Source organism: Bradyrhizobium sp. 18BD (assembly GCF_054185225.1).
In genome coordinates this window covers 223,074-444,642 of sequence record NZ_JAVAYL010000002.1, presented here as the reverse complement: position 1 = coordinate 444,642, position 221,569 = coordinate 223,074, and the positions used below count along the sequence as shown (strand labels likewise).

Genomic DNA, 221,569 nt, shown 5'->3' with positions numbered 1-221,569 from the left:
TGGAGCGCAAGCCTGTGCCGCCCGCCCATAAGACGACAGACCAGACGACCGACCGAGAGAAGGTGACCATATGACTGCAAAACCGCTCATTGCACTGGCGATGGGAGATCCCGCCGGCATCAGCCCGGAGCTGACGGCAAAGCTGGTGGCGCAGGACGACATCCGCGCCCGCGGCCGCATTGTCGTGATCGGCGACCGCCGCATCTTCGACGAGGGCGCACGCGTTGCGGGCGTCAAGCCGGAGCTGACGATGGCGGAGCAGGGCGCTGATCTTCGCGCAACCGAGGGCGATGCGCTGTTCGTCGATCTCGGTCATCTCGATCCCCGCGAGGTCGAGCCGAAGACTGCAACCCTTGCCGGCGGAAAATTCGCGCTGGCCAACTACAAGCACGCCCTCGAGCTCGGCCGCGACCGTCGCGTCGACGCCGTCTGCTTCACCCCCTTCAACAAGCAGGCGATGCGGCTCGCCCGCGCTGAGTACGACGACGAGATCGCGTTTTCCGCCGAAGTGGTCGGCCTCAGGACCCCCGCAAGCGAATTCAACGTGCTCGGCGAGCTCTGGAACGCGCGGGTCACCTCGCACATTCCGCTCAAGGACGTCGCCGCCAAGCTGTCTAGCGATCGCATCCAGCGCGCGCTGAAACTGACCGATGCCTGCATGCGCAACGCCGGCTTTGCCCGGCCGCGCATCGCGGTCGCCGGGCTCAATCCGCATGCCGGCGACGGCGGCAATTTCGGTCGCGAGGAGATCGACGTGATCGCGCCCGTGGTCGCGGCCGGCCAGCGTGACGGCATCGCCGCCGAGGGACCGTTTCCCGCCGATACCGTGTTCCTGCGCGCCAAGGCCGGTGCCTTCGATGCGGTGCTGACGATGTATCACGACCAGGGCCAGATCGCGATGAAGCTGATGGGCTTCGATCGCGGCGTGACGCTGCTCGGCGGATTCCCGTTCCCGATCTGCACGCCCGCGCACGGCACCGCCTACGACATCGCAGGCCAGGGCATCGCCTCGATCGGCGCCAGCCGTGCTGCGCTACTGCTTGCGGCCGAGATGGCCGCGCGCCGCGCCGGGTGATTGCTGCTCCGCCAGCTTCCGGGAAAAATGAGAAACTTCCGGCCTCGCGGCGAGTTGCCAGTGCCATGAATGTCTCCATTTTTGGAGCTGGCACATGGGCGACATGGGCGTGTTGCGAGGGCTGGCAAAGAGCGCCGGCTTCATCCGCCGGGCGTGGCCAATCTGCATCGCTCTGGCGCTTGCTTTGGCTGCAGCGCCTGCGGTCGCGGCCGAAATGAACCCGGACGCCATCAACGCGGCCGAACCGTCGAAGAAGACCCTGTCGAACGAGAAGCCGACCCCGGCGGGCGTGCGGCTGCAGGTGTTGCTTGACCGGGCGCATTTCTCGCCCGGCGAGATCGACGGCAGGTTCGGCGAGAATGCGAAGAAGGCGCTGCGAGCCTATGCCGAAGCGCGCCAGCTGCCGAGCACGGACGCCCTGACGGAGGACCTCTGGAAGGCGCTGCGTGCGGACGACCGGCCGGTAATGGCAACCTACACCATCACCGAGCAGGATTTGGCGGGTCCTTTCCTGAAGAAGCTTCCGGCGAAAATGGAGGACATGAAGGACATTCCGAAACTGGGCTACACCAGTCCGCGCGAGGCGCTGGCCGAGAAGTTTCACATGAGTGAGCAACTGTTGTCGGCGCTTAACCCCGGGCGCCATCTCGACCGCGCCGGCGAGGCCATCGTCGTGGTGGACGTCTCCACTTCAGGCGAGCCTGCCAAGGCTGACCGGGTGGAGGTCGACAAGGTCAGGCAGACCGTCAAGCTGTTCGACAAGTCGAATGCGTTGATCGGGTTCTATCCGGCGACCGTCGGCAGCGAAGACAAGCCGTCGCCCTCAGGCACGCTCAAGGTCACGGAGATCAGCCGGAATCCGCACTACCGCTACAATCCCAACTATCATTTCAAGGGCGTGCGTTCCCGCAAGCCCTTCACCATCAAGCCCGGCCCGAACAATCCGGTCGGCACGATGTGGATCAACCTGTCCGCCGAGGGCTACGGCATTCACGGCACGCCTTCGCCGGGAAAGATCTCCAAGGCGGAATCGCACGGCTGCGTGCGTCTCACCAATTGGGACGCCGAGCGTGTTGCGGCCAGCGTCTCGAAAGGAACGCCGGTCGCGTTCGTGGATGCTGCGGCCAATGCGAATGCTTCGGCGCGGTAGCGCCAGTGAATTCGGCGCTACTTCGTGATCGGCGTGGTCAGCTCCTTGTCGGCCGTATCCACCACGAACACGGCCAGCAGCTTCGCAGGCTCGGTCTCGCTGGCGTTGGCGCTGACGGCGTGGCGGTCGCCGGGCTTCTCGGAGAAGTTCTCGCCCTTGTGATAGACCTTTGCGGGGCCGTCATTGACCTGGCTGCGGATCGCGCCTTCCAGGACCGTGGCATAGATGAAGGCCGAGGGCGCATGGATGTGGGCCGGCGAGGAGCCGCCGGGACCGTACTCGACCAGCACGCCCTTCATGCTTTTACCCGGGACGTTCGGCAGCGCCTGGTCGAATACGACCGACACTTTGGCCTGGGCTGCCGCTGGCTCGGCTGCCTGAACCGTCAGGACGGATGCGGCATAAACCGCCGCTGCGATCAGCAATCTGCGCATGGGATTTCCTTCTCAGAGGTTCGCGAGCCATGTTGCGAGCGGGATCCGTCCGAGCCTGGCCTCGCCGAGCGGGTTCAGCGACGTATCGTCGATGGGCGCGCCGTAGTAGGGGGCCTTCGGGTCTCCCACCACCGGACGGGCATCGCCGGACGCCTTCAGGCGCCGCGCGATGAATTCGTTGAAGGGGGCTTTCTCCGGTCCTGCGATATCGATGGTGCCGTTGAGCGGCTGGCCGGTTGCGACTTCGGCCAGGCGATCAGCGACGTCTTCAGCCGCGATGGGTTGAAACAGGGCGGACGGGACGACGACCTTTCCATCGACCACGGCTGTATCAGCGATGGCGCCGAGGAATTCGAAGAATTGCGTGGCGCGCACGATCGAGTAGGGGACCGCTGCGGATTTGATGATGGTCTCCTGGGCGAGCTTGGCCCGGAAGTACGAATTGTCGGGCGACCGCTCGGTCCCCACGATCGACAGCGCGACGTGATGCTGCACACCCGCGGCTTTCTCGGCTGTCATGAGATTTGTGCTCGAGCGCTGGAAGAAATCGAGCACGGCGGCGGGTTCCCAGGACGGCGCGTTGGCGACGTCAACGACGACATCCGCGCCCGCAAGCGCCTCAACGAGGCCTTCGCCGGTCACGGCGTTCACGCCTGATTTTGGCGAGGCTGCAACCGCCTTGTGGCCGCGTTGCCCGAGCTTCGCCACGAGCTTGGATCCGATCAATCCGGTGCCGCCGATCACAACGATCTTCATGGCCTGTCTCCTCGGCATGTTGCCGGCGTGAGATGTTGAGAGAGCCTGTGCCCACGTCCGGCTGATGTGAGCCGTGTTTTACAGGAGCAATGGGGCGGGCTCTTGCCTGAAACCGGCCTGCGTTGCCGGAAACCGCCAAGACATGTCGTCGCGAGACCGCGATCGGTCAGGGATCATTCCCTTGTTGCGCTCGTGCGCAGACCGCAGGTTGTTTTCGAGATTAAATTTACGATGAGAGGCAGCAAGTCGCTGGGCGAGAGCCGGCCGGAACGGCGAGACGAGCGGACTATGCAACCATTGCAGATTGCCAGTGTTTTGCCCGACGAGTCAAACCGGTTGGCAAGCCGAAAAAGCGCAGCGTTATCAAACCCAGTTCTACTGTGCATGGGGTTGTTTTGCAGGTTTTAAGTTGGGCGTGGGCTGGACTGGACTATTTTCCCGTGTCTTGAACGCGCATCCCCTCGGAATGGGCGGCGCCCAGCGCGGCCTTGCGGTCATGGATCAGGTTCTCCAGACGATGCGCCGCGACGTTCAGTGTGGCCGCATCCAGCGTGTTCTCATCCTTGTCGGCGACGGCGCGTTGTGTGCGCAGCACGTTGTCGATTTGGTTTTCGATCTCGGAAAGCTCGGCCTCGTTGTTGGCTGTGCGTATCTTCCGTCCCAGCGCGTAGAGCGCGTCGAGCGCCGGCTCCGTTGGCCTGGGCCCGCCGGCCTTCAGGAACTGCCACAGCGCTGCCGCGACCGATGCCAGGACACCCAGGGCCATCGGCGCCAGGAAGATCACGTTGCTCCATTTGTCCAGGAAGCTCACCTGGGTGCCGTTGTAGTACTCGGCGGCACCGGCATGAACGGGAAGATAGGCGCCTGGGTCGGTGTCGGGTGCCTTGAATTGTGCAACGATCGGCCATTCCGGCAGGATGTCCCTGCGCGCGGCGATGAGGGCCTTTGTCAGGTCGGCGATGTCGTCGTTGTCGAGGGTCTTCTTGCCGACGATGTAGTAGTTCACGCGCAAGGTGGTGACGTCGTCCTCGGGCACCGGAGGCGATCCGCGCAGCGTGCCCTTGGGGATGTCGAAACTCTCATAGGCGCGCTCCTTCTCGGCGATCGCACCCGCATTCTCGATCGGGATCAGCACGGGCGCGGTCTTGGCGTTTTGCGGAAACATCCCTCGTACCAGCGACAGGTATTTGTCGCTGAGCGGCATGACGAACAGCACCGCGCGCACCTGCTTGCTCTCGAACGCGCGGCGGACCTCGTCCAGCGCAAGGCTCTTGAACGTAACGTTGGCGCGGTCGAGGCCGTACGAACTGGTCAGGACGCTGACGATTTTCTGATTGGTGTCGCTGGCAACGACGCCCACAGTCGCGCGCTTCAGCCCCGCGATATCGGTGATGCTGGATCCCGGCGGCGCCACCAGCATGGCCACGGCCTCGGCCAGCACGACGATGGCCTGGGCCTGCGAGAGGTCGCCGACGTCGCCGCGCACGACAGCGAGATCGGTCTTGTCCGACGAGAGGGCGGCGGCGGATTCGAGCGGGCCGCTGGTCTCGACGACCTTGAGACGCACCGGCGCGTTGTTCACGACGAGCCGGCTCGCAAGGGCCGAGACGATCTTCGGGGCATCGCCGTCCAGCGATCCCACCGCAATCGACAGCGTCACCGGCTGGGCGTACCAGCGATAGGCGAACAGCCCCGCGCCGGTCGCGAGCGCGACGAGTACCGCGACCGCGACGATACGCAGCCATGCCGGTAGCCTGCTGCCGGCATCGATACTGAATTTCGATAGATCGTCCATGGTACCGCGCGTCCCGGAAAGCTTTTCCGTGACGGTCAGCATCATGGCCCGGATGACAGCCCGGTGTTGATTTGCATCAACACAAAGGACTTAAGCGGCCTCGGGGGCGCCCTTACGCCCCGCAGACGATCACGCCGTACCAGCCGAGCCCGCGATAGGTCTCGTAACCGGGCGTCGCATGGAAGGCGACCATGGTACCGGAACGATCCTGATAGAAACCGGAACGCTGGCCGTTGAGTGAGAGCGAGATGCGCTCGCTCAGGATGCCCTGGCCGTCGGAGGCAGCGATCACGCGGAAATTCGAATCGACCAGCAGCACGCGGGCCTTGTCGCTGTCGCCGACGCGGACGCCTTGCACGATCGCGCGGGCCTGCGGTTCCCAGTCGAAATGGATGGCGAGCACGCCGATCGGCGCACCGTTGGCCTGGCCGCCCGCGCGGACGCTGGCGCAATAGGTGGCGACCTGCGCATTGCCGAGCAGTTGCTGGTTCTCGACGTCGCCGGCGACATAGTCGTCGCCGGAGCGCAGGGTCTTGGCCTCGCGAAACCATTTGGTGTGGGCGACGTTCTGGCCGGCGACGCGAAAGCGGTCGGCGCGGCCATTGGCGATGACGTTGCCGTCGAGGTCGCAGAGCCAGAGGTCGAGATAGACGGTGTAGGCACCGAGGATCACGCCGAGGCGCTGCGAGGCATAGCTGACGGCGGCCGGCGCAGGCGAGGCGGCGCAATCCACCACGGCGGAATCGGTCGCCCACCAGCGCACGTCGCAGGTGCGCTCATAGAGGTTGCGGTCGATCAGTTCGACCGCATTGAGCGACAGGTCGACCATGCGCTCGCCGCGCGAGCGCTGGCTCATGCGGTCGATCGAGGCGACGAGATCGCCGGTGCGCTTGGTCAATTGGCTTTCGAGCTCGCGCGCGATGGTCTCGACCTGCTGGCCGACGCCGCGCACCTCCTGTGCCACCACCGCAAAGCCAGCGCCTTGCGCGCCGGCGCGCGAGCTTTCGATCAGCGCGTTCAGCGCCAGCATCTTCATCTGGTTGGTGATCTGCTGGATCGCCTTGGTCTTGTCGACCGCGATCTGGTTGACCTCGGCGGTGAGGCGATTGATCAGCGCCGAGATGTCGGAATCATCTTCAGTGGGTTCGGACGCAATCGGCTTGGCTTTGAGACCCAGCGCAGCAGACATCGGGGACTTCCCTTGGCAATGAGGCCTGATCTGCAATGAACCCGGAACAACAACTCACAGATCGAATACGATTCTTTTTCGAGGATTCCGACTAACGCCTGCTTAATTTGCTGTTTTGCGGAATGCCTAAATGATAGTCAGTCCAGTCTGCCGGCCGGCCATCCACCGCTTTGTGCGGCCCAGCCGTTGCAAATTCCCGCACTTTCCCGGCCAATCCCCTGAAGCCTGAACCGGCGTCTGCGACATCGCCCTGATCCCAAGTTCCCTGTAGCCAGATTCGACTCATGACGCCGCCCGCCACCGCCTTACCCATCGAGACGCCCCAGGCGTTCCTGGGGGTCGCGCGCTCGCTCACCGACAAGCTCTGGCGGGACCGGCTGGACGCGCGCGGGGCGGCCAAGGCGCTTGCTATCGTGCAGCAGCACCAATTGCCGGAGCTGCTGGCCCGGGTGCTGGCGGGCCGCGGCGTCGACACCGACGCGGTCGCCGACTTCCTCGATCCGACCATCCGGAAGCTCATGCCGGACCCGTTCACGGTGACGGAGATGGAGGCCGCCGCGAAGCGGATCGCCGATGCGGCGGCGAGGGGCGAGAAGGTCGCGATCTTCGGCGATTACGACGTCGACGGCGCGACCTCGGCGGCGCTGCTGGCCTGGCACCTGCGCCATTGCGGGCTCGATCCGCTGATCCACATTCCCGACCGCATCTTTGAGGGCTATGGCCCAAACGTCGACGCGGTTCGCGGCCTGGCGGCCAAGGGCGCCACGCTGCTCGTCACCGTCGATTGCGGCACCACCAGCATCGAGCCGCTGGCTGAAGCCAAGCGCCTCGGCATGTCCGTGGTCGTGATCGATCATCACCAGGCCGGCACGGAGCTGCCGGAGGTCGATGCGCTGGTCAATCCGAACCGGCTCGATGATCTCTCCGGCCTTGGCCATCTCGCTGCCGTCGGCCTCGTGCTGGTGACGCTCGTCGCGGTTAATCGCGAGCTGCGCCAGCGCGGATTCTGGAATTCCGAGATGCCCGAGCCCGATCTGCTCGGCATGCTGCATCACGTTGCGCTCGGCACCGTCGCCGACGTGGCGCCCCTGATCGGCCTCAACCGCGCTTTCGTCGCCAAGGGGCTGATCGCGATGCGGCGGCGCGACCATGTCGGCCACACCGCGCTGATGGATGTGGCGCGGCTCAATGGGCCGCCGGAGGCCTGGCATCTCGGCTTCATGCTCGGCCCGCGCGTCAACGCCGGCGGCCGCATCGGCCGCGCCGACCTCGGCGTGCGCCTGCTGCTCGAGGGCGACAGCGTCGAGGCGTCCCGGATTGCGGCCGAGCTCGACCGCCTCAATACCGAGCGCCGCGTCATCGAGCAGGCCGCCGAAGCGCAGGCCGAAGCCGAGGCGCTGGCCTCGATCGGGCTGGAGGACAAGCTCGGCGTGATCGTGACGGCCTCGGAGGGCTGGCACCCCGGCGTGGTCGGCCTCGTCGCCTCCCGCCTGAAGGAGAAGTTTTCGCGGCCCGCCTTTGCCATTGCGCTCGAGCCCGGCGGCATCGGCACCGGCTCGGGCCGCTCGATCGCCGGCGTCGATCTCGGCAAGGCGGTGCGGCAGGCGGTCACGGACGGTATCCTGCTGAAAGGCGGTGGCCACGCGATGGCCGCGGGCGTGACGCTGCGCAAAGAGAAGCTCGCCGAATTCCGCGCCTATCTCGAGAACGCGCTGGCGCAGGACGTCGCCGAGGCCCGCCACGTCAACGAGCTCTACATCGACGGAGCGGTCTCAGCCCGCGCGGTGACGACGGAGCTGGCGACCACGCTCAACCGCGCCGGCCCGTTCGGCAGCGGCAATCCGGAGCCGGTCCTGGCGCTGCCGGGGCATCAGCTCGTCTATGCCGACGAGGTCGGCCAGGCGCATCTGCGCCTGCGCTTCAAGTCGGGCGACGGCTCGATCGTCAACGGCCTCGCGTTCCGTTCGGTCGGCCAGAAACTCGGCAATGCGCTCCTTGCCAACCGCGGCCAGCAACTGCATGTCGCGGGCTCCTTGTCGGTCGACCGCTACCAGGGCGCCGAGCGGGTACAATTCCGCGTCATCGACGTCGCGCTACCGGACCAGGGGCCATCCATGATCAGATAACGCAAGATCCAACGAGATCATGCGTCAAAAATAAATCGCTCGAACAACAAAAACGGGAGTGAACATGGCAGGGCAGGTTGAGGGCAAGGTCGCGCTGGTCACAGGCGGTGCCTCCGGTATTGGCGAGGCCATCGTCGAGCTGTTCGCGCGCGAGGGCGCCACGGTCGTCATCACCGACATCGACGAGCTGCGCGGGCCCGAGCTCGCCAAGCGCGTGACAAAGACTGGCGGCAAGGCGATCTTCCTGGAGCAGGACGTCTCCAGCGAGGAACGCTGGATCGAGATCGTTGCCGATGTCGCAAAGCGCTACGGCCGGCTCGACATCACGGTCTCCAATGCCGGCATCGGCATTGCCGTGCCCTCGATCGTCGACATGACGCTTGCTGACTGGCGCAAGCAGAACGCGATCAATCTGGACGGCGTGTTTTTGTCCGTCAAGCATTGCCTGCCCCTGATGCGCAAGACCGGCGGCGGCTCGATCGTGCTGATGTCATCGCTGGCGGGCCTGCGCGGCGCGCCTGGCCTGTCGGCCTATTCGCTGACCAAGGGCGGCGTCCGGCTGTTCGCAAAATCGATCGCGATGGAGTGTGCTGCGGCAGGCGACGGCATCCGCGTCAATTCGGTGCATCCCGGCATCATCGACACGCCGATCTGGGGCAAGATTCCGACCGGTGCCGCCGGCGCCGGCCAGAATGCGCCGATCGATCCGGAGGAACGCGCCAGGGTCGCAACGCCGCTCGCCCGCGCCGGCCAGGCCGCCGAGATCGCCTCTGGCGTGCTGTATCTGGCCTCCGATGCCTCGCGCTACGTCACCGGCAGCGAGCTTGTCATCGACGGTGGCATGAACGCAGGCGGGGTGCCGCGGCGGGCGTGAGACGCGCAGGGCAGGGTGGCGGTCGCAGGGGCTGACGCGCAGGCTTAGCCCCTGTACAAGGCGGACATTCCGACCGACAAAGGTGTCCTTCGCCATGGCGCACAGCCTTCATTCGTCTTCTTCCGCGCCTGAGTCCGTCCGCTCGAACCGGCCGGACCTTGCCACCGACGCGATCCGCACCGCGCGCGAGGACCTTGCCGCCTGCTTCCGCATGGCCGCGCGCAACGGCTTTGAGGAGGGCATCTGCAACCATTTTTCGGCCGTCGTGCCCGGCCATGACGATCTCTTCCTGGTCAACCCCTACGGCTATGCCTTCCGCGAGCTGACCGCTTCGAAGCTCCTGATCTGCGATTTCCATGGCAACGTGCTCGACGGCGAGGGCGTGCCCGAGGCAACCGCCTTCTACATCCACGCCGAGATGCACAAGCGCCTGCCGCGCGCCAAGGTCGCCTTCCACACCCACATGCCCTATGCCACCGCGCTGTCGATGACCGAGGGCGAGCCGCTGATCTGGGCCGGCCAAACCGCGCTGAAGTTTTATGGCCGCACAGCGGTCGATCGTGATTACAACGGCCTTGCGCTGGACAACCGCGAGGGCGCGCGTATCGCCTCCGCCGTCGGAGAAGCCGACATCGTCTTCATGAAGCATCACGGCGTGATGGTGCTGGCGCCGACCATCGCAGAGGCCTGGGACGATCTCTACTATCTCGAGCGCGCCGCCGAGGTGCAGGTGCTCGCGATGTCGACCGGCCGCAAGGTGCTGCCCGTCGATCCCGCGATTGCCGCCGAAACGTACCGGCAGACGCGCGACGGCGATTCCGAATCCGCGCGGCTGCATCTCGCCGCGATCCGGCGTCAGCTCGATGCGGAAGAGCCGCAATATCGGCACTGATCTCCGAGCGGCGTCGCGCGGCTCATCTCGAGACAGCCGGAAGATCCCGAACCGTCCTGATGCCACACATGGCAGCGTCGACGCTGTTGCGATCGCCGGCAGGAAGGCTGTTCATGACGCTCGCTATGTTCGTCAGTCGGCTCTTCAGCTCCTTCCTGTTTGAGGGGCCGTAGGAGGAATTTTTCAAAAGCCAGTCGAGCATCGCAGCCGTTGCATCGGTGCCGGCCTCTTCTGCGGCCTTTACCACGCCAGGGACCAGATCCGCTCCGAAGTGATTTGCGATATCCAGCACGTAGAGCCTTGCCACCGGATCGTTGTCGAATGGCGGCCCTCGCTTCGCGAGCAGTCCGAGGCATATCGGTTCATTGGCCGCCTGTCAGGTGTTCGGCTTGGTCACCTGTGATTTGCAGGCGGTCACTTCCGCAGCGGCAGCAGTTGCGGCATCGCCAGAGGGAGGAAGGCACTTGGAGTCGGTCACGGCCAGTGAGGAATCGATGATCGCCCGCATGTTCGCAACGGAGCAGATATTCGCGTATTGCTGCGCTCGGCCGCGGACAACGACGAGCCGTTCGAGCTCGTTGAAGCAGCCGCCCGTAGAGACGCACGCGCTTTCCTGCAAACGTCCTTTCGCCCAATCGGACTTCATGTTCTTGACGTAGTCGGCCATCTGTTGCTTGACGTGGCGCTTCAGCTGGCCGGAGTAGGGAGAAAAGGCGTAGATCTCCGAGGCGAATTTATTGACGTTCTGTGCGTAGGCGATCGTTGCTCCCGTGACGGCAACGGCATTGGCTCCGACCCCATAGCTCGCCATCAGCGGCGTTGCTGCGGTGATCGAGGCGGCCAGGATCTTGTCGACGAACGATGAGTCCTGATTGTAGCGGGTGAGAAGGTCGAAGAATTCGTCGCATCTCTGATTGGTGTAATTGACGCTGGCGAGCAGATATTCCGACGAAAACATGCGCCGAGTCCCGTTGGCGTCTGTCACCGTGATCGAACCGGCCTCGCTTGCATATTGAGAGACTTGCGCCGGAGTTGGCGTTGCAACGAGAGTTTCCGCCGACTGGCAGCTGGCTAAAGATAAGGCGAGCAAAAGCCATGCGTGCCTTGAAAACATGGCCGCGTCCCCCAAAAAGTTCCCCAATAAGTGAGGCCATCTTAGGTAGACGGAAAAATCCGCGGCAACTTTCGTTTCGGGCTGTCCACAGCGAATGACAGCCTGTGGACAAGTTCCGCGGCGTCGGACTAGGGGGCTTGCCGCAGCTTCGCCAGGACCTTCAGCCCGCCATAGCCGTCCGCGGGCGCAATCCCCGCGCGCTGCTGAAAGTCCTTGATCGCCTTCATCGTGTCGTTGCCGACGCGACCGTCGGTGCCGCCGGTATCGAACCCGGCCTTGGTCAGCCGTGTCTGCATCTCCTGCACTTCGGCCAGCGTCAGGGCGCGCTCGGAGCCGGGGAAGGGTTGGATGAAGGGCGGCGCACCAAGACAGCGATCGCCGAGATGGCAGATCGCCAGCGCATAATTCATCGAGGGATTGTAGCTCTTCACCGAATAGAAGTTCGGTCCGAGCAGGAAGGTCGGCCCGCCCGCGACCGGGGTCCACATCTGCGCGGATGCGTTCGGCTGCGGAAACGGCTGGCCGTCGGCGCGAGTGACGCCAGCCGCCTGCCATGCCGCATAGGTCCGGCTGCCGCTCGCCTCGCCGGACGCGCGCACCTCGTAGCCCCAGTGCTCGCCGCGATGCCATTTGCCGCGATTGACGAGATATTTCGCGGTCGAGCCCAGTGCGTCGTCGGGCTTGCCGAACGGCGAGACCTTGCCGTCGCCGTCATAGTCGATGCCGACATTGAGCCAGACCTCCGGCATCCATTGCGAATGCCCCATCGCGCCGGCCCATGAGCCCTTCATCTCCTCGGGCGTGCTCCAGCCCTTGTCGACGATGCGCAGCGCGTTGATCAACTCGGTCTCCCAATAGGCCTTGCGCCGCGGCTCGTTCCAGGCGAGTGCGGCGAGCGAGGGAAACACCGGCGTCATGTGGTTCTGCTGCACCAGGGGATCGCCATAGGCGGACTCGACGCCCCACAGCGCCAGCAGCGTGCCGCGCTCGACGCCGAAATCGCGCTCGATGCGCGCGAGCAGCGCCTCGTTGTTCTTCAGCGCGATCTTGCCGTTGATGATGCGCCAGTCGGAAACGCGGCGGTTGATGTATTGCCAGACCTGCTCGTGGAATTCCGGCTGGTTGCGCATCTGCTTGAACACGCTCATGTCGGGCTCGACCCGCCCCATCGCGCGCTGCCACGTTGCGGCCGAGATCCCCTTGGCCATCGCACGTGCGCGAAAGCTCTCGCGCCACTCATCGAAGCCCGAAGGCGCTGCAAGCACGTGCGCAGGCGACGCGAGCAAGGCGGCTGCGCCGAGCGCGGATTTCAGCAGGGTGCGGCGGGTGTGAGGGTACGAGGAATCAGCGCGTTTCATGGTGCCAGTCTAGCGTGAAACACGGCCCGTGTGAGCCGGTTCCGGGAACGTGGGGAACAGGCCGTTCCTCGGAACAAAGCGTCGCAGTCCTGCATTCCCTCCGCACGAGGAGGACATGATGAGGAACTATCTGTTTGCCGCCACCATGGTGACCGCCATCGTGGCCCCTGCGTTCGCTGATGAAGCGACCGCACCACTGTGATCAAGAAAGAAGATGAATTCGGCAATCGCAGCAAGTCCGTGATTCATCACGACAACGACTAACGTAACGGGGTCCCCGGCCTGAGTGTCGGGGCCATTTCCGTTCATCGGGAATTCGGGGTGGAATGAAGATACGCGCGCATTCGGAAAGCCACGTTGTCGAGCTCGACGACGGATCGCAATGGCAGATCTTCCCCGGCGATCTCGCGACCACGCTGAGCTGGAAGCCCGAAACCGATCTGCATCTGGAGCCAAGCGGCGACCGGCTGAGTTCGCATGTGCTGGTCAACGGTACGGACCAAAGCCGCGTCCGCGTGATCGCCGCGGGCGCGACCTGGCCGGATGGCGAGGTTAAGGAAGTGTTAAAGGGTGGGTAGGTCGTGCTCAGGTCAAGTCGGATATCCCCGTTTTTAAGCGCGGCGCTTTACGCTCGTTTCGCTTTCGTCTGGGCAGAATGCTTGCATGCGCGAGCTGTTCAACATCATCCAAGCCAATCCCTGGCCGTTCGGCGCCGGTTTGCTTGTGGTAGTCCTGATGATCCTTGCCGCGAACTTTGGCCGCGGCGTTCAGGGTGACGGCGCCACGGGTGGCGACTTCGCTGACCTCGGCGGGTGCGATGGCGGCGGGGACAGCGGTGGCGGCGACTAGGCTCTCTTAGTCCTCTTGCAGCTCTGTCGCGACGTTGGCGAGCCAGCGGCGAATACTGGCCTCCGCCTTGGCATCGAGCCCGCCGGCGAGACGCTTCTCCAGTTCAATCACGCGTTCCCTGCAGGCCTTCAGCAGCGTCGCTCCGCGCGGCGTCAGCGTCCATTGCTGGATCCGGCCATGGATGGGATGCGGCGTCATCTCAATTGCGCCGTCGCGTTCGAGGTTGCGGATGATGACGCCGACCGTCTGCGGGGTCAGGAAGGTGAGGCGGGCGACGTCGGCCCCTGACAGTCCCGGATAGGCATTCAGCATCGTCAGCACGGCGAATTGCGGCGAGGTCACGCCGAGATCGGCGAGCGTCCGTTCCATCGTCAGGCGGACCGCGGCATGGGCCTGCCGCAGGAGATAGCCGAGATAGCCTTGCTCGCCGCGCTTGCCCTCGCCGGGCGCCGGCAGGCGCACGGCCCCGTCGCCGGCCGGTGCGGGCGCCTTCGCGGTTTTCGATCTTGTGATGGCGGCGGTCTTGCGCGACATGTAAGTGCTCTTATAATATGTAAGCATTCTTATAATAACACGAGGTGAACAGCGATGTCACATGCCCGCAGCGAATACGAGGATTTCAAGCGGATCGCGCCCGATGCGTACGATCTGGTGCTGGCGCTGGGCCAGCTGGCCGCCAAGGCCGGCCTCGACAAGCAGCTGCTCGAGCTGGTCAAGCTGCGCGCCTCGCAGATCAACGGCTGCGCCTTTTGCGTGCAGCATCACATCCTGCTCTCGGAGCGGATCGGCGTGCCCGTGGACAAGCTCAATCTGGTCGCGGTCTGGCGCGAGGCGCCGGTGTTTTCGGCGCGTGAGCGCGCCGCGCTGGCCTGGGCGGAAGCGCTGACCTTCCTGCCCGATGGCATCGGCGACGACGTCTATGCCGAGGCGAGCGGCGAATTCTCCGAGACCGAGCTGATGTACCTGACCTCGGCCGTGGCCTCGATCAACGTCTGGAACCGGTTTGGCGCGGCCTATCGCTGGACGCCGCCGAAGCGGCCGGTCGCGGCGAACGCCGCAGCGTCCTGATCGCAACGAGGGGAGCTTGTCATGACTGCAATGAGTTTGGGCACCACGCAGCTTTCGCTGCCGTCACGTTCGACATCGCTCGCGATCGTTGCGGGGCTCGCCTGCGCACTCGCGATCGGCAAGGCGCTGCCGGTGACGATGGACAGCGTCTCCGGCGCGCTCGCACCGCTTTGTGCCACGGCTGCGGAGAGCTCGCCGCTCGACAAGGTCGAGCCGATCGGCTCCTATGCCTTGCCCAACGTGCCGGGCAAGCGCGTCACCATCGTGCGCGTCTTCTATGGTCCCGGCGGATTTTCGCGCCCGCATCGCCACGCGGGTTCGGTGACCGCCTATATCACCAAGGGTGAAATCCGCTCCCAGCTCGGCGGCGGCCCGGTCGAGACGTTCGGCGTCGGCCAGTCGTTCTTCGAGCCGCCGGGATCGACGCATCTGGTCTCGGCTAATGCCAGCGCCACGGAGCCGGCGGAATTGATCGCGGTGTTCGTGGCCGATGAGGGCGCGCAGCTCACGACGTTCTTGGAGTAGCCGTGGGGATTTGTAGCCCGGGTGAGCGAAGCGACACCCGGGGACAGTCGTTGCACAAATCCCGGATGTCGCTTCGCTCATCCGGGCTACGCATAGGCGTGCTCTCTCTTCAGCCCCCGTATGACGCCGGATCGGGATTGTCCGACGGATGCTCGAACGACTTCTTCATCGACACCGGCATCGGAACGTGGAAATTCAGGCCGCGCGGGGGCACCGGCTCCATGAACCATTTGTTGTAGATCTTCTCGATCTCCGGGCTCTTGTAGAGTTTTGCGGTGGCACGATCGACCACCGTCTTGAACGCCACGTCGTCCTTGCGCAGCATGATGCCGTAGGGCTCGGGATCGGAGAAAGCGCCGTTGCTGATGGCGTAGAGCGACGGATCCTTCGCGGACGCGATCATCGCCGCGAGCTGGATGTCGTCCATGACGAAAGCCTCAGCCCGGTCGGTCTCGACCATCAGGAACGCCTCGGGGACGTCCTTCGCGTTCATCACGGTGATGCCGAGCGAGCGGGCCGCATTGGCCTTGTTGAGCTGGGTGATGTTGGTGGTCCCGGAGACCGAGACGACGGCCTTGCCCTTGAGGTCATCGACCTGGTCGAGCTTCGAAGCCTTCTTGGAGACGAACCGGCTCGCCGTGAGGAAATGCGTGTTGGTGAACCACACCTGTTTCTGGCGCTCGGCGTTGTTGGTGGTCGAGCCGCATTCGAGGTCGATCGTGCCGTTCGCCATCAGCGGAATGCGACTGGACGACGTCACGAGGTTCTCGTTGATCGCGAGCTTGTCCAGCTTCAGCTCGGCCTTGATCTCCTCGACGATCTTCATGCAGATGTCGATGGCGTAGCCGACAGTCTTCTGCTTCTCGTCGATATAGCTGAAGGGCACTGCACTGTCGCGCACCCCAAGCGTGATCGCGCCGGTCTCCTTGATCTTCTTCAGCGTGCCGGTCAGCTCCTGCGCATGAACCGGAATGGCGAACGCGATGGCCAGAACAGCCGCCGTGGTGAGACTACGCATGTACTTCCCTTCCTCCAGTTTGCCTGCCGGACGGCAAAGCAATTCTGGGGCCAGAGAAGGCCGTCTCATTCGATCGATCTGGAGCTGGTCGGTCAGGCCCGACGCGCTGAAAGGGGCGTCATCGGATTGTCATCGAGGCAAGTGGCGCAGCGACGCGCAAGGAGCCTCAATTCTCCTCGCCGCTCGATCCCTCGCGCTGGTCCGGCTTGATCACGTCCTCCGGCAACGCATGGGCCACCGGCTGGGTGCTGACGGCGATCTCCGGACCAACCTCGCGGCCGCGGGCGCGGATCAGGCGCTCATAGGCGGAGACCAGCGTGACGTAGGGGCTGACCCAGATCCAGCCGTCGCGGGTGAAAACCTGCACGTCGAAATGCAGGTGCATCGAGGTGCCGGCGGGATGGTCGAGATAGTTCGAGACCAGGCCGATCTTCTCGCCCTCGATTACGATGCGGCCGTTGAGCAGGCCGTCGGCATTCATCACCTGCGGATTCATGTGCATGTAACGGAAGCGGATGTGCTCGGTGCGGCTATTGATCTCGAGCGTCGCGGCCTGGTCCTTGGGGGAGCGGATCACGATGGCGTCGCGCACGGCGACGACGGCTCGCTGTTTGGGGTCGCAGGGCTCGCGGCCTTCGCCCGGCGGCGGACAGTCGGCGGCGCGGATGTCCTCGCCCTGGTGGCCGTAACCGCCGCCGCATTGCCAGACTTCAAAACTGCGGGACTCGCAGAAATTGTCGCGCCAGGGATAGACGGTCGGACCGTCGTTCTTGTCGCGCTTGCCGTAGGATTGCGAGCGCACGAAAGCGGGCGGTTTCTCCAGCGGAAAGCGGATCTGCGCATAGGCCATCACGTCGGGATGGCCGCCCTGCTTGCGATAGCCGGTGTTCGGGATGATGTCGCCGCTCGGCCGGTAGCTGAATTCCGCCGAGCGCGCCACGGGGCGGTCGATGATGCCGGAGGCGATGTCCGTCAGCGGCCGCATGCGCTGGCCGCCGGCGACGTGCAGCGCTTTCAGGAAACGCTCGGCAACCGGATAGGCCTCCTTGCACGCGAGCCGCCGCGGTTTTGCGACGCTGTCGAGGCACTGGATCGACACCACATAGGCGACGCCGAAGCGGGTGAAGGCGTAGCGGACGTAGCCTTCGCGGATGAACCTGCGCAGGTCCGGATAGAGCGCCGCAAGCGGCTTGATCGGTTCGCCTTTGCCGCCCGTGGGATCGGCGACGTCGTAGACCAGCGCTGAGCCCGTGATCTGCACCTCGACCGGCTTGGTGTAGACGCGGGTCGGCATGCCGTCACCGGCACCGGGCTCCAGCGAGAACGTGGCGCTGTAGCCGGCGGGACCGGCATCGAACATGTCGGCAGGATTGAAATCGGCCTGATAGCGCGACAGCGACAGGCTCGAGGGGGGGCCGCTGCGCTGCGCCTCGAGATAGGCGCCGGCGTCGAACGGCAGCAGCACGGGCACGGAGCTGCGGGCGATGCCGGTGAAGAATTGCGAGGAGACCGCGTTGAGCTGCACCAGCGCAGGCATCGCGCGCGGATCGAAGCGCGGCACCGATCGGCGGGACACGAAGATGAAGTCGCCCGCAATCTGGCGGCGGCTGTTGATCTCGGTGCGGAGCTGGTCGAGCGCTGCGCGCCAATCGACGCGCAGGGCCGTGAGTGAAGGGCCGCGGATTTCATCCGCGGCGAGCGGAGCGGCATGGAGGAGCGACAGCGACGCCAGAAGTAGCGAGACGAAGCGGAAACTCTTCCCAACCACTGTCTCGCCCCCCGGCGGCACCTGCTTGATCCCTCTTAGTCCTTGGCGCGCTCGGAGTAGGAGCCGTCTTCGGTCATCACCACGATGCGGGTGCCGACCGAGATGTGCGGCGGCACGGTGGTGCGGATACCGTTGGACAGCACGGCGGGCTTGTAGGACGACGAAGCCGTCTGGCCCTTGGTCACCGGCTCGGTCTCGACGACTTCAAGTGTCACTCGCTGCGGCAGAGCGAGCGAGACCACGTTGACGTCGTGGGTCGACAGCTTGACGGTCATGTCTGGCTGAAGATAGGCGGCGGCATCGCCGACGACGTCCTTGGGGACCTGGACTTGGTCGTAGGTCTCGGGGTTCATGAAGTGGAAGCCGTCGCCATCTTCATACAGGAAGGTGTAGTTGCGCTCTTCGATCGTGGCCTTTTCGACCTGGTCGGTAGTCTTGTAGCGCTCGGAGATCTTTACCCCGTCCGAGATTCGGCGCATTTCGATCTGGCTGACCGGCGTGCCCTTGCCGGGATGGATGTTCTCGGCGCTCACGACGACATAGAGCTTGCCGTCTTGCTCGATCACGTTGCCCTTGCGAATAGAACTGGCGATGACTCTCAAAGCTGTATTTCCTGCTTGCTTGGCCCGGCACCGGCCAGGACGTGGTCAAATCGATGGGGGACTTGGGGCCTCAAATCAGACCTCGGCGCCCGTTTCGGGGCGCAACATACTGATTTTGCCGTTGGATGCCAGCATTTTGCTGGCCCAAGGGGTGGTCGGTTAATGGCTGGGGACAAGCCGATTTCGCCGTTCTGGAGCCCCTCGCGGCACCTCGACCGGCGGCCGTTCCTCCAGGCCAGGGGGGCCATCACCGGGGCTCTACGGGGCTTTTTCGGCGAACAGGGGTTTATCGAGGTCGAAACCTCGGTCCTCCAGGTCTCGCCGGGCAACGAGACCCATCTGCACGCCCCCCGGACCGAGATCATGCGACCCGACGGCAGCCGGGCCAGCCGATATTTGCGGACCTCGCCGGAATTCGCCTGCAAGAAGCTGCTGGCGGCCGGCGAAGAGCGGATTTTCGAGTTCGCACGGGTGTTCCGCGACCGTGAGCGCGGCGACCTGCATCTGCCCGAATTCACCATGCTGGAATGGTACCGGGCCAGCGCCCCCTATGACGCCATCATGGCCGACACCGTGGTCGCCATCGCTCGAGCGGCGCAGGCGACCGGGATCGGGACGTTCGCGTTCCGGGGCCGGACCGCCGATCCCTTCGCCGAGCCGGAATTGCTGACAGTCGCGGGCGCCTTCGAGCGGTTCGCCGGCATCGACCTGCTGTCGACAATCTCGGGCAACGAGGGTAACCGTGCCGCGCTCGCCGAGGCGGCCGCCGGTAAGGTCCGCATCGCCCAGGACGACACCTGGTCGGACATCTTCAGCAAGGTCCTGGTCGAGCATGTCGAGCCGCATCTGGGGCAGGGGCGTTTGACCATCCTGTTCGAATACCCATCTCCAGAGGCGGCGCTGGCGCGCGTAAAGGCTGAGGATCCCAGGGTCGCGGAACGTTTCGAGGTCTATGCCTGCGGCGTCGAGCTTGCCAACGGCTTTGGCGAGCTGACCGACGCCGCGGAGCAGCGCCAGCGCTTCACGGAGTCGATGGCGGAGAAGCAGCGCCGCTACGGCGAGGCCTATCCGCTGGACGAGGACTTTCTGGCCGCGGTCGCCGCCATGCCGGAGGCGAGCGGGGTCGCGCTCGGCTTCGACCGGCTGGTGATGCTGGCAAGCGGCGCAACACGGATTGATCAGGTGGTGTGGACACCGCCTGCGGGTGAAAAATGACGAAGACCAATCTTGCACGCACCCTGCGTGAGCCGGCCGAGCTCGTGGCCGCGGACCTCGTGCCTGCGACGGCGCTGCCTGCGCTCGAGCGCGTCGCTGCGCGTTATGCGGTTGCGATCACGCCGACGCTGGTCGAGCTGATCGATAAATCAGACCCCGACGATCCCATCGCGCGGCAATTCGTTCCGACCGCCGCCGAGCTGGAGATGCAGCCGGGCGAGAACGCCGATCCGATCGGCGATCATCCGCATTCGCCGGTCCCGGGCATCGTGCATCGCTATCCCGATCGCGTGCTGTTCAAGCTCGTTCACGTCTGCGCGGTCTATTGCCGCTTCTGCTTTCGCCGCGAGATGGTCGGCCCCGGCAAGGAGAACGCGCTGTCGGACATCGCCTATCGTGCGGCGATCGATTACATCCGCTCGCACAGCGAGATCTGGGAGGTGATCCTGACCGGCGGTGATCCCCTGATGCTGTCGCCGCGGCGGATGAGCGAGATCATGGCCGATTTGGCCGCGATCGATCACGTCAAGATCATCCGTCTTCACACCCGTGTGCCGGTCGCCGATCCCGCCCGCATCAGCGACGACATGGTGGCGGCGCTGAAGGTCGCGGGCGCAACCACCTGGGTCGCCGTACATGCCAACCATGCGCGCGAACTGACGGGCCCGGCGCGGGCCGCCTGCGCGCGGCTCGTCGATGCCGGAATTCCGCTGGTCAGCCAGTCCGTGCTTTTGCGCGGCGTCAATGACACCGTCGCGGCTTTGTCGGATTTGATGCGAGCTTTCGTCGAATGCCGGATCAAGCCTTACTATCTGCATCACGGCGATCTCGCGCCGGGCACCGTGCATTTGCGAACGACGCTCGCGCAGGGCCAGGATTTAATGCGGCAGTTGCGAGGGCGGGTGTCGGGGCTGTGTCAGCCGGACTACGTCATCGATATTCCCGGCGGCGCGGGCAAATCGCCGGTGGGACCGAATTATGTGGAGGCGGTTCAAAATACCGCAGCCGAGGCGGGTGAAGCGGAAGCGGAAACGCGCTATCGTATCGTGGACTATTGCGGCGATGTTCATCTCTATCCGCCCGAGACGTGAGCGGTGAGCGGGAGAACGCCGGTTTGAGAACGGAGGCACGGATATGAAGAAGATCATGGTGGCAGCATCGCTCGTGGTCTTGCTTGGCGGCGCTGCGGTTGCACAGACCAGCGGCTCCAAGGGATCGACATCCAGCGGTGCAAGCTCCGGATCGGTGTTGCCGGCGCCGGTCGGGCATCGCCAGCCGCGCGCTGGCGACGTGCCGAACGAGAAGAATCTAAGCGACCCGAACAATCCCGTGAACAAGGAAGACGCGGCGCTCGACAAGAAGATCAAGAGCATCTGCCGCGGCTGCTGATCACGACAGCGGGCAGGGCGCGAACAGCATCGCCCCGCCCGCCTTGGCCCGGCCTCAGGCCGACCGCTCGTGCAGCCCCGCGCGCTGGGTGTTGCGGCGGATCTCGACCGCGTCAGCAAGCTGCTCGAGCACGGTCGCCGTGGTCGTCCAGTCGATGCAGCCGTCGGTGATGCTCTGGCCGTAGACCAGCGGCTTGCCCGGCACCACGTCCTGGCGGCCGGCGACGAGATTGCTCTCGATCATCACGCCCATGATGCGGTTCTCGCCGCCGGAGACCTGGCCGGCGATGTCGGCCATGACCAGCGGCTGGTTCTCCGGCTTCTTGCTCGAATTGGCGTGGCTCGCATCCACCATCACCAGCGGCGCGACGCCGGATTTCGCCAGCTCGTTGCAGGCGGCCGCAACGCTCTCCGCATCGTAGTTCGGCTTGCTGCCGCCGCGCAGGATGATGTGGCAGTCCTCGTTGCCCGCGGTCGAGGCGATCGCCGAGCGTCCGAGTTTTGTAACGGCCATGAAATGGTGCGGATGCGAGGCCGACTTCACGGCGTCCGCCGCGATCCGCACATTGCCGTCGGTGCCGTTCTTGAAGCCGACCGGGCAGGACAGCCCGGAAGCCAGCTCGCGATGGATCTGGCTCTCGGTCGTGCGTGCGCCGATCGCGGCCCAGGACACGAGGTCGGCGATGTATTGCGGCGTCGTCATGTCGAGGAATTCGGCGCCGGCGGGCAAGCCGAGATTGTTCACCGCCGACAGCACGTTGCGCGCCAGCCGCAGGCCCTTGTTGATGTCGAAGCTGCCGTCGAGATCGGGATCGTTGATCAGACCCTTCCAGCCGACAGTGGTGCGCGGCTTCTCGAAATAGACCCGCATCACGATCTCGAGCTGGTCGGCGAGGTCCTCGCGCAAGGCGGCGAGACGCTCGGCATACTCGAGTGCGGCTTTGGGATCATGCACCGAGCAGGGGCCGACCACGACCAGCAGGCGGTCGTCCTGGCCGTTGAGAATGGCGTGGATGGCGTTGCGCGCCGCCATCACCACACGGGTCGCCGTGAGCGTGCGCGGGACTTCCCGCATCACCTCATCCGGCGTGCTCAGCTCTTTCAGTTCGCGGATACGAAGATCGTCTGTCGTGCTCAGCACGGCGGGCTCCTGTCATTTTGAGAACCTGCCGGCCAATAAAAAAGCCGCCAGGTCTGGCGGCTGTTCGGACGTTTGCTTCAATATTTCAGATTGAGCGCGATCCTCCTGCCGCCAGCGAGCTGTCGTAGCTAAAGTACCAAAAATAGCTGGTGGCGACGGTGATCATGGAAGGCCATATAGCGTGCCATGGGCGCCTTGTCACCCCCCAATCGGCTCGGCGGGCGACGAGATCCCTCAGGTGTTGCTGTTGCGCGCCGCCAGGGCCATGCCGATCAGGGTGGCACCGCCGAACAGCAAATTGATCCCGACGAGCACGCCGATCGCCCATTCCGCCGAGCTCGGCAGCCCCGTGATCACCATGAACGCGATCGCGATGTCGACGAGGCCCGAGATCAGCAGCCACGACCAGCGGCCGCTCAGCTCGCGGCGGTGCTCGAGTGCGTACATGATGGTGGCGACGCCTTCGGCGAGGAAGTAGGCGCCGAGCACGATCGTCAGCGTCAGCACCGCCTGCATCGGCCGCGCCAGCAGGAGCATGCCGGCGAGCACGGCGAGCGCCGCCGAAATCAGCGACCACCAGAAGCCCGGCGTGGCGCGTGCCCAATAGGTCACGATCAGCCCGCCGATGCCGCTGATCAGGAACATCCAGCCCAGGACGATCGCGATGGCGAGACTTGCGAGTGGCGGCAGGATCAGCGCGGCGATGCCGAGCACGGCGAGCAGGATGCCTTCGAACAGGAAAGCCTTCCAATGCGCCTTCACCGTCTCGCTCATCGCGGATTGCAGCCGTGTGAAATCGTCGGGCGAAGGCATGGAGACCTCTACGTCGCAGCAGATGCATCCAATCTAGTATGCGCGAGCAGCGCTGGCCACCCGCGGCTCAACTGCCACCGTGCGCAGACGAAAAACCTTCGCCACTGGTGCGAACACGGTTGCGCCCGAGAATGTAGATCGCGATCGTGACGATCAGAAGCGCAAGGCCGAGCAGGATCGAGACGAAGCCGATCGGGATCAGCGCCAGCGTCAGATTGCGTTCGGGATTGATCAGCCAGTGATGGATCGAGGTCAGCACGAAGGCGAGCCCGAGAAAACCGACGCCGCCGCCGGCGAGCAGCAGCGCCCACATCCGCCGCAACTGGCTGAGCCGCTCGCGCGCAATTTCGGTCCGGGGCGCATGGTGGCGCGCGACGCGCCGGACCAGGCGGATGGCGAAGGCGATCGAGCTGAAACCGATCAGCAGGCTGGCAGCGCCCAGCCACATCCGCAGCGTCGGATCGAGGTCCGGCATCCTCTGCAAAGTCAGCAGCGGGAAGTCGAAGGCCGAATGCAGCGCGAGCGGGCCTGCGAAGATCAGCAGGCGGCTGGAGAGGCGGGCCCAGTCGCGGTTGTGGCGGTTTGCGCCGAGTGCGGTGCCGGCGCGGGCGATTGTGAGATAGGCGCCCGCGATGATGCCGAGCGCGCCGTGGAACGGCACCGTCAGCACGCTGCGCAGGGCGGCGAGCGACCGCCACATCTCGGCATGCTGAACGAGATAGGCGAGGTTCTCGTAGGCGGCGAAACCGAGGCCGACGGCGGCGCCATAGACCACGGTGTCCATCGGATTGGCGAAGGTCCGCCGCTTGGTCGAGGAGACCAGCACGATGGCGATCACCTTGACCGCTTCCTCCGGCAACGCGACGCCGAAGATCGAATGCATGGCCAGCGCCGCCCAGGGGTTGTCGGGGGCCGCAACCATCTTGGCGAAGGGGGCGCGGGCAATGCCGAGCAGCGAAATGCTGGCCGCGCCCAGCAGGAACGCTGTCCAGACCTGGGCTGGCGGCCCCGGACGCTCCTCGGCGGCAATGACGAGCCACAGCATCAGCAGCGCCGGAGCGATGGCCGCAGTTCCGATGACGGTGGGTAACGCTTCAATCAGGTACATCGGCGCCGAAAATAGGTTCCCTTGCCCGGCTTATCTACTTTTACCGATGCGACCATGTGTCATGTGTTGGCTGTCCGCTCGATTAACAAGCGGAGCAGCCAGCGTTCATCGGGACCGCTACGTGTAGAATACGAGCGCAATCAATTGCATGACACAGTCAGCTCGTCGTCGATGGCAACGGTTGGGTGTCACGGGTCGGATCGCGATTGGTCAGTCAGATCAAGGCAATGTGCAGGTTTCTTTGATTCACGATGCACGCGCGCGTGCAGCGAGTCCAGAGGTCGGATTGCCTCCGCGCAGACTGGGCGGCCACGCGGATCGGCCTAGTCACGCTTCGTTGTGCGGCCGCGCCGCGGTGAAGCGATGCGGCGGGCCCGCGCCTGCTCCAGCTCCCAGAAGGCGCGCACGAGGCACGTGCCGAGACAGGAGACGAGGAGCAGCAGCAGGAAGGCCTGATCGACGGGAGGGATCTGTGTCATGGCGTTGATTAAGCAACGCACATGCCATCTATTCCCGAGGCGGCCTGCGTGCCGCGCAGCCACGCCTCACGCGAAACGCTGCTTGCGCAGGTTCGAATCGTGGATTTCCGCGCCCCGGGCTCAGTGGGTGGTGAACGGCGGTGGCGGGGCGTCGGGGGCGATGTCGAAGGCGCCGAGGTGGAATTCCTCGGCAATGGCCTCGTCCAGCTCGGCATGGTGTCCGAGCAGCGTGAACGCGGCTTGCGGGTATTGCTTCCAGATATCGAGATCGCCGGCCGTGATCGTCAGCCAGCCGAAGGTATACATGTAGCGCCCGGGCTCGGTCACCCGGCCGACCCTGTCCCAGGTGATCTTGTCAACGGTGATCCTATCAACCGTATACTTGTCGACTGCCATTCGGTCCCCCGATCGCAAGTCTGCAAATGACGTCCGGCCTTGGGGCACGGACGTTCAAAAGCTGATCCCGCAATGGGGCCGCGATAGGGCAGCGATGCGGAGGCAGGGCGGCCGGAGGATGGCCGCCGCTTGCCGCCTTAGCGCGCCGTCGTAGCCGCCTGCGCGTCGGCCTCGGACGCCAGCTCCAGCTGACGGTGCGAGGCGTGGAACACGTCATGGACGAGGCCGATCTTCTCCATGCCCAGAATGATCAGGCCGTTGAGATCGATCTCCCACCAGGCGTGCGAGATATAGGCGTCCCGCGGGAAGCGGTGATGGTTGTTGTGCAGACCCTCGCCGAAGGTGAGGATCGTGGTCACGAACTCGTTGGTCGAGGCGTCGTCGACCTCGAAGCGGCGATAGCCATAGGCGTGGCAGACCGAGCCGGTGAGCTGGCTGGTGAGGATCAGCAGATAGGCGCGCAGCAGGCCGGAGAACAGCACGCAGCCGATCATGCTGTGCACGCCGCCGAAGGTGTAGCCGACCACGCCGGGGATGAAGACGGCCGACATCCCGTACCAGACCCAGCGCGTGCGCACGAAGAACATCGCGATGGGATCGGCGAGGATATCCTTGGCGTAGTATTCGTTGTCGGTGGTCGCCTGGTCGAACACCCAGCTGCCCTGGGCGTGCAGAAAGCCCTTCAATGCGCTGACATAGCGATTGCCGAAGCCGTCGAACTGCGGGCTGTGGGGATCGCCGACATCGTCGGCGTAGAGGTGATGGCGGCGGTGATTGGCGACCCATTTGGCGATCGAGCCTTGCACCGCCATCTGCGCGATGGCGCAGAAGAAGACCCGCATGATCGGGCCGGTGCGGAAGCTGCGATGGACAAACAGGCGGTGCATGCCGGCGCCGATGCCGAATGTCGTCAGCGCGAACATCCAGGCGAAGGTGAACAGCTCGACCTTGCCGACGCCCTGGGTGATGGCCCAGATGATGCCCGCGACGGCGCCCACATAGAGAATGCCGAGCAGCAGATAGCTCTCGCGCAGCTTCGCCTGAACCAGCGGGCCTTCGGTGATGACGCCGGGCGGAAGCTGCGGCTTGGCCGCGGTGACGGTGCTCTGGGCGACCTCTGCGGGCGTGAGCCCGGCATCAGCGATGGACATTCCAGGACTTCCAATACTCGGGGCCCGCAATGATTGCGGACGTACTGGTTCACACCCTATCGCGCGAGGACGTCCACCTCCAGCATTTAGTTAAAATTGAGTTAAGATCGGTCTGGCCGGGTTCAGGCCGACTGCAGCAGGGGCGAGCGTACAATCAGACGGATGAGGTCGTCTCGCTGCTGCTTTTCGGCGAACTTGACCGCAAAGCCGTTGTCGAATTTGCGGATGACGCGTCCGACACAGGCGCCCGACCGCAAGCGCGGTTCCAACCGGCGGATCGTATTCGCAGGATATGGCGACGCCGGCCGTGGAGACGTCGATGATGAAGCAGGGATGGGTGCTGCCGTCGGCCAGCGTCAGAAAGGTGTGCGAGACCTGCGGAACAAAGCGCGCGTCGTTGCGCAGCTCCTGGATGCTGGCGTCCTTCTGCTTCTTTTCGAGCCAGGTCAGCTTTTCCGACATCCAGGCCCGCCGCGCCCGCGTCATGTCGAGTTCCATCAGGAAGCCCGCCTTCAGCGTCGCGCTGATGGTGCACTGAAACTCGCCGAAATCCTGGAAGTAAGAGGTCACGCGTTCGCCGACCTTGCCGACGACAGGCACGTCCACGATCATGCGGAAGGGCGAGACGCGCTTGGTGCGGCAGGCGAAGGTGCGCAACTGGCCCTCGCAATCGTACCAGCGCGGCAGCGAGTAGCCGCCGCTCACTGTGACTTCCACTGCACGCTGCCTGAGGAACTCTGCGACGGACATTGAGCGCCAATCGTGTTTCGGAGTGTTTCCGTAGATTCACGGTAGCGTTCAAATTCTAAGCAAATGATACCCGCACTCATGAGCAGGGGTAAATTTCCGGTAAACACGCAGGCCGGCGGTGCCCCTCGATGAGCGGCATAAGGTCCCGATTATCGGGCGCGCAACTTCACATCCGCGTCATGGCGTGCCGTGATACCGCTAGGTGCTCCGGCATTTGTCGATGATGCCGTTGGCCCAGCTTATGTCGTCGAGCGACCAGTTGCCGAGCAGCGTGACGATCGCTTCGCGGCGGTAGAGATGACGCTCGCGCCTGGAGCTCTGCCGGTAGTCGATGCCGTCCTGGCGCGCCAATGCGCGCGACACGATCGCGATCTGTCGCAGCTTCTGCGGCTCAAGAAGGCTCATCTGTCACCGCGTGGCGATGCCGTTGGTTCTGGCGAAGGTGTTGGGACTCGGCAGCTTCGAAACTAGCCGCGCCGGCTTACGGAGACCTGACGGCGCGCTTCAACGGCTGAGCTGGACCACTGCCACGAGCAGGCCGATGGCCATGACGAGCTTGATCGTTGTCCAGGCGAGGCCATTCGGCGAGCTCTCCCAGCCGAACCACGGCAGCACGCGCCGCATTGCGCGCGCTGCGAGCGTTTCGACGACCGCGACCGCGATAGCGGTGCCGGCAATGACGGGCCACGAGAGGGCGGGGGGCATCCACGGCGCGAGCCAGGTGGGGGCGGAGTCTCTCAGCGCGACGAGCAGCGCGAACCATCCGAACCAGGACGCAAAGCCTTTGACGATGTCGGGGCCGATCGTGTCGGGCTCGAAGCGGATGCCGAGCTTTGCAAGCACGCTTTCGATGCGCTCACCATCGGTAAGGAAAAGAAAGGCACCGATATAAAGCGGAACGCGCGACATGAAGAGAAGCGCGAAGACGCCGAACAGCACGATGTGGCCGATGAGATCACCGAGCAGGTCTTGGCCGCTCTTGCCGGATTGCTGCGGCGCTGTAGCGGTCTGCGGCTGCGGCAGCGATCTGGCGCGGGCCATGTGCTCCAGCATTGTTGCGCGCCGGTCCGGTGCGTACGAGGTCGTCCGGTGCATCCAGGGCGGCAGCGCCGGCGAGGCGGCGGGCTGGCCTTCCGCGGGTAATTTGCGCTGCTCCATTTGCCTTGCCCGGGTCTTCGATCTCGATCATGCGGTCGCGACTGTCACGACGCGACGTCGGGCATTGGTCGGAGGCGAAGGGCCGTCAGGTTCATGTGGGAACGCGAGAAATCGGCCGTCCCCGGCCGTAACCAGCGCTCCGGAGCCGGGGGATCAGATGAACTTGACGCCGGCCGAGTTGCCGCGGCGCCAGACCACCTGGCAGCTCCGTCCGGTGCGGGCATCGCGCGCAAACGCCATCCGGATCACGCCCGGGAGTTGGCTGGCGTCCTCGTCCATGGTGATCTTGGCGCCGGTGTCCGAGATGTCCTGGACCAGGCAATGCCGCGCCGCGAATCCGCCGGCCAGCGTGATCCAGGCGTGCTGCGACAGCAGCTTGCGGGCTGCGCGCTTCTTGGGCGGTGGCATCGGCTCAAAATCTCCCGCTCCAGCGCTACCTCCGGGAACCCTAAGAAACCGTTGAAATCGCCTCCGAATAATCCCGGGGGCGGCGCTATCCACCGGTTCCAAAAGACCGCTCCGAATGGCTTGCCCAGGAGCGCAAAGGCCACTATACGTTCGCCCGCTGCAGCCGCCGGGCACGACTCGTGCGGCCCATGGCCGTGCCGCCTGACAGCGGTGGGGCTTTGCGTTTGCTCCCTTCGTCTATCGGTTAGGACGCCACCCTTTCACGGTGGAGAGAGCGGTTCGATTCCGCTAGGGAGCGCCAAACAAATCAATCACTTAGCGCTCTGATCTGCGGCCGTGTCCAACGCATGGCCAATAAACGCGTGTGGACTGCGCTCTCCGCGGTCGCGCTCATCCCGCTGTCCGTGCTGAGGCGAGGGCGCCGCAAATCCGGCGAGCAACGAGCCGCGTTCTCCGACATGGAGCGGATGATGGACACCTCCTCGAAAAGGGAGGGTGGCCCGCCGGCGTGAACGGGTAGCGTCCCTTTTTCAACACCCACGACGCGCAAGGCCTTCACTCTTACTGTCCTTGTTCTCTCTCGCACTCCAACCGAGCAACCCGCCGACGGCCGTCCCACAATTCAACAGCCGGGTGCGCTTCCAAGAATTTCTCGGCCCGAGCTTTGGCGTCTTGGTCCGTCGGGGAATCGATTTCGTAAACTGCACGAGCAACGCCGGATAAATCCACCGCGTAGGCAAAATACCGCATCGCAGTTCTCAATTTGCGAGATCTGCCACAACGATTCATTCGGCGCAGGATCGTTCCTACGGCTTAATGGTGACGGTTGGAGCGCCTGCGCTCGATCGGGGCTCGCCACTCAAAGATGCTGACAATGATTGCGACGATGGTCCCACCACCTAGCGTCATAATGAGCAGCATGCCCAGCATCGAACCGCCCCGAATCTGTCGCAGATTCCTCAGTATCAAACTGGACAATTCGTTCAAGCAAACGGGTGCCGACGTTCGGCCCAACTTCGAACGGAGCAATCAGCAGCTTGCGATCACCGGCTACCACGGGTGAGGACGGCCCCGGCCATGGGGGCTTTTGGGGTGTGGAGGCCGGGGCCGCTGGAGGTGCCTGGACCTTGGGAGGCCAAGCGTCCGCAGACTAGGAGAAATCGGCAATCGGCTCTGTTCGCTTCCGCACGTTGGCTATACGGTTCCTATCGGGGAACGGAGTAGCTGCAATGAAAGACATGCAGGCTCAGTTGGAAAAGCGGACGGATGCTACCGAGTGCGCCCTGATCCGCGATCTGGCGACCGATCCAAAGAAGCGAGAACTATTCACCCGGCTGGCAGATCACCTGAGCGTGCTCGCCGTCGAGGTCGAGCGTGCGGTTGCGGAGATGAAGCACAGCGGATGACCAAGGGCTGGGGGCGGCCTTTCGAGGAGCCGATCAAGGTCGATGGCGCCAAGCTAGTGGCGTTGCTCGATGCCGGCGAATACATCGCCGCGCTGCCGAAGAAGGTGCACGAGCGGCCGGAATGGCGGGCGGCCATGGAAGCCTTACTGCTGGTGGTCGAGCGCGGCGGCCCGACGATGTTTGCCAGGATCGGGGTCATGCGCGCGCTGAACCGGCACTACGTCCCGGAGTTCAACCCCAAGGGAAAAGAGCCGCATTGGGGCCGGCGTAAGCTGAAGAGGGATCAATGACCGTCTTCGTCTACGTGAACACCGCCAAGCAGGTCGGCGACGTCGACCATATCAAGGTCTTTGCCACGGTCGAAGCCGCGGAGATCTGGTTCGAGGAGAACGACCCCGAGGGCGTGGCCTTCGAATACGACGTGATAGGCCCGCCAACATAATCCGCGGATCGGGCGCATCCGGACCTTTGAGACGTGGCAAGCGTTGATGCTCCAACCACCAGGGCAGGATCGTGAACCTGGAGCGTCGGACGTGAGTATAGTCCCTTTGGAGCTTGAAAGACGGTTTGAGCAGCGGTGGGCGGCCAGATTTGAACGGCCCATTTCACCGGCCAGCAAGAGCATTAGGCCCACAGCAACGGTTGGCAGATCCTCACGGGCTCAAAGCGAAAAAAAGCGATCTGCCAGGGTGAGGCGCCGGCGCATAGGAAGCCCGCCGGCTCAATAGCCGGCGGGCTGTTCTTCCTGCATCGTTCACGCGCTGGTAACGCCGCGGCACTCTAAGTCTCTGATGTTGCTTGCGCCTGTGCGCGACCGTGTCAGTCGTTGACACACGCGCGAGCGTCCAAGTCATTGAATCCGAAGCATGTTCTCCGAAGTGGTGGTCCCAACCGAGAACCAGGTAGAATAGCAACGGATCGCGATCGGAGCGTGAACGTCAAGCCGGGAAGCGGATGTCGGGCAACCGCTCACCGGTCTCGCCCAGAATATCGCGAAGATCGTCCGCGAGCGTAAAGTAGTTCTCTATGTTGACCTCAGTTCTATAAAGCGCCTGCACCTTTGCGGCGAGGCCTCGCAGAGAGATCGGCTGGGTCTCTCGGACGGCTTTCATAGCGATCTTGAATTTTTCATCTAATCGATTTGCGAACTCTATCGCTGCAGTTAATCCCGACAGATCCTCGACGACCTTCCTTCGATCTTTCCATGCCTGCTGACCGCTGGCGTCGAGTGGTTCCGGATTTGCTCGTTCCCATCGCGAGACAATGCGCTCGGGCCCGTCGAACGAGCTGCTGTTCGCATCCATAGCTTCATAGGCAGCAATCGCTCGACGTGAGAGTTCAATCACCGGATCAACGTTCGGCCATCCAGCGGGTAGCGCGGGCCGCTCGCCGGTGTCAGAATGGTCCAGACCAAGATCATCTTTCGGCTTGCGCCAATCGATACCCACCAGGTCAAGGACCGCGGCGGCTCGAGATGAAGGTTGCGGACCCTCATCCCAAGCAAGCTCTCCACGGCCAGAGAAATGCCAGTCGGCTCCTGCGTTATCGGCCCAGACAAACTTTTCCGCCGTAGCCCCCATATGCGGCCAAAGCTCGCGACACAGAAGACGTCGCTCATAGAATAGCCAACTCGCGTATGCGCGGGCAGCACGGAGTTCGGGATCATCCTCGTTGGACGCGATCGAAGACGACGGTACGGGCGTGGCGGCGGCTATCGAAACGGCGACGAGCTTGTTCATTAGAGATCTCCTGCTCAGGCCCTCAGCATGGGCATTAGAAGTCGGGATGGTGGCCAGCGGTTCGGTCGGCGCGCGCGTGGTCTGCAATGCGCCCGGTGGGCTAGCTGAGGTCGGAGGAGATGGAGAGAATTGAACGGCGCCGGGGGCGCTGATGGTTTTGGTCGTCATGGGAAGGCTCACTGGTTCTTCGGCCTCTCACAGCCGCGCCCGGTGACAGACCGGGCAGCCGGGGGGTGAGAGCCTGCCAGTGAGACAGGTGCACCGCTTTTAAGGGCCGAAGCCCTCTGGACAGAACGGCACGCCCCGGCCATAAAGGTCCGGTCGGTACCGCGCCGCCAAGCGCGTCCGTTGAGCCTTGAGGGCTCATTCAACCGCCGCCCATCGCTTGCAGGCGACAGGGCAATTCCTTGCAGGGAAAGCGGTCGATATCACTGGTCCGGGCTCTCACACCCAGCCGCCATCATCAGCTGATTTGCGTTAAAAATCCATCCCCTTTCGGGGGCGCGGCTTCCGCCGAAGCTCGCCCGAGGTAGAAACCAGGGAAAGGGGACCTCAGAAAATGAACGACAGGAGCTGGCCTGGCATCGCCTCGGCAGTCGCAATTCTATGGATCCTTGCAACTGTCCTCTGGCTAGGGGTCGCGGGGCCCATCTGGCAGGCTACGAGATCCGCTAGCCCTGATGCCTGGATTGGTTTCGCTGGCAACGCTCTGGGTGCCGGCGTAACATTTCTTGCTGCATTAGCGGCGGCCTTCGCTGCTTACCGAACCATTGTCCCGATGCAGCGCCAACTTTCCGAGTTGATCCGGCAAAATAACTTCGCGCATTATGAACGCTTGCAACAGCGCGCCGCCGAGCTCATGGACATAAAAATCCTGATCGAAAACATAAATGCCAACCTTGAGGTTATGGATCGATCGCTCGCGCGGCCTGGCGCAACCGAGGGACTAAGAACGGCCTTTGATCGGCTGGAGCAGAGCGCCGGCGCATTGAACGTAAGCAGACGATTGCTATGGGGCGACAAAAACGCCCAGAGTCTGACAGCGTACTTCATCGACAAAACAATGTTCGCGGTAAACGCGGCGAGAAGCGCAACGCCTGGAGCGCCCGGAATCTTCGACGAGCAGGAATGGCGGAAACTAAAAGAAGCAGCATTCCAGGGTGGTATCGCGCTGCACGCAAGGATCACGTTCGAGCACGAGATGATATCTAATGAGATAGCAGCGCTTGAGCCTGCCATTCTGAACAGGCCCGCCTTCCCTCAATTTTGGCAGGGGGAATATCCCGGTCCAGCAAAGCTTGCCGAGATTTACGCCCCACGTTCGAAAGAACATAGTGATGGTTCGCCCCCGTCGCATTGAATTTATGCTCGCTGCCGTGCTGCTGGCCGGCTGGGCAATCTATCGCTGGCTACATTGAGGAAGTTACAATGACAGAAAACGCCCCTTACGAAGGCGCTATCGAAGAAGCGGCCAAGACGGTCGGAAAAGGTCTGGACCTGATCAAACAGAGCTCGCAGCACATTGCGGATATCTACGGCATCCTTATTGGTGACCAATTGCACGCTGCGCGGCATCGCCGGCTGGACGCAATCACTCGCCGAACGAAGCAAATACTAAAGGATCGCGACGCCCAGACGACGGAGATTCCGGAACAGATTGCCATCCCTCTCTTGGAAAGCGCTCAGTCGGAATCCCGCAAAGAAATGCAAGAGCTCTGGGCGCGTCTCTTGGCGAATGCCATGGATGCCGACCGAGCCGCTGATGTTAGACCCGAATTCATTCTAGTCCTAAAGGCACTGCAACCACTCGACGCGCTCGTCTTGCAGACCCTTCGCAATAAGGTCAAAGACCCTACCAATACGAACATTCAAGCCCCTCAACTGGTCGGTGGAGACTTGGATGTCCGCGAATCCCTCGTAAGCCTCTCGCTGGACAGTCTTGCGACCTTGCGCTGTTTGAAAGAGGTGGGAAACTCGAATGGTCAAACGATCTACCGATTCACTAGCTTCGGCATCGAATTTCTTCACGCCTGCCGTCCCTAGTGTCGCGTCGGCCCGGTGGATCGTCCCGTCACTGCAGCGCCGCATCGCTGTCCGAGACCATCTCTTTCCCGCCCTTGGCGACCACGATCACTGCCCCGCGCGATCGAAGCGGTCCCGCTGCTCGGGCGTGGCTTGGCGCACGAAGTTCTGAAGCGTCCGCCCCTTCACCGAGTTCGGGCTTTCGCTGCGCGGATCAGCGAGATTTGCCCCCGCTGGGTGATGCCGAGGCTGGTCAGAACCTCCTACACTGATTTGTTAACTAGATCACCCCCGCCTGGGTCACCTTCGTATATTGTTGAGTGATGCTCGGTTCTTGAGCTGAGGGGGTAAGCAAATGAGGAATCCCCACAGTCTGCATACTGCGATCATGCTCCTTGGGCCGCTCGCTGTTGCTAGCATCGTGATCACACTGCATTTTTCAAAGCTCGCCATCGGTGTGGTCATGATGTGTTGCTCAGCCTACTTCCTGCGAAAAGGCGGCGTTGGCTCAGTGAAGCTTGGTCCCGGAGGGCTGTCTATGAGAGGCAGCTTCGCGTGCCTGCTCTTGATCGGTGGCTTTGTACTGGTTCTCACCGGGGGAAATGATATGCGCACTGAGTTTTCTCAGGCCGTCGCACAAGAGGTTAAGAAGCTGCCTCCCAGTGTCGAAACCAACACGTCGCGGCAAGCCGACCTAAAATAGGTACGCGTAACCCAGGCTCTGATTGCGCTAAAAGTCCATCCCCTTTGGGGGCGCCTCTGCGCGAACATCGTCTGAGTGGAAGGCGCTGCTCGGCAGCGGCGGCAGCGAAGGAAACTTGGCGCGAAATGCTTCCTTGGATAACACTCGGCCGTCCATTCCTATCTCGGCTGAATTGGCGCGCGACCATTTGCTGCCGTCGAAGATCCAAGCTTCGCCTGGCGCCCAAACGAACGCTTCACCGTCGATCGAACCGAATTTGAGGGAAGAAGTCACCGGAACCTCCGATGCAAATATAGGGCCATCTACAGCACCTGTGAATAGGTGGGACAAGCGCGAAAATGGCCGCCGGCATCCGGCGTCTGCATCTGCGCAACCTGTGATAAACGTGATCGATGAGGAAGAATCGACAGGAGCGCCGACAAGAGGCCGCGCAAGCTGGTAACTCCCAGCTAGATCCGTTCAAAATCTATATGAATGCCGAGCGGTTTCGAGCTGCAGATGCCATCCTGCGGAGCGATGCGAACATGAAAGACTACGGGCCGACCATTGCAGCACCGTCGATGGTGCTGTCCGCGTTCGCATCGGAGCTCTATTTGAAGTGTCTTTTCGTGATCGAAACCGGGCGGTCTCCTCCTGACACACACGACTTGCGTAAGCTGTTCACGTTGCTTTCGGACTTAGTGCGAAACGATATTGAGAATAGTTGGGACGCCTATAATTCGACGCCCAGTCGGGTAAGTGTTTTCGAAGCGATCGAGCGTCAGACCGGCCGAGCCGTTCCGCGTGATCTTCGATGGCACCTCAAAGCCGGAGGCGACGGATTTACCTCGTTGCGCTATCAACACGAAGAGCGGCATCAGAATGTGGCCTTCTTCCTCGGTGACTTTCACTTGATGGTGCGCGACGCGGTGCTCTTCAAACGCCCGTCTTGGGCGAATCTAATTCATGGGCCGGCGCGACCGATCATTTGATCGATCACCCGGGTGCTTCACTCACGCGCTCAGATTGAGAAGCCGGCGCGCGGATCTGAGATCACGATTAGGCCGGCTTCCCTCTTTTTTGCCTCTGGCTCATTTTTGAGAAAATTCTCCCGCCACTGTTCGCACGCATCGCATATTTCAGTTACGAATGGCCCAACTTCAAGCTGCAGCGTTTCGCCGTTTCGGTTGCGGTGAACATGCACACCTTCGCCGCCGAACGTGAAGTCAAACTTCTTCAATGTTTCGCGGGCTCGCTGCTCCTCGACATCGTCGGTACCGTTGTGAAGAACCGCGCAGCGAAGCGCGTAGCAATCCGCCCCCTTCATAAAGGGAGGGATTTCTATCCGCCTCCCGGTCACAAGCTTCTCTCGGCCAACCGAATACGCGGGCATCCACTTATCGAACCAAGCGGCGAACCTCTTACCGCTCGTCTTGCCATCGGCATTCTCGAGGCTCGCGGCGATGTCGGGGAGTGTCAGGGCCAACGCCAATGCGGCATACCAGTTCTGGTCGTCGACTGCCTTCCGGGCTGCCTGGATGAAGGAAATCAAGCTATTTGCCTCCAGCTCTATTATGGACGAATCCCGACGAGGCAGATGTTATAGCACATAAATCCTTGCGCTCGCCCTCCGGTTGCGGAATCTTAAGGCCTTTGGAGAGGGAGATTAGCATGGCCGATCAAGGACGAGACGCGCTCGAAATGATCATCGGCTCGATGATGGCTCAATCCGCAATTATTGAGTTTTTGGTGAAGCAAGGGGTCATCGAGCGCGACCCTTTGCTCGAGCACTTGGCTTCGCGGCGTGTTTCTTGGGAGTCGACGGCGACACCGAACGCGCTTTTCGCAATCGATCTGCTCTCTTCAATTTTAGCAGGCCGTCAACCGCCGCGGCCCCCCGGACCATTAAACTGAAATCATCCGGGAAATTTGTTCTGAGTATCTTATTGACGCGGTTCACGATGACGCGATCCTCATTTTATTGCGTAGCGACGCCGACGCTGTTGCCGGTGCCTGAGTTCGACACCTTCGTGGTCACACCCGTATAGGTGTTCTGCGACACATTGGTGGCCGATGAACTGGCACCGAGGGTCACGCCGAGAGAGTGACCAAGGAAAATGTTGCCTTGCACAGTGCCGTTGGCACCATTCATGCTCAGCGCCGTGGTGCTGGTGCCGGTCGAGACATTCCACATGTTCCCAGTGACGATCGCGTTTGAACTGGTGCCGAGGATCGCACCGAAATTGCCATTGCCGTAGGTGGTGATCGTGTTTCCCTGGATTACGAGCTGATTGATCGACGTCAGGATATCGATCTGCTGACCGCCGACATTGAACTGATTTTGGAAGATGTTCAGCAAGGGGCCGGTGTGACTACCTGTCGGAACGTAGAGCCCAACGCCACCGACCTGACCGTTGAACTGATTGAGCGTGAACGTGACGCCTTCCCACCAGTCGCCGAGCTGAACGTAGACGTTGTGATAGAAGAACATCGAGCGGGAAACATTGAGCACCGCACAGATGATCCCCGACGGGCATCCGTAGACCAGGCCCGTGCCGGCACCGGCGCCACCACCGACGAGGGTGAACACGCCAAGGGTCACGATGCTATCGATGTTGACGTTGTTCCAATTGAATATGCTGAGATTGACCAGCCAGTAGTGGGTGTTTGCGCTGTTTCCGGTGTAGTCATCACCGCGGAATTGAAGATTGTACAGAAAGTTCGCCTGGCCAAAGGCCAAGGCGTTTCCGGTCGATGTCAGGTTCAGCCCTGTGCTGGTGCCAGCGGCGCCTGTCGCGAAGCTGAGGTCGTGAATGGCGACCGTATTGTTGTTGTGAGAGTTGGTGATGATGAGGCCGTTGCCGGCCGGCCAGTAAAGAACGGAAACATCGATCCCGAGCCCGCGGATCTGGATCGACTGGCGGGCATTGGCCATCGTGTAGCTGATGGGCGAATTGAACCTGAAGACCCCCGCGCCGAACTCCAGGCAGCCTCTTCCGCCAGCGAGGCTGGTAAACCAATTATTGAACGCGGTCGTATTGTCGGTAACGGAGTCGCCCACAAAGCCGACCGTCTTGGCCATCGTGCATTGCGCGATCGAAGCATCAACGTACCCCTTGGTCGCAACATCCGATGAAGCGCTTGGCGACGGCATGCCGGTGATCGTTCCGCCGGTGATGCCGGCGATAGGGTATCGCGCCGGCGCGAGCGATCCTGCGGTGATGTTAGATGCGTTCGTCGTATCGGTTGAGCAGGATGCAGCCGCGTTCGATAGCGAAGCACATGGCACGGCCGCATCGGCGAGCATCGTTCCGGTCGTGTTGTTGAAGGTCGCAATATGACCGACGGTGCTTGAGCCGGGACCAAGCACGTTACCGAGGCCCGTGTTCGAACTCGTCACGGTCGGGTTGCCACTTCCATCGAAGATCAGGAATTTGCCGGCACGGGCGGATTGAGCAGGCAAAAGCCCGAGATTTTCCCCGGGTAGAGCCAGCATTGCCCGGCCCGTTAAATCGTTGGTGCGGTCCCAGGTCTCGCGGTTCTGCGCGACCAGGTCGGTGATGACCTGGTTGAGATCGCGCGCGGCAACGCCGCGGTTCTCGGCGAATTGCGAGGTTCGGCGCGGCCGGCGAGCGCCCACAATTTGCACGGTGCCGGTCTGCACGTTGTTGAAAGCAATGACCGCGTTCGTGATCGGCCGTGCGAGCATCGCCAGCGATCCGGACGGGCTCGTCAGCGTCCACCCACGGGTAGGATCATTGTAGTTGACGCGCACGCCGTTCAGGTAGACTTCGACCCAGTTCTGGTAGTCGGTCGAATCCCCGTAGAGGGCGAAGTTCACGGCGCAACTGCAATTGGTGCCGGAAATGGTGTAGGAGGTTCGCCTTTCCGCATCGGGCAGCGCGGGCACCAGCGGTGGGACTTGGGCGAGCGCCGCGGCATTCCATGATGTGAGAAAGAGCGCTGCGGCAGCTAAAGAGCGCCAGGTTTCTCCCCGCGACCTGGCACGCGGATGAGGGGCTCTCGCCGGGCCCTGGAGTCGAGAAATCAAATCTGTGATGAGGATCTGTGCGCGCGTTTTCTTCATGCGCACGAGGATGATTCAACGACAGGAAGCCGCAACGCACCGAACGCCCGATGGCGACTTCAGCGCGCTTGCTGCTCGCCGCTTCGATAGGGCTTCTTCGGCGTGTGCCGGCCGTTCCACAACCTGGTGCGTTTGTTGCGTGGAGCGACGGGTCGGCGCGGCCCGATCTTGTTTCGCCAATGGCTATCCGACCGCACCTGGTTCGCGACGCGCGGCTCGTACATCGGCTCCACTCTGGCAAGAGCCTCGCGATCGTCCACCAGCAACAGGCGCAAACCTGTCGCCTGCAACACCAGGCCGAGTGAGATCAGGCCGAAGCGTTTCACATCTTTCGCTTGGCCTCGAGCGAGAAGCTTCCCGGAAAATCCGGCTGGCAGTCCGGCGACCTCGTCGAGACATTTGCGGGTGATGTTCAGTTGGTCGACGCGGGCGCGCACCGCGTCCCGCAGACCGTCGTAGTCGTGCACTTGCCTGAAGAACAGGTCTGTCACTTGCCGGTCTCCTCGGCGTCCCTCTTGCGGCGCCGCTCCGATAGCGCGATGACGTTCGGCGCCTCGCGACCGCTGACAGGCACGATCTGCAGCATCCCGCCGCCAGCGTGCCCCGCAGCAGCGTACGCCCGACGCGCAGCCTCGTAGGCGACATCGCTCGCACTGCTCATCGAGCGCCACCGCCGCCGAAGCGTTGGGTCATCTGAGCGGCTCGCTTTTGCGCGAATGACATGTTCTCGTAGCCCGGGATCTTTCCCGGCTCGCTGTCATGCTCGCGATGCGACTGCGTGACGCTGGAGCCACCTTGCGAGGAAAAGGCGCGGATGATGCCTTCGAACGCCTCAACATTCGCCGCCACCGGGAATTGCTTCAGCGTGGCGACCATGACCTTGGCCTTGTCGCCAACCTTGGCGTTCAGCCAGGTCTCGATCGCGTCGATGCGCTGCGGCCCGGCGGCGCCGAGCTTGGCCAATTGGGCCTCCCGGCCGGCGTTGATCTCGCGGAGCTCGGCCACCTTCACGGCCGCGAAGGCGCCGAGAGCCTCGCTGAAGGTCTCCTGATCGAGGCCGCGCCGGTGCGCGATCTCTCGGAACTGCCGCAGCGCCGGATCGTCGGCATTGATCTGGAATTCCATGCCCTCCGGCGCTTTGAAATCGGCCGGTAGCCTCGCCTCGTATTTGTCGGCCGAAGCTGGAAGCGCCGCGCGGGCGAGCTGACGCTCGACACGTTCGGCCATCGCCTGGTTGACGTCGGCCTCGGGATATTCGACTCCACCGATCGTGAGCTTGCGATCGCCGCCACCCGTCGCCATCTGCTCGCGGTGATCCCGTGCGGGCGAGTGGCCACGGGTGTTAGGGTTCTCCGGGACCTGCTGCTGGGTCTGCACCGTCGACGTGGTTGTCGTGGTGCCGCCAGTTGTCGTGGACGTTCCGTCGTTCTCAGCCATTTGCCACCTCGTATGTGAATTCACCTTGCGCGCCGGATCCCGCCACGCTGCCCGAATAGGCGCCGGTGTTGCTCACTGCAGAAACAACCTGCAGCAACGCCGCCTGGATTCGAGCCCTCTCAGCGACGTCCTCCGGCCGGTTGCCCGGCTTGCAGCGCGTCGGAGTCTCGATCGTGACTGTGAAGAAGGCCATGACTGCGCCTCAGGGGTTGCTCGCCTTCGGCGAATACGTCCAACTGCCAATCACCACCCCGAAGTCACCGATGATGTTGCCGCTGGTGACCGTGCCGCGGCCAGCATCGATTGCCTGGCCAGCCAGCAGAAGCGCACGCTCGATGTGCGTCGTCTCTGAGCCGCGCTTCTCCATCGTTGGCGTCGTATCGTTCACCGTGACGGTGCAAAGAGCCATTGCGCTATCTCCTCATGCTTGAAAGACGGTGGTGGGAGTTCTCCCCGCAGTCCCACCAACCGCGGATGAACGGCGCGCCGGGCGCCTGGAGCTCGGAAAGTTTTTCGGACCTTGGAAAAAATGCGCGGTCGTCGAAGGCTGTTGAAGAAAAGTGCGCGTGGCTGACACCTGCGACTGGTTCGGCTTGCAAATTTACCCCCCGGCCTCGTCCTATGGCCGATCGCGAAAACGGAGAGGGGGAGGGGGGGCACCTCGCGCGCGTGCGGCCGCGCCTGGTCTGCTTCAACAGAGCGAAAGACTGAGTTGGCACCCGCGCGCAAAAGGTCTCTCCAATCGTGCATCGTGCGTTGCGCTCGACGCCGCTTATTGGACGCGAGTTGGACACTGATTTGCCTGCGATTGCAAATGAGCCGTCATTTCCTGTCTTTGCGTGTCCACGCGCGTCCATACTCTCCACCTTGTGTCAGTGGCGATCGTCATCACTCGACTGATTTGGTGTGACATCGATCATCTGCGGATCGTCCTTCTCCGCGGGCTGTGGCGGAGCGTGGATCACGATTTGCAAACCAGGCCGATCGGGCTCGGCGAGGTCGATCACGTAGCCGGCAGATCCGCGATTGCTGACTGACAGCACCGATCCGCCGCCGAATGTCTCGTTCGTCATTGCCTCGAGCGTGCGAGCCGCCGCCACCGCGGCGTTCCGGTTCTCGTCCTGGTCGCGCAGCTCCGCGAGCCGGTGAAAGGTCTTTGGGCTCGATTGCGCGAGTAAGACACCTCTCTCCGTCCTCAAATACTTGAGCACCTGGGGTCGCTTGAGAGCCAACCGCATTGCTCGAACAGTCAAATTTGCTTTCCGGGCGGCTTCCTCCCAAGGGGTGCCGTTCCACGTCATGTCGTCGAGAGCGGCCTTCAACCTGCCGCTAACCCCACCGGCCTTGGTCTTTCCGATGGCTGCACGTTGCTGGGTGGTGAGCTCTTTCGACGGTGCTTCGTCGGTCATGGCCTATTCCCTGGTGGTTTGCTGATTGACGGGGCCATGTGCGGAGTCCACCCGAGATATAGAGGTAGTGATGGAAAACGCACTGGGACGGTAGTGATGGTTTCCGGCACTGGGAAACGAGCTCGACAGTGACGTTTTCCGACACCGTGACAGTGATGGTTTTCGACACTGGGATTCTGTTTTCATGTGACTGCCGATCGCATGGGGATCACGTTGGGGAATTGTGAGCGGCGAGGCTTCGCACTGGCGATGCGGGCTGCTCTAGCGCGTAGCTCGGCCTCCTCGCTGGTGGCGATCTGGCGCCATTCGTGGCTCGGCCGAGGCGTGCTTTTGCAATTCACCCAGGTAAGCCTGAAGAGATTGGGCCACCGGTGATCGCCAGCGCTGGGGCGGCCGCGCATGGTCACCTCGATGAAACCGAGAGCTTCGAGCTCCCGGATCGCCGGCGCGATTGCGTGACGGTGGATGCCGTACTCCATGAACTGATCGTAAGTGACCGGCAGCGCACCATTATCGTTGCCGCCGTGGTGCGCGAGCTCGATGCAGATGCGGTCGAGCACGCGATGGCCGGAGAGGCTGAGTGCGCGGTAAGCCGGCGACTCCATCATCTCGATGGTACGGGCGTTAAACTGCCCGTCGATCTGATTTCGCTTGCGCCGGCTCATGCGCTCACCCCTCAATCACGCCAAGGCGCTTTGCCTCCGCCTCGGCCTCACGGGCGAGACGGCGAAGGCGGGCAGCTTTCGCGGCGCGGGCTTTGTGGCCGAGGCGGGCGATCTCGCGGCGCTGATACCGCGGCAGTCGTTCCATCGCGGTGACGAGTTTCCCCAGGGCAGGGCGGGGAAGGCCGAACAGGTCGACACTCATCACTGAGCCTGGTCCCATTCCCGCACCACCTGCTGAATGCGCTCAATCAGAAGGGGCACGTTCTGGCGCGTGATGCAGATCCAATGATCGTCTTCCGGCCAATTCTTCTCGAGCAGCACCAGCTCGCCGAACTTGTTCATGTGGACGTAAATCTCACCCTGGCGGCGGAAGAGCGGCTCGCCGTTATAATCCTCCGGCTCGGTTTGCGGCGCCAAGCTGATCTTGCCGGCCGCGACGGCGTTGTCGACCGCTTCCTCCGCGGTCTCGGGCGTCATGGTGCGGTCGAAGTCCTGCGCTGCTGCGATGAGCATGGCGCGGCGATTGGTCGGCGTATCTTCAGGGATTGGGGAATTCGGTGGGGAAAATTTGGCTCGGACACTCCCCACTGTCTTGTGATCACAGCCAACTAGCTCGGCGATCGCTCGGTTGGAACGCTGGGGATCGACGCGCAGCTCAATCTCAATCCGCTCGCGCTTGGTCGCAGTGTCGAGCTTCGGCTCGAGATCTAAAATATCAGTCATTGTAGTCCCTCTCTTGTGGGTTGGGACCGCACGTGACCGTTGCTTTTTAGGGAGACCGGGATTAACGGAGAAGGCGTTCGAGACCCGTGCCGATAATTCCGATCGACCCGTGTGGCAACCGCCTCGCGGGTCGTATCGTTTAGGCCGCCCGCTCGCGGGCAGTAGCCCTGGCCTGCGGGAGCGAAGCCAACCAGGCGGTTTCGTCCTCGGTCGTGATCAGCGTGGCGCTGCCGACTTTGCGCGCGTTCAAGCGGCCTTCTCTGATTTCGATATAAACCTGCGAGCGGCTAACGCTGTTGCGAGCTGCGAATTCGTCGATGCGAAAAGAACGTTTGGCTTCGGTCGATGGGGTGGCCATCTGCATCTCCCTGTGTGTGAATGCACGGGAGAGGATGGCAAACCCCGAAATATCGGCAACGCACCGAACGAAAAACGAGACAAAAAGCCTGCAATTTACGAGTGATCCGTCAAAGACGGCTCAAGATGTCCTAGGGAGTGGTCGTGAAGAAGGTCTATTTTTGTAGGCAATTTGTACTGTACTAGCCGAGCTAGATGGGCGAGCCAACCGGGCTGGCATGTTGCTGTAAGGTCTATTCTTGTAGGCTTTAGAGAGCACGGACATTGCTGTCGTCGGTCACAGCGAAGCGCGGCGCGCCGGCGCGAATGGCGTCCGCCACGTAGCTGGGTGCCAGGTGCCCATAGTGCTTTTCCACCATCCTGGTGTCGCTGTGTCCGAGGTTTTTTGCCACCACCATGAGTGGCACCCCATTCATAACTGCGTGGCTCGCCCAGGTGTGACGCAAACCATGGAAGCCCATCGGCGGATCGATTTTCGCTCGCTTGCACGCTTCGCGCATCGGATCCTTCTGATGGTCCTTTTTCCATGGTTCCCCGTTCTCCTTGAGGAACAGGAAAGCGGTGCCGGCACGGCCGGCGGTGAGCGAGCGGAAGAAGGCGACGCCGTCCTCGGTCAAATGAATATGCCGGGACTTGCTGGATTTGGATTTCCGGATCGAAACGGTGCCCGAGTTGTGGCTGAAGTCGACCACCTTCAGCCTTGTCAGCTCGCCATAGCGCGCGCCGGTCTCCACGGCACCGCGGGCCAACCGGCGGAAGTCTTGGTCTGATGCATTCAGCAGCCGCGTCACCTCCGCGAGCTCGAGATATCGGGCCCGGGCGGCATCGACGCCCTTGAACGGCTCCACGGCGCGCCAGGCCGCGTCGCTGGGAACCTTCTCTTCGCGCCATGCCTTGTTCAGCGCGGCCTTGAGGACGGTCAGGATACGGTTTGCCGTGGATCGCCGGCGCCGCTGGTGCTCCTCGGGATCGGTGATCTCCTTGAACCGCTGCTCGGTTCCTTTCTTCACCCGAATGCGCGCGCCGGCCTTGGCGAGGTCATGGTGCCACGTCTCAATCTGGTCCTTCGTCAGGTCCTTGGCCTCGGTGTTGCCAAGCACGGGCAGGATGAAGGCATCTGCGGCGTAGCGGCTGAAACTCGCGGACTTTCGCTTGGCCTCCAGGAACTCGATATAGGCCTCTACGGCGGCCTTGACGGTGAGGGGGCCGGTCTTACCCGCCGCCTTGTTGGCGCGCTCCACCATCATCTCCCGCGCCTTAGCCTGCGCCTGGGAGAAGCTCAGGATCTTGACCCCGTCGGCATCGGATAAATCGTCGGCCGGGCCGATCGTCTCGACCTCGTACTTTTGGTCGCCGACGTAGCTCCGCACCACCCAGTTGCCCGCGCCGGTCTTGATGCGCCTGTAGCCGAGGTGAACACCTTCCTCCATCACCCGATAATAGGGCTTCCCGCGCGCTTCCAGGCGCCGGCGGGCCTCTCTCTTCTCCAGGTTCGCATCGCGCACTGTCCGGGCCATCGCTTCCCCCTGAAACGGTTGAAAATGCGTGTGTCCAACAAGTGTCCAATATCCATGGCTAGACGTCAATGGACTGGCATGGCTCCATGTGCTAGTTTTCGTTGGATTAATTCACGTATTTTGATCGGGGGTAGACGGCCATGGACCTATTCTTATCTCTTTCACGGTGGAGAGAGCGGTTCGATTCCGCTAGGGAGCGCCACCCGGTCCGGGTTAGAAGGGCCGCATGCGTGCCCCGCTTCTCATCCTCATCCCGCTCTTGATCGCGCTCTTGGCGACCTCCGCGACCGCGGCCGAGAGCCTGCGGCTTCCGGCTGCGGAGCCGGCCCAGGCGACCAAGACGCTGCCGCTGAAGGGGACGGGCAGCGCGGCGAAGGCCGGCTCCTGCGCCTCCTATGGGCGTGGCTTCTACATGGTGGAGGCGACCGGCACCTGCGTGAAGATCGGCGGCGCGGTCAGCGTCGAGACCACGGTCAGGCGGTAGGCCCAATGCCGCCGGATCTGATGCGGCCCGACCTCATCGTTCCCTTCGTAATGTATTGCGCGCTGCTGTGGTGGGTCGGGCGTGGCGTCAGCTGGACCGCCAAGCTCGCCATCGCGGCGGTGACGCTGGTGCTGATCATCTGCGTGCTGCTGGTCGAGCGCGGCTGGCACGCGCCCTGACACAAAAAGCGCGAAAACAACCCCATGCACAGTAGCCGTCAAGTGCGGCGGCGATGATTTTCGCCTGCGCCGAAGCGGCGATTCATCGAGGGCTCAGCGCAGCTTAAGCCGCGCCGGCGGCTCACGACATCGGTGGTGCGACAAACCGTGCAAATCCGTCCCGTTTGCCGAGCTCGGCGAGCCAGCGCGTCAGGTGCGGCTGCGCCGGCCGGGTGATGCCCTCGACGCCGAGCCAGCGCCGGGCATAGGAGCCGATCGCGATGTCGGCAAGCGTGAACTGGTCGCCGTCGATGAAGCGGCGCGTGGCGAGCAGGCGATCGGCGATCGCCCAGACCTCGGCGGCGGCATCGGCATCGCGCTGCACCTGGATCAGGTCGCGCTCGGCGGGCGCGGTGCGCACGATGCCCCAGAACACCGGGCGGTCGACCGGCTGCACCGCCGACAGCGTCCAGTCGAGCCAGCGGTCGACGCTGGTGCGCAGCTTCGGCGTATCAGGATAGATCGGCGTGCCGCGCCCGTGCGCGAGGCAGAGATAGCGCATGATGGAGTTCGACTCCCATAGCACGAAGTCGCCCTCGAGCAGCGTCGGGATCCGCGCATTGGGATTCATCGCGAGATAGTCGGCCTCGCGGGTCTTGCCGTATTGCATGCCGGCGTCGATGCGCTCGTAGTCAAGGCCGAGCTCGGTCAGGCACCACAGCACCTTCTGCACGTTGACCGAATTGGCGCGGCCCCAGATCGTCAGCTTGGTGTCCGGCATGAAACTCCTCCCGCGGCATGTTTTCGTTGTCGTAGCCCGGATGGAGCGCAGCGCAATCCGGGGCCGCTGTGGTGAGACCGTCCCGGATTACGCTTCACTCCATCCGGGCTACCAGCCCATCTCGTAGCGGAATTCCGCGTTGCCAGCGATGCGCGATTACGCCGAGCCCCTCATGCAAAAAGCTCCGCCCGAGGCGGAGCTTTCGTTGTCGCAACCGAGCCTGTCGTCAGTGGCCGAAGAACAGCCACAGCAGAATGATCACCGGGATCGGCACGCCCAGCAGCCACAGCAAAATTCCGCGTCCCATCGCGTTCTCCTCCAATCGCTTTGTCTGGAGGTGAACGCCGGGCGCAGGGGCTTGTTCCTGCCGCGCAGGCTTACCAATGGCCGGTGTTCGGCATCGAGGCCCAGGGCTCCTGCGGCGGCTTCGGATCGCCCTTCTGCAACAGCTCGATCGAGTGCAGGTCCGGCGAGCGGACGAAGGCCATGTTGCCGTCGCGCGGCGGACGGTTGATGGTGACGCCGGCCTTCTGCAACTGCGCGCACGTGGCGTAGATGTCGTCGACCTCATAGGCGAGATGGCCGAAGAAGCGGTCCTCGCCGTACTTCTCCTCATCCCAATTCCAGGTGAGCTCGACCAGCGGCGCGCCGCGGCTCGAGGGCTGCTTCTTCAGCGCCTCGAGATCGTCCGCCGAGCACAGGAACACGAGCGTGAAGCGCCCCTTGTCGTTCTCGATCCGCCGCACCTCCTTCAGCCCCAGCGCATCCTGGTAGAACTTCAGCGCAACATCGAGATTGCGCACGCGCAGCATGGTGTGGAGGTAACGCATGGTTGTTGCTCCCTTGAACGGAGGTGTTTTGGTTTGGGCCGGGACGGCAGGGTAGGAGATAGCAGGAAAGTGGGGGAAGGGGCAGGGGGCGGAGGGAACGTGTGCGTGAGGATGACGCGACTGGCGAGCTGGTGCGATATTCGCGCAAGTCGAACGGGGTGACGATAGCGAGTGAGTTAGCTGACGATAGCGAGTGAGTTAGCGCTCTGCCACCGCAATTCTCTTAAAAATAGAGTTGGAAAGCTTGAACTACCCTCCCATTTCCGCAGTTCGCCCCACCTCGCTCCGGTAGTATCAGACATGCCGCGGATCTAAGGTTGAAGCCATTGAGCGATCTTTCCGATCAGGTGCTCCGAGCCGCCCATGTCGCTCTCAACAGTCCTGCGGGCCAATTTGTAGAGGCCACGCGTGCCGCCATTCGTCAGTTTGTCAGTGCCGATTTTACGATCGCCCCGGGTAAAGGACTTACAAGGCGTGAGGTGCCACGAGGCGAGACGCGAACTAACATCACGCTAGGGCCATCGTCTCAGAAGCATTTGATGGAAAGCTTGCCGTTGAATCTGTAGATGTGAGGGCGATCGCTGCTGCAGGTGGAAGCGTACACTGCGTGACGCAGCAGCAGCCCTCACCGCATTGTTAGGTATGTTGGGCGGTTTTCGGAACGGCGGAAGCCCGCGCATGCGATGTAAGATGTAAAGTGTATCTGGTCATGTGAGCTGATGGTTGACTTCGCTGGGGCGAGAAAACATTCTGGTTCAACTAAAGGTGTTCTTTGGAGGAGATTTATGCGTATTCGTTTAGCTCTTTGTGTCGCTGCTTTTCTGGCAACTAATGCCGCAGATGCGTCGGCGTTCTCAATGAGCTTTCGCTGGTGTGGGCTAGGCTCTCCAGTATTCTCACTGAATGGCGTGCCTAAGGGGACCACAACACTGCAATTTCATATGGTCGATCTCGATGTGCCATCTTACAATCACGGCGGTGGGACAGTTGCCTATAAAGGGCAATCGACAATCGCTTGCGGTGCTTTGACCAACTATTCGCCTCCAAGCCCGCCGAGCGGTAGCCATTCATATCAGATCACAGTCACAGCTCTCGGTTCCGGCAACTCCAATCTCGGAGCTGCTACTTTCATGAGGAAATTTCCAGAGAAATAGCCGGCTGCGAAGGGAGGCACCACTGTGCAACACTCCAGCGGCCTTGCTCTGCAACATTTCAAAACAGGCTGCTCAACTTATTTTTCAAGTGAAGCTCTCGATTGAAGGCTGCCGCTGGGGAAGGCGGGGAGATGACGATTCTCTTTTTCTTTGTGGGGCTCCTATCCCTAATTGCTGCAATTGTCAGTTTGATTTTTGCTGCCCTTCAGTCGCTTCCGGTGACGTGCGAATTACGAATTACGGTGACACCCATGGACTGCACCCCTGAAGTGAGACACGGTAATTGCAGTGACAGGCATTTCGAGGATGACCTGTGGCAGCACTGGGAAAGAACCGTCAGTTTCCGACGGCCTACAAATTGAAGGCAATCAAGCGGGTTGAGCGGGGCGAAGGCGTCCTGCCTGTGGCCCGCGAGCTTGGCATATCCCGCAAAATTCTCCATGACTGGATCAAGGCGTGGAAGGCCCATGGGCCGGAAACGGATTTGCCGGCGGGGAAGCGTTTTTCTGCCCAAACCGTGCCGTGGTGCCGAGCTCATCGCGGCGCTGCGGGACTTGATCGGGGGCGCCTTAGACCAGATCGAATTTTTTTCATCCCCCTCTTGAAACCAAAACCGGTTTTGCTAATTTTTTTGGCGTCACTTCCGAGTGACGACCGAGGTGCCCTCCGGGGCCTCGGGATTGAGACGGGCACCGGTCGTGTCCGGTGCCACATACCCATCTTGCTCTTTGGAGGATTTGGCTATGCGCACTTATGACTTCTCGCCCCTGTTCCGGTCGACGATTGGCTTCGATCGCCTGTTCGACCTTGCCGAGACGGCCCAACGGGCTGCCGAGGAAAGCTATCCCCCCTACAATATCGAACGTCTGGCCGAAGACCGTTATCAGATCACGCTGGCGGTCGCGGGCTTCTCGCCCGACGAAGTTTCGATCACGGCCGAGCAGAACGTCGTCACGGTCGAGGGCGGCAAGACTGAGAAGACCGAGCAGGAATTTCTCTATCGGGGCATCTCGACCCGCCATTTCAAGCGTCAGTTCAACCTGGCGGATTATGTCCAAGTCAAGGGCGCGGCCCTCGACAACGGCTTGCTCAAGATCGAGTTGGTCCGGGAAATCCCCGAAGCCATGAAGCCGCGGCGCATCGCCATCGCCGGCGCATCGGCTTCCAGCAACGTCCATCAGATCGAGTCCAAGGCGGCCTGATTCATCACTCTCTGGAAATGCCGCGCGTCGTCCGACGCGCGGCGACTGGCTTCGTCTAAAGAATGGAGGACATCATGCGGCCGACGACCGCTCCCGACGACAACGTCATCGACTTCAATGCGCTCCTGCATCCCGGGACGGTGTTTAGCCACCCGAGGGATGTGCTGACGGACCCCACGCTCTCGACCTCCGAGAAACGCGCTATCCTGGCATCCTGGGCGTCCGACGCATCGGCCATTGCCTCCTGCCCGTCGTTGAGGGCGCCGGCGGGGCTGAAAGCGCCGGTCACTATCGACGAGATCCTCGAAGCGTTGTGCGAACTCGACGGTGGTCCACGCCATCCCCCCGGCGGCAGACCAAGCCGTCTCTTCTCGACGTCGAGGGTTCTGGCCGCCTGAGAAGGAGAGCTCGATGAAGGAGATGGGATTGCCCCGAGACGTGCTGAACCGCATCGAACGTCGGTGGATGGCCAAGTTCGCGCAAACTCTCCAACCTCGATCTTCCGCGGCGCGTTACGACGATCCGCTCCGGTCGCCGCAGGTCCGTCGACTTCTGGATGGATCCCTGAAGCCTCCGAGGCGCGATAGAGCCATCGAGCCCAAATGCGGCTGAAGGTCGGGGGCTTGCCGATGACGATCTACCTCCGGATAGCTCTGCGCATTCCGGAGGTAGTAGCAGCCCGAAGCCAGAATTTCTAAAGCTCGTGCCAAGGACGTCGCAGCGTTGCACGGGCATCGAGCAAGCATGTGTGTTGCACGATGACGCAGGCTACTGCATCTCTCCGATGAAGTTAGTTCGTCGGAAGTCCGTGGCGTGCAAAACAGGACCTGACCTTGCCGGCTGGACCGGCGGGGACACGGTATTCGTGCCAATCCTCCTGCGTGTATCCGACGGCGCGCAGGCATGCGGTCATCGCACCGTCCCTCCGCTTCGATTCGGCAACGGTAGTACCGTCGCGTTGTGCCTGGCAGACAGGATCGTGATTGCAATTGATGCGGGCCTGAGCGGTATTGGCAACGCTCATGGCGAACGAAGCCAGCAACAACATTCCGAAGAATTTCATTTCCGAATCCCCCCGTTGAAAGTGAGCCGGACAATAAAGGGGCGGATTAAAATCACAAGTCGTGGTTGATGAAGCGCTCAACGTTACGGATCGTGCGCTCATTGAGAATATTGCGAAGCGGTTGCGCCGCGCCTTTGCACCGGACCGTCTCGCGGTTGCGCTGCATGTGGTTCGGCTCGGTGCGAGCTAGGCTCGTGCATCGCCTCTAGATGCCTTGCCGGCGGCTGCGCTGGCTGGCCCAATGAACCCCCGCGGAGGTGGGAACGACCAAGCGCCATGGCCGCATTCTTTGCAGAACTGCTGTTCGACATCGCCGGAAGCCTCGTTGGCGACTGGCTGAGACAGGCCGTGGTGGCCGTCTGTACCTGGCTCGAGCCGAGAATTCACGGCCGCGCTGCACGCTTCATCGTCGGGGGCCTTCTCGGGATCGCCGCCTATCTCCTCATTCCCTTGGTCATCGGGCTGCTGGGTCTTTGATGCCTTCCGTGAAGACGAACCTCATCATCGCACTGGCGATCGGCGCACTGATCTCGGCGGTGCTCCTCGCGCTGGAGCCGCTCACTGATTACGCGTTTCTTTCGCTGGAGTGGCCTGGTGTCAGCGCAGCGTATCTGTTCTGGGGCGCGGTCGGAGGCTCCGCCTTCGCAGGCATCGCGATTTCCTGGCTCGTGAATGCGCTCTGCTATGGGCTCGGTGCTTTCGCCATTCTCAGCGTTCTCAAGCTGCTGATTGCGCCGAAGACCTGAGGAGCGCGTCGACGGAGGGCGGCATGAAGTCCTGGCTTGAAAGGCTCGGAAGGATTGCGAGGGTTGCGGGGCTGTGCGGCACCGTCGCGTGGCTCGCGCTTCTGACGATTTCACCCGGGCAGCCCGACGCCGCCCATCCCGAACGTTACGCGCACCGGCATGACGTCAGCTATGTCAGCGGCGAGACAGGGTTGGCCTTGCGGATCCTGCTCGGCGTGAACTTTACGCTGGCCCTGGTGGCGCTCGGATGCCACTTCGCGACCAGGGATTAGCGCCTCGATCCATCCTTGCCGCGCCGTGCCTCCTCGGCCTCGTCCACGAGCTTCAACGCGGCGCCGTCATAGCTCAGCTTCAGCCCACGGCCGACGCTCCAGATCCATCCCTCGCGGGCGTCTTTGGTCGGCTGGGTGTTGTACTGGTCGGAAATCGATTTGACGGCGGCGTCCGGGGTGCCTGGATTGGTCAGCTCGGCCTTGACGCGCCAGATGCGATGCGTGGGGTCGACATCGTCGCTGTCGATCGTGAGCCTGGCGCTGTCGGCTGCGCATTCGAGCGTGTAGGAATCGCGGAGCTGGCGGCAGCGGTAGCGGCGTTGCGTGATGACCTTGTTGGTCTCCTCGGATGTCATGCCGGGCGAAAAACCGAGGATGTCGGACTTTTTCGCGAGTGCGAGCGAAGCAGGCTTCAAGAAGCTGGGCTGGATTGCGACCAGGGCGGCCACGACAACTATGATCAAGCCGGCGATAACAATGGCAATCTTCATCAGCCCCTCGCGAGAAACATCCGACCATACAACAGCCGGAGCATCCCGCCAGTCAGGCTAGATGTGATCGTCATGGGAGCTGCGCGGCGACAGCGCGTCCAATCGACGCTGGCGCCGCTTTTGGCTACGCCGCAATCCGCTGCTCGACCGGGGTCGTCAGATATTTGAGCGCCCGTGCATGCTCGAGATCGGGGACCGCGATCGCCGTGTGGCTGTAGATCGCGTGGGTGCGCGAATTCGCGATCCTGTCCAGGATCTCCTTGCCCTTGATGACATGGAGGCCCATGCCTTCCTCGGTCGGGAAGATCGCCAGCACCACGTCGTAAGCCGCGATGACGGCCGTGAGCGCCGCGGCCTTGTCTTCGGCGACGTCGACGAAAATACGCACATCAGCCGCGAGTTCACGCAGCTCGTCAAAATCCAGCACTTTTGGGGGTACTCCAACGCAACGATTACTGATCCGAAGCTTGGAGGCGTTGGGTTACTGAAGTATCAACAACGCGGTCTCAGTCACAAGTTTCACGATGAGGTGACTCGAGAGCGGGACTGGGACGCGCGAAACGATCGGAACTGGGGATAACGAGCACATGGCTGAGGACAGGACCATTCGGGCGGGGCAGTGCCATTGCGGCGCGGTGCGCTTCGAGGCGACGCTGAGCGACGGCTTCAACTCGATCCGCCGCTGCCCTGCTCCTACTGCCGGATGCGCGGCGCCGTCGTCGTCATGGCGGAGATGGGCGGGATCAGGTTCCTTCAAGGCGAGGACGCGCTGACGAGCTACCGCTTCCACACCGGAACGGCGCAGTACTTCTTCTGCTCCCGCTGCGGCATCTACACCCATCATCAGCGACGCTCCGACACGAGCCTCTATGCCGTCAACGTGGCGTGCCTCGACGGCGTCAGCCCGTTTGATTTCCCCGAGGTGCCGGACATGGACGGCGTCAATCACACCAACGACACCGGGCAGCCGACGCGCCGCGCCGGCACGCTGCGCTTCATTGCGGCGGAGTGAGGGGCAGGGGACGACGATCTCCGGACGCTGGCGACAGCGCGGGTGAACCAGCGGGACAGCCGATGCGACGAACACGTCGTTGCACACAAGGTTCTTGTCACATGAGCTGGAAAAAGAAATACGCGATTGGCTTCCTGATCGCGCTGTTCGCTTTCGGGGCGATGAATTCCTACGATCGCCCGAACAGGGACGTTCCCTTTGGCGCCGTCATCCTGATGGCGGCGGCGTGGCCGGTGACGGTCTCGCTGATCCTCGGCTGCGCTGCCGGCGAGATGGTGCGCGAGGGCGTCTAAAGCACCTCGCGCCAGCGCATCGGCAGCATGCCGTCCTCTCTGAAGCTGCCGAGGAAGCCGAAGCGCTTTGCTTGCGGATTCCGGCCAGCCGCGATGGTCGCGCCCAGGATCTGCACGATGTCGGTCTCGTCATAGGCCGGCCAAGACGGCAGCCCGGGCCCGTTGGGATTGCCTGATGTAGCGAAATTCACCCAATAGCTCATCATGATCTGCGACAGCGCGCGGTCGGCCTCATCAGGCGGCGTGGTGCTGCCGACGATCTGCTGCGGCGTGAGCGTGCCGAAGACGAAGGGGATCTCGGTGACGTGCGAGGCGATCGGCGTGTAGGGCGAGGTGTGGTTGAAGTGATAGCCGTAGGTCGGTGCGCCGCTGCCGGCGCGATGCAGCCGCAGCCACTGCCAGCATTGCTCGCCGATCACCATGTCGCCGGTCAGCGCGGCGGCGGACGCCTTGGCCGCTGCGTCGGAGCCTGCGGGGTAGAGGTTTAGGAAATCGGCGAGGCGTTCTTTGCCGAACATCGACTCGGCGGCGGTGCGAAAGGCTTGCGCCGAATGCGCGGGCAGGGATTGCGACATGAAGGGGAATTCCTCCGCGCCGTTCCAGCCGGCCAGCAGGGGAATGTGCATCTGTTCGCCGCTCAGGACGCGCCGCGCGGGCACGTCGGGCACCAAATGATGATCGATGCTCGGCGAGAACGCTTCAGTGACGTGGTCGCGTTCAAAGCTCCAGGGCCCGGCGGCGTTCAACTGCTCGGCCGGCATGGTGCGCAAGGCTGCGATCGATGCGTTGCCTTGCCGGCGTGCAAAGGCGACGCCGCGGGCGCGGGCTTCGTCAAAACTCTGCAGCGGCCCGTGGCGGCCGTCCCAGAACGCGCCGCTCTGGCCGATCGCCTTGTGAAACAGTCCATGGGCGAGCGGCGAGGCCATCAGGATGCCGACGGCCATGGCGCCGGCGGATTCACCGAACAGGGTGACGTTGTCAGGATCGCCGCCGAAGGCCGCGATGTTGGCCCGCACCCAGCGCAGCGCCGCGAGCTGATCCTGCAGACCATAATTGCCTGATGGCGCTTCCGCATCGAGATCGGGATGAGCGAGAAAACCGAAAACGCCGAGGCGATAGTTGAAGCTGACGACAACGACACCTCTGGCCGCTAACAAGCGGCCGTCAGTGGCGGGATTGGCCGAGGAGCCGAACTGGAATCCGCCACCGTGAATCCACACCATCACGGGCCGCTTCTCGTCCGCCGCGTTCGCGGCGGTCCAGACATTTAGATAAAGGCAGTCCTCGGCGCGCGGTCCCGGCCGCGGATCGTTTGCGAGCGACGAGAGACTGCCGGCGCCGAAGACCAGCGCATCGCGCACGCCAGACCAGGACGCCGGCGGCTGCGGCGAACGCCAGCGCAGCGGCCCGACCGGCGACGCGGCGTAGGGGATGCCTTTAAATGCCAGCACGCCGTTGGTGTCGCGCGGCTGGCCGCGCGCTTGGCCGTCCCGGGTGCGGACGAGGCGGCCAAGCTCGGCGGCTGGGGTCATGAGGGCGTGCACGGGTGCATCTCCTTGAAGTGATGGCCCGAGATCTAGTGGTTTTCGCGTCGGATGAATTTGCGTATAATCGCAATTGATCGCTAAAAACCATCAATGATGAGACAGCCGCTTCGTTATCCTCTTCTTTATCCCTGGCTCGATCTGGATGTGGACGACCGGTCCGCGCCGGTCATTGCCGTGCGTGTCGATGCCGACGGGACCAAAGGCGAGGTGCCCGATCACAGCCATCGCAAGGGACAGCTCGTGGTGTCCTTCGGCGGCGGCGTCACCTGTCGCGTTCCCAACGGCTTGTGGATGGTGCCGCCGCATTGCGCGGTCTGGATCCCCAGCGGCATGGCGCACAGCAATCGCGCCACAGCCAATGCGCGGCTGTTCTTTATCTATATTGAGGCGGAGCTGGTCGCGCTGCCGACGCACTGCTGCACCATCTCGATCTCGCCCTTGCTGCGCGAATTGATCGTCGCATTGTCCGACGGCCTGCAGCACGACGAGGCGCGGCGCGAGCGCCTGATCGGCGTGCTGCTTGGCGAGCTGCCGCACATGCCGGTTCAGCAATTGCACCTGCCGCTGCCGGATGAACCGCGCCTGAAGAAGATCGCAGCCGCGCTTGCGGACAATCCCGCCGATCGCCGCACGCTGGGCGAATGGGCGAAGTCCGTCGCGCTCAGCGAGAGCACGCTTGCGCGTCTGGTGATGAAGGAAACGGGCCTGACGTTCGGACGCTGGCGCCAGCAGTTGCATCTGATCGTTGCGATCCGGGAGCTCGCTTCGGGTGCGAGCGTGCAGCAGGTGTCGGCTGATCTCGGTTATGAATCGGTCACGGCCTTCATCACCATGTTCAGAAAGGCGCTTGGAAAGTCGCCGGCTGCGTATATCAACAGCATCGCGGCGACGACGTGATGGCGCGCGGAATCATCTTCGTCATGTGCCGGCCGATATAGCGCGCGGGCCTTCGGTCAATACGGGCAGGCACAAAAAGTGCCGGAACTCCCGCCAAACTGCGGCTTGCGTTTTCGGCCTCGATGGGGTCTAAGCCCCGTGGCTTCCTGACCGCTGTCATGACCACAAAGCGCGCTGCGCGCCTTTGTCGTGTGCCCGGCACGGTTACATCGCAATTCGCGCCCACCCAATCCAGAGGATTCCAGACATGGCGAAGATGACCAAGACTCAATTGATCGACGCAATTGCCGAGGGCACGCAGCTCTCCAAGAACGACGTGAAGTCGGTCATCGAGTACATGGCGACGGTCGGTTACAAGGAGCTCAACGAGTCCGGCGAGTTCGTTATTCCCGGTTTCGTGAAGATGTCGGTCGTGAACAAGCCGGCGACCGAAGCCCGCATGGGCGTCAATCCCTTCACCAAGGAGCCGATGCAGTTCGCGGCCAAGCCCGCCAGCAAGTCGGTCAAGGCATCGCCGCTCAAGGTGGCCAAGGACTCAGTCTGAGGACGTGGTCTGATCCGGCGCATCGCGCGCCGTAAAAAGGGGAAAACCCCGCCTGGGGGAAGCGGGGCTTTCTGATGGGGGTGAAGCCTGGGGGAAGCTTCATCAATGAGACGCGCCAGCGGCGAAAAGGTTCATCGCCGGCGCGCAAAAGAGAAAAACCCCGCGCGGGAGCTGCGGGGGTCTTCAAAGCCGTCGGCCGCGTCGCACAGCCGCCGGCACCACTGAATTCGCACCGATAATGCGTAAGCTGCGGAATTCGTTCCGCAGCTTTTTCATTTGCGCAGGAGCAAAGCGTCGATCAGTCCGTCACGTCCACGATGGCGGGCGTCTCGATCGCACGCTTGCGCCAGACGATGAACTCCGATTTGGCATTGAGCCATTCATATTCGTCGGCGCGCGCCTTCAGATGATCGAGCGCCGCGGCCTGCGCGGACGCCTCGTCCTGCGCCTCGACGATGATCTCGACCGTTTCCTCGATCTGCCGAACGACCTCGACGGCATAGAATTGTTTTGCCATGCGCTACCCTCGGCGAGAGTAACGGCCGGGGCGGACCGTGCGTTCCATCCGCACGTCATCCATGCGAACCAATGCACAAGAAAAACCCCGCGCTTTCGCACGGGGTTCTCCAAACTGACGGCGATGGGATTTCAGCGCCTAGCCGTCAGCCGTATCCCGAACTTAAGGTTGAAAATCCAAAAAGCAACAGCGCCGCGGTGACGGAGTATGTTCGTCAGACGGCGCTGCCATTATGACCGGGCGCTGAAATCCCCAGCTTCCATAGGTCTAAGCGCCGCCCAAAAGGTTCAACGCGCCTTGCACAGGAAATCTCGGGCAGGGGCCGGGAAGAGGCTGGACTTTTTGTTCTCATTTTGTTCTTATGAACTCACCCTTGGAGGTGACTCATGACCGTCGAGAAACAACGTGAAGTGATCAGGCTGTGGAACGAGCTCAGGAAGCTCGAGGGCCCGGCAGCGGAAGAATTGCGCATCCAGATTCTCGAGTGCTTTTCCGAGAAGGGCAAGGCCAGGAAAGCGGCTTGAGGCGTTTCGTTCGCACGCGGCAACGGCAGGCGCGATCTTGTTTTGCGTTCGCGTTGGCCGGGCCTCCGACGAGACGTCCGTCGCAGGCAACGGCGTTGTCGATCAGACGCGAGGTTGGTCGTCGTTCGGGGCGCGTGTGTTCGCCGCAGCTGATTTAGGAACGAACATTCTCCGCCCGCGTTCGCGCAGCATGACATGTCCGCAATGCGCCAGGCCGATGACGGCCAGCTCAGCCAACAGTTTCAAATGCGAACCATGCCGCGAGATCGTCATCGTGTTTGCGGTCGCCTCGACATTCGTGCCGCCGATAATAGCCGTCACTGATGAGATGACAGCGCGCGCTTTCACCGATCGTTAGGAATCGCATTCTGTTGATTTTCTCGACTCCGATTCGTTCTTTGGGAACGAAATGGAGTCGGATGCAGAACAAGCCGTGGCTTCTGTGTCGATGCGAGACAGGTCCGTCACCGCGATCCCGGCGTGACGCTTCGCACATTCCCGTTCGAGAGGTAAGGCTGCGCCGAGGCAGGCCGTCGGGGCCCCAGGTGCCGCCGCGCAACTCCGAGGAGACCGCGTGATGCCGCTCGTTTGCATGCAAACGAATTGTTAAGATCTGCTCCGCGCTGATTTCGTCGATTCCGATTCGTTCTTCGGGAACGAAATGGAGTCGAAACTGGAACAAAGGCGGTCGGCGAACCGCAAATCCGCTTGCCTCACGTCTCGACGCTCCCCGTCCACGGCGCTATCGTCGGGCCGAGGCGGGCGCTCCCATGAAGAACGGCCTTTACTCCATCCACATCCACATGCTCGACGGCGTGAAGGGGCGCGACAGCGGCGTGCTGATCCTGCGCGACGGCGTGCTGCTCGGCGGCGGGCCTTATTTCTGGTCGCGCGGCACCTACGTCGTCCGCAGCGGCACGTCGAATAAAGGCGCTTCGAACAAAGGTACCTGGAAGGGCGAGTTGGCCACCAACCAGCATACGCCGTTCGCGGACAGCTTCGTTCGGCCGCTGTTCGGCGGGCAGGAGGTGACGAGCGGTTTTTCCGGGACGTTCACCGACGACGGGGCTGAGGTGTTCGGGACGGTGCTGGTGGGCCATCGCAGCCTCAGCTTTCGCGCGACGCTGAAGCGGCTCGCCGACATCTGACACTTCGAGATCTGATGCCTGCCGCGAACTCCTAACGAAAGCTTGCGTACAAGCCGATAACCCTATTCGGTTAGGTTAAAAGCCCAATCGCGTTGCGCTGGCCGCCGCTTGGCGTAGGTATTCTTGCAAGGACAAGAACGACTTTGCCAAGAAGCAGCTTTTGACATGACACCTTTTTCAGAACCGTCCTTTTATCAGGGTGACCGCCACACCCAACGGCGCGTCGCCATCGTCGGCTCGCTGTTCTGTCTCGCCTTCGTGGTGATCAGCTTCTCGCTGCGGCCGCAGTTCGAGGACACCGGCGTCGCGGTCAAGGCCGACCGGCTGGTGCGCACCGCGGGCCAGGCGCCGCACGCCAACTAGCGGCCGCACACCAACTAGCGCTCATCACCGTAGAAGCGGTCGTCGCCAGAGGAGCGCGGGCACGCTCTGCCGCGGCTCGCGAGCGCGACGAAGCCGGCATAGCCGGACAGATTGAGCAGAACTTCAAGCCACGCGGGCATGTCAGGTCTCCCTTACACGAGGGATGTTTTCAACGTGTTTGCGCGGCGCCTGTTCCGGACGGTCCGGAGTTCCCGCTTGCGCCGTCGCGCGTCGTCAGAGCGGAGAGGAGGGGTCCAGCCGCCGGCCGAGGGTTGCAACCGTCTCGCTCGACGGCGCGGCCTTGAGGAACTCGCCGATGGCCCGCGCCAACTCGCCATCGCTCATCGGTGTCGGGGGCGGGCGGAGCGCGCCGACACCGAAATTGCGGACGATCTCGTCGTAGTGCCCGTCGTCCGATCTTGGAACGAGCCGGCGGACGCGGGCCAGCAACGCAGATATCGGCAATGTCTCCTCCTCGTTCTCCGCTCCTTTGGCAGCGATTGTTGTTTGCTGCCGTTTTGGTCCCGCGAAACTGAAAACCCCGCCAGCATCGCGGAGGATACTGACGGGGCTTGCGTGCTGTCGTCTCTACCGGATAGCGGAGACACCGCACTCACAATTTCAACCAGGGCGGCGCGCTTTCGTTCCGCCTCCAGCGCGAGATTTTTTCACCGCTTCGGGTTCCATGCCGCGCGCAACCATCGCAGGCGCGACGCGTTGTCTCCTCAGACGCGAAGGAGGAGTGCATGATGAAGAAGACACTGGCAGTTCTGGCCACCGTCGCAGCCGTGGGTATGACCGCCGTTGCGGCGCCTGCGCCTGCCGAGGCGCGCGGTCGCGGCATCGGTCCGGGCCTCGCATTCGGCCTCGCCGCCGGCGCGATCACTGCGGGCGCAGTCGCTGCGTCCCATCCGTATGGCTATTATGGTCCGGGCTACGGCTATTATGACGGCCCCGCCTATTACGACTACGGCCCTGGCCCCTATGCCTATTATGGCGGTGGGCCGTACTACCGGCACCACTATTACCGTCACTGGTAACAGCTGAACACATGAAAAGCCCGGAGCGATGCTCCGGGCTTTTTTCATGCGCGCCGCGGCGAAGGCGTCCTACGGCCAGAGCGAGGGCCGTTCCACCTTGCGGGCGTTGTCGAGCGTGGAGACGAAATACTCCTCGCGCTCGCGCTTGAATTTTTCCTGCGTGGCACGGAAGGCGGCGACACGGGCGGCAATCTCCTCGCGTTCGCGGATCTTGCGTTCTTCGTCTTCGGTCATGTCAAATCCCCTCTACACCAGAGTATGTGTGCATCAATGAACTCAAGCACTGCCGCCGCAATCACATTGAGTCGCGCAAACACATGCATTGGCGCTTCTGATTGGGGCGTCAATGGGGAGGAGGCATTGCAGGATTGTGATAAGCGACGGTCGGAAAAACTTGCCGACCTCGCTTCGTGAGTCGCGGTGGATAAGAGCGTCAGCAATCTTGTCGCTTGCGCGCGACGCAGCTAGCCGCAAAGCAAATCACAACACATCAGGCTGCTGCGAACGCGAAGGTCGATCGGGACTCCCTGAGCATCGAAGAGCTGGCAGAGCTGCGCGAGCGCGCCAACGCGATGCTGCTGGCGAAGGTTGCCGCGCGGCAGGCGGAGCTCGAGGTTGAGCTCGAGAGACTCTCTCAAGACGGCAAGCCGGCAAAGAGGGCCGCGCTGGCGCCTGATACGCCGAAGCCGCACAAGGACGACGTCGTGACGGCGGCCTAGACCCTTGCCGATCCTGCCGGAGGGCAGGGCGGCGCCTCACCCAATGACGCCAACATCGACCGCAGACATGCTATAGAGCCATGCTCGGACGGGGGGATGATTTGCCCATGATTGCATCGGATCTTCGCAGCGGCGTAGAACTTCTCGGCGACATGATCGCCGAAGCGAGGACCATCGTTCCGTTCACCGGCGCCGGCATCTCGACTGAATGCGGCATCCCCGACTTCCGCTCGCCGGGCGGAATTTGGACCCGCTACCGCCCGATCGAGTTCGGCGAATTCGTTGCCAGCCAGGAGGCGCGCGACGAATCCTGGCGCCGCCGCTTTGCAATGGAGGAGGTTTTGCGGCAAAGCCTGGCCGCGGCCATCGGGCACTGGCCTCGCTGTACCGCGCCGGCAAGATCCCGGCGATCATCACCCAGAACATCGACAATCTGCACCAGGCCTCGGGCTTCGCCGCGGAGCACGTGATTGAACTTCACGGAAATACCACTTATGCGCGCTGCATCGGATGTGGGCAGGCCTACCAGCTCGAATGGGTGAGGCGACGATTCGACGAAGATGGCGCACCCAACTGCACCGTGTGCGATGAACCGGTGAAGACCGCGACGATTTCGTTCGGCCAGATGATGCCCGAGCATGAAATGCAGCGTGCAACCGAGCTGTCGCAGCACTGCGACCTCTTCATCGCGGTCGGTTCTTCGCTGGTGGTTTGGCCGGCGGCGGGCTTTCCGATGATGGCGAAGAATTCGGGTGCACGCTTGGTGATCATCAATCGCGAGCCGACCGATCAGGACGACATCGCCGATCTCGTCATTCGCCACGACATCGGCGAGACTCTCGGTCCCTTTGTCGGAAATTGAGGCATCAATTTGATTCGCGGCTGTGCAAGCTGTTCATAGGTTCCGGCGAATCTCTTTTTTATCTATGCCTCTCAACCGGGAGTGTTATCTTTTGAGTCGAAAGATTCGCGTCGCGTCGAAGTGAGAACATTCTCTTAAGACGCGTGATTCGAGCTCCGCCAATGTGGCGGGTTGCATGGGATGTGTGGGGTCCGGGGTTATGGGGTCGTCGGACGGATTTGAGTCCAAGAAGGTCGGAGTTCCCGCTGCGGGCGAGCACGGCGGCGGTCGCGACAGCGCGCTAAGCCCCTTCACCGGACTAGGTGAGGGCAGCGCCAACCTCGTCGAGGTTCACGGCGTCATCAAATGGTTCGACGCTTCCAAGGGCTACGGCTTCATCGTTCCGGACAATGGCTGGCCCGACGTCCTCCTGCACGTTACCGTGCTTAGACGCGACGGCTTCCAGACCGCCTACGAGGGCGCACGCATCGTCGTCGAGTGCATCCAGCGGGCCAAGGGGTACCAGGCCTTCCGCGTGGTCTCGATGGACGAGTCGACCGCGATCCATCCGGCCCAGATGCTGCCGCCGCGCACCCACGTCACGGTCACCCCGACCAGCGGGCTGGAGCGGGCCCAGGTGAAGTGGTTCAACCGGCTGCGTGGCTTCGGCTTTCTCACCTGCGGTGAAGGCACGCCCGACATCTTCGTGCACATGGAGACGCTGCGTCGCTTCGGCATGACCGAGTTGCGCCCCGGCCAATATGTGCTGGTCCGTTTCGGGCCCGGTTCCAAGGGCATGATGGCGGCCGAGATCCATCCGGAGACCGGATCGCCGGGCCTCCAGTCGCACTAGCAGACACCAATTCCCGCAATCGTGAGCAGAGGCGCGCCGGCCAGCCGGCGCGCCTCTGGCTTTTCCGGTGGTCGCCGCGTAGGACTGTTCCAGTCCCACGCCTCGAGTGCTTCCCATGAAATTTGACCGAAAGGCCGTCTGGTCCGCCGTAAAGGGCTGGCTTGCCGCCATCCTCGTTGTCGCCGGCTGTGCCGCCGTCCATGCCGCTAGCTTCCAGCCGCTCGAGATCGTCACCAGGAACGGCGTGCAGGTGTTCTCGGTGGAAATGGCGACGACCGAGCAGGAGAAGCAGACCGGCCTGATGTACCGCAAGGAGCTGGCCGACGGCAAAGGCATGCTGTTCGATTTCAATCCCGAGCAGGAGGTGTCGATGTGGATGAAGAACACCTACGTCTCGCTCGACATGATCTTCATCCGCGCCGACGGCCGCATCCTTCGCATCGCGGAAAATACCGAGCCAATGTCGACCAAGATCATCTCGTCCCAGGGACCCGCCCGGGCCGTGCTGGAGGTGGTGGCGGGAACGGCGCAGAAATACGGGATCCGTCCCGGCGACCGCGTCGGCCACCCGCTGTTCGGCAGCAAATAGGGCCGCCCAACAGAGGCGTTGCCAGCCTTGCTGGCACGTCTGGAAGCGTGTATCGACGGGGCTCACCGGACATTCGGGGTATAGCGCAGCCTGGTAGCGCGGCAGTTTTGGGTACTGCAGGTCGTTGGTTCGAATCCAGCTGCCCCGACCAATATTTTCAATAGCTTACGAGCCAGTCTCAAAGACGATTCGTCCCAGTTTTTTCCAATAGGGAAGATCAGGTGAGCGGCGCCCTGTCCCGCCTGTAACGTACCGGCCGAAGCTGACGCGCCGCGAGGAGTTTTGCATCAAGGTCGACCAGGGCGGCTGGCGGCATTGAGCAGAGCTTCCGATGAAAGATCATCGGAAGTCGAGAGCGGTCGTGACGACCTTTGGCAAAGCTTTTCTGGACTGGTTGAGACGGGCGGAGTGCACGTTTGCGAACTCCGCTTACCTGAGCCTCCCCGTGGCTGCAGCGAAGCACCGATCTTCAGCTCATGTGCCTCGCGTAGGCTCTGCGTGGGCTGGCGGCCGGGCCGCTTGCGCAGTTCTGTCCTTTGAAATGGCGGCAATCGCCGCGACGAAACCTGAACGAAACGATCCACGACATCTGCCGGCAACGCGCGCGCGCTAGTTAGGGCACCGCCGCGTCAACTTGCGTTTCCAGTTTTGCAATCCTGATACCCTTCAGCCCCGCGGTCCTCGTGCTGTTCTCGCCACCGGCTCGCCATGGTCTGAACGTCGCGATTACGCAGGCGCCTCCCTAAAGCTCGGTCATGTCACAGGCGCGGTCCGCCTGCACTCATATTGTCTGCCTGCTCTTTCAACATTAGGAAGCCAACATGCAACTTGCTCGTTTCGCCAAATTCGCAATTGTCGCCGCGGTACTTGTTACGGGAAGTCAAGCCAACTCAGCGTCAACGATCTACGGCAACTACTATGACGAGACCGCGTCTGTTAACTGTGCACCGGGGAGTTTCTACTGCAGGCTCAATTTCTCGCAATTGCCGTCGACCAATCTCACGAAGGTGAAAAAGGTACATTGTTTTGTCAGCACACAGGCCACGCCGATCGTAGCGCGCTTGCACGTCTCGGCGACAAGCAACGGAAACTCGCTCGGGCGGTACCTCCCATTACAACTTCCTCCCCCAAGCGCTGCGCTTGCGAATGGCTATATTTATACGTCCATATTGGTTGAGACCGATTGGCTGGTGGGTCAATCAAGATTCCCCTTTATTGAGGTTTATACGCTCACCGCGAGCCCTATCAGTATTGAGTGCACGCTGATTGGGGAATCAGTCGACCCAATCTCGTAGACCGAGGCCGAGTCCGCCAGACCATGGCGGCCTCGCCGCTGCCACCAACCTCGTCGTCTTTGCCGTGTGACGGAAGCCGGCGGCCCGGTGCCCGGCCGGATCGCCAGTGGGCGATCCGCGGTCGAATCGCGAGGAATCGGCCGGAGCCTCAGCGCCAGCGATAGCCGAGGTGCAGTTGATCAACAGCGGCAGCTGCGGAACGGGCATACCGCATTCTCTCCGGTTTAGCTGCTGACCCTGAGGACCCGCCGGCGTGAACCGGCGGGCTTAGGACAGAGAGAGCCTCACTGAGCTGGAGTCTTCTTGGTCGCGGCCGGCGGCTTCGCAGGCGCATTTTTCGATGGGCCATAATTGGCTGAGTTCCTTCCGCCCCCAGGCTTGCCATCCATCTTGTTGGCGGAGGCCGGTGCAGTCATAAAGCCGGCGGCGATAACCACCGCACCGAAGGCGACGATTACAAAAATGGCGATAGGTCTTGCGATTGACATTAGCTGCTCCAAAATTTGATTCGTGAAATGGCCACCTGAAAAAGCACGTGGCGCCACCAGCCTATTGCAGACAGACGTCTGTTGCGAGTCCGCAGAAGACGCCATGCCGCGAACCGCGGGGAGAGCAATAGGCGCGAACCGTGAGCCAGTTTGACTCAGGGGACGCGCCGCCGGCGCGGTTGACCGAGAATTCACGCCGCAGGTCTTCTGCCGAACAGTCCCCGCACGTTGGATTGGAGGGACGACGAGACGCTTCTTCCGGCTCGACGCCGTATGGATGTCGCTCTCGTCGTCAGCATCAAATTGGACTGTTCGCTCCAGGCGATCTCAACTGCTTGATTGATGCGCGGCTCATCAGCAGCAGGCTACACACGCAGGCTCAGATAGCTGCGGCGTCACCGCCAACACCGTTGCCTGCACATTGAGTGCAATGTGAATTTTACGCAGTTGCCGCCCAACAAACTGCTGATGGTTCGCAAAGTGAATTGCTTGATCGTGAGCCAGGGGTGCCCGATACAAGCTGAGCTCATCGTCAGTGACGGCACGGCGCCAATACCACGGCATCGCATCACCGTCAGGGACGTCGTCGGTCGGCTGCACGTTGAGAAGGGATCTGCTCGACCCGATCCAGTAACGGCTCGCGAAACAAAAGATCCGCCAGCGTGGACCGGCGGGTTTCATCCATTGATGTAGGATGTAGCCGCCTTTTTCCACGTCCATGTCAGTCGTGCCGGCAGGGCCTTCCCGCGACAATCTGTCCACACCGCAACCTCCGCGTCAGCTTCGCGTGCACTAACTCTGCGCGTGCAACGGGGAACGTCAGAACATGTTGAAAGCTCTCTGCGCGGCGGCGGTTCTCGCCTTGGCCGCGACCACGGCATCTGCGGCTGATCTTGCGTGGCAGGCGCCTCCGGCGGCTCCAATCACCTTCAACTGGACCGGGTGCTACGTCGGCGCTCATCTCGGCGGCCTCGTAAGTGAGGATCGCACGATCAACATCGCCGGCGGCACGGTTGATTTCGGCACGGCCGGCTTCGTCGGCGGCGGACAGGTCGGCTGCGACCATCAATTCGCATCCAACTGGGTCGTCGGCGCGGAGGGCCGTGCCGCCTGGTCGAGCTTGTCGAGCCAGCATGCCAGCACTGTCAGATTTCCCGCGCTCGGCAACCTCGCGGTGCCGTCGCAGTTCGGCCTCAAGAACGACTTCCTGGGCTCGGTAACGGCACGGCTTGGCTACGCCTATGACTTGGGCTGGCTGTTCTATGCGCGCGGCGGCGTCGCCTGGACTCACGAGAAGGTCGATGACGCCTATGTCAGCCCGGCCGCTGGTTCTGCGATCGATCCCAGCGCGTCGGTGATGCGGACCGGCTGGACATTGGGCGCCGGCGCGGAATGGGCGTTTGCGCCAAACTGGTCGGCCAATGTCGAATACAATTACCATGACTTCGGCACGAAGGGCCCGATCCAGCTGATCAGTCCGGTCGAAGGCATCACCGTGGCGCACCTCAAGGATACGATCCACGCCGCGACCGTGGGTGTGAACTACCATTATTGATGTGATCGGGGAGGCCGGGCCCGTCGACGGGACCCGGCCGCGTTCCGGGGATCAGAACAGCAGCCAATCCACCAGGCGCCAGGCGATCCAGGCGAGGGCGCCGATCCAGCCCAGCATGGCGATTCCGGCGACACCAAGTCCGCAGAGAGCGAACAGCGAATTTCCTGTCTCCGGCGCCTCGGAGAGTTTCTCGGTCGTATCGATTTGACTCACGGCATCCCCTTGCCTTGCGGCCTGCTGTTCATTGGTCGCCGCTTGCTTGTAAAAATTCACCGGCCGCGCTCCAGCTCACACGGACGTGAGACGAGGTGACTGGCCCGGAGCCTCCGCCGGTTGCGGCGGGTACCTCCCGGACAGGTGGGAAGAAGTTGCAACTCGCCGCGTGGCGATTGGTTGCAGGCCTCGGGCACGGAAATACCTGGCAATCGAATTCTCCGAGTTGCCGGCGCCTGCTTGGCATGTCCGCTGCGTTGAAAGGGAGAGCAGGGGCCGTCGCAGCGCCCCACAAGGCTCAGTCAGGCGAGGTTTTCATGTCGATCAGTGCGATTGCGTCAACCAGTGCAGCGGCGACGACGTCCGCGTCGACCGCCACGTCGTCGTCATCGGCGACGTCATCGACGTCCGCGGCTTCGTCGACATCGGAGACCTCGGCGACCTCGTCGGCGCAATCGGCAGGCGGGAGCTCGGGGTCGGGCGGCGGCGGCTCGGCCAAGACCGTCGTCAGCGAGGTCTCCATCACCGTCGACGGCGTCACCACCACCACGATCACCTATTCCGACGGCTCGACTGAGGTCGAGAAGTCCGGAAGCGCGCAGAACAGTCAAGGCAGCCAGGGCAGTCAGACGGGACAGACCTACAACGCACAAGGCTCGCTCAGCGGAAATGCCCAGAGCGCATCAAGCGCCAGCGCCGGCATCTAGCCGAGGCTTCGATGGTCCCAATGGGCGCGCGGACTGTCATGTCCTCAGGTGCCTGCTTGTAGCAGGCGCGGAGCGTCCAAAACCTTGGCGTTCATTCTTTACGCGGCGCGGCTTTTGCGGGCGTTTTCAAGGCATTGGGGCGGGTGCAGGGGCACAGAATTAGCAAAGATTCATCGAACCTTTGGCGGTCGCCACAGACATATGAGTGTTGGGGATTTCAGCGCCCAATACCTAAACGGACGCCGCCAAGCGATGATATTCCGCTTGCGCGGCGTTGCGCTTTTCCGGCGTCACTCAGGGCAGATCCGGCCCGTCAGCTCGATGCGTGCCAGCCCGGTGGAAACGGCACGAACGGCCAGACCATCTGGTTGTCGTTGGCGGGCTTGGGCGGCTCCTGAACCGACGTCCTGATGAGTGGAGCAGGCGGCGTCGATCGCACCGCCAAGCGCAAACATGCACATTGCAAATTCATTTGTGGTCGCCCCGGCCCGTCAATGCTTTTTAAAATTCGCTGTCAGTTCAAAATCACGATGCGTCCAAAACGAACGCGCTCATTCTCAAATCACGCACGCATTCTAGAAAACCCGGCGCCGTCTTTCAACCGGTCCTGCCGTTTGTACACGACAGGTAAGGTTGATCGGTTAGGTTAAGGGGCGGCGGTTGTTGCGGGCGCCCGGTTGATTGTTATCAGATCGGCCAGCTCGCGATGGAATGCCTGAAATCATTGCTCACACAGGGTCACAGTTCATCGCGGCGCTCATATTCTGCGAGATCTGCGTCATGTCTTTCGATCGCAACTTCAAAACCGTCCGTTCGCAGTCGAACTGGACCGAGATCTGGCATCTCTGGACCGTGATCGTGCCGCGCCGCTCGATCAACGGGCAATTGGTGTACGGCAAGGTCTGGCGCCGGCACGACGGCCGCGACTGGATCTACAAGAAATTCACCGAGTTCGACGGCGAAGAAGCGGCCTGAGACGGTCGCTCCTTTCAAGCGGCCTTTGCGGGCGAGCTGGCGGCCGGCTTGGCCGGCGGCGGCTTCAGCGGCTTGTCCTGCTTCTTCGACCACGAGATGTAATAGGCCACGGTCGTCATGATCGCGATGCCGGCGATGCTGACGAAGAGCTGTGCGAACAGCGAGCCCGAGCTCATCGACAGCTCGAAATGGCCGACGAAGGACAGGAACACGCCGACGCAGAACACCGCGAGCGATTGCTGGCCGCACACGATCAAGGGATCGAACACCTTCCATTCCAGTCCCGGCCACTCCTTCGGCACGAAGCGGATCACCAGGATCACGATCACGACGAAGTGGATGAAGCGGTAGGGCGCAAGGTTGGTCTTGTCGTTCGGGTTGAAGGCCGAGAACAGCCATTCCGGGAACATCGCGCCGAAGGTCGGGAAGCGGCCGGCCATGGTCATGGCCAGCGCGAAGGCGAGATAGGCGAGGCAGACCCACAGCGTGATCGATGAGTTGATCAGTGTCATCGAGCGGCGCGCGCCACCCATCGCGCACCAGGCGCCGAACACGAACAGGACCTGCCAGCAATAGGGGTTGAAGTACCACTGGCCGGCCGGATAGGCGGTCAGATTCCAGCCGAAGTGGCGGGCGGCCAACCACAGGACGATGGAGAGCGCCATCGTCAGGTCGGGCTTGCGCAGCATGAACCACAGGATCGGCGGAAACAGGCCCATCAGCACGATGTAGAGCGGCAGCACGTCGAGATTGAGCGGCTTGAAGCGCAGGAACAGGCCCTGGCGCAGCGTCTCGGTGGCGTTGTCGACGAGGCCGGCGACGTTGAATTCGTTGATCATCTCGGAATCGCCGAAGCGCAGCGCGAGATAGCTGATCGAGGCGATGTAGATCACGAACAGGATGATGTGGGCGACGTAGAGCTGCCAGACCCGCTTGGTCAGCCGCGTGGCGCCGACGATGAAGCCGCGCTCCAGCATCATCCGCGCATAGACGAAGGAGGCGGTGTAGCCGGAGATGAACACGAACAGGTCGGCGGCGTCGGAAAAGCCGTAATTGCGCGTGGTGATCCAGTTCACCACGTTGTCGGGGATGTGGTCGAGGAAGATCGCCCAGTTGGCGACGCCGCGAAACAGGTCGAGCCTGAGGTCGCGGCCTTTCTCGGGGAGCGTAGCGTTGACGTTCAGGAAGGCCATGCGAGCTGGACTTTCGAAGGGGGCAGATACGCTGATGTCGGCGAGGCGGGGGCGCCGGGCGGGATCCCGGGGTGGACGGCGGGTACGCAATTGTCACGGTGCAGCATAATGACTATACCCAGCGCTGAGGGTACCCAAGGGGCCGGAATCACCGATTAGTTCCCGAAAGGTGTCTCTATACTATGCCGACGGTTTGCACCAACTGCTACCGTGACGCATCGGATTCGAACGAAAAGACGCACAGAGGCCCGGACCACCCATGACCGCACGCATTTTCAAGCCCGCCAAGAACGCGATGCAATCCGGCCGGTCCAAGACCAAGGAGTGGCAGCTCGATTACGAGCCGGAGCAGCCGCGGTCGGTCGAGCCGCTGATGGGCTGGACCTCGTCCGGCGACATGAAGCAGCAGATCACGCTCCGCTTCCACAGCAAGGAAGAGGCGGTCGCCTATTGCGAGCGCAAGGGCATCGCCTACCAGGTGATCGAGCCCCAGGATTCGATCCGCCGCCCGGTCGCCTATGCCGACAATTTCTCGTTCCGGCGCGGCGAGCCCTGGACGCACTAAGGGGCGGGCGCCTCAGGCGGCCGTGACACCCGAAGGCCGTCAGCCCGCAACGTCCTGCGCCGGCGATCTCAGCTCATAGAGATGATAGATGTTCGCCGCCGGCGTCTCCGGCGGCGCGCGCCCGGCATAGACCTCGCGCGTGGTCCAACCGTGACGGCGCAGGCCCTCGACGAGGCCGAACCTGCGATCCCAATCCTCGAGAACCAACAGATATTGCGGGTGGAATGCGTCGGCGATCTCCGCGACCGCCTTCGTTCGCTGCGAACCGACGCTCGGATAGGTCGTCCGCCTATGGAAGTCCATCGCAGCGGGGGTTTTCAGCCCCACCAGATCCACCAGCGGGGCATGTCCGGCATAGGCGACGTAACCGGCGTCATGAACCATCACCAGGGGCCTGTCGGGCAAATTGGCGTTCAGCCAATTCACGACGTCGGACAGACTGCCTTGGGCGCCGGCAATCTGCGTTCGGTAATCGTAAAATCGCCCAGCGAAAGCCGGCGGCAGGAACAGCATCGAGATCGCGACCAGAGTGAGGGTCTGCTTGCGAAGCTCCGACGAGAGCCCGCATGCCACGCCGAACAGCACGATCGGCGCGAGCACGTAGAGATAGCGTCCGCCGTGGTGCAGCAGGCCGCTCGGAAATCTCCAGAAGTAAGCGCCGAGGAAGATCACGACGAATAGCGCGAGCATGCGTCCGACCACGGGCGGGCGCATGAAGCGAAGGCACAGGAATAGCGGAAAGCTCGCCAGGGCGGCTTGAAGGACCGCCACAAAGATCAAGAACGATTTGTCCGACCAGTCCGCGTAGCGTTCGGCAAAATAGTACATCTTGGCGCTCACGGTGTTGGGCACCCATGAGCCGGTGTCGAACCAATACCAGAGCAGGAAGGCCACGGCGCTCGCGGTCGCCGCCGCGACAGACGCGATCTTGAAGCGGACGGAGGCTTTGGTCTCCGCGAGCAGGACGAGCATCGACGCGGCCGACAGGACACTGAGCTCCGGCCGGATGAACGGCATGATGCCGCACAGGACGGCAAGCCAGAGGCTGCGGCTTCTGTCCGTCAGCAGCTTGATGTTCCACGCCACCGCCGCCATCGCCAGCCCGGTGTCCATCCCGTTCAGGAGCTGAAACAGCGAACCGGCGAAACCCAGTCCTCCGAGGGCGATCAGTGCCGCTTCCAGGTCGGGACATCCGATGTTGCGGCAGGTGAAGAAGAGGCCGAGCACATAGGCGACGCTGCTGAGCGTGCAGAGCGCGAACAATGCGGCTGTATCGGAAGATATGAGTTGCTCGAAAGCCAGCAGCAGCGCGAGATGCGCCCCGCTCGTCGCGCCGACAAGAGCCGGCACGCCGGCGTAGGTTTCATCATGACCAAGGCGCAGGACCCGGGCATTGTGCAGGTTGATGAAGGCATCGTCGGTGGGAAACGCCGCGCCGCCATTGGCGACGTAAACGATCGCGAAGACGGCGAATGTGACGAGTGCGCAGGTTGCAGGAGCAACCCAACGGCTCCTCAGGTCGATCGTCATATCCGGCCGACTCCCAGTGTGGCGTACCTCGCCGATTACAATCTAGGGTATAAGGTTGTGTTAACGAGGCGGCGCACGTCTGGGTTCCGTCGAGGAACGGGTTGTCTCTCGCCGCGCAGAGACGCCGTGCCCATATCCCCTGTCTATGTCCTTGGCAGCGATTGTTCCCCGTGCTTCGCTGGCGCGGATATGGCGGGACCATGACGAGGTGGGGGATGGCCGGGCGTGACCAGCTCGACGGCGTCGATCTGAAAATATTGTCCGAGCTGCAGCAGGACGGGCGGGTTCGCAACAACGAGCTGGCGCTGCGCGTCGGCGTGTCCGCTCCGAATTGCCTGCGGCGGCTGAAATCGCTGTTCAGCCGCGGCGTGATCCGGGCGGTGCGCGCCGTCATCGACGAGCGGCGGCTCGGCTATGAGGTGGTGTCGTTCGTCTCGATCCAGCTCGGCAGCCAGGCCCAGCCGGTGCTGGAGGCGTTCGAGAGCTCGATCGCCGCGATCCCGCGCATCCAGCAGTGCTGGCGGATCTCGGGCGACACCGACTATCTGCTCAAATGCGTGGCGCCGAGCGTCGAGAGCATGCGCCAGCAGCTCTTGCACTTCGCCGCGATGCCGAACGTGAAGAACGTCCGCAGCTTTCCCGTGCTTGGCGTCGCCAAGGACGTGCCGCTACCGCTGCAGGAGGTCGCGGCGGCGTCGGCGGGATAGGGGGACGCGTTCGTGATCCGGAGTTCACAAAAGCCGAAGCAATTACCTGTCAGATATGCTTAGTAACTCACCTAACTGTGACATGTGATTTGCGAAGCCCTGCAATGCGCCGGATCGTGATTGCCGGCTCCGGCGCGCTGCCTAGATGCAAGGTGTGAACCTCGGCCTGCGTCGCAAGCTGGGGATGCTTTTGTGGGACCCTAAGCAGGAAAAGACATCATGACATCGACTTCGAGGACGATCGCAGCGTCTGCTGCGACGCTGTTTGCGTCTGCGTTTTTGGTTCTGTCGGCGCCGGCCGCGAAGGCCGACGATTACTGCATTACCAACGGCGCCCAGGCCGCGCATGGTTGCGGCTTTCCGACGATGGAAGCCTGCCGCCAGGCGGCCGGCGGCATCGGCGGCACCTGCTCGCAGGCCGGCGGCGCCAAGACCACCAACGACGCGCTCGCTTTCCAGCCGAAGCAGGCCAAGCAGCCCAAGGCGCGCGCGGGTGCGCAGAACTAACGCCTGAATTCGAGACCAGTTTCCAGACTTCGCGGCATCCGGGATCTCTCCCGGAGGCCGTTATTTTATGACAGCTACGCGACAGCGTGCGTCAGCGATACCGGCCGCGAAACTCGCGCGGGGAGGCGCCGGTCCAGGTGCGGAAGGCCCGCGAAAAGCTCTTCTCGTTGCGAAAGCCCGCGATCTCCGCGATCCGCTTGATCGGGGTGCGGCCGCGCATCAGCTCCTGTTTCGCCAGCTCGAACTTCGCTTCTTCCTTGAGGTCGCGCAGCGAGGTCGCTTCCTCGCGCAGCCGGCGATGCATGGTGCGGGTCGAGAGCGCCAGCTCGCTCGCGACATCCTCGGCGCCGAGGCTGCGGCCGCGCGCGTCGCGCAGCACGCGGCGGACGCGCTCGACCAGCAGCCGGTCGCGCCGGTAGGGCAGCACGGTCAGCCGCAACGCGCCCTTGAGCATGTTGTCGAGATCGGCGGCGCTGCGCGTGAGCGGCAGCGAAAGATAGTGCTTGTCGAAGATGATCGACGCGCGCGCGGCGTCGAAGCGGACGTTGCGGCAAAAGATGGTCGGATAGACCGAGACATGGCCGGGCTCGGCGTGCGGGAATTCCGCAGCGCGCAGCGCGATCCGGGAGTCCACCGCCCAGCAGGAGAAGCCGAGCACGTAGCGGAGCAGGGTGACGAGGCAGAATTCGCGCAAAGGTCCGAGGTCGCGCAGCTCGCGGATCGAGACGGTCGCGGTCTCCTCGCCGACCTCGATATCGAGCAGCACGTCTTCGGTGAGCAGGCGGTGATGGCGGCACCAGCGCTTGAGCGCCACCTCCAGCGTCGGCGCCGTGATCGAGGCGCGGCATAGCATCCCGTAAGTGCCGAACGGCAGGCGGCGCGAGAACCAGCCGAGCGCCTCGTCGTCGAGCTCGCGCATGGCGTGGCCCGCCAGGGCCTCGAACTGGGCGGCGGTAACCCGCCCGTCCGGAGAATTGACAAGGTCTGGCGGTACCTGACCCCGGCTCAGTGCCTCGGCTGGGTCCCGTCCGTACCGCGCATAGGCGGCAACCACGCCGCGGACGAAGGCGGCGGGGGTCACGGCACGGCGCGGGATCGCGGTTGCGGCTTGAAAAGGCATCGGAACTCCCCGGAAATCCTCGCCAAGTTTGGCGGAAAATGCAACCTTTTCGACCGCAGAAGGGCCCCGATGCCGCTAGGTTCGGTGGCCAAAATACGGAGGAATCGCCTTGAACATCCCGAGCATCGACTTCGATCTGGGCGAAGACATCGGCATGCTGCGCGACACGCTCCGCGCCTTCGTGGAGGCGGAGATCGCCCCTCGCGCGGCGGAGATCGAGAAGGCCAATCTATTCCCGGCGGACCTCTGGAAGCGCCTCGGCGACCTCGGCCTGCTCGGCATGACCGCGCCGGAGCAATATGGCGGCTCCAACATGGGCTATCTCGCCCATATCGTCGCCATGGAGGAGATTTCGCGCGGTTCGGCGGCCGTGGGCCTGTCCTACGGCGCCCATTCCAATCTCTGCGTCAACCAGATCCGCCGCAACGGCAATGACGCGCAGCGGCAACGCTATCTGCCAAAACTGATCTCCGGCGAATATGTCGGCGCGCTCGCGATGTCCGAGCCCGGCGCCGGCTCCGACGTGGTCTCGATGAAGCTGCGCGCCGACAAGCGCGGTGATCGCTACGTTCTGAACGGCTCGAAAATGTGGATCACCAATGGCGGCGATGCCGACGTGCTGGTGGTCTACGCCAAGACCGATCCGGAGGCCGGCCCGCGCGGCATGACCGCCTTCCTCATCGAGAAAGGCTTCAAGGGCTTCACCCACGGCCAGCATCTCGACAAGCTCGGCATGCGCGGCTCCAACACCTATCCGCTGTTCTTCGACGAATGCGAGGTGCCGGCGGAGAACGTGATGGGCAAGGTGGGCGAGGGCGTCAAGGTGCTGATGTCCGGCCTCGACTATGAGCGCGCGGTGCTGTCGGGTGGCCCGCTCGGCATCATGGCGGCCTGCATGGATGCTGTCGTGCCCTACATGCACGAGCGCAAGCAGTTCGGCCAGCCGATCGGCGATTTCCAGCTCATGCAGGGCAAGCTCGCCGACATGTATGCGACCTGGCAGTCGGCGCGCGCCTATGTCTACGCGGTCGGGCGCGCCTGCGACCGCGCCGATCACGCCCGCTCGCTGCGCAAGGACGCGGCGGCCGCGATCCTCTATTCCGCGGAGAAGGCGACGTGGATGGCCGGCGAGGCGATCCAGGCGCTCGGCGGCGTCGGCTACACCAGTGAATTTCCCGTGGGCCGGCTCTGGCGCGACGCCAAGCTGTACGAGATCGGCGCCGGCACGTCGGAAGTCCGCCGCATGCTGATCGGCCGCGAGCTGATGACCGAGACGGCCTAGAGACACGACGCAATTGGAATTGCCGCGGAACTGGGCCAACGTGTCCGCGGCCTCTCTCAGACATCACCAGCCACGCGGGAAATAAATGCCGCTTCATTCCAGCATCGATCCGTCCTCTTCAGACTTCGCGCGCAATTCCGAATCCATGCGCGGCCTCGTCGCAGATCTGCGCGAAAAGCTCAGCCAGGTCGCCGGCGGCGGCGGTGAAGCCTCGCGCAACCGGCACACCTCGCGCGGCAAGATGCTGGCGCGCGAGCGCGTCGACCTGCTGGTCGATCCCGGCACCTCGTTCCTGGAGCTGTCGCCGCTGGCGGCCTACGGCCTCTATGGCGGCGATGTGCATTCGGCGAGCGTCGTCACGGGAATCGGGCGCATTTCGGGACGCGAATGCATGATCGTCGCCAACGACGCCACCATCAAGGGCGGCACCTATTACCCCATGACCGTGAAGAAGCATCTGCGCGCGCAGGACATCGCGCGGCAGAACAATCTTCCCTGCGTCTACATGGTCGATTCCGGCGGCGCCTTCCTGCCGCTGCAGGACGAGATCTTTCCGGACGAGCGGCATTTTGGCCGCATCTTCTACAATCAGGCGCAGATGTCTTCGCAAGGCATCCCCCAGATCGCGGTCGTGATGGGCTCCTGCACCGCGGGCGGGGCCTATGTACCTGCCATGTCGGACGAGAGCATCATCGTGCGCAACCAGGGCACCATCTTCCTCGGTGGCCCGCCGCTGGTGAAGGCCGCGACCGGCGAGGTCGTGACCGCGGAGGAGCTTGGCGGCGCCGACGTGCATTCGCGGCAGTCGGGCGTGACCGATCATTACGCCCAGAACGATGCCCACGCGATCGGCATTGCCCGGCGCATCGTCGGTACGCTGAAACCATCGGTGCGGCCGAACCTCAACATGCATCCGCCGCGCGATCCACTCTTTGCGGCCGAGGAGATCTACGGCGTGGTGCCGGTCGACGGCCGCAAGCCGTTCGACGTACGCGACATCATCGCCCGCGTGGTGGATGGCTCCGAATTCGACGAGTTCAAGAAGCTCTACGGCACGACGCTGGTGTGCGGATTCGCCCATATTTGGGGCTATCCGGTCGGCATCATCGCCAACAATGGCATCCTGTTCAGCGAGAGCTCGCTGAAGGGCGCGCATTTCATCGAGCTGTGCTGCCAGCGCGGCATTCCGCTGGTGTTCCTGCAGAACATCACCGGCTTCATGGTCGGCAAGAAATACGAGGCCGGCGGCATCGCGCGCGACGGCGCCAAGCTCGTGACGGCGGTTGCGACCGCCTCGGTACCGAAATTCACCGTGGTGATTGGCGGCTCCTACGGCGCCGGCAATTACGGCATGTGCGGCCGCGCCTACTCGCCGCGCTTCCTGTGGATGTGGCCGAATGCGCGCATCTCGGTGATGGGCGGCGAGCAGGCCTCGATGGTGCTGAGCCAGGTCCGCCGCGACAATATCGAGGCCAAGGGCGATAACTGGTCGAAGGAAGAGGAAGACAAATTCCGCAAGCCGATCCGCGACCAATATGAGAGCCAGGGGCATCCTTACTACGCGACAGCGCGTCTGTGGGACGACGGCGTGATTGATCCTGCCGACACCCGCCTCGTGCTCGGGCTCGGCCTCTCGGCGGCGTCGAATGCGCCGATCGAACCCACGAAATTCGGCCTGTTCAGGATGTGATGCGATGGACCGCTCAAAGCTCTACCGCCGTTTTCGCACGCTCCTGATCGCCAACCGCGGCGAGATCGCCTGCCGCGTCATCCGCACCGCCCGCGCCATGGGCCTGCGCACCGTCGCGGTCTATTCCGAGGCCGATCGCGATGCGATGCATGTCGCGCTCGCGGATGAAGCCGTGCTGCTCGGGCCGGCGCGCGCCCGCGACAGCTATCTCAGTGTCGAGCGGCTGATCGAGGCGGCCAAAAAGACCGGCGCCGAGGCCGTGCATCCCGGCTACGGTTTTCTGTCGGAGAATGCCGAGTTCGCGCAGGCCTGCCTCGATGCTGGCCTCGTCTTCGTTGGCCCCACGGCCGAGATGATGACGGCGATGGGCTCGAAGTCGGGCTCGAAGGCGCTGATGGAGAAGGCCGGCGTGCCGCTGGTCCCCGGCTACCACGGCGACGCGCAGGACGATGCGACGCTGGCGAAGGCGGCCGAGAAGGTCGGTTTCCCGATCCTGGTGAAGGCCTCGGCCGGCGGCGGCGGCCGTGGCATGCGCATCGTGCGCTCGGCAGCCGAGCTTGGACCCGCGATCGTCAGCGCCAAGCGCGAGGCCAAGGCCGCGTTCGGCGACGACCGCATGCTGATCGAAAAATACGTCGACAATCCCCGGCATATCGAGGTGCAGATCATCGGCGACAGCCACGGCAATCTGCTGTCGCTGTTCGAGCGCGAATGCACCTTGCAGCGCCGCCACCAGAAGGTGATCGAGGAGGCGCCGTCGCCGACGCTCAACGCTGCCCAGCGCGAGACCGTCGGCGCCGCTGCGCGAAAGGCGGCGGGCGCGGTGAACTATGTCGGCGCCGGCACCATCGAGTTCGTCTCCGACGGCAAGGACGTGTTCTTCATCGAGATGAACACGCGCCTCCAGGTCGAGCATCCCGTCACCGAGCTGATCACCGGGGTCGACCTCGTCGAATGGCAATTGCGCGTCGCCTTCGGCGAGGCCCTGCCAATGAAGCAGGACGAGATCAAGCTCAACGGCCACGCCGTCGAGGCCCGCGTCTATGCGGAGAACCCGACCAAGAATTTCATGCCGTCGGTCGGCAGGATCTCGACCTGGTGGTTGCCGGCCGAGACCGGCGGCCTGCGTATCGATGCCGGCTATCGCGAGGGTGATGCCGTCTCGCCGTATTACGACGCCATGCTGGCCAAGATGATCGCCTGGGCGCCGACGCGGGATGTCGCGATCGAGCGGCTGAACCGGGGGCTGGAAGAGTCCGACGTTCGCGGCATCGTCACCAACATCCCGTTCCTGTCGGCGCTGATGACGCATCCGAAGGTGCGGACCAATGCGATCGATACCGGCTTCATCGAGCGCGAACTGGCGGTGCTGACGCAGGCTTCGGCGGCGCCCGGCGAGCTCGAGCTCTGTGCCTCGGTGGCGGCGATCGTCAACGACGAGCGGCAGGCGGCGCAAGGCGAGGCGAATTCGCCTTTAAATTCGCCTTGGCAGACCTTTGGCTGGCAGCCGGTCGGCCGCCGCCAGCGCAGTTTTTCCTTCCGCGTCGGCCATGGTCCCGAGCAGAAGGTCGCGCTGAATTATGGCAGCGGGCCGTCCACGCTGGTGGTTGGCGAGCGCGAACTGGCGTTCACGGTTGTGCCGAAGGAGGGCGGCTTCGACCTGACGCTCGACGGCGTCAAATCGTCCGTCGCCGCCGTGATCGACGGTCACGAGCTGTATTTGCGCACGCGCAACGGCCGCTTCGACTTGCACTGGGTCGATCCGTTCGGCGGTGAGAGCGAGGAGCATGTCGGCGAGGACAAGATCTCGGCGCCCTTGCCGGGCACGGTCGTCGCCGTGCTGGCCGAGGAGGGCGCCAACCTCGACAAGGGCGCGCCGATCCTCACGCTGGAAGTGATGAAGATGGAACAGACGCTGCGGGCGCCCTATGCCGGCGTGTTGAAGTCGATCAAGTGCAAGGTCGGCGACATCGTGCAGGAAGGCATCGAGCTCGCGGTGGTCGAACCGTCGGGAGAATGAGATGAGCGATTCCGTCCGCATCATCGAAATGGGGCCGCGCGACGGTCTCCAGAACGAGAAGACGGCGGTCAGCGTCGAGGCCCGCATTGCCTTCATCGAGGCGCTGGTCGCGGCCGGCCTCGATACGGTCGAGGTCGGCGCCTTCGTCTCACCCAAGGCGATCCCGCAAATGGCAAGCTCGGACGCCGTGCTGCGCGGCGTCAGCCACGTCAAGGGCGCGGAATTCCACGTGCTGGTGCCGAACGAGAAGGGCTATGACTCAGCCCGCGCCGCCGGCGCCAAGGTGGTCTCGGTGTTCGCGGCGGCCTCGGAAGGTTTTTCGCGCGCCAACATCAATTGCACGGTCGCGGAGTCCATCGAACGGTTCAAGCCGGTTCTGGCGCGCGCCAAGGCCGACGGCGTGCCGGTGCGCGGCTATATTTCCTGCGTGCTCGGCTGTCCGTTCGACGGCGAGATCAAGCCGAAGGCGGTCGCTGATCTCGCCAATACGCTGTGGGAGCTCGGCTGCTACGAGATCTCGCTCGGCGACACCATCGGCGTCGGCACGCCGAGTAACGCAAAAGACATGCTGCGCGCGGTAGCCGCCAACATCCCGCCGGCAAAGCTCGCGATGCATTTCCACGACACGTATGGGCAGGCACTCGCCAATCTCTATGCCGGCCTGGAGGAGGGCGTCCGCGTGATTGATGCTGCCGCCGGCGGTCTCGGCGGTTGCCCCTACGCGCCGGGCGCGACCGGCAACGTCGCGACCGAGGATGTCGTCTACATGCTGGAGGGCATGGGCGTCAGGACCGGCGTCGATATGGAGAAGCTGCTCGCGGCCACGAACGCGATGAGCGGCGTGCTGGGCAAGCCGCCGGTGAGCCGCGTGGCGTCCGCGCTGAACGCGAAGAAGAAGCGGGGTGCTTCCTAGTTCTCCGTCATTGCGAGCCACCGGGTCCGCGCGAAGCGCGGCCCGATGACAGGCTCCGCGAAGCAATCCAGCGTCCCTCCGCGGAAAAATTCTGGATTGCTTCGTCGCAAGGGCTCCTCGCAACGGAGAGACACGCCGTCAGGCCGCCTTCAGCCCAACGTCCGGCAGGCGCGGCCGGTTCTTGAGCGCCTTGACCATCATGGCCTCGACCTCGGCCTTCTCCTGCGGCAGCAGGGCGAGGCGCGGCGGGCGCGTCAGCGCGGTGCCGCGGCCCATGATGTGCTCGCACAGCTTGATGCACTGGACGAGGTCGGGACGTGCATCGAGGTGCAGCAGCGGCATGAACCATTCGTAGAGCGGCATGGCCTCGACCAAGCGGCCGGCCTTGGCAAGGCGAAACAGCGTCTCGCCCTCGCGCGGGAAGGCGTTCGACATGCCGGAGACCCAGCCGACGGCGCCCATCGCGACGCTCTCGACGATGACGTCGTCGAGGCCCGCGAACAGCACGAAGCGGTCGCCGACCATGTTACGGGTATCGATGAAGCGGCGCGTGTCGCCCGAGGAATCCTTGAAGCAGACGACGGTCTCGACGTCGGCCAGCGAGGCCAGGATGTCGGGGGTGACGTCGTTCTTGTAGATCGGCGGATTGTTGTAGAGCATCACCGGCAGGTCGGTCGCGCTGGCGACGGCGCGGAAATGCGCGGCGGTCTCGTGCGGCTTGGACGAATAGACCAGGGCCGGCATCACCATTACGCCGTCGATGCCGACGCGCGCGGCTTCCTTGGCCGTCTCGACCGCGAAGGCCGTGGTGAATTCGGCGATGCCGCAGAGCACGGGGACGCGGCCGGCGGCGACGGACTTCGCCGTCTCCATGATCGCGACCTTCTCCTTGCGCTCGAGCGAGGTGTTCTCGCCGACCGAGCCGCAGACGATCAGGCCGGAGACGCCGTCGCGGATCAATCCGTCCATGACCTTCGCGGTCGCGTCGATGTCGAGCGAGAGATCATCGTGGAATTGAGTGGTGACGGCCGGGAAGACACCTTCCCAGGAAACGCGGCGGGGCATGAGTTTTCTCCAGATGGAAACGCCGGCGGGGGCTGGGGCCGCCGGCTGTTGTGAAAGGGATGGGGAATCGGATCAGAGCGTCGCGCCGACCTTGCGCAGCTCGGCGAGAACGGGAGCCTTGGGCAGCCAGATCTTGTCGAACTCGGCGATGACGGCCTCGGTGTCGCCGGTCGGGACCTGGCGGATCGGGATCGGGGCGTTCTTGAAATTCTCGATCAGCGCGGGCTCGTTGCCGGCGAGCTCGTCGATCTGGGCGTCGAGCGTCGTCTTCACCGTCTTGGCGATCAGCTCGCGGTCGGCGGCCGGGAGCGACTGCCAGACCCGGCCTGAGACAACAGCGGCCATCGGCATGAAGACGGCATTCATCTGCAGGATCACCTTGGAGACCTTGTCGAAGCGCTGGTTCCAGGAGAATTCGAGATCGGCCTCGAGGCCGTCGACCTGGCCGTTGGCCATCGCGTCGAACACCTGCGGCGTCGGGATCGGCGTTGGGGCTGCGCCAAGCGAGGAATAGAAATCGCGATAGACCGGCGTCGGGTTGATGCGCAGCTTCATGCCCTTGATGTCGGCGAGGCTCGTCAGATCTTTGGACGAGAACACCGCGCGCATGCCGGTGATGCCCCAGCCGAGACCGATCGTGCCGGTCTCCTGCGGCAGCACCTCGAACAGTTTCACCGCCGCCGGATGCCGCACGAATTTCGCCACCGCCGGTGTCGAGCGCACGATATAGGGCGCGTTGATCGCGGCGATGTGTGGCACGCGCGAGCCGAGCTCGGCGGCCTGGATGAAGCCCATGTCGAGCGCGCCGGACTGCAATTGCTGCATCATCGCCGGCTCGTTGCCGAGCTGGCCGGAGTGGAACACGGTCAGGGTCAGGCGGCCGTTGGTTGCAGCCTTGAGGTCGTCGCCGAATTTGAGCGCGGCCTTGTTCCAGGAATGGCCGTTCGGCGTGATCAGGCCGAGGCGGAATTCCTTGGCCTGGGCGAGCGCCAGCGACGGCGCAAACACCGATGCGGCGGCGCTGGCGGCGAGAAAGCGACGGCGTGAAAGCGGCATGATCGGGCTTCCTTTTGAACGGGCCTATTTGATGAGGATCAGCGAGAGCGAGGGGTAGAGCGAGAGCAGCACCAGGAGGACGCAGGAGATGACGAAGAACGGCAGCGTCACCATGAACATCTTGCCGGGCTTGGCGCCGGTGACGGCGGCCGCGACGAAGAAGCAGAGCCCGACCGGCGGCGACAGCAGGCCGAGCACGAGGTTGATCACCACCACCACGCCGAAGTGCCGGGGATCGATGTGGTAGACGTCGGTTGCGACCGGCAGCAGGATCGGCACGGTCATGATCAGGCCGGGAATGCCGTCGATCACGGTGCCGATGATCAGCAGGATGACGTTGCAGATCAGCATGAAGCTGATCGGGTCTTTTGCGGCGGACTGGATCCAGCCGGCGGTCTCCTGCGGCACCTTGCCGAAGATCAGGACCCAGGAGAACACGGCGGCGGCCGCGACCAGGAACAGCACGATCGCCGAATAGATCGCGCTGCGCAGCATCATCTGCGGCAACTGGGAGAACTCGAATTCTCTCGTCCAGTATTTGCCAACGAGTGCCGCTGCGACGGCGCCTACGGCGGCGGATTCCGTCGCGTTGGCGAGGCCGCTCAATATGGTGCCGACGATGACGATCGGGATCAGCAGCGTCGGCGACGTCCGCAGGATCGTCATCAGGCGCTGGCGCGGCGTCTGATAGTCGGCGCGGGGGTAGTTATACATGTATCCCATCAGCGCGATGACGAGGCAGAACATCACGGTGAGGATGACGCCGGGCACGATGCCGGCGATCAGCATGTCGCTGACCGAGACCTGCGCGAGGACGCTGTAGACCACGAACATCACCGAGGGCGGGATGATCGGGCCGAGCATGCCGCCATAGGCGGTGAGGCCGGCCGCAAAGGTCTTGTCGTAGCCCTTCTTCTCCATCTCCGGCACCATGATCTGGGCCATGATCGCGACCTGCGCGGTGGCGGATCCCAGGATCGAGGAGATGAACATGTTGGCGAGGATGTTGACGTAGGCGAGCCCGCCCTTGAGCGAGCCGACGAAGGCCATCGCCATGTCGACGATACGCCGCGTGATGCCGCCGCCGTTCATGATCTCGCCGATCAGGATGAACAGCGGGATGGCGATCAGGCCGTAGCTGTCGACGCCGCCGAACAGCTGCAGCGGATAGGACTGGAACAGCACCGGATTGCCGGATGCCGCGATGTAGACGAGACCGGCGAGGCACAGGCAGAGGCCGATCGGCACGCCGACCAGCATGATCGCGACGAAGGCAGCCGACGTGACCATCAATTGACCCCGTCCAGTTCGGAGAGCTCGAAGCCCTTCGGCGGCGTGCGCGGCACCAGCCCGAGATCTTCCAGCAGATTGGCGAGGCCGTGGATGGTCATCGACGCCGCGAAGATCGGCAGCGTCAGATAGAGCACCCAGGTCGGCCAGTTCAGCGTCTGGGTGTGCTCGGTGTAGAGGAAGTTGAAGGTCTCGGCGGCAAGCTTGCGCCCGTCGAAGCCGGCGCGGGCGAGCCCGAACGGATCCATCCAGAGCACGCAGGTGATGATCAGCGCGACGCCGAACACCACGACGAGGCCGGTCGAGATCACCTTGGCGATCTTCTGGTGCTGTGCCGACAGACGTTCCGTCAGCATGGTGACCGCGAAGTCGAGCCGCAGCCGCGTCATGGCGGAGGCACCGACGAAGGTCAGCCAGACCACACAATAGACCGCGGATTCATCGATCCAGTAGATCGGGAAGCGCGCGTAGCGGGTGACGACGTTCACCAGGATCAGGCCAGTGAGCAGATACATCAGTCCCATCAGTGCGACGCGCTCGACGGCGAGCAGGGCGCTGGAGGCACGGACGACCAAGCGTCGGACGCTGAATGCGCGCGTGGCCGGCATCGTCTGCTCGCTCATGGAAGAGGCCCCACACCCCGAAAATTGTCGTGCTATCGGCAAGTGTATAAATTATACATTCGGGGTGTCAAACGGGAATTGCGGTCATTTCGGCGGCAGGGAGCGCTTTTGCTGGGCACGCTGCTCTGTGGGGCAGCCGGCTTTTGTTGGGGCCCTCAACATGCAAGAGAGAGACCGCTTCGAGGCGATGAGTCGGGAAGGACAGCAGAAGGTCAGATGAAGCAGCCCCTGAAGCATCGCACCCTGTCGGCTGCGATCGTCGACCAGCTCCGCCAGGCGATCCTCGACGGCACCTATCCGGCCGGCTCGCAGCTGCGCCAGGACGCGCTTGGCGAGGCCTATGGCGTCAGCCGCATCCCGGTGCGCGAGGCGCTGTTCCAGCTCGAGGCGGAAGGGCTGGTGCGCATCGTTCCGCAGAAGGGCGCCATCGTCTCAGAGCTGTCGCTGGACGAGATCAACGACGTGTTCGATCTGCGCCGCATCCTCGAGCCGCGGCTGCTGGCGCAGTCTGCGCCGCGCTTTACCGCGGATGATTTCGACGGGCTCGACGACATCCACAAGAGCTTTGAGAAGGCGATCAAGGCGCGCAATGTCAGCGACTGGGGCCAGCTCAACGCCGACTTCCACATGGCGCTCTACGTCCACGCGCCGCAGCCGCGCACTCGCGCGATCGTGCTGTCGCTGCTCCAGACCAGCGACCGCTATACGCGGCTGCAGCTCTCCAACACCAAGGCGATGGGGACGGCCGAGAAAGAGCACGCCCATCTGATCGCGCTCTGCCGCGCGGACAAGGTCGAGGAGGCCTGCCGGTTTCTGGAGCGGCACATCGAGGCCGTGCGCAAGGACCTGTTGCAGGTGGTGGCGGGCAGCGCGATAGCGCCGAAGCCGCGGCGGGCGGGGAAATCGTAGGGTGGGCAAAGGCGCAGAGCGCCGTGCCCACCATGCTTCGGCAATCGCCGACAGGTGGTGGGCACGCTGCGCTTTGCCCGCCCTACGGCAGCGGTGATTGCCGCTACCTGCTCCCGTCCGGGCCCATCACCAGATCCGGCAGCGCGGTCGAGATCCCCGGCACGAAACACAGCAGCAGCACCGCGAGCATCATCAACAGCACGAAGGGCAGGGTGCCCCAGATCACCTCGCGCAGGGGAATGTCAGGCGCGACGTTGCGGATGACGAAGATGTTGAGGCCGACCGGCGGATGGATCAGGCCCATCTCCATCACGATGGTCATGACCACGCCGAACCAGATGATGTCGAAATTGGCGGCGCGTAAGGGCGGCAGGATGATCGGCGCCGTCATCAGGATGATCGAGACCGGCGGCAGGAAGAAGCCGAGCACGACGACCATGACGAGGATCGCGAACAGCAGCTCCCAGCGCGGCAGGTGCATCGCGACGATGGATTCGGCGACCGATTGCGAGATGTGCAGATAGCTCATCACGTAGGAATAGAGCAGCGACATGCCGATGATCATCATCAGCATGGTCGATTCCCGGATCGTCGACTTCATAATCGGGGCAAGGTCGCTCGGCCGCCACACGCTGTAGATCGCAGCGATCAACGCCAGCGCGAGCAGGCCGCCGAGGCCGGCGGTTTCCGACGGCGTGGCGTAGCCGCCGTAAAGCGCAATCATGACGCCGGTGAGCAGCAGCACGAAGGGGATCACGCGCGGCAGCACGCTGAAGCGTTCGGCGAGCGTATATTCGTCGCGCTGCAGGATCGCCGCCTCTGGGCCGCCGTTCTTGTAGATGACTTCAGCCGCGGCATATTCCTGGCGGAAGCGGATCACGGCATAGGCGCCGAACAACGAGACCAGCAGCAGGCCGGGGCCGATGCCGGCGAGGAACAGCCGTCCGAGCGACTTTTCAGCGGCGACCGCAAACAGGATCATGGTGATCGAGGGCGGCAGCAAAATTCCGAGCGTGCCGCCGGCGGCGATGATGCCCGCGGCAAAGCCGCCGGAATAGCCGCGCTTGCGCATCTCGGGGATACCGGCCGAGCCGATCGCCGAGCAGGTGGCGGGCGAGGAGCCCGCCATCGCCGCGAACAGCGCGCAGGCGAACACGTTGGCGACGCCGAGGCCGCCGGGCACACGATGCAGCCAGGCGTGCAGCGCCGAGTAGAGATCCTGGCCGGCGCGCGACTTGCCGATCGCGGCGCCCTTCAGGATGAAGAGCGGGATCGACAGCAGCGTGATCGAGGCCATTTCCTCGTAAACGTTCTGGGTCACCGTATCGAGCGAGGCCGCGGGCATGTAGATGCCCATGAACACCACCGCGACCGCGCCGAGCGCGAAAGCGATCGGCATGCCCGAGAACATGATGACCAGCGTCGCGATGCCGTAGGCGAGGCCGATACCGAAGACGCTCATGGACGCTTGGCTCCTGCGAAAGGCAGCGCAAGCTGCACGAGAATCTGGACGCAGAGCAGGCTCATGCCGAGCGCCATCAGCGAATAGGGAATGGCGAGCGGCGGCGACCACATCGAGTTCGAGACCTGGCCGTCGACATAGGCTTCATGCGCCAGCGTCCAGGACTTCCAGGTGAAGAAGGCGCAGAACAGGAAGGTGGCGACATCGACCAGCCATAGCCGGATCTTGTTGGCGAGCGGCGGGAGGAGGCCAACGAAGGCCTCGATGCCGATATGGCCGCGGTTCTGCTGCACATAGGCGGCCGTCATGAAGGTGGCGCCGACCAGCAGGAACACGGCGGCCTCGTCCTGCCAGTAATTGGCGGCCTTGAACAGCGCGCGGCTGAGCACGCTGTAGCTCAGAATGGCGCAGGCCGCGACCAGCGCGATCGCGGCGAGCACGACGATGATGCTGTTGAGGACGGCGAGACCGCGATCGAGCGCTGCCGCAAGGCCGGTCCCTGCGGCAGCGTTCGCCTGGTCGTCACGATCCGGAAGCGGACCGTGGCTCATGCCGCAACGTCGGAGGCGAGCTTGAGCAGGTTTGCGGCGGTAGCGGTCTTGGCGCCGTAATCCTTCCACGCGGTGTCGCGGGCGATGTCGCGCCACTTGCCGACGGTGGCGGCATCGAGCACCGAGATTTTTGCGCCGGCCTTCTCGTAGACCTTGGCGACCTCGACGTCGTCGTCCTGCGCGCCCTTGCGGCCGAAGGCCTCGAGCTCGGCGCCGACGGTGAGCAGGACCTCCTGCTGGTTCTTCGGCAGCTTGTCGAAGATCGCCTTCGACATCATCAGCGGCTCGAGCATGAACCAGTAGGAGGCACCCGCGCCAGAGGTCAGCGACTTCGCGACCTCTTCGAGGCGGAACGAGATCAGGCTGGTCGAGGAGGTGATGCCGGCATCGCAGGCGCCGGTCTGCATCGCCGCGTAGATTTCGTTCGACGGCACCGACAGCACCGAGGCGCCGGCGGTCTGCAGCACCATGTCCATCTCGCGCGAGCCGCCGCGCACCTTCATGCCCTTGGCGTCTTCAGGGGCAACGATCGGCTTGGAGCGGCTGGCGACGCCGCCGGCCTGCCAGACCCAGGTGAGCAGGATGATGCCCTTGTCGGCGAGGAAGTCGGTCAGCGCCTTGCCGACCGGCTCCTTCTTCCAGCGCATGCCCTGGTCGTAGGTGGTGACGAGACCGGGCATCAGGCCGATATTGGTCTCGGGCAGTTCGCCGCCTGCGTAGGGCATCGGATAGAGCGAGATGTCGAGCGCACCCTTGCGCATCGCGGAGAACTGCGCGTTGGTCTTGATCAGCGAGGAGTTCGGATAGATTTCGGCGGCGATGTCGCCGTTGCTGCGCTTGGCAACTTCGGCGGCGAACATGCGACAGAGCCGGTCGCGGAAATCGCCCTTGTCGACGGTACCGCCCGGGAATTGATGCGAGATCTTCAGCGTGGTGGCGGCATGCGCGGTCCCGGTGCCGAAGCGGAGAATGGCGGGTGCAGCGACGGCGGTCGCGATCAGGTGACGGCGCGTGATCATGGTGTGATCCCCTTGAACGTTTCTTCGAACGGTTCTTGTTTGCTGTGATTGGGTCGGGTCTTGAGACCGGGGCGTAGGCCCATCCTAGCCGGTCTTTCAAGCGAAGTTCTCTCATCTGATAGTTCGAGACGGAATGCCGCGGCAAGCGCCGGCCGTGCTGCGCTGCACACTTGCGCTCCCCGTCCTCCGAATGGAGTTCGCATGCCAAGGGCGCGATTGCGGCGAATGCGTGGACGGCGCCGGCTCGCAGAAATTTATCGGTGGCGGCGTAACAACGCCTGCGGTCGATCCGTCGAGATTGAATAGCGGCGTCCGTCGCTGACCAACACCATCTCGAAGGGAAGATGATCCATGACCATTCGTACCCGCATCGCGCTCGGCGTCTCGGCTGCCGTTGTCTCGCTTGGCCTCGCGTTCGCGCCGGCTGCTTTCGCCCAGGACAAGATGGGCAAGGACGACGGCATGATGAAAAAGGACACGATGTCCAAGGACGGCATGAAGAAAGACACCATGTCCAAGGACGACGGCATGAAGAAGGATCACATGTCGAAGGACGGAATGAAGAAAGACGACGGGATGATGAAGAAGAACTGATCCTCCGTCGTCGGGGCGTGCGGGCGCGCGCCCAAAAGTGCGGGGGCGGTCGCATGGACCGCCCCGGACATCTCTCGGTTCAAATTCAATTGAACGTGACTGCGAGCGCTACTTGCGCTTGGCCTTGCGGGCCGCGTAGCGGGCGTCGCGCTTTGCCTTCTGCTCGGCCTCGAGCTCAGCCTGCCTGGCGACCGCTTCTTCGGCCTCGCGGGCGACCCGCGCGGCTTCGGCGGCTGCGGCCTCTTCCGCGAGACGCTTCTGCTGGGCCTTTTCTGCCTCGCGCGCAGCCTTCGCCTCGGAGCGCTTGGCCGCGAGGGCCTCGCGCTCGGCGCGACGTGCCGCGACCGCGGGATCGTCGTGCCCCGGCTGCGACTTGAACTTGTTCAAAAGATTTTTGCGGGCGTCCTGTGCCGCCTTCTGCCGGTCTGCGAACCCGGGTTCCCTGAATCCACTCATCGAACGAGCCTTGTCATCCTCGCTTTCAATCCTACATGACTGCCTGTTGGTAAGTCGGCTGGGCATAGCAGGCGCCACGCGACGCAGAAGCGTGTACATCGGCGCGCGTCGCGAAGCCACACATAATCGCAGCCGATCAGGTAGACGAAAAATCGCCCCCAACGATCTCTCGTAGCCCGGAAAAACTGCCGAATTGTGATGTCCCTCATAAGGGGCGCCCCAAGGCGACGCCTAGCGTTCGCCCGGATACGAGACGGAGCACAGGCATGACTATCTTCAGACTGAGCCTGAAGGCGCTCGCGTTCACCCTCGCCGTGGCAGCCGTGGCCGGCGCTGCGTTGCTGTTTGCCCGCCCGCAGCCGGTCGATAGTGCCGTCCTGGGCGCGGATTGGGAGTGCACCCAGACCGCGTTCGTACTGACGACCTGCGCCCCCCGGGCCCGCGAGGCGCTTCCGGCGGTCGAGACCTTACGCAAGGATGCAATCCGCCAGACCAGGGGTTGAACGATCGGCTGCCCGGGATGTGACGCCACGCCGCAGAGGTGTTAAAGCCGGCGCGCCACTGTGATCGGTCAGTCATGTCGAATTCCGAGTCCAAACCCGACTCCAAGCCCCAGTCGAAGCCCGAACCGGGCGACAAGCCCAGATCCCCGCCAAAGCCTCAATCCGCCGACAACCGGAGTGGCGCGATTGCCGGCCTGATCATCGCGATTCTGATCCTCGGTGTCGGCTGGTGGCTGGCCCGCGACCTCACGGCAGCCAGCAAGATGCAGGACTGCGTGATGTCTGGGCGGCGCAATTGCAATGTGATCGAGCCGGCCCGCTAGAAGCGCAGCCAGTCGCGCCCTGTGCAGCCTGCTGGAGCCGAAAAATTGCCGTGATCTTAATCATTTGTAACGGGACTTAGCCGATCAAGCAGGTCAGTTATGTCAGCCGGCATCAGCCCGGAGCGAGACGACTCGTCTATCGCACCAGGACCACGGCAATCGAGGAAGTAGGGGGTTAAGCACGCATGAGTGCGTCCAGCCGCATGAAGATCATCATTCCCGTGGTTTCGGCCATGTCACTGCTCGCGTTTTCGGCGCTCGCGCAGGAGGCACGGCCGCCGAGAGACGCCGGCCCGCCGCAGCAGGCGGCTCGGCCTGCGCCGCAGCCCGGCGGTGGCCAGCCTCATGTCCGTCCCGGTCCCGGTCCGCACAATGCCGGCGGTCCGCCGCCCGGTCGTAACTACGCCCGCGGCCCCGCGCCGGAGCGCGACTGGGGCGGACATGCCTATCGCGGCCATACGGCCTGGGATGGCGGCCGCTGGCGCCACGAGGTCCATAACGGCCGCTCCGGCTGGTGGTGGGACGTCGGCGGCGTCTGGTATTATTATCCGCAGCGGATGGCCGGCCCGCCGGGCTACATCTCGGAGGAATATTACGACGACGTGCCGGTGGCCTATGCCCCGCCGCCGGTCGCCTACGAACCGCCGCCACCGCCGCCGCCGGCTGATCCCGGCGCAAGCGCACTCGGCGGTGCCATCGTCGGCGGCGTGCTCGGCGGCCTGATCTCGGGCAACGCCTCGGGCGCGGCCGCGGGTGCCGTCATCGGCGGCGCGACCGGTGCGATCGCCGGCGCCACGGCGGCCTCGCGTCCCGGCTACTATCTGGCCCAGGGCAATTGCTACTACCGCTATCCGAGCGGCCAGTATGTCCAGGCCGATCCGCGCGCGTGCTACTGAGCCGCGCAGCAGGATCTGAGAATACAAGATCTGAAACGAGGAGGCGGGTGCAAGCCCGCCTCTTTTGCGTTGCGGCGGGCCGATCGATCGATTGCGTCGCGCCTCAGGCGACGAGCCAGTTGAAGAACGCCATGGCGGCCCAGACCAGGCCCGCGATCCAGGCCAGCATCACCACGGCGATGGTCGCGACAAAGGTGATGCCAAACGAGTCGGGCCTGCTTGGTTGCGTCGGGACGCGCGCTTCGGCTGCTGCTTCTTGTGTCATGACAGGCCACCCATGCCCTCTCGCGGCGATGCGAGCGGTTGGGAATGCTGTTTAGCGCAGGCGCGGCGGATCGGCTGTGACCCACTTCACAGATGCGCCTGAAGGAAAAACGGCCTGGCACCGGCGCCCCGTAGGCGTCTGGAAAACAAATGCACGCTCCGTGCTTGCGTCGAGGTTCAGGCGATCCGTATTAACCGAAATCGACCCGCAAACGCGGCGTCCGAAGGGTGCCGAAACGACCCCGCATTCATACGGATGAAATTGCCATCTGCTTGTCGAGATCGAGCGGATAGTGTCAGCCTCATGTGTATCAAGTACGACCCACAGCATGAGGCCGAGGCGGCAATGAAGCGCGCCGCGGCATCCGAAGGTCCCGACCGGCAGCGACTCATCCAGCTGGCTCTGGCCTGGCATCAGCTCGCCCGCGATCGGCGCGAGGAGCAGTCGGACTAACGGATTCAGCCAGCGGTGCTTCGCACGCTTGCCGGTCCGCATGAGAAAGCCCCGTGCTCGGGGGACAAGCATGGGGCCCTTCGAAGCCGACCGGGGCTGGCAGGTCGGCACCACCACAGATTTCAAATCATCCAATGCGCGAGCCGTAGTCTCGTTCCACGACGCTCTCGCATTTTGTCACGCCACGCGTCGCTGTGCATCGCGCTGCGCGTCAGCCGGTGCGGTTCTGACAGAGGAACATTCGATCCGCGCCGACGTTGGCCGCCCATGACAGACCCCGAACTACGCGCGCAGTCTTTCGAGATCGCCTGGAAATACCTCGAGCGATCCGGCCTGCTCGCGGGCGAGCACAGGGAGTCCGCCCGCTTCATCCTCGGCAGGATCGACCGCATGATGCTGCGCGGAGAACGCCGCAGACTCTTGCTGTCGAATGCCGCGATCGATGCGTACCGCTTGCGGCCTGTGCTCGTGACGCTGAATGCATGAACGATTCGGTCGAATGAAACGCAGCATTAAGAAATGCGCCGCGCTGGTTTCCGCGGTTGCGATTCGTGCCTTGCGAACGAAGCGGAGTCGGATCGTGAACAAATGAAAAGCCCCCGAAGGGGCTAGTTGTGTCACATGTCACGCGGCTTCCGTCTTCGGGACGGCGTCGGCATTGACCGAGAGCTTGACGATATCGCCCTCGACCGAACCGACATATTTGGTGTCGATGTAGTGGTGATGATCCTTGTGGCCTTCGGGGCTGTCCTTCTTGGTCAGCTTGATGCGGTTGCCCTCGATGCGGTCGACGGTGCCGACATGCGCGCCGTCCTTGCCGATGATTTTCATGTGTTCCCTGATGTCAGACATGATGTCCTCCTTGCGGAGGCTCAACGGCGCAGACGCGTCTTCGTTGCACGGCGCAGCGCGCCGATGTTTGGACCTCCCAGGCGCGCCGCACGTTGAAGGAGCGTTGCAGCCAGCAAGCGCGATATGGAGACCATCAAGGCCTATCTGAAGCGGAAGCACGCTGAGCTCGGGTTGCTGAACAGCTGCCTGAGCAACCCGTGGCAGGTGCCGTGTCCAAGCTCGGTGGACGAGGTCATCAAGACGAAATTCCAGCTCACCGCCGCACTGCGTGCCGAGCATGCCCTGCAGGACTGGAAGGCGACGGAGACCTCCTGGTCGGCCACGGCCGCTCCCACCAGCGGTCCGTTCGCGTTCAGCTACGATTATCAGCGCGCGGATCTGAAGGTTGACGGTCCCTCGTTCTATGAACGCGAGCATAGCTGCACCACGGAGACCGTCTATACCGCCTCCGGCATGGCCGCGATTTCGGCGCTGCTGCTTGCTGTCACCCGGATGCTCGGTAACGCCGACATCCTGGTCCTGCCGGGCTCCTATGGCGAGACGCTGGAGCTGATCGAGCGCTTCATCCCGGATTTGCGCCTTGTCACCTTGCAACTGCCGGGGGACCTTTTCGCTGGTGCCGGTGCGCGGCGCGTTCTCCTGCTGGATTCATGTATCTCCGCCGGCGCGTTCGAGGCGGCCCTGCGCTGCGACGGTTCGGCGCTTGATCTCCTGATCTTCGACACGACGTGCTTTGCGGGCAGGTCGGGGCGCATCCGGCGGGTCCTGTACTGGGCAAGACGAAGCGGAATCCCCCTCGTGATGGTGCGAAGCCACACCAAGCTGGATTCGCTCGGCGCGGAATACGGCAGGCTCGGCTCCGCGGTGTTCGTCGGCTGGCGCGAGGAGGGGGCGGAGGCCGGGCGGGCGATGACCGAGTCCCTCGCAGCGGAGATGCGCGATGCCGTGCGGCTTCTTGGCGGTGCAGCGCTGCCGGCACATTTTCCCCCGTTCGTGGGGACGGCGGCCTATTGGGCTCTCACTCGGCAACGCGTCGCGGCCATACTGCGCAACGGCCGCCATGCAGCCCGACTTTTCGCGCGTGAGCTCGGTTCGCTCTCAGCCGAGCTCCACTTCACCCACGGACTCTATATCACGCTCCGCAGCCGCCGGCCTCTCGACGAGGCGAGTGCGCGGCAAGCCGCCGACCGGATGAGCCGCGATCTCGGCCAGACCGGATTCCCCATCCGTCACGCCGGCAGCTTCGGCTTCGACTTCGCTGCGACCGAGTGGTTTCACAACGCGACCACGGATGAGTACAGCGTCCGGGTAGCGGTCCCGGATCTGCCGACCGAGTTATGGAATGATCTGGCTGCGGCCATCACCAAGTGGTGGATGTCGAGTCACTCGGGGCTATGCGACATATGAAAACCCGGCTTTGGCAGAGTTCGTGATCCCGGCGGGAGGGTTGACCCGTCGGCCGACCTATCGCCGGCTGAATCAATCGATCGCCAGGCATTCTTCCAAATGCGGCTTCTGCTGGCTTTTCCGCGTCCACATGAACGGCGAAGGCGAGTTGATGCTGGCTGGTCGCCGCGTCCGCAATGGAGGCCCGCGCGATCTCGATGTGCTTTGTGACCACGCTGGTGTTCACGACGCCTGCGTCGATCGCCAAGTATGACATTGCGACGATCGCCACCGCAGATGCGATAGCCATTCTCGTCCACTCGGATCGCTGCATCGAAGTCCTTGCCGGGCGCAATTCGTCCCGCGCTTAGATAGGGCTCGTTTGCGCGGTGCAAAGGGCGGGGCGAGGGGACCCACGCGTTCGTGAAAGGCAGTTGATTGCTGATTAGCCGTCGGCCACGAAGATCAAGTTGGGCCTCGCGCCAAAAGAACCGGGAATGAATTACGACGAGCTCGCCCGACGCGCCAAGTTGATCCGCACGCTCCAATCTCCGACGCCTCGAGGGACTTCGTCGAGAGCCAGCTCGGCCGCGCGATCGGCATCCAGTTGGGGCTCCCGTTGGGGATGGCGAGCTATGCCTCGTGAAGGAAAACCGCAAGGCGAGTGGCGTCCGCAACGCGAGAGCGATGACTGGCACCTTAGCGCCAGAGTGACTGAGGGCGTGGTAAGATACTTCGGCACACATCTCGGTCAGCGTTGCATCCACCAAGCGCGCATCTAGTGGTCGTTATTTCGCGCTGTAGTTGGATTTTTATGCACGCAGGAGCGACCTTGAGTTGTTTGACGAAGTTTTGCGGAAACAGAAGGCTGCTACACTAAATCTTTAGGTAACTGGCCCTGTTCTTTTTTGTGCCGACAAACAAGTCAGCCAACTGCACATTCCGACGCTCGTTTGCTGCGCACGGAATTGAAGCGGCCGCCAGATACAACTTCATTTCGGTTGTGAGGGCTCAGCTCATGACGAAGAATTTCTTCAAGCGCCCCGTGATCGATGTGCCGGTCGTCATGTCTGTCACGGCAATCGCGATTGCACTGACATCGTTGGAAGGATCTATTGTTGCGGGTATTGCGGCTTCTATTCCTGGCCCATTTCATCTTGCGACGGAAACGACGGTTGAAAATGGATTGCCGAGCAAAACGAAGATCGCCCGCGCGCCAACAGGCTGTCCGCTTCGATCTGCTCCTCCTCAATGGAAGGTGGACGGGCTTTTCGAACCGCCTGCGGATCCACACCCAAGGCCGCCGACCGCTGCCCTTGAGGACTAACGGGAACGGCGCCGAAGCTTTGCTCACGTTCGCTCGCGGCGCGGACTAACGTGAAGAACGGTTTAGTTGACGGAGGCTCCAATGCTCGCAGCAGTCAAATTGAACTCGCGACATAGTGCTCGCGAATGGGTAATGACAGCCGTGGCGCTTGTCATAGGCACACCGGAAAACCGACAGGATGGCGAAAGGAAGCCACTCTGGAAGCATTTCGACGACACGCATCACTGGGATCCAACCGCGGAGGAATGGGTCCCCAACATAGACCCCTGATCGCAACGGGTGTGCCTTTCACAGGCTTGTCCGTCGCGTTCTGCGGTGGCGCTGACCGTGCTCTCGACCTAGTTCTCGCAGTTCCCCTTGTGGCCCATCACGCCATTAGCCGCGGCGCACAACGGCGGTTGGTATTGGAGCGAAGCGGACATAACCGTACGCGTCTAGGACGAGGGGATGTCCTGTCCCGGAGGCATCAGCTTCAGATAGGCGCCGCTTTCGTGCATCCAGAGCCAGCCGCGCTTGATCGCATAGCGGAGGCCGCTGCCGAACTCCGGGTGGCCGCGGCTGCCTTTCAACAGGGCCACGAACTGCGTTGACGCGCTCGTTGGACGGCGCCACCACCGCCGGCAGCAAGCCCACAATTCGCGACATGCGATGCCGATGAACATGCCAAAGACAAGCCCAATAAGCGCGGTCATCGGTCTGCTCCGATCGCGAACGGAAGGTGAAACGACGTGTTGCGGGCGTGTTGCGTGGAGCGATTTGTAATGCCGTGTAACGCGCTGAATTCACTGCAACTGGCTTGCTGCGTCGCGCAGCATGGCTCGGCTTGTCGAACGAAGGCGGTGCGTCGCCAAGCTCTTGATGTCGCGAGGGAAAAACTGGCGATCCCAGCAGGACTCGAACCTGCAACCCGCGGAGTAGAAATCCGCTACTCTATCCAGTTGAGCTATGGGACCGTCCTTAAGCCGCCCGGTCCGGGAGGCTGGCCGTCAATCTACCATGCCAATATGAAAAATCTGGTCTTTCGCCAAGTCTGAACCGAACCGTTTTCGCACCCAAAGCGACAAAGCGGAACGGTGGGGTGTCAGGGTGCCGGGTTGAGCGGCAGCGGACTGGACGATGGTTCACATCGCCGGGAACGCTGGTCAGCTTCCGGGACATTGCCGCCGGTCGACTGGTCAGATGTGGCTGCGCCATCAGGACGGCGTGCGCGGCGGCATTTCGATCGGTCTCCTCCGGGCTTGCCTTGTCATGGCGAATGCGACGATTTGCACCTTTGGTTCCATCGCCATGAGTCCGTCACCTTTCCGCGCATTTCATGCGACAAGCGGCGTTCGTCCGCGATTTCCGGGAGTCCATCCATGATCGGTCTTGTTCGCGCCGTCACAATCTGCGCTACGCTGGCGTTCGGCCTTTCGGCCGCGCAAGCGGCAGACAAGGCCTTCAAGCGCGACGATCTCGCCGATTCCGCGATCAAGCTGGAGGCGCAGATCAAGAGCGAGGCGGGGCCGGTCGCCAAGACCAGCGCGACGCTGCGCACCGACGCCGACGCCGCCTTCCGCCGCAACGACTACCGCACCGGGCTGTCGGTGCTCGGCCAGATCGCGGCGACCACGCCGGAGGACACCGGCAACTGGCTCCGGCTCGCCAAGGTGATCTTCCAGATCTCCCCGAAGAGCTCGACCGAGCAGACGTTCCTGCTGGAGCGCGCCTCGACCGCCGCCTACATCGCCTATCAGCGGGCCGGCAACCCGGGCGAGGAGGCCGACGCCCTCGCCGTGCTCGGCAAATCGCTGGCCGAGCGAAAGCTGTGGCGGCCGGCGCTGGATGCGCTGCGGCTATCGCTGGATATGCGCGAGGTCGCCGACGTTCGCGGCCAGTATGAAAAGATGCGCGACGAGCACGGCTTCCGGCTGCTCGACTATACCGTGGACTCGGATTCGGCGAGCCCGCGCGCCTGCTTCCAGTTCTCGGAGGAACTGGCCAAGCGCACCGATTTCGCGCCTTTCCTGGCTTTGGCGGGGCAGGACAAGCCGGCGCTGTCGGCCGAGGGCAAGCAGCTCTGCGTCGACGGGCTGAAGCATGGTGAGCGCTACAACATCAATCTGCGCGCCGGCCTGCCGTCCACGGTGAAGGAAGGGCTGCCGAAATCGGCCGAGTTCAACGTCTATGTGCGCGACCGCAAGCCGTTCGTGCGTTTCACCAGCCGCGCCTATGTGCTGCCCAGGACCGGCCAGCGCGGCATTCCCGTGGTCAGCGTCAACACGCCCGCGGTCAACATCAACGTTTACAGGATCGGCGACCGCAATCTGATCAACACGGTGGTGGACAGCGATTTCCAGAAGACGCTGTCGAAATACCAGCTCAGTGACCTCGGCGGCGAGCGCGGCGTGAAGGTCTGGACCGGCGAGCTCGCCACCGCGATGACGCTGAACCAGGACGTCACCACGGCATTCCCGGTCGACCAGGCGCTCGGCGAGCTTCAGCCGGGCGTCTACGTGATGACCGCCGCGGCCAAGGGGCCGGGCTCCGACGACGACTACCAGCTCGCCACGCAATGGTTCATCGTCTCCGATCTCGGCGTCTCCGCCTATTCCGGCAATGACGGCATCCATGTCTTCGTGAACTCGCTGGCCTCGACCGATCCGGTCGGCAAGGCCGAGGTGCGGCTGGTTGCTCGCAACAACGAGATCCTGGCGACCCGCAAGACCGGCGAGTCCGGCCATGTGCTGTTCGAGGCCGGTCTTGCGCGCGGCGAGGGTGGCCTGTCGCCGGCGATGCTGACGGTCACGGGCGAGAAGGCCGACTATGCCTTCCTGAGCCTGAAGACCTCGGCCTTCGACCTGTCCGACCGTGGCGTCGCGGGCCGGGCCGTGCCCGCCGGCGCCGACGCGTTCGTCTATGCGGAGCGCGGCGTCTACCGCTCCAGCGAGACCGTCTATCTCACCGCGCTGCTGCGTGACGGGCAGGGCAATGCCGTCAACGGCGGGCCGATGACGCTGGTGGTCGAGCGCCCTGATGGCGTCGAATACCGACGCGCCGTGCTCGCCGACCAGGGCGCCGGCGGCCGCACGTTGTCCGTGCCGCTCAACTCGGCGGTGCCGACCGGCACGTGGCGGGTGCGCGCCTTCACCGACCCGAAGGGCTCGTCGGTCGGCGAGACCACCTTTATGGTCGAGGACTACGTTCCTGATCGGATCGAATTCGACTTGTCCGCCAAGGACAAGCTCATCAAAGCTAACGTTCCTGTGGAGCTTAAGGCCGACGGCCATTTCCTCTACGGCGCGCCGGCCTCGGGCCTGCAGCTCGAGGGCGACATGCTGATCGCGCCCGCGACCGGGCGCCCGGGCTTTGCCGGATATCAGTTCGGCGTCGCCGACGAGGAGACCACCTCGAACGAGCGCACGCCGCTGGAGAACCTGCCTGAGGCCGACGCCAATGGCGTCGCCACCTTCCCGGTGACGCTCGACAAGCAGCCGGCCTCGACGCGTCCGCAGGAGGCGCAGATCTTCGTCCGCATGGTCGAGACGGGGGGACGTGCCGTCGAGCGCAAGCTCGTGCTGCCGGTTGCGCCTGCGACCGCCCTGATCGGCGTCAAGCCGCTGTTCGCCGACAAGAACGTCGCCGAGGGCGACAAGGCCGAGTTCGATGTCGTGTTCGTCTCGCCCGAGGGCCAGACGCTGCGCCGCGACGGCCTGCGCTACGAGCTGCTGAAAATGGAATCGCGCTACCAGTGGTATCGCCAGAACAATTACTGGGAATACGAGCCGGTCAAGTCGACCTCGCGCGTCGCCGACGGCGACGTCACCATCGCTGCCGACAAGCCGACCCGCATCTCGCTCAGCCCGCAGCCCGGCCGCTACCGGCTGGATGTGAAGTCGAACGATGCTGACGGCCCGGTTACCTCGGTGCAGTTCGACGTCGGCTGGTATTCCGACGGCAGCGCCGACACGCCGGACCTGCTGGAGACCTCGATCGACAAGCCGCAATACGCCTCCGGCGACACCATGACGGTATCCGTCAATGTCCGCTCTGCCGGCAAGCTCACCATCAACGTGCTCGGCGACCGCCTGCTGACGACGCAGACCATCGACGTCAAGGAAGGCACCGCGCAGGTGAAGCTGCCGGTCGGCAAGGATTGGGGCACCGGCGCCTACGTGGTGGCGACCTTGCGCCGTCCGCTCGACGCAGCCGCCCAGCGCATGCCGGGCCGGGCGATCGGCCTGAAATGGTTCGGCATCGACAAGCAGACCCGCACGCTGCAGGTGAAGCTGACGCCGCCGGCGCTGATCCGGCCCAACGGGATGCTGAAGATCCCGGTCAAGCTCGAGGGGCTCAATCCGGGCGAGGACGCCAAGGTGGTCATATCAGCGGTCGATGTCGGCATCCTCAACCTCACCAATTACAAGCCGCCGGCGCCGGATGATTATTATCTCGGCCAGCGCCGCCTGAGCGCGGAGATCCGCGATCTCTATGGGCAACTGATCGACGGCATGTCGGGCACGCGCGGCCAGATCAAGTCAGGCGGCGACGCTGGAGCTGCCGAGCTGCAGGGCTCGCCGCCCGCGCAGAAGCCGCTGGCGCTCTATTCGGGTATCGTCACCGTCGGCGCCGACGGTAGCGCCGAGGTCAGCTTCGACATTCCGGAGTTCGCCGGCACCGCGCGCGTGATGGCGGTGGCGTGGACCGCGACCAAGCTTGGCCGCGCCAACACCGATGTCGTGATCCGCGACCCAGTGGTGCTGACCACGACGCTGCCGCGCTTCCTGCTCAATGGCGACCACGGCACGGTCAATCTCGAGATCGACAATGTCGAGGGCCGGGCCGGCGACTACGTCATCAACGTGAAGACGGGCGGCCCGGTGAAGATGACCGGCAATCCCGCCACCACGGTCAAGCTTGCCGCCAAGCAGCGCAACGCGTTCTCGCTCGCGATCGATGCGACCGCGGCAGGGCAGGCGACGCTCGACGTCGACATCAAGGGACCGAACGGCCTGACGCTGGCGCGGCACTATGCGCTCGACGTCAAGGCGGCAACGCAGGTGCTGGCGCGGCGCTCGATCCGGACGCTGGCGAAGGGCGAGAGCCTGACGCTGACCTCGGACATGTTCTCCGACCTCGTGCCGGGCACCGGCAGCGTCTCGGTCTCGGCGAGCCTGTCGACCGCGCTCGACGCGGCGACGATCCTGAAAGCGCTCGACCGCTACCCCTATGGCTGCTCGGAACAGATTACGAGCCGCGCCATGCCGCTGCTCTACGTCAACGACCTCGCGGCCGGGGCACATCTCGCCATGGACACCGAGGTCGACCAGCGCATCCGCGACGCCATCGAGCGGCTTTTGGCCCGTCAGGGCTCCAATGGCTCGTTCGGCCTCTGGTCCGCGGGCGGCGACGACGCCTGGCTTGACGCGTACGTGACGGACTTCCTGACCCGCGCCCGCGAAAAGGGCTTTGCGGTGCCGGACGTGCTGTTCAAGAATGCGCTCGATCGTGTCCGCAACTCCGTCGTCAACGGCAACGAGCCGGAGAAGGACGGCGGCCGCGATCTCGCCTACGGCCTCTATGTGCTCGCACGTAACGGCGCGGCGCCGATCGGCGATCTCCGCTATCTCGCGGACACCAAGCTGAACAACCTAGCAACCCCGATTGCGAAGTCGCAGCTTGCCGCCGCGCTGGCGCTGGTCGGCGACCGCAACCGTGCCGAACGCGTCTATGGCGCCGCGCTCGATAGCCTGGCGCCCAAGCCGGTGCTGGAGTTCGGCCGTACCGACTACGGCTCGCAGCTCCGCGATGCGGCGGCGCTCGTCTCGCTCGCCAGCGAAGGCAATGCGCCGAAGGCGACGCTGACGCAGGCGGTGTCGCGGGTGGAAGTCGCGCGCGGGCTCACGCCCTATACCTCCACGCAGGAGAATGCGTGGCTGGTGCTGGCGGCGCGGGCGCTCGCCAAGGAGAACCTCTCGATCGAGGTTGACGGCCAGCCGGTCAAGACCGCGCTCTATCGCAGCTACAAGGCTGCGACGCTGGAGGGCAAGCCGCTGAAGATCACCAACACCGGCGATGCGCCGGTGCAGGCGGTGGTCTCGGTGTCGGGCTCGCCGGTGACGCCGGAGCCGGCCGCGTCCAACGGCTTCAAGATCGAGCGCAATTACTTCACGCTCGACGGCAAGCCCGCCGACATCAGCAAGGTCAAGCAGAACGATCGCTTCGCCGTGGTGTTGAAGGTTACGGAAGCCAAGCCCGAGTATGGCCACATCATGGTGTCCGACTATCTGCCCGCGGGCCTGGAGATCGACAATCCAAAGCTGGTCTCGTCCGGTGACAGCGGTACCCTGGACTGGATCGAGGACGGCGAGGAGCCCGAGGATACCGAGTTCCGCGACGACCGCTTCACCGCGGCTGTCGACCGAACCTCGGATTCCAAGGCGGTCTTCACCGTCGCCTATATCGTGCGCGCGGTCTCGCCCGGCAAATACGTGCTGCCGCAGGCCTATGTCGAGGACATGTACAATCCCTCGCGCTACGGCCGGACCGGCACGGGCAATGTCGATGTGCGGGCGGCGAAGTGAGCAGTGAGATGACCGTGGCGCTGAACGATAGCGTGATTGGCCGGGTCAAGCCCGGCCATGACGGGCGAAGAGAGCGGATGGCTTTTCGCTTTCTTTCCGCCCTCGCGCTCGTGTTCATCCTCGCCATCATTGGTTTCGTCGGCTGGGTCTACTCGCTCGGCCCGCTGCCGCTCGACGAGGCGCGCCGCGTCTCGACCACGGTCGTCGACCGCAACGGCAAGCTGCTGCGCGCCTACGCCATGGCCGACGGGCGCTGGCGTTTGCCGGTGGACGCAAAAGCAAACGTCGATCCGACTTACCTGAAGCTGCTGTTCGCCTATGAGGACCAACGCTTCTATGCCCATGACGGTATCGACCCATTCGCGCTCGGCCGTGCCGCGCTGCAGCTCGGCACGCGCGGCCACATCGTGTCCGGCGGTTCGACCATCTCGATGCAGCTTGCGCGGCTGATGGAGCCGCGGCGGCAGCGCTCGCTCTACGCCAAACTGCACCAGATCGTGCGCGCGATCGAGCTGGAGCGGACGCTCAGCAAGGACGAGATCCTCAACCTCTACCTCGCGCTCGCACCTTACGGCGGCAATCTCGAAGGCATCCGCGCGGCTTCGATCGCCTATCTCGGCAAGGAGCCGAAGCGGCTGTCGCTGGCCGAGGCCGCCTTGCTGGTCGCGCTGCCGCAATCGCCGGAGACGCGCCGGCTCGATCGCTTTCCGGAAGCCGCACAAAAGGCGCGCGATCGCGTGCTCGACCGCATGGTCGAGGAGCATGTGGTCAGCCTCGACGATGCGAAACAGGCCAAGGCCGTTCCCGTGCCGAAGCTGCGCAAGCCGATGCCGATCCTGGCGCCGCACGCCTCCGACACCGCGCTGTCGACCGTCAAGGACACGCCAATCATCAAGCTGACGCTGGATGCCAATCTGCAGAAGGTGCTGGAGCCCTTGGCGCGCGACCGCGCCATTGCGCTCGGGCCTAACATTTCGGTCGGCATCATCGTGGTCGACAATGAGAGCGGCGACGTGCTCGCGCGCGTCGGCTCGGCGGATTATTTCGACGAGAGCCGGGCAGGGCAGGTCGACATGACCCGCGCCATCCGTTCGCCGGGCTCGACGCTCAAGCCGTTCATCTACGGGCTCGCCTTCGAGGACGGCTTCGTTCATCCCGACAGCCTGATCGACGACCGCCCGGTGCGCTTCGGCTCCTATGCGCCGGAAAATTTCGACATGACCTTCCAGGGCACGGTGCCGGTGAAGAAGGCGCTGCAATTGTCGCTGAACGTGCCGGCGATCGTGCTGCTCGACCGCGTCGGCTCGAGCCGGCTGGCGTCTCGGCTGCGGCAGGCCGGCGGCAATCTCATTCTGCCCAAAGACGAGGCACCGGGGCTCGCGATGGGCCTCGGCGGCGTCGGCGTGACGCTGCAGGACCTCGCCCAGCTCTACACGGGCTTCGCACGGCTCGGCACCACTAGGCCGCTGCGCGAAATCATGGCGGCCAAGGATGATGCCAAGGATGATCGCGAGCCGCTGCGGCTGCTGGATCAGGTCGCTGCCTGGCAGGTCGGCAATGTGCTGCTCGGCACGCCGCCGCCGGAGAATGCCGCGCACAACCGCATCGCCTTCAAGACCGGCACCTCCTACGGCTATCGCGACGCCTGGTCGGTCGGATTCGACGGCCGCATGACCATCGGCGTCTGGGTCGGCCGGCCCGACGGCGCGCCGGTTCCCGGGCTGATCGGCCGCATCGCCGCCGCGCCCATCCTGTTCGATGCCTTCGCCCGAACCGGCAAGACGCTGGCGCCGCTGCCGAAGCCGCCCAAGGGAACCCTGGTCGCCAGCAACGCCAAGCTGCCGTTGCCGCTGAAGCGGTTCCGCCCGGTCGGGGAACTGGTGCGGGCCGGGGGCGAGCAGGCGCTGCACATCCAGTTCCCGCTCAATGGCTCGAGGATCGACGTCGATCGCTCGGGCAGGGCAGAGAGCGCCGCCATGCCGGTGAAGGTCGCCGGCGGGGTTCTCCCCATGACCGTGATGGTTAACGGAACGGCACGCGGCGAGATCGACGGGCGCCGCCAGCGGTTGATTGATCCGCCCGGCCCGGGCTTTGCACGGCTCACCGTGATCGATGCCACGGGCGCCGCGGACACAGTCGTCATTCGAATTCAATGACCTTGGCTTAAGCGGTTGTGGCGATGGCGGTTTCAGCGTAAGCGGAACCAATGGCCGAGACCTACCCAACACCGCGTTTTGGAGCGCCCCGCGAGCCGAAATCGCCCGTAAATCCGGGCAGCCGGCTCGTGACCATGCTCGACTTCGCCACGGCCAGCCACGCCCGCGCGGTCGCCTTCCTGTTGCTGTGCGCGCTGCTGCTGTTCCTGCCGGGCTTCTTCACCATCCCGCCCGTCGACCGCGACGAGGCGCGGTTCGCCCAGGCAACCAAGCAGATGGTCGAGAGTGGGGACTTTGTCGACATCCGCTTCCAGGAAGACGTCCGTTACAAGAAGCCGGTCGGCATCTACTGGTTGCAATCCGCCGCGGTTGAAGCTGCGACTGCGCTGCGGCTGCCGAAGGCCGAGTTGCGCATATGGGTCTACCGGCTGCCGTCGCTGATCGGGGCCATCGGCGCCGTGCTGATGACCTATTGGGCCGCGCTCGGATTCGTCACGCGGCGCGCCGCGGTGCTGGCGGCGTTGCTGATGTGTGCCTCGGTGCTGCTCGGCGTCGAGGCGCGGCTCGCCAAGACCGACGCGATGCTGCTGTTCTGCGTGACGGCCGCGATGGGCGCGATGGCGCAGGCCTATCTGTCCTGGCAGCGCGCCGAGGACGAGACGCATCCACCCTGGACCTGGCCCGCGATCTTCTGGACCGCGCTCGCCGTGGGCATCCTGATCAAGGGCCCGCTGATCCTGATGTTCGCAGGCCTGACCATCGTCGCGCTCGCGATCCAGGACCGCGATTCCTCCTGGCTGTGGAAGCTGCGTCCGCTCTGGGGCCTGATGTGGATGCTGGTGCTGGTGCTGCCCTGGTTCGTCGCCATCTTCTGGCGCGCCGGCGATGCCTTCTTCGCCGATTCCGTCGGCGGCGACATGTTGAGCAAGATCGGCGCGCAGGAATCCCATGGCGCGCCGCCCGGGCTGTATCTGGCGCTGTTCTGGATCACGTTCTGGCCGGGCGCGCCGCTTGCTGCGATGGCGGCGCCTGCGGTGTGGCGGGCGCGGCGCGAGCCCGGCGCACAGTTCCTGCTGGCCTGGCTGATTCCGTCCTGGATCGTGTTCGAGGCGGTGCTGACCAAGCTGCCGCATTACGTGCTGCCGCTCTATCCGGCGATCGCGATCCTGACCGTGGGCGCGCTGGAGCGGAACGTGCTGTCGCGCTCGTGGCTCGCGCGCGGCTCGGCCTGGTGGTTCGCGATTCCCGCGGCGGCCTCGATCATCGCCGTGGTCGGCGCGGTGATGCTGACGCGGCAGCCGGCCTTCGTGGCCTGGCCGTTCATCGCGGCCGCGCTGATCTTCGGCCTGTTCGCCTGGTGGCTGTTCGACACCAACCGCGCCGAGCGCTCGTTGCTGAACGCGCTGGTCGCAGCCCTGATGCTGGCCATCGCGGTCTACGGCATCGTGCTGCCGTCGCTGACGCCACTGTTTCCGAGCATCGAGGTCGCACGCGCGCTGCGCAACGTCACCTGTGTCGGGCCGAAGGCGGCGGCCGCCGGCTATCACGAGCCGAGCCTGGTGTTCCTGACCGGCACGCAGACGCTGCTCACCGACGGCTCGGGTGCGGCGGATTTCCTGCGGCAGGGCAGCTGCCGCTTCGCGCTGATCGAGCAGCGCTCGGAGCGCAGCTTCGTGCAGCGTGCCGAGGCGATCGGGCTGCGCTACAAGGTCGGCGCGCGCATCGACGGCTACAATTTCTCGCAAGGGCGCGCGATCTCGATCTCGATCTTCCGTTCGGAAGGCACCGAGTAAGATGCCGGCGTCCACCAGCATCGCGCCGAGGCCTAGCTATCCCGCGCAACTACTCACCGTGTCGGGGCACGCGCTGGCACAGCTCGTGCGGACGCCGTCGCATTCGCGCCGCGCCGAGGCCGCGCGAAAGCTGGCGCGGCATTCGCTGTGGCTGAGCGCTGCGGGCGCAGCCCTGATCATCGTGCTGATGCTCGCGTTCGACCGGACCGAGATCCTTTTGATGCCGACGCGCGGTACGCCCGCGCTGTGGCCGATCCGCATCCTCACCGATTTCGGCAAGGACGAGTATGTGCTCTCGGCGCTGGGGATAGCGCTGGTCGTCGTGGCGCTCGTTGCGGCGGGACTTCACGGCACCCGCCGTGCATTGCTGCTGGGCCTCGGCACGCGGCTGCAATTCATGTTTCTGTCTGTTGCGTTGTCCGTCTTCGTCGGCGAGATCCTGAAATACCTCATCGGCCGGGGCCGGCCCTTCGTCGGCGGCAAGGCCGATCCGTTCAACTTCATCCCGTTCGAGGGGACCGGAGCCTATGCGAGCCTGCCGTCAGGCCATGCCATCACGGCGTTCGCGTTGGCATTCGCGGTCTCGGCGCTGTGGCCGCGGCTGCGCGTTTTCATGTTCACCTATGCGATTGTGATACTGCTGACGCGCCTGGTGCTGCTCGCGCATCATCCGAGCGATGTCGCGGCCGGCGCCCTGATCGGCATAGTCGGCGCCATGGCGGTCCGCTACTGGTTCGCCGCGCGGAGGCTGGCTTTCGCCATCCGTGCCGACGGCAGCATTGTGCCGCTTCCGGGACCGGACGGGGGGCGTCTCAAAAGGGTTGCCCGCGGGGCGTCGGCCCCATAAAAGCGGCTGCCTGCCGGGGCCGCCGGTTCCCTAAAGGGGGCAGGCCCATTCCAACCACGAGCCTCGATTTGTCGTCGTCCCAGCCTTCGGTTTCCATCGTCGTTCCCGTGCGCAACGAAGCCGGCAACATTGCGCCTTTGATCGAGGAGATCACGGCCGCGCTCGATGGCCGCTGGGTCTATGAGATCATCTATGTCAACGACGGCTCGACCGATGCGACCGGCGAGCGGCTCGCCGCCATCATGGCGCAGCGGGACAATCTGCGGCAGCTGCGGCATGCAAAGTCCGGCGGCCAGTCGGCGGCGGTCCGCAGCGGCGTGCGCGCGGCCCGCGGCTCGATCGTGGCGACGCTCGATGGCGACGGCCAGAACAATCCCGCCTTCCTGCCCGACCTGATCGCGGCGGTCGAGAAGAGTGCGCGCGTCGGGCTTGCCGCCGGCCAGCGGGTCGGCCGCAAGGACACCGGCTTCAAGAAATTCCAGTCGCGCGTCGCGAACAAGGTTCGCAACGCGATCCTGAAGGACGGAACGCGCGACACCGGTTGCGGATTGAAGGCATTCCGACGCGAAGTGTTCCTGATGATGCCTTATTTCGACGGTCTGCATCGCTTCCTGCCGGCGCTGGTGCGCCGGGAAGGCTATGAGATCGCCTATGTCGACGTGATCGACCGGCCGCGCCACTCCGGCGTATCGAACTATGGCTTCTTCGACCGGCTTTGGATCGGGATCATGGATCTCGGCGGCGTGTGGTGGCTGATCCGCCGCAAGAAGCCCACGCCAGATGTGACTGAGGTGCAGGCATGATCATTCATTACGGTCAGGCGCTGAGCGACTATCTCTACGACGTCTTCGTCGCCAAGTTCGATTTCTGGCTGGCGTTCGGCCTCGTCGCGCAACTGTTCTTCACGGCGCGATTCCTGGTGCAGTGGATTGCGAGCGAGCGCGCCGGCAACAGCGTGGTGCCGATGGCGTTCTGGTTCTGCTCGATGGGTGGCGGGCTGATGACGCTGGTTTATGGCGTCGTGAAGCGCGAGCCGGTGATCATTCTCGGACAGGCGCTCGCGACCATCATCTATGTCCGCAACATCATGCTGATCGTCAAGAACCGCGGCCGCGCGTCGAAGACGCTGGATCGCTGATCCAGGATCGGCCGCAACTCCTCCCAGAATCGTGAAAAAGGAACCAGAGCGCGCTCTTGTTATTTCAAGACCGGTTGGTTCATATATCGCTCATGCGCCAGCAATCTCAAGTGCAGTTGCCGCGTGGGCGGCCCCGAGGTTTCGACGTCGAGGCCGTGGTCGAGCGTGCGATGGATGTGTTCTGGTCGCGCGGCTATCACGCCACGGCGCTACCGGACCTTCTTCGTGCGACGAAGCTCTCGCGTGGCAGCCTTTACGCCGCTTTTGGTGACAAGCACTCGCTGTTCTTGCGTGCGCTCGATCGCTACATCGCCATTGCCTTGACACGGATGGATTCCGAACTCGACCACCGCAGAGAGCCGGTCGAGGGCCTAAGGGCCTACCTTGCCGGCTACGTTGACCGCAACAGCGGTGCCAATGGTCGGCGCGGATGCTTGCTGGTAGCCACAGCCATGGAACTGGCTGGCCGTGATGTCGACGTTGATCGCCGCGTCGGGAGCTTTTTCGAAGCCATGGAGGCTCGGGTGGCGGATGCATTTTCCCGTGCGAAGGCAGCGGGCCAACTGGCCGATGGTGTCGAGCCTTCGAGTGCCGCCCGAATTCTCGTCTGTTTCGTCGAGGGCCTGCGGGTGGTCGGTAAGACGGCACCGACACGGATCATTTCGCAAGCCACCGTTGACGCTCTTCTCGACCGCTTCATCAGGTAGATAAACTATGGACCTTTCCGCTGTTCGCACGCCTATATCTAGACCGAATGGTCTTGAAAAGAATGGTGCCATGTCCGCCATTCAGATTGTCTGCGCGGTGGTCGTTCCATTGCTCTGGGGCTATCAATTCGTGGTCATCAAAGTGGGCGTCGGGGAGTTTCCGCCGCTCTTCTTCCTCGCACTGCGCTTCCTGGCTATCGCGCTGCTGCTTGTTCCGTTGGTCAAGAGGCCGACACGCCAACAGTTCGGTCCTGTCACCGCTATTTCCGTTTTCCTTGGGGGACTGAACTTCGGGCTGTTCTATGTTGGCCTTGGACTCGGCTCGGGAAGCATGTCGGCCATCGCATATCAACTCGCCCCGCCCTTCACCGTGCTGTTGGCCTGGCCGCTGCTCGCGGAGAGGCCGTCTCTCGTCACCACAGGCGGCGTGGTGCTTGCGTTCGTCGGCGTCGTCGTGCTGGCTGCGGGGCCTGGGCTATCGGGAGACGCGTTGCCGCTGCTGCTCGTGGTCGGAGCGGCTTTCGCGTTTGCGGTCTCCAACGTCCTGACCAAGCGCTACGGTCCTTTCGATCCCCTGATGCTGATGGGCTGGTCGTCGCTGCTGACGGTGCCGCAAGTCTTGGTGATGTCGTTGCTGCTTGAATACGGCCAGATGACGAGCCTCGTCACCGCAGATGGACGTGGCTGGCTGGCGCTGGCCTACACGATCTTCATCGGCGGCATTGTCGGGTTCAGCCTGTGGTTCTGGCTGATTGCCCGCTGCTCGATGGGCCGCGTCGCCCCTTTCGGGCTGCTGCTCCCGGTGTTTGCGCTGATGTCGAGTGTGTTGTTCCTGGGTGAGCGCATGACGCCAAAACTGATCGTCGGCGGGCTGCTTGCGATCTCCGGTGTCGCCCTCACGCAGGTCAAGCCGCGCACGCGGCCGGCTTGATCGCCTAGCGCGGCAGCGCCGTGGCACCGGAGGCGGGCAGGGCGGCGGCTTCCGCCTCGGTCCTGCGATAGGGTTGGCCTGCCGCATCCAGCACGGGATAGGCGACCGAGCAGATATGCGAGTGGATGCGGCGCAGGTCGCGCAGCACGTCGAGATGCAGCGAGGTGGTCTCGATGGTCTCGGGCCGGCCCTCACGCAGGCGATCGAGATGGCGCTCGACCGCGGCAAGCTCGGTGTTGCGCAGCGCGGTCTTCTCCGCCAGCAGCTTGCGTGCCTCGTTGGCATCGCCGGACATGAAGACACCGAAGGCGATGCGCAGCGAATCCATCGTACGCTTGTGGAAGGCGGCGAGCTCCTCGGCGCCCTCGGCCGAGAACTGGAAGCGACGCTTGATCTTCTTGGTGGCGAGCTCGCTCAGATTCTTGTCGATGATGTCCCCGATATGCTCGAGGTTGATGGCGAAGGAGATGATCTCCATCGCGCGCCGGCCCTCGCTCTCGTCGAGGCTGCCGCGGGTCAGCTTGGTCACGTAGAGCTTGATCGCTTCGTCGAGACCGTCGACGGCGTTGTCCATCTCCGAGACCTGATCGACCAGTGCACGGTCGCCCGTCATCATCGCCGCCATCACCTTGCGCAGCATGGTTTCGACGAAATCGCCCATGCGCAGTGTCTCGCGGGCCGCGTCGGCGAGCGCCAGTGACGGCGTCTCCAGCGCGGTCTCGTCGAGATAGCGCGGCTGGGCCGGGTCGGCGTCCCGGATGCGATCGGGCAGCAGGCGCGTCAACACCCGCGACATGGTGTCGAGCAGACCGATGAAGACGACGGCTGTGCCGGCGTTGAAGGCGATGTGAAAGGCTGCCGTCATTTTCGCAAGATCGGGCTGCCAGGCGTGCATGTGCGCGGCGATGACGTTCAGGAACGGCAGGACGAGAGCAATCCCGATCACGCGGTTGACGAGATTGCCGACCGGCAGGCGATAGCTCGCGGGATCGTCGCGCTTGGCCCCTTCGAACACGGGATTGATGGCGCTGCCGAGATTGGCGCCCAGCACCAGAGCCATCGCAGCATAGGGCGTGATGAACTGCGAATAGGCCAGCGACATGATCAACAGCACGCTGGCGACGCTGGAATGCACCGCCCAGGTGACGAGCGCGGCGATGACGATGCAGAGGACCGGATCGCCGGTGATCGCCGACATCATGACCCGCATGCCGGGCGCGTTCTCGGCCGGCGCCAGCGTGTCGAGCAGGATGTGCAGCGACAGCAGCATCAGGCCGAGGCCGATGAAGACGCGGCCGATGTCCTTGATGCGCGAGCGCGGGCCCGAACGGAAGGCGACGAGCCCGAGCACGAACAGCACGGGCGCCACGGCGGCGATGTTGAACGACAGCACCTGCACGATCAGCGTCGTGCCGACATTGGCGCCGAGCATGATGGCGAGCGCCGCGGCGAGGCTGACGAGGCCTTCGGCAGCGAACGAGCTGGTGATCAGCGCGGTCGCGGTGCTGCTCTGGAGCAGCGCGGTGAGCCCGAGGCCGGCGGCGAACGCGTTGAAGCGATTGCCGAGCGCCTTGCCGAGCAGCCGCCGCAGGTCAGGACCAAAGGCGCGCAGAATCCCGCTGTGGACCATGTGCAGGCCCCACAGCAGCAGCGCAACGCCGCCCATCAGATCGAGCAGAACCAACGTTCCCATGCTCCGTGTCCGGATTTGGAGTCAATTGGTGAGGCTAGCGCCAAATGCTTGAGGTTCAAACCATTTGTTGGCGCATCGCCGTTAACGTTTGCGTCGGTTGCTCGTTCCCGCGGCGCGTCTTGGCGCGTCCGCAGGCGCGTTGCCTTGTGAGCAGGCTCACATTGCCGCTTTGAGGGCAGCGAAGCCGCGATCGAGATCGGCCTTGAGATCGTCGGTGCGCTCGAGCCCGATGTGCAGACGCAGAGTCGGGCCGCCCGGCGCCCACCTGGTCGCGGTGCGATAGTCGTTGCAGTCGAAGGGAATCGCGAGGCTCTCGAAGCCGCCCCAGGAAAAGCCCATGCCGAATAGCTTGAGCGTGTTGAGCATGGTGTCGACGGCCTTCTGCGGGGCCGGCTTCAGCACGATGCTGAACAGGCCCGAGGCGCCGGTGAAGTCGCGTTTCCAGATCGCGTGGCCCGGATCGGTCTCCAGCCCCGGATGCAGCACGCGCGCGACCTCGGCTCTCGCCGCAAGCCAACGCGCCATATCGAGGCCGGAACGGTGATGCTGCGCGAGGCGCACCGACAGCGTGCGCAGGCCGCGCAGTGCGAGGAAGACGTCATCAGGACCGGCGCAGACGCCGAGCAGGCGGATGCCTTCCGAGATCTGCGGCCAGGTCTTGGCGTTGGCCGAGATGGTGCCGAACATGATGTCGGAATGACCGCCGATATATTTGGTGGCGGCCTGCATGCTGATGTCGACGCCCTGATCGAGCGAGCGGTGATAGAGAGGCGTCGCCCAGGTGTTATCGTCTATGACGAGCGCGTCACGCGCATGCGCGACGTGGGCGATGGCGCGGATATCAGGCATCTCGAACGATTGCGAACCGGGCGCCTCGACCAGCACGGCGCGGGTGTTCGGCTTGAACAGCTTGTCGATGCCGGCGCCGATCATCGGATCGAAATAGGTTGTCTCGATGCCAAGGCGGGCGAGCATGCCGTTGCAGAAATTGCGCGAGGGCCGGTAGACGTTGTCGCAGACCAGGATGTGGTCGCCGGTCTTCAGCACCGAGAGCAGGGTGGTCGAGATCGCCGACAGTCCCGAGGGCACGATGCCGACGCCGGCGCATTGCGGCCCCTCCAGTGCCATCAGCGTCTCCTGGAACGCCTTGGTGGTGGGGGAGCCGTGGCGGCCATAGGTGAACTCGCCGCGATGGGCGTGGAGGTCCTCGGCGGTCGGATAGAGCACGGTCGAGCCGTGGAATACCGGTGGATTGACGAACCCCTTCTGCGCCTTGGTGTCGCGGCCGGAGGTGACCAGCCGGGTATCGGCATGCTGCTGTGCGGGGGGCGAGGAATCCATGCGTCTGCTTTCAAAAGCGCGTTTCCGCCGGGCGCGGATCGCACGGCTGGGACGGCCTGGAGGCCGCTGACGTTAATAACAGAACACAGAAGAGTCCCGTCAACCCCTTGACCCGGCTCGCCAGTCGTTCTGAGATGCGCAGGTGCTATTCAGTCGCCGCATGTTGAGGGGCAGCCGCGACCTTCGATCCATCGTCTGACCGGACCTTGCGTCACAGCCATAACGGCGGGCGCCTGCGGCGGGGATTAGGGTATGGCCTCTCGAGATGGGCGAGTGTTCGGCAAGGTTTCCAGCATGACTCTTGCAAGGCAGGTCCGCACAGGATTTGCCCCGGCAGAGGCGATCCTGAGACAACATTCCTGACCTTGAGACGACCTTGAAAGGCCTCCAGCCCATGAAACGCGTAACCCTGGCTCTCACTCTTGCACTCGCCGCCGGCCTGACTGCCCAAGCCGCCGATGCGCAAACGCTCAAGACCATCAAGGATCGGGGCACGCTGTCCTGCGGCGTCAGCCAGGGCTTGCCGGGCTTCTCCTCGCCCGACGACAAGGGCAACTGGACTGGTCTCGACGTCGATGTCTGCCGCGCGATTGCGGCTGCGATCTTCAACGACCCGACCAAGGTCAAGTATGTGCCGACCTCGGCCAAGGACCGCTTCACGGCGCTGCAATCCGGCGAGATCGACGTCCTCTCGCGCAACACCACCTGGACCATCTCGCGCGACACCTCGCTCGGCGCCAATTTCACCGGCGTGACCTATTATGACGGGCAGGGCTTCATGGTGAAGAAGTCGCTCAAGGTGAATTCGGCGCTCGAGCTCAACAGCGCTTCGGTCTGCGTGCAGACCGGCACCACCACCGAGCAGAACCTCGCCGACTACTTCAAGGCCAACAACATGAAGTACGAGGTCATCGCGTTCGGCACCAACGATGAAACCGTCAAGGCCTATGAGGCTGGCCGCTGCGACGTTTTCACCACCGACCAATCGGGGCTCTACGCCAACCGCCTCAAGCTCGCCAATCCCAACGACCATATGGTTCTGCCCGAGATCATCTCGAAGGAGCCGCTCGGCCCGATGGTGCGCCATGGCGACGACCAGTGGTTCGACATCGTGAAGTGGACGCTGTTTGCGATGGTGACCGCCGAGGAGCTCGGCATCACCTCGAAGAACGTCGACGAGAAGGCGAAGATGGAAGGTCCGGAGCTGAAGCGCGTGCTCGGCACCGACGGTAATTTCGGCGAACAGCTCGGTCTCACCAAGGACTGGGTCGTCCGGATCGTGAAGGCGGTCGGCAATTACGGCGAAGTGTTCGACCGCAACGTCGGCGCCGGCTCGCCGCTCGCCATCAACCGCGGTCTCAACAATCTCTGGAACAAGGGCGGTCTCCAGTACGCGCCGCCGATCCGCTGATCACGCCTGATTCGCGGCTCGCGGCGATGAGCACCGAAGCTCGCAAACCGCCGGCCCAGATCGCGCTGAAGATCAGGCGCGTTCTGGGCGGCAAGGCAGGCTGGAACGGCATCGCCGTCCAGTTTGCCTTCGCGGCGATCCTGGGCTGGATCGGTTACGAGATCGTCTCCAACGCCCGCGCCAACCTCGAAAACCAGCACATCGCCGCCGGCTTCGGCTTCTTGCGGAACAATGCCGGCTTCGACGTCAACCAGACGCTGATTCCCTACACAGGCTCGGACACGTTCCTGCGCGTGTTCGTGGTCGGGCTGCTCAACACGCTCGTGGTCTCGGTGGTCGGTATTTTCTTCGCCACCGTGCTCGGCTTCATCGTCGCACTGTGCCGGCTGTCGCCGAACTGGCTGCTGTCGCGCGTCGGCGAGATCTATGTCGAGATCATCCGCAACCTGCCGCTGCTGTTCCAGATCCTGTTCTGGTATCTCGCCGTGCTCGCGGCGCTGCCCAATCCGCGGCAGAGCATCTCGCTGTTCGGCGTCGCCTTCATCAGCAATCGTGGCCTCGTCATTCCACAGCCGATCGGGCAGGCCGGTCTGGAGCCGTTCCTGGCGGTGCTGGCGCTCGGCATCGTCGCCTCTGTGGCGCTGCGCATCTATGCGCGGCGTGCGCTGTTCCAGCGCGGGCAGATGATCCGGATCTGGCCCTATGTGCTCGGCCTGCTGTTCGGCCTGCCACTCGCCGCCGTGCTGGTGTTCGGTCTGCCTTTCACCGTCGAGCTGCCGCAGCTGAAGGGGTTCAACTTTGCAGGCGGCGCGCGCATCATTCCGGAATTCGTGGCGCTGACACTGGCGCTGTCGACCTATACCGCCGCCTTCATCGCCGAAATCGTGCGCGCCGGCATCCTGTCGGTCCACAAGGGGCAGATGGAGGCGGGGTCCTCGCTCGGCCTCAGCCGCGGCACCACGCTGCGCCTGATCGTCGTGCCGCAGGCGATGCGCGTGATCGTGCCGCCGCTGACCAACCAATATCTCAATCTCACCAAGAACTCCTCGCTGGCGGTCGCGATCGGCTATCCTGACCTCGTGTCGGTCTGGGCCGGTACGTCGCTGAGCCAGACCGGGCAGGCGATCGAGATCATCGCCATGACGATGGGCGTCTATCTTTTGATCTCGCTGCTGACTAGCGCGATCATGAGTGTCTATGGTTGGCGCGTCAGCCGGAGCCTCGGCGCATGAGCGATATCACCTCGCCCGGCTATGTCCGTCGGGACCTGCTTGCCGAACGTCCGGCGCCGGTCAAGACGACGGGCTTCATCGGCCTGATGCGCACGCGCCTGCTCAACTCGCCGACCAACATTCTGATCACCGTCATCAGCGCCCTGTTGCTCTGGTTCACCATCGTTCCCTCGGTCAGATTCCTGTTCGTCGACGCGGTCTGGACCGGCACGGACCGTACGGCGTGCCTGACCGAGAACGGGGCCTGCTGGCCTTACATCCAGGCCAAGCTGCCGCAATTGATCTATGGCTTCTATCCCGAGGCCGAGCGCTGGCGGGTCAACCTCACGTTCCTTCTGGCAGCGGTCCTGCTGGTGCCAATGCTCGTCCCGCGCCTGCCGGCGAAGAGCCTCAACGCCAGCCTCTTCTTCTTCGCCTTTCCCGTGGTCGCGTTCTTCCTGCTGCTTGGCGGCGGCATCAAGGGATTTGGCCTGAGCTGGACCGCCGATCTGCTGCAATTGTTCGACGATAGCATCATCGGCGCCGGGCAGGCCCTGCTCAGCCTCAGCAAGACCTCGGCGATCGCCCCGCTGCTGTGGGTCCTCGGCAATCTCATCGTGCTGGTCGGCACCGCGATCTACTGGCTGATCTTTCCGCTGACCTGGCTGCGTGACCAGCTCGCGGCCACGGGTCAGTCGGTCTGGACCGACTTCGCCATCACGACCGGCGTCGTGTCCCTGCTCGCCTTCGTGGTCGGCGGCGGCATGCGCACGGGATGGCGTCCGCTGGCGTGGAGCATCGCCACGTTCGCCGCCATCGCCATCGTGATCAAGCTGATGGGGCTCGATCACGGCGGACTGCCGGTCGTGCAGACGCGGCTCTGGGGCGGGCTTTTGGTGACGCTGGTGGTCTCCGTCGCCGGCATCGTCACCTCGCTGCCGATCGGGATCGCGCTGGCACTCGGCCGCCGGTCCACGATTCCGCTGATCCGGATCTTCTCGATCGCCTTCATCGAGTTCTGGCGCGGCGTGCCGCTGATCACCGTGCTGTTCTTCGCCACCTACATGCTGCCGCTGTTCCTGCCGGGCAATTTCACGGTCGACGGCCTCGTCCGCGCGCTGATCGGCATCGCGCTGTTCACGGGCGCCTATCAGGCCGAGAACGTCCGCGGCGGGCTTGCCGCGATCCCGCGCGGCCAGGGCGAGGCCGCGGCGGCGCTGGGATTGTCGTGGTGGAAGACGACATCCCTGATCGTGCTGCCGCAGGCGCTGCGCCACGTCATCCCGAACCTCGTCAACAGCTTCATCTCGCTGTTCAAGGACACGTCGCTGGTGTCGATCGTCGCGCTGTTCGATCTGCTGGGTTCGCTGCGGGCTTCGTTCGCGGACCCGAAATGGTCGGCCCCATCGACCCTGTTCACCGGCTTCGCGTTTGCCGGTATCATCTATTTCCTGTTCTGCTTTGGAATGTCGCGCTACTCGCTGTTCGTCGAGCACCGCCTCAACGCCCACCGCCGCAACTGATCGAGCTCACCATGACCGACCCCATCGTCAAGATTTCCGGCCTCAACAAGTGGTACGGCGAATTTCATGTGCTGCGCGACATCGACCTCGAGGTCCACAAGGGCGAGCGCATCGTCATTTGCGGCCCCTCAGGCTCCGGCAAGTCGACGCTGATCCGCTGCATCAATGCGCTGGAGGAGTTCCAGGAGGGCGAGATCGTCGTCGACGGCATCGAGCTCGGGCCGAACCTCAAGCATATCGACGCCGTGCGCCGCGAGGTCGGCATGGTGTTCCAGAGCTTCAATCTGTTCCCGCATCTCACGGTGCTCGACAATTGCACGCTGGCGCCGATCTGGGTGCGCAACATTCCCAAGAGGGATGCGGAAGCGACCGCGATGAAATTCCTGGAGCGGGTCAAGATCCCGCACCAGGCCAACAAGTTTCCGGGCCAGATGTCCGGTGGCCAGCAGCAGCGCGTTGCCATTGCCCGCGCGCTGACGATGAACCCGAAGGTGATGCTGTTCGACGAGCCGACCTCGGCGCTCGACCCCGAGATGGTCAAGGAGGTGCTCGATACCATGGTGGACCTCGCCGGGGAGGGCATGACCATGCTGGTTGTCACCCACGAGATGGGCTTTGCCCGCGAGGTCGCCAACCGCGTCGTGTTCATGGACGCCGGCCAGATCATCGAGGCGAACACGCCGAACGAGTTCTTTGCCACGCCCCAGCACGCGCGGACGAAGCTGTTTTTGAGCCAGATCCTGCGCTGACCTCGTCGGGTGGGCAAAACGACTTGTCCGCCGTCGCGATGAAGTTTCCTGCATACGCGATGGACCAGGAGCACACCGGCACGATCGTCGGCGGCATCGCCAACCCTCGTGCTGACGCTAGGGCTGCTGTTCTGGCCGGGCCGCAAGCGCTACACCTAGCACACGCGGCCGCAACCGGTTCGTCCTAGACGAACGGCGGCTTGATGTTGCTGCGCTTCTCCAGCCATTCCGGCACGGGCAGGTTCTTGGCGCGCATGAAATCCGCGTTGAACAGCTTTGACTGGTAGCGGCTGCCGGAATCGCAGAGCACGGTGACGACGGTCTTGCCGGGTCCAAGCTGCTTGGCGAGCCGCATCGCGCCCACGATGTTGATGCCGGTCGAGCCGCCAAGGCACAGGCCTTCGTGCTGGAGCAGCTCGTAGATCACCGTGACCGCTTCGGCGTCGGGGATGAGATAGGCGTCATCGACCTTGGCGCTCTCGACGATCGCGGTCGCGCGGCCGAGCCCGATGCCTTCCGTGATCGAGCCGCCGGGCGTGGCCTTGGGGTCGCCGGTCCTGAAATATTCGTACATGCCGGCGCCATGCGGATCGGCGCAGGCAATCCGGATATCCTTGTTCTTCTCCTTCAGGTAGCGGCTGACGCCGGCGAGCGTGCCGCCGCTGCCGACCGAGCAGACGAAGCCGTCGACCTTGCCGCCGGTCTGCTGCCAGATCTCCGGGCCGGTCGAATCGTAATGCGCCTTGGCATTGTCGAGGTTGTTCCACTGGTCGGCGAACAGCACGCCGTTGGGCTCGGTCTTGCGCAGCTCGTCGGCGAGACGCTTGCCGACATGCTGGTAGTTGTTGGGATTGGCGTAGGGGAGGGCCGGGACCTCGATCAGCTCGGCGCCGCACAGCGTCAGAAAATCCTTCTTCTCCTGGCTCTGCGTCTCCGGAATCACGATCAGCGTGCGATAGCCGCGCGCGCTCGCGACGACCGCGAGGCCAATGCCGGTATTGCCGGCGGTTGCTTCCACCACGAGGCCGCCCGGCTTGAGCTCGCCGCGCTTCTCCGCCTCCAGGATCATCCATTTGCCGGCGCGGTCCTTCACCGACTGGCCGGGATTCATGAATTCCGCCTTGCCCAGGATGGTGCAGCCGGTCAATTCCGAGGCGCGCTTGAGCTTGATCAGCGGGGTGTTGCCGATCGCTTCGACAACGTCGTTTCGAATGGTCATATCGGGGGAAATCACTGGCAAGGGGTTGATCTGGTTGGCGAGAATCTAGTGCTTGCCAGGCCAAAGGGGAAGGCTTTTGCGCTGCGGCGAAAGTGGTGCAACGGGCCCGGCAGAGCAACCATATTCCGCGGGAGAGAGCAGCGCGCCAGGTGTGGCGTCTGCGGCCGCAATATCGGTGGAATGCTATGTCCTGCCACTGTCGGAGCATGGAAGATCATGGCCCTATGAGCAGCTCTCGTTGCCGGTCTCGGGAGCACGCGCGAAACGGATCGCATCTGTGCAGCTGTGGCGCCTTTATCACATGAAATCTTGGTAAGCTTGCGTGTACTTCGCGACGACGTGAGAATCCGAGAAATCACTGCGAGACAGGCATATTTTGTCTTTTCACGATCGCGACACCGGCGCGCGGCGGCGGCCATCTCGCACCTGCGGGACTGTCCCGCTGTTCCGCGCCCGGCTAGTATGAATCTCAAGGTTCCGCAGAAAGCATCACCTGTGAGCGAGTTGCCAAAAGCCCTCCGACTGTCCCGCCGCGAATCGGTTAATCCGGCTGCGCAGCGGCGGCTCGATCTGCCCGGCGGGGGGTGGATGTGACACAGCGTGTTCCGGCGATCGCCGTGCGGCGGTCCTTGGGGTCTGCGTCCAGGACGCGCCGCGCGGCGCGCTGGCTCGCGGTGCTGTGCCTGGCCACCAGCTCTGCCGCTTGCGTGCTGACACAGGATCTTCCCGATCCCGCGCTCGATGTTCCCACGCAGTACAAATATGCCGGGAAGGGGGATGCGCCGCCGACGCTGGACTGGTGGCGCGGCTTCCGCTCCACCGAGCTGACGCAGCTGATGGAGGAGGCGCAGACCGTCAACCTCGACATCGCCGCCGCCGTCGCACGCATCGTCCAGGCCGACGCCCAGGCGCGGCAGGCGGGAGCGGCGCTGCTGCCGAGCCTGTCGGGCGGCGGGTCGGAAACCTATTCGCGCACCTCCGGCTCGTCGTCATCAGGTCTCACCATTGGCGGACGTGAGGTCGTCAACTATTCGGCCTCGCTCAGCGCCAGCTACCAGCTCGACTTCTGGGGCCAGAACCGCGACGCGCTGCAGACCGCGGAAGAGACCGCGAACGCCAACCGTTTTGATCGCGACACCGTCGCGCTGACGACGCTGGCGAGCGTTGCCAACGCCTATTTCCAGGTGCTCGCCTCGCAGGACCGCCTGCGGACCGCGCAGAACAACATCGCGAGCGCACAGCGCATCCTCGATGCCATCAAGGATCGCCGCAAGGCCGGCACCGGCACGGATCTCGACGTCGCGCAGCAGGAGAGCGTGCTGGGCAACCAGAAGGCCCTGGTGCCGCCGCTGCGTCAGACGCTCGACCAGAACAGAAATGCGCTCGCCGTGCTGGTGTCACGGCCGCCCGAGAGTGTACGCATTGCCGGCGGTTCGCTGAACAGCGTCGCGATCCCGCGCGTCACGCCCGGCCTGCCGTCGGAGATTTTGACGCAGCGGCCGGATATTCGTCGGCAGGAGGCGCAGCTCGCCTCGGCCACCGCCAACATCGGCAATGCCCGCGCGCAGTTCTTTCCGACCATACAATTGACCGGCAATGGCGGCTATCAGAGCTCGGCGCTGGTGTCGCTGTTCCAACCGCACGCCGCGTTCTTCCAGCTCGTCGGCAGCGCGACGCAGCCGATCTTCGACGGCGGCAAGATCCTCGGTAATTTCGAGTTCGCCAAGGCGCGGCAGGACGAGCTGCTCCAGACCTACCGCAAGACCATCGTCCAGGCCTTCACCGACGTCGACAATGCGCTGTACTCGATCAAGCAAACCACGATCAAGCTGCAATTGCAGCGCGATGTGGTCGCCTCGTCCCGGCGCGCCTTCGATCTCGCCGAGCAGCAATTGCGCGCCGGCACCGCCGACATCGTGACCGTGCTGAACGTCCAGCAGACACTATTTCAGGCGGAAGACGCGCTTTGGCAGGCCCAACTCGCGCGGCTTCTCGCCATCGTCAGCCTGTATCAGGCGCTCGGCGGCGGCTGGGAGCCGCGCATGGAGAAACCGGTCAATGCTCTTTAAGCCGGATACGAAGGAAGGCGCGAAAGAGGGGGCGGCGAAAAAGTCGCGCGGCCGCGGCTTCGTCATGACCCTGATCACGCTCGCGATCCTCGGCGGCCTCGGCTATGTCGGCTGGATCGTCATGCACCAGCAGCAGCAGGCCAACAACCGCAACCAGCGGCCCGATTTGCCGGTACCGGTGCTGGCGGCGACGCCGCGCATCCAGGACGTCCCGGTCTATCTCGACGGCGTCGGTGCGATCCGCGCGCTCAACACCGTGACCGTGCGCTCGCAGGTCGACGGCAAGCTGATCGCGGTGAAGTTCACCGAAGGCCAGGACGTCAAGAAGGGCGACGTGCTCGGCGAGATCGATCCCGCGCTCTATCAGGCGACGTATGACCAGGCCGTGGCCAAGAAGGCGCAGGACCAGGCCCAGCTTGCCAACCAGCGCATCGACCTCACACGCTACGAGCAGTTGGCTGCCTCCAATGCCGGCTCCAAGCAACAGGCCGACACCCAGCGCGCGCTGGTCGCGCAGACCGAGGCGCTGGTGAAGGCCGACCAGGCCGCGATCGACAACGCGGCGGCAACGCTCAGCTACACCAAGATCGTGGCGCCGCTGTCGGGTCGCGCCGGCCTCCGCCAGGTCGACCAGGGCAACATCATCCATGCCGCCGACACCACGGGCCTCGTGGTGATCACGCAATTGCAGCCGATCGCGGTGTGGTTCAGCCTGCCGCAGCAGCAGATCATGCGGGTCAACGCCGCGGCGTCGAAGGGCACGCTTGCCGTGGACGTGTTCGGCAATGACGGCATCACCGTGATCGACACCGGCAAGCTGACCGGCATCGACAACCAGGTCGACCAGACCACCGGGACGCTCAAGCTCAAGGCCGAATTCCCCAACGCCAACTACCAGCTCTGGCCGGGTCAATTCGTCAATGTCCGCCTCAAGGTCGAGACCTTGTCGCAGGCGCTGGTGGTACCGACATCGGCTGTGCAGCGCGGCCCGATCGGCACCTTCAGCTATGTCATCGGCGAGGACAATGTCGTCTCGGCCAAGCCCGTGACGGTGACGCAGCAGAACGAGCATGACGCCGTGATCGCCAGCGGCCTGTCGGCGACCGACAAGGTCGTGACGACAGGCTTTGCCAATCTGTCCGACGGCTCCAAGGTGATCGTCGGCCGCGACGACCAGACGCCGTCAGCCGATCTCGCCCCGCGCAAGCGCTCGCGCGGGCCGGACGCCCAGAAGAAGGACGGTCAGGCCAAGGAAGGTCAGAAGGAAGGTCAGAAGGAAGGCCAGAAGGAGTGGCAGGGCAAGGACGGCGAGTATCGCGCCAAGCGCAGCAGCAGTGAAGGCGACCAGAAGGGGCAGACTGGTCCGGCACCGGGGCCGGGCGCATCGGGATCTGGAGCCAAGCAGCCATGATCCCGACAACAGCCGCCTGAGCGGCAGGCAGATCCCATGGGTGTCTCCGAACCCTTCATCCGCCGCCCGATCGCGACCTCGCTGCTCGGCATTGCGCTGCTGATTGGCGGGCTGCTGGGCTATTTCGCATTGCCGGTCTCGGCGCTGCCGCAGGTCGATTTCCCGACCGTGCAGGTGACGACGCAATTGCCGGGCGCGAGCCCCGACGTGATCGCCTCGCTGATCACCGCGCCGCTGGAACGGCAGCTCGGCCAGATCCCGTCGTTGTCGGCGATGAATTCGACGAGCTCGTTCGGCGTCAGCCAGATCTCGCTGCAGTTCGACCTCAACCGCGACATCGACGGCGCGACGCAGGACGTGCAGGCCGCGATCAATGCGGCCGCCGGCGTGCTGCCGAAGACGCTGCCTTATCCACCGACCTACGCCAAGGTGAACCCGGCGGACGCGCCGGTCATGACGCTGGCGCTGCGCTCCGACACGATCTCGCTGCGGGCGATGAGCGACATCGCGGACACACTGCTGGCGCAGCGGCTGAGCCAGATCTCCGGCGTCGGCCGGGTCTCGGTGCTGGGCGGGCTGAAGCCGGCCGTGCGCATCCAGGCGGACCTCGCGCGTCTCGCCGCCTATGGCATCGCCATGGAGGATCTGCGCACCGCGATCGCCAATGCCAACGTATCGGGGCCGAAGGGCTCGCTCGACGGCGCACAGCAATCCTACATCATCGCCGCCAACGACCAGATCGCCGCCGCCGACGCCTACAAGCCTGTCATCATTGCCTATCGTAACGGCTCGCCGGTCACGATCGCCGACGTCGCGCAGATCGTCGACGGCCTCGAGAACGACCGCACCGGCGGCTGGTATCAGGGCTCGCCGGCCGTCATCATCGACATCCAGCGCCAGCCCGGCGCCAATGTCATCGACGTCGTCAGCCAGATCCGCGCCGAAATCCCCAAGGTCCAGCGCGCCATTCCGGCTGGCGTCAACCTCACCATCGTGTCCGACCGGACCGTCACGATCCGCGCCTCGGTGCGCGACGTGCAGTTCACGCTGATCCTCAGCGTCGTGCTGGTGACATTGGTGGTGTTGCTGTTCCTGCGCTCGCTGCGGGCCACGCTGATCGCCGGCGTGGCGCTGCCGCTGTCGCTGATCACCAGCTTCGGCATCATGTATTTCGCCGGCTTCAGCCTCGACAATCTGTCGCTGATGGCGCTCACGATCGGCACCGGCTTCGTGGTGGACGACGCCATCGTCATGATCGAGAACATCGTCCGCCACATGGAGAACGGCGACGGGCCGATGGAGGCCTCGCTGAAAGGCGCCAGCGAAATCGGCTTCACCGTGATCTCGCTGACGGTGTCGCTGATCGCGGTGTTCATCCCGCTGCTGTTCATGTCGGGCCTGGTCGGGCGCATGTTCCGCGAATTCGCGCTGACGCTGACCATTGCGGTCGTGACCTCGGCCGTGGTCTCGCTGACGCTGACGCCGATGATGTGCTCGCGGCTGCTCAAGCACGCCCATGAGGAACTGGCGGTGCCGGGCCTCGCCGCGATCAGCCGTTTCATCGACCGCACGGTCGAGTTCTATCACCGCACGCTGCTCGTGGTTCTGCAGCACCAGCGCACCACGCTGGTCGTGACCTTCGCCACCCTGATTGCGACCCTGGTTCTCTATGCCGTCGCGCCAAAGGGCTTCCTGCCGCTGCAGGATACCGCCTCGATCACGGCGGTGACCGAGGCGGGACCCGATGTGTCATTCGCGGAGATGCAGAAGCGGCAGGCTGAGGCCGCTGACGCCATCAAGGCCGATCCCGACGTCGTCGGCGTGGTCTCGGTGATCGGTGCGGGCTCCGTCAACCCGACCACCAATGTCGGGCGCCTCGTCATGACCTTGAAGCCGCGCGGCGAGCGGCGCGACGATGTCAGCGTGGTCGTGACCCGGCTGAAGGAGCGGGTGGCGGGCATTCCCGGCATGACCGTCTATTTCCAGCCGGTGCAGGACGTGCAGATCTCGACCCAGTCGAGCCGCTCGCAATACCAGTACACGCTGACCGGCACGGATGCGGCGCTGGTGTCGGAATGGGCGCGCAAGCTGGTTGCGGAGATGCGGCGCGATCCGCTGTTCCGCGACGTCTCCTCCGAGGCGCAGGAGGGCGGCCTGCGGGCGCAGCTCGACGTCGACCGCACCCGCGCGGGCCAGCTCGGCGTCAGCCTCCAGGCCATCACCGACACGCTCAACGACGCCTTCGCTCAGCGGCAGATCTCGACCATCTACGGCCAGGCCAACCAGTACCGGGTGGTACTGGAGGCGCTGCCGATGTACCAGCGCGATCCCTCGATCCTGTCAAAGCTGTATCTCCCGGGCGCGGCGAGCAGCATCGTAGGCGCGCCGAACGCCCAGGTGCCGCTGTCGGCCGTGGCGACCTTGAAGCGCACCACCGCGCCGCTGGCGATCTCGCACCAGGCGCAATTCCCGTCGATCTCGCTCAGCTTCAACCTCGCGCCGGGCGCCGCGCTCGGCGATGCCGTCGCGGCCGTGAAGGCGATCGAGACCCGGATCGAGATGCCCAACAGCATCGTTGGGGTCTATGCGGGCGACGCCGCTGAATTCGCCAAGGCGCTGGCCGGACAGCCCTGGTTGCTGCTCGCCGCCGTGATCACGATCTACATCGTGCTTGGCGTGCTCTATGAGAGCTACATCCATCCGATCACGATCCTGTCGACGCTGCCCTCGGCCGGCGTCGGCGCGATCCTGGCGCTGGTGCTGTTCGGGCAGGACCTCTCGGTGATCGGCCTGATCGGCATCATCCTGCTGATGGGCATCGTCAAGAAGAACGCGATCATGATGATCGACTTCGCGCTGGAGGCCGAGCGCGGGCAGGGCATGTCGCCCAACGAAGCCATCGTGCAGGCCTGCCTGCTGCGCTTCCGGCCGATCATGATGACGACGCTGGCGGCGCTGTTCGGCGCGCTGCCGCTGGCGATCGAGAGCGGCACCGGCGCCGAGCTGCGCTTCCCGCTCGGCATCTCCATCATCGGCGGCCTGCTGCTGAGCCAGTTGCTCACGCTCTACACCACGCCCGTGATCTACCTCGCGCTCGACCGCATCAACCGCCGCCTCGAGCAGGCGCTGCCGCCGGCCGAATCCGGCGGCCCGCCGGTCGCGGGCGCGACCGAGGGGATGCAGTGATGGCATCGATCTCGGAGCCCTTCATCCGCCGTCCGGTCGCGACCACGCTGCTGTCGATCGGATTGTTCCTGCTGGGTGTCGTCGCCTACGAGTTCCTGCCCGTCGCCTCGGTTCCGAACGTCGATTTCCCCGCCATCTTCGTTTCGGCCAGCCGGCCGGGTGCCGATCCGTCGGTGATGGCGGCGACGGTGGCCTCGCCGCTGGAGCGGCGGCTGGGCGAGATCTCCGGCATCAACCAGATCACGTCCACGAGCTCGCTCGGCACGACCAACATCCAGCTCCAGTTCGACATCGGCCGCAACATCGACAAGGCCGCGCGCGACGTCCAGGCGGCGATCAACGCCGCGCTGGTGGACCTGCCGAGTGACCTGCCGACGCTGCCGCGCTTCCGCAAGGCCAACTCCGCGGGCGCGCCGGTTTTCGTTCTGGCGCTGACCTCGAAGACCCTGTCCGCCAGCGCCATCTATGACGTCGCCGATACCGTCCTGGCGCAGCGCATCTCCCAGGTGCCTGGTGTCGGCGACGTGACGGTGAGCGGCGCCGACCAGCCGGCGGTGCGGATCCAGCTCAATCCCGTCGCGCTGTCGAATGCGGGCATCGCCACTGACGACGTTCGCACCGCCATCATCAATGCCAACCCGCTTGGCCCCGTCGGCATCTTCAACGGCGAGCGCCAGAGCGAGACGCTGGCGCTCAACAAGCAGATGCGCACGGCGAAAGAGTTCCGCGACATCATCATCAAGAGCTCGAACGGCAATTTCGTGCGGCTGTCCGACGTCGCCGACATCGAAGATTCCGTCCGCAACGCCCGCTCGATCGCCTGGTTCAACAAGCAGCCGGCGGTGCTGATCCAGATCACCAAGCAGGGCGATGCCAACGTCATCGACACCGTGGACAGGGTCAAGGCATTGATCCCGGACCTGAAGCAATGGATTCCCGCGGGCGTCGACATCTCCACACTGGTCGATCGCACCAGCACGATCCGCGCCAGCGTGCTGGACATGCAATGGACCCTGCTGGCGACGGCCGTCCTGGTGATGGTCGTCGTGTTCGTGTTCCTGCGGCGGGTGACGCCGACGATCGCGGCCGGCATCTCGGTGCCGCTGGCGCTGGCCGGCACCTGCGCCGGCATGTGGGTGGCGGGCTTCTCGATCGACAATCTGTCGCTGATGGCGCTCGCGATCTCCGTCGGCTTCGTGGTCGACGACGCCATCGTCATGATCGAGAACATGTACCGCAATCTCGAGCACGGCATGCGGCCGATGCAGGCCGCACTGGAGGGCGCCAGGCAGATCGGATTCACGGTGGTCTCGATCAGCCTGTCGCTGATCGCCGCCTTCACGCCGCTGATCTTCATGGACGGCATCGTCGGACGGCTGCTCCGCGAATTCTCGCTGACGCTGACCTTCGCGATCCTGGTCTCGACGCTGGTGTCGCTGACCGTCACGCCGATGATCTGCGCCCACTACATCCGGCAGACCACGTCAGGCACCGCGACGCTGTTCGACCGCCTGATCGAGGGCTCGCTGTCGCGGATCGTCGCCTTCTACGCCCGCACCTTGCGCAGCGTGCTCGAATTTCCGCTGCTGACGCTGCTGGTGTTCTTCGCCACGATTGCGCTGACGGTGACACTCTACATCAAGGTCCCCAAGGGCTATTTCCCGACCGACGATTCCGGCTTCGTGATCGGCGCGACGCGCGCCTCGGCCGACATCTCGTTCCAGTCGATGCTTGCCCTGCAGCAGCGGCTCGCCGACATCGTGATGCAGGATCCGGCCGTGGCCGGCATCGGCTCGACCGTCGGCAGCGGAGGCGGGGGCCCCGGGGCGGCGACCTCGAACCGCGGCACCATGTTCATCAGCCTGAAGCCGCCGGAGGAGCGCGACCACGTCTCGACGCAGGTGGTGATCGACCGGCTCAGGCGCGCCCTGTTCCCGGTTCCCGGCATCCGCCTCTTCATGTTCGCGGCCCAGGACGTGCGCGCCGGCGGACGGCAGAGCGACTCCGACTATCAGTACACGCTGAGCAGCACCGATCTGAGCTTGTTGCAGAAATGGGCGCCGATCGTGGCCAAGCGCATGGAGAGCGTCGAGGGCATCACCGACATCTCCAGCGATCGCGATCCCGGCGGGCTTCAACTGACCCTGTCGATCGACCGGCAAAAGGCCTCGGCGCTCGGCGTCCGCGTCCAGGACATCGACAATGCGCTGAACAACGCCTTCTCGCAGCGCCAGATCTCGATCATCTACACTCAGCGCAACCAGTACATGACCGTGCTGGAGATCGATCCGAAATTCCAGGTCGATCCCTCCAACCTCGACCGGATCTACGTCGCCGGCGCGGGCGACGCGCAGGTACCGCTCTCGGCCGTGGTGCATGCGACGCGCGGGCTCGCCGCGCTCGCGGTCTATCATTCGCAGTCGTTCCCCTCGACCACGGTGTCGTTCAACCTGCTGCCTGATGTGCCGCTCCAGGCCGCGACGCAAAATATCCAGCGCGCCGTCGAGGAGCTGCATATGCCGGAAGGCATTCGCGGCAGCTTCGACGGCAATGCCGGCGATTTCGCCAGGACCAGCGGCCGCCAGCCGCTGCTGATCCTCGGCGCGCTGGTGGCGATGTATATCGTGCTCGGCGTGCTCTATGAGAGCCTCGCTCATCCGCTCACGATCATCTCGACATTGCCCTCGGCCGGCCTCGGCGCGCTGCTGGCCTTGCAAATCACCAATACGCCGCTGACCGTGATCGCCTTCGTCGGCATCATCCTCCTGATCGGAATCGTCAAGAAGAACGGCATCATGATGGTGGACTTCGCGCTCGACGCCGAACGCCAGCGCGGGCTGTCCTCGGCGGAAGCGATCTTCGAGGCCTGCCAGGCCCGCTTCCGTCCCATCCTGATGACGACGATGGCCGCCTTGTTCGCGGGCATTCCGCTGGTGATCGCGACCGGTCCCGGCACGGAGCTGCGCCGTCCGCTCGGCATCACCATCATCGGCGGCCTGTTCGTCTCGCAGATCCTGACGCTCTACACCACGCCCGTGATCTACCTCCTGATCGACCGCCTGCGGCGGCGCTCCGAGCCACGCCCGCTGCCCGCGCCGGCGGAATAGGTTGTTGCGGCGCCGCGCAGAGCGTATAGCGGCGACCATGTCACATCCGTCCGAGACCGCGGCCGTAGCTCCCGAGCCGATTCCCGAATGCCCGCACTGCCAGAAGCCGATGCCGCTCTGCATCTGCGACAGCGTCACGCCGATTGAAAATCGGCTTTCGCTCCTGATCCTCCAGCATCCGCAGGAGCAGGACAGGGCGCTCGGCACCGCGCGGCTGCTGGCCAAGCATTTTGAAGACGCCACCGTGCGGGTCGGCCTGTCCTGGCCGAGCCTGTCCAAAGCGCTGGGCCGGCCGGTCGAGAACGCCTCGCATTGGGCCGTGCTCTATCTCGGCTCGGCGCGCGCGGACGATCTCGACGCGGAAGGCGAGATCGTGGCGCTCAACCGCAAGGGCGAAGTCGCGGACAACCAGCGTACGCGCCTGGGCAAGCTCGAGGGCGTGGTGCTGCTCGACGGCACCTGGAGCCAGGCCAAGGCGCTGTGGTGGCGCAATCCCTGGATGCTCAAATGCCAGCGCGTGATCCTCAATCCGGCGCACCCGTCGCGCTACGGGCGGCTGCGCAAGGAGCCGCGCAAGGACGGACTGTCGACGATCGAGGCCGCCGCCTCGATCCTGGCCGGCCTCGAGCGGCGGCCCGATATCGCCGAGACGCTGAACGCGAGCTTTGAACGGATGCTGACACGCTACCGCGAGGTCCAGGACGAGATGCCGGAACTGGCGCCAAAGCCGGTCGCCAAGGACCGCCGCCGCGGCTTCCGGCGCGGCAAGCGCGCCTGATCGCGGCCATCCTCATCCATCCGGTTGATTGGCCCGCGGGAGGCAGGCGGTCGAGACGATTCGCCGATAAGCCGGCGATCCTGCGCGGTATCGGAGTCGTATTCAGGCCGCAGCGAAGGAACTCCTGGCACAGGCAGTGCGGCTCGATCGTTGGGGCACGCTGGCGCTGATTGGCGAATCGGACAGCGAAGGTTCCGTGAGGAAGACGGCCCCGGCTCGCAGGGGTTGAGGGTATGGGCCGGGGCCGCTCCGCCGACCCGACGGCGGGCCAGCGAGACTCCCAAGCCGAAACTCCAGCCATGGTTCCTCGAAGTTCGTCATGGCCCCTTCGTCATGGCCCCAGTGTCCTAACTTGAGTTTTGAAGCGTCCGTATCTATTGAGAGGTAACAAGATAAGTGGCGAGTTTTGCGCGTGGACAGGCTCAAGCGATCACTTGACGAATTAGAGCAGCCAGTCTGTCCGAATTGTCGCGTCGAAATGCGATGGACGCGCTCGACCCTTGTTGGTCCAAATACCATCGCGCATCTGTTCCATTGCCCAAATTGCTACCGAACCAGCGAGACCGCGTCGACCATTGAGCCGGCAGTGGTGCCACCAGAGAAGCTGTCCGCGCCCTTCCATAAAAGGGCAGCGTAGGCGGCCCTCTCAGTTGGCAGCGTACGCGGAAGCGTCGCCTGTATGACCCACGAGCGATCCCGAGCCGTCTATCGGCCGTACCGCGAAGACCATGCGCGTTTCGCCTTGCTCTATGCTCGTTGCCTAGCCGCCTATTGGGAATGCCTTGAGGTGTTGAAACTGCCGCGCCCCGACACCTTCCTCGGCCGCAAGACGCAGGAACCGTTCCTCACCGAGGATCCCTGAGGCCTAGTTCGCGTGCGACGGATATCGCGCGATCCTACGCGCAAGCTGCCGAAGCTCGACTGCGTAGCGCCCTCCCGTTCACTTCCTGGCGAGCCGGCGAGTAGGTAGCGCGCATTCCTCGATTGCATTGACCTATGTGAATCCGATCGGGAGAAATATGCAATCGAACTGTGCGAAATCGAACGGAGCAATAGCTTCGATCTCAGTAGGCTCGCCATTGCTTGGTGCAACCGATACCAAGCACCTCCAGCGGCCCCGGCCTTACACCCCTCAAAGCCCCCACAGGCCGGGGCCGACTTCCTTCAAAAGGGATCAGACCTGTCGTCGTGACCGCCGCGGCCGCCAAGGAAAATCGGCACCATTAGTCCGCATCCGACGAGCACAGAGAAAAACAGGCCGACGCATAGCGTGATCCAGCCGTAATTGCCGATCTGAACTCCCCTCGCATTCCATATCGAAACCGCGCCGACGCCAATCAAAACCAGGAGCACTGCCAAAACGGCGAGCGCGAGGATTTCGCCCTTTCCGAGATGTTCCATAGTTGATGCCTCCAGCTGACATTAAGCTGCGCTCAACGTCGCTCCATTGGCTTCACGATTTCCAAGACGAGAAGCTCAGCGGAAGCGGGAATGCCGACTCTTCCCGGTAGAGCCGAACCGCATTCACGATTATCGAAAAATGCTCAAATAGTCGGATAGTGCCAAAATGGCCGCTAAAATTAGCGGCAATGGGCATGGCGCGCGAATCATTGGTTCACTAGCCAACGCGTGTTCTGCCGAGTTTTCCCTGTGCTAGGTTGCATCGACATTAACATATGTGAATCGTCTCGCCGTTATGTCTGCTCCAACATCGCGGCGAACGGCCGGCCGTCATGCATATGGACGATGACTATGCTCCTCTCAGTGTCCAGCGTCCGGCGAAGTCACCTTGCTCAGCGCGAGACCGTTCGGCGTTGCCTTCGGATCAGTTGCGCCCCGACCTGCCGACGACGACCTCCATACGTACGCCACCGCCGCGATCACTGAGGAGCTCCGCATGGACAAGTTGCAGGCCGAACCGTGCAGCCGAACTCGAGGCTCGGAACGTCAGCCACTCATTTCGGTCGCCATACCCACCTTCCGCCGTCCAGACATGCTGCGCCGTGCGGTCGAAAGTGTGCTGCAGCAAGGCGTCTCCGATTGGGAGCTGGTTATAAGCGATGACGAAGGGCCGATGGGGGAGACTTGGCGTATCCTGTGCGAGTACGCCCGCGAGGAGCCGCGCATCCAAATTATCGAAAACCGAAGAGGCCGTGGTCAGGTCGACAACACAAATAACGCGATGCTTGCGTGCTCCGGCCACTGGATCAAATTGTTGCATGACGACGACTGGCTCGCGCCAGGGGCGCTCCGGAGGTTCGCTGAACTAGCGACGACTTATCCAGGCGCGGCATTCATAACCTCAACATGCCATCTAGTTCAGGACAAAGGCATAAGGTACCGCCGAGGAAGCGAGACCTACCTGTATTCGAGCCAGGAGTGCCTCGCGGATCTTTATTTGGCGGGCAAGACACGGCTGCTCGGGATTGTCCCTTCGACATTGCTGGTCAACAGCAAAGTCGTCAGAGCCGGCTGCCGGATGCGAAACCACCGGTCGATAAGTTGGGGGGTGGACCAACTGTTCTTCGTCGATCTGGCCTGCCATGGCGATATGGTGGCGATCGACGATGGTCTTGTCTTCTACGATATGACCGACCATGCCAGCATCACGGCCTCCGGATCGTTCCCTCAAATTGATCAGGAGACGTTCGATCTCAAGCGTCTGACGTGGACCCTTTTGAAAGATAAAAGAGGCCTTCCGGATCCCGAAACGATGGTGCGCGCGCTGCGGGTTGCTCGACTGCGCGGCCGGATCGGCCGTCAGCCGATCAGTGTATCCATCCGCGATGCAATTCAAATCCTGCGCCCGTCGGTTTTACGGGCTGCCAACAAGGCCATGCAAGCGTGGGCGCGCGCGCCGGGGACGATCCTATGCGTGTTTTCTTTTGGAAACGCCCTGATCTGATGGTGCCATTAATCGATTTCAGGCGGCGCCCTCCAGGGGGAGGGAAAGCTGGACGTCGAAGGCACGCGAGCCGTTGGCAGCGATGAACGCTTGCAGCGCCGGCGAGACCTCTGTGTCCGTGTCGATCGCCCGCTGCGCGACGGCGTCAGCGATATCTGCAGTCGCGTCGCGGCTCCATCTTTCGGTCGGGTGAAAGGCCACGATCCGGACCGGGTAGGTATATTCGCCAGACAGGATGTGCCGGATCACGGTCTCGAGGTCGGTATCGGCTTCATCGGTTTCCCGCCACGCGCAGCCCGCGTTCGCGCCAAAATCTTCGAGCACCAAATAGATATCGCGATCGAGCCGCACGATCGAACGATCCAGGACAACTCAAAAATTAAGGGACCGCTGTCCTTCCGGAAACAGCGGCCCTCATTGCCTCCAGCCCGTATTGCCACTTTTTCCCGCTCCAGAAACCCTTGCAATAACATGGGTGAATCGGCGGTGAACTATCGATTGTGACTGGAACCAAAGCTGCAATCCAATGATGAATCGTATGGCAAAGTAGGCACCGGCGGCGACAACAGCCGTCGCACTGATCGCCAAGACCACTCTCCAAGCCTCGTCCAACGCGTGCCTCGGAAAAAAAACGGCCCCAACATCGGGCCAGGGGGCGTGATGATGCTGGGGCCTCGGGACATGCCTCGTGGGACTGAGACTGTCACCGCAAGCACAAGCCAACCTCGGCCCGCTCGTTCCTAGGTTTCCGAATATTCCAGAGTCCGTGGCCTAATCCGAAACAGTGCTTCCTACGTGGAGGCTAACAGGTCCTGGCCCGGAGGCATCAGCTTCAGATAGGCGCCGCTTTCGTGCATCCAGAGCCGGCCGTGGTCGATCACGTATCGGAGGTCGTTGCCGAACTCCGGGTGACCGCGGCTGCAGGTCAGCAGGAGCCACGAACTGCGCGTTGACGTGCTCGATGTAGATCCGGCCGGGGTGGCGGCGGCGATCTCGACGAGCTTGCGCGCGGTAGCTTCCGGATCAGCATAGGGCCGGTTTAGACGTGCTCCCTGCGCCGATGCCTCGGTGAGCCGTGTGTGTTCCTCGCGGGCGAAGGGACGCCGGCGCTATTTCCGCCGCGGCAAACGGTCTTCACTTGAGTCTGGTTAGATATGACGAAATAGGGCTCGATCGGCCCGACCATGCACATAATAGAACTCGACGCCAGCAGCTGGAAAAATGCTGACGATTTTCGGTCGGCTCTCAAGTCCGCGATCGGAGCGCCGACATGGCACGGCGACATTGTGGGTGCGTTCCTGGATTCGATCTTTGGAGGCGGCATGAACGCCCTGAGGCCACCTTACCTCATCAGGATCGTGAATGTGGCGGGTGTGCCTCTCGAACTCAGGGAAACGATTCAGGATTTTTCGTCCGCGATTGAAGACACGCGAATCAGAAGGCTTGCCCGAATAGGCGAGGACGTTGCGGTCAGGCTGGAGATCGCAAATTAGGACTGAGACCCACTCACAGGGCGTCCGTTGCCCTTGCGACAAACGGCGGAAATGTCTAAGGCATTCCGCAGTGGGGCCACGTGGCGGAGTGGTTACGCAACGGTCTGCAAAACCGTGTACACCAGTTCAATTCTGGTCGTGGCCTCCATCACAACATCCTGATATTCCAGCACAAATCTGATCCGCGCTCGGGCGGGACGACGCGGCTGGCCGCAGCTCGCACACCGGGTTCGCTTGGGGGTGGTCTGAACCCCCCGATTCAGGCCCGATGGCATAGTCTTCGCATCTGCGAAGTGATGCATTTTCCATCAACGAGCGCTGGAGACCACGTGGGCGACATCGTCCGATTTGTCCCGAAATCCGAGCTGGAGCGGGCCCGCCTCATTGCCGAGGCGCGCGCGATCTATGACAGCATCTTCCCGCCGACGGCCCCCGATCGAACGCCGCAGGGCGGCGAGGAGCGCGTCAAGACCTGATCGGGGTTGCAACAGTCGATAGCAAAACGCCCGCGTGAAGCGGGCGCATCGGGTCACGTTGAAAGAGGGGCGTCAGCAGGTCGCGTACCAGCCGTCCGGAAACGGCAGTAGGGGCCAGGCGCCCTCGTTGTCGTTGGCGGCTTTGGGCGTCGCGACGTACGACCACGAGCGGGGCACGAAGTCCTCCTGCGGCTCAGGCGCGATATCTTCGTAGACCATGGCGTCCCGCACGGCATCCAGCATCAGATTGAATTCGGCTTCGCTCATCACACCCTCGCAGAACGCGGATGGCGCAATGTCGCAAAGCCGGTTTGTCACCCGATTGAGCCGATCGTTCGCATTTTAACGATCCGGCGATGGGGTCCCGGTTGGTTAGCGATTTGTAAAGACGGCCCCGGAAATCCCGGTGGAACCCTAAGGTTCCCCCAGCCGGCCTCAGTGTGAAAGAGATCACATCCCCCGCGATTTATTTCTCCTACCCCTTCGCGAGACGCCGGCCAGCGAGGGCCGGGGGCGGGCAGGGCAGACAGGAGACTTGGTCATGAAGGCAAGGTTCTTGCGGTTTGCGGGTGTGAAGAGCCGGGCGCGTCGCGCCTCGACTGTCGGGCTGTTCCTCACCCTGTTCGCCACCGCCGCCCAGGCGCAGCAGGGAACACCCGAACAGCGCCGGGCCTGCACCCCCGACGTCTACAGGCTCTGTGCCGGCAAGATCCCCAATGTCCGCGCCATCACGGCCTGCCTGCGCCGTAACCGATCAAGCTTGAGCGAAGCTTGCCGCACCGTGTTCGATCAGGCCGGCGGCTGACATGGCTGACCTGTGGGTTTGTGCGCAGCAAGTATCCCGCGCGACCTCGCGAATCCGCCATGGTGAGCCTGTGGATATGCTGCGGACAGGCTGTGGAGTGCTGTGGATACCTGACGCGGTTATCTCGATTTTTGCGCAGCATTTGCGCCAGCAATCCTCACATCTCTGTAAAACAACCTCAACATCTGATTCTCGGATCGCGCCAATTGTTGCGCCATTTGGGATGATTTGGTTCCCCCGAATTCGGAATTGCGTGCCGTAATACGCATCGCGCACGAACAGTTTTTGTGCAGCCCCTTGCCCAAAGCGCGGGCCCCATCCGTCCAATTTTTTGTACGCCCGCGGACAAGCTTTTCGCGGGCCGCTCCACCTAGGCTCGCTCCCGAGATCTGGAACATGGCCAGTGCCATGGCAATTCGAGGGAGTTGGAGATGGAGAGACGGGTTTTGTCCCAGGCGCAGCGGGGGATGTCGCGCGCATTGCCATGGCGCAAGCTCGCGCTCGGCGCCACCATCGCTGCCGGCCTGGTTGCTGGTGCACCGCTGAGCGCGCAGGCTGCGGCACCCGCTGCCTGCACCGCGCTCCAGGAGAAATATCCGGACTGGAAGGGCAAGACGCTCGTCAACGCCATCAACCCGCATACGCCCGGCTATGAGACCATCGATCCCAAGGATCCCAACAAATATATCGGCTTCGACATCGATCTCGGCGAAGCCATCGGCGAATGCCTCGGCTTCAAGCTGACCTACAAGCCGGTGACGTTCGCAGCGCTGCTGACCACGCTCGCGGCCGGCCAGGCCGACATTGTCATTTCGGATATCTACGCCACCAAGGAGCGGGCCAAGGCCGCCGACTTCATCACCTATTCGAAGGTGTTCGACGGCGTGCTGGTGGCCAAGGGCAATCCGAAGGGCATCAACGGCATCAACATATCGATGTGCGGCACGGCCGCCGCCGAGAACACCGGCTATGTCGAGGTGCCCCTGATCCAGGCCCTGATCCCGGAGTGCAAGAAGGCCGGCAAGGCAGAGCCGACCATCCAGCTCTATGACAACAACGCCAACTGCATCCAGGCGATCCTCGCCGGCCGCGCCGACACCTACATCAACGACGTCAACACCGTAGACAGCGCGGTCAAGGCCTATCCGGACAAGCTGGAGAAGGCGATCGCGGTGACGATCCCGTATTCGGTCGGCATCGCCGTTCCCAAGGACAAGCCGAAATTCCGCGACGCCGTGCTCGCCGCACTGATCGAGGTGCAGAAGGCCGGCACGCACATGGAGCTTCTGAAGAAGCACGGGCTCGATGTGAACAATTTCAAGGAGCCCGACATTCTGACGGCTGACTGATGTCGCTGTTCCTCCATTATCTGAGCATGCCCTATCTGCTCGAGGGCATCGAGCTCACCCTCGAGGTGACGGCCCTCGGGCTCGGCGGCGGATTGATCCTGGGATTGATTCTCGCCGGCATGCAGCTCTCGCGCTTCTGGCCCCTGGCGGCGATCGCCCGGGGCTACACCGTGATCTTCCGCGGCACGCCGCTGATCCTGCAGATGGTGTTCGCCTACGACGCACTGCCGCATATCGGCATCAAGCTGCCGGCGGTGCTGGCGGCCGGCCTCGCGCTCGCCTGCAACGAGGCGCCGTTCATCGCCGAGATGCTGCGCGCCGGCGTGCTCGGCGTCGATCGCGGGCAGGTGACGGCAGGGCAGGCGCTCGGCATGACGCCGTCCATCCTGATGCGCCGGGTGATCGCGCCGCAGGCGATCCGCACCATGATCCCGGCCTTCGGCAACGAGGCCGTCAGTGCGTTGAAGAACTCGTCGCTGGCCTCCGTCGTCGCGGTGCAGGAGCTGACGCTGCGCTCGACCCAACTGGCGTCCTCGACCTTCGACTTCTTCTCGATCTTCTTCGCCTCGGGCCTGCTCTATCTCGTGCTCACGGCCACGATCAGCGGCATCCAGCTCTTCGTCGAATGGCTGCTCGATCTCGACCGCGCCAAAGGGCGCAAGCGCAAGCTCGCCGATTACCTGCCCTGGCGCCGCGTCGATCTCGGCAACAAGCTGGAGCTCGCGGAAGCCGCGGCTGTTGATCCCGAGCCCGCCCCGGCGGAGCTGCCCGAGACGCCGCCGCTTGCCTTGACCCGCGAGGAGCGCGCCCGCCGCGCCGCGACGATCGCGCGCAACAACATCGCGGTCGAAGCCAAGGACCTCACCAAGAGCTACGGCCCGCAAAAGGTGCTTGCCGGCCTCGACCTGACGGTCCGTGTCGGCGAGGTTGTCGCGCTGCTCGGCCCCAGCGGCTCCGGCAAGAGCACGCTGCTCCGCTGCATCAACCATCTCGAGAACTGGGATGCCGGCACCGTGCGCGTCGGCGGCCGCCGCCTCGGCTTTGGCGAGGACGGCAAGCCGCTGTCACCGCGTGCCATTGCCAACGAGCGCGCCAGCGTCGGCGTCGGCATGGTGTTCCAGCAGTTCAATCTGTTCGCCCATCTCTCGGCAAAGGAGAACATCGCGGGGCCACTGCGCTGGGTCCACGGCATGACCCGTATCGATGCCGACCGCCGCGCCACCGAGCTGCTCGACCGCGTTGGTCTCTCGCATCGCGCCGATGCGCTGCCGCGGCATCTGTCCGGAGGTCAGCAGCAGCGCGTCGCCATCGCCCGCGCGCTGGCACCGAACCCGAGCGTGCTGTTGCTGGACGAGCCGACCTCGGCGCTCGATCCCGAGCTCGTCAACGAAGTGCTGGAAGTGATCCGCCGCCTCGCGATCGACGACGGCCTCACCATGATCATCTCGACGCACCAGATCCGGTTCGCCGACGAGGTCGCCGACCGCGTCGCGTTCTTAAGCGGCGGCGCGATCATCGAGGAGGGGCCGGCGCACGAGGTGCTCTCCAACCCCCGCAATCCGCTGACGGCGCGTTTCCTCAGCGTGATGGAAGCCGACAAGACTCCGGAGGCGGTGCGATGAGCGCTGTCTCCACAAGGTTCAAGCCCGCGTTCCCTAATGAGGCCACGTCATGAAGCATTTCACGCTGCCGGTTTCGCCGAAGACCGTTCACTGGGGCTATTTCTCCAAGAAGGTCACGCCGGCCCTGACGCTCCGCTCCGGAGATCGCGCCACCATCGAAACGCTGACCCATCACGCCAACGATGATTACGAGCGCATGGTCCAGGGCGATCCCGGCGCCGAGAGCGTGTTTCAGTGGACGCGCGAGCACAAGGCCGTCGCCCGCCGCGGCTCGGGCCCGGTCGAAGGTCCGTTCATCCGCGGCGCAGGCGAGGGGATCGGCGTGCATCTCCTCACCGGCCCGGTCGCGATCGAGGGCGCCGAGCCCGGCGACATTCTTGAAGTGCGCATTCTTGATGTCCGGCCGCGGCCGAGTTGCAGCGCCTGCCATGCCGGCCGTTGCTTCGGCTCCAACGTGGCCGCGAACTGGGGCTTTCACTATCACGACCTGATCGAGGAGCCGAAGCCGCGCGAGGTCGTCACCATCTTCGAGCTCGACACGTCAGGCGAGCCTTACGCCAAGGCGGTCTACAATTACGTCTGGACCCCGCAGACCGACCCAGACGGCATCGTGCATCCCACCATCGACTATCCCGGCGTCCGCGTCGATCACGCCACCATCAGGAAGCGCGAGAACATCCTCTCCAGCGTGAAGGTGCCGGCGCGGCTGCATTTCGGCACCATGGGCCTCGCGCCATCGGAAGCCGATTTCGTCAGCTCGATCCCGCCGAGCTATACCGGCGGCAACATCGACGACTGGCGCATCGGCAAGGGCGCGCGGATGTTCTATCCGGTCGCGGTCCCCGGCGCCTATTTCTCGGTCGGCGATCCCCATGCAGCGCAAGGCGACAGCGAGCTCGGCGGCACCGCGATCGAAACCTCGCTGACCGGCGATTTCGAGTTCATCCTGCACAAGAAGGCAGACCTCGCCGGCACCAATCTCGAAGGCCTCGACCATCCGATGCTGGAGACCGATCACGCCTGGTCGTTCTACGGCTTCACCTATCCGAACTATCTCGCCACGCTCGGCGCCGACGCGCAAACCGAGATTGCCAATCACTCGAGCCTCGACCGTGCGATGCGCGACGCGTTCAGAAAACTGCGCCGGTTCCTGATGACGGTGCACGGCCTCAGCGAAGACGAGGCGGTCTCGCTGATGTCGGTGGGCGCCGATTTCGGCGTCACGCAGGTCGTCGATGCCAATTGGGGCGTCCACGGCACGATCCGCAAGAACATCTTTCGGTGCGATTGATGGGCCGTAGCCTGGATGGAGCGCAGCGCAATCCGGGAATCGTGCCACAAGCGACAGGGGTCCCGGATTACGCTGCGCTCCATCCGGGCTACGCATCCTGCTTAACTCCAGCATTGGGTTCTAACACTCTGAAGCAAAGTCCATTTCCCGGATGAGGGCGTGAACAAGGAAGGTCATTTGCGACCCGTCGCTGCGACGGATGATCGCGCGCGTCTGGCACAGAGGTTGCTTCGATCCACCGCAATCTGGGTCGATCCGATGAGCTTCCGTCCCTTCACGAGCGAGTCCTACGCGCAAGACGACCGCCCCGAGGCCTGGCGCGATGTGCTGGCTGCGGTCGGCTTGCAGCCGGCGACCAGCCATTCTTTCCTCGACGGGCACGCGACGGCATCGCATCGCCATGCCACGGGCGTCGCGCTGACGCGGATGGCCGCGGGTGCGCAAACAGTCGGTCCGCTCTCGCAAACGAGCGAAGACCTTCCGATCGCGTTGATGCCGCTCGAGGACGGCATGGTGCTCAAGAGCGCTGGCGGCCATCGCATCGTTCCGGTCGGCCATCTCGTGCTGCTGCCGCGGAGCGGGGACTGGAGCATCGTGTTCCAGCGCGACATGCGCGCCATCGTGCTGGCCGTGAGTTCGGAAGCGCTGCACGGGCGTCTCTCGGGCAAGCCGCGGCTCCGCGAGCCCCGTGTCGTTCCACCAGGGGGCTTCGCCGACGTGTTCGCGCGCCTGCTCGATGCGACCGCGCGCACGCTGGATACGTTGAGCGACCCTGAATGGAATACGGTCGCGCAGTCGCTCGTCGATCTGCTCCTGACGCTCGCGCATCAGCTCGCAGCCTCGGCATCCGATGCCGGATCGAGCGCGACCCAGGCCGCGCTGTTGCATCGGATCTGCCAGACCATCGAGCGCCGGCTCGAAGATCCCGACCTGGTGCCGGCACGCGTCGCGCAGGCCGAGGGGATTTCCGAGCGCTATCTGCAAAAATTGTTTGAGACGGTCGGAGACAACTTTACCCACTATGTCCGCGAGCGGCGCCTTCAGCGGGCCTGGGCCGATCTGTCCAACCCCGCGGAAGCGCATCGCTCGATCTCCGAGATCGCCTACACCTACGGTTTTGGCGACTCCGCGCATTTCAGCCGCGCCTTCCGCCATCGCTTCGGCCTGCCGCCGCGCGAATTCCGCCAGCAGGAGGCGGAGCGGGCGACCTCGCAGCACGGCGTCGCCGGCCAGCGCGGCTGGCCCCAGGAGGCGCTGGCGCAGCTGCGCGCCCATCAGAGCGTGGAGGCGCGCAGCAACATCGCTTGCGCCAGTGCCGCGGAGCGGACGACGGCGGAGCGCCGGCACCATCATCTCCCGGTCGAGGCCAGCCGCGTCCATTGGGGCTATTTCAGCCGCTCGTTGCCGCCGCAGATCGAAATCGCCTCGGGCGACACCATCACCATCGAGACGCTGACCCAGCACGCCTCCGACGCGCCGGAGATGATGATCGCAGGCGATCCCGGCGCCGAAAGCGTGTTCGGCTGGACCGCCGACAGGAAGAACGTCGATCGCCGCGGCGCGGGCCCAATGGATGCCAGCGTGTTCGGCCGCGGCGCCGGCGAGGGATTCGGCGTCCATATCTGCACCGGGCCCGTGGCCGTGAAGGACGCCCAGCCCGGCGACGTGCTGGAGGTGCGGATCCTCGACATCGTGCCGCGCGCGAGCCGCAATCCGAACCACGCAGGCCGCGTGTTCGGCTCTTCGGTCGCGGCCTGGTGGGGCTATCACTACAACGAATTTCTCGGCGGCCCGAAGCCGCGCGAGATCGTCACCATCTACGAGATCTTCGACGATCCCGAGGAGCCGCACGCCGGCGCGCTGTATTCCTACCGCTGGGAGCCGCAAATCGATCCTTTCGGCGTGGTGCACACCACCTACGACTATCCCGGCGTTCCCGTCACGCCGGCCTCAATCAAGCGCCGGCATGCGGTGCTGGACGGCATCCGCATTCCGCTGCGGCCGCATTTCGGCGTGATCGCGGTGGCGCCGCGTGAGGTCGATTTCGTCGATTCCGTGCCGCCGTCCTATTTCGGCGGCAATCTCGACAATTGGCGATTGGGGAAGGGATCGACCGTCTATCTTCCGGTCTCGGTGCCCGGCGCGCTGCTGTCGGTCGGCGACTCCCACGCGACACAGGGCGACGGCGAGCTCAGCGGCACCGCGATCGAATGCTCGATGACGGGGACGTTCGAGGTGATCCTGCACAAGAAGGCCGATCTCGCCGGCCGGCCGTTCGCCGATCTCTCTTATCCGCTGATCGAGACCGAGACCGACTGGGTGCTGACCGGCTTCAGCCACCCCAACTACCTCGCCGAGTTCGGTGCGCAGGGCCAGAGCGAGGTCTACGCAAAATCGTCGCTCGACCTCGCCATGAAGGACGCGTTCCGCAAGATGCGGCGCTTCCTGATGAACACCAAAGGTCTCAGCGAGGACGAGGCGATCGCGCTGATGTCGGCCGCCGTCGATTTCGGCGTCACGCAGGTCGTCGACGGCAATTGGGGCGTGCACGCCATCCTCAGCAAGCGTCTGTTTCAGGACGCACCTTAACAAGGACATCTCAGGTGAAATTCCACATGATCAGCGGCGGCCCGAAGCCGGTCGCGCCCTTCAGCCACGCCGTCGAGACCGACGGCTTCGTCTTCGTCACCGGCCAGATGCCTGATACGCCGCAGGCGCCGGGCATGCTGCCGGACGGCATCGTCGCGCAGACGCGTGCCGTAGTGGAGAATCTGAAGCTGGTTCTGGCCGGCCTCGATCTCGGCCTCGAGCACGTCGTCATGACGCGCATCTACCTGACGCGCTTCAAGGAGGACTACGCCGCGATGAACGAGACCTATCGCAGCTTCTTCCCGCCGGATCGCTTGCCGGCCCGTACCTGCGTCGGCGTCACCGGTCTCGCCTATGACGCGCTGATCGAGATCGATCTGGTGTGTCGGCGGCCGTGAGGTCGGTTTCGTAGGCCGGATGAGCGAAGCGATATCCGGGAGCGGCGCGGATGCTGCCCCGGGTGTCGCTTCGCTCACCCGGGCTACGATCCGTTGCGTTGCCCGTCGGGCAAAACATCCAATCGCGGGGTCAATCGTCATGGCTAAAAATATTCGCCTTTACAGAATTTCGGATTCATCGCATTCTCCCGTCACCTCACCCCTGTCAGAGGGGCGTATCGCGATCGTCACGAACGCGGGGTGAGCCGTGGTGGACGCAAGGCTACACCGGCGCGACAGGCATCGCAGGGCGGGCAACCGTGAGCGAGAGCCGGCGCGCATACGACCGGTGGGTTCTGCGTACGGTAAAACCGTGTCGTCCTGGCGCCCGGGGTCTGTGCGCCAAGTCTTGCGGTGATGCGTCGGCCCAACCGGGTCCGCGTGTAGGCCATCCGCAAGGCGACGGGGGCAATAGTGCATCGCTCCCCGGGGAGAGCTCGGCATAAGCCGTCAAACCACTGCGCAGGGAAGGCCGGTTGTTAGGCTTCACCTGTATGCCGCTGTGCAGCTTTTGTTGCCACCTTTTGCACAGTGGACCGTGGGTGCCCGGCCGGCACCCGGTCTTCCCTGCGCCCTCTGACCAAGGAGGGTGACGTGACCAGGCAAAGCTCGGGCGGATTGCGCCGCGAGGATGCGAGGCTGTGTCTGCATACTCCGTCATTGCGAGGAGCTCTTGCGACGAAGCAATCCAGAAATGTATCCGCGGAAAGATTCCTGGATTGCTTCGCTGCGCTCGCAATGACGACGCGGAGACAGTGCGCCTCAAACCCTTGCTTCTGTTCCATATCCGCCGGGACTTTCCGTAAAATTGCAACCCGCGCGTGCAAGAAGTCTTGATCGACGGTAATCTAGAGGTGATGGGGTGCCTTGAACGCGGCCCCGGGCGACGGCGACTAACCTCCAGAGTGCAAAGGATCAGTGGAACGTGATCGCATCTCCTCTTCCTAAAGCACTAAAATGGTGCTTTAGTGCTTTCCATGAGCCCGTTGTCCCGAAACGCGCCGTCCGCGCTGCGTTACCGGCTTGCCCCTGACCCGGCCGCCAAGGCCGCCATGGAGGCGACATTCCAGGCCTATGACCGCATGATGGAGATCCTGGACGAGGTCGCCCGGAGCCATAATGTCGGCTCCAACGTCGTGCTGCTGCACGCCCATGCCTATGAGCCGATCCGGAAGGAAACCGCGCTGCCGTCGCGGCTGGTGACGCTGGGCTTGCGTGATCGCGCCGATTATCGCGTCGCGCAGGGCCGTCGCCTGCCGCTCGACGACAAGCTCGCCAAGATCAAGGGGCCCGCCACTATTTCGATCGCGACCGTGCAAGGGCGCTTCAGTGTGCCCTTCGATTACGCCGGCTATGCCGAGGGCTGGGGGCAGAGCGCGCCCGCGCACCTCATCCGCACCGACGACGGCTTTGAAGTTCACTACGGCGTCACGCCGAACAGTCTGCCAGAGGAGGAGAACGCTATGGATACCATCGCTGCCGCCCCCGACAATTTCCTGTCCCGGGTCGGACGTCTCATTGCCGGGATCGCCTACGACGCGATCGAGCAGGCGGAAGGCAAAAACAAGCTCAAGGTGGTCGGCCAGGCCATTCGCGAGATCGAGCGCGCCGAGAGCGAGGCACGCGATGCGCTCGCGGGCGCGCGCGCCGAGGAATACCGCCTGAATGCGCGCCGCACGGAGATCGAGCGCGAGATGACCGATCTTGCCGCCAAGATCGAGGGCGCGGTCGCTGATAACCGCGACGACCTCGCGCGCGCCGGCATCGCGCGGCAGATGGATCTGGAGGCGCAGTTCGAGGTGCTGTCCCGCGCCATCGACGAGAACAACGAGAAGATCGAGCAGTGCGTGACATCGCTGCGCGCCGTGCTGTCGGCGCTGCAGGATGCCGAGCTGCGCCGCGCCGATCTCGAAAAGAGCGAGGCCCAGGCGAGCCATCAGGCCTCGACGTCGCCGCGGAAGTCCGGCGGCGCCTCGGCCGCAGCGAAGGCCTTGCGTGCGGGCAGGGCGGTGGCGCGGGCCACCGGCGTGCCGCAAAGCATCCCGTATTCGAGCGACATCGATGAACTGAGCGCGCTTCATCGCGACAAGGAGATTGCGGCGAGGCTCGCACGGTTGAAGTCGCGCTCCTGAGGTTCGTGTCATGAGCGCACTGCTCGAACACGTCATGTCGCCCGAGGTCAGGCCGTTCGCGATCGCGGCGGCCATGATCGTCATCGTCGGCTCGCTCGAGGTGATCTCGATGCTGGTCGGGGCCTCCTTGAGCGAGATGCTCGGCACCAGCATCGATTTCAGCCATCCCAGCGACAACGGCGTGCTCAACGCCATCTCCTGGATCAATGTCGGCGGCGTGCCGCTGCTGATCTTCCTGCTGCTGGTGCTTGGCGCCTTCTCCATCACCGGCTTCCTGATCCAGGACGTCGCGCGGATGGTCGCCGGGCCCTTGCCCGCGACGCTCGCCTCGGTCGGGGCGGTCATCGTCTCGGTGCCGCTGGTCCGCGCCGCGAGCGGCGCCATCGCGCGGATCATCCCCAAGGACGAGAGCTACGTCGTCGGCCTTGGCGATCTCGTCGGCCGCGTCGGCGAGGTCGTGGTTGGCCCGCTCGACCAGGGCCCGCCCGGCCGCGTCAGCGTCGCCGACATCCACGGCAACCGCCATTTCGTCCTGGCGGTTGCAGCACCCACCTCGGCACCTCTGCCGCAGGGAACCCTGGTCCTGCTGGTCGATCGCGTCGACACGCGTTTCGTGGCGGTCAAGGCCGAGGATGAACTCAAACCTTCCAAGCCGACTCTAAGCAACTAGCAAGTCATTTATTGGAGAAAGTCATGTTCGACATTGCAGTCCCGGCCGTGATCGGCGTCGCGCTGATCGTCGTCCTCGGGATCGTCTTCACCATTCTCTACAAGCGCGCGACCCGCGACGAGGCCTTCGTGCGCACCGGCCTCGGCGGCAAGAAGGTCGTGCTTGACGGCGGCGCCATGATCCTGCCGATCTTCCACTCCTATGCCAGCGTCAATCTGAAGACGCTGCGGCTCACGGTCGAGCGCAAGGAGCGGGAATCCCTCATCACCAAGGACCGGCTGCGCGTCGACATCGTCGCCGAATTCTACGTGCGCGTCCGCCCGGACGAGGAGAGCATCGCGCTCGCCAGCCAGACGCTGGGTGCGCTGACCAACGATGCCGAGGCGCTGCGCAACCAGGTCGAGGCTAAATTCGTCGACGGCCTGCGCTCGGTCGCTGCGACCATGAGCATCCTGGAGCTTCAGGAGAAGCGCTCGGACTTCGTCAAGCACGTGCAGTCCACGGTCGAGTCCGACGTCAAGTCCAACGGGCTCGAGCTTGAATCGGTGTCGCTGACCAAGCTCGACCAGACCGACGTCAAGTTCTTCAATCCTGAAAACTTCTTCGACGCCGAAGGTCTCACCCAATTGAAGACCGTCACCGAGACCCGCAGGCGCGACCGCAACGCCATCGTGCGCGACAACGAGGTGGCGATCGCGCAAAAGGACCTCGAGGCGCGGCAGCAGACGCTGGGGATCGAGCGGACCAAGAAGGAGGCCGAACTCTCCCAGGAACGCGACATCGCCAACAAGACCGCCAGCACCCGTGCCGAGGTCGCAACCGCGACCCAGACCGCGCGCCTCACCGAAGAGAACGCCCGCATCGACACCGACCGGGCCGTTGCCGAGAAGGAGGCGGGCGCCAAGCAGGTCAAGGAGACCGCGGTGATCGAGTCGGATCTCGCCATCAACAAGCGCAAGACCGACGCCCAGCGCGAGATCCAGATCGCCACCCAGGAGAACGAGATCCAGATCGCGGCCAAGAGCAAGCAGACCTCGGAAGCCGTCGCCGAAGCGAAGACCGCTGAAGCGGTCGCCGTCTCCGCGGAGGAAAAGGTCGTGACCGCACGCGCTGTCGAGGTCGCCGACCGTGCTCGTCTCACCCAGGTGCTGGCCGCCCGCACCGAGGCCGAGCGCAAATCGACCGAGCTGATCGTCGCAGCCGAGGCCGAGAAGAAGGCTTCGCTCGACCGCGCCGAGGCCGTCAAGACGCTGGCCATGGCCGAAGCCGAATCCAACAAGATCAAGGCGGTCGGTGTCCGCAACATCGGCGAAGCCGAGGCCGCCGTCATCACTATGAAGAACGAGGCGCAGAACAAGCTCGGGACCAACGTGATCGATTTCGAGATCGCCAAGAAGCGGATCGAGACCATGCCGTCGGCGCTGGCCGAGATGGTGAAGCCGATCGCCAACCTCAAGGACGTCCGCATCCTTCATACCGGCGGTGCGTTCGGCGGCGGCAATGGCGCTGCGAATGGCGGCGTCGGCTTCGGCGAAGGCCTCGCCGGCGAGCTGCTGAAGGTGCACGCGCTGCGTCCGATGATCGACGAGATCCTGCGCCAGAGCGGCTTTGCGCCGGGCGATGATCCCGTGAAGGCACTGGTCGGCGCCGTGACCGGCAAAAGCAACGGCGCCGCGGTGCCGGCGCCCGCACCGGAGAAAACAACCACCGCGGATCTATGAATGCCGGTTCATTGCTGCGGAGAATTCGAATCGCTAAGAAATTCCCGTGCGCGTCTCGCGTCGCGCACAACTCCGGAGCCGCGGTCGATCGCGTGTCGAAGCTTTCGATCGTGCTCCCGACGAAACCTGAGGGGCAACGCCATTGGTTGCCGCGGCGCCTGCGCCGATCGACGTCAGGCGCCGAAGCCTGTTTCGATCGAGGGAATTTCAAATGAAGTATTTTCTGTCCGGACTGATCGCGATCGGTCTTTCGCTCGCAGCCACCGCGTCCTTCGCAGCCGACTCCCGCAACGTCTCGGTCGTCAACGAGACCGGCTATGCCATCAAGTTCCTGGGCTTCAATGCACCTGACGATGGCATGGACGAGTGGGACAACGAGCTCGACAAGGTTTTGCAGAACCAGGCGAGCACCTATGTCGAGTTCGACGAGGACGACGAGGGCTGCGTCTGGAACATCCGCGTGGACTGGCAGAACTACGACGAGTCCGTGCTGTGGAAGAACGTCAACCTCTGCAAGTTCAACGTGCTGAGGCTGCGCTACGACCCCGGCACCAAGACCACGTCCTTCGTCGCCGAATAGTTTCGGCGCTCACGGCCGGAGGAGGGGCCGTCAGGCCCTTCCTCAGATGCGTTGCGAAGAGGACGAATTCGTCCTTTGCAAGCGCAAGCGGCTTTGTTATACGCAGCCGCGCGCGAACGAACGGTTCGCCTTTTCCTCGGTAGCTCAGCGGTAGAGCATCCGACTGTTAATCGGATGGTCGCTGGTTCGAATCCAGCCCGGGGAGCCAAATTCCGCTTGAAATTCAAGAAGTTGAGATCGCGCCTTGAAGTGGTGCTCGACGTCGCTTGAGCGGGCTCTCAGCGGCTATTTCCCGAATCCAGCGCAGAATCGCGTTTCAAACAGATGTGTACGCGGGCGGCTTCATCGCCGCACGGCGGCGCCAAAATCGACTTAATTCGAATTGAGCTTGGACGGCGCCGGATTTTTACGGAGCTGATTCCTATGCCCCACGTCCAGATCGACCGCGCCCAACTGGCTCCCTCGATTCTGCCGGCCGACGTTCCCGAGCTCAGCGACGATGAATGCCTCGCCTGTCTGAAGCGTGCGGTCGAGACGCCCGATTCGGCGCGGCTCGACGAGGTCGCCGCCCTGATCGGCCGCCTCGCTGTGACGATCGAATAATCCATCCTGTTCCCTGATGCGGTGAGTTGCGGAAGCGCTGGCTGGTGCATGCCAACGGCCATGTTGCGTTTTCGCCGGGCATGTTCCAAAGATGCCGCCAACTCAGCTCAGCGGCTTTGTCCGCATTTCAGGGTCCGCCAATGTCCGGTTTCTCGACCGCGCGCCTCAAAATGGTCGATGGCCAGGTGCGCACCAACGACGTCACTGATCGCCGCGTTCTCGACGCCATGCTCACGGTTCCGCGCGAGGCTTTCGTGCCCGCGGCCCGCCAGGCTCTGGCCTATCTCGACCTCGATCTCGACGTCAGCGAGGGTGGCGCCAAGCGCTTCCTGATCAAGCCGCAGCTCACCGGCAAGCTGCTCCAGGCTGCCGAGATCGGCGAGGGCGACAACGTGCTGGTGGTCGGCTGTGCCACGGGCTACGTCGCCGCGCTGGCCGCGAAGATCGCGCGCCAGGTCACTGCGACCGAATGTGATTCGGCCCTGGCCGAGAAGGCCAAGGACGCCTTTGCCGGCCTAGGGCTCGCCAACGTCACCTGCAAGGCCGCTGCCTGCACCGAGGGCGACTCGTCGGCTGCCCCCTATGACGTCATCATCCTCAATGGCGCCACCGAGGTGGTCCCGGAGGGGCTGCTCGGCCAGCTCAAGGAGGGTGGGCGCCTGGTGGGGGTGTCGGCGGAATCCAAGCCGCCGCGGGCCATGATCGTGACCCGTGTCCACGGCGAATTCGGCCATCGGGCGCTGTTCGATGCCGCAGCTCCGGTCCTTCCCGGGCTGGAACGGGCCGCCGCCTTTGTCTTCTGACCCCAAAACCCCGTTAAAATCCCGTTCTGAATCAGAAGTGTGGCCGGGATGCTGCACGTAAAGAGTTTCCACCGGGAACTGCCTTGAGGTAGTTCCGTCGCGCCGTTCTGCGTCCTATGTTGCGGCGGGGCAACGACTCCACTCGGTAGACGCTAACCCAGCTCGCGGGCACGAGCCGGGCGTTAAGATGAACGGAATTTTTGGGATGCATGGGGTGAAGCTCTTCACCGGAGCTGCGGTTTCGGTCCTGATGCTGGCGCTTGCCGGGCCGACGCCTGCCTTGGCGGACACGATCGAGGCCGCCTTGGTGCGCGCCTATCAGAACAATCCGCAGCTCAACGCACAGCGCGCCCAGGTGCGCTCGACCGATGAAAACGTGCCGCAGGCGCTGTCGGGCTATCGCCCCAGGGCCAATCTGACCCTCAGCTCCGGGTACCAATATCAGGATTCCCAAGCGCAGCAGCACACCAGGGGGATCCACGGCGACCTTCAGCCCAACAGCGCCAGCCTGACCGTCAACCAGACGCTCTACAACGGCAATCAGACCGCCAACAGGACGCGCGCGGCGGAGAGCCAGGTCTCGGGATCGCGCGAGGCGTTGCGCGTGCTCGAGCAGACGGTCCTGCTGCAGGCTGCCACGACCTACATGGACTTCTTGCGCGATTCGGCGACGCTCGAAGTTCAGCGCAGCAACGTGCGCGTGCTCGAACAGACGCTCAAGCAGACCCGCGATCGCTTCAATGTCGGCGAAGTCACCCGCACCGACGTGGCGCAATCCGAAGCGCAGCTCGCCGCCGGCAAGACCCAGGCCCTGACCGCCGAATCGAATCTTACGACGACGCGCGCGAACTTCCGCCGGATCATCGGCAACGAGCCGACGAACCTGGCCCCGGGCTCGCCGGTCGATCGCTTCCTGCCCGGGACGATCGCCTCCGCCGTCAATCTCAGCCTGGTGGAGAATCCCAGCGTCACGGCTGCGATGTACGGCATCGACGTCAATTATCTCCAGGTCAAGATCAACGAAGGCGCGCTGCTGCCGACGGTCACGCTCCAGGCCGGCATCACCCAAGCGTACCAGCAGCAGCTCACGATCTTCCGACAGACGACCGCCTCCGCCATCGCGACAGCCTCCGTGCCGATCTATCAGGGCGGCACCGAATATTCGCTGATCCGCCAGTCGAAAGAAAACCTGGCGCAGCAGCGCCTGAATCTCGAAACCACCCGCGATCAGACCCGTGCCAACGTCGTGCAGGCCTGGGGGCAGCTCGAGGCCGGCAAGGCGCAGGTACAGTCCGCACAGGCGCAGGTCACGGCATCCGAGATCGCGCTGAACGGCGTCCGCGAGGAAGCCAAGGCCGGCCAGCGCACCACGCTCGACGTGCTCAACGCGCAGCAGGCGCTGGTGAACGCGCGCGTTGCGCTCGTCACCGCCCAGCATGACCGCGTCGTGGCGTCCTATTCGGTGCTCAACGCGATCGGTCGTCTCGCGCCGCAGGTGCTCGGTCTCAACACCACGGTCTACGATCCCAGCGTGCACTACCAGCAGGTCCGCGACAGCTGGGCCGGCGTGCGTACGCCTGACGGGCGCTGATCCCGTAGTCATCCGGTCGGCTTCGCAAACAGCGGACGCCGACCGGTGCTTTGCTTGCAATCATCAAAATCCCTGACATAGCCTTGCCAAGAAGATGCGGGTCGATTCGCCCGCATTCGATGTCGTGTGCGTAAAGCTTGAGTGCCGAGGGCAGGGCGCACCGCTGCACGTTGAGCCGTGAACTGGGGACAAGTCGGGCCGCCGCGACGAAAATGTCGGGGCGTCCGTCCGGAACCGGCCAATCCCGTCGTGCTTGGTGTAAAACAGCGCATGCGAGGGCGTTGATGATGTGGAGTCGGAGATGACGCAGCCTGCAAAGGTCACAGAACCCTCGATGGAGGAGATTCTGGCCTCGATCCGGCGCATCATTGCCGACGACGAGGCCAAGCCGCCGCCGGCCGAAGCCGCCAAGCCTGCGCCAGCGCCCGCTGCGCCCGCACCTAAGCCGCAGGCAGTGAACGACATTCCGCCGTCCAAGGTTGCTCCCGCCAAGCCTGCCGCTGAAAAGCCGGCGCCGCCGCCGGCCGCAAAACCGGCACCGTCTCCGCCGCCACCTGCGGCGAGTGCCGAGCCGAACAGCCAGGACGATATCGATGCGCTGCTGGCGGGGCTGGACGCGGCCACGCCTGCGCCTGAGGTCCGTGCTCCCGAGCCGGAGCCCGAGCCCGACGTACTCGAATTGACCGACGAGATGGCGATGGACCCGACACCGCCTCCGCCGCCACCGAGTTTCCGCAAGGTCGAGCCGCGCGACGATCTCGAATTCGCCGAGACGCCGGCGCCGCGCCCGACGCCGGCGCCGTCCTTCGCGCCGGTGGATTTCGACGCACCGCCGCTGCCGCCGCAGCAGCCGATCCTGGCGCAATCGACCGTCTCCGCGGTCGAATCCGCCTTCAACTCCCTGGCCCACACGGTGCTCAGCAGCAATGCGCGGACGCTGGAGGATCTGGTCAAGGAGATGCTGCGTCCGATGCTGAAATCCTGGCTCGACGACAACCTGCCGGGCCTCGTTGAACGCATCGTGAAGGCCGAGATCGAGCGGGTCTCGCGTGGCGGCCGGTAAGGGCCCTCATTAAGCCGCGCTTAAGCATTATATTCGGCGTTCCGAACGGGCGGGGAAGCCGATTGGCCGCGGCGCCTTCCGGTGCCGCCTTTCCGTCGACCTTTTCGTTGACTTGGCCGGCCCGCGCGGCTTTCTAGCAGCCCATGATCGAGAAAAATTACCAGCCCGCCGATATCGAAGCCCGCATGTCCGTCGTGTGGGAGGACAGCCGTGCCTTCAAGGCCGGCCGTCCCGACCGCCGCGACGCGGTGCCCTTCACCATCGTGATCCCGCCGCCGAACGTGACGGGCTCGCTGCACATGGGCCACGCCCTCAACAACACGCTGCAGGACATCCTGTGCCGGTTCGAGCGCATGCGCGGCCGCGACGTGCTGTGGCAGCCGGGCACCGACCATGCCGGCATCGCGACCCAGATGGTGGTCGAGCGGCAGCTCATGGAGCGCCAGCAGCCCGGCCGCCGCGAGATGGGCCGCGAGAAGTTTCTGGAGCGGGTCTGGCAGTGGAAGGCCGAGAGCGGCGACACCATCATCAACCAGCTCAAGCGGCTCGGTGCGTCCTGCGACTGGTCGCGCGAGCGCTTTACCATGGACGAGGGCCTGTCCAAGGCCGTCGTCAAGGTGTTCGTCGAGCTGCACCGCGACGGCCTGATCTACAAGGACAAGCGCCTGGTGAACTGGGACACCAAGCTGCTTACCGCGATCTCCGATCTCGAAGTGCAGCAGACCGAGGTGAAGGGCCACCTCTGGTACTTGCGCTATCCGATCGAGGGCAAGACCTTCAATCCCGAGGATGCCACGACGTTCATCGTCGTCGCGACCACGCGCCCGGAGACCATGCTCGGCGATACCGGCGTCGCGGTGCATCCCGAGGACGAGCGCTACCTGAAGCTGGTCGGCAAGAACGTGGTCCTGCCGCTGGTCGGCCGCAAGATCAAGATCGTCGCCGACGAGTATTCCGATCCGGAGAAGGGCTCGGGCGCGGTCAAGGTGACGCCGGCACACGACTTCAATGATTTCGAGGTCGGCAATCGCCATGGCCTGCGCCGCATCAGCGTGCTCGACAAGGAAGGCTGCCTCGATCTCGTCGACAACGAGGACTATCTGCGCGACTTGCCGGAAGGCGCCTCGCAATTCGCCGAGGAGTTCAACAAGGTCGACCGCTTCGTCGCGCGCAAGCGCATCGTCGAGCGGCTGGAATCGTTCGGCTTCGTCGAGCGCATCGAGCCGCACACCCACATGGTGCCGCACGGTGATCGCTCCAACAGCGTGATCGAACCGTATTTGACCGACCAGTGGTACGTCGACGCCAAGACACTCGCAAAGCCGGCGATCGCGGCGGTGCGTTCGGGTGAAACCTCGTTCGTGCCGAAAAACTGGGAAAAGACCTATTACGAGTGGATGGAGAACATCCAGCCCTGGTGCATTTCGCGCCAGCTCTGGTGGGGCCATCAGATCCCGGCCTGGTACGGCCCGGACGGCAAGGTGTTCGTCGCCGAGACCGAGGAGGAGGCGATCAGCCACGCGCTCGGCTATTACGTCGAGCAGGAGGTCATCACGGCCGAGCAGGGCCGCGAGATGGCGCTCGACCGCAACAAGCGCGAAGGCTTCATCACCCGCGACGAGGACGTGCTCGACACCTGGTTCTCCTCGGCGCTGTGGCCGTTCTCGACGCTCGGCTGGCCCGAAGATGCGCCCGAGGTGAAGCGCTACTATCCGACCAACGCGCTCGTCACCGGCTTCGACATCATCTTCTTCTGGGTCGCCCGCATGATGATGATGGGCTTGCACTTCATGAAGGAGGTGCCGTTCTCGACGATCTACATCCACGCGCTCGTCCGCGACGAGAAGGGCGCCAAGATGTCGAAGTCGAAGGGCAACGTCATCGATCCGCTCAACCTGATCGACGAATACGGTGCGGACGCGCTGCGTTTCACGCTGGCCGCAATGGCGGCGCAGGGACGCGACATCAAGCTCGCCACCAGCCGCGTCGAGGGCTACCGCAATTTCGCAACCAAGCTGTGGAACGCATCCCGCTTCGCCGAGATGAACCACTGCGCGGTGCCTGAGGGGTTCGAGCCGGCGAAGGCGAAGGAAACGCTCAACCGCTGGATCGCGCATGAGAGCGCGCACACCACGCGCGAGGTGACCGAGGCGATCGAGGCCTATCGCTTCAACGATGCCGCCGGCGCGATCTACCGCTTCGTCTGGAACGTCTATTGCGACTGGTATGTCGAACTCGCCAAGCCCGTGCTGCTCGGTCCCGACAGCCCGGCCAAGGACGAGACCCGCGCCATGGTCGCCTGGGCGCGCGACGAGATCCTGAAGCTGCTGCACCCCTTCATGCCCTTCATCACGGAGGAGCTGTGGGAGGTGACGGCCAAGCGCGACGGCTTGCTGGCGCTGGCACCATGGCCGCTGAAGCCGACCGTGCCGACGCCTGAGCAGCTCGCGATGCTTGCCGCTGCGGCAGGCCCCACCGATCCGCTGATCTCGCCAACGCTGATCATGCCGATCTTCGACCACGCCGACTTCACCGATCCCAAGGCGGAAGCCGAGATCGGCTGGGTGATCGACTTGGTCACACAGATCCGCTCGGTGCGCGCCGAGATGAACATTGCGCCAGCCACGCTGACGGCGCTGGTGCTCGCGGGCGCCTCGGCCGAGACCAAGGAGCGCGCGCCGCGCTGGATCGACGTCATCAAGCGCATGGGGCGTTTGTCCGACATCTCGTTCGCCGATCGCGCCCCCGATGGTGCGGTCCAATTGCTCGTGCGCGGTGAGGTCGCCGCCCTGCCGTTGAAGGGCGTGATCGATGTCGCGGCCGAGCGTACCCGGCTCGACAAGGAAATCGCGAAGGCCGACGCCGACATCAAGCGCGCCGAGTCGAAGCTCGCGAACGAGAAATTCGTCGCCAACGCGGCCGAGGAGGTCGTCGAGGAGGAGCGCGAGAAGCGCGAGGCGGCGCTGGCCCGCAAGGCCAAGCTGCTCGAGGCGCAGGAGCGGCTGAAGCTGGCCTCCTAAGCCTATTTCGGAAACGGCTTGCTGAGGAATTTCGAGCCCCTGACGCCATAGCGCCAGGGCAGCTCGACCGCCTTGGTGATGCCGATGCGGATGCCGGCCACGACCTCCAGATCCTCCGTCCGCGCATGCAGCGCGATCGGCGGCCGGTCCAAGGGCAGGGTGTTGTGCGCGATGGTGATGCCGAGCGCCTCGGTCAGCTTGCCCGGGCCCGAGCAGAGCGCGTGCACCTCCTGGAGATGGCGGCGGCGGCGCATTGCGGCCAGACCGTGCGTCGGCTCCAGCGCGCGGATCAGCACGGCGCTGGCCGAGCCTTCCTCCTCGCAGACGAAGTTCACGCACCAGTGGATGCCGTAGGAGCGGTAGACATAGGCAAAGCCGGGCGGGCCGAACATGATCTGGTTCCGCGGCGTCGGGCCATTGTAGGAGTGCGCCGCCGGCTCGGTATGATGATAGGCCTCGACCTCGACGATGATCCCGCCGACGCCGTCGACCAGCATGGTAGCCCCGATCAAATCGCGCGCGACCTCGCGGACCTCGCGGTCGAAAAAGGCCCGCTTCAGGGCCTTGCCGAGCCGCGGTGTAGAGGCTTTCGAGGTTGGAGCCATTCGAGGTGAGAATCGCCTGAGAACAGAGCAGGATATTGCCCATATCTGCCATGTTCCCTGAAGCGGCGCGAGCCGGGTTGCAGCAGGCAAGCAGACCGATTAGGTAGGACCTGAACAGACCGGACAGACCATGGTCGTTATTGTCGACACTATCTCGAACCCGTTGCGCCCCCGTCACCCCGAAAAGGTGAATCGCCCCGATTCCGCTTCGCCGCCGAAGCCGGACTGGATCCGTGTGCGCGCCCCCAATACCCGCGGCTATGCCGACACCCGCAACATCGTGCGCGCCAACGGCCTGCACACGGTGTGCGAGGAGGCGGGCTGCCCGAATATTGGCGAGTGCTGGGACAAAAAGCACGCGACCTTCATGATCATGGGTGACACCTGCACCCGGGCCTGCGCCTTCTGCAACGTCAAGACCGGCCTGCCCAATGCGCTCGATGCGGCCGAGCCGCACAACGTCGCCGAGGCCGTCGCCAAGCTGGGCCTTGCCCACGTCGTCATCACCTCGGTCGACCGCGATGATCTTGCCGACGGCGGCGCCGAGCATTTCGCCCAGACCATCCGCGCGATCCGCGCCGCGTGCCCCTCGACCACGATCGAGATCCTGACGCCCGACTTCCTGCGCAAGGAAGGCGCGCTCGAGGTCGTCGTCGCGGCGCGGCCCGACGTGTTCAACCACAATCTGGAGACCGTGCCGTCGCGTTACCTGACGGTGAGGCCCGGCGCGCGCTACTTCCACTCGATCCGGCTGCTGCAGCGGGTCAAGGAGCTCGATCCCACCATCTTCACCAAGTCCGGCATCATGGTCGGCCTCGGCGAGGAGCGCCACGAGGTGCAGCAGGTGATGGACGATCTGCGCTCCGCCGACGTCGACTTCCTGACCATCGGGCAATATCTCCAGCCGACCCGCAAGCATCACGCCGTGATGCGCTACGTGCCGCCGGACGAGTTTTCGTCCTACGAGAAGGTCGCCTACACCAAGGGCTTCCTGATGGTGTCGGCGAGCCCGCTCACCCGTTCCTCGCATCATGCCGGCGAGGACTTTGCGAGACTGAAGGCCGCGCGGGCCGCGACTGCCCGTTGAATCGCTATGCCTAAATTTTCGAGCAAGCGCCGTGTCAATCACAGCGCGTCCGAGATGTTTGATCTGGTCGCCGATGTCGAGCGCTACCCGGAATTCGTGCCGCTGTGCAGCGCGCTGAAGATCCGTCAGCGCATGGCCAAGCCTGACGGCACCGAGGTGCTGGTCGCGGACATGACGGTGTCGTTCAAGCTGGTCAAGGAATCCTTCACCAGCCGCGTGACGCTCGACCGCGCCAATCTGAAGATCCTGGTCGAATATCTGCAAGGTCCGTTCAGTAACCTCGAAAACCGCTGGACGTTCGAGCCCAAAGGCGAGGGCGTCTGCGACGTCGGTTTCTATCTCGCCTATGAGTTCAAGAGCCGCATGCTGGCGATGCTGATGGGCTCGATGTTCGACGCCGCCTTCGCGCGGTTCTCGATCGCGTTCGAGAAGCGGGCCGATGCGATCTACGGCCGGCCGAAGCTGGCGTCGTCGTAGGTTCTACGATCGGGGCATGCTCTCTCCGCCGTCATTGCGAGGAGCGTAGCGACGAAGCAATCCAGAATCCCTCAGCGGAGACAGTCTGGATTGCTTCGCTGCGCTCGCAATGACGATGTGGAGACAGACGTGCCAATCCCTCAATCCACCGCCTTGACCACGTCCGGCGGCTGCGAGGCGTAATACGCCGCGGCCTGGTCGATCTCCTGTGTCGTCATTGCGCGGGCGATGTTGCGCATCTGCTGGCTGATGTCGTTGCGGCGCTCGCCGGAGGCAAACGCCTGGAGCTGGGCCTTCATGTAGGCCTCCGACTGTCCCTCCAGCCACGGGCTGCCGGTCTTGTTGTCGAGGCTGCCATGGCAGGAGCCGCAAGGCGCGATGCCGCGCATCGGCGCGCCGAAGATGACGATGTTCGGCTTCGGCAGTTGCGGCGTCGGGTGATAGGCCGGGAGCCGCGGCAGATAGGCGTAATAGTTCGAGAGGTCGGCGATCTCCTGGTCCGTCAGGTTGACGGCGAACGGCGACATCACGGCATTGGTGCGCGCGCCCGAGCGGAAATCGTGCAGCTCCTTGTAGATCACGGCGGCATATTGGCCCGCGAGATTGGGCGAGTCCGCGCGGCTGATGCCGGTCGGGCCATGACAGATCGCGCAGCGCTGCGCCAGCGTCGCGCCGCGGCCGATCGCCTCCTGGCTCGGACGTGAGAGCGTGTGCGAGGTCAGCACGACCTCCGACAGGCGTTTTGCCTGTTCGGGCGTCGTGACGCTCGGCGTACGCTGCGGCACGCCGGCGGCGCTGCAGATCGCATCCCAGACGTTGGCGAACTGGACCCAGGGCTGCGCGAAGGGCAGCACGATGAAGCCGGCAATCGCTGTAACGATGAAGATCGCGGCCGTGATGCCGACACCCCGCGTGAAATGAGGATTGCTGAAGGTGAAGAGATCGCGCGCGCTCATCACTGCGCTCCCACATAGACGGCCGGCACCGAGGTGCCCCCGCCCAGGGCCAGATTGAGGATCGGATAGCCATAATTGGTGAGGGTGAGCGCGATCATCAACGCCACCCACAGCGCATGGGTGTTGAGCGCGAGCGGCACGGTCGTGGCCTGATGCACGGCGACCGCATAGCGGTAGGGGCCGGCGTCGGCTTGGGGCGCGCGCATGCCGCGCGCCAGGATGACGATGAACATGATGCCTGAGGTCAGCAGGATGAAGCCGCCGATCGCGGAGAAGGTGACCGACAGTGCCTGCGGCGCGATCGCGGGATCGCCGAAGTCGAAATAGGCCATGCGGCGCGGCATGCCGAGAATGCCGACCCAGTGCCACGGGAAGGTCGTGACGATCATGCCGATGAACCACAGCCAGAGCTGGGTGCGGATCAGGCGGATATCGATCAGCTCGCGCCCGGTCAGATGCGGCCACAGATCATAGGCGATCGCAAAATACATGATCACGATGGCGCCGCCGAAGATCAGGTGGAAATGGCCGGTGATCCACTGCGTGTTGTGGATCGAGGCATCGAGCTGGTAGCTCATGTTGATGAGGCCGCCGGCGCCGCCGAAGCCGAGCATGACGAACGAGAACGCCAGCGCCAGCAGCATCGGATTGTCCCAGGGCAGGGCCCTCATCCAGCCGAACATGCCGCGGCCGCCGCGCAGGCGCGCCGCGATCTCGATCGAGGCGCAGATCGTGAACACGGTCAGCAGCGTCGGCAGTGCCACCAGCGCGGTGAAAGCCGAATGGATGAACTTGAAGCCTGCGCCGACCATTGGATCGGCAAAGGTGTGGTGCATGCCGATCGGCATCGCCACCACCAGGAACAGGATGAAGGAGATCCGCGCCATGGTGTCGGAATAGACCCGGCCGCCGATCGCGCGCGGCACGATGGTGTAATAGGCGATGTAGGTCGGCATCAGCCAGAAATAGACGATGGCGTGCAGCGTCCAGGAGAAGAAGATGCGGGCGAGGCCGGCGTCGATCGTGTTCTTCAGACCTGCCGCGACGGGGATGATCTGGAGCAGCAGCTCGAGCGCGGCACCGACCGCGGTCCAGGCCCACAGATATGAGCCCGCGACATTGGCGAACATCGCCAGCGGCACCGGCGCGCCCGGATGGGCCTTGCGCCAGACGCGCAGATTGATCGACATCAGCGCGACCCAGATCCAGGAGCCGACCACGACCAGCACGACGCCGAGGTAGTAGAAGAGGTTGCCGATCAGCGGCGGATAGAACGTGTAGAGCACTGAGGCGCGGCCGAGCGCGATCGGGATCACCGCCATGACGCTGCCGACGACGATCAGCCAGAACCCGGTCCAGGCCCAGCGCACGCCGACCAGGCGCTGCTCCAGCGCGGACTCGCTGATGGCATAGCCAAAGGCCATCGCGACCAGCGTCGGGAAGACGTAGCCCATCACCGTGCCGTGCGCGGTCAGCGAGCGGTAGTAGAGCTCGGGGTTGGACAGCCAGGTGCCGATAGGGCTGCGGATGAACATCTGCCAGGCGCCGAGCGTGAGCGCGACGCCGAATACGGCGAAGGCCAGCCAGAAATGGGCGAGGATGAGCTTCCTATTGACCAACACAGCTCAGCCTCCCGCCGCCCTTCGCGCGATTGGCGAATTCGGTCTTGTCGATCACCTTGACCTTGCCCCACATGCCCTCGTGGCCGAAGGAGCAAAACTCCTGGCAGGGCATCAGATAGTCGCCGGTCTTCGTAAAGCGCATCAGCTGCTCGGAAATGTAGCCCGGCACCAGCATGGTGTTGATGTTGGTGCCCTGGATCAGGATGCCGTGCACGACGTCGGCGCTGGTGGCGCGCAGCGTGATCGGCGTGTCCGCAGGTACCACGATGCAGGCCGGCGTGAAGGAATATTGCTGGCCGATCGCGCGCACCGTCACATTGCCATTGGCTTCCAGCACGCTGCCGAGATTGCTCTCGACGAACTCGCCGGAGAGGTGAATCCGCGACGGATCGGTGGTCTCGACGCGCGGCTGCGGCATGGTCGCGCGATGGATGCCGGCGAAGGCCGCCAGCAGCGCCATGCCGACGATGATGATGACGGCGATGGTGGCCCAGCGCCGCTCGACGCGGGCTGCGACCTCGGCGCTGCCATGGGTATCCTCTGCGCTCATTGCAGCGCCCCGCGCGGCAGGAACACGAACAGATAGAAGGCGAGCCACATCGCGACGACGCAGGCGGTGGCGATGCCGGCGAGCACGATCGCGCCTGACGGGCCCTGGGCAACGACCTCCTCGACGGCCTGGTCGGCGGCCGCTGGGCTGGTCGGAGGATCGGAATTGAACATGGCGGATCCTCAGTTCAGCGGTGCGGAGCGCAGCTCATTGGCCTCGCGCGCCGAGACCGGCGTGCCGCGATTGCCCCAGGCGGTGCGGATGTAGGAGACGACGGCGGCGACCTCGTTGTCGGACAGGAGGCCCGCGAAGGGCGGCATGCCGTAGGGCATCGGGTTGCCCTTGGTGCCCGGCGGATAGCCGCCATTGAGCACCATGCGGATCGGATTGACCGCCGACTGCATCTCGATCGACTGGTTGTTGGCGAGCGGCGGCCAGTGTGGCGGCTTGCCTTCGCCCTGCAGGCCGTGACAGCTCGCGCAGTTCTTGTCGTAGACGGTCTTGCCGAGGCTGATCAGCAGGCTGCTTTCAGTGGTCGGCAGCACCGAGCTTGCCGCCGGCGGCGAGGAGCCTTCCGCGATGCTCTTGAGGTACACCGCCATTGCCTTGGTGTCGGCGTCGTTGAGATATTGCAGGCTGTTGTGCACGACCTCGGCCATCGGGCCGTAGACGACGCCGCGCGCCGAGACGCCGGTCTGGAGCAAATCGGTGATGTCCTTGATGCTCCAGTCGCCGAGGCCGGCCTCGCGGTTGGAGGTGAGCGAGGGCGCGTACCAGTTCTGCATCGGGATCAGGCCGCCCTTGAAAGCGTCCGATTGCGAGGTGCCGCCGAGCGCGTTGATCGGCGAATGGCACATGCCGCAATGGCCGAGGCCTTCGACCAGATAGGCGCCGCGATTCCATTCGGCGGATTTGGTCGGATCGGGCTTGAACTCGCCCTCGCTGAAAAACAGCGTGCGCCAGCCGAGGATGAGCTGGCGGTTGTCGTAGGGAAAGCGCAGCTCGTGCGGCTTGTTCTTCTGGTTCACCGGTGCGATCGAGCGCAGATAGGCGAAGATCGCGTCGCTGTCGGCGCGCGTGACCTTGGTGTAGGACGCAAACGGCATCGCCGGATAGATCAGCCCACCGTCCGGGAAGCGACCGCTGTGCATGGTCTTGTAGAAATCGTCCGCGCTCCACTTGCCGATCCCGGTATCGGGATCCGGCGTGATGTTGGAGGTGTAGAGCGTGCCGAACGGCGTCGGCATGGCGCGGCCGCCGGCGAACAGGCGTCCCTCCGGCGCAGTGTGACACGCGGTGCAATCGCCGGCGCGGGCGAGATATTCGCCGCGGGCGATGATATCACTGGTCTTGTCCTGTGCCTGCGCAGACGTCGTGAATGCGACGAATGCGAGCAGTGCGATCGACAGTTTCGAGCCCATCATCCGCCTCGTCAGTTGGGCTGGCTGCCGCAGCCGAAGGGCAGCGCGTAGGTGCCTTTCGGAACGGGAGCAGGATTAACCGGGGCAGGGCGCGTTGCAAGCCAGGCGGCGACCGCGGTGACGTCGGCCTCGGTCAGATGGCCGGCAACGAGCTGCATGCAGTCAGGCGATTTTGCGGTGCGGGTGCCGTAGCGCCAGGCGCCAAGCTGGGCGCTGATATAGGGGGCGCGCAGGCCGAGCAGGCCAGGGATGCCGGGCTGCATGCCTGTGAGTCCCGGGCCGTGGCAGCTGACGCATGCCGGAATGTTGCGACCTGCATCGCCGCTGGTTGCGAGCAGCTCGCCTTGCGCCAAAACGTCCTTGCTGACTTCGCTCGGCGCCGGCTGCGGCAGCGGCGGATGCTCGCTGGCAAAGTACTCCGCCATCGCCTCCAGATACGGATCGGGCAGAAATTCCAGGAGATAGTTCATCGGCGGATATTTGCGCCGGCCGCTGCGGAAGGCGAGGAGCTGGTTGTAGAGATAGCCGGCGGGCTTGCCGGCAAGGCGCGGGAAATAGACGTCGCTGGTGCCTTCGCCCTTGTTGCCGTGACAGGGCGTGCACGCTTCCACCCGCGCCGCCATCGTATCGGGCGGCTGGTTGGCAGTTTGCGCGGCCGCACCATCAAAGGTGGCCAAGGTGATAATCACGGCGGCCGAGGCCGCGGCGCGAGCGAACACTTTCGTCGCCCTCCACAAAGCTGGTCCGGTTGATTCCGGATCACAGCGTAGAGCGGCATTATTGCGCCAATATTTTCCCGCGCAAGATCGGACATCAGCGACGACGTTTGGTCGCGGTTGCACGTTTGCGATCCCGATCGGATTCGACAAAATTTGCGTGCTTTTTGAAAACCAGACATGACGCTGCGATCTCGCGGCAATTCCTGCCCGAGTCTTGCCTCGTCATGCCGCCCTCGATGTCAGAGGGCGCAGGGAAGACCGGGTGCCGGCCGGGCACCCACGGTCCACTGTGCGAAAGGTGGCGAAGAAGCTGCACAGCGGCATACAGGTGAAGCCCAACAACCGGCCTTCCCTGCGCAGTGGGTTTACGGCTTATGCCGAGCTCTCCCCGGGGAGCGATGCACTATTGCCCCCGTCGCCTTGCGGATGGCTGATGCCTGGGCCCGGTTGGGCCCACGCATCACCGCAAGACTTGGCGCACAGACCCCGGGCGCCAGGACGACACGGTTTTACCGTACGCAGAACCCACCGGTCGTATGCGCGATGGTCCTCGCTCACGGTTGCCCGCCCTGCAAAACCCTTCGCGCCGGTGTGGCCTTGCGTCCACCACGGCTCATCCCGCGTTCGTGACGATCGCGATACGCCCCTCTGACAGGGATGAGGTGGCGGGAGAATGCGACAAAGCCGAAATTCTGTAAAGGCGAATATTTTTGCTGGCGGCGATTGACCCGTTGGTTGGATGTTTTGCCCGACGGGCAACACAAGGTCTCGTAGCCCGGGTGAGCGGAGCGACACCCGGGACAACATTTGCTTTGGTCCCGGATATCGCTCCGCTCACCCGGGCTACAAGACCGCGTTCCAGCCCAACCATCGAGGGATCATTTCGCGCCGCCGCGAGTTTGCAACGGATCGTCCGGGTTGGAGCCGCCATGCCCCTCAATTTCGACACGCTGAAAGCTTCGCTCGTCCTCTATGGGCTGAACGTGATCTACGCGATCCTGCTGCTGGCGATCGGCTGGTATCTGTCCGGCGCCATGCAGCGCTTCGTCACGCGCGTGCTCAATGTCGGCCACCGGGTCGATCCGCTGGTGACCTTGTTCCTCTCCAGCGTCACGCGCTACGGCGTGCTCGCGGTGGTCGGCATCGCCGTGCTTCAACTGTTCGGCATCCAGACCGCGAGCCTCGTCGCCGTGCTGGGTGCAACGTCACTCGCCATTGGTCTGGCGCTACAGGGCACGCTGTCCAATCTCGCCGCAGGCGTGATGTTGCTGCTGTTCCGGCCGTTCCATATCGGCGACGACGTCGAGGTCGGCGGCAAGGCCGGGAAGGTGCGCTCGCTCTCGCTGTTCATGACCGAGTTGGTCGCGGCCGACAACACGCAGATCCTGCTGTCGAATGGGCAGGTGTGGGGCGCGGCGATCATCAATCACAGCGCCTATCCCGGTACGGGCGAGGTCAAGGTGACGTTTCCGGTCGGGGCCGGCTCGGCCAATGCTCTGGCGGACCAGATCCTGAAGGAACTGCGCGAGGATCCGCGCGTCGACGATCACGCCGCGCCGTCGGTCAATGTCTCGAAGGTGATCGCCGCCGATCCCGCAGCGCCCGTCGTGGAGTTGACGGTCAGCGCGAAGGTGAAGCCGTCGGATGCCGATGCGGTCAAGCAGCGCGTGCTCGATCACGCGAGCGCGTTGCTGGCGGCGGCATAGGGCGCTCCATCAACATGCGCTGTCTCGTAGCCTGGATGGAGCGAAGCGTAATCCAGGATTTGCATCCGCGGACACAGAGGTCCCGGATTGCGCTTCGCTCCATCCGGGCTACGGATCTCAGCCCCGCGGCGCGCGCGGCGGCCGGCGTTTCACGGCATGCCGGCGCGGCGAACGTGTTACGCGCGGGCGAAGCCTCGTTGCCGCGGTAGCGCGGCGCGGTTTGGTCTGGGCGTGCGGGCCGCGGGCGAGGTCCATCAGCATGCGCAGCGCCTCGACCACCGAGCGCTGGCGCACGGCGGTGCGGCCGATCGCGCCAAAGCGGTGCTCGCGATGGATGATGCGGCCGTCGCGCGCGGCGGCGGCGAAGTGGACGAGGCCGACCGGCTTCCCGGGCGTGGCGCCGCCGGGGCCGGCGATGCCGGTGATGGACACCGCAAGGTCGACGCCGGCACGCTCCAGCGCGCCGACCGCCATGGCGGTTGCGGTCTCCTTGCTGACCGCGCCGAAATTGGTGAGCGTGCTCGCCTCGACACCCAGCATCGCGCGCTTCGCGTCGTTGGAATAGGTGACGAAGCCGCGGTCGATCACGTCAGACGAGCCGGGGATGTCGGTCAGCGCGCCGGCGACAAGGCCGCCGGTGCAGGACTCCGCCGTCGCGATCGTCAGCTTGCGCATCCGGCAGAGATCGAGCAGCGAGCGGGAGAGGGCGCGTGCGTCGCTGCCGGCCATGACCTAGATGCTCCAGGTCTTTTCGTTAAATGGCAAGCGGATGGTGGCGCTCGCGGTGGCCGCGATGCCTTCCTCGCGGCCGGTGAAGCCGAGCCGCTCGCTGGTCGTCGCCTTCACCGCGACGCGGGAAATGTCGACGCCGGAGATCTCGGCGATGCGCGCGCGCATGGTGTCGCGCAAGGGGCCGATCTTCGGCCGCTCGCAGATCATGGTGACTTCGAGATTGGCGATACGGCCGCCACGCGCCGTGACGCGTTCGATGGCGTACTTCAGGAACTGGTCGGAGGAGGCGCCCTTCCACTTGGCGTCGCTCGGCGGGAAGTGCGAACCGATGTCGCCGTCGGCGAGCGCGCCGAGGATGGCGTCGACCAGCGCATGGAGGCCGACATCGCCGTCGGAGTGCGCCAGAAAGCCCTTGGTGTGCGGCACGCGTATACCGCAGAGCATGAGGTGATCGCCTTCGCCGAAAGCGTGCACGTCGTAGCCCGTGCCGGTCCTGATGTCGCCGAGCAGGCTGGCCAGGCGCGCTTCCTCGCGCACGAAATCCTCGGGGGTGGTGAGCTTCATATTGGCAACATCGCCTTCAAAGGTTGCAACCGTCAATCCCGCCCATTCGGCAATCGCGGCATCGTCGGTGAAATCAGAGCGCCCGTCCTTTGCCGCACGACGATGCGCTTCGAGGATGACATCGAAACGAAAGGATTGCGGCGTCTGCGCGATTCGCAAACGCGCGCGGTCCGGCGTGTCCTCGACATCGCCGCTCGCGCTCGTGATCTTGATGGTGTCGGTGACGGGGACGACGGGGATCGCAGCACCGGTGCGGCTTGCCGCCTCGATCGCGCGCGAGATCACGCCGGCCGAGACGAAGGGCCGGGCGGCGTCGTGGATCAGCACGATATCGGGTTGATGCTTGGCGAGCGCCTCGAGGCCGGCGAGCACAGAAGCCTGACGGGTGGCACCGCCGCTGGTCGGCGCCTCGTGCTTCAGCCCTGCGACCGCTGCCGTGAACATGGCGCTGTCGTCGGGATTCACCACCGGCTGCACGGCGAACACATCGGGATGCTGGCTGAAGGCTTCCATGGCGCGATGGATCACAGGCACGCCGCCGATCGTCCGATATTGCTTCGGTCCGCCGGCGCCGGCGCGCAGGCCGCGTCCGGCCGCGACGAGAACGACTGCGGTGCGCTGTGATTTCGCCATAGGACTCAAATACTCAGTTGATGATGAAGAGTCGGGGAGTGGGTGATGACCGGCATGCCTCTAGCACGGCAGGCCCGCAAAAAAAGGGGTTTTCCCGGATTGTGGGAAACAGCAATTTGCTGCACTGCACTTGAAAAATTTGCAGAACTGTCTAAACTGTAGGCATGACGCTTGACTGCACAAGAATTGTGCGCAAGATAGGCCATGGCAGCGCGATCAAGCCCTGCCGACTTAACGAGACCCCCTGTGACCGGCTCGGCAGTATCAGGCACTAAGCCGTTGAAAATAGGCGACATTGACGTCGCCACCCCGGTTTTCCTGGCGCCGATGTCGGGGGTGACCGACTCGCCCGTCCGTAAGCTCGCCGCCGAGCTGGGGGCGGGTCTCGTCGTGTCCGAGATGACCGCGAGCGACGAGCTCGCCAACGGCCATCGGATGTCGCGGTTGCGCTGCGAAGCGACGGGAATCGGCCCGCATGTGGTCCAGCTCGCCGGCTGCGAGACTCACTGGATGGCCGAAGGCGCCCGGATCGCGGAAGCCGAAGGCGCCGACATCATCGATATCAACATGGGCTGCCCGGCCCGTCACGTCACCGGCGGCCAGTCCGGCTCGGCCCTGATGCGCGACCTCGACCACGCCGTCAGCCTGATCGAGGCGACGATCGCGGCGGTGAAGGTCCCCGTGACGCTGAAGATGCGGCTCGGCTGGGATGACCGCACGCGCAACGCGCCGGAGTTGGCGCGCCGCGCGGAAGCGGCCGGCATCCAGCTCGTCACCGTGCACGGCCGCACCCGCTGCCAGTTCTACAAGGGCGAGGCCGATTGGGATGCGATCCGCGCCGTGCGCGAAGCCGTCTCCCTTCCGCTCGTCGTCAATGGCGACATCACCACTTACGAGAAGGCGCTCGCAGCACTCGAGGCCTCCGGCGCGGATGCCGTGATGATCGGCCGCGGCGCGAACGGCCAGCCCTGGCTGCCCGGCGAGATCGGCCGCCGCCTCAACGGCGGGGCCGCTGAAGCCACGCCGTCGCTGGAAACACAACTTCATTACGTCCGTACGCTCTATGAGGGCGTCTGCGCGCTCTACGGCCTGCGCGTCGGCCTCAAGCACGCCCGCAAGCATCTCGGCTGGGCGCTGGACGTCGCTGCGGATGCGAGCGGCGCACCGGTCGAGAAGCTGAAGGGCTGGCGCCAGAAGATCCTCACCTCGGAGGATCCCACCGCCGTTCACCAGTCACTGCAAGATGCCTTCGACGACTTCGCATGGAGCGCTGCTGCATGAGCTCAGCCGCTGAACATCGTCGGCCGATTCTGTCCGACAGCGACGCCATCCTGGACGCGCTTCCCAATCCCGTGCTCATGATTGGGCCGGACGGCAAGATCGTCGCCGCCAATATCGCGACCGAAGCCTTCTTCGAGATCTCGACGCAGTTCCTGAAGCGCCAATCGCTGAAGGAGCTGGTGCCGTTCGGCAGCCCCTTGCTGGCGCTGATCGACCAGGTGCGCTCGTCGAACTCGCCGGTCAACGAATACAAGGTCGATCTCGGCACGCCGCGCATGGGCGGCGACCGCCAGGTCGATTTGCACGTCGCGCCGCTCACCGAGCGGCCCGGCCATATCGTGGTGATGCTGCAGGAGCGCTCCATCGCCGACAAGATGGACCGCCAGCTCACCCATCGCAGCGCTGCGCGCTCGGTGATAGCGCTAGCAGCCATGCTGGCGCACGAGATCAAGAATCCGCTCTCCGGCATCCGTGGCGCGGCGCAGTTGCTGGAACAGCAGGCCTCGTCCGAGGACCGCATGCTGACGCGGCTGATCTGCGACGAGGCCGACCGCATCGTGACGCTGGTCGACCGCATGGAGGTGTTCGGCGACGAGCGTCCCGTGGTGCGCGGGCCCGTCAACATCCATTCCGTGCTCGACCACGTGAAGCGGCTGGCGCAGTCCGGCTTTGCCCGCAATATCCGCTTCATCGAGGATTACGATCCCTCGCTGCCGCCGGTGCTGGCGAACCAGGACCAGCTCATCCAGGTGTTCCTCAACCTCGTGAAGAACGCCGCCGAAGCGCTGATCGACGTGCCCGACGCCGAGATCCAGCTCACCACCGCGTTCCGCCCCGGCGTGCGCCTGTCAGTCCCCGGTCAAAAATCCCGGGTATCTCTGCCGCTCGAATTCTGCGTGCGAGACAATGGACCAGGCGTGCCGGACGATCTTCTGCCCAACCTGTTCGATCCCTTCGTGACCACCAAGCAGACCGGCTCTGGTCTCGGCCTGGCGCTGGTCGCCAAGATCGTCGGCGATCACGGGGGCATCATCGAATGCGAGTCTCAGCCGCGCAAGACCACCTTCCGCGTGCTGATGCCGATGTATTCCACATCGGTGAAACATGCCGATCACAGCAGTCGCGACGGTTCTGCCGGGAAGTCGTCGTCTGCGTCACAGGGGGCAAAATGAGGATTAACGATGCCCGCAGGTAGCATTCTCGTTGCTGATGACGACACCGCCATCCGCACCGTTCTCAATCAGGCACTGTCCCGCGCCGGCTATGAGGTGAGGCTCACCGGCAACGCTGCAACGCTGTGGCGCTGGGTCAGCCAGGGGGAGGGCGATCTCGTCATCACCGACGTGGTGATGCCCGACGAGAACGCCTTCGATCTCCTGCCGCGGATCAAGAAGATGCGGCCGAACTTGCCGGTCATCGTCATGAGCGCGCAAAACACCTTCATGACGGCGATCCGCGCGTCTGAACGGGGCGCGTACGAATATCTGCCGAAACCCTTCGACCTGAAGGAGCTGATCGCCATCGTCGGCCGCGCGCTGGCCGAGCCCAAGGAGCGGGTCTCGACGCCGGACGAGGACGCCGAGATGGAGGCGATCCCGCTGGTCGGCCGCTCGCCGGCGATGCAGGAAATCTATCGGGTGCTCGCACGCCTGATGCAGACCGACCTCACCGTGATGATCACGGGCGAGTCCGGGACCGGCAAGGAACTGGTGGCGCGCGCGCTGCACGATTACGGCAAGCGTCGCAACGGCCCGTTCGTCGCGGTCAACATGGCGGCGATCCCGCGCGACCTGATCGAGTCCGAATTGTTCGGCCACGAGCGCGGCGCCTTCACCGGTGCCAACACCCGCGCCTCTGGCCGGTTCGAGCAGGCCGAGGGCGGCACGCTGTTCCTGGACGAAATCGGCGACATGCCGATGGAGGCGCAGACACGCTTGCTGCGCGTGCTGCAGCAGGGCGAATACACCACCGTCGGCGGCCGCACCCCGATCAAGACCGACGTGCGCATCGTCGCGGCCTCCAACAAGGATCTGCGCGTGCTGATCCAGCAGGGCTTGTTCCGCGAGGACCTGTTCTTCCGCCTCAACGTGGTTCCGCTGCGGCTGCCGCCCTTGCGCGAACGCATCGAGGATCTGCCCGATCTCGTCCGCCACTTCTTCGCGCTGGCTGAAAAGGACGGCCTGCCGCCGAAGAAGCTCGATGCGCTGGCGCTGGAGCGGATGAAGCAGCACCGCTGGCCCGGCAACGTGCGCGAGCTCGAGAACCTCGCCCGGCGTCTGGCCGCACTCTATCCGCAGGACGTGATCACGGCCTCCGTCATCGACGGCGAGCTGGCGCCGCCGACGGTCAGCCCGGGCGCCGCGGTCCAGCAGGGTGTCGACAATCTCGGCGGCGCGGTGGAAGCCTATCTGTCCTCGCACTTCCAGGGCTTCCCGAACGGCGTGCCGCCGCCGGGCCTCTATCACCGCATCCTCAAGGAGATCGAGGTACCGCTGCTCACGGCGGCGCTTGCCGCCACCCGCGGCAACCAGATCCGCGCCGCCGATCTGCTCGGCCTCAACCGCAACACGTTGCGCAAGAAAATCCGGGACCTCGATATCCAGGTCTACCGGAGCGGGGGCTAGTTTCCCCAAAACGGACGGTGGCTCAGCTCCCCCTACCACAGCGGAGCTGAGCCTGTCCGGATCGCGCGAGCCTTGATGGCTGGCGCGATGAGCAAAAGTCCGAATCGGACCGATTTGTTCCGTCGAATTTTTCGATTTTGTCATTCGGCCGCGAGGCGCGGCGTCGCGCTTATCGGACCAGGCGGGTTGATGCCGGCGTCATGCTGGCGACATTCGTCGCCTGCTCCAGAGTGAGGCCGTTGACCAGGAGGTCGGCGGCCACGATCAGCAGCAGAACCGATGACACCATCACTGCAAGGAATACTCTATCCATTCCCGTTAATCGGGATGGGGCCGAATCCGTTCCGCCGCAGCTGATCCTGTTAGCCAGCTTTTCTGCACAAGGTTCCGGCTCCTGACCGTTGACCTATGTCAACGTAGAGGGCCGCCGGCCTCCTTGAATGACCTCGGGCGCGACGACGAGGTCGAAGATGGCGATGGAAAATCTGAAACTGCCTGAGGGGCCCATGTCGGGGCTGGTCGCCTCGGCCGTGGAATATATGGTCGATGCCGGGCAGCGCAGTGTGCTGTTCCTGGACATCATGCGCCAGAGGGGCGATCAGTATCGCGAACATGTCGCGCAGACCGCGCCGCATGTGCTGCAATATGCTGCCGAATTGATCACGGACGGTCGCAAGCTCGACGAGCCCGTGAATTACGCGCTGGTGCGCATCATCCCGCCCAAGGATGTCGAGATCGACATGAGCCGACGGCCCTTCGTCGTGGTCGATCCGCGCGCGGGACATGGACCCGGCATCGGCGGCTTCAAGGCGGACAGCGAGATTGGCGTCGCCATGAAGGCGGGACATCCCTGCTATTTCATCGGGTTCCTGCCCGAGCCCATGCCGGGGCAGACGATTGAACGCATTGCGCGCGCGGAAGCGAAGTTTCTCGAAACCGTCATCAGCCGTCACCCCGATGCCGACGGCAAGCCCTGCGTGATCGGCAATTGCCAGGCCGGCTGGGCCGTCATGATCCTGGCCTCGCTGCGGCCGGAATTGTTCGGACCGCTGATCATCGCCGGCGCGCCGCTGGCCTATTGGGCGGGCGTGCACGGCCAATATCCGATGCGCTATTCGGGCGGCCTCCTGGGCGGAAGCTGGCTCACGGCGCTCGCGAGCGATCTCGGTGCCGGCAAGTTCGACGGCGCATGGCTGGTGCAGAACTTCGAGAACCAGAACCCGTCGAACACGCTCTGGACCAAGCAGTACAACGTCTATTCCAAGGTCGACACCGAGGCCGAGCGCTATCTCGATTTCGAACGCTGGTGGGGCGGTCACGTCAATCTCAACGCCGAGGAGATCCAGTTCATCGTCGATGAGCTGTTCATCGGCAACAATCTCGCCGCCGGCCGGATCGAGATGTCGGATGGACAGAAGGTCGATCTGCGCAACATCCGCTCGCCGATCGTGGTGTTCTGCTCCAAGGGCGATAACGTCACCCCGCCGCAGCAGGCACTCGACTGGATCCTCGACTGTTACGCAGATGTCGACGAGATCAGGGCCTATGGCCAGACCATCGTCTACACCGTTCACGAAAGCATCGGTCATCTCGGCATCTTCGTCTCCGGCGGCGTCGCCAAGAAGGAGCACGCGGAATTCTCCAGCAACATCGATCTGATCGACGTGCTGCCGCCCGGGCTTTATGAAGCGACGTTCGAGGCGCGCGGCAACGAGACGCTCAACGCCGATCTTGCCGCGGGGCAATGGGTGATGCGCTGCGAGGCGCGGACGCTCGACGACATCCATGCCATGGGCGGCAATTCGCCCGACGATGAGCGTCGCTTCGCCGCCGCCAAGCGCGTCTCGGAGCTTAATCTGGCCGCCTATCAGAAGTTCGTGCAGCCCTGGGTCAAAAAGATGGTGACGCCGCAGGTGGCGAACTGGGCGCGCAACATGCATCCGCTGCGGATGCAATATGAGCTGTTCAGCAGCCAGAATCCCTGGATGTCCGGGATCAAGTCGGCTGCCGACCGCGTCGAGGACAATCGCAAGCCGGTGTCGAAGGACAATCCGTTCCTGGCATTCCAGGAGCAGATGTCGAAGCAGATCGTGCATGCACTCGACAGCTGGCGGGATGCCCAGGAGGCGCTGAGCGAGACCATCTTCCTCAACGTCTACGGCTCGCCCGCACTGCAGGCTGCGGTCGGTATCGATCCGAATTCGGTGCCGTCGCGGCGGCGGGAGATGTCGGACGAACATCGCGCGCTGCTCGAGAACCGGATCGCGGAGCTGAAATCGCACATCGGCGAAGGCGGGCTTCGTGAAGCCTCGCTCCGTGCGCTGCTCTATGTCGGCTCCGCACGCGGCATGGTCGACGAGCGCAGCATCGAGGCGCTGCGCCAGGTGCGGCGCGAGCATGCCGGCACCCGGATGACACTGGCCGAGTTCAAGAAGCTGGTGCGCGAGCAGTTCTTCATGCTGCTGCTGGATCGGGACGCAGCGCTCGCGGCCATCCCTGGCATGCTGCCTGATGACCTCAACCAGAAGCGCGCGGCGTTCGCGGCGATGCGCGAGGTTCTGTCGGCCAGCGAGGACATCACCGGCGAGCGCGCCAACCGTCTCAAGCGCATCGCCCAGTTGTTCGGCCTCGACGGGGAGGGCGAGTGGACGTCAAACGTCGCCCCTTTCGACTCGCAGGCAAGGGCGTCGTAGCGCGGATTGGCGGGAGCAGGAGTGACATCATGTCGACTGATGCGACACAGGCGCAATCCGGCACCAAATATGACCGCCTGATTGCGGCGGCCCGGGCGGCGCCGCCGACGCCGACGGTTGTCGTGCATCCCTGCGATGAGACCTCGCTGCGGGGTGCCATCGACAGTGCGAGCGCAGGCATCATCCGGCCGATCCTGGTCGGGCCGGCGGGCAAGATCGGGGACACCGCCACAAAATTCGACCTCGACGTCTCGGGCTTCGAGATCGTCGATGCCGCGCATAGCGACGATGCTGCGGCCAAGGGCGTCGAGCTCATTCATGCCGCGAGGGGTGAGCTGCTGATGAAAGGCAGCCTGCACACGGATGAATTGATGCGCGCCGTCACGGCGAAGACCGGCGGCCTGCGCACCGACCGCCGCATCAGCCATGTCTTCGTCATGGACGTGCCGGCCTATGCCGAGACCATCTTCGTGACCGATGCTGCGATCAACATCTTCCCCGACCTCGACGCCAAGCGCGACATCATCCAGAACGCGATCGATCTCTACAACCAGGGCGGCTTCGGCAAGACGCCTCGGGTCGCGATCCTGTCGGCGGTCGAAACGGTCACCTCGAAAATCCCGTCCACGATCGAGGCGGCCGCCTTGTGCAAGATGGCCGACCGCGGCCAGATCACCGGCGGCGTGCTGGACGGACCGCTGGCCTTCGACAATGCCATCGATCCCGAGGCGGCGCGGATCAAGGGCATCGTGTCCGAGGTCGCCGGCCGTGCCCAGATCCTGATGGTCCCGGACCTCGAATCCGGCAACATGCTGGCCAAGAACCTCGCTTATTTCGCCAAGGCCGACGGCGCCGGCATCGTGCTCGGCGCGCGTGTGCCTGTGGTGCTGACCTCGCGTGCGGATTCGCCGCGCGCGCGGATGGCATCCTGCGCGGTTGCTGCGCTTTACGCTCGTGCAAGGCGCCAGATGGCGCCGACAGTCGCCGCGTGACCGCCATGGACACGATCCTCGTCGTCAATGCCGGCTCTTCCAGCGTCAAGTTCCAGGTCTATTCGATCGAAGGCGAGGGCACGCTGCGCCGGCAGATCAAGGGACAGATGGACGGCATCGGCAACCGGCCGCGCCTGCGCGCCAGCGGGGCCGGCGGCGACTCCCTGGCCGATCGTGCCTATCCGATCGATGCGGTGGCAGATGTTCCGGCGGCGATGGCGGTTGCGGGAGACTGGCTGCGGGACGAGCTGCGCGTGACGCCGATGGCGGTCGGTCACCGGGTCGTGCATGGCGGCCCGGACTATGCGCGACCGGTGCTGATCGACCATGGCGTCGTGTCGCGCCTCGAACGGTTTGTCTCGCTGGCGCCGCTGCACCAGCCGCACAATCTCGCACCGATCCGCTCGCTGCTGGCGAACTTCCCCAAGCTGCCGCAGGTGGCGTGCTTCGACACGGCGTTTCACCGCAGCCACGAGGCCGTCGCCGATCACTATGCCATTCCGCATCAGCTTCATGCTGAGGGCGTCAGGCGTTACGGATTCCACGGGCTGTCTTACGAATACATCGCCCGGACGCTGCCGACCGTCGCGCCCGAGATCGCCAAGCAGCGCGTGATCGTCGCCCATCTCGGCAGCGGCGCCTCGATGTGCGCGATCAAGGACGGCCGCAGCGTCGAGAGCACGATGGGTTTCACGGCACTGGACGGCCTGCCGATGGGCACGCGCCCCGGGCAGATCGATCCGGGCGTCGTGCTCTACCTGATCTCCGAGAAGGGGATGCAGCCTGCGAAAGTGCAGGACTTCCTCTACCGCGAGTGCGGATTGAAAGGCCTCTCCGGCGTCAGCAACGACATGCGCGAGCTCGAGGCGAGCGACGACCCGCAGGCAAGGCTCGCGATCGACTATTTCGTCTATCGCATCGCCCTCAACACCGGCATGCTGGCCGCGGCCTTGCAGGGGCTGGATGCCTTCGTGTTCACGGCCGGTATCGGCGAGAACTCGGCTTCGATCCGCGCCCGCGTCGCCGCCAAGCTCGAATGGCTCGGTGCTGCGATCGATGCCGGCGAGAACGCCCGCCATGCGCGCCTGATCTCGCACGCCGACAGCCGCATCCCCGTCTATGTCGTCCCGACCGACGAGGAGCTGATGATCGCGCAGCACACGCTGGCACTGCTGATGAACAGCCCATCGAACAACGCAATATCTGAGAGGGTGTCATGATCCCCGTATTTCCGGACAGCAAGGTCGCTCTCAAGGGCAAGAAGGGACTGATCGTCGGCATCGCCAACGACCAGTCGATCGCCTGGGGCTGCGCGCGGGCGTTCCGCGCCCTCGGCGCTGATCTGGCCGTCACTTATCTCAACGATCGCGCCAAGAAGCATGTCGAGCCGCTCGCGCAGGCGCTGGAGGCCCCGATCTTCATGCCGATGGACGTCATGGTCGAGGGGCAGATCGAATCGGTGTTCGAGCGCATCACCGCCGAATGGGGCCAGCTCGATTTCCTGCTGCATTCGATCGCCTTCTCGCCCAAGGAAGCCCTGCATGGCCGCGTTGTCGACGTCGGCCGCGACGGCTTCCTGAAAACGATGGACGTCTCGTGCTGGTCCTTCATGCGGATGGCCCATCTCGCCGAGCCCTTGATGAAGAACGGCGGCACGCTGTTCACCATGACCTATTACGGCAGCCAGATGGTGGTGGAGAACTACAACGTGATGGGCGTGGCGAAGGCCGCGCTCGAAGCGTCCGTTCGCTATATCGCGGCGGAGCTTGGCCCGAAGGGCATTCGCGTCCACGCGATCTCGCCGGGCCCGCTGGCGACCCGCGCCGCCTCGGGCATTCCGGAGTTCGACGAGCTCATGGACAAGGCGCAATCCAAGGCGCCCTCGCGCAGCCTCGTCAGCATCGACGATGTCGGCAACGCCACGGCATTTCTGGCGCTTGATGGCGCCAAGCTGATCACGGGCGGCGTGCTCTATATCGATGGCGGCTATCACATCATCGACTGAGCGTGCTCAGCGATAGTGCAGGGCAATCAGCTCGGCGACGCAGGCGGGCTTCTTGCCGCCCTCGATCTCGATCACGAGGTGATAGTTGACGCGCAGGCCGTCCGGCGGCACGTCCTCGGCTTCGGCAACGCTGACCCGGCCGCGCAGCTTTGAGCCTGCCGGCACCGGCGCGAGATACCTGATGCGGTCGGCGCCGTAGTTCAGCGTGTTGCGCAGGCCCTTCAGTCCGATCACGGAGCGGATGAAGAGCGGGGCGAGCGCCAGCGAGAGCAGGCCATGGGCGATGGTCTTGCCGCCAGGCATTTCCTTGGCTGCGCGCTCCTGGTCGACATGGATCCATTGCTCGTCGCAGGTCGCTTCCGCGAACTGGTTGATGCGGTCCTGCGACACCTCCACCCAGTCGCTGACGCCGATCTCGGTGCCGACGGCCGATTTGATCTCGTTGAAATCGCCAAAGATCCGCATTCGACCGTCCTCGTCAGAGTTTCATTTCCGGCACGGAATCCGGGATCACCAGTTCGGCCTCGGTCACCGCGAGGACCTCCCCGACGGAGATTCCAGGCGCGGTTTCCAGCAGCGTTGCCCTGCCGTCGGGAAAGCCGATGACGGCCATGTCGGTCACGACCAGATTCACCGGCCGTGCCGAGGTCAGCGGCAGCGAGCATCTGGCGACGATCTTGGACTTGCCCTTGGCGGCGTGCTGCATGGCGACGATGACGCGCTTGGCGCCGCTGACGAGATCCATCGCGCCGCCCATGCCGGGCACCATCTTGCCGGGGATCATCCAGTTGGCGAGCAGGCCATGCGCGTCGACCTGGAGGCCGCCGAGAACGGTGATATCGACATGGCCGCCGCGGATCAGCGCGAACGACATCGCGCTGTCGAAGGTGGCCGCACCGGGGAGCGCACTGATCGGGCGGCCGCCGGCGTCGGTGAGCGTCGGGTGCGCCATGCCCTGCTCGGGGATCGGCCCGGTCCCGATCAATCCATTCTCCGACTGAAAGAAGACCTTCAGCTCGGACGGCACGTAGTTGGCGACCAGCGTCGGAATGCCGATGCCGAGATTGACAAGATTGCCGCTCTTCAACTCCTTGGCGACGCGCCGGGCGATGATGATCTGCGGGTCCATGTGTCACCCGTTCGTAATGAGGTAGTCGACGAGCGGCCCCGGCGTCACGACGTGGTCGGGCGCGATCACCCCGACCGGGACGATGTTCTCCGCGGTGACGATGACGGTGTCGGCGGCCATCGCCATGACGGGATTGAAATTGCGCGACGTCAGCGCGTAGGCGAGGTTGCCGAGATAGTCGGCGAGAAAGGCGTGGACCAGAGCGAACTGCGCGCGCAGCGCGGTCTCGAGCAGGAACGGCTTGCCGTCGACCTCGACATGCTGCTTACCCTCCGCAACCAGCGTGCCGACGCCGGTCGGCGTCAGGACGCCGCCGAGACCGCATCCGCCGGCTCGAATGCGTTCCACGAAGGTGCCCTGGGGAATGAGATCGACTGCGATCTGGTTCGCCAGCATCTGCTGCTGCGCCTTCGGATTGAGGCCGATATGGGTGGCGGTCAGGCGCGAGACCAGCGCCGCATCGAACAGCTTGCCGACGCCCTTGCCTGGGATTGCCGCATCGTTGCAGATCAGGGTCAGGCCACTCTTGTGCTGCCGGACGACTTCGTCCAGCAGCCGTTCGGGCGTGCCGACGCCCATGAAACCTCCGACCATGACGCTGGCTCCGGCCGGGATCATCGCAACGGCTTCTTCGACGGAAATGGCCTTCATCTAGGGAACTCCGGTCGGCGGGAGCGCGACGCGACGAATGTTCGCGGACGGCAGTTGTCCACCCTTGATCTGCGTCAAAGCTCCGCATCATTGGTGATGCTCGCTAGTATCTCTCGCCAGAGCCTGCACACCTCGTTGTGCCGCTTATCGCGCGGCGCTGACGGCCTAACCGCAAACTCCTGAAAGGGGAGATGTGATGCCAGAGATCAATCCGTCCACTGAGAACATCCGCACGATGCTGGCCGAAGCACTCGGCCGTCTGCGCAAGGCCAATACCGACTATTTCGAGCTGCTGGAGAAGGGGCTCGAATCCTCGTCGCTGCCGATCGCGAACCAGGCCAAGGAGTTCACCAGCTTCATGCAGCGCAACGTCACCGCGACCTTCGATCTCGGCGACAAGCTGATCCAGGCCAGGGACGTGCAGGACGCGCTGAAGCTTCAGGCCGAATTCTTCCAGGACCAGATGCGGGCGCTGACCGATCAGGCCAAGACCATGGGCGAGGCCGCCATGAAGGCGGCCGGCGGCATGTTCAGCCCGAAGAGCTGACACGGCCCCAGCAGCGATCGCGGGGGCGAGGGCACCACACTTTCAGGCCGCGGCCGGCGTCTATTGCGGCAGCGGGTACGACAACAGGCCAGCTAGTACGACACCTATGGGAACTAAACCTGTCCGCAGAACGATCCCCATGGCGACCGGTACTGACGGACGCGGTGACGCCGGAACCGGTCTGGCGAGAGAGGCGCGATATGGCTGAGACCAACAAGCTCTCCGTGGAGAAGGCGCTCGATAAGCTGCGCCGCGACGAGCGGCCGGCAACGGCGAGCGAGCAGCGGGATGAAAAGGCCGAGGCGCTGAAGAGCGAGATCAAGCGCATGCGCGCGCAGAGATCGCGCCTCGATCGGCCACCCCGGGGCAGCGGCTGAGCGCCATCGGGCGCGATCGGCCGATCGGGCGACCGCCCCCGCGGGCGGAGCGAAGGCCATTGTTCCGGGCCAAGACGGTCGCTGCGAACGCCTGCCGGGCAAAGCCATCGAATCCCGCGTCGTGCGTTTTGGTAAATCGTGGCTAAAAGAAGAAGTTGAATTCCGTAAGTGGCTGAGATTACGTGGCTATTTGACACTGTCGCGTCTCGGCAACAATGTGGTACGAATACATCAGTTGCCGCCCGCGGCGGACCCGCTTTCAGCACCATTGCCGGAATGACCAGCGCAGACACCTCGGCCGCATCCTTTGACACGGCCTCAGCAGAAGAGCCCCGGCGCTGGTCGCCGCGACGCTGGCTGGCGCCCTTTGCCGTCGCGCTGGCGCTGCTGTCGGGCCTGCTGACCTTCCTGGTCCTGACCGGCCTCACGAGCATCGAACCGACGCCGGAGGTGGTCCGCTCGTTCTACCTGATCAATGCCGGCACGATCCTGCTCCTGGTCGGGATCATCGTCCGCGAGCTCTGGCAGCTGATCCTGGCACGCCGGCGGGGCAGGGCGGCGGCACGCCTCCATGTCCAGATCGTCAGCCTGTTCTCGATCGTGGCGGTGCTGCCGGCGGTGCTGGTTTCCGTCGTCGCCAACGTCACCCTCGAGCGCGGCCTCGACCGGCTGTTCTCCGGGCCGACCAAGGAGGTGATCCAGAACTCGCTGAACATCGCGCGCGCCTACATGCAGGACCACGCCCAGCTGATCCAGGGCGACATTCTCGGCATGGCCAACGACATCGCCCATGCACGGCCGCTCTATGATCAGGACCGGCGGTCGTTCCGCGAAATGCTGACGGCCAGCGCCAGCTCCCGCAACCTGCCGGGCGCGATGATCATCGACAAGAGCACCAACATCCTGGAATCCGCCGACACCGGCATGCGGCTGGCCTATTCGCCGCCGGCGCCGGACTTTCTCAGCAATGTCAGCGAGAGCCAGCCGGAGATCGCGATCCTTCCGGACGCGAGCTACGTCGCGGCGGTGATCCGCCTGCGCGCCTTCAACGACACCTTCCTCTACGTCGCCCGGCCGCTTGATCCGAATGTGGTCAACCAGCTCAAGCAGACCGAGGTCAGCGTCGCCGAATATGCCCAGATTGAGTCGCGGCGGCTCGGCATCCAGGTCGCCTTCGCGCTGATGTTCGCGGTGATCGCGCTGACGATCCTGATGGCCTCGGTGCTGATCGGGCTGAACTTCGCCAACTCGCTGGTCGCGCCGATCCGGCGGCTGATGAACGCCGCGCAGACCGTCTCGACCGGCGACCTCCACGTCAAGGTGCCGGTGCACCAGTCGGAAGGCGACCTTGCCCAGCTCGGTGAGACCTTCAACAAGATGACGCAGGAATTGCGCAGCCAGCGCGACGAGCTCGTCAACGCCAGCGATCTCATCGACAGCCGCCGCCGCTTCATCGAGGCCGTGCTGTCCTCGGCCAGCGCCGGCATCATCGGCGTCGACACGTCAGGCAGCGTCGGCATCCTCAACCGCTCGGCCGAGAAGCTGATCGGGCATTCCGAAGCCGAGACGCTCGGCCACCCCCTGTCCGACGTGCTGCCCGAGCTCGACGAAATGATGAAGGCGGCGCGGGACGGGACCCAGCGCCTGGTGCAGGGCCAGATCACCATCACCCGCGACGGCACCGAGCGCAATCTGTCGGTCCGCGTCAGCGCCGAGAAGAACCAGCCGCACGACAGCTACATCATCACGCTCGACGACATCACCGAGCTGGTCTCGGCGCAACGCACCTCGGCCTGGGGCGATGTCGCGCGCCGTATCGCCCATGAGATCAAGAACCCGCTGACGCCGATCCAGCTCTCGGCCGAGCGCATCCGCCGCAAGTTCGGCAAGGACATCACCGAGGCCAAGGACAAGCAGATCTTCGACCAGTGCACCGACACCATCGTGCGCCAGGTCGACGATATCAGGCGCATGGTCGATGAGTTCTCGCGCTTTGCGCGGATGCCCAAACCGGTGATGGAGGGCGAGGACGTCGCCGACACCGTGCGGCAGGCGGTGTTCCTGATGAAGGTGGCCCATCCCGAGCTCGAGATCGAGGCCGAGTTCAAGGAAGATCCGCTGCGTGCCCAGTTCGACCGGCGGCTGATCTCGCAGGCGGTCACCAACATCGTCAAGAACGCGACCGAGGCGATCGAGCAGGTGCCGCCGGAGGAGCTCGGCAAGGACGGCGGAAAAGGTCGCATCGACGTCGTGGTCTCGCGCGAGGGCGAGGACGTGCTGATCGACGTGATCGACAACGGCATCGGCCTGCCCAAGGTCGCGCGCTCGCGGCTGCTCGAGCCCTATGTCACCACCCGCGCCAAGGGCACGGGCCTTGGCCTTGCTATCGTCGGCCGCGTGCTGGAAGACCATGGCGGCCGCATCGAGCTGAAGGACGCCTCCGACTTTCGCGAAGGCCAGCGCGGCGCCTGGATGCGCATGCGCTTTGCGATCTCCGGGCAGCCCAAGAAATCCGAAGCAGCCGAGCCGGCACCGCCGGCCAAGGACGTGACAGCCAAGGATCTGGCGAGCGAGCAGGCCGGCGCCGTTGTCAAGGACCAGGTTGTCAAGGACCCGGCGCAAGAAACAAAAGAGCCCGCGGCCGAAACCAAAGAGCCGGCTGAAAAGACCAATGATTCAACGAAAATCGAAGCCTCAACAGGCAGCTGAGAAGACAGGCGCGACCCATGGCAAGTGAAATTCTGATTGTCGATGATGAGGCCGATATTCGGGATCTCGTTGCGGGCATCCTCGAGGACGAGGGATTCGTCACCCGCACCGCGCGCGACAGCGACTCGGCTTTGGCCGAGATCGCCAACCGCCGGCCGCACCTGGTGTTTCTCGACATCTGGCTGCAGGGCTCCAAGCTCGACGGCTTGCAGCTGCTGGAGCAGGTCAAGAAGGACAATACCGATCTGCCGGTCGTGATGATCTCCGGCCACGGCAACATCGAGACCGCGGTCGCAGCGATCAAGCGCGGCGCCTATGACTTCATCGAAAAGCCGTTCAAGGCCGACCGGCTGATCCTGGTCGCCAACCGCGCGCTTGAGAACTCGCGGCTCAAGCGCGAGGTCAAGGAGCTGAAGCAGCTCGCGCCGAGCGCCAGCCAGCTCGTCGGCCGCTCGCCCAGCATGAACCAGTTGCGCCAGACCATCGAGCGCGCGGCCAAGGCCAACAGCCGCATCCTGATCGTCGGCCCCGCCGGCGCCGGCAAGGAGCTGACCGCGCGCACGCTGCATACGGCCTCGGGCCGCGCCGATGGTCCCTTCGTCGTCATCAACGCCGCCGCGATCACGCCCGAGCGCATGGAGCACGAGCTGTTCGGCGTCGAGCAGTCCAACGGCGAGCAGCCGCGCAAGCCCGGCGCGCTCGAGGAAGCCCATGGCGGCACGCTGTTCATCGACGAGATCGCGGACATGCCGCGCGAGACCCAGAACAAGATTTTGCGCGTGCTGGTCGAGCAGTCGTTCCAGCGCGTCGGCGGCACCGCCAAGGTGCAGGTCGACGTCCGCATCATCTCCTCGACCGCGCGCAACCTCGAGGAGGAGATCGCCGCCGGCCATTTCCGCGAGGACCTCTATCACCGGCTCTCGGTGGTGCCGATCCGCGTGCCCGCGCTCTCGGAGCGCCGCGAGGACATTCCGGAGCTGATCGACTATTTCATGGAGCAGATCTCGGCCGGCAGCGGCCTGCCCAAGCGCCAGATCGGCCAGGACGCGATGGCCGTGTTGCAATCGCACGTCTGGCCCGGCAATGTGCGCCAGCTCCGCAACAACGTTGAGAGAGTCATGATTCTGGCCGCGGGCGGTCCGGAGGTGATCATCACCGCCGACATGTTGCCGCAGGACGTCGGCTCGATGGTCCCGGCGATGCCGACCAGCAACAATGGCGAGCACATCATGGGCCTGCCGCTGCGCGAGGCGCGCGAAGTGTTCGAGCGCGACTATTTGATTGCCCAGATCAGCCGTTTCTCAGGAAATATTTCTCGTACGGCCGAGTTTGTTGGCATGGAACGTTCGGCGCTGCACCGGAAGCTGAAGGCGCTCGGCGTCGGCTAACGCCGGCGTCGCGCCCGGACTTTAGGGATAAGCGAGGAAAATCATCTATTTCCGTAGTTTTTCGGAGAAAACGGACGTCGTCTGCCGCGTGAAGCGGCTTGCCTAATAAGCCGACCTGTCCTCTAATCGAACCGCTGTTCCTCCGAGGGGGATCTCATGAGGAGCGGCAACCGGAAGAAGGCCCCATTTTGAAAACAGGGTCGCAACCGGCGCAATAACAAGAAACTCAAAGCGAGAAAAAAACAATGGCGGCAGACCGCGCACAAAACCTACAGGACACTTTCCTTAATCACGTTCGCAAAACCAAGACGCCACTGACGATCTTTCTGGTCAACGGAGTGAAGCTCCAGGGCATCGTGACCTGGTTCGACAATTTCTGTTTGCTGCTTCGGCGCGACGGTCACTCGCAGCTGGTCTACAAGCATGCGATCTCGACCATCATGCCAGGCGCTCCGATCCAGCTGTTCGAAGGCGGCGAGGATCAGCCGGCTTGAGAGTGATCTGATTGGAACCCCGGAATTTCGACGGGGATGCCGACCGTCCGCGATCGGCAGGGGCTAAGCAGACGGGGCGGGTGCTGGTCATCGGTCCCTATTTGCGGGCGCGCGCGGGAAGTGCCGACGCGCAATCGGAAAGCCATGCCCTTCCCAATCATGTCCAACGCGACGCCGAGGCCCGGCTCGACGAAGCCGCCGGCCTCGCGCGTGCGATCGACCTCGTCATCGCCGACGCCATCATCGCGCCGATCAGCCAGATCCGTCCCGCCACCTATATCGGCAAGGGCAAGGTCGAAGAGATCGCCGCATTGGCCAAGAGCCTCGACGTCGAGCTCGTGGTGATGGATTGCGCGCTGGCGCCGATCCAGCAGCGCAATCTCGAGAAGGAATTGCATGCCAAGGTGCTCGACCGCACCGGGTTGATCCTCGAGATCTTCGGCCGCCGCGCCAAGACCAAGGAGGGCTCGCTCCAGGTCGAGCTCGCGCATCTCAACTATCAGCGCTCACGCCTCGTGCGTTCGTGGACCCATCTGGAGCGCCAGCGCGGCGGTTTCGGATTCATGGGCGGCCCTGGCGAGACGCAGATCGAAGCCGACCGCCGGCTGATCCAGGAGCGCATCTCGAAACTCGAGAGCGAGCTGAAGAAGGTGCAGGCCACGCGGCGCCTGCATCGCGCCGGACGCCAGCGCGTGCCGTACCGCGTGGTCGCGCTGGTCGGCTACACCAATGCCGGCAAGTCGACGCTGTTCAATCGCCTGACCCGCGCCGACGTGCAGGCGGCCGACATGCTGTTCGCCACGCTCGATCCCACCTTGCGCGCGCTGACGCTGCCGCGTGGCGGCAAGGCGATGCTGTCGGATACGGTCGGCTTCATCTCCAACCTGCCGACCCAGCTCGTCGCCGCCTTCCGCGCCACGCTGGAGGAGGTGCTGGAAGCCGACGTCATCCTGCATGTCCGCGACATCTCCCATGAAGACGCCGAGGCGCAGCAGAGCGACGTCGACGCCGTGCTGCGCCAGCTCGGCATCAATCCTGACGACTCTGGTCGCATCATCGAGGTCTGGAACAAGATCGACCGCTACGAGCCTGAAAACCGCGAAGAGATTTTGAACATTGCCGCGCGCAGGCCGGAGGATCATCCGGCGATGCTGGTCTCGGCCGTCACAGGCGAGGGCGTCGATGCACTGCTCGCCGCGATCGAGGAACGCCTCGCCGCAAAACGCACCACGCTCGATCTCTCGGTCGACGCCGCCGACGGCGCCGGCATCTCCTGGCTCCACCGCAATTCCGAGGTGCTGGCCAAAGAACTGCACGACGGCCGCTTCGACATGACCGTGCGGGTGGACGAGACCAAGCGGGATATCGTGGTGAACAGGTTCGACGCTGTGCCGCATCTTCCCGCATAATCCAGCGTCACTTCGTAGCCCGGATGGAGCGAAGCGAAATCCGGGATGTCACGACGCGAGGCCCCGGATTGCGCTTCGCTCCATCCGGGCTACGCAGAGACAATCACCTCGACAGGTCGAGGCTCATGAACTGGTTGTGCGGGCTCGCCTGATAGTGGGCGAACGGCTCGCAGGATACGAAGCCTGCGCTGCGGTAGAGCGCGACGGCCGGCACGTGCAGCGGCGCAGTGCCAGTCTCCAGGCTGAGACGCACATATCCGCGCTTGCGGCCTTCAGCAATGATGTGGTTCAGAAGCGTGCGCCCGGCTCCGGTCCGCCGCGCAGTCGGTGCGGCGCGCATCGACTTCACTTCGCCATGCGCCTCATCCAACTGCTTCAGGGCACCGAAGCCAGCCAGCGCGCCGTCCTGCCAGGCGGTCCAGAACGTCACGGACGTAGCCGAAAGACCGCTCGCATCGAGCGCCTGCGCGTGCTCCCCCATGACGCTACGGAGCTCTTCCAGATGATGCGCCAGCAAGTTGGCGACATGTGGCGCCGTCGGATCGTCCTGCCTGATGTCCACTGGGTGCCCTCCCGTCACGTCGCCGACTTCGCCGCATTCCACAGCGCGTCCATCTCCGCCAGCGAGGCCTGCTCGAGCGTGCGGCCCTGCGCCTCCAGCGCCCGCTCGATATAGGCAAAGCGCCGCTCGAACTTCGCGTTGGTCGCGCGCAGCGCGGCCTCCGGATCCGCGTCGACATGGCGGGCGAGGTTGACGAGGGCGAACATCAGGTCGCCGGTTTCTTCGGCGATCTCCTGCTTGTCGTTGCGATCGAGTGCGGCCTCGATCTCGTCGGCTTCCTCGCGGATCTTCTGCAAGACCGCGCGCGGGTCGTTCCAGTCGAAGCCGACGGTGGAGGCCTTGCGCTGCAGCTCCATGGCGCGCGTCAGCGCGGGCTGGCCGGCCTTGACGCTCGACAGCAGCGATTTGTGCGGCGGCGTCGCCTCCGGCGGCCGGCGCGCGGCGCGCTCGGCTTTCTCTTCGGCCTTGATGCGGTCCCAGACTTCCTTGACGTGGGACGGGGCGAGATTGCCGTCCTTGTCGGCGAAGACATGGGGATGGCGGCGGATCATTTTTCGCGTGATGGCCTCGACGACATCGCCGAAAGCAAAGGCGTTCTGCTCGGAGGCCATCTGGGCGTGGAACACCACCTGCAGCAGGAGGTCGCCGAGCTCCTCCCTGAGATCGTCGAGATCGCCGCGGTCGATCGCGTCGACCACCTCATAGGCTTCCTCGATCGTGTAGGGCGCGATCGTTGCAAAATTCTGCTCGAGGTCCCAGGGGCAGCCGGTCACCGGCGTGCGCAGTGCCGCCATGATCTCGATCAGGCGGGAAATGTCGCGGGAAGGGGTCATTGCGGGGCAGTCTCCTGGGTCCCTAACCTTATGCCAAAAGCGGGCCGCCGTTCCCAGCCGGGCGCGACGGAACAGGCCGATTTCCACTGATTGGCGCGCGGGGCCTGCAATGCTAAAGCGCGGGCCATGAGCGACGCATTTTCATCACAAACCGCGCTGGTGCTGTTCTCCGGCGGCCAGGATTCCACCACCTGCCTCGCCTGGGCGCTGAGCCGCTTCGCGCGCGTCGAGACGCTGGGCTTCGAGTACGGCCAGCGCCACGCCATTGAGCTTTCCTGCCGCGACCGTTTGTTCGACGGCATCAAGGGCCTGCGCGCCGATTGGGCCGCAAAGCTCGGCGAGAGCCATACGCTGTCGATCCCGACGCTGGCGGCGGTCTCCGAGACGGCGCTGACCCGCGACGTCGCGATCGCGATGGGCACCGATGGGCTACCCAACACCTTCGTGCCCGGCCGCAATTTGGTGTTTCTGACGTTTGCCGCAGCATTGGCGTATCGCCGGGGCATCACCCATATCGTCGGCGGCATGTGCGAGACCGACTATTCCGGCTATCCCGATTGCCGCGACGACACCATCCGCGCCATGCAGGCCGCGCTCTCGCTCGGCATGGCCCGCGAATTCGAGATGCATACGCCGCTGATGTGGATCGACAAGGCCGCGACATGGAAGCTCGCGCACGATCTCGGCGGCGAGGGGCTGGTCGACCTGATCCGCGAGCAGTCGCACACCTGCTATCTCGGCGAACGCGGCGCCCAGCACGATTGGGGGTATGGCTGCGGCGAGTGCCCGGCCTGCAGCCTGCGGGCGAAGGGGTGGCGGGAGTATGTGGCGGGGCGGTGATGACGCCATAACCTCGGTGTCATCGCCCGCCTTGTGCGCAATTGCGCACTGGGGCGGGCGATCCCTCAACGCCGTCATTGCGAGGAGCGCAGCGACGAAGCAATCCAGATTGTCTCCGCGGTGAGATTCTGGATTGCTTCGCTGCGCTCGCAATGACGGATAGAGCGCGAGCTAGCCGAAATCCTCGGGCCTGAGCTCGATCGGCTTGCCGTGCGGCGTACGGTCCGCTGCATGGTCCCACGCATCGCGATAGCGGTGCAGCGTGTCCATCGAGGCGACTCCCTTGCGCGCGACGAGGCCTTCCAGCGTAGCGAGCCAGTGCAGATAGTACGTCTCGCCCGTGTCAGGATCGCCGGCGGCCTGGGCGCGCTTGATCTCGTCGGCCAGCGCTGCGGCCCATTCCGGCCAGGTGAAGACGCCGCGGTCATGCAGCGTCAGCGCCATCGCGAAGGCATGCGCTTCCCAGGGCGCGCGGAACACCGGGCCGTCGTCATCGCGCGGAATGCTCGGGATGGCAGCCGTCGCGGCGGCAGCAAGCGTGCTGCTCATCACGCCGGATCCAGATAGGGCTCGAACGCGTCGATCGAGACCTTCAGCGAGGGATCGCCATCCTCGCCCCAGAGATCGCGGCCGTCGAACACGACGGTGTAGAGCCATTGCGGATTCTCACCGAGCTCCATCGCCGCCGAGTCCGGAAACACCTGGCAGCCGTGATTCAGCTCGACCACGCCGACATGACCGCGGACATAGCGCGGCAGCCGCGTATGCGTGGTCGGATGGATGTTCTTGGCGCGGACGCGCGCGCCGATGTTGAATTTCGCCGGCGCAGGCGCAGGGCGGGCGAACTTGCCGCGCACCATCACGCGCTCGACATTGGCGAGGTCGAACTTGCCGTGCTTGAGCGCCTTGCCGGGCTGCATCGCATGGCCGGCGGCGACCTCCTCGCGCGTGAGATAGCCCTTCTCGATCAGCATCTCCTCGAGCCCGAGAAACCACTTCTTGTAGTAGGAGCTGGAGAGGTACACGTGCGGCGGCAGCGTCTCGCGATAGAAGCGCGAGGTGTCGATGTTGAAGGCGCCGGCCGCGCCCATCGCGCGCACCATGGCCAGCACGCGGGATTCCCATTCCTCGTGAAACATCGGCTCGTTCAGCTCGGGCTCGACCTTGCCGAACCCGTCCATGCCGCCCATGTCGTGCACGCCATTCATGAGGGCGCTCCGGGCGTCTTCGGAAAACCAGTGCCGATCATGGAGTCGCGCGTGACCAGCTCGGCGAGCTGCTCCTCGCTCCAGCCCTCGGTGCCTTCGGGGCGCATCGGCAGCACCAGGAAGCGCGTCTCGGCGGTGGAATCCCAGACACGGATTTCCATGTCCTTGGGCAGCGTCACGTCGAAATCGGCGAGCACACCGCGCGGGTCCTTCACGGCGCGCGAGCGATAGGGTGAGGCCTTGTACCAGACCGGCGGCAGGCCCAGCATCTCCCAGGGGTAGCAGGAGCACAGCGTGCACACGATCATGTTGTGTCGCGCGGGCGTGTTCTCGACCACGACGAGATGGTCGCCGACGCGGCTGACATGGCCGAGCGTGCCGATCGCCTTGCTGCCGTCCTCCAGCAGCGCCTTCTTGAACGCCGGATCGGTCCAGGCCTTGGCCACGACCCGCGCACCGTTGTGCGGGCCGATTTTGGTCTCATAGGCCTGGATGATGGCATCGAGCGCGGCCGGCTCGACATAGCCTTTCTCGGTCAGAATCGTCTCGAGCGCGCGCACGCGCAGCTCGGTTTCCGACAGCTCGGAATGGTCGTGATCGTGGTCGTGATGATGGTCGCTCATGGCGCAGAAGATAGTCCCAGAATCCGGGCCTTGTCGAGGCGAAGACTCTGCTAACATCGCGCCATGGGCTGGGCCAAACATACCGGAATTGCTGCCGCGATCGCGGCTCTTATTGCAATTTCGGCGCAGGATGCGCGCGCTGCGAATGGCGCCTATGCGGTGGATGCCGCCGACATCTCCGAGGTCGGCTCCTGCAAGGTGGAAAGCTGGATGTCGGCGGCGTCCAATACCGATTTCACGGCGGTCGCCAATCCCTCTTGCGTCGTCGATCCCTTCAGGCCGATCGAGCTGAGCATGCAGACCATCCGGTCGCGCAGCGATGGCGACTGGAGTACGACCATTGCGCCGAAAGCCAAGACCAATTTCATCCCGACCGGCATCGGCCGGTGGGGATTGTCGGCCTATGCAGGCGGATCATTTGACGCGGCGACCGGCGAGGCGCTGACCGCCTTTGCGGTCATCCCCGCAACGTTCCGCCTGTCCGAGACCGCGCGCATCAACGTCAATGGCGGCTGGCTCTGGGATCGCACCGTCGATCGCCACTATCTGACCTACGGCATCGGCTTCGACTGGAAGTTCACCGACACCCTGCAATGGACGATCGAGGCTTTCGGCCAGGCCGGCGCCTCCGAGAGCCCTGATGTCGTGCAGCCGCGTTTCCAGACCGGCGTGCGCTACCGGCCGAACGAGATCTTCTCCGTCGACGTGATCTACGGCCGCAACATCACCGGCGAGAATGCCAACTGGATCACCCTCGGCACCACCATTCGCTTTCCGGTCGGCGGCAGCGAGCCGGAACACCGGCGCACCGGGCATTTGTGAGCGATCCAGGATCAAGAACAGGAGGCGTTGCCATGACCGACTATGTGACGATCGAGAAAGGTCATGGGCCGGAGGGACGGATCGCGATTGTGCGGTTCGACCGCAATGACGGCATCAATGCGCTGTCGCCCGAAGCGCTGCGCCAGCTCACGGCGGCAGCGCGGAGCTTTGAGGATGACGAGACGACATCCGTGGTGGTGCTGACCGGCAGCACCAGTGCATTCAGCGCCGGCTTCGACCTCAAGGATGCCGAGGGCCGCTCGCGCAAGGAGATGGATCTCGGCACGCTGCGCCGGCATCTCAAGCTCGGGCCGCGCCTCACCCAGGCCTGGCAGGAGATGGAGCAGATCACGATCGTGGCCATCGAGGGCTTTTGCGTCGGCGGCGGCGTGGCGCTCGCAGTGGCCCTCGACTTCCGCGTCATGGGGCGCGATGCGCATCTGCGCGTGCCCGAGATCGGGCTCGGCATGAACATGAGCTGGCAGAGCATCCCGCGCATGCTGCACCTGATCGGACCCGCCCGCACCAAGCAGGCGGTGATCCTGGCCGATCAGCGCATCAGCGCGGAGGAGGCCTATGAATGGGGCCTGGTGGAACAGGTGGCCGACCCTGGCCATGCGTTCGATACCGCGATGGAGCTCGCCCGCAAGGTCGCCGCGCAACCGCCGCTCTCGGTCGCCATGACCAAGTTGACCGTCAACCGGCTCGCGCACGCGCTGGACGATCTCGCCAGCCACATGGATGTCGATCAGTTCGCGCTGGCAAGCCTCACCGAGGACCACAAGGAGGGCGTCGAGGCGTTCCTGACCCGCCGCAAACCTCGCTTCAAGGGGCGGTAGAACGTGGTGTCGGGCCATTGATCGGGCCCCGGACAATCCGTATACGCCGCGATGGGACAAAACGGCCCGGCCAACGGGCGAAATGATGTGACGACAATCGAGGGGAGGGCCCATGGCCGCTAGCTCGCAGGCGCCTGAGGCAAAAGGGTTTCGCTGGAAGCTGATCGCGCCGCTCGTGGTGTGGCTGGCGATCTATCTGTGGCCGGTGCCGCCGGGTCTCAACGTCAATCAGTGGCACTATTTTGCCGTGTTCGCGGCCGTCATCACCGGGCTGATCCTGGAATCGATGCCGGTCGGCGCGGTCGGCTTCATCGGCCTGACGGTCGCGGGCGTTGCCGGCTATATCGATCCCGATCCCAATAAATCGCTGCGCTGGATGCTGGCGGGCTTTGCCGAAAGCACGGTGTGGCTGATCGTCGGCGCCTTCGTGTTCTCGATCGGCTATCGCAAGAGCCAGCTTGGCCGGCGCATCGCGCTGGTGCTGGTGCAGAAGCTCGGCCGCAACACGCTCGGGCTCGGTTATGCGGTGGCGATGTCGGATTTCCTGCTCGCCCCCGCAACGCCCTCGAACACCGCGCGCAGCGGCGGCATCGTCTATCCCATCATCAGCAACATCCCGCGCATCTACGGCTCCGAGCCGGGACCAACCGCCGGCAAGATCGGCACCTATGTGATGTGGACCGCATTCGCGGCGACCGCGATCACCAGCTCGCTGTTCTTCACCGCGCTCGCGCCCAATGCGGCGGCGCTCGCGATCGCCAAGAAGACCGCCGGCGTCGAGGTGAGCTGGGCGCAATGGTTCATGGGCTTTGCGCCGCTCGGCCTCCTGCTGATGATCCTGGTGCCGCTGCTCAGCTATGTCGTGTGCCGTCCCGAGGTAAAGCGCAGCCCCGAGATCACCGAATGGGCGACGAAGGAGCTCACGGAAATGGGCCCGATGTCGCGCAACGAGTGGATCATGCTGGCGCTGGTCGTGCTGGCGATGTTCCTGTGGATCGCGGGCTCGAGCCCGGACATCCACGTGCCCGTGCTCGGCTCGAACTTCGTCAACGCCACCACCGTCGTCTTCATCGTGATCTCTCTGATGCTGGTGACGGGCGTGATCGAGTTTGCCGACATCGTCGCTGAGAAGAGCGCCTGGGAGGTGTTCTTCTATTTCACCTCGCTGCTGACGCTGGCCTCGGGCCTCAACGAGATCGGCTTCATCAAATGGTTCGCGACCGAATACGCAAAGCCGCTCGCGGGGCTGTCGCCGTCGACCGCGATGATCCTGTTGGTCGCGCTGTTCTTCTGGATCCACTATTTCTTCTCGAGCATCACCTCTCATGCGGCAGCCGTGCTGCCCGTCGTGCTCGCGGTCGGCTCCGGCATTCCCGGCCTGCCGGTCACCACGCTCGCCATGCTCTGCATGTATTCGCTCGGCCTGATGGGCGTGATCTCGCCTTATGCGACCGGACCCGCGCCGATGTATTTCGGCAGCGGCTATATCGGGAAGGGCCAGTTCTGGGGTTTTGGCCTGACCTTCGGGCTGCTGTATTTCGCCGGCCTGCTGCTGATCGTGCTGCCCTGGCTGACGCTGCGATGAGCCGGCCCGGAGGCTGATACCCCCGGGCGGAGGAATATTCTTCTCCGGGGCGGGATTGGGAAAACTTCGTCCAATCCCCTCCAAATATCTGAAATTGCAAGAAAGACCCGAAAAGGCGATGGTGCGTGCTGCAGTGCAGCGCGATTCATCCTGAAACGCTCGGCTGCAGTTCCACCCAGTCGCTCGCTGCGACCAAGTTCCGTACGCCCCAGGAGGGGAATGCGGGCAGGCGAACTATTGTGCATGAAGGCCGCCGCCATGAACGCCCACCAATCGCTCACGATCGGACAACCGCTCGAAACGCTTGAAGCGATTTCGCCTGCCGTCGTCGAAGCGGACGCGATGGTCCGTTTCGAAGGCATCTCGAAGACCTATCCGGCCTATCGCGGCAAGCCCGGCGTCAACGCGCTGGTGAACATCGACTTCGCGATCCCGCGCGGCTCCATCACCGGCGTGATCGGCCGCTCCGGCGCCGGCAAGTCGAGCCTGGTCCGGCTGATCAACGGGCTCGAGAAGCCGACCACGGGCCGCGTCATCGTCGATGGCCGCGACATCTCGGCACTCGCCGGGCGCGAGCTGCGGCTGGCGCAGCGCTCGATCGGCATGATCTTCCAGCATTTCAACCTGCTGTCGTCGCGCACGGCGGCCGACAACATCGCGCTGCCGCTCGAGATCGCCGGCTGGTCGAAAGCAGACATCAAGGCCCGCGTCGCCGAGCTGCTGGCGCTGGTCGGCATCGCCGACAAACACGACCGTTATCCCTCGGAGCTCTCCGGCGGCCAGAAGCAGCGCGTCGGCATCGCCCGCGCGCTGGCGACGCGGCCGAGCGTGCTGCTCTCGGACGAGGCGACCTCGGCGCTCGATCCGCAGACCACGCGCGCGATCCTCGATCTGCTCGCCAACATCAACCGCGAGCTCGGGGTGACCATCGTGCTGATCACCCACGAAATGTCGGTGGTGCGTCAGCTCGCCAAGGAAGTGGTCGTGCTCGATGCCGGCCACGTCGTCGAGAGCGGCCATGTCGCCGACATCTTCACCCACCCGAAGCATCCGATCACGCAGTCCTTCCTCGCCGAAGTCATCGGTGACAGCCTGCCGGTCTCGCTCGCGAGCCGGATCGTAGCGGCACCGGCTGACGGCGGGCAGGCCGTGATCCGCGTCCAGGTGCGCGGAGCAGGGGCCGGCGATACGCTGGTGGCGCGGCTCGCCCGCGAGCTCAGTCTCGACGTGTCGCTGCTGTCGGCCCGCATCGACGAGATCGGCGGCCAGCATGTCGGCTCGCTGACCCTCGGTATCCCCGGTGGCGAGGACGCGGTGTCGCGGACGCTCGCCTGGCTGTCTCAATATCAATTTTCGGCGGAGCGTCTCGGCTATGTCGCCTGAACTCATCAATCTCATCGTCCAGGCGACCTTCGAAAGCCTGTACATGGTCGGCATCGCCGCACTGCTCGGCACCGCCTTCGGCCTGCCGCTCGGCGTATTCCTCGCCACCAGCCGCAAGGGCGAGCTGTTCGCGGCGCCCGCCATCAATCGCGTGCTCGGCATCGTCGTCAACGCGACACGCTCTACGCCCTTCATCATCCTGGTCGTCGCCATCATCCCGTTCACCCGGCTCGTCGCTGGCACCTCGATCGGTTCGACCGCGGCGATCGTGCCGCTGACCATCGCATCGACGCCGTTCATCGCGCGCCTTGTCGAGGCGGCGATCCGCGAGGTCGATGGCGGCTTGATTGAAACGGCATCCTCGTTTGGGGCCTCGCCGATCCAGATCGTGCTCAAGGTGCTGATCCCCGAGGCGCTGCCCGGCCTGCTGCTGGCGCTGACGCTCGCGGTGGTCAGCCTGCTCGGCTACTCCGCCATGGTCGGCGCTGTCGGTGGCGGCGGCCTTGGCGATCTCGGCATCCGCTACGGCTACCAGCGCTTCATGCCGGAGATGATGCTCGCCGTCGTCGTCGTGCTGATCGCGCTGGTGCAGCTTGTGCAGAGCGCGGGCGATTATCTGGCACGCCGGGTCAACCGCCGGCTGCGGCACCGCTGATTCAAACGTCCTGACACTGGAGACTTCAATGCGTTTTCTCGCAACCCTTGCGGCTGCAGCCTTGCTTGCGACCGCGGCTCACGCCGAAACCATCCGCGTCGGCGTCACTGCCGGCCCCCATGCCGAGATCCTCGAGGTCGTGAAGAAGGTCGGCGCCAAGCGCGGCCTCGACATCAAGGTGGTCGAGTTCACCGACTACGTGATTCCGAACCAGGCGCTGGCCCTGAAGGACCTCGAGGCCAACTCGTTCCAGCACGAGCCGTACCTGAAGAACCAGATCTCCAAGACCGGCTGGAAGATCGTCAAGGTCGCCAACACGATCGGTTCGCCCCAGGGCGTCTATTCGCAGAAATACAAGAAGCTCGCGGACCTTCCCGAGGGCGCCCGCGTCGCCATCGCCAACGATCCCTCCAACGGCGCGCGCGGCCTGATGATTTTGGCGCTGCACGGCGTGATCAAGCTGAAGGACCCGAACAACGTTTCGTCGACGATCGCAGACATCACCGACAACCCGAAGAAGCTGCGCTTCGTCGAGCTCGACGCCGCCCAGCTGCCGCGCGCACTGCAGGACGTCGACCTCGTCGCGATCAACAACAACTATGCCGTCCAGGCTGGCCTCAATCCGGCAAAGGACGCGGTTGCGCAGGAGAACGCCGACGGCCCCTGGGTCAACATCCTCGCCGTACGCGAGGAGGACAAGGACAAGCCCTGGGTGAAGCAGCTGATCGAGGCCTATCACTCAGACCAGGTGAAGGCGTTCCTGGAGACGCGCTTCAAGGGCACCTACCTGCCGACCTGGTAATGAAACTGGCGCGTCAGGCAGCGAGCCTGGCGCGCCGCAGCGTCTCCGAGGGCAGCTCGGAGAAGTGGCGCTTGTAGTCGAGCGAGAACTGACTGAAGTGCCAGAAGCCGTGCCGCACGGCGACGTCGTAGACAGACGCCTGCGCGCTACCGGCACGCTTCAGATCGCGCCGGACCCGGTTCAGCCGCATCGCACGCCAATAGTGCATCGGGCTGGTGCCCAACACCTCCTGGAAGCAATAGCCGAGCTTGCGCGGGCTGGCGCCGACGGCCTTGCACACCTCCAGCAGCGACAGCGCACGCTCGCCGCTGCCGTGCATCAGCTCGCGGGCCCGATCGACAGTCCGCTTGCGCGCGGCCGAGCTGCGGCCGGGATCGCTGGGCCGCGCCGTCGGCAGCATGTCCATGATCTCGACGAGAAGGGCGTCTTCCAGCGTCTGCCGCGCGGCCGGGTCGTCGAACTGTTCCGGCGCGGTCATGACGGTCTCGTGGATGGCGGCGAGATGCGCGCGCAGCCGGGCGACCGGCGCTTCCGCCATCTCGATCACCTGCAACTGGTGCCAGACGGCGCGCGGCAACTCGATATCGAGCCGGGCCGCAAGCTCCGCGATCAACACCGCGCTGGCGACGACGCCGCGCAGCTCGAACGCCTTCGGCGTACACATGTCGATCTCGGCATCGACGCTGGCGATCACGCGGGCGCCCTTGGCACTTGTGCCGTTGCAACTGACCTCGCCGTGCCAGGGCAGACCGATGCCAAAACTGTCAGCGCCGAGCTGGCCATATTGGCGGACCTGCTGGCTGGTGATCTCGCGAAACACTTCAAGCCGAGGCAGGGAGAGCTGGGTAAAGCTGCCCCGGAAGGCGCCGGCGCTGATCTGGTCGTAGCTCAGCCGCCAGCGGCCGAGCGTGGCGCAGTGCTCATCGACATCCGTGCTGCTCGCCTGAAGCAGATTGGCAGCCGAGTCCTGAATCGGAAGAGTTGCGCCTAAGGCCATGACACTACGTCAGAATCTGTAAGCCGAACAGCCAGCAAGAACCACGCCAGACTGGCACGGCAGTGGCCACTGTCCAGCAAAATATTGCTGGATCTCGATAACGTCCGGGGACGCCGGGGTGCAGTCTTCCTCCCAAGCCACTCCCGACACTGGGGGCGGGGTGCGCTTCGCGGAGGATCGAGATGCGACCGACTGACGTCATGCGCGGCAGCCCGCCCGCGCCCGAGGCCCAGGTGACGCGCGCCAACTGGCGCAGCTTTCCAGCGATCCGCTGGGGCTTCACCCACACCCGCGAAGTGTTGCCGACCGCGGAGATCCGCCGCTCCGCACGGCCGACGCCGATGCAGAGCGCGCCGCGTGAGCTGTCAAAGCTCGGCTTCACCGCGCCCGACGGCAAGCCAACCACGATCGAGGCGACTTTGCGCGAGACCTTCGCCGACGCGCTGCTCGTCATGCATCAGGGCACGCTGATCCACGAATGGTACGACGACGGCATGAGCGTAACCACGCCGCATTTGATCTGCTCGATCAGCAAGGCGATCGCCGGCACGCTCGGCGGCGTGTTGGCCGCGCGAAGCCTGGTCGATCCTGAGGCGAGGGTGGTGCGCTATGTGCCGGAGCTCGAGACCTCGGTCTACGGTACCTGCACGGTCCGCAACCTTCTCGACATGGCCGTCGCCATCCAGTTCGAGGAGGACTACGAGGACCCCGCCGGCGACGTTGCGCGCTACAGATTCTCCTCGGGCTGGGACGTGCCGCCTGATGGCGTCGAGCCCGGCCATCAGCGCGCCTATCTCACGACCTTGCGCGGGACCGGCAAGCCGCATGGCAAGGTGTTTCACTACGTCTCGACCAACACGGAGGTGCTTGGCTGGGTCTACGAGCGTGCCTGCGGGATGCCCTATCATCGCATCCTCTCCGAATATCTCTGGCAGCCCTTGGGCGCCGAGGAGGACGGCTCGCTCACGCTCGACAGCCACGGCATGGGCCGCACCGCGGGCGGTATCTCCGTCACCGCGCGGGATTTGCTGCGCTTCGGCGAGATGATGCGCAATCGCGGCGTGGTGGAGGGGCGGCAGGTCGTGCCGGGCTGGTGGATCGATGACATCCGCGAGAACGGTGATCCCAAGGCATGGACTGACGGCGACCTCGCCGAATTCTTCCCGGGCGCGCGCTATCGCAGCAAATGGTTCACGATCGACCCGGCGCGCAATGCGCTGACCGGGATCGGCATCCATGGCCAGCACCTCTATGTCGATCTCGACTCCGACACCGTCATCGTCAAGCTCGCGACGCAGCCCAAGGCGATGGACGTCCCGGTCGACCAACGCTGGTTCGCGGCCTTCCGCGCCATCACGACACATCTCGCTCCGCGCTGATCTCCGGACATCCCCATGCTCGATACCGTCAAAGCCAAATCATCGCCGCAGACCGCGGCGCCACATCCGCTCGATCCGCTGACCGCTGAAGAGATCACCGCGGCCTGCACGCTGGTGCGTGCCGCCGCGGCCTCACCGGAAAACTGCCGCTTCCCGACGGTGCGGCTGGAAGAGCCGACCAAGCAGGAGCTGGCTGCGGGCGAAGCAGGGCGCCGCGCCTTCGCGCTGACCTTGGACATAACGACTGGCGAGGCCATCGAGCACATCGTCGATCTCGCCCGCAACGAGATCGTCGGCCGAAAGATCATTCCGAACCGCGAGGCGCCCTACGGGCAGCCGCCGGTGATGCTGGAAGAGTTCTTCAAGTGCGAAGCCGTGGTGAAGGCCGACCCCAGGTGGCGCGCGGCGATGGTCCGGCGCGGGCTCACCGACAAGGACATCGAGCTGGTCCAGGTCGACCCGTTCTCGTCAGGATTCTTCGATTTCGAGTATGAGCGGGGGGCGCGCATCGTGCGCGCGGTCAGCTTCTTCCGCGAGCATCTCCAGGACAACGGCTATGCCCATCCGATCGAGGGCGTGGTCGCCGTGGTCGATCTCATCGGCGGCAAGATCATCGACCTCACCGACGCGGACCCGATCGTGCCGATCCCGCGCAAGAAGCGGAACTACGGCGCGCATGAAGTCACCAATCCGCGCACCGACATCAAGCCGCTGCATATCGAGCAGCCGGACGGTCCGAGCTTCAAGGTCGATGGCTGGAAGGTCGACTGGCAGAAATGGAGCTTTCGCGTCGGCTTCACGCCGCGCGAAGGCCTGGTGCTGCATCAGCTCGCCTACCAGGACGGTGCGCGCAAGCGCTCGCTGATCCATCGCGCCAGCGTCACCGAGATGGTGGTGCCTTACGCCGATCCGACCGAGAACCATTTCTGGAAGTCGGCCTTCGATGCCGGCGAATACGGCCTCGGCATGCTCGCCAATGCGCTCGAGCTCGGCTGCGACTGCCTCGGCAACATCCATTATTTCGACGTGCCGGCGGCCGACAACAAGGGCGAGCCCTTCGTCATGCAGAACGCTATCTGCATGCATGAAGAAGACTACGGAATTGCCTGGAAACACTACGAATTCCGCAACGGCCTGTTTGAGGTTCGCAGGTCCCGGCGGCTCGTGATCTCGTTCTTCGCGACCGTCGGCAATTACGACTATGGCTTCTACTGGTACCTGTACCAGGATGGCACGATCCAGCTCGAGACCAAGCTCACCGGCATCATCCAGACTGCCGCCGTGGCATCAGGCGAAAAGTACAAATGGGGCGGCATGGTCGACGACAATCTGGGCGGGCCGACGCACCAGCACTTCTTCAACGTGCGCATGCACATGGATCTCGACGGCGGCGGCAACACGGTGACGGAGCACGAGTTCGTGCCGCGGCCGTGGGGCCACGACAATCCGCACGGCAACGCCTTCGACACCACGACCCGCGTGCTGTCACGCGAGCGCGACGCGGCGGCGATCGCCAATGGCGAGACCGGGCGGTTCTGGAAGATCAGCAATCCCAACGAGACCAATTCGGTCGGCAATGCGCCGGCCTACAAGCTCATGGTCAATCCGAGCCCGCTGATGCTGGCGCAGGAGGGCAGCTACGTGCGCAGGCGCGGCGGCTTTGCGACCAAACACGTCTGGGTGACCGCGTTCGACGCGGCGGAAAAGTACGCCAGCGGCGACTATCCCAACAATCACGCGGGCGGCGACGGCCTGCCGCGCTACGCCGCACAGAACCGCAACATCGAGAACGCCGACATCGTGCTGTGGCACTCGTTCGGCCACACCCATATCTGCAAGCCCGAGGACTTTCCGATCATGCCGGTCGAATATGCCGGCTTCATGCTGAAACCGACCGGCTTCTTTTCGGCCAACGCCGCCGGCGACATCCCGCCGGAGCGTAACAGCCGCAGCGTGCTCTCGGGTGAGCAGAAGGATGCTGGCGCAGGGTCGTGCTGTCACAAGGGCTAAGGGATCTATCCCCGTCATCCTGAGGCGCTCGTCCTGCAACGCAGGACGAGCCTCGAAGGACGACGGCCCGGCTGCATCTCGGCCGTACATCCTTCGAGGCCTCCGCTTCGCTCCGGCGCCTCAGCATGACGGTTCGATGCTGGTCGCCTCCTTGCGCGGCCGGGGTGCAACCCTGAATCAGAACGGATAGTGGCGCGGTCCGGTCTGCACGGCTCGCCAGCCATCCTCGGCCAGCGCGTTGAAAAATTCCCGGTGGGAGGCGCCGTTATTTCCCCGCCAGTTCGAGATCGCGGGCCTCGCCGGGCGCCGCTTCGATCGACGCAGGACCTGCAACGAGGCTGTCGACGTCGACCAGCAGCAAATCGGCGATGTGGGCAAGCTGGTGAAGAGGGATGCTCAGCTCTCCGTTCTCGGCGCGTGAGACGAACTCTGGCGAGACGCTGATGAAGTTCGCGATCTGGTTCTCGGTGTAGCCACGCGCCTCGCGCGCCGCCTTGACCTGCGCGCCGATGCGCCGCCGGTGCAGAGCCTGCTCTTCCTCGGTCATCATGAGGGCCTGCTCGTCCAGGCTCGCAACGCCGTCCGCGAAGGCGACGCCGAGCAGTCGCCGCTTCTGCCAGGCGACGCGACAGGCCTTGCGCAGGCCGTCGGCAAAGATCAGCGTGGCTTCTTTGGGAAACGCCAGCGACCAGTCAAGCTTCAGTCGCGCGCCGGTGCCTGATACGTCCGCGATGGTGCAGGGGATGCTGACGCTGCCCCTGGCGCCTTCAAACTCGATGATCCCGGTCCTCGCTGTGGATTGCCTGGTCGCCGCGCGCAATTCGCTCATGGACGTCGCCCCCGGATGCCCAGCACGCGCTGGGACAGAACGTTGCGGTGCGTGCCGCAACATGACTGAAATATCCCGTAACAGATTTTACCTTTCGGGTTCCCTACGCTCAATCGAGCGGCGAGGGCATGGTAAAGGATTCGTTCTCCGCGCCCGCCGTTGACGTCGCCGCAGCCGGCCTGTTCGGCCACGCGCGCGCCTTGCGCATCTAGAAAGATTCCAGATCCGGCAAAACATGCGCGCCTGCGCGCGTGTGAGCGCATTCGCCGCACATGCTGCGCACTGGTCTGGAGACATTCTAACGCTGTTCCTATCGCACTCCGAAATCGGCTGCGTTAGGGCGAGGCATCAAAAACGGTACCGGCAAAGCCGGCAGTGCGTGGGGCCTCGAAAGACGTGACGGACTTCCAACTTGCAGCGCGTTCCGACACGCGCATTCGACAGCTTCAGGCGCTCTTCTTTGGAGCCGCCAGCACATTCGCCCTCATCATTCCCTCTCTCGTCGTTCCCTTAGGTCCCGTGCAGGCACAGACGCAAATCCCCTCCGTCACCGTTGATGCGCCGGCCCAGCGCGCCCGGCCGGCGGCGGTCGCCGCGTCGCGTCAGTCTGCATCGACACGCGCCTCTCGCGCCAACCGTCGTGCTCCGGCGCAGCAGGCCGCGCCGACGCAGTCGGCCGCGAATGGCGCCACGGGTGAAGGCGCCGGCGGACCTGTGCGCGGTTTCGTCGCCACCCGCAGCGGCACCGCCACCAAGACCGATACGCCGCTGATCGAAACCCCGCAGTCGGTCTCCGTCATCACCACCGACCAGATCAGAAATCAGGGCGCAGTCTCGATCGGCGAGGCGCTGCGCTACACCGCCGGCGTCAGCGGCGACGTCAATGGCGGCTCCGACACGCGGTTCGGCGGCCTCCAGATCCGCGGCTTCGACATGACCATGCCGGGCCTCTACATCGACGGCTTGCGGATTCCGTCGAGCAATTACGTGCATTTCAACGGGCTCGATCCCTACGGCGCCGAACGCCTCGAGGTGCTCAAGGGCCCGTCCTCGGCGATGTATGGCGGCAGCGGCACCGGCGGCCTGCTCAACTACGTGACAAAACTGCCGACCGCGCAGCAGTTCGGCGAGGTCTCGGTCTCCGGCGGCAGCTTCAACCGCTATCAGGGTCAGTTCGACATGGGCGGCCCCGCCAACAAGGACGGCACCGTGCTGTGGCGCCTGACCGGCGTCGTCCGCGACGGCGAGACCCAGGTCGACTTCACCAAGGACAACCGCGTCTTCATCGCGCCTGCCGTCACCTTCAAGCCGAACGAGGATACGACCATCACGTTCCTCGCCAACTACCAGCGCGACCGGGCAGGGTGGGGCCTCCAGTACCTGCCGGCCTCGGGCACGCTGTGGCCGAACAACGGCCGCACCATCCCGGTCTCGTTCTTCGCGGGCGTGCCGAGCTTCGATGCCTTCAACACCGAGATCGCGACCGCCGGCTACCAGCTCTCGCACGATTTCAACGACGCCCTGACGTTCCGGCAGAACCTGCGCTACGCCTATCAGCACAACGAAGAAAAGGTGTTCTACGGCGCCGGCTACACCGACGAAGCCGCCGGCACCTTTGCCCGCGTCGGCAGCTACAGCAACTCCTACATCAACTCGTTCGCGGTGGACAATCAGCTCCAGGGCAAGTTCACCACCGGCTTCCTCCGCCACACCGTGCTGGCCGGCGTCGATTATCGCAACACCGACTTCCGTGACACCGCCTTCAGCGCCTCGACCTCGTCGCCGACGATCAATGTGTTCAACCCGGTCTACAGCTATGACTGGGCCATCGGCGGCATGATCGACAATACCGGTGTCAAGCAGTCGCAGGTCGGGCTCTATCTGCAGGACCAGATCAAGCTCGGCCGGCTCTCGTTCCAGCTCGGCGGCCGCCAGGATTTCGTGACGACCAAGGTCAACGCCGATCTCTTCAACAATTCGGCCTCGACCGACGCCTCGGCCTTCACCGGCCGCGCCGCCGTGATGTACAATTTCGACAACGGAATCGCGCCTTACTTCAGCTACTCGGAATCGTTCCTGCCGGTGCTGGCGACGACGCCGAGCGGCGAACTGCTCAATCCCGAGACGGGCGTGCAGTACGAGATCGGCGTCAAATATCAGCCGCTCGGCTGGAACGCGCTGTTCACGATCGCAGCCTTCGACCTCACGCGCGACAACGTCGTCACCTATCCACCGCCGAGCTACGCGGCCTCGCAGATCGGTCAGGTCAAATCGCGCGGCGTTGAGCTCGAAGGCACCATGTCGCTCGCCGACGGCTGGAATATGCGCGCCGCCTACGCCTATGTCGATGCCGTGCTGTCGCAGGACCCGGTCAATCTGGGCAAGGCGCCGCCGATGGTGCCGCTCAACCGTGCCTCGCTGTGGAGCGACTACACGCTGCAGAGCGGACAACTCGCCGGCCTTCAATTCGGCGGCGGCATCCGCTATGTCGGCGCGACCTGGGGCGACGACGCCAACACGTTCAAGGTGGGATCCTCGACCGTGCTGGACGCGCTGCTCGCCTATAGCCGTGACAACTGGCGCCTGTCGCTGAACGTGACCAACCTGACCGACCTGCGTTATGTCGCGGCCTGCTATGGCCTCGCGTCCGGCTGCTTCTATGCGGAGGGACGCAAGGCGATCGGCAAGCTGACCTACCGCTGGTGAATTCAAACTGGAGACGGTCCGGCCATCCGGGCGCCGGACCGGCTGGATGAGAGAGAACGATGAGAGCGATATTCGGCAGACTGCATCGCTGGGCGGGACTGCTGACGGCCGGCTTCCTGTTCTTTTCCGGCATCACCGGCGCGATCATCTCGTGGGACCATGAGCTCGACGACGTCCTGAACGGCCATCTGTTCGACGTCACCAGCAAGGGCCCGGCGATTCCCTCGATTGAGCTTGCCAGGATGATCGAGCAGCGCGATCCGCGGGCGCGCGTGGTCTATCTGTTCATGACGCCGGAGGAGGGCCACTCGCTGTGGTTCTTCATCATGCCGCGGATCGATCCCGCGACCGGCAAGCGCTACCCGCTCGACTACAACCAGGTCTTCCTCGACCCCAACACCGGCGTCGAGCTCGGCCGCCGCTATTGGGGCGCGGTGTGGCCGGTTACGCGCGAGAACTTCGTCTCGTTCCTTTACAAGCTGCACTACACCATGCACATCCCGGAGTTCTGGGGCAGCGACCGCTGGGGCATGCGCGTGCTCGGAATCATCGCCATCATCTGGACCATCGACTGCTTCGTCGGCTTCTATCTGACGCTGCCCTCGCGCCGGAGCAAAAAAGCCGCGCGGGCGCCGCGGGTGACGCGTCAGCTCGAACGTGGCTTCTGGGCGCGCTGGGCGCCGGCCTGGACCATCAAGACCTCGGGCAGCGCCTACCGGATCAATTTCGACATCCACCGCGCCTTCAGCCTGTGGACCTGGGGCGTGCTGTTCATCATCGCCTTCACGGCGTTTTCGCTGAACCTCTATTTCGAGGTGTTCTCGCCGCTGATGAAGATGGTGTCGAACTACACGCCGACGCCCTATGAGCAGCGGCCCTATCGCGATCTCGACGATCCCATCGAACCCAGGATGACCTTTGCCGAGATCGCCGCGCGCGCGGCGGCCGACGGCAAGGCGCGAGGGTGGACCGTTCCGGTCGGCGCGCTCAGCTACGGTCCGGCTCATGGCGTCTATGCCGCCGCCTACTTCCATCCGGGCGACGACCACGGCGCAGGTGGCGTCGGCCCGGCGCAGCTCTATTACGACAGCGAGGACGGCCGTCCGCTCGGCGAGCGGCTGCCCTGGGTCGGCACCGCCGCCGACATCTTCGTGCAGGCGCAATTCCCGCTGCATTCGGGCCGCATCGTCGGATTGTTCGGCCGCATCCTGATCTCGATCATGGGCCTCGTCGTGGCCGCGCTCTCGGTCACCGGCGTGGTGATCTGGTGGCGCAAGCGCCGCGCCCGCATTCGCGTCCAGGAGACCGCGGCATTGCGCCTGAGCCGGCAACTGACGCCGGCGGAGTAGGGCACCGTCGCCGATGAACCTTCCCGCCCGGCACCGGCACAAAGACTGGAGATCGCTCCAGCCTTCCGGAATTCGCAATGAGATCGCTCGCCCTGCTGTGCCTGCTCGTCCTGGCCGCGCCCGCCCATGCCGCCACGCCCGAGCAGCACTATCTCGACCTGCGCGACCGCTACATCGCAAAATTCTCCAAGGCCAAGGAGAACGACGAGACCTATAAGCAGCATGACGCGGCGCTGAAGGAGCTGACGGGCGTGCTGCGCGGCCTGGTCGGACCCGTCGCGATCAAGGGGCTTCCGACCGAGGGCCAGTCGAACGCCGACACGCTGTTCAAGGGCGATTCCGGCTTCGGCCATCTCGACGGTCTCGGCTTCTCATCGGAAGGCGACAAGCTGCAAGCCGTGGTGACCACGACCGGGCTGCTCAAGCACTGGCTGGCCGAGCACCGCGAAGACAGCATGCCGCAGGAGATCGGTGCCGCCTTCAAGTCGGACCGCTTCTACTATCAGGCGATCCAGGACTCAGCCTTCGCCAGATATGCCGAGCTGCCGCTCACCAAGCCGGCTGGCGCGAGCGCCGCGGTCGCCGTGCTGGGCGTGCGCGGCAATGGCGACCTGAAGGGACCACCGCATGAAATCGACGTGGTCGCGATCCAGGGTGACAAGGTCTTCTTCCTCGCCAGCAGCGACGCGGTGAAGACCGCCGAGATCCCGGCCTGCGAAAAGGTCTGGAAGCAGATGATGGCGAGGAAGAGCCCGCAGGACGCCATGGCCAGGGAGGACCAGGCGATGGACGCCTACACGAAGTGTTTTGCGAAGGAAGCGCCAAGCCAGGGTTGGTTCGCGGCGGCGATGAAGAAGGCGCAGAGCCAGTTGGAGCTGTTGCCGCTCCGGTAGGGCACAGCTTTCGCGCTCCTCACCGTGAGGGTCTCCAATGCGATCCGGTCAAAGCGCCCCGCCACCCAAATTCCACCCGCGCCCGCCTTCGCCAAAGATCTCGTACCCCGTCGCCGTCACCGCTACGGTGTCCTCGAGCTTGATGAAGCCGCGCGTCGGGTGCTTCATCGTGGTCTCGATCGAGACCACCAGGCCGGGTTCGAGTGGCAGGCGAGCGTCGGTGTCGTCGTAGGGGACCGGGCCCTTGGCGGTTAGGTGAGGGGCCTCGTGGCTGACGAGGCCCATGCCGTGGGCCAGGAAGTCCGTGCAGTCGCGCTGGGTGATTTTGGCGAGCTCCCGCTCGGCCGCGACGTAGATGTCGCCGCCCATGGCGCCCGGCCGGATCGCGGCAAAGGCTGCGCGCTGCACCGCCTCGATCTCGGCCAGGCAATCCTTCAGCTCACTGTCGGGCTCGCCCAGCACGGCCATGCGGGCGAGATCGCCGATATAGCCGTGATAATTGCCGCCGGAATCGAGTGATAGCACGTCGCCTTGCTCCCAGCGCTGCGATGACGACGCCCGGTTGTGGCTGCTGCCGCAGGCGAGCAGGCAGTATTCGAAGGTCAGGCCCCGATTGGTCTCGGCGATGCGAAGCGCGTCCGATAATTGCTGCTTGGTGGTGCCCGGACCGTGCCCGGCGATCACCTCCAGCATCGATGCGATGACCAGTTCGGACGCCGTCTTGAGTCTTGCAAGCTCGCCCGCCGACTTGACCGCGCGCAGCCGCTCCAGCACCAGCAGCGCGTCCTTGAGCTCGGCGCCGGGCAGGGCGTCCGACAGCGCCTTCCCTGCATCCATCGGCAGGAACGCCATCTCGACCCCGACCCGCTTCAACGGCACGCCGGCGTCCTTGATCAGCCTCACGGCCCGCGTGATGGCGTCGACCGAGCCGCTGGACTCGGTCCGGAGCTGCGGCACCCATGGCGGCGCCACAGCGCGCTGGTGGGTCTCCAGGCGGTGGCCGATATAGATTGCCTTGTCCGGCGCGCCCTTGGGATAGACCAGGACCGGCAGATAGCGGCTGACTCCCATGGCGTCCATGTAGTCGAAGAAGATCGCGCGCTCGGCGCCGAGTAGATACTGCACATTGTGCTTGGAGGTCGCGACCAACAAATCGAGCCCGGCGGCCTCCATGAGACGGTCAAGCTTGGCGGCGTCGAATGGAATGGCGCGCGAATGGCTGACGCGAGCGGCGTTCTCCTGCATGACGGGCTCCCTTGAGCGGCGGTTGAGACCGCCTTGTATCGTTGACCTCTTCAAGACTGCTGCGCCCAGTCTAGCACAACCTCTGCCCGCGCGCCCCAGCGGCATAGCCCCTGGGAAAATGGAACCAGAACTGAGAGCGGCTCCCGTTAGCGTCCGCGCCTGAGGTCCTCCGTCGCGCGCCTGAGGATCTCGTGAAGCCAGTCATGCGACGGCTCGCCCTCGATACGTTCGTGCCACAACAGCCGGACCTCGACCGGGGTTGTGGCGTAGGGCAATTCGTACGTCGTGATGGCATGCGCCTGTTCGAACGCCCGCGCCAATGGCCGCGGAACGATGGCCGCCAGTTTTGAGTCCGCGAGGAGAGCGGGCAGCGCCAGAAAATGCGGCAGCGAGACGGCTATTCGCGGAGGCCGGTCGCTCTCGGACAGCGCCCGTTCGAGCGCCGCGCGGTCATACATCTCCGATCGCCGGGCGAGGCCACGCTCGGAGATGAAGCCGCCGATCGCTCCTTCCTGTTCACCGCCAAAGGAGACAACGACCAGCGGCATGCGCGCCAGAGCCGCGTTGTCGATCCGGCCGAGCTTGCGTTTTCCGCCCACGATCAGCACGTCGTCATATTCGAACAACAGCGACGTACGGAAGCGGCTCGGCGGATCCGAGAAGACTCCGATCGCAACGTCGATGCGGCCAAGGTCGATCTGCTCGGCGAGGTCGATCCGTGTCACCGGCTTGATGATCAGGTCGATCGCCGGCGCCTCCCGGCCGAGTATCCTCAGGAGCGGTGAGGCCAGCACCATCGTGGTGAAGTCGTTGGCGGCCAGTGTGAACTGCCGGGTGGAGGCGGCCGGAACGAAGCTCGGCAGTTCGACCGCCGCCTCGAGAGATCGCAGGGCTTCGCGGATCTGTGGCGCCATCGTCAATGCGCGCGCTGTCGGCTGCATCCCGGTTGCCGTGCGCACGAACAAATCGTCTTCCAGCATCTCGCGGAGCCGGGCGAGCGAATGGCTCACGGCGGATTGACTGAGGGCAACCCTCTGGCTGGCCCGCAGCACGCTTCGCTCCTCCATGACGGCGTCGAAGACCTTGAGCAGGTTCAGGTCCAGGGTCTTGAACGAAACAGCCACGAGCAGGACACCGTCTCAAGGCGGATCGCGCGCCCGTTGCATTACTGCGATCGATCCCAGTTAAGGCCATACGCGCAGCCGGCGCAACCGAGCAAGGCGCACGAACCGCGAAGCTTAGCCGCTCGCGTGACCAACCTGAAGGCGGTTCAGGATCACTCTGCAAGAGTTTCACTTCCGCATTCGCGCGATCCCGTCATGATCCCGGCGCCGGATTTGGAGGAGACGGACCATGACATCCTGCGGGACATCGATCGGAGCTTTCGGAGTCGCATTGACGCTGTTGACAGCGCCGGCCATCGGGCAGGAGGGGCCGGTGAAGCTCGGTGTCCTGAGCGACATGTCCTCGCTCTATGCCGACAACGGCGGCCAGGGCTCCGTGGTCGCGGCGCAAATGGCCGTCGACGATTTCAACGGTAAGGTGTTGGGGCGCAGCATCCAGATCGTCGCGGGCGACCACCAAAACAAGGCGGATGTGGGCGCGACCATCGCGCGCCGATGGCTCGACAATGAAGACGTCGAGGTCATTCTCGACGTGCCGAATTCTGCGGTCGCACTGGCCGTGCAAGGCATCACGCGCGACAAGAAGAAGCTGTTCCTCGCCACCGGCGCCGCCACGTCCCGCCTCACTGGCGACGAATGCTCGCCGACCGGAATCCACTGGACGTATGATACCTACGCGCTGTCGCAGGGAACAACGCGGGCGATGTCACGTCTCGGCGCGCACTCATGGTACTTCCTTTCGGTCGACTATTCCCTCGGCGCGCAGCTCGAGGCCGACAGCCGCAAGGTCATCGACACCGTCGGCGGCAAGGTGCTTGGTGCGGCAAAACATCCGATCAACACGCCGGATTTTTCCTCCTTCCTACTCCAGGCGCAATCCTCGAAGGCGGACGTAATCGCGCTCGCCGACTCCGGCGGCGACTTCGTCAACGCCGTCAAGCAAGCCAGCGAATTCGGTATTACTCAGCGCCAGAAACTCGTCGGGCTGCTCGTCTTCATCGCCGACATTCACAGCCTTGGACTCCAGAGCGCCCAGGGCCTGATGCTGAGCTCAGCATTCTATTGGGACCTGAACGAGGACACCCGCGCGTGGTCGAAGCGTTTCATCGCGAAGACTCAGAAGGTGCCGACCATGATCCACGCCGGCACATATGGCGCGGTGATGCATTACCTCAAAGCGGTCCAGGCTGCAGGCACGCTGGATGGGCCAACCATCGCCGCCAGGATGCGCGAAATGCCCGTGAACGATTTCATGACGAGAAATGGCCGGATCCGCGACGACGGCCGGCTGGTCCGCGAGATGTACCTGTTTCGCGTCAAGTCGCCTGACCAATCCAGGTACAAGTTCGACTACTACGAGCTGCTCGCGACGATACCAGGGGACGAAGCCTTCCGACCGATGGAGCAAGGCGGATGTCCGTTCCTGAAGAAGTGATGATCGGTGAAAGCGCTACCGCACAGAGTATCGACGAGATCATCGCAGGCCGTTTTGCATGTCGCGAATTCTCGGGCGCGCCGGTCGGGCGAGGGACCATCGAGCAGATTCTCCGCGTGGCGCGGTTTGCGCCAAGCGGCGCCAACATCCAGCCCTGGCGCGTCTACGTGCTGGCGGGCGCCGTCAAAGACAGTGTGTCGGCGGCGTTGCGTGAGGCGCACGAAACTGCCCGCGACGGGCACGTGTCGGAATACAGTTATTACGCCAGCGACCTGCCTGAACCCTATCTCCATCGACGACAGGAGTTCGGCCGATTGTTCTACGGCTCGCTCGGCGTCGCCCAAGCCGATGTCGAAGCCCGGAGCCGGCAAACCGCAAAAAACTATGCTTTCTTCGGCGCTCCGGTCGGGCTGATCGTCACGATCGACCGGCGCCTGCAGGTCGGGAGCTGGCTCGACCTCGGCATGTTCATTCAGAACGTGTTGCTGGCTGCGGCAGGTCACGGGCTTCAATCCTGTCCGCAGGAGACGTTCTCCAGATATCACCGGATCCTGCGCCCGCTGCTGTCGATCCCGTCCGAGCAGATGGTGGTGTGCGGCATCTCGATTGGCCGTGCCAGGGACGAAACCCGGGGCAGGCTGATGCCGCGCGCGGACCTCGCGGAATTCGCCTCGTTCGCGGGGTTCGATGACCAATGTGCAACCCAAATGGAAAGGACAACACCATGGGAAGCCGAGACGAGCTGATTCAGTGCAGCATTCCGTTTCTGCGTGAGGTCAAGGATATGACGCCCGGCGCGGAGATGGAGCGGTGGCTCAATGAAACATACGGTGAGCGGAGCCAGCTCTACCAGGACCTGGCTCGCCTCATAAGGCTCGGGGTCGAGGAAGGTTGGGCGGCGAACCAGGAGGTCGATGGTCCGAACTACCGGCGCAGCCGCATCCTCGAGCCCATGCCCGAGACGTTTCAGTTCAGCATCACGGCCGTCTACATGAACAGCACCGATCCGCGACGCTTCAAGGACGAGGACGACCACGACGTGCTGCGAGGGCAGTATCACGGTCACCCCTATGGTGAGCTGAACCTGGTCGTCCCCCTGGACGAGGGCGCCGAGCTGAAGGGGCTGCAGGGCTGGCAGGGGCCCGGCTGGACGGCGCCCGATCCCGGCAGCCGCCACTATCCCGAGGTCCGCGGCGGCGCCGTCATTGCTCTGTTCTATCTTCCGGCCGGACGCATCTCCTACGACTTCGCGGCGCCGTCCTGATTCCCGCGGCCGGACAATCTCGGGAGACGCGCGTTGCATGAGCGTCATCCGTTTGAAGAAACGCGCCGCAGCGGCCCGCGCGGCGGCGATCCGTCGCGATGGCCACGGCCTACAAGGCAGCTCCAGAGGTTGAGGAGGGATTTCAGCAAGCCAACGCCAAGCGGCGCCCAATCCGGATCGCCATATCCATAATTCGCATAAGGTATATTATGGAATATATTTATATACAATTGGATCAGATATTTAGGCGGAATTCCTACCACGGCGTCTTTGTTCCGGCGCCATTCTCGCGGCTACTGTGCATGGGGTTGTTTTCGCGTTTTTGAATCCGGCGCATGTGGCGAAAGCCGATATTGCCGTGACGTTGTCCGGCTGCAATAAGCGAGGCTCCGCGAGATCGCAGATGACCTTCTGACCGTCCGTCCGTATAGGTTTGCGTCTCACAACAAAAACAAACCTTCCGAGGAAGCAGACCCATGAGCTTTTCCCGACGCACGCTTCTCAAGGCCTCCGCCGCGACCGCGGTCCTGGGCGGCCTCAGTGCGCCCCACGTGGCCCGCGCCCAGAGCGCCGAGTTCACCTACAAATATGCCAACAACCTGCCGGACACCCATCCGCTGAACGTGCGCGCCCGGGAGATGGCCGCGGCGATCAAGACCGAGACCAACGGCAAGTTCGACCTGCAGATCTTCCCGAACAACCAGCTCGGCTCCGACACCGACATGCTGAGCCAGATCCGCTCCGGCGGCGTCGAGTTCTTCACGCTGTCGGGCCTGATCCTGTCGACCCTGGTGCCGGCGGCGTCCATCAACGGCATCGGCTTCGCATTCCCGGATTACGACACGGTCTGGAAGGCCATGGACGGCGATCTCGGCGCTCATGTCCGCGGCGAGATCAAGAAGGCCGGGCTCGAGGTCATGGACAAGATCTGGGACAACGGCTTCCGCCAGACCACGTCGTCGACCAAGCCGATCACCGGTCCGGACGACTTCAAGGGCTTCAAGATCCGCGTGCCGGTGTCGCCGCTGTGGACCTCGATGTTCAAGGCGTTCGACGCAGCGCCCGCCTCGATCAATTTCGCCGAGGTCTATTCCGCGCTCCAGACCAAGATCGTCGAGGGCCAGGAGAACCCGCTGGCGATCATCTCGACCGCAAAGCTCTACGAGGTGCAGAAGTACTGCTCGCTGACGAACCACATGTGGGACGGCTTCTGGTTCCTGGCCAACCGCCGCGCCTGGAGCGCTTTGCCTGAGGACGTGCGCACCATCGTCGCCAAGAACATCAACGCCGCCGCCGTTAGGGAGCGCGAGGATACCGCCAAGCTGAACGCCAATCTCCAGCAGGAGCTCGCCGGCAAGGGCCTGGCCTTCAACCAGCCCACGGTCGCGCCGTTCCGCGACAAGCTGCGCACCGCCGGGTTCTATGCCGAGTGGAAGGGCAAATATGGCGACCAGGCCTGGGACCTCCTGGAGAAGGCCGTCGGCAAGCTGTCGTAACGCGTTGGGGCCGTCATGGCTCATGTCGAGGCTCAGGTGACCGAAGCGGTGGGCGAGGCGGCTGGTCAGCCCCCTCGCCGATCCCACGTGCTGGCCTCGCTGGAACGCATCCTCGGCCTTGCGGTCGAGATCCCGGCGGCCATCCTGGTGGTTGCCGAGATCGTGATCCTGTTCGCCGGCGTGGTCGCACGTTACGGCGTGCACCGGCCGCTGATCTGGTCCGACGAACTCGCCTCGATCCTGTTCCTGTGGCTGGCGATGCTGGGCGCGGCGGTGGCATTCCGCCGGTCCGAGCACATGCGCATGACCGCGATCGTCGCCAGCACCCGGCCGGCCATGCGCGCCTGGCTCGACCTGGTCGCGACCTGCGCGGCGCTGGCGTTCCTGGCGCTGATCGTGTGGCCATCCTCCGAATACGCCTATGAGGAAAGCTTCATCACCACGCCGGCGCTGCAGATCTCGAACATGTGGCGCGCCGCGGCGCTGCCGGTCGGCATCTGCCTGATGGCGCTGTTCGGGCTGCTGCGGCTGCTGCGCGCTGCTGACTACCGGATGGTGCTGTCGGCCGCGATCACAGTTGCCGTCATCGTCGGCCTGTTCTGGCTGGCGCAGCCTTATCTGCGGCCGCTCGGCAATCTCAACCTCGTCATCTTCTTCGTCGGCGTCGCCGGCTTCTGCGTCTTTGCCGGCGTTCCCATTGCGTTCGGCTTTGGCCTGGCGATCTTCGGCTATCTGGCGCTGACCACGCGTACGCCGGTCATGGTGCTGGTCGGACGGATGGACGAGGGCATGAGCCACCTCATCCTGCTCTCGGTGCCGCTGTTCGTATTCCTGGGCCTTCTGATCGAGATGACCGGCATGGCACGGGCAATGGTGGCCTTCCTGGCGAGCCTGCTTGGCCATGTCCGCGGCGGCCTGAATTACGTGCTGGTCGGCGCCATGTATCTGGTTTCCGGCATTTCAGGCGCCAAGGCCGCCGACATGGCCGCGGTCGCGCCCGTGCTGTTCCCGGAGATGAAGCAGCGCGGTGCCAAGCCCGGCGACCTCGTCGCGCTGCTGGCGGCAACCGGCGCGCAGACCGAAACCATCCCGCCGAGCCTGGTGCTGATCACCATCGGCTCGGTCACCGGCGTCTCGATCGCCGCGCTGTTCACCGGCGGCCTGCTGCCCGGCGTCGTGCTCGCGATCACGCTCTGCATGCTGGTGTGGTGGCGCTACCGCCACGAGGACATGAGCCATGTCCGCCGCGCCACCGCGTCCGAGATCGGCAAAACCTTCATCGTCGCCCTGCCCGCGCTCGCGCTGCCTTTCGTGATCCGCTATGCCGTGGTCGAAGGCATCGCCACCGCGACCGAAGTGTCCACCATCGGCATCGTCTATGGCGCGCTGGTCGGCCTGCTGGTCTACCGCCGGTTCGACTGGCGGCGGCTGTTTCCGATGCTGGTCGAGACCGCTGCGCTGTCGGGCGCGATCTTGCTGATCATCGGCACCGCCACCGGCATGGCCTGGGGCCTGACCCAGTCCGGCTTCTCGCGCTCGTTGGCCGCGGCCATGACCGGATTGCCGGGGGGAGCTGCGACCTTCATCGCCGTGTCGATCCTGGCCTTCACCATCCTCGGCAGCGTGCTGGAGGGGATCCCGGCGATCGTGCTGTTCGGGCCGCTCTTGTTTCCGATCGCCCGCGCCGTCGGCGTGCATGAGGTGCACTATGCGATGGTGATCATTCTGGCCATGGGTATCGGGCTATTCGCTCCGCCCTTCGGGGTCGGTTATTATGCCGCCTGCGCCATCGGACGTGTCGACCCGGCCGAGGGCATCAGGCCGATCTGGGGCTATCTGCTGGCGCTGCTGGTGGGATTGATCGTCGTCGCGATCTTCCCCTGGATCTCGATCGGATTTCTTTGACGCGGTTTAAGGAGGGTGTCGATGAGTGAGCGGCAGAACCCGTACAATATCGGCCTCGACAAAACGCCCGCCAATTACGTGCCGCTGTCGCCGCTGAGCTTCCTCGCGCGCAGCGCCGCGGTCTATCCCGACCACGTCAGCACGGTCTATGAGGGCCGCAGCTTCACCTGGGCGCAGACCTACGAGCGCTGCCGGCGCTTTGCGTCCTATCTCGCCGGCAAGGGCATCGGCGTCGGCGACACCGTGGCTGCGATGCTGCCGAACATCCCGGCGATGAACGAGGTGCACTTTGCGGTGCCGATGACCGGCGCCGTGCTCAATGCGCTCAACATCCGCCTCGATGCGCCCTCGATCGCGTTTCAGCTCGATCATGGCGGCGCCAAGATCATCCTGGTCGACCCCGAGTTTTCCGGCGTGATCACCGATGCGCTGGCGCAGATGAGCGGGCCGAAGCCGTTCGTGATCGATGTCGACGATGCCGCCTTCAAGGGCGGCAAGCGCATCGGCGAGATCGAATATGAAGCTGCCGTTGCGCAAGGCGATCCAAACTTCACGGCGATCCCACTAAGCGACGAATGGGACGCGATCGCGCTGAGCTACACCTCGGGCACGACAGGCAATCCCAAGGGCGTCGTCACGCATCATCGCGGCGCGTATCTGAACGCCGTCAGCAACATCCTCGCGGGCAATCTCGGCCAGCATCCGGTCTATCTCTGGACGCTGCCGATGTTCCACTGCAACGGCTGGTGCTTCCCCTGGACCATCGCGGCCGCCGCCGGCATCAATGTCTGCCTGCGCAAGGTCGAGCCGACCAAAATCTTCGAGCTGATCAGGCAGCACGGCGTCACCCACATGTGCGGCGCGCCGATCGTCTACAACACGCTGATCAACGCGCCCGATGCGCCGAAAGGCAGTGCGGCGCGCCGCGTCGTCGGCCTGATCGCGGGCGCGGCGCCGCCGGTCGCGGTGTTGGAAGGCGCCGAGAGCATCGGCATCAAGCTGACGCATGTCTACGGCCTGACCGAGGTCTACGGCCCCGCCTCCGTCTGCGCCGAGCAGCCCGGCTGGGATGATCTTCCCGCCGCCGACCGCGCGCGCATGAAGCGGCGGCAGGGCGTACCCTACCCGCTCGAGGAAGGCGTCACCGTCATCAATCCGCAGACCATGCAGGAGGTGCCGCGCGATGGCGAGACCATCGGCGAGGTCATGTTCCGCGGCAACATCGTGATGAAGGGCTATCTCAAGAACGAGAAGGCGACGAAGGAAGCCTTCGAGGGCGGCTGGTTTCACACCGGCGATCTCGGCGTGCTCGACGAGCACGGCTACGTCACCATCAAGGACCGCTCCAAGGACATCATCATCTCCGGCGGCGAGAACATCTCCTCGGTCGAGGTCGAGGACGTCCTCTACAAGCACCCGGCCGTGCTGTTCGCCGCGGTCGTCGCAAAGCCCGATCCGAAATGGGGCGAAGTGCCCTGCGCCTTCGTCGAGCTGAAGGACGGCGCCAGCGCGACCGAGGCCGAGATCATCGCGTTCTGCCGCTCGCAAATGAGCGGCTTCAAGACGCCGAAGGCCGTCGTGTTCGGGCCGATCCCGAAGACGTCCACGGGCAAGATCCAGAAATTCCTGCTGCGCAACGAGGTCGGCTCGGCCAAGGCCATCACGGCCTGAGCTGACACCCGCATCTCGCGGTCACGTACAAACGCGGATTGACGTCGTGTCTCCGCGGTCATCGCGATTCGTACTGAAACCGATCGTGCATGTACGATGACATCGAGACACGCCAAGAAAAGATTGGAAAGCGTTAGAGACGCATTTACGATTCCTCCCCGTCGGATTCGCTGCTTCCACCTGATTCGCCGCGTGGGCTGCGCGGCCGGCGTCCGACACGGTTGGGGCGCCTCATGCGGTTCGTGTCTTGAGCGCAGACGTGCGTGCGCGTCTGGGGCTGCTGCTATTGACGGCCGGATTGCTGCTGCCCGCCGCCGCGCAGGCGCAGGTGATGCGCGAGTTCGGCGCGTTCGGAGGCACTGAGAATTTCGGACCTCCGGGTCCGGGTGCGCCCGGCAACGGTTTCAATAATTTCGGCGGCGGCAATTTCGGCGGCAACAATTTTGGTGGCGGCATGGGCGGCCCCATGTTCGGCGGCCCGCAAGCTGCCGGTTTTGGCGGAGCGCCGTTCGGCAACGGCAATGGTGGCCCGGTCAACATGCAGCCGAATTATGGCTGGAACGCCGAGCCGCCCGGACTTGCCGGCGCAGGGCGCTTCGGCATGCGGCGGGCCTTTGACGGCGGCTCCGATGGCGCCGCGCAGGGCGAGACGGCGCAGGCCACGTTTCTGGCGATGAACCAGTTCACGCAGGCCCTGCTCGATCCCGCCATCGACGGTCGCGGCACCGGCCCGGCCGAGCTGGACGCCGAGCTCGCTGCTTACGCTGATCTCGGAAATGACCGGACGCATGGCGGCATCGGCCGCGAGGCCTATGGCGCGATCTACGGCAGGCCGTCGCTCGCAGTCCCGCACTGGAGCGTCTGGGCCGCCGGCTTCGGCGGCTCGCAGGTCTCGACCGGCAACACCGGCGCGTCCAGCCGCAGTTTCGGCACCGTGGTCGGCGCCGACTATTCGCTCTCGCCGCAGACCCGGATGGGCTTTGCGCTGGCCGGCGGCGGCACCGGCTTCGCCAACAATTTTTCCAGCGGCCGCTCCGATCTATTCCAGGCCGGCGCCTTCGTCCGGCACTCGGTCGGATCAGCCTATGTTGCGACCGGCCTCGCTTACGGTTGGCAGGCCATCAGCAATGATCATCACGTGACGCCGGCCGGCTCCGACCAGTTCGCCGCGGCGATCAACGCCAACGCCTATTCCGGCCGTCTCGAAGGCGGCTACCGGTTTGCCACGCGCTGGCTCGGCATCACGCCCTATGCGGCGGCGCAGGTCACCGCCTTCCGCCTGCCCTCCTCTAACTCCAATGCGACCCAGCCGCCCGAGGCAGCCAATGCGGTTTCGGCCGCGCCCGGCGGCGACAGCTTCACCGACAGCCGCGCTGAGTTGGGCCTGCGTACCAGCACGTCGCTTGCGCTGCTGGGAAGCGTCGTGAACCTGCGCGGCCGGCTCGCCTGGGCGCATGATTTCAGCGCGGGGCAATCGGTCCCCGCTGCGCTCCAAGGCTTGACCGGTCAAGGCTTGACCAGTCAAGGCTTGCCCGGTCAGGGATTCATCGCCGGCGGCACGGCTTTGGCGCCGAACGCTGCGCTCGCAGGCATAGCGTTCGAGCTGCGCGCCCTGAACGGCTGGTCCGCCTCGGCGAACTTCGACAGCGAGCTGTCGAGCCTGATACGCGCCTATACCGGCAAGGCCGTGCTGCGCTACGCGTGGTAGGCGCGCATTCTTGGCACGAACCGATAGCCGCTTCGCTTGAAAACGCCCTAATGCGTCTCCAGCCGTAGTCCGTCATAAGCCGGTACCACGCCCGCAGGCAGCGATTGCCGGATCACCTCGTAATCGACATCGGCGGTCATGTTGGTGATGACAGCGCGCTTCGGCTTGAAGCGCTCGATCCAGGACAATGCATCGTTGATGCTGAAATGGGTGGGATGGCTGTTGTAGCGCAGGCCGTCGACGATCCAGAGATCGAGATTTTCCAGCGCGCCCCAGCTCTCGCGCGGAATGTCGTTGAGGTCGGGCGTGTAGGCGGCGTTGCCGATACGATAGCCGAGCGCGGGAATGTGGCCGTGCTGGACCAGGAAGGCGGTCATGGTCACGTTCCCACCCTTGCCGATGATGATCTGGCTCCCGCCTGCCTCGATCGAATGCCGCGTCAGGATCGGCGGATAGTCGCTGCCCTCCGGCGAGATGAAGCAGTAGGAGAACCGCGCCATGATGTCCTTCGCGGTCGACTGATTGAAATAGGTCGGAATGCGCTTGCGCATGTGCAGAACGACGGAGCGCAGATCGTCCATGCCGTGGGTCTGGTCGGCATGCTCATGGGTCAGGAACACCGCGTCGATGTGATCGACATTGGTGTCGATGAGCTGCTCGCGCAGATCGGGCGAGGTGTCGATCACGATGCGCGTGGTGCCGTGGCTCGACGTCTGCTCGACCAGCAGCGAGCAGCGGCGGCGGCGGTTCTTGGGGTTGTTGGGGTCGCAGGCACCCCAGCCGAGCGCCGGGCGCGGCACGCCGGCGGAGGAGCCGCAACCCAGGATCGTCAGCGTCAGAGTCATGCGGCTCCCAGTCCTTAAGCTTTCACCTTGGAGAACAGGCGGAAGAAGTTTTCGCTTGTCTGGCGTGAGATCTCCTCGAGCGACACGCCGCGCGTTTCGGCCAGCACCTTGGCGACCTCGACCACATAGGCCGGCTCGTTACGCTTGCCCCGGAACTTGCCGGGCGCAAGGTAGGGCGAGTCTGTTTCAACCAGAATACGGTCAGCCGGCAGCTCAGCCGCCAGCGCGCGCAGGGTCTCCGACTTCTTGAAGGTCAGGATGCCCGTGAAGCCGATATAGAGCCCGAGCGACACCGCCTTCAGCGCCAGCTCGCGCCCGCCGGTGTAACAATGCAGCACCGCGCGAAACGGTCCCTTCGCCACCTCCTCTTCCAGGATGCGGGCGCAGTCCTCGTCCGCCTCGCGGGTGTGGATCACCAGCGGCAGGCCGGTCGCACGCGCTGCGGCGATGTGGGCGCGAAAGCCCCTCGCCTGTGCCTCCGGCGAACCGTTGTCGTAGAAATAGTCGAGCCCGGCCTCGCCGAGCGCGACCACCTTCGAATGCGCCGTCAGTGCGATCAGCTCGTCCGGCGTGATGCCGTCTTCCTCATCCGCGTTGTGCGGATGGGTGCCGACCGAGCAATAGACGTCATCGAACCGCTCGGCGATGGCGAGAAGCTGGTTGAGCTTCTTCACCCGCGTCGAGATCGTGACCATGCGCGTGAGGCCGGCCGCGCGTGCCCGCGACACGATCCCGTCGAGATCTTCCGCAAAGTCCGGAAAATCCAAATGGCAGTGACTGTCGACCAGCATCGTTACATACGCCTCAGGCCGCCGGCTCGATATAGCGCGGGAACGCCGGGGTCGGCGCCGGCAAAGTCGAGCCGGGTGCGATCCGCTTGGCACCGCCGAGCATCGCAAAATTGCGTTCGCCTGCGGGGATGCCGAGGCTGTCGAGCAGCAGGTTGGACGCCGTCGGCATCGCCGGCTGGGCCAGGATTGCGATCTGGCGCACGACTTCGGCGGTGACGTAGAGCACCGTCTTCTGCCTGGCAGGATCGGTCTTGGCTAGCGCCCACGGCGCCTCGCCCGCGAAATAGCGGTTGGCTTCCGCGACCACGGCCCATACGGCATTGAGCCATTGATGGATCTGTTGCGTCGCCATCGCTTCGCGTGACACCGCGATCATGCCATCGGCCATCGCCAAAATCGCCTTGTCGTTGTCGCTGAATTCGCCGGGCTCGGGCAGCACGCCGCCGAGCTGTTTGGCGACCATCGACAGCGAACGCTGCGCGAGGTTGCCGAGATCGTTGGCGAGATCGGCGTTGATCCGCGCGACGATGGCTTCGTGGTTGTAGTTGCCGTCCTGGCCGAATGGAACCTCGCGCAGGAAGAAATAGCGCATCTGGTCGACGCCATACTGGTCGGCGAGATTGAAGGGATCGACGACGTTGCCGACCGACTTCGACATCTTCTCGCCCCTGTTGAACAGGAAGCCGTGGGCATAGACCCGCTTCTGCACGGGAATGCCGGCCGACATCAGGAATGCGGGCCAGTACACCGCGTGGAAGCGGATGATGTCCTTGCCGATGATGTGCACATCGGCCGGCCAGTAGCGCCAGTTCTTGTCGCTCTCGTCGGGGAAGCCGACGCCGGTGATGTAGTTGGTCAGTGCGTCGACCCAGACATACATCACGTGCTCTTCGTCGCCGGGCACTTTCACGCCCCAGTCGAACGTCGTGCGCGAGATCGAGAGGTCGCGCAGGCCACTCCTGACGAAGCTCACCACCTCGTTCTTGCGGGAGTCCGGCCCGATGAAATCGGGCTTGTCCGAATAGAGCTTGAGCAGCTTGTCCTGATAGGCCGAGAGGCGGAAGAAGTAGCTCTTCTCCTCGACCCACTCGACCGGCGTGCCCTGCGGCCCGAGCCGCACACCGTCGTCGTTCAGGCGCGTCTCGTCCTCGGCGTAATAGGCCTCATCGCGCACCGAATACCAGCCGGAATAGGTGTCGGCATAGATGTCGCCGTTCGCTTCCATGCGCCGCCAGATCTCCTGGGTCGAGCGATGGTGCTGCTCCTCGGTGGTGCGGATGAAGCGGTCGAACGACACGTTCAGCCGCTCGTCCATTTCCTTGAAGCGGCCGGCGTTGCGGGCCGCGAGCGCGGCGGGTGTCAGGCCCTCGTTCTGGGCGGTCTGGACCATCTTCAGGCCGTGCTCGTCGGTACCGGTCAGGAAGAACACGTCCTTGCCGTCGAGCCGCGCAAAACGCGCCAGCACGTCGGTTGCGATTGCCTCATAGGCATGGCCGATATGCGGAACGCCGTTGGGATAGGCGATCGCGGTGGTGATGTAGAAGACATTATCGCGCGCGGGAGCCGCGACAGGCGCGGCAGCTTGCGGAGCTGCGACGGGCTTCGGCGCGGGGTGCGCCTTAGGCGTCGACACATCGGGTTTCGACACCTTGGGCTTCGCGGCCTTCACCGGCGCGGCGACAGGGGCCGGCGCGACGATCAGGACAGGCGCAGTCACCTCCGCCTTCCTGGCCACCTTCTTCGCGGGAGTCTTGGTCTTCGCCGCAGTCTTGGTTTTCACCAGAGTCTTGGCCGGCTTTTTGGTCGCCTTCTTCGCTGCCGTCTTGGCGGCGGTCTGCTTCTTCGCAGCTTTCTTGGGGGCCTTCTTTGCCGTCTTCGCAGCGCTCTTCTTCACGCCCTTCCTGGCGGCCGCCTTCTTGGTCTTCTTGACCTTCTTGGCAGCTTTGCTCGCGCGCGCCTTCACAGCCTTTTTCGTGGCTTTCTTCGCGGCCTTCTTCTTGCTGCCTTTGGCTTTGACGGTTTTCTTAGCTCGCGTTGCCACGACGAATTCCTTTACCGGCTTCACTAAATTTGGAAACGAATCTGCGTTAGGTTGTTGTTGTGCGCATGATCCTTTCGGAAACCGCTGCGCATTTTTCCGGATCATGCTCTAGCGCGTTGCGTCCGCCAGCCAGCCGAACACCGAGAAAACCAAGGGCTTTCGCTCCAGATTGTAGGTTTCGGTGTCACGTGCGGCGCGGACGATCTTTTCCCATACCTCAGCTAGGCGCGCAAGGCGAGGCAGGTTCTGGTTGGCATTGGCCTCGTCGGCATGCAGGCGCTCCGCGATCCAGCGATCGATGCCGTCGATGAAGGCTGCGAGCGCGACGCGGTCGCTGGTGCCAAGCGATTCGCCGAGCGTGTGCAATTCGCGCGGATCGACCTGTGGCAGTCGCGCCAGCAGTGCCGCCGTGCGTTGCTGGAGCTTCAACGCGTCGCCGCCGAGCAGCGTCAGCGCCCGTGCGACGCTGCCCTCGGAGGCTTCCGCCGCTTCGCGCAGGGCAAGGTCGGTCGGAGCGAGGCCGGCAGCTTCAGCGGCAGCACTGATCACTTCGTCCGTTCCGAGCGGCCGCAGGCGCAGCTTGCGGCAACGCGACTGAATTGTGGCGAGCACGCGCGCGGGCGCGTGGCTCACCAGCAGGAACAGTGATTGTTGCGGAGGTTCCTCGAGGATCTTCAGCAGCGCGTTGGCGGCGTTCGGATTGAGCTCGTCGACGGTGTCGACGATGCAGACGCGCCAGCCTTCGGCCGCGGCGGTCGAGCCGAAGAAGCCGATCGTCTCGCGCGTCTCGTCCACGGTGATCACCGTGCGCATCACGCCACGATCGTTGGCGGTGCGCTCCAGCGTCAACAGGCCGCCATGCGAGCCGGCCGCGACCTGCCGCGCAACGGCGTCATCCGGATCGATCGCGAGGCTTTCGGCGTGCTGGACAGCCGGCGCCAATGGCTGGCCGTGCGCGAGCACGAAGCAGGCCATGCGATAGGCCAGCGTCGCCTTGCCGATCCCTTGCGCTCCCCCGATCAGCCAGGCATGCGGGATGCGACCGCTGCGATAGGCGGTCAGCAGCGCGGTCTCGGCCTCGCGATGGCCGAACAGAAGGCTGGTCGCACGCGGATGCGGAATGGCGGATTCGCGCTCGGCCTGACGCGGGCTCATGCGGAGATCACCGATGCAGGCGTTGGCAGGAGGCGCTCGCGCAGCGCCGTCCAGACCCGGCCGGCGACCGTGTCAGGATCGGAATTGGCGTCGATCAGCACGCAGCGCGCGGGCTCCTCCTCGGCGATCTTCCGATAGGCCTCGCGCAGACCCTGATGGAAGCTGAGCTGCTCGCTTTCGAACCGGTCGGGCGTGCCGCTGCCGCGACGCGCGGCGGCGCGCTGCAGGCCGATCTCGACCGGCAGGTCGAGGATGATGGTGAGGTCCGGCTTGAGATCGCCGATCGTGACCCGCTGCATGGCGTTGATCAGCGCGGCGGGCACCTGGCCGAGGCTGCCCTGATAAGCGCGCGTCGAGTCGGCGAAACGGTCGCACAGCACCCAGGCGCCGTGATTGAGCGCGGGCTGGATCACGGTGCGGACATGGTCATCGCGCGCAGCGGCGAACAGCAGCGTCTCGGCGTCGGGCCCGAGCAGCTTGCCCATGCCCGACAACACCAGATGACGCATGATCTCGGCGCCTGGCGACCCCCCCGGCTCGCGCGTGACGAGCGTACGCATCCGCGCCGCCTTGAGGCGGTCGGCGAGCTTCTTGATCTGGGTCGACTTGCCCGTCCCCTCACCACCCTCAAAGGTGATGAAGCGTCCGCGTCCGGACGGTCGCTGTCCCTTGCTTTCACTCATGGTCAGAGCTTCTCGGCGCCTGCGCGGAACATGCCGATCACGAGCTCGCTGGCACCATCAATTGCGCGGCGCATGGTCGAGCCGGTGCCGATCGCCTCGGCCGCATAGACCGGCGTCTCCACAGCGATATTGCCGCTGCGCCAAACCTTGACCACGCCGACCTGCTGTCCCTCCTGCACAGGCGCGCGCACCGGGCCGCTATAGACGATGCGCGCGATCAGCTTGTCGCTGCCGTTCTTGTGCACCATCACCTTCACGGGCGTCTTGGCCATCAGCTTGACCGAGCGGCTCTCGCCGCCGAACACCTTTGCGTAGCCGACCGGCTGCTCGGCCGCGATCAGCGTGCGGGTCTCGAAATTGCGAAAGCCCCATTCCAGCATCTTCTTGGCTTCGGTGGCGCGATCCTCGGGGTCTTCCAGACCGTTGACGACGACGATCAGCCGCGTGCCGTTTTGCACGGCCGAGCCGACCATGCCGTAGCCGCCTTCCTTGGTGAATCCGGTCTTCAGGCCGTCAGCGCCTTCCATCGAGTTAAGCAGCGGATTGCGATTGGGCTGGCGGATCTTGTTCCAAGTGTACTCCTTCTCGCCGAACAATTTGTAGAATTCGGGGAAGTCCAGGATGATGTGGCGGGCGAGGACGCCGAGCTCGCGTACCGTCATCTTGTTGCCGGGGTCGGGCAGACCGTTGGAATTGCCGAAGGTCGACTTGGTCATGCCGAGCTCGCGGGCGCGCTTGGTCATGAAGTCGGCGGCAAAGATCTTCTCGTTGCCGGCCATGCCTTCGGCGAGCGCGATGCAGGCGTCATTGCCGCTCTGGATAATCGCACCATGCAGGAGATCGTCGACCGAGACCTTGCTGTTGATGGCCGCGAACATGGTCGAGCCGCCCGAGGGGGCCCCGCCCTTGCGCCAGGCATTCTCGCTGATCCGGTATTCGTCGGTCAGCTTCATGTCGCCCTTCTTGATGGCGTTGAAGACGACTTCCGCCGTCATCAGCTTCATCATGCTGGAGGGCGCGCGCAGCTCGTCGGCG

General features: G+C 64.2%; 229 protein-coding genes, 5 tRNA genes and 3 pseudogenes (2 of these 237 only partly in view). 138 read left to right on the top strand and 99 right to left on the bottom strand.

Going from position 1 to position 221,569, the window contains the following annotated elements; translation table 11 throughout:
* From RAD16_RS05415 to RAD16_RS05405, 3 genes are all read left to right on the top strand, one after another.
* Positions 1-74, top strand: the end of a protein-coding gene (locus RAD16_RS05415; protein WP_458156832.1) for a tripartite tricarboxylate transporter permease. Its footprint begins 1,477 nt before the window's first position; 74 of the gene's 1,551 nt are visible here — the last part of the coding sequence; its start codon lies off the left edge, out of view; the stop codon is at positions 72-74.
* Positions 71-1,075 carry a 4-hydroxythreonine-4-phosphate dehydrogenase PdxA gene (locus tag RAD16_RS05410; protein ID WP_458156831.1) on the top strand — a complete coding sequence of 335 codons (1,005 nt, stop codon included), beginning with the start codon at positions 71-73 and terminating at the stop codon, positions 1,073-1,075. The genes RAD16_RS05415 and RAD16_RS05410 overlap by 4 nt, the downstream gene beginning before the upstream one ends.
* 103 nt (positions 1,076-1,178) lie before the next feature.
* Positions 1,179-2,225 carry a L,D-transpeptidase family protein gene (locus tag RAD16_RS05405; protein ID WP_458156956.1) on the top strand — a complete coding sequence of 349 codons (1,047 nt, stop codon included), beginning with the start codon at positions 1,179-1,181 and terminating at the stop codon, positions 2,223-2,225.
* A gap of 17 nt (positions 2,226-2,242) precedes the next feature.
* Here the strand turns inward: RAD16_RS05405 and RAD16_RS05400 are convergent, their stop codons facing one another.
* From RAD16_RS05400 to RAD16_RS05385, 4 genes are all read right to left on the bottom strand, one after another.
* Positions 2,243-2,659 carry a cupin domain-containing protein gene (locus RAD16_RS05400; RefSeq protein WP_458156830.1) on the bottom strand — a complete coding sequence of 139 codons (417 nt, stop codon included), beginning with the start codon at positions 2,657-2,659 and terminating at the stop codon, positions 2,243-2,245.
* A gap of 12 nt (positions 2,660-2,671) precedes the next feature.
* Positions 2,672-3,415: an SDR family oxidoreductase gene (locus RAD16_RS05395; protein ID WP_458156829.1), complete on the bottom strand. Its 744-nt coding sequence runs from the start codon at positions 3,413-3,415 to the stop codon at positions 2,672-2,674.
* Positions 3,416-3,845: 430 nt separating this feature from the next.
* Positions 3,846-5,210, bottom strand: a complete 1,365-nt coding sequence (locus RAD16_RS05390; protein ID WP_458156828.1) for a TAXI family TRAP transporter solute-binding subunit — start codon at positions 5,208-5,210, stop codon at positions 3,846-3,848.
* Between the two features lie 112 nt (positions 5,211-5,322).
* Positions 5,323-6,399: a methyl-accepting chemotaxis protein gene (locus RAD16_RS05385; RefSeq protein WP_458156827.1), complete on the bottom strand. Its 1,077-nt coding sequence runs from the start codon at positions 6,397-6,399 to the stop codon at positions 5,323-5,325.
* 284 nt (positions 6,400-6,683) lie between these two features.
* Here RAD16_RS05385 and recJ point away from each other — a divergent pair, with 284 nt between their 5' ends.
* The 3 genes from recJ to RAD16_RS05370 all read left to right on the top strand — a co-directional run bounded on the left by recJ (position 6,684) and on the right by RAD16_RS05370 (position 10,291).
* Positions 6,684-8,525 (top strand): single-stranded-DNA-specific exonuclease RecJ, encoded by a 1,842-nt coding sequence (gene recJ / locus RAD16_RS05380; RefSeq protein WP_458156826.1) that lies wholly within the window; start codon positions 6,684-6,686, stop codon positions 8,523-8,525.
* 64 nt (positions 8,526-8,589) lie between these two features.
* Positions 8,590-9,399 carry an SDR family NAD(P)-dependent oxidoreductase gene (locus tag RAD16_RS05375; protein WP_458156825.1) on the top strand — a complete coding sequence of 270 codons (810 nt, stop codon included), beginning with the start codon at positions 8,590-8,592 and terminating at the stop codon, positions 9,397-9,399.
* Between the two features lie 94 nt (positions 9,400-9,493).
* A complete protein-coding gene (locus tag RAD16_RS05370; RefSeq protein WP_458156824.1) occupies positions 9,494-10,291 on the top strand; it encodes an aldolase in 798 nt (265 codons plus the stop codon).
* 22 nt (positions 10,292-10,313) lie between these two features.
* On the opposite strand, the gene RAD16_RS05365 is transcribed toward RAD16_RS05370, so the two are convergent.
* From RAD16_RS05365 to RAD16_RS05355, 3 genes are all read right to left on the bottom strand, one after another.
* Positions 10,314-10,598 carry a hypothetical protein gene (locus tag RAD16_RS05365; RefSeq protein ID WP_458156823.1) on the bottom strand — a complete coding sequence of 95 codons (285 nt, stop codon included), beginning with the start codon at positions 10,596-10,598 and terminating at the stop codon, positions 10,314-10,316.
* Between the two features lie 69 nt (positions 10,599-10,667).
* Positions 10,668-11,405, bottom strand: a complete 738-nt coding sequence (locus RAD16_RS05360) for a hypothetical protein (RefSeq protein WP_458156822.1) — start codon at positions 11,403-11,405, stop codon at positions 10,668-10,670.
* Positions 11,406-11,533: 128 nt separating this feature from the next.
* A complete protein-coding gene (locus RAD16_RS05355) occupies positions 11,534-12,763 on the bottom strand; it encodes a lytic murein transglycosylase (RefSeq protein ID WP_458156821.1) in 1,230 nt (409 codons plus the stop codon).
* Positions 12,764-13,089: 326 nt separating this feature from the next.
* On the opposite strand from RAD16_RS05355, the gene RAD16_RS05350 reads away from it, so the two are divergent.
* Both RAD16_RS05350 and RAD16_RS05345 read left to right on the top strand, forming a co-directional pair.
* Positions 13,090-13,341 (top strand): hypothetical protein, encoded by a 252-nt coding sequence (locus tag RAD16_RS05350; RefSeq protein WP_458156820.1) that lies wholly within the window; start codon positions 13,090-13,092, stop codon positions 13,339-13,341.
* A gap of 85 nt (positions 13,342-13,426) precedes the next feature.
* Positions 13,427-13,612 (top strand): hypothetical protein, encoded by a 186-nt coding sequence (locus tag RAD16_RS05345; RefSeq protein ID WP_458156819.1) that lies wholly within the window; start codon positions 13,427-13,429, stop codon positions 13,610-13,612.
* A gap of 6 nt (positions 13,613-13,618) precedes the next feature.
* On the opposite strand, the gene RAD16_RS05340 is transcribed toward RAD16_RS05345, so the two are convergent.
* Complete coding sequence (locus tag RAD16_RS05340) at positions 13,619-14,146, bottom strand: MarR family winged helix-turn-helix transcriptional regulator (RefSeq protein WP_458156817.1); 528 nt, start codon at positions 14,144-14,146, stop codon at positions 13,619-13,621.
* A 54-nt stretch (positions 14,147-14,200) separates the two neighbouring features.
* On the opposite strand from RAD16_RS05340, the gene RAD16_RS05335 reads away from it, so the two are divergent.
* Both RAD16_RS05335 and RAD16_RS05330 read left to right on the top strand, forming a co-directional pair.
* Positions 14,201-14,680, top strand: a complete 480-nt coding sequence (locus RAD16_RS05335; RefSeq protein ID WP_458156816.1) for a carboxymuconolactone decarboxylase family protein — start codon at positions 14,201-14,203, stop codon at positions 14,678-14,680.
* A gap of 21 nt (positions 14,681-14,701) precedes the next feature.
* On the top strand, positions 14,702-15,205 hold the full coding sequence (locus RAD16_RS05330; RefSeq protein ID WP_458156815.1) for a cupin domain-containing protein: 504 nt from the start codon (positions 14,702-14,704) through the stop codon (positions 15,203-15,205).
* A gap of 109 nt (positions 15,206-15,314) precedes the next feature.
* On the opposite strand, the gene RAD16_RS05325 is transcribed toward RAD16_RS05330, so the two are convergent.
* The 3 genes from RAD16_RS05325 to efp form a co-directional block, all read right to left on the bottom strand.
* Complete coding sequence (locus RAD16_RS05325) at positions 15,315-16,223, bottom strand: amino acid ABC transporter substrate-binding protein (RefSeq protein WP_458156814.1); 909 nt, start codon at positions 16,221-16,223, stop codon at positions 15,315-15,317.
* Between the two features lie 166 nt (positions 16,224-16,389).
* Positions 16,390-18,012 carry a M23 family peptidase gene (locus RAD16_RS05320; RefSeq protein ID WP_458156813.1) on the bottom strand — a complete coding sequence of 541 codons (1,623 nt, stop codon included), beginning with the start codon at positions 18,010-18,012 and terminating at the stop codon, positions 16,390-16,392.
* A gap of 14 nt (positions 18,013-18,026) precedes the next feature.
* A complete protein-coding gene (efp, locus tag RAD16_RS05315; RefSeq protein ID WP_194476041.1) occupies positions 18,027-18,593 on the bottom strand; it encodes an elongation factor P in 567 nt (188 codons plus the stop codon).
* Between the two features lie 162 nt (positions 18,594-18,755).
* Between efp and epmA the strand changes: the two genes are divergently transcribed.
* Genes epmA through RAD16_RS05300 form a run of 3 tightly spaced genes read left to right on the top strand, consistent with a single transcriptional unit; the run spans position 18,756 to position 21,197 of the window.
* Positions 18,756-19,808: an EF-P lysine aminoacylase EpmA gene (gene epmA / locus RAD16_RS05310; RefSeq protein ID WP_458156812.1), complete on the top strand. Its 1,053-nt coding sequence runs from the start codon at positions 18,756-18,758 to the stop codon at positions 19,806-19,808.
* Positions 19,805-20,899 (top strand): lysine-2,3-aminomutase-like protein, encoded by a 1,095-nt coding sequence (locus RAD16_RS05305; protein WP_458156811.1) that lies wholly within the window; start codon positions 19,805-19,807, stop codon positions 20,897-20,899. The genes epmA and RAD16_RS05305 overlap by 4 nt, the downstream gene beginning before the upstream one ends.
* A 43-nt stretch (positions 20,900-20,942) precedes the next feature.
* Positions 20,943-21,197 carry a hypothetical protein gene (locus RAD16_RS05300; protein WP_458156810.1) on the top strand — a complete coding sequence of 85 codons (255 nt, stop codon included), beginning with the start codon at positions 20,943-20,945 and terminating at the stop codon, positions 21,195-21,197.
* A gap of 54 nt (positions 21,198-21,251) precedes the next feature.
* Here the strand turns inward: RAD16_RS05300 and RAD16_RS05295 are convergent, their stop codons facing one another.
* The 10 genes and pseudogenes from RAD16_RS05295 to RAD16_RS05250 all read right to left on the bottom strand — a co-directional run bounded on the left by RAD16_RS05295 (position 21,252) and on the right by RAD16_RS05250 (position 28,600).
* Positions 21,252-22,337, bottom strand: coding sequence for a 3-deoxy-7-phosphoheptulonate synthase (locus RAD16_RS05295; protein ID WP_458156809.1), 1,086 nt, complete (start codon positions 22,335-22,337; stop codon positions 21,252-21,254).
* A gap of 234 nt (positions 22,338-22,571) precedes the next feature.
* Positions 22,572-23,150, bottom strand: coding sequence for an HdeD family acid-resistance protein (locus RAD16_RS05290; protein ID WP_458156808.1), 579 nt, complete (start codon positions 23,148-23,150; stop codon positions 22,572-22,574).
* A gap of 67 nt (positions 23,151-23,217) precedes the next feature.
* Positions 23,218-24,258 carry a PrsW family glutamic-type intramembrane protease gene (locus RAD16_RS05285; protein WP_326900254.1) on the bottom strand — a complete coding sequence of 347 codons (1,041 nt, stop codon included), beginning with the start codon at positions 24,256-24,258 and terminating at the stop codon, positions 23,218-23,220.
* A 323-nt stretch (positions 24,259-24,581) separates the two neighbouring features.
* Positions 24,582-24,737 (bottom strand): hypothetical protein, encoded by a 156-nt coding sequence (locus tag RAD16_RS05280; RefSeq protein ID WP_458156807.1) that lies wholly within the window; start codon positions 24,735-24,737, stop codon positions 24,582-24,584.
* A gap of 120 nt (positions 24,738-24,857) precedes the next feature.
* Positions 24,858-25,133: a hypothetical protein gene (locus RAD16_RS05275; protein ID WP_458156806.1), complete on the bottom strand. Its 276-nt coding sequence runs from the start codon at positions 25,131-25,133 to the stop codon at positions 24,858-24,860.
* A 137-nt stretch (positions 25,134-25,270) separates the two neighbouring features.
* The gene (locus RAD16_RS05270) at positions 25,271-26,284 is read right to left on the bottom strand and encodes an acyl-CoA desaturase (protein ID WP_458156805.1); all 1,014 of its coding nucleotides are present in this window, start codon (positions 26,282-26,284) and stop codon (positions 25,271-25,273) included.
* Positions 26,285-26,406: 122 nt separating this feature from the next.
* Positions 26,407-27,034: pseudogene (locus RAD16_RS05265) on the bottom strand (PilZ domain-containing protein).
* 198 nt (positions 27,035-27,232) lie between these two features.
* Positions 27,233-27,439: a hypothetical protein gene (locus RAD16_RS05260; RefSeq protein WP_458156804.1), complete on the bottom strand. Its 207-nt coding sequence runs from the start codon at positions 27,437-27,439 to the stop codon at positions 27,233-27,235.
* A 99-nt stretch (positions 27,440-27,538) separates the two neighbouring features.
* Positions 27,539-28,192, bottom strand: a complete 654-nt coding sequence (locus tag RAD16_RS05255) for a hypothetical protein (protein ID WP_458156803.1) — start codon at positions 28,190-28,192, stop codon at positions 27,539-27,541.
* A 153-nt stretch (positions 28,193-28,345) separates the two neighbouring features.
* Positions 28,346-28,600, bottom strand: coding sequence for a PilZ domain-containing protein (locus tag RAD16_RS05250; protein WP_458156802.1), 255 nt, complete (start codon positions 28,598-28,600; stop codon positions 28,346-28,348).
* A 226-nt stretch (positions 28,601-28,826) separates the two neighbouring features.
* On the opposite strand from RAD16_RS05250, the gene RAD16_RS05245 reads away from it, so the two are divergent.
* The 4 genes from RAD16_RS05245 to RAD16_RS05230 all read left to right on the top strand — a co-directional run bounded on the left by RAD16_RS05245 (position 28,827) and on the right by RAD16_RS05230 (position 30,448).
* A tRNA-Glu gene (locus RAD16_RS05245) sits at positions 28,827-28,901 on the top strand.
* Between the two features lie 928 nt (positions 28,902-29,829).
* Positions 29,830-30,006, top strand: coding sequence for a hypothetical protein (locus tag RAD16_RS05240; RefSeq protein WP_458156801.1), 177 nt, complete (start codon positions 29,830-29,832; stop codon positions 30,004-30,006).
* Positions 30,003-30,296, top strand: coding sequence for a hypothetical protein (locus tag RAD16_RS05235; RefSeq protein ID WP_458156800.1), 294 nt, complete (start codon positions 30,003-30,005; stop codon positions 30,294-30,296). Before RAD16_RS05240 ends, RAD16_RS05235 begins: the two co-directional genes overlap by 4 nt.
* Positions 30,293-30,448, top strand: a complete 156-nt coding sequence (locus RAD16_RS05230; RefSeq protein ID WP_458156799.1) for a hypothetical protein — start codon at positions 30,293-30,295, stop codon at positions 30,446-30,448. Before RAD16_RS05235 ends, RAD16_RS05230 begins: the two co-directional genes overlap by 4 nt.
* 496 nt (positions 30,449-30,944) lie before the next feature.
* On the opposite strand, the gene RAD16_RS05225 is transcribed toward RAD16_RS05230, so the two are convergent.
* Positions 30,945-31,745 carry a hypothetical protein gene (locus tag RAD16_RS05225; protein WP_458156798.1) on the bottom strand — a complete coding sequence of 267 codons (801 nt, stop codon included), beginning with the start codon at positions 31,743-31,745 and terminating at the stop codon, positions 30,945-30,947.
* Between the two features lie 559 nt (positions 31,746-32,304).
* On the opposite strand from RAD16_RS05225, the gene RAD16_RS05220 reads away from it, so the two are divergent.
* From RAD16_RS05220 to RAD16_RS05210, 3 genes are all read left to right on the top strand, one after another.
* Positions 32,305-33,105, top strand: a complete 801-nt coding sequence (locus RAD16_RS05220) for a hypothetical protein (RefSeq protein ID WP_458156797.1) — start codon at positions 32,305-32,307, stop codon at positions 33,103-33,105.
* Between the two features lie 68 nt (positions 33,106-33,173).
* A complete protein-coding gene (locus RAD16_RS05215; protein WP_458156796.1) occupies positions 33,174-33,788 on the top strand; it encodes an Abi-alpha family protein in 615 nt (204 codons plus the stop codon).
* A 334-nt stretch (positions 33,789-34,122) separates the two neighbouring features.
* Positions 34,123-34,470: a hypothetical protein gene (locus RAD16_RS05210; RefSeq protein WP_458156795.1), complete on the top strand. Its 348-nt coding sequence runs from the start codon at positions 34,123-34,125 to the stop codon at positions 34,468-34,470.
* 27 nt (positions 34,471-34,497) lie between these two features.
* On the opposite strand, the gene RAD16_RS05205 is transcribed toward RAD16_RS05210, so the two are convergent.
* The gene (locus RAD16_RS05205) at positions 34,498-34,743 is read right to left on the bottom strand and encodes a hypothetical protein (RefSeq protein WP_458156794.1); all 246 of its coding nucleotides are present in this window, start codon (positions 34,741-34,743) and stop codon (positions 34,498-34,500) included.
* Between the two features lie 119 nt (positions 34,744-34,862).
* Between RAD16_RS05205 and RAD16_RS05200 the strand changes: the two genes are divergently transcribed.
* Positions 34,863-35,441, top strand: coding sequence for a hypothetical protein (locus tag RAD16_RS05200; protein ID WP_458156793.1), 579 nt, complete (start codon positions 34,863-34,865; stop codon positions 35,439-35,441).
* 29 nt (positions 35,442-35,470) lie between these two features.
* Here the strand turns inward: RAD16_RS05200 and RAD16_RS05195 are convergent, their stop codons facing one another.
* On the bottom strand, positions 35,471-36,001 hold the full coding sequence (locus RAD16_RS05195; RefSeq protein ID WP_458156792.1) for a hypothetical protein: 531 nt from the start codon (positions 35,999-36,001) through the stop codon (positions 35,471-35,473).
* A 119-nt stretch (positions 36,002-36,120) separates the two neighbouring features.
* Here RAD16_RS05195 and RAD16_RS05190 point away from each other — a divergent pair, with 119 nt between their 5' ends.
* Positions 36,121-36,363 (top strand): hypothetical protein, encoded by a 243-nt coding sequence (locus tag RAD16_RS05190; RefSeq protein ID WP_458156791.1) that lies wholly within the window; start codon positions 36,121-36,123, stop codon positions 36,361-36,363.
* Positions 36,364-36,427: 64 nt separating this feature from the next.
* Here RAD16_RS05190 and RAD16_RS05185 read toward each other — a convergent pair whose 3' ends face one another.
* The 8 genes from RAD16_RS05185 to RAD16_RS05150 form a co-directional block, all read right to left on the bottom strand.
* Positions 36,428-38,542, bottom strand: a complete 2,115-nt coding sequence (locus RAD16_RS05185; protein WP_458156790.1) for a hypothetical protein — start codon at positions 38,540-38,542, stop codon at positions 36,428-36,430.
* 53 nt (positions 38,543-38,595) lie between these two features.
* The gene (locus RAD16_RS05180; protein ID WP_458156789.1) at positions 38,596-39,027 is read right to left on the bottom strand and encodes a hypothetical protein; all 432 of its coding nucleotides are present in this window, start codon (positions 39,025-39,027) and stop codon (positions 38,596-38,598) included.
* Positions 39,024-39,197 carry a hypothetical protein gene (locus tag RAD16_RS05175; RefSeq protein WP_458156788.1) on the bottom strand — a complete coding sequence of 58 codons (174 nt, stop codon included), beginning with the start codon at positions 39,195-39,197 and terminating at the stop codon, positions 39,024-39,026. Before RAD16_RS05175 ends, RAD16_RS05180 begins: the two co-directional genes overlap by 4 nt.
* Positions 39,194-39,973, bottom strand: a complete 780-nt coding sequence (locus RAD16_RS05170; RefSeq protein WP_458156787.1) for a hypothetical protein — start codon at positions 39,971-39,973, stop codon at positions 39,194-39,196. Before RAD16_RS05170 ends, RAD16_RS05175 begins: the two co-directional genes overlap by 4 nt.
* A complete protein-coding gene (locus RAD16_RS05165) occupies positions 39,966-40,166 on the bottom strand; it encodes a hypothetical protein (protein ID WP_458156786.1) in 201 nt (66 codons plus the stop codon). Before RAD16_RS05165 ends, RAD16_RS05170 begins: the two co-directional genes overlap by 8 nt.
* 9 nt (positions 40,167-40,175) lie before the next feature.
* Positions 40,176-40,382 carry a hypothetical protein gene (locus RAD16_RS05160; RefSeq protein ID WP_458156785.1) on the bottom strand — a complete coding sequence of 69 codons (207 nt, stop codon included), beginning with the start codon at positions 40,380-40,382 and terminating at the stop codon, positions 40,176-40,178.
* A 463-nt stretch (positions 40,383-40,845) separates the two neighbouring features.
* On the bottom strand, positions 40,846-41,382 hold the full coding sequence (locus tag RAD16_RS05155) for a hypothetical protein (protein WP_458156784.1): 537 nt from the start codon (positions 41,380-41,382) through the stop codon (positions 40,846-40,848).
* 182 nt (positions 41,383-41,564) lie between these two features.
* Complete coding sequence (locus tag RAD16_RS05150; protein WP_458156783.1) at positions 41,565-42,047, bottom strand: hypothetical protein; 483 nt, start codon at positions 42,045-42,047, stop codon at positions 41,565-41,567.
* Between RAD16_RS05150 and RAD16_RS05145 the strand changes: the two genes are divergently transcribed.
* On the top strand, positions 42,046-42,255 hold the full coding sequence (locus RAD16_RS05145; RefSeq protein WP_458156782.1) for a hypothetical protein: 210 nt from the start codon (positions 42,046-42,048) through the stop codon (positions 42,253-42,255). The genes RAD16_RS05150 and RAD16_RS05145 overlap by 2 nt on opposite strands.
* Here the strand turns inward: RAD16_RS05145 and RAD16_RS05140 are convergent.
* From RAD16_RS05140 to RAD16_RS05130, 3 genes are all read right to left on the bottom strand, one after another.
* Positions 42,249-42,770, bottom strand: a complete 522-nt coding sequence (locus RAD16_RS05140) for a hypothetical protein (RefSeq protein WP_458156781.1) — start codon at positions 42,768-42,770, stop codon at positions 42,249-42,251. The genes RAD16_RS05145 and RAD16_RS05140 overlap by 7 nt on opposite strands.
* A 139-nt stretch (positions 42,771-42,909) precedes the next feature.
* Complete coding sequence (locus RAD16_RS05135) at positions 42,910-43,128, bottom strand: DNA-binding protein (RefSeq protein ID WP_458156780.1); 219 nt, start codon at positions 43,126-43,128, stop codon at positions 42,910-42,912.
* A gap of 247 nt (positions 43,129-43,375) precedes the next feature.
* Entirely contained in the window at positions 43,376-44,644 is a 1,269-nt protein-coding gene (locus RAD16_RS05130) for a tyrosine-type recombinase/integrase (RefSeq protein ID WP_458156779.1), read from the bottom strand.
* Between the two features lie 226 nt (positions 44,645-44,870).
* Between RAD16_RS05130 and RAD16_RS05125 the strand changes: the two genes are divergently transcribed.
* Together RAD16_RS05125 and RAD16_RS05120 are read left to right on the top strand one after the other, a co-directional pair.
* A complete protein-coding gene (locus tag RAD16_RS05125) occupies positions 44,871-45,128 on the top strand; it encodes a hypothetical protein (RefSeq protein ID WP_458156778.1) in 258 nt (85 codons plus the stop codon).
* A 5-nt stretch (positions 45,129-45,133) separates the two neighbouring features.
* Entirely contained in the window at positions 45,134-45,307 is a 174-nt protein-coding gene (locus RAD16_RS05120) for a hypothetical protein (protein ID WP_458156777.1), read from the top strand.
* 121 nt (positions 45,308-45,428) lie between these two features.
* On the opposite strand, the gene RAD16_RS05115 is transcribed toward RAD16_RS05120, so the two are convergent.
* On the bottom strand, positions 45,429-46,067 hold the full coding sequence (locus RAD16_RS05115; RefSeq protein WP_458156776.1) for a glutathione S-transferase family protein: 639 nt from the start codon (positions 46,065-46,067) through the stop codon (positions 45,429-45,431).
* Between the two features lie 377 nt (positions 46,068-46,444).
* The gene (locus RAD16_RS05110; RefSeq protein WP_458156775.1) at positions 46,445-46,897 is read right to left on the bottom strand and encodes a VOC family protein; all 453 of its coding nucleotides are present in this window, start codon (positions 46,895-46,897) and stop codon (positions 46,445-46,447) included.
* Between the two features lie 520 nt (positions 46,898-47,417).
* Here RAD16_RS05110 and RAD16_RS05105 point away from each other — a divergent pair.
* The 5 genes from RAD16_RS05105 (at position 47,418) to RAD16_RS05085 (ending at position 49,651) form a co-directional block, all read left to right on the top strand.
* Positions 47,418-47,537: an agmatine deiminase family protein gene (locus RAD16_RS05105; RefSeq protein WP_458156955.1), complete on the top strand. Its 120-nt coding sequence runs from the start codon at positions 47,418-47,420 to the stop codon at positions 47,535-47,537.
* A 79-nt stretch (positions 47,538-47,616) separates the two neighbouring features.
* Positions 47,617-48,051, top strand: a complete 435-nt coding sequence (locus RAD16_RS05100) for a phospholipid-binding protein (protein WP_458156774.1) — start codon at positions 47,617-47,619, stop codon at positions 48,049-48,051.
* Positions 48,052-48,364: 313 nt separating this feature from the next.
* Positions 48,365-48,808: a transposase gene (locus RAD16_RS05095; RefSeq protein ID WP_458156772.1), complete on the top strand. Its 444-nt coding sequence runs from the start codon at positions 48,365-48,367 to the stop codon at positions 48,806-48,808.
* Positions 48,795-49,253, top strand: a complete 459-nt coding sequence (hspD, locus tag RAD16_RS05090; RefSeq protein WP_458156771.1) for a small heat shock protein HspD — start codon at positions 48,795-48,797, stop codon at positions 49,251-49,253. The genes RAD16_RS05095 and hspD overlap by 14 nt, the downstream gene beginning before the upstream one ends.
* 74 nt (positions 49,254-49,327) lie before the next feature.
* Positions 49,328-49,651 carry a hypothetical protein gene (locus RAD16_RS05085; RefSeq protein ID WP_458156770.1) on the top strand — a complete coding sequence of 108 codons (324 nt, stop codon included), beginning with the start codon at positions 49,328-49,330 and terminating at the stop codon, positions 49,649-49,651.
* A 392-nt stretch (positions 49,652-50,043) separates the two neighbouring features.
* Here RAD16_RS05085 and RAD16_RS05080 read toward each other — a convergent pair whose 3' ends face one another.
* The gene (locus tag RAD16_RS05080) at positions 50,044-50,316 is read right to left on the bottom strand and encodes a hypothetical protein (RefSeq protein ID WP_458156769.1); all 273 of its coding nucleotides are present in this window, start codon (positions 50,314-50,316) and stop codon (positions 50,044-50,046) included.
* A 276-nt stretch (positions 50,317-50,592) separates the two neighbouring features.
* On the opposite strand from RAD16_RS05080, the gene RAD16_RS05075 reads away from it, so the two are divergent.
* The 3 genes from RAD16_RS05075 to RAD16_RS05065 are packed head-to-tail and all read left to right on the top strand — an operon-like array spanning position 50,593 to position 51,334.
* The gene (locus RAD16_RS05075; RefSeq protein WP_458156768.1) at positions 50,593-50,793 is read left to right on the top strand and encodes a hypothetical protein; all 201 of its coding nucleotides are present in this window, start codon (positions 50,593-50,595) and stop codon (positions 50,791-50,793) included.
* A complete protein-coding gene (locus tag RAD16_RS05070) occupies positions 50,793-51,062 on the top strand; it encodes a hypothetical protein (RefSeq protein WP_458156767.1) in 270 nt (89 codons plus the stop codon). Before RAD16_RS05075 ends, RAD16_RS05070 begins: the two co-directional genes overlap by 1 nt.
* A 23-nt stretch (positions 51,063-51,085) precedes the next feature.
* On the top strand, positions 51,086-51,334 hold the full coding sequence (locus tag RAD16_RS05065) for a hypothetical protein (protein ID WP_458156766.1): 249 nt from the start codon (positions 51,086-51,088) through the stop codon (positions 51,332-51,334).
* Here the strand turns inward: RAD16_RS05065 and RAD16_RS05060 are convergent.
* Both RAD16_RS05060 and RAD16_RS05055 read right to left on the bottom strand, forming a co-directional pair.
* Positions 51,331-51,825, bottom strand: a complete 495-nt coding sequence (locus RAD16_RS05060) for a hypothetical protein (RefSeq protein ID WP_458156765.1) — start codon at positions 51,823-51,825, stop codon at positions 51,331-51,333. The two genes, RAD16_RS05065 and RAD16_RS05060, sit on opposite strands and share 4 nt — an antisense overlap.
* Before the next feature lie 124 nt (positions 51,826-51,949).
* The gene (locus tag RAD16_RS05055) at positions 51,950-52,252 is read right to left on the bottom strand and encodes a hypothetical protein (RefSeq protein ID WP_458156764.1); all 303 of its coding nucleotides are present in this window, start codon (positions 52,250-52,252) and stop codon (positions 51,950-51,952) included.
* Positions 52,253-52,412: 160 nt separating this feature from the next.
* Between RAD16_RS05055 and RAD16_RS05050 the strand changes: the two are divergent.
* Positions 52,413-52,837, top strand: a pseudogene (locus RAD16_RS05050) (GFA family protein).
* A 101-nt stretch (positions 52,838-52,938) separates the two neighbouring features.
* Positions 52,939-53,130 (top strand): hypothetical protein, encoded by a 192-nt coding sequence (locus RAD16_RS05045; protein ID WP_458156763.1) that lies wholly within the window; start codon positions 52,939-52,941, stop codon positions 53,128-53,130.
* On the opposite strand, the gene RAD16_RS05040 is transcribed toward RAD16_RS05045, so the two are convergent.
* Complete coding sequence (locus RAD16_RS05040) at positions 53,127-54,674, bottom strand: carboxylesterase/lipase family protein (RefSeq protein WP_458156762.1); 1,548 nt, start codon at positions 54,672-54,674, stop codon at positions 53,127-53,129. The two genes, RAD16_RS05045 and RAD16_RS05040, sit on opposite strands and share 4 nt — an antisense overlap.
* 96 nt (positions 54,675-54,770) lie before the next feature.
* Between RAD16_RS05040 and RAD16_RS05035 the strand changes: the two genes are divergently transcribed.
* Together RAD16_RS05035 and RAD16_RS05030 are read left to right on the top strand one after the other, a co-directional pair.
* A complete protein-coding gene (locus RAD16_RS05035) occupies positions 54,771-55,574 on the top strand; it encodes an AraC family transcriptional regulator (RefSeq protein WP_458156954.1) in 804 nt (267 codons plus the stop codon).
* 247 nt (positions 55,575-55,821) lie between these two features.
* A complete protein-coding gene (locus RAD16_RS05030) occupies positions 55,822-56,118 on the top strand; it encodes an HU family DNA-binding protein (RefSeq protein ID WP_007591377.1) in 297 nt (98 codons plus the stop codon).
* A gap of 298 nt (positions 56,119-56,416) precedes the next feature.
* Here RAD16_RS05030 and RAD16_RS05025 read toward each other — a convergent pair whose 3' ends face one another.
* The gene (locus tag RAD16_RS05025; protein ID WP_458156761.1) at positions 56,417-56,635 is read right to left on the bottom strand and encodes a hypothetical protein; all 219 of its coding nucleotides are present in this window, start codon (positions 56,633-56,635) and stop codon (positions 56,417-56,419) included.
* Between the two features lie 386 nt (positions 56,636-57,021).
* Between RAD16_RS05025 and RAD16_RS05020 the strand changes: the two genes are divergently transcribed.
* From RAD16_RS05020 to RAD16_RS05010, 3 genes are all read left to right on the top strand, one after another.
* Positions 57,022-57,159, top strand: a complete 138-nt coding sequence (locus RAD16_RS05020) for a hypothetical protein (RefSeq protein WP_458156760.1) — start codon at positions 57,022-57,024, stop codon at positions 57,157-57,159.
* Positions 57,160-57,929: 770 nt separating this feature from the next.
* A complete protein-coding gene (locus RAD16_RS05015) occupies positions 57,930-58,307 on the top strand; it encodes a GrlR family regulatory protein (RefSeq protein ID WP_458156759.1) in 378 nt (125 codons plus the stop codon).
* Positions 58,308-58,472: 165 nt separating this feature from the next.
* Positions 58,473-58,670 carry a hypothetical protein gene (locus tag RAD16_RS05010; protein ID WP_458156758.1) on the top strand — a complete coding sequence of 66 codons (198 nt, stop codon included), beginning with the start codon at positions 58,473-58,475 and terminating at the stop codon, positions 58,668-58,670.
* 14 nt (positions 58,671-58,684) lie between these two features.
* Here the strand turns inward: RAD16_RS05010 and RAD16_RS05005 are convergent, their stop codons facing one another.
* Both RAD16_RS05005 and RAD16_RS05000 read right to left on the bottom strand, forming a co-directional pair.
* Positions 58,685-58,810, bottom strand: coding sequence for a hypothetical protein (locus tag RAD16_RS05005; protein WP_458156757.1), 126 nt, complete (start codon positions 58,808-58,810; stop codon positions 58,685-58,687).
* Between the two features lie 94 nt (positions 58,811-58,904).
* On the bottom strand, positions 58,905-59,135 hold the full coding sequence (locus RAD16_RS05000; protein WP_458156756.1) for a hypothetical protein: 231 nt from the start codon (positions 59,133-59,135) through the stop codon (positions 58,905-58,907).
* A gap of 284 nt (positions 59,136-59,419) precedes the next feature.
* Here RAD16_RS05000 and RAD16_RS04995 point away from each other — a divergent pair, with 284 nt between their 5' ends.
* Positions 59,420-59,710: a hypothetical protein gene (locus tag RAD16_RS04995; protein WP_458156953.1), complete on the top strand. Its 291-nt coding sequence runs from the start codon at positions 59,420-59,422 to the stop codon at positions 59,708-59,710.
* A 69-nt stretch (positions 59,711-59,779) separates the two neighbouring features.
* Here the strand turns inward: RAD16_RS04995 and RAD16_RS04990 are convergent, their stop codons facing one another.
* Positions 59,780-59,944 (bottom strand): hypothetical protein, encoded by a 165-nt coding sequence (locus RAD16_RS04990; RefSeq protein ID WP_220012972.1) that lies wholly within the window; start codon positions 59,942-59,944, stop codon positions 59,780-59,782.
* Positions 59,945-60,159: 215 nt separating this feature from the next.
* On the opposite strand from RAD16_RS04990, the gene RAD16_RS04985 reads away from it, so the two are divergent.
* From RAD16_RS04985 to RAD16_RS04960, 6 genes and pseudogenes are all read left to right on the top strand, one after another.
* Positions 60,160-60,429, top strand: a complete 270-nt coding sequence (locus RAD16_RS04985) for a hypothetical protein (protein ID WP_458156755.1) — start codon at positions 60,160-60,162, stop codon at positions 60,427-60,429.
* Between the two features lie 107 nt (positions 60,430-60,536).
* Positions 60,537-61,291 (top strand): annotated as a pseudogene (locus tag RAD16_RS04980) (SIR2 family NAD-dependent protein deacylase).
* Between the two features lie 199 nt (positions 61,292-61,490).
* On the top strand, positions 61,491-62,123 hold the full coding sequence (locus tag RAD16_RS04975; protein WP_458156754.1) for a cold-shock protein: 633 nt from the start codon (positions 61,491-61,493) through the stop codon (positions 62,121-62,123).
* 115 nt (positions 62,124-62,238) lie between these two features.
* Positions 62,239-62,712, top strand: a complete 474-nt coding sequence (locus RAD16_RS04970) for a DUF192 domain-containing protein (protein WP_458156753.1) — start codon at positions 62,239-62,241, stop codon at positions 62,710-62,712.
* A gap of 74 nt (positions 62,713-62,786) precedes the next feature.
* A tRNA-Pro gene (locus RAD16_RS04965) sits at positions 62,787-62,863 on the top strand.
* A gap of 670 nt (positions 62,864-63,533) precedes the next feature.
* Entirely contained in the window at positions 63,534-64,007 is a 474-nt protein-coding gene (locus RAD16_RS04960) for a hypothetical protein (protein ID WP_458156752.1), read from the top strand.
* 284 nt (positions 64,008-64,291) lie between these two features.
* Here the strand turns inward: RAD16_RS04960 and RAD16_RS04955 are convergent, their stop codons facing one another.
* The gene (locus RAD16_RS04955) at positions 64,292-64,495 is read right to left on the bottom strand and encodes a hypothetical protein (RefSeq protein WP_458156751.1); all 204 of its coding nucleotides are present in this window, start codon (positions 64,493-64,495) and stop codon (positions 64,292-64,294) included.
* 354 nt (positions 64,496-64,849) lie between these two features.
* Positions 64,850-65,257, bottom strand: coding sequence for a hypothetical protein (locus tag RAD16_RS04950; RefSeq protein ID WP_458156750.1), 408 nt, complete (start codon positions 65,255-65,257; stop codon positions 64,850-64,852).
* 64 nt (positions 65,258-65,321) lie between these two features.
* Here RAD16_RS04950 and RAD16_RS04945 point away from each other — a divergent pair, with 64 nt between their 5' ends.
* Positions 65,322-66,050, top strand: coding sequence for an outer membrane protein (locus RAD16_RS04945; protein ID WP_458156749.1), 729 nt, complete (start codon positions 65,322-65,324; stop codon positions 66,048-66,050).
* Between the two features lie 51 nt (positions 66,051-66,101).
* Here the strand turns inward: RAD16_RS04945 and RAD16_RS04940 are convergent, their stop codons facing one another.
* Together RAD16_RS04940 and RAD16_RS04935 are read right to left on the bottom strand one after the other, a co-directional pair.
* A complete protein-coding gene (locus RAD16_RS04940; RefSeq protein WP_458156748.1) occupies positions 66,102-66,323 on the bottom strand; it encodes an RNA-binding protein in 222 nt (73 codons plus the stop codon).
* A gap of 238 nt (positions 66,324-66,561) precedes the next feature.
* On the bottom strand, positions 66,562-66,813 hold the full coding sequence (locus RAD16_RS04935) for a hypothetical protein (RefSeq protein ID WP_458156747.1): 252 nt from the start codon (positions 66,811-66,813) through the stop codon (positions 66,562-66,564).
* Between the two features lie 937 nt (positions 66,814-67,750).
* Between RAD16_RS04935 and RAD16_RS04930 the strand changes: the two genes are divergently transcribed.
* Complete coding sequence (locus RAD16_RS04930; protein WP_458156746.1) at positions 67,751-67,945, top strand: hypothetical protein; 195 nt, start codon at positions 67,751-67,753, stop codon at positions 67,943-67,945.
* 14 nt (positions 67,946-67,959) lie between these two features.
* Here RAD16_RS04930 and RAD16_RS04925 read toward each other — a convergent pair whose 3' ends face one another.
* Positions 67,960-69,138 carry an OpgC domain-containing protein gene (locus RAD16_RS04925; RefSeq protein ID WP_458156745.1) on the bottom strand — a complete coding sequence of 393 codons (1,179 nt, stop codon included), beginning with the start codon at positions 69,136-69,138 and terminating at the stop codon, positions 67,960-67,962.
* 259 nt (positions 69,139-69,397) lie between these two features.
* On the opposite strand from RAD16_RS04925, the gene RAD16_RS04920 reads away from it, so the two are divergent.
* Positions 69,398-69,703, top strand: a complete 306-nt coding sequence (locus RAD16_RS04920; RefSeq protein ID WP_014495449.1) for an ETC complex I subunit — start codon at positions 69,398-69,400, stop codon at positions 69,701-69,703.
* Between the two features lie 39 nt (positions 69,704-69,742).
* Here RAD16_RS04920 and RAD16_RS04915 read toward each other — a convergent pair whose 3' ends face one another.
* Positions 69,743-71,233: a hypothetical protein gene (locus RAD16_RS04915; protein ID WP_458156744.1), complete on the bottom strand. Its 1,491-nt coding sequence runs from the start codon at positions 71,231-71,233 to the stop codon at positions 69,743-69,745.
* Positions 71,234-71,448: 215 nt separating this feature from the next.
* On the opposite strand from RAD16_RS04915, the gene RAD16_RS04910 reads away from it, so the two are divergent.
* A complete protein-coding gene (locus RAD16_RS04910; protein WP_458156743.1) occupies positions 71,449-71,940 on the top strand; it encodes an Lrp/AsnC family transcriptional regulator in 492 nt (163 codons plus the stop codon).
* Positions 71,941-72,159: 219 nt separating this feature from the next.
* Positions 72,160-72,447: a DUF3551 domain-containing protein gene (locus RAD16_RS04905; protein ID WP_458156742.1), complete on the top strand. Its 288-nt coding sequence runs from the start codon at positions 72,160-72,162 to the stop codon at positions 72,445-72,447.
* A 91-nt stretch (positions 72,448-72,538) separates the two neighbouring features.
* Here the strand turns inward: RAD16_RS04905 and RAD16_RS04900 are convergent, their stop codons facing one another.
* Complete coding sequence (locus RAD16_RS04900) at positions 72,539-73,567, bottom strand: AraC family transcriptional regulator (protein ID WP_458156741.1); 1,029 nt, start codon at positions 73,565-73,567, stop codon at positions 72,539-72,541.
* A 154-nt stretch (positions 73,568-73,721) separates the two neighbouring features.
* Between RAD16_RS04900 and RAD16_RS04895 the strand changes: the two genes are divergently transcribed.
* The 4 genes from RAD16_RS04895 (at position 73,722) to RAD16_RS04880 (ending at position 79,472) form a co-directional block, all read left to right on the top strand.
* Positions 73,722-74,849 carry an isovaleryl-CoA dehydrogenase gene (locus RAD16_RS04895; RefSeq protein ID WP_458156952.1) on the top strand — a complete coding sequence of 376 codons (1,128 nt, stop codon included), beginning with the start codon at positions 73,722-73,724 and terminating at the stop codon, positions 74,847-74,849.
* A gap of 85 nt (positions 74,850-74,934) precedes the next feature.
* On the top strand, positions 74,935-76,539 hold the full coding sequence (locus tag RAD16_RS04890) for a carboxyl transferase domain-containing protein (protein ID WP_458156740.1): 1,605 nt from the start codon (positions 74,935-74,937) through the stop codon (positions 76,537-76,539).
* A 4-nt stretch (positions 76,540-76,543) separates the two neighbouring features.
* Positions 76,544-78,559: an acetyl-CoA carboxylase biotin carboxylase subunit gene (locus RAD16_RS04885; RefSeq protein WP_458156739.1), complete on the top strand. Its 2,016-nt coding sequence runs from the start codon at positions 76,544-76,546 to the stop codon at positions 78,557-78,559.
* Position 78,560: 1 nt separating this feature from the next.
* A complete protein-coding gene (locus RAD16_RS04880) occupies positions 78,561-79,472 on the top strand; it encodes a hydroxymethylglutaryl-CoA lyase (protein WP_458156738.1) in 912 nt (303 codons plus the stop codon).
* A 138-nt stretch (positions 79,473-79,610) separates the two neighbouring features.
* Here the strand turns inward: RAD16_RS04880 and RAD16_RS04875 are convergent, their stop codons facing one another.
* The 4 genes from RAD16_RS04875 to RAD16_RS04860 all read right to left on the bottom strand — a co-directional run bounded on the left by RAD16_RS04875 (position 79,611) and on the right by RAD16_RS04860 (position 83,491).
* Positions 79,611-80,537: a dihydrodipicolinate synthase family protein gene (locus RAD16_RS04875; protein ID WP_458156737.1), complete on the bottom strand. Its 927-nt coding sequence runs from the start codon at positions 80,535-80,537 to the stop codon at positions 79,611-79,613.
* Between the two features lie 72 nt (positions 80,538-80,609).
* A complete protein-coding gene (locus tag RAD16_RS04870) occupies positions 80,610-81,593 on the bottom strand; it encodes a TRAP transporter substrate-binding protein (protein ID WP_458156736.1) in 984 nt (327 codons plus the stop codon).
* A gap of 24 nt (positions 81,594-81,617) precedes the next feature.
* Positions 81,618-82,883 carry a TRAP transporter large permease gene (locus RAD16_RS04865; protein WP_458156735.1) on the bottom strand — a complete coding sequence of 422 codons (1,266 nt, stop codon included), beginning with the start codon at positions 82,881-82,883 and terminating at the stop codon, positions 81,618-81,620.
* Positions 82,883-83,491, bottom strand: a complete 609-nt coding sequence (locus tag RAD16_RS04860) for a TRAP transporter small permease (protein ID WP_458156951.1) — start codon at positions 83,489-83,491, stop codon at positions 82,883-82,885. The genes RAD16_RS04865 and RAD16_RS04860 overlap by 1 nt, the downstream gene beginning before the upstream one ends.
* Before the next feature lie 231 nt (positions 83,492-83,722).
* Here RAD16_RS04860 and RAD16_RS04855 point away from each other — a divergent pair, with 231 nt between their 5' ends.
* Positions 83,723-84,415: a GntR family transcriptional regulator gene (locus tag RAD16_RS04855; RefSeq protein ID WP_458156734.1), complete on the top strand. Its 693-nt coding sequence runs from the start codon at positions 83,723-83,725 to the stop codon at positions 84,413-84,415.
* A gap of 103 nt (positions 84,416-84,518) precedes the next feature.
* Here the strand turns inward: RAD16_RS04855 and RAD16_RS04850 are convergent, their stop codons facing one another.
* Genes RAD16_RS04850 through RAD16_RS04840 form a run of 3 tightly spaced genes read right to left on the bottom strand, consistent with a single transcriptional unit; the run spans position 84,519 to position 87,447 of the window.
* Positions 84,519-85,877: a TRAP transporter large permease gene (locus tag RAD16_RS04850; RefSeq protein ID WP_458156733.1), complete on the bottom strand. Its 1,359-nt coding sequence runs from the start codon at positions 85,875-85,877 to the stop codon at positions 84,519-84,521.
* Complete coding sequence (locus tag RAD16_RS04845; protein ID WP_458156732.1) at positions 85,874-86,428, bottom strand: TRAP transporter small permease; 555 nt, start codon at positions 86,426-86,428, stop codon at positions 85,874-85,876. Before RAD16_RS04845 ends, RAD16_RS04850 begins: the two co-directional genes overlap by 4 nt.
* On the bottom strand, positions 86,425-87,447 hold the full coding sequence (locus RAD16_RS04840) for a TRAP transporter substrate-binding protein (protein ID WP_458156731.1): 1,023 nt from the start codon (positions 87,445-87,447) through the stop codon (positions 86,425-86,427). The genes RAD16_RS04845 and RAD16_RS04840 overlap by 4 nt, the downstream gene beginning before the upstream one ends.
* A 351-nt stretch (positions 87,448-87,798) precedes the next feature.
* On the opposite strand from RAD16_RS04840, the gene RAD16_RS04835 reads away from it, so the two are divergent.
* Positions 87,799-88,041 carry a pentapeptide MXKDX repeat protein gene (locus RAD16_RS04835; protein WP_458156730.1) on the top strand — a complete coding sequence of 81 codons (243 nt, stop codon included), beginning with the start codon at positions 87,799-87,801 and terminating at the stop codon, positions 88,039-88,041.
* Positions 88,042-88,149: 108 nt separating this feature from the next.
* Here RAD16_RS04835 and RAD16_RS04830 read toward each other — a convergent pair whose 3' ends face one another.
* Entirely contained in the window at positions 88,150-88,497 is a 348-nt protein-coding gene (locus RAD16_RS04830) for a DUF6481 family protein (protein ID WP_458156729.1), read from the bottom strand.
* Positions 88,498-88,763: 266 nt separating this feature from the next.
* Between RAD16_RS04830 and RAD16_RS04825 the strand changes: the two genes are divergently transcribed.
* From RAD16_RS04825 to RAD16_RS04815, 3 genes are all read left to right on the top strand, one after another.
* Positions 88,764-89,000, top strand: a complete 237-nt coding sequence (locus tag RAD16_RS04825) for a hypothetical protein (protein ID WP_458156728.1) — start codon at positions 88,764-88,766, stop codon at positions 88,998-89,000.
* A 74-nt stretch (positions 89,001-89,074) separates the two neighbouring features.
* Positions 89,075-89,323 carry a hypothetical protein gene (locus RAD16_RS04820; protein ID WP_458156727.1) on the top strand — a complete coding sequence of 83 codons (249 nt, stop codon included), beginning with the start codon at positions 89,075-89,077 and terminating at the stop codon, positions 89,321-89,323.
* A 185-nt stretch (positions 89,324-89,508) separates the two neighbouring features.
* Entirely contained in the window at positions 89,509-90,219 is a 711-nt protein-coding gene (locus tag RAD16_RS04815) for a hypothetical protein (protein WP_458156726.1), read from the top strand.
* Positions 90,220-90,322: 103 nt separating this feature from the next.
* On the opposite strand, the gene RAD16_RS04810 is transcribed toward RAD16_RS04815, so the two are convergent.
* Positions 90,323-90,484, bottom strand: a complete 162-nt coding sequence (locus tag RAD16_RS04810; protein ID WP_458156725.1) for a hypothetical protein — start codon at positions 90,482-90,484, stop codon at positions 90,323-90,325.
* Between the two features lie 720 nt (positions 90,485-91,204).
* On the opposite strand from RAD16_RS04810, the gene RAD16_RS04805 reads away from it, so the two are divergent.
* Positions 91,205-91,423 (top strand): hypothetical protein, encoded by a 219-nt coding sequence (locus RAD16_RS04805; RefSeq protein WP_458156724.1) that lies wholly within the window; start codon positions 91,205-91,207, stop codon positions 91,421-91,423.
* Positions 91,424-91,561: 138 nt separating this feature from the next.
* On the opposite strand, the gene RAD16_RS04800 is transcribed toward RAD16_RS04805, so the two are convergent.
* On the bottom strand, positions 91,562-91,789 hold the full coding sequence (locus RAD16_RS04800; RefSeq protein WP_458156723.1) for a DUF2171 domain-containing protein: 228 nt from the start codon (positions 91,787-91,789) through the stop codon (positions 91,562-91,564).
* A gap of 123 nt (positions 91,790-91,912) precedes the next feature.
* Here RAD16_RS04800 and RAD16_RS04795 point away from each other — a divergent pair, with 123 nt between their 5' ends.
* The 3 genes from RAD16_RS04795 (at position 91,913) to RAD16_RS04785 (ending at position 94,502) form a co-directional block, all read left to right on the top strand.
* On the top strand, positions 91,913-93,196 hold the full coding sequence (locus tag RAD16_RS04795; RefSeq protein WP_458156722.1) for a hypothetical protein: 1,284 nt from the start codon (positions 91,913-91,915) through the stop codon (positions 93,194-93,196).
* A 206-nt stretch (positions 93,197-93,402) separates the two neighbouring features.
* Positions 93,403-93,546: a hypothetical protein gene (locus tag RAD16_RS04790; protein WP_458156721.1), complete on the top strand. Its 144-nt coding sequence runs from the start codon at positions 93,403-93,405 to the stop codon at positions 93,544-93,546.
* A 647-nt stretch (positions 93,547-94,193) separates the two neighbouring features.
* Positions 94,194-94,502, top strand: coding sequence for a hypothetical protein (locus RAD16_RS04785; RefSeq protein ID WP_458156720.1), 309 nt, complete (start codon positions 94,194-94,196; stop codon positions 94,500-94,502).
* Positions 94,503-94,936: 434 nt separating this feature from the next.
* Here RAD16_RS04785 and RAD16_RS04780 read toward each other — a convergent pair whose 3' ends face one another.
* Both RAD16_RS04780 and RAD16_RS04775 read right to left on the bottom strand, forming a co-directional pair.
* Positions 94,937-95,194 (bottom strand): hypothetical protein, encoded by a 258-nt coding sequence (locus RAD16_RS04780; protein WP_458156719.1) that lies wholly within the window; start codon positions 95,192-95,194, stop codon positions 94,937-94,939.
* A gap of 184 nt (positions 95,195-95,378) precedes the next feature.
* Positions 95,379-95,455, bottom strand: a tRNA-Arg gene (locus RAD16_RS04775).
* A gap of 405 nt (positions 95,456-95,860) precedes the next feature.
* Here RAD16_RS04775 and RAD16_RS04770 point away from each other — a divergent pair.
* The 8 genes from RAD16_RS04770 (at position 95,861) to RAD16_RS04735 (ending at position 108,637) form a co-directional block, all read left to right on the top strand.
* A complete protein-coding gene (locus RAD16_RS04770; RefSeq protein WP_458156718.1) occupies positions 95,861-101,065 on the top strand; it encodes an alpha-2-macroglobulin family protein in 5,205 nt (1,734 codons plus the stop codon).
* 77 nt (positions 101,066-101,142) lie between these two features.
* A complete protein-coding gene (pbpC, locus tag RAD16_RS04765) occupies positions 101,143-103,221 on the top strand; it encodes a penicillin-binding protein 1C (protein WP_458156717.1) in 2,079 nt (692 codons plus the stop codon).
* A gap of 50 nt (positions 103,222-103,271) precedes the next feature.
* Positions 103,272-105,014: an ArnT family glycosyltransferase gene (locus RAD16_RS04760; RefSeq protein WP_458156716.1), complete on the top strand. Its 1,743-nt coding sequence runs from the start codon at positions 103,272-103,274 to the stop codon at positions 105,012-105,014.
* Position 105,015: 1 nt separating this feature from the next.
* Positions 105,016-105,861: a phosphatase PAP2 family protein gene (locus tag RAD16_RS04755; protein ID WP_458156715.1), complete on the top strand. Its 846-nt coding sequence runs from the start codon at positions 105,016-105,018 to the stop codon at positions 105,859-105,861.
* 68 nt (positions 105,862-105,929) lie between these two features.
* A complete protein-coding gene (locus tag RAD16_RS04750) occupies positions 105,930-106,664 on the top strand; it encodes a glycosyltransferase family 2 protein (protein WP_458156714.1) in 735 nt (244 codons plus the stop codon).
* A complete protein-coding gene (locus RAD16_RS04745) occupies positions 106,661-106,999 on the top strand; it encodes a lipid-A-disaccharide synthase N-terminal domain-containing protein (protein WP_458156713.1) in 339 nt (112 codons plus the stop codon). Before RAD16_RS04750 ends, RAD16_RS04745 begins: the two co-directional genes overlap by 4 nt.
* Before the next feature lie 56 nt (positions 107,000-107,055).
* On the top strand, positions 107,056-107,706 hold the full coding sequence (locus RAD16_RS04740) for a TetR/AcrR family transcriptional regulator (protein ID WP_458156712.1): 651 nt from the start codon (positions 107,056-107,058) through the stop codon (positions 107,704-107,706).
* 70 nt (positions 107,707-107,776) lie between these two features.
* On the top strand, positions 107,777-108,637 hold the full coding sequence (locus RAD16_RS04735) for a DMT family transporter (RefSeq protein WP_458156711.1): 861 nt from the start codon (positions 107,777-107,779) through the stop codon (positions 108,635-108,637).
* Positions 108,638-108,641: 4 nt separating this feature from the next.
* Here the strand turns inward: RAD16_RS04735 and RAD16_RS04730 are convergent, their stop codons facing one another.
* Positions 108,642-110,330 carry a Na/Pi cotransporter family protein gene (locus RAD16_RS04730; protein ID WP_458156710.1) on the bottom strand — a complete coding sequence of 563 codons (1,689 nt, stop codon included), beginning with the start codon at positions 110,328-110,330 and terminating at the stop codon, positions 108,642-108,644.
* Positions 110,331-110,486: 156 nt separating this feature from the next.
* Positions 110,487-111,671: a cystathionine beta-lyase gene (gene metC, locus RAD16_RS04725; RefSeq protein ID WP_458156709.1), complete on the bottom strand. Its 1,185-nt coding sequence runs from the start codon at positions 111,669-111,671 to the stop codon at positions 110,487-110,489.
* Between the two features lie 394 nt (positions 111,672-112,065).
* On the opposite strand from metC, the gene RAD16_RS04720 reads away from it, so the two are divergent.
* The 4 genes from RAD16_RS04720 to RAD16_RS04705 are packed head-to-tail and all read left to right on the top strand — an operon-like array spanning position 112,066 to position 116,565.
* Positions 112,066-113,082, top strand: a complete 1,017-nt coding sequence (locus RAD16_RS04720; RefSeq protein ID WP_458156708.1) for an amino acid ABC transporter substrate-binding protein — start codon at positions 112,066-112,068, stop codon at positions 113,080-113,082.
* Positions 113,083-113,108: 26 nt separating this feature from the next.
* Entirely contained in the window at positions 113,109-114,314 is a 1,206-nt protein-coding gene (locus RAD16_RS04715; RefSeq protein WP_458156707.1) for an amino acid ABC transporter permease, read from the top strand.
* A complete protein-coding gene (locus RAD16_RS04710) occupies positions 114,311-115,816 on the top strand; it encodes an amino acid ABC transporter permease (protein ID WP_458156706.1) in 1,506 nt (501 codons plus the stop codon). The genes RAD16_RS04715 and RAD16_RS04710 overlap by 4 nt, the downstream gene beginning before the upstream one ends.
* A gap of 11 nt (positions 115,817-115,827) precedes the next feature.
* Positions 115,828-116,565, top strand: coding sequence for an amino acid ABC transporter ATP-binding protein (locus RAD16_RS04705; RefSeq protein ID WP_458156705.1), 738 nt, complete (start codon positions 115,828-115,830; stop codon positions 116,563-116,565).
* A 184-nt stretch (positions 116,566-116,749) separates the two neighbouring features.
* On the opposite strand, the gene RAD16_RS04700 is transcribed toward RAD16_RS04705, so the two are convergent.
* The gene (locus RAD16_RS04700) at positions 116,750-117,784 is read right to left on the bottom strand and encodes a cysteine synthase A (RefSeq protein WP_458156704.1); all 1,035 of its coding nucleotides are present in this window, start codon (positions 117,782-117,784) and stop codon (positions 116,750-116,752) included.
* Between the two features lie 584 nt (positions 117,785-118,368).
* Between RAD16_RS04700 and RAD16_RS04695 the strand changes: the two genes are divergently transcribed.
* From RAD16_RS04695 to RAD16_RS04670, 6 genes are all read left to right on the top strand, one after another.
* Positions 118,369-119,853 (top strand): efflux transporter outer membrane subunit, encoded by a 1,485-nt coding sequence (locus tag RAD16_RS04695; RefSeq protein WP_458156703.1) that lies wholly within the window; start codon positions 118,369-118,371, stop codon positions 119,851-119,853.
* Positions 119,843-121,264: an efflux RND transporter periplasmic adaptor subunit gene (locus tag RAD16_RS04690; RefSeq protein ID WP_458156702.1), complete on the top strand. Its 1,422-nt coding sequence runs from the start codon at positions 119,843-119,845 to the stop codon at positions 121,262-121,264. The genes RAD16_RS04695 and RAD16_RS04690 overlap by 11 nt, the downstream gene beginning before the upstream one ends.
* 36 nt (positions 121,265-121,300) lie before the next feature.
* Positions 121,301-124,450, top strand: coding sequence for an efflux RND transporter permease subunit (locus RAD16_RS04685; protein WP_458156701.1), 3,150 nt, complete (start codon positions 121,301-121,303; stop codon positions 124,448-124,450).
* The gene (locus RAD16_RS04680) at positions 124,450-127,557 is read left to right on the top strand and encodes an efflux RND transporter permease subunit (RefSeq protein WP_458156700.1); all 3,108 of its coding nucleotides are present in this window, start codon (positions 124,450-124,452) and stop codon (positions 127,555-127,557) included. Before RAD16_RS04685 ends, RAD16_RS04680 begins: the two co-directional genes overlap by 1 nt.
* Before the next feature lie 37 nt (positions 127,558-127,594).
* Entirely contained in the window at positions 127,595-128,335 is a 741-nt protein-coding gene (locus RAD16_RS04675; protein WP_458156699.1) for a tRNA-uridine aminocarboxypropyltransferase, read from the top strand.
* A 679-nt stretch (positions 128,336-129,014) separates the two neighbouring features.
* Positions 129,015-129,197 carry a hypothetical protein gene (locus RAD16_RS04670; protein WP_458156698.1) on the top strand — a complete coding sequence of 61 codons (183 nt, stop codon included), beginning with the start codon at positions 129,015-129,017 and terminating at the stop codon, positions 129,195-129,197.
* A 302-nt stretch (positions 129,198-129,499) separates the two neighbouring features.
* Here RAD16_RS04670 and RAD16_RS04665 read toward each other — a convergent pair whose 3' ends face one another.
* Positions 129,500-129,736, bottom strand: a complete 237-nt coding sequence (locus RAD16_RS04665) for a hypothetical protein (RefSeq protein ID WP_458156697.1) — start codon at positions 129,734-129,736, stop codon at positions 129,500-129,502.
* A gap of 496 nt (positions 129,737-130,232) precedes the next feature.
* Here RAD16_RS04665 and RAD16_RS04660 point away from each other — a divergent pair, with 496 nt between their 5' ends.
* Positions 130,233-131,240, top strand: coding sequence for a glycosyltransferase family 2 protein (locus RAD16_RS04660; protein ID WP_458156696.1), 1,008 nt, complete (start codon positions 130,233-130,235; stop codon positions 131,238-131,240).
* Positions 131,241-131,258: 18 nt separating this feature from the next.
* Here RAD16_RS04660 and RAD16_RS04655 read toward each other — a convergent pair whose 3' ends face one another.
* A complete protein-coding gene (locus RAD16_RS04655) occupies positions 131,259-131,591 on the bottom strand; it encodes a hypothetical protein (RefSeq protein WP_458156695.1) in 333 nt (110 codons plus the stop codon).
* Between the two features lie 833 nt (positions 131,592-132,424).
* Here RAD16_RS04655 and RAD16_RS04650 point away from each other — a divergent pair.
* The 3 genes from RAD16_RS04650 to RAD16_RS04640 all read left to right on the top strand — a co-directional run bounded on the left by RAD16_RS04650 (position 132,425) and on the right by RAD16_RS04640 (position 133,209).
* Positions 132,425-132,733, top strand: coding sequence for a barstar family protein (locus RAD16_RS04650; RefSeq protein WP_458156694.1), 309 nt, complete (start codon positions 132,425-132,427; stop codon positions 132,731-132,733).
* Between the two features lie 74 nt (positions 132,734-132,807).
* Positions 132,808-132,881: transfer RNA gene (locus RAD16_RS04645), tRNA-Cys, on the top strand.
* A 181-nt stretch (positions 132,882-133,062) separates the two neighbouring features.
* Positions 133,063-133,209, top strand: a complete 147-nt coding sequence (locus tag RAD16_RS04640) for a hypothetical protein (protein ID WP_458156693.1) — start codon at positions 133,063-133,065, stop codon at positions 133,207-133,209.
* A gap of 72 nt (positions 133,210-133,281) precedes the next feature.
* Here RAD16_RS04640 and RAD16_RS04635 read toward each other — a convergent pair whose 3' ends face one another.
* On the bottom strand, positions 133,282-133,476 hold the full coding sequence (locus RAD16_RS04635; RefSeq protein ID WP_458156692.1) for a hypothetical protein: 195 nt from the start codon (positions 133,474-133,476) through the stop codon (positions 133,282-133,284).
* A gap of 274 nt (positions 133,477-133,750) precedes the next feature.
* On the opposite strand from RAD16_RS04635, the gene RAD16_RS04630 reads away from it, so the two are divergent.
* The 16 genes from RAD16_RS04630 to RAD16_RS04555 all read left to right on the top strand — a co-directional run bounded on the left by RAD16_RS04630 (position 133,751) and on the right by RAD16_RS04555 (position 153,485).
* A complete protein-coding gene (locus RAD16_RS04630) occupies positions 133,751-134,014 on the top strand; it encodes a hypothetical protein (RefSeq protein ID WP_458156691.1) in 264 nt (87 codons plus the stop codon).
* 467 nt (positions 134,015-134,481) lie between these two features.
* Positions 134,482-135,363 (top strand): ABC transporter substrate-binding protein, encoded by an 882-nt coding sequence (locus tag RAD16_RS04625; RefSeq protein WP_458156950.1) that lies wholly within the window; start codon positions 134,482-134,484, stop codon positions 135,361-135,363.
* Entirely contained in the window at positions 135,363-136,985 is a 1,623-nt protein-coding gene (locus RAD16_RS04620; RefSeq protein ID WP_458156690.1) for an amino acid ABC transporter permease/ATP-binding protein, read from the top strand. The genes RAD16_RS04625 and RAD16_RS04620 overlap by 1 nt, the downstream gene beginning before the upstream one ends.
* Positions 136,986-137,034: 49 nt before the next feature.
* Positions 137,035-138,276: an acetamidase/formamidase family protein gene (locus RAD16_RS04615; RefSeq protein WP_458156689.1), complete on the top strand. Its 1,242-nt coding sequence runs from the start codon at positions 137,035-137,037 to the stop codon at positions 138,274-138,276.
* A gap of 258 nt (positions 138,277-138,534) precedes the next feature.
* Positions 138,535-140,865 carry an acetamidase/formamidase family protein gene (locus RAD16_RS04610; RefSeq protein WP_458156688.1) on the top strand — a complete coding sequence of 777 codons (2,331 nt, stop codon included), beginning with the start codon at positions 138,535-138,537 and terminating at the stop codon, positions 140,863-140,865.
* A 14-nt stretch (positions 140,866-140,879) separates the two neighbouring features.
* Positions 140,880-141,263, top strand: a complete 384-nt coding sequence (locus RAD16_RS04605; RefSeq protein WP_458156687.1) for a RidA family protein — start codon at positions 140,880-140,882, stop codon at positions 141,261-141,263.
* 1,007 nt (positions 141,264-142,270) lie between these two features.
* The gene (locus RAD16_RS04600) at positions 142,271-143,434 is read left to right on the top strand and encodes a PspA/IM30 family protein (protein ID WP_458156686.1); all 1,164 of its coding nucleotides are present in this window, start codon (positions 142,271-142,273) and stop codon (positions 143,432-143,434) included.
* A 10-nt stretch (positions 143,435-143,444) separates the two neighbouring features.
* A complete protein-coding gene (locus tag RAD16_RS04595; RefSeq protein WP_458156685.1) occupies positions 143,445-144,104 on the top strand; it encodes an OB-fold-containig protein in 660 nt (219 codons plus the stop codon).
* Between the two features lie 23 nt (positions 144,105-144,127).
* Positions 144,128-145,825, top strand: a complete 1,698-nt coding sequence (locus RAD16_RS04590) for a flotillin family protein (protein WP_458156684.1) — start codon at positions 144,128-144,130, stop codon at positions 145,823-145,825.
* 211 nt (positions 145,826-146,036) lie between these two features.
* Positions 146,037-146,405 (top strand): hypothetical protein, encoded by a 369-nt coding sequence (locus RAD16_RS04585; RefSeq protein WP_458156683.1) that lies wholly within the window; start codon positions 146,037-146,039, stop codon positions 146,403-146,405.
* A gap of 133 nt (positions 146,406-146,538) precedes the next feature.
* Positions 146,539-146,613: transfer RNA gene (locus RAD16_RS04580), tRNA-Asn, on the top strand.
* 215 nt (positions 146,614-146,828) lie between these two features.
* Positions 146,829-147,008 carry a hypothetical protein gene (locus tag RAD16_RS04575; protein WP_326900077.1) on the top strand — a complete coding sequence of 60 codons (180 nt, stop codon included), beginning with the start codon at positions 146,829-146,831 and terminating at the stop codon, positions 147,006-147,008.
* 140 nt (positions 147,009-147,148) lie between these two features.
* Positions 147,149-147,811: a protein-L-isoaspartate O-methyltransferase family protein gene (locus tag RAD16_RS04570; protein WP_458156682.1), complete on the top strand. Its 663-nt coding sequence runs from the start codon at positions 147,149-147,151 to the stop codon at positions 147,809-147,811.
* Positions 147,812-148,016: 205 nt separating this feature from the next.
* The gene (locus RAD16_RS04565) at positions 148,017-149,402 is read left to right on the top strand and encodes a TolC family outer membrane protein (protein WP_458156949.1); all 1,386 of its coding nucleotides are present in this window, start codon (positions 148,017-148,019) and stop codon (positions 149,400-149,402) included.
* 301 nt (positions 149,403-149,703) lie between these two features.
* Positions 149,704-150,465, top strand: coding sequence for a PopZ family protein (locus tag RAD16_RS04560; protein ID WP_458156681.1), 762 nt, complete (start codon positions 149,704-149,706; stop codon positions 150,463-150,465).
* A 143-nt stretch (positions 150,466-150,608) separates the two neighbouring features.
* Positions 150,609-153,485 carry a valine--tRNA ligase gene (locus RAD16_RS04555; protein ID WP_458156680.1) on the top strand — a complete coding sequence of 959 codons (2,877 nt, stop codon included), beginning with the start codon at positions 150,609-150,611 and terminating at the stop codon, positions 153,483-153,485.
* Between the two features lie 2 nt (positions 153,486-153,487).
* On the opposite strand, the gene RAD16_RS04550 is transcribed toward RAD16_RS04555, so the two are convergent.
* Positions 153,488-154,090 carry a DNA-3-methyladenine glycosylase gene (locus RAD16_RS04550; RefSeq protein WP_458156679.1) on the bottom strand — a complete coding sequence of 201 codons (603 nt, stop codon included), beginning with the start codon at positions 154,088-154,090 and terminating at the stop codon, positions 153,488-153,490.
* Positions 154,091-154,220: 130 nt separating this feature from the next.
* Between RAD16_RS04550 and lipA the strand changes: the two genes are divergently transcribed.
* Together lipA and RAD16_RS04540 are read left to right on the top strand one after the other, a co-directional pair.
* Positions 154,221-155,177: a lipoyl synthase gene (gene lipA, locus RAD16_RS04545; RefSeq protein WP_458156678.1), complete on the top strand. Its 957-nt coding sequence runs from the start codon at positions 154,221-154,223 to the stop codon at positions 155,175-155,177.
* Positions 155,178-155,183: 6 nt separating this feature from the next.
* Positions 155,184-155,654, top strand: coding sequence for a type II toxin-antitoxin system RatA family toxin (locus RAD16_RS04540; RefSeq protein ID WP_458156677.1), 471 nt, complete (start codon positions 155,184-155,186; stop codon positions 155,652-155,654).
* 140 nt (positions 155,655-155,794) lie between these two features.
* On the opposite strand, the gene RAD16_RS04535 is transcribed toward RAD16_RS04540, so the two are convergent.
* From RAD16_RS04535 to RAD16_RS04510, 6 genes are read right to left on the bottom strand one after another with little or no spacing between them, the layout of a single operon-like run.
* A complete protein-coding gene (locus tag RAD16_RS04535; RefSeq protein WP_458156676.1) occupies positions 155,795-156,610 on the bottom strand; it encodes a c-type cytochrome in 816 nt (271 codons plus the stop codon).
* Positions 156,610-158,232 (bottom strand): b(o/a)3-type cytochrome-c oxidase subunit 1, encoded by a 1,623-nt coding sequence (locus tag RAD16_RS04530; RefSeq protein WP_458156675.1) that lies wholly within the window; start codon positions 158,230-158,232, stop codon positions 156,610-156,612. The genes RAD16_RS04535 and RAD16_RS04530 overlap by 1 nt, the downstream gene beginning before the upstream one ends.
* The gene (locus RAD16_RS04525; protein ID WP_458156674.1) at positions 158,219-158,782 is read right to left on the bottom strand and encodes a cytochrome C oxidase subunit II; all 564 of its coding nucleotides are present in this window, start codon (positions 158,780-158,782) and stop codon (positions 158,219-158,221) included. The genes RAD16_RS04530 and RAD16_RS04525 overlap by 14 nt, the downstream gene beginning before the upstream one ends.
* On the bottom strand, positions 158,779-158,955 hold the full coding sequence (locus tag RAD16_RS04520; RefSeq protein WP_458156673.1) for a hypothetical protein: 177 nt from the start codon (positions 158,953-158,955) through the stop codon (positions 158,779-158,781). The genes RAD16_RS04525 and RAD16_RS04520 overlap by 4 nt, the downstream gene beginning before the upstream one ends.
* A gap of 9 nt (positions 158,956-158,964) precedes the next feature.
* On the bottom strand, positions 158,965-160,203 hold the full coding sequence (locus RAD16_RS04515) for a c-type cytochrome (protein WP_458156948.1): 1,239 nt from the start codon (positions 160,201-160,203) through the stop codon (positions 158,965-158,967).
* 11 nt (positions 160,204-160,214) lie between these two features.
* Positions 160,215-160,922, bottom strand: coding sequence for a c-type cytochrome (locus RAD16_RS04510; RefSeq protein ID WP_458156672.1), 708 nt, complete (start codon positions 160,920-160,922; stop codon positions 160,215-160,217).
* Positions 160,923-161,851: 929 nt separating this feature from the next.
* On the opposite strand from RAD16_RS04510, the gene RAD16_RS04505 reads away from it, so the two are divergent.
* On the top strand, positions 161,852-162,628 hold the full coding sequence (locus RAD16_RS04505; protein ID WP_458156671.1) for a mechanosensitive ion channel family protein: 777 nt from the start codon (positions 161,852-161,854) through the stop codon (positions 162,626-162,628).
* Positions 162,629-162,745: 117 nt separating this feature from the next.
* Here RAD16_RS04505 and RAD16_RS04500 read toward each other — a convergent pair whose 3' ends face one another.
* Genes RAD16_RS04500 through RAD16_RS04490 form a run of 3 tightly spaced genes read right to left on the bottom strand, consistent with a single transcriptional unit; the run spans position 162,746 to position 164,865 of the window.
* Positions 162,746-163,357: a CinA family protein gene (locus tag RAD16_RS04500; protein WP_458156670.1), complete on the bottom strand. Its 612-nt coding sequence runs from the start codon at positions 163,355-163,357 to the stop codon at positions 162,746-162,748.
* A 3-nt stretch (positions 163,358-163,360) separates the two neighbouring features.
* Positions 163,361-164,557, bottom strand: a complete 1,197-nt coding sequence (locus RAD16_RS04495) for a bifunctional 2-C-methyl-D-erythritol 4-phosphate cytidylyltransferase/2-C-methyl-D-erythritol 2,4-cyclodiphosphate synthase (protein WP_458156669.1) — start codon at positions 164,555-164,557, stop codon at positions 163,361-163,363.
* Between the two features lie 5 nt (positions 164,558-164,562).
* Positions 164,563-164,865, bottom strand: a complete 303-nt coding sequence (locus RAD16_RS04490) for a hypothetical protein (protein ID WP_458156960.1) — start codon at positions 164,863-164,865, stop codon at positions 164,563-164,565.
* Here RAD16_RS04490 and dusB point away from each other — a divergent pair.
* From dusB to ntrC, 3 genes are read left to right on the top strand one after another with little or no spacing between them, the layout of a single operon-like run.
* Entirely contained in the window at positions 164,837-165,838 is a 1,002-nt protein-coding gene (dusB, locus tag RAD16_RS04485; RefSeq protein WP_458156668.1) for a tRNA dihydrouridine synthase DusB, read from the top strand. The genes RAD16_RS04490 and dusB overlap by 29 nt on opposite strands.
* Positions 165,835-167,010 (top strand): two-component system sensor histidine kinase NtrB, encoded by a 1,176-nt coding sequence (locus RAD16_RS04480; RefSeq protein ID WP_458156667.1) that lies wholly within the window; start codon positions 165,835-165,837, stop codon positions 167,008-167,010. The genes dusB and RAD16_RS04480 overlap by 4 nt, the downstream gene beginning before the upstream one ends.
* Before the next feature lie 9 nt (positions 167,011-167,019).
* Positions 167,020-168,462: a nitrogen regulation protein NR(I) gene (ntrC, locus tag RAD16_RS04475; protein WP_458156666.1), complete on the top strand. Its 1,443-nt coding sequence runs from the start codon at positions 167,020-167,022 to the stop codon at positions 168,460-168,462.
* A gap of 169 nt (positions 168,463-168,631) precedes the next feature.
* Here the strand turns inward: ntrC and RAD16_RS04470 are convergent, their stop codons facing one another.
* Positions 168,632-168,775: a hypothetical protein gene (locus RAD16_RS04470; protein ID WP_458156665.1), complete on the bottom strand. Its 144-nt coding sequence runs from the start codon at positions 168,773-168,775 to the stop codon at positions 168,632-168,634.
* A gap of 157 nt (positions 168,776-168,932) precedes the next feature.
* Between RAD16_RS04470 and RAD16_RS04465 the strand changes: the two genes are divergently transcribed.
* Genes RAD16_RS04465 through fabI form a run of 4 tightly spaced genes read left to right on the top strand, consistent with a single transcriptional unit; the run spans position 168,933 to position 174,152 of the window.
* Positions 168,933-171,155 carry a DUF3141 domain-containing protein gene (locus RAD16_RS04465; RefSeq protein WP_458156664.1) on the top strand — a complete coding sequence of 741 codons (2,223 nt, stop codon included), beginning with the start codon at positions 168,933-168,935 and terminating at the stop codon, positions 171,153-171,155.
* A 29-nt stretch (positions 171,156-171,184) separates the two neighbouring features.
* Complete coding sequence (locus RAD16_RS04460; RefSeq protein ID WP_458156663.1) at positions 171,185-172,147, top strand: phosphate acetyltransferase; 963 nt, start codon at positions 171,185-171,187, stop codon at positions 172,145-172,147.
* A 5-nt stretch (positions 172,148-172,152) separates the two neighbouring features.
* A complete protein-coding gene (locus RAD16_RS04455; protein ID WP_458156662.1) occupies positions 172,153-173,367 on the top strand; it encodes an acetate/propionate family kinase in 1,215 nt (404 codons plus the stop codon).
* A complete protein-coding gene (gene fabI, locus RAD16_RS04450) occupies positions 173,364-174,152 on the top strand; it encodes an enoyl-ACP reductase FabI (protein WP_458156661.1) in 789 nt (262 codons plus the stop codon). The genes RAD16_RS04455 and fabI overlap by 4 nt, the downstream gene beginning before the upstream one ends.
* A gap of 6 nt (positions 174,153-174,158) precedes the next feature.
* On the opposite strand, the gene RAD16_RS04445 is transcribed toward fabI, so the two are convergent.
* The 3 genes from RAD16_RS04445 to RAD16_RS04435 are packed head-to-tail and all read right to left on the bottom strand — an operon-like array spanning position 174,159 to position 175,932.
* Positions 174,159-174,617 (bottom strand): MaoC family dehydratase, encoded by a 459-nt coding sequence (locus tag RAD16_RS04445; protein WP_458156660.1) that lies wholly within the window; start codon positions 174,615-174,617, stop codon positions 174,159-174,161.
* Positions 174,618-174,630: 13 nt separating this feature from the next.
* Positions 174,631-175,281: a 3-oxoacid CoA-transferase subunit B gene (locus RAD16_RS04440; RefSeq protein WP_458156659.1), complete on the bottom strand. Its 651-nt coding sequence runs from the start codon at positions 175,279-175,281 to the stop codon at positions 174,631-174,633.
* A 3-nt stretch (positions 175,282-175,284) separates the two neighbouring features.
* Positions 175,285-175,932 carry a CoA transferase subunit A gene (locus RAD16_RS04435; RefSeq protein ID WP_458156658.1) on the bottom strand — a complete coding sequence of 216 codons (648 nt, stop codon included), beginning with the start codon at positions 175,930-175,932 and terminating at the stop codon, positions 175,285-175,287.
* A 196-nt stretch (positions 175,933-176,128) separates the two neighbouring features.
* Here RAD16_RS04435 and RAD16_RS04430 point away from each other — a divergent pair, with 196 nt between their 5' ends.
* The 6 genes from RAD16_RS04430 (at position 176,129) to hflX (ending at position 182,856) form a co-directional block, all read left to right on the top strand.
* Positions 176,129-176,479: a phasin gene (locus RAD16_RS04430; RefSeq protein ID WP_458156657.1), complete on the top strand. Its 351-nt coding sequence runs from the start codon at positions 176,129-176,131 to the stop codon at positions 176,477-176,479.
* Positions 176,480-176,679: 200 nt separating this feature from the next.
* On the top strand, positions 176,680-176,856 hold the full coding sequence (locus tag RAD16_RS04425; RefSeq protein WP_458156656.1) for a hypothetical protein: 177 nt from the start codon (positions 176,680-176,682) through the stop codon (positions 176,854-176,856).
* Between the two features lie 276 nt (positions 176,857-177,132).
* Positions 177,133-179,565: an ATP-binding protein gene (locus tag RAD16_RS04420; RefSeq protein ID WP_458156655.1), complete on the top strand. Its 2,433-nt coding sequence runs from the start codon at positions 177,133-177,135 to the stop codon at positions 179,563-179,565.
* A gap of 17 nt (positions 179,566-179,582) precedes the next feature.
* The gene (gene ntrX, locus RAD16_RS04415; protein ID WP_458156654.1) at positions 179,583-180,953 is read left to right on the top strand and encodes a nitrogen assimilation response regulator NtrX; all 1,371 of its coding nucleotides are present in this window, start codon (positions 179,583-179,585) and stop codon (positions 180,951-180,953) included.
* A 245-nt stretch (positions 180,954-181,198) separates the two neighbouring features.
* Positions 181,199-181,447 carry an RNA chaperone Hfq gene (gene hfq / locus RAD16_RS04410; protein ID WP_007591126.1) on the top strand — a complete coding sequence of 83 codons (249 nt, stop codon included), beginning with the start codon at positions 181,199-181,201 and terminating at the stop codon, positions 181,445-181,447.
* Between the two features lie 11 nt (positions 181,448-181,458).
* Positions 181,459-182,856, top strand: a complete 1,398-nt coding sequence (gene hflX, locus RAD16_RS04405; protein ID WP_458156653.1) for a GTPase HflX — start codon at positions 181,459-181,461, stop codon at positions 182,854-182,856.
* A gap of 103 nt (positions 182,857-182,959) precedes the next feature.
* Here hflX and RAD16_RS04400 read toward each other — a convergent pair whose 3' ends face one another.
* Together RAD16_RS04400 and mazG are read right to left on the bottom strand one after the other, a co-directional pair.
* The gene (locus RAD16_RS04400; RefSeq protein ID WP_458156652.1) at positions 182,960-183,418 is read right to left on the bottom strand and encodes a GNAT family N-acetyltransferase; all 459 of its coding nucleotides are present in this window, start codon (positions 183,416-183,418) and stop codon (positions 182,960-182,962) included.
* 14 nt (positions 183,419-183,432) lie between these two features.
* On the bottom strand, positions 183,433-184,251 hold the full coding sequence (gene mazG, locus RAD16_RS04395; protein ID WP_458156651.1) for a nucleoside triphosphate pyrophosphohydrolase: 819 nt from the start codon (positions 184,249-184,251) through the stop codon (positions 183,433-183,435).
* A 126-nt stretch (positions 184,252-184,377) separates the two neighbouring features.
* Between mazG and queC the strand changes: the two genes are divergently transcribed.
* Positions 184,378-185,091 (top strand): 7-cyano-7-deazaguanine synthase QueC, encoded by a 714-nt coding sequence (queC, locus tag RAD16_RS04390; RefSeq protein WP_458156650.1) that lies wholly within the window; start codon positions 184,378-184,380, stop codon positions 185,089-185,091.
* A 171-nt stretch (positions 185,092-185,262) separates the two neighbouring features.
* Here queC and RAD16_RS04385 read toward each other — a convergent pair whose 3' ends face one another.
* From RAD16_RS04385 to nthA, 3 genes are read right to left on the bottom strand one after another with little or no spacing between them, the layout of a single operon-like run.
* The gene (locus RAD16_RS04385) at positions 185,263-185,640 is read right to left on the bottom strand and encodes a nitrile hydratase accessory protein (RefSeq protein WP_458156649.1); all 378 of its coding nucleotides are present in this window, start codon (positions 185,638-185,640) and stop codon (positions 185,263-185,265) included.
* Complete coding sequence (gene nthB, locus RAD16_RS04380; RefSeq protein WP_458156648.1) at positions 185,640-186,299, bottom strand: nitrile hydratase subunit beta; 660 nt, start codon at positions 186,297-186,299, stop codon at positions 185,640-185,642. The genes RAD16_RS04385 and nthB overlap by 1 nt, the downstream gene beginning before the upstream one ends.
* Complete coding sequence (gene nthA / locus RAD16_RS04375; protein ID WP_458156647.1) at positions 186,296-186,922, bottom strand: nitrile hydratase subunit alpha; 627 nt, start codon at positions 186,920-186,922, stop codon at positions 186,296-186,298. Before nthA ends, nthB begins: the two co-directional genes overlap by 4 nt.
* A gap of 63 nt (positions 186,923-186,985) precedes the next feature.
* On the opposite strand from nthA, the gene RAD16_RS04370 reads away from it, so the two are divergent.
* From RAD16_RS04370 to RAD16_RS04345, 6 genes are all read left to right on the top strand, one after another.
* Positions 186,986-187,744: a hypothetical protein gene (locus RAD16_RS04370; RefSeq protein ID WP_458156646.1), complete on the top strand. Its 759-nt coding sequence runs from the start codon at positions 186,986-186,988 to the stop codon at positions 187,742-187,744.
* Between the two features lie 32 nt (positions 187,745-187,776).
* Positions 187,777-188,583 (top strand): enoyl-CoA hydratase/isomerase family protein, encoded by an 807-nt coding sequence (locus RAD16_RS04365; protein ID WP_458156645.1) that lies wholly within the window; start codon positions 187,777-187,779, stop codon positions 188,581-188,583.
* Between the two features lie 112 nt (positions 188,584-188,695).
* Positions 188,696-190,168 carry a DASS family sodium-coupled anion symporter gene (locus RAD16_RS04360; RefSeq protein WP_458156644.1) on the top strand — a complete coding sequence of 491 codons (1,473 nt, stop codon included), beginning with the start codon at positions 188,696-188,698 and terminating at the stop codon, positions 190,166-190,168.
* 243 nt (positions 190,169-190,411) lie between these two features.
* A complete protein-coding gene (locus tag RAD16_RS04355) occupies positions 190,412-191,551 on the top strand; it encodes a methionine ABC transporter ATP-binding protein (protein ID WP_458156643.1) in 1,140 nt (379 codons plus the stop codon).
* Positions 191,541-192,206 (top strand): methionine ABC transporter permease, encoded by a 666-nt coding sequence (locus tag RAD16_RS04350; RefSeq protein WP_458156642.1) that lies wholly within the window; start codon positions 191,541-191,543, stop codon positions 192,204-192,206. The genes RAD16_RS04355 and RAD16_RS04350 overlap by 11 nt, the downstream gene beginning before the upstream one ends.
* Before the next feature lie 28 nt (positions 192,207-192,234).
* Positions 192,235-193,008 carry a MetQ/NlpA family ABC transporter substrate-binding protein gene (locus tag RAD16_RS04345; protein ID WP_458156641.1) on the top strand — a complete coding sequence of 258 codons (774 nt, stop codon included), beginning with the start codon at positions 192,235-192,237 and terminating at the stop codon, positions 193,006-193,008.
* Between the two features lie 13 nt (positions 193,009-193,021).
* On the opposite strand, the gene RAD16_RS04340 is transcribed toward RAD16_RS04345, so the two are convergent.
* Entirely contained in the window at positions 193,022-194,005 is a 984-nt protein-coding gene (locus RAD16_RS04340; RefSeq protein ID WP_458156640.1) for a helix-turn-helix domain-containing protein, read from the bottom strand.
* Between the two features lie 182 nt (positions 194,006-194,187).
* On the opposite strand from RAD16_RS04340, the gene RAD16_RS04335 reads away from it, so the two are divergent.
* Both RAD16_RS04335 and RAD16_RS04330 read left to right on the top strand, forming a co-directional pair.
* On the top strand, positions 194,188-195,384 hold the full coding sequence (locus tag RAD16_RS04335; protein WP_458156639.1) for a serine hydrolase domain-containing protein: 1,197 nt from the start codon (positions 194,188-194,190) through the stop codon (positions 195,382-195,384).
* A gap of 15 nt (positions 195,385-195,399) precedes the next feature.
* On the top strand, positions 195,400-197,394 hold the full coding sequence (locus RAD16_RS04330; RefSeq protein WP_458156638.1) for a primary-amine oxidase: 1,995 nt from the start codon (positions 195,400-195,402) through the stop codon (positions 197,392-197,394).
* 265 nt (positions 197,395-197,659) lie between these two features.
* On the opposite strand, the gene RAD16_RS04325 is transcribed toward RAD16_RS04330, so the two are convergent.
* Positions 197,660-198,223, bottom strand: a complete 564-nt coding sequence (locus RAD16_RS04325) for a helix-turn-helix domain-containing protein (protein WP_458156637.1) — start codon at positions 198,221-198,223, stop codon at positions 197,660-197,662.
* 396 nt (positions 198,224-198,619) lie between these two features.
* Here RAD16_RS04325 and RAD16_RS04320 point away from each other — a divergent pair, with 396 nt between their 5' ends.
* The 3 genes from RAD16_RS04320 (at position 198,620) to RAD16_RS04310 (ending at position 203,171) form a co-directional block, all read left to right on the top strand.
* Positions 198,620-200,929, top strand: a complete 2,310-nt coding sequence (locus RAD16_RS04320) for a TonB-dependent siderophore receptor (RefSeq protein ID WP_458156636.1) — start codon at positions 198,620-198,622, stop codon at positions 200,927-200,929.
* 59 nt (positions 200,930-200,988) lie between these two features.
* The gene (fsrB, locus tag RAD16_RS04315) at positions 200,989-202,278 is read left to right on the top strand and encodes a siderophore utilization protein FsrB (protein ID WP_458156635.1); all 1,290 of its coding nucleotides are present in this window, start codon (positions 200,989-200,991) and stop codon (positions 202,276-202,278) included.
* Positions 202,279-202,355: 77 nt separating this feature from the next.
* On the top strand, positions 202,356-203,171 hold the full coding sequence (locus tag RAD16_RS04310; protein ID WP_458156634.1) for a hypothetical protein: 816 nt from the start codon (positions 202,356-202,358) through the stop codon (positions 203,169-203,171).
* 48 nt (positions 203,172-203,219) lie between these two features.
* Here the strand turns inward: RAD16_RS04310 and RAD16_RS04305 are convergent, their stop codons facing one another.
* Both RAD16_RS04305 and RAD16_RS04300 read right to left on the bottom strand, forming a co-directional pair.
* Positions 203,220-204,416 (bottom strand): M24 family metallopeptidase, encoded by a 1,197-nt coding sequence (locus RAD16_RS04305; RefSeq protein ID WP_458156633.1) that lies wholly within the window; start codon positions 204,414-204,416, stop codon positions 203,220-203,222.
* A 146-nt stretch (positions 204,417-204,562) separates the two neighbouring features.
* The gene (locus RAD16_RS04300) at positions 204,563-205,540 is read right to left on the bottom strand and encodes a LysR family transcriptional regulator (RefSeq protein ID WP_458156632.1); all 978 of its coding nucleotides are present in this window, start codon (positions 205,538-205,540) and stop codon (positions 204,563-204,565) included.
* 229 nt (positions 205,541-205,769) lie between these two features.
* Here RAD16_RS04300 and RAD16_RS04295 point away from each other — a divergent pair, with 229 nt between their 5' ends.
* From RAD16_RS04295 to RAD16_RS04265, 7 genes are all read left to right on the top strand, one after another.
* Positions 205,770-206,975, top strand: a complete 1,206-nt coding sequence (locus RAD16_RS04295; RefSeq protein WP_458156631.1) for an ABC transporter substrate-binding protein — start codon at positions 205,770-205,772, stop codon at positions 206,973-206,975.
* Positions 206,954-207,721, top strand: coding sequence for a nitroreductase (locus RAD16_RS04290; protein WP_458156630.1), 768 nt, complete (start codon positions 206,954-206,956; stop codon positions 207,719-207,721). The genes RAD16_RS04295 and RAD16_RS04290 overlap by 22 nt, the downstream gene beginning before the upstream one ends.
* Positions 207,700-208,239 carry a 4-hydroxylaminobenzoate lyase gene (locus RAD16_RS04285; RefSeq protein WP_458156629.1) on the top strand — a complete coding sequence of 180 codons (540 nt, stop codon included), beginning with the start codon at positions 207,700-207,702 and terminating at the stop codon, positions 208,237-208,239. Before RAD16_RS04290 ends, RAD16_RS04285 begins: the two co-directional genes overlap by 22 nt.
* 476 nt (positions 208,240-208,715) lie before the next feature.
* Positions 208,716-209,735, top strand: coding sequence for a TRAP transporter substrate-binding protein (locus RAD16_RS04280; protein WP_458156628.1), 1,020 nt, complete (start codon positions 208,716-208,718; stop codon positions 209,733-209,735).
* A gap of 15 nt (positions 209,736-209,750) precedes the next feature.
* A complete protein-coding gene (locus RAD16_RS04275; protein ID WP_458156627.1) occupies positions 209,751-211,640 on the top strand; it encodes a TRAP transporter large permease in 1,890 nt (629 codons plus the stop codon).
* Positions 211,641-211,661: 21 nt separating this feature from the next.
* The gene (locus tag RAD16_RS04270; RefSeq protein ID WP_458156626.1) at positions 211,662-213,311 is read left to right on the top strand and encodes an acyl-CoA synthetase; all 1,650 of its coding nucleotides are present in this window, start codon (positions 211,662-211,664) and stop codon (positions 213,309-213,311) included.
* A 259-nt stretch (positions 213,312-213,570) separates the two neighbouring features.
* Positions 213,571-215,019, top strand: coding sequence for an autotransporter outer membrane beta-barrel domain-containing protein (locus tag RAD16_RS04265; protein WP_458156625.1), 1,449 nt, complete (start codon positions 213,571-213,573; stop codon positions 215,017-215,019).
* Positions 215,020-215,066: 47 nt separating this feature from the next.
* Here RAD16_RS04265 and RAD16_RS04260 read toward each other — a convergent pair whose 3' ends face one another.
* The 6 genes from RAD16_RS04260 to RAD16_RS04235 all read right to left on the bottom strand — a co-directional run.
* Positions 215,067-215,864: an MBL fold metallo-hydrolase gene (locus RAD16_RS04260; protein ID WP_458156624.1), complete on the bottom strand. Its 798-nt coding sequence runs from the start codon at positions 215,862-215,864 to the stop codon at positions 215,067-215,069.
* 14 nt (positions 215,865-215,878) lie between these two features.
* A complete protein-coding gene (locus RAD16_RS04255) occupies positions 215,879-216,655 on the bottom strand; it encodes a TatD family hydrolase (protein ID WP_458156623.1) in 777 nt (258 codons plus the stop codon).
* 13 nt (positions 216,656-216,668) lie between these two features.
* Positions 216,669-218,696 carry a methionine--tRNA ligase gene (metG, locus tag RAD16_RS04250; RefSeq protein ID WP_458156622.1) on the bottom strand — a complete coding sequence of 676 codons (2,028 nt, stop codon included), beginning with the start codon at positions 218,694-218,696 and terminating at the stop codon, positions 216,669-216,671.
* 108 nt (positions 218,697-218,804) lie between these two features.
* Complete coding sequence (locus tag RAD16_RS04245) at positions 218,805-219,851, bottom strand: DNA polymerase III subunit delta' (protein WP_458156621.1); 1,047 nt, start codon at positions 219,849-219,851, stop codon at positions 218,805-218,807.
* Positions 219,848-220,534, bottom strand: a complete 687-nt coding sequence (tmk, locus tag RAD16_RS04240; protein WP_458156620.1) for a dTMP kinase — start codon at positions 220,532-220,534, stop codon at positions 219,848-219,850. Before tmk ends, RAD16_RS04245 begins: the two co-directional genes overlap by 4 nt.
* Positions 220,535-220,536: 2 nt before the next feature.
* Positions 220,537-221,569, bottom strand: the 3' portion of a protein-coding gene (locus RAD16_RS04235; RefSeq protein ID WP_458156619.1) for a D-alanyl-D-alanine carboxypeptidase family protein. The gene runs 230 nt beyond the window's last position; the window shows 1,033 of its 1,263 coding nt (coding positions 231-1,263); the start codon falls outside the window, past its right edge; the stop codon is at positions 220,537-220,539.

Bases quoted from the DNA above. Each gene is read 5' to 3' on its own strand.
- recJ (WP_458156826.1), top strand. From the start codon at position 6,684: ATGACGCCGCCCGCCACCGCCTTACCCATCGAGACGCCCCAGGCGTTC.
- RAD16_RS05170 (WP_458156787.1), bottom strand. From the start codon at position 39,973: ATGGCTGAGAACGACGGAACGTCCACGACAACTGGCGGCACCACGACA.
- RAD16_RS05045 (WP_458156763.1), top strand. From the start codon at position 52,939: ATGAGCTGGAAAAAGAAATACGCGATTGGCTTCCTGATCGCGCTGTTC.
- RAD16_RS05385 (WP_458156827.1), bottom strand. From the start codon at position 6,399: ATGTCTGCTGCGCTGGGTCTCAAAGCCAAGCCGATTGCGTCCGAACCC.
- RAD16_RS04760 (WP_458156716.1), top strand. From the start codon at position 103,272: ATGGCCGAGACCTACCCAACACCGCGTTTTGGAGCGCCCCGCGAGCCG.
- RAD16_RS04435 (WP_458156658.1), bottom strand. From the start codon at position 175,932: ATGAAGGCCATTTCCGTCGAAGAAGCCGTTGCGATGATCCCGGCCGGA.
- RAD16_RS04310 (WP_458156634.1), top strand. From the start codon at position 202,356: ATGAGATCGCTCGCCCTGCTGTGCCTGCTCGTCCTGGCCGCGCCCGCC.
- RAD16_RS04895 (WP_458156952.1), top strand. From the start codon at position 73,722: ATGCTGCGCGACACGCTCCGCGCCTTCGTGGAGGCGGAGATCGCCCCT.
- RAD16_RS04325 (WP_458156637.1), bottom strand. From the start codon at position 198,223: ATGAGCGAATTGCGCGCGGCGACCAGGCAATCCACAGCGAGGACCGGG.
- RAD16_RS04915 (WP_458156744.1), bottom strand. From the start codon at position 71,233: ATGACGATCGACCTGAGGAGCCGTTGGGTTGCTCCTGCAACCTGCGCA.
- RAD16_RS05075 (WP_458156768.1), top strand. From the start codon at position 50,593: ATGGCCGCATTCTTTGCAGAACTGCTGTTCGACATCGCCGGAAGCCTC.
- RAD16_RS04835 (WP_458156730.1), top strand. From the start codon at position 87,799: ATGACCATTCGTACCCGCATCGCGCTCGGCGTCTCGGCTGCCGTTGTC.
- RAD16_RS05010 (WP_458156758.1), top strand. From the start codon at position 58,473: ATGACACCTTTTTCAGAACCGTCCTTTTATCAGGGTGACCGCCACACC.
- RAD16_RS05175 (WP_458156788.1), bottom strand. From the start codon at position 39,197: ATGAGCAGTGCGAGCGATGTCGCCTACGAGGCTGCGCGTCGGGCGTAC.
- RAD16_RS05255 (WP_458156803.1), bottom strand. From the start codon at position 28,192: ATGGAGCAGCGCAAATTACCCGCGGAAGGCCAGCCCGCCGCCTCGCCG.
- RAD16_RS04625 (WP_458156950.1), top strand. From the start codon at position 134,482: ATGTCGCGCGCATTGCCATGGCGCAAGCTCGCGCTCGGCGCCACCATC.
- RAD16_RS04355 (WP_458156643.1), top strand. From the start codon at position 190,412: ATGAAGGCCGCCGCCATGAACGCCCACCAATCGCTCACGATCGGACAA.
- pbpC (WP_458156717.1), top strand. From the start codon at position 101,143: ATGGCTTTTCGCTTTCTTTCCGCCCTCGCGCTCGTGTTCATCCTCGCC.
- RAD16_RS04780 (WP_458156719.1), bottom strand. From the start codon at position 95,194: ATGACCGCGCTTATTGGGCTTGTCTTTGGCATGTTCATCGGCATCGCA.
- RAD16_RS04255 (WP_458156623.1), bottom strand. From the start codon at position 216,655: ATGCTGGTCGACAGTCACTGCCATTTGGATTTTCCGGACTTTGCGGAA.
- RAD16_RS05155 (WP_458156784.1), bottom strand. From the start codon at position 41,382: ATGACCGACGAAGCACCGTCGAAAGAGCTCACCACCCAGCAACGTGCA.
- RAD16_RS04295 (WP_458156631.1), top strand. From the start codon at position 205,770: ATGACATCCTGCGGGACATCGATCGGAGCTTTCGGAGTCGCATTGACG.
- RAD16_RS04505 (WP_458156671.1), top strand. From the start codon at position 161,852: ATGCCCCTCAATTTCGACACGCTGAAAGCTTCGCTCGTCCTCTATGGG.
- epmA (WP_458156812.1), top strand. From the start codon at position 18,756: ATGGCTGGGGACAAGCCGATTTCGCCGTTCTGGAGCCCCTCGCGGCAC.
- RAD16_RS04700 (WP_458156704.1), bottom strand. From the start codon at position 117,784: ATGACCATTCGAAACGACGTTGTCGAAGCGATCGGCAACACCCCGCTG.
- RAD16_RS05070 (WP_458156767.1), top strand. From the start codon at position 50,793: ATGCCTTCCGTGAAGACGAACCTCATCATCGCACTGGCGATCGGCGCA.
- RAD16_RS05030 (WP_007591377.1), top strand. From the start codon at position 55,822: ATGGCGAAGATGACCAAGACTCAATTGATCGACGCAATTGCCGAGGGC.
- RAD16_RS04930 (WP_458156746.1), top strand. From the start codon at position 67,751: ATGTCTTTCGATCGCAACTTCAAAACCGTCCGTTCGCAGTCGAACTGG.
- RAD16_RS04245 (WP_458156621.1), bottom strand. From the start codon at position 219,851: ATGAGCCCGCGTCAGGCCGAGCGCGAATCCGCCATTCCGCATCCGCGT.
- RAD16_RS05340 (WP_458156817.1), bottom strand. From the start codon at position 14,146: ATGTCGCGCAAGACCGCCGCCATCACAAGATCGAAAACCGCGAAGGCG.
- fabI (WP_458156661.1), top strand. From the start codon at position 173,364: ATGATCCCCGTATTTCCGGACAGCAAGGTCGCTCTCAAGGGCAAGAAG.
- RAD16_RS05405 (WP_458156956.1), top strand. From the start codon at position 1,179: ATGGGCGTGTTGCGAGGGCTGGCAAAGAGCGCCGGCTTCATCCGCCGG.
- RAD16_RS05270 (WP_458156805.1), bottom strand. From the start codon at position 26,284: ATGTCCATCGCTGATGCCGGGCTCACGCCCGCAGAGGTCGCCCAGAGC.
- RAD16_RS04910 (WP_458156743.1), top strand. From the start codon at position 71,449: ATGGCCGGGCGTGACCAGCTCGACGGCGTCGATCTGAAAATATTGTCC.
- RAD16_RS05325 (WP_458156814.1), bottom strand. From the start codon at position 16,223: ATGCGTAGTCTCACCACGGCGGCTGTTCTGGCCATCGCGTTCGCCATT.
- RAD16_RS04550 (WP_458156679.1), bottom strand. From the start codon at position 154,090: ATGGCTCCAACCTCGAAAGCCTCTACACCGCGGCTCGGCAAGGCCCTG.
- RAD16_RS04860 (WP_458156951.1), bottom strand. From the start codon at position 83,491: ATGCCGGCCACGCGCGCATTCAGCGTCCGACGCTTGGTCGTCCGTGCC.
- RAD16_RS04815 (WP_458156726.1), top strand. From the start codon at position 89,509: ATGAGTGCGTCCAGCCGCATGAAGATCATCATTCCCGTGGTTTCGGCC.
- RAD16_RS04565 (WP_458156949.1), top strand. From the start codon at position 148,017: ATGCATGGGGTGAAGCTCTTCACCGGAGCTGCGGTTTCGGTCCTGATG.
- RAD16_RS05355 (WP_458156821.1), bottom strand. From the start codon at position 12,763: ATGAAACGCGCTGATTCCTCGTACCCTCACACCCGCCGCACCCTGCTG.
- RAD16_RS05290 (WP_458156808.1), bottom strand. From the start codon at position 23,150: ATGCCTTCGCCCGACGATTTCACACGGCTGCAATCCGCGATGAGCGAG.
- RAD16_RS04305 (WP_458156633.1), bottom strand. From the start codon at position 204,416: ATGCAGGAGAACGCCGCTCGCGTCAGCCATTCGCGCGCCATTCCATTC.
- RAD16_RS04335 (WP_458156639.1), top strand. From the start codon at position 194,188: ATGCGACCGACTGACGTCATGCGCGGCAGCCCGCCCGCGCCCGAGGCC.
- RAD16_RS05115 (WP_458156776.1), bottom strand. From the start codon at position 46,067: ATGCCGGACACCAAGCTGACGATCTGGGGCCGCGCCAATTCGGTCAAC.
- RAD16_RS04280 (WP_458156628.1), top strand. From the start codon at position 208,716: ATGAGCTTTTCCCGACGCACGCTTCTCAAGGCCTCCGCCGCGACCGCG.
- RAD16_RS04630 (WP_458156691.1), top strand. From the start codon at position 133,751: ATGAAGGCAAGGTTCTTGCGGTTTGCGGGTGTGAAGAGCCGGGCGCGT.
- RAD16_RS05200 (WP_458156793.1), top strand. From the start codon at position 34,863: ATGAGGAAGAATCGACAGGAGCGCCGACAAGAGGCCGCGCAAGCTGGT.
- RAD16_RS05145 (WP_458156782.1), top strand. From the start codon at position 42,046: ATGCGCTCACCCCTCAATCACGCCAAGGCGCTTTGCCTCCGCCTCGGC.
- RAD16_RS04615 (WP_458156689.1), top strand. From the start codon at position 137,035: ATGAAGCATTTCACGCTGCCGGTTTCGCCGAAGACCGTTCACTGGGGC.
- RAD16_RS04660 (WP_458156696.1), top strand. From the start codon at position 130,233: ATGGACAAGTTGCAGGCCGAACCGTGCAGCCGAACTCGAGGCTCGGAA.
- RAD16_RS04570 (WP_458156682.1), top strand. From the start codon at position 147,149: ATGTCCGGTTTCTCGACCGCGCGCCTCAAAATGGTCGATGGCCAGGTG.
- RAD16_RS04825 (WP_458156728.1), top strand. From the start codon at position 88,764: ATGACTATCTTCAGACTGAGCCTGAAGGCGCTCGCGTTCACCCTCGCC.
- RAD16_RS04330 (WP_458156638.1), top strand. From the start codon at position 195,400: ATGCTCGATACCGTCAAAGCCAAATCATCGCCGCAGACCGCGGCGCCA.
- RAD16_RS04960 (WP_458156752.1), top strand. From the start codon at position 63,534: ATGCAACTTGCTCGTTTCGCCAAATTCGCAATTGTCGCCGCGGTACTT.
- RAD16_RS05120 (WP_458156777.1), top strand. From the start codon at position 45,134: ATGCCGCCGGATCTGATGCGGCCCGACCTCATCGTTCCCTTCGTAATG.
- RAD16_RS04525 (WP_458156674.1), bottom strand. From the start codon at position 158,782: ATGAGCGCAGAGGATACCCATGGCAGCGCCGAGGTCGCAGCCCGCGTC.
- RAD16_RS04650 (WP_458156694.1), top strand. From the start codon at position 132,425: ATGCACATAATAGAACTCGACGCCAGCAGCTGGAAAAATGCTGACGAT.
- RAD16_RS04635 (WP_458156692.1), bottom strand. From the start codon at position 133,476: ATGAGCGAAGCCGAATTCAATCTGATGCTGGATGCCGTGCGGGACGCC.
- RAD16_RS04800 (WP_458156723.1), bottom strand. From the start codon at position 91,789: ATGTCTGACATCAGGGAACACATGAAAATCATCGGCAAGGACGGCGCG.
- RAD16_RS04900 (WP_458156741.1), bottom strand. From the start codon at position 73,567: ATGCCTTTTCAAGCCGCAACCGCGATCCCGCGCCGTGCCGTGACCCCC.
- RAD16_RS05150 (WP_458156783.1), bottom strand. From the start codon at position 42,047: ATGAGCCGGCGCAAGCGAAATCAGATCGACGGGCAGTTTAACGCCCGT.
- RAD16_RS05280 (WP_458156807.1), bottom strand. From the start codon at position 24,737: ATGACACAGATCCCTCCCGTCGATCAGGCCTTCCTGCTGCTGCTCCTC.
- RAD16_RS04975 (WP_458156754.1), top strand. From the start codon at position 61,491: ATGGGGTCGTCGGACGGATTTGAGTCCAAGAAGGTCGGAGTTCCCGCT.
- RAD16_RS04585 (WP_458156683.1), top strand. From the start codon at position 146,037: ATGAAGTATTTTCTGTCCGGACTGATCGCGATCGGTCTTTCGCTCGCA.
- nthB (WP_458156648.1), bottom strand. From the start codon at position 186,299: ATGAATGGCGTGCACGACATGGGCGGCATGGACGGGTTCGGCAAGGTC.
- RAD16_RS04670 (WP_458156698.1), top strand. From the start codon at position 129,015: ATGACCCACGAGCGATCCCGAGCCGTCTATCGGCCGTACCGCGAAGAC.
- RAD16_RS05330 (WP_458156815.1), top strand. From the start codon at position 14,702: ATGACTGCAATGAGTTTGGGCACCACGCAGCTTTCGCTGCCGTCACGT.
- ntrX (WP_458156654.1), top strand. From the start codon at position 179,583: ATGGCAAGTGAAATTCTGATTGTCGATGATGAGGCCGATATTCGGGAT.
- RAD16_RS05210 (WP_458156795.1), top strand. From the start codon at position 34,123: ATGAGGAATCCCCACAGTCTGCATACTGCGATCATGCTCCTTGGGCCG.
- RAD16_RS05110 (WP_458156775.1), bottom strand. From the start codon at position 46,897: ATGCGTTACCTCCACACCATGCTGCGCGTGCGCAATCTCGATGTTGCG.
- RAD16_RS05140 (WP_458156781.1), bottom strand. From the start codon at position 42,770: ATGACTGATATTTTAGATCTCGAGCCGAAGCTCGACACTGCGACCAAG.
- RAD16_RS04850 (WP_458156733.1), bottom strand. From the start codon at position 85,877: ATGAGCGTCTTCGGTATCGGCCTCGCCTACGGCATCGCGACGCTGGTC.
- RAD16_RS04370 (WP_458156646.1), top strand. From the start codon at position 186,986: ATGGGCTGGGCCAAACATACCGGAATTGCTGCCGCGATCGCGGCTCTT.
- RAD16_RS04920 (WP_014495449.1), top strand. From the start codon at position 69,398: ATGACCGCACGCATTTTCAAGCCCGCCAAGAACGCGATGCAATCCGGC.
- RAD16_RS04675 (WP_458156699.1), top strand. From the start codon at position 127,595: ATGTCACATCCGTCCGAGACCGCGGCCGTAGCTCCCGAGCCGATTCCC.
- RAD16_RS05360 (WP_458156822.1), bottom strand. From the start codon at position 11,405: ATGTTTTCAAGGCACGCATGGCTTTTGCTCGCCTTATCTTTAGCCAGC.
- RAD16_RS04365 (WP_458156645.1), top strand. From the start codon at position 187,777: ATGACCGACTATGTGACGATCGAGAAAGGTCATGGGCCGGAGGGACGG.
- tmk (WP_458156620.1), bottom strand. From the start codon at position 220,534: ATGAGTGAAAGCAAGGGACAGCGACCGTCCGGACGCGGACGCTTCATC.
- RAD16_RS04990 (WP_220012972.1), bottom strand. From the start codon at position 59,944: ATGACCGAAGACGAAGAACGCAAGATCCGCGAACGCGAGGAGATTGCC.
- RAD16_RS04575 (WP_326900077.1), top strand. From the start codon at position 146,829: ATGCCCCACGTCCAGATCGACCGCGCCCAACTGGCTCCCTCGATTCTG.
- RAD16_RS04360 (WP_458156644.1), top strand. From the start codon at position 188,696: ATGGCCGCTAGCTCGCAGGCGCCTGAGGCAAAAGGGTTTCGCTGGAAG.
- RAD16_RS04515 (WP_458156948.1), bottom strand. From the start codon at position 160,203: ATGGGCTCGAAACTGTCGATCGCACTGCTCGCATTCGTCGCATTCACG.
- RAD16_RS04685 (WP_458156701.1), top strand. From the start codon at position 121,301: ATGGGTGTCTCCGAACCCTTCATCCGCCGCCCGATCGCGACCTCGCTG.
- RAD16_RS04845 (WP_458156732.1), bottom strand. From the start codon at position 86,428: ATGAGCCACGGTCCGCTTCCGGATCGTGACGACCAGGCGAACGCTGCC.
- RAD16_RS05005 (WP_458156757.1), bottom strand. From the start codon at position 58,810: ATGCCCGCGTGGCTTGAAGTTCTGCTCAATCTGTCCGGCTATGCCGGC.
- RAD16_RS05395 (WP_458156829.1), bottom strand. From the start codon at position 3,415: ATGAAGATCGTTGTGATCGGCGGCACCGGATTGATCGGATCCAAGCTC.
- RAD16_RS04855 (WP_458156734.1), top strand. From the start codon at position 83,723: ATGAAGCAGCCCCTGAAGCATCGCACCCTGTCGGCTGCGATCGTCGAC.
- RAD16_RS04690 (WP_458156702.1), top strand. From the start codon at position 119,843: ATGCTCTTTAAGCCGGATACGAAGGAAGGCGCGAAAGAGGGGGCGGCG.
- RAD16_RS04710 (WP_458156706.1), top strand. From the start codon at position 114,311: ATGAGCGATATCACCTCGCCCGGCTATGTCCGTCGGGACCTGCTTGCC.
- RAD16_RS05390 (WP_458156828.1), bottom strand. From the start codon at position 5,210: ATGGACGATCTATCGAAATTCAGTATCGATGCCGGCAGCAGGCTACCG.
- RAD16_RS04805 (WP_458156724.1), top strand. From the start codon at position 91,205: ATGACAGACCCCGAACTACGCGCGCAGTCTTTCGAGATCGCCTGGAAA.
- RAD16_RS04535 (WP_458156676.1), bottom strand. From the start codon at position 156,610: ATGAGCGCGCGCGATCTCTTCACCTTCAGCAATCCTCATTTCACGCGG.
- RAD16_RS05350 (WP_458156820.1), top strand. From the start codon at position 13,090: ATGAAGATACGCGCGCATTCGGAAAGCCACGTTGTCGAGCTCGACGAC.
- RAD16_RS04425 (WP_458156656.1), top strand. From the start codon at position 176,680: ATGGCTGAGACCAACAAGCTCTCCGTGGAGAAGGCGCTCGATAAGCTG.
- RAD16_RS04770 (WP_458156718.1), top strand. From the start codon at position 95,861: ATGATCGGTCTTGTTCGCGCCGTCACAATCTGCGCTACGCTGGCGTTC.
- fsrB (WP_458156635.1), top strand. From the start codon at position 200,989: ATGAGAGCGATATTCGGCAGACTGCATCGCTGGGCGGGACTGCTGACG.
- RAD16_RS05065 (WP_458156766.1), top strand. From the start codon at position 51,086: ATGAAGTCCTGGCTTGAAAGGCTCGGAAGGATTGCGAGGGTTGCGGGG.
- RAD16_RS04755 (WP_458156715.1), top strand. From the start codon at position 105,016: ATGCCGGCGTCCACCAGCATCGCGCCGAGGCCTAGCTATCCCGCGCAA.
- RAD16_RS05190 (WP_458156791.1), top strand. From the start codon at position 36,121: ATGGCCGATCAAGGACGAGACGCGCTCGAAATGATCATCGGCTCGATG.
- RAD16_RS05160 (WP_458156785.1), bottom strand. From the start codon at position 40,382: ATGGCTCTTTGCACCGTCACGGTGAACGATACGACGCCAACGATGGAG.
- RAD16_RS04455 (WP_458156662.1), top strand. From the start codon at position 172,153: ATGGACACGATCCTCGTCGTCAATGCCGGCTCTTCCAGCGTCAAGTTC.
- RAD16_RS05100 (WP_458156774.1), top strand. From the start codon at position 47,617: ATGGTTGACTTCGCTGGGGCGAGAAAACATTCTGGTTCAACTAAAGGT.
- RAD16_RS04875 (WP_458156737.1), bottom strand. From the start codon at position 80,537: ATGCCCCGCCGCGTTTCCTGGGAAGGTGTCTTCCCGGCCGTCACCACT.
- RAD16_RS04340 (WP_458156640.1), bottom strand. From the start codon at position 194,005: ATGGCCTTAGGCGCAACTCTTCCGATTCAGGACTCGGCTGCCAATCTG.
- RAD16_RS05250 (WP_458156802.1), bottom strand. From the start codon at position 28,600: ATGCCACCGCCCAAGAAGCGCGCAGCCCGCAAGCTGCTGTCGCAGCAC.
- hspD (WP_458156771.1), top strand. From the start codon at position 48,795: ATGCGCACTTATGACTTCTCGCCCCTGTTCCGGTCGACGATTGGCTTC.
- RAD16_RS05025 (WP_458156761.1), bottom strand. From the start codon at position 56,635: ATGGCAAAACAATTCTATGCCGTCGAGGTCGTTCGGCAGATCGAGGAA.
- RAD16_RS04925 (WP_458156745.1), bottom strand. From the start codon at position 69,138: ATGGCCTTCCTGAACGTCAACGCTACGCTCCCCGAGAAAGGCCGCGAC.
- RAD16_RS05305 (WP_458156811.1), top strand. From the start codon at position 19,805: ATGACGAAGACCAATCTTGCACGCACCCTGCGTGAGCCGGCCGAGCTC.
- RAD16_RS04885 (WP_458156739.1), top strand. From the start codon at position 76,544: ATGGACCGCTCAAAGCTCTACCGCCGTTTTCGCACGCTCCTGATCGCC.
- queC (WP_458156650.1), top strand. From the start codon at position 184,378: ATGAGCGACGCATTTTCATCACAAACCGCGCTGGTGCTGTTCTCCGGC.
- RAD16_RS04270 (WP_458156626.1), top strand. From the start codon at position 211,662: ATGAGTGAGCGGCAGAACCCGTACAATATCGGCCTCGACAAAACGCCC.
- lipA (WP_458156678.1), top strand. From the start codon at position 154,221: ATGGTCGTTATTGTCGACACTATCTCGAACCCGTTGCGCCCCCGTCAC.
- RAD16_RS05060 (WP_458156765.1), bottom strand. From the start codon at position 51,825: ATGAAGATTGCCATTGTTATCGCCGGCTTGATCATAGTTGTCGTGGCC.
- RAD16_RS04420 (WP_458156655.1), top strand. From the start codon at position 177,133: ATGACCAGCGCAGACACCTCGGCCGCATCCTTTGACACGGCCTCAGCA.
- RAD16_RS04820 (WP_458156727.1), top strand. From the start codon at position 89,075: ATGTCGAATTCCGAGTCCAAACCCGACTCCAAGCCCCAGTCGAAGCCC.
- RAD16_RS05130 (WP_458156779.1), bottom strand. From the start codon at position 44,644: ATGGCCCGGACAGTGCGCGATGCGAACCTGGAGAAGAGAGAGGCCCGC.
- RAD16_RS05235 (WP_458156800.1), top strand. From the start codon at position 30,003: ATGACCAAGGGCTGGGGGCGGCCTTTCGAGGAGCCGATCAAGGTCGAT.
- RAD16_RS04260 (WP_458156624.1), bottom strand. From the start codon at position 215,864: ATGACTCTGACGCTGACGATCCTGGGTTGCGGCTCCTCCGCCGGCGTG.
- RAD16_RS05410 (WP_458156831.1), top strand. From the start codon at position 71: ATGACTGCAAAACCGCTCATTGCACTGGCGATGGGAGATCCCGCCGGC.
- RAD16_RS05240 (WP_458156801.1), top strand. From the start codon at position 29,830: ATGAAAGACATGCAGGCTCAGTTGGAAAAGCGGACGGATGCTACCGAG.
- RAD16_RS04465 (WP_458156664.1), top strand. From the start codon at position 168,933: ATGGCGATGGAAAATCTGAAACTGCCTGAGGGGCCCATGTCGGGGCTG.
- RAD16_RS04480 (WP_458156667.1), top strand. From the start codon at position 165,835: ATGAGCTCAGCCGCTGAACATCGTCGGCCGATTCTGTCCGACAGCGAC.
- RAD16_RS04905 (WP_458156742.1), top strand. From the start codon at position 72,160: ATGACATCGACTTCGAGGACGATCGCAGCGTCTGCTGCGACGCTGTTT.
- RAD16_RS05335 (WP_458156816.1), top strand. From the start codon at position 14,201: ATGTCACATGCCCGCAGCGAATACGAGGATTTCAAGCGGATCGCGCCC.
- RAD16_RS04385 (WP_458156649.1), bottom strand. From the start codon at position 185,640: ATGAGCAGCACGCTTGCTGCCGCCGCGACGGCTGCCATCCCGAGCATT.
- RAD16_RS05220 (WP_458156797.1), top strand. From the start codon at position 32,305: ATGAACGACAGGAGCTGGCCTGGCATCGCCTCGGCAGTCGCAATTCTA.
- RAD16_RS04275 (WP_458156627.1), top strand. From the start codon at position 209,751: ATGGCTCATGTCGAGGCTCAGGTGACCGAAGCGGTGGGCGAGGCGGCT.
- RAD16_RS04470 (WP_458156665.1), bottom strand. From the start codon at position 168,775: ATGGATAGAGTATTCCTTGCAGTGATGGTGTCATCGGTTCTGCTGCTG.
- RAD16_RS05300 (WP_458156810.1), top strand. From the start codon at position 20,943: ATGAAGAAGATCATGGTGGCAGCATCGCTCGTGGTCTTGCTTGGCGGC.
- metC (WP_458156709.1), bottom strand. From the start codon at position 111,671: ATGGATTCCTCGCCCCCCGCACAGCAGCATGCCGATACCCGGCTGGTC.
- RAD16_RS04830 (WP_458156729.1), bottom strand. From the start codon at position 88,497: ATGAGTGGATTCAGGGAACCCGGGTTCGCAGACCGGCAGAAGGCGGCA.
- RAD16_RS05375 (WP_458156825.1), top strand. From the start codon at position 8,590: ATGGCAGGGCAGGTTGAGGGCAAGGTCGCGCTGGTCACAGGCGGTGCC.
- RAD16_RS04735 (WP_458156711.1), top strand. From the start codon at position 107,777: ATGTCCGCCATTCAGATTGTCTGCGCGGTGGTCGTTCCATTGCTCTGG.
- RAD16_RS05080 (WP_458156769.1), bottom strand. From the start codon at position 50,316: ATGAAATTCTTCGGAATGTTGTTGCTGGCTTCGTTCGCCATGAGCGTT.
- RAD16_RS05230 (WP_458156799.1), top strand. From the start codon at position 30,293: ATGACCGTCTTCGTCTACGTGAACACCGCCAAGCAGGTCGGCGACGTC.
- RAD16_RS04840 (WP_458156731.1), bottom strand. From the start codon at position 87,447: ATGATCACGCGCCGTCACCTGATCGCGACCGCCGTCGCTGCACCCGCC.
- RAD16_RS04995 (WP_458156953.1), top strand. From the start codon at position 59,420: ATGAAGAAGACACTGGCAGTTCTGGCCACCGTCGCAGCCGTGGGTATG.
- RAD16_RS04430 (WP_458156657.1), top strand. From the start codon at position 176,129: ATGCCAGAGATCAATCCGTCCACTGAGAACATCCGCACGATGCTGGCC.
- RAD16_RS05015 (WP_458156759.1), top strand. From the start codon at position 57,930: ATGAAGAACGGCCTTTACTCCATCCACATCCACATGCTCGACGGCGTG.
- RAD16_RS05215 (WP_458156796.1), top strand. From the start codon at position 33,174: ATGACAGAAAACGCCCCTTACGAAGGCGCTATCGAAGAAGCGGCCAAG.
- RAD16_RS04595 (WP_458156685.1), top strand. From the start codon at position 143,445: ATGAGCGCACTGCTCGAACACGTCATGTCGCCCGAGGTCAGGCCGTTC.
- RAD16_RS04345 (WP_458156641.1), top strand. From the start codon at position 192,235: ATGCGTTTTCTCGCAACCCTTGCGGCTGCAGCCTTGCTTGCGACCGCG.
- RAD16_RS04745 (WP_458156713.1), top strand. From the start codon at position 106,661: ATGATCATTCATTACGGTCAGGCGCTGAGCGACTATCTCTACGACGTC.
- RAD16_RS04810 (WP_458156725.1), bottom strand. From the start codon at position 90,484: ATGACACAAGAAGCAGCAGCCGAAGCGCGCGTCCCGACGCAACCAAGC.
- nthA (WP_458156647.1), bottom strand. From the start codon at position 186,922: ATGAGCGACCATCATCACGACCACGATCACGACCATTCCGAGCTGTCG.
- RAD16_RS04620 (WP_458156690.1), top strand. From the start codon at position 135,363: ATGTCGCTGTTCCTCCATTATCTGAGCATGCCCTATCTGCTCGAGGGC.
- RAD16_RS04970 (WP_458156753.1), top strand. From the start codon at position 62,239: ATGAAATTTGACCGAAAGGCCGTCTGGTCCGCCGTAAAGGGCTGGCTT.
- RAD16_RS05165 (WP_458156786.1), bottom strand. From the start codon at position 40,166: ATGGCCTTCTTCACAGTCACGATCGAGACTCCGACGCGCTGCAAGCCG.
- mazG (WP_458156651.1), bottom strand. From the start codon at position 184,251: ATGACCCCTTCCCGCGACATTTCCCGCCTGATCGAGATCATGGCGGCA.
- ntrC (WP_458156666.1), top strand. From the start codon at position 167,020: ATGCCCGCAGGTAGCATTCTCGTTGCTGATGACGACACCGCCATCCGC.
- RAD16_RS04460 (WP_458156663.1), top strand. From the start codon at position 171,185: ATGTCGACTGATGCGACACAGGCGCAATCCGGCACCAAATATGACCGC.
- RAD16_RS04445 (WP_458156660.1), bottom strand. From the start codon at position 174,617: ATGCGGATCTTTGGCGATTTCAACGAGATCAAATCGGCCGTCGGCACC.
- RAD16_RS05345 (WP_458156819.1), top strand. From the start codon at position 13,427: ATGCGCGAGCTGTTCAACATCATCCAAGCCAATCCCTGGCCGTTCGGC.
- RAD16_RS05370 (WP_458156824.1), top strand. From the start codon at position 9,494: ATGGCGCACAGCCTTCATTCGTCTTCTTCCGCGCCTGAGTCCGTCCGC.
- RAD16_RS04290 (WP_458156630.1), top strand. From the start codon at position 206,954: ATGTCCGTTCCTGAAGAAGTGATGATCGGTGAAAGCGCTACCGCACAG.
- RAD16_RS04955 (WP_458156751.1), bottom strand. From the start codon at position 64,495: ATGTCAATCGCAAGACCTATCGCCATTTTTGTAATCGTCGCCTTCGGT.
- RAD16_RS05225 (WP_458156798.1), bottom strand. From the start codon at position 31,745: ATGAACAAGCTCGTCGCCGTTTCGATAGCCGCCGCCACGCCCGTACCG.
- RAD16_RS05020 (WP_458156760.1), top strand. From the start codon at position 57,022: ATGACCGTCGAGAAACAACGTGAAGTGATCAGGCTGTGGAACGAGCTC.
- RAD16_RS05035 (WP_458156954.1), top strand. From the start codon at position 54,771: ATGAGACAGCCGCTTCGTTATCCTCTTCTTTATCCCTGGCTCGATCTG.
- RAD16_RS04610 (WP_458156688.1), top strand. From the start codon at position 138,535: ATGAGCTTCCGTCCCTTCACGAGCGAGTCCTACGCGCAAGACGACCGC.
- RAD16_RS04680 (WP_458156700.1), top strand. From the start codon at position 124,450: ATGGCATCGATCTCGGAGCCCTTCATCCGCCGTCCGGTCGCGACCACG.
- RAD16_RS05125 (WP_458156778.1), top strand. From the start codon at position 44,871: ATGCGTGCCCCGCTTCTCATCCTCATCCCGCTCTTGATCGCGCTCTTG.
- hfq (WP_007591126.1), top strand. From the start codon at position 181,199: ATGGCGGCAGACCGCGCACAAAACCTACAGGACACTTTCCTTAATCAC.
- RAD16_RS04350 (WP_458156642.1), top strand. From the start codon at position 191,541: ATGTCGCCTGAACTCATCAATCTCATCGTCCAGGCGACCTTCGAAAGC.
- RAD16_RS04890 (WP_458156740.1), top strand. From the start codon at position 74,935: ATGCCGCTTCATTCCAGCATCGATCCGTCCTCTTCAGACTTCGCGCGC.
- RAD16_RS04590 (WP_458156684.1), top strand. From the start codon at position 144,128: ATGTTCGACATTGCAGTCCCGGCCGTGATCGGCGTCGCGCTGATCGTC.
- RAD16_RS05135 (WP_458156780.1), bottom strand. From the start codon at position 43,128: ATGGCCACCCCATCGACCGAAGCCAAACGTTCTTTTCGCATCGACGAA.
- RAD16_RS05085 (WP_458156770.1), top strand. From the start codon at position 49,328: ATGCGGCCGACGACCGCTCCCGACGACAACGTCATCGACTTCAATGCG.
- RAD16_RS04795 (WP_458156722.1), top strand. From the start codon at position 91,913: ATGGAGACCATCAAGGCCTATCTGAAGCGGAAGCACGCTGAGCTCGGG.
- RAD16_RS04560 (WP_458156681.1), top strand. From the start codon at position 149,704: ATGACGCAGCCTGCAAAGGTCACAGAACCCTCGATGGAGGAGATTCTG.
- RAD16_RS04520 (WP_458156673.1), bottom strand. From the start codon at position 158,955: ATGTTCAATTCCGATCCTCCGACCAGCCCAGCGGCCGCCGACCAGGCC.
- RAD16_RS05275 (WP_458156806.1), bottom strand. From the start codon at position 25,133: ATGGCAGTCGACAAGTATACGGTTGATAGGATCACCGTTGACAAGATC.
- RAD16_RS04555 (WP_458156680.1), top strand. From the start codon at position 150,609: ATGATCGAGAAAAATTACCAGCCCGCCGATATCGAAGCCCGCATGTCC.
- RAD16_RS04870 (WP_458156736.1), bottom strand. From the start codon at position 81,593: ATGCCGCTTTCACGCCGTCGCTTTCTCGCCGCCAGCGCCGCCGCATCG.
- RAD16_RS04540 (WP_458156677.1), top strand. From the start codon at position 155,184: ATGCCTAAATTTTCGAGCAAGCGCCGTGTCAATCACAGCGCGTCCGAG.
- RAD16_RS05400 (WP_458156830.1), bottom strand. From the start codon at position 2,659: ATGCGCAGATTGCTGATCGCAGCGGCGGTTTATGCCGCATCCGTCCTG.
- RAD16_RS04785 (WP_458156720.1), top strand. From the start codon at position 94,194: ATGACGAAGAATTTCTTCAAGCGCCCCGTGATCGATGTGCCGGTCGTC.
- RAD16_RS05285 (WP_326900254.1), bottom strand. From the start codon at position 24,258: ATGTACCTGATTGAAGCGTTACCCACCGTCATCGGAACTGCGGCCATC.
- RAD16_RS04285 (WP_458156629.1), top strand. From the start codon at position 207,700: ATGGGAAGCCGAGACGAGCTGATTCAGTGCAGCATTCCGTTTCTGCGT.
- RAD16_RS04880 (WP_458156738.1), top strand. From the start codon at position 78,561: ATGAGCGATTCCGTCCGCATCATCGAAATGGGGCCGCGCGACGGTCTC.
- RAD16_RS04440 (WP_458156659.1), bottom strand. From the start codon at position 175,281: ATGGACCCGCAGATCATCATCGCCCGGCGCGTCGCCAAGGAGTTGAAG.
- RAD16_RS04705 (WP_458156705.1), top strand. From the start codon at position 115,828: ATGACCGACCCCATCGTCAAGATTTCCGGCCTCAACAAGTGGTACGGC.
- RAD16_RS04730 (WP_458156710.1), bottom strand. From the start codon at position 110,330: ATGGGAACGTTGGTTCTGCTCGATCTGATGGGCGGCGTTGCGCTGCTG.
- RAD16_RS04945 (WP_458156749.1), top strand. From the start codon at position 65,322: ATGTTGAAAGCTCTCTGCGCGGCGGCGGTTCTCGCCTTGGCCGCGACC.
- RAD16_RS04665 (WP_458156697.1), bottom strand. From the start codon at position 129,736: ATGGAACATCTCGGAAAGGGCGAAATCCTCGCGCTCGCCGTTTTGGCA.
- RAD16_RS04720 (WP_458156708.1), top strand. From the start codon at position 112,066: ATGAAACGCGTAACCCTGGCTCTCACTCTTGCACTCGCCGCCGGCCTG.
- RAD16_RS04865 (WP_458156735.1), bottom strand. From the start codon at position 82,883: ATGGTCACGTCGGCTGCCTTCGTCGCGATCATGCTGGTCGGCGTGCCG.
- RAD16_RS04500 (WP_458156670.1), bottom strand. From the start codon at position 163,357: ATGGCCGGCAGCGACGCACGCGCCCTCTCCCGCTCGCTGCTCGATCTC.
- RAD16_RS04495 (WP_458156669.1), bottom strand. From the start codon at position 164,557: ATGGCGAAATCACAGCGCACCGCAGTCGTTCTCGTCGCGGCCGGACGC.
- RAD16_RS04715 (WP_458156707.1), top strand. From the start codon at position 113,109: ATGAGCACCGAAGCTCGCAAACCGCCGGCCCAGATCGCGCTGAAGATC.
- RAD16_RS05260 (WP_458156804.1), bottom strand. From the start codon at position 27,439: ATGAGCCTTCTTGAGCCGCAGAAGCTGCGACAGATCGCGATCGTGTCG.